Origin of the sequence: Azospirillum sp. A26, assembly GCF_042604635.1 — a bacterium.
GTDB classification, from domain to species: Bacteria; Pseudomonadota; Alphaproteobacteria; order Azospirillales; family Azospirillaceae; genus Azospirillum; species Azospirillum palustre.
Map to the genome: position 1 here is coordinate 1 of NZ_CP170476.1, position 220,756 is coordinate 220,756.

Sequence of the window (220,756 nt, forward strand, 5' to 3'; positions counted from 1 at the left end):
GCCCGCGCGAGGACGCCTGCCAGCCGGCTTTGGGGGTGGTGGCGAGGATGGCTTGCAGAACCGGGCTGCCGTTGGCTTCCAGCGGCGAACCGTCCTCGCGCGCCGCCGAGAAGGCGGTGGTGTTGACGACGATGGCGGCGTTCTGTGCGGTCAGGCTGGCCCGCATCCAGGCGGCGCAGTCCGGCTCCTTCAGGCTGGCGACGAACAGCGGCCGGGGGGCGAGGCCGCGGGCGGCCAGCGCGTCGCACAGGGCATGGACCGGGGCGAGGTCGCCGGCCAGCAGGTGGGAGCGGTAGAACACGATGGCCGCGACCGGCGCCCCGGCGGCTATGGGGGCGGCTACGCGGGCGGCTGCGGGGCCGGTCCAGCCGTCATAGGCGCCGAAGCGCGGGACGGGGGCCGGGTCCTCATGGGGCAGCGGCGTTCCGGCCAGCGTCGTGGCGCAGGCCAGCAGATGGCCCATGTTGGCCGGGCCGCCCTCGGTGAAATAGCGCCACAGCCGGTCGGCGGTGGCCGGCGGAACGGTGCCGTAGGCGGTCAGGTTCGGGTCGGGCTGCGCCTCTCCCGACAGGACGGCGAGCGGGATGCCGCGCTCGCGGCAGAGGGCGGACAGGCGGTCGAGGCCGTAGCGCCAGTAACCGCTGCCGCCGAGCAGGCGCAGGACCACCAGCTTGGCCTTGGCGACCACAGTGTCGGCGTAGAGATCGACCGACAGCGGATGGCCGAGCCGGTTGAGGTTGGCGAGGCGGAGACCAGGCAGCCGCTCGCGGCCCGCCCGCCATGCGGCGGCGAGCGCGGTCAGGTCGCTGTCGGAAAAGGACAGCATGACGAGGTCGGCCGGCGTCTGCCCCAGATCTTCCGCCTGGGGGCCGGCGTCCAGTTCGTCCTGGCGGGCGGCAAGCAGGTGCATGGTCTGATGTCCAGGGGCGACCGCCCCCTCCCCCTCGAAAAACGGTGAAGGTCAAGGAGGGGGCGGTCGCCGCACTACTCTAACTCTTACCCGAAACTTTTACCCAACGACCGCCCGCGTCACCGCATCGCGGTCCAGCCCGGTCTCGCCGATCACCACCAGACGGCTGCGGCGCTCCTCGCCCGCCTTCCACAGCCGGTCGTAGTGGGTCTGGATGCGGGTGCCGACACCCTGGACCAGCAGGCGCATCGGCTTGCCGGGCACGTCGATGAAGCCCTTCAGGCGCAGAACGCCATGCAGGCCGGCGACCTTCTCCAGCGTCATCGCCAGGGCGGCCGGATCGGGCTGCGCCGGCAACTCCATCACGAAGCTGGTGAAGTCGTCGTGGTCGTGGCCCTCTTCACCGTCATGATGGCTGGGACGGTTGGCAAGATCGTCCTCCACCGCCGCACCGACACCGAGCAGAACCAGCGGATCGACCGCACCCTGGGAGGCACGGACCAGCTTGGCGTCGCGGCCGACCGTGTGGGCGAGGGCGCCGCGGATCAGCTCCTCGACACGGGCGAGGTCGCCGTCGGCCAGCAGATCGGTCTTGTTGACGACGATCAGGTCGGCGCAGAGCAGCTGGTCCTCGAACACCTCCTCGATCGGCGTTTCGTGGTCGACGGTGCCGGCGGCGTCGCGCTGGGCCTCCAGCGCGGCCGGATCGGGGGCGAAGCGGCCCTCCGCGGCGGCCGAGGCGTCCACCACGGCGATGACGCCGTCGACCGTGACCCGCGTCTTGATCGCCGGCCAGTTGAAAGCCTGGACCAGCGGCTTGGGCAAGGCGAGGCCGCTGGTCTCGATCACGATGTGCTCGGGCGGGTCCGGGCGGGCCAGCAGCTTCTCGATGGCCGGGACGAAGTCGTCGGCGACGGTGCAGCACAGGCAGCCGTTCGCCAGTTCGATCACGTCGTCTTCGGTGCAGGTCGGGTTGCCGCAGGCGCGCAGGATGTCGCCGTCGATGCCGACATCGCCGAACTCGTTGATGATCAGCGCCAGCCGGCGGCCGTCGGCCTTTTCCAGCAGGCCGCGGATCAGCGTGGTCTTTCCGGCGCCGAGGAAGCCGGTGATGACGGTCGCCGGAACCTTGCCGGCGGCCGTTTTCGCAAGAGCGGACATGGGATGGAGCCTCCTTAACGCGCGCCGGGCTGAACCCGCAGGGCCGGCTGCCGTTCGGCCGGTTCGACCACGCCGCTCATCAGCCAGCCGCAGACGGAGCCGAGGATCGCCCAGAACAGGGCGGCGGATCCGAGCGAGGCGGTGACGAAGCGGGCGGCCAGTTCCGGCGGAACGGCACCCTCGGCGCTTTCCGGATGGGGGGCGCCGATCAGATGGGGCAGCGCTGCGGCCAGAACGGCGACGGCGATGACCAGACGGTTGCGGGCGAAGGCGAGGGCGGCGATGCCGACGCCGGCACCGGCCGCGGCGGTCAGCCACCAAAGCTGACGCAGCTCCAGCTCGGCCCCGGCCATGCCCGGCAGCTCCGGGGCCAGACCGAAGGACGGGGCCAGCGAGACGGCGACGAAGCCGCCCATGCCCCAGACCAGCCCGCGGCGGGCATCGACCGGCCGGCCGGCCAGCAGGATCGCGGCCGCCAGCAGCAGCGCATAGGCGACACCGGCGATCAGGTTGGCGGCGATGGTCAGGCCGATGCGCTGCATCGCCTCGTCCAGGGTGACCGGCACGCCTTCGCCGATCTCGCGCACGGGGCCATGCTGGTGGCCTTCGGCGTGGCTGGCGGCCGGAGCCCCAGCCGGAGCGGCAGTCGTAGGCGCGGCGGTTGCGGGAGGCGGGGTCACCACCTCGTATTTCTCGGCTTCGAGGATCAGCGGGACGGTCGTCGCCTGCTGAACGACGGAAGCGGCCGTGCCGGAGAGCACGCCCGCGACCAGAGCGGCTGTGAACAGCCGCCGGATCAGATCCATGACCCGCTGCTTAGTGGCAGGGGAACGCGAAGGAATGACGGGCGTCGTGCGCCGCATCGTGGATCTGCTGCGGCTGGGCGAAGCCGACGCCGTACAGCAGGAAGCTGCCGAGCAGGATCGCGGCAAAGGCGGCGACCGCAGTCTGGGCGGCGCTGCGGGTCGCGGAACTGGCGGCAGCGGCGTTCATCGAACGGGCATTCATAGAAAACATCCTTGTTCTCCCGCCACACCCGGCGGGGTTGGAAAAGGTCGGTCAAGTCCGCCGGCAGGTTTCCTGGCTCGCGGGTCGCTGCATCGCCGTCCGCCTTCCCGGCCGCGGAGGGCCAGTGGCATGATGGACGGGATGCTCGCCGCTTACAGTTGCGGGGGCAGCCGCGGCATTGGCGCTTCCGGGGATCCCGGAAAGCTCCGCACCGCATTCCCTATTATCCCCGCCGCCCGTCAGGACGGGCAGGGCACCGTTGGACAGCCACCATCGCAGTGCCGCGCCCGTTTGGCAAGCCCACAATAAGGCGTCTGCCACACGGACGATCTTGCATGCAGACACTTTGGATGCTGTCATGTTTTGTAGACAGAGTGTCCAGGGATCCGACACTTTCCGACGCAAGGGTGTCGGCCAGGGGGAGGACGCCGCAGCGAAACCCGCGGAGAAACAATGGGTCAGGCGGCCCGGCCGAAGCGACCCCGCATGTGGCATGCTTCGTGCGTACAACAATCGGTGAAACGTCCCGCCGCACGGCGGCCGCCGGGCATATGCCCGGGACATAAGGACGAACGGGAGGAGAATTCGCGACCGATGAACGCCGCACCGAACGACGACATCATCCTGGAAGCGCGTGGTCTGACGAAGGAGTTCAAGGGGTTCGTGGCGGTGAAGGAGGTGAACCTGCAAGTGAAGCGGGGCACCATCCACGCGCTGATCGGCCCGAACGGCGCCGGCAAGAGCACGGTGTTCAACCTGCTGACCAAATTCCTGACACCGACGCGCGGCCAGATCCTCTACAAGGGCCGTGACATCACCCGCACCAAGCCGGCCGACATCGCGCTGATGGGGCTGGTCCGCTCCTTCCAGATCTCGGCCGTCTTCCCGCATCTCAGCGTGCTGGAGAATGTCCGCGTCGCGCTGCAACGGCCGCTCGGCACCAGCTTCCATTTCTGGAAGTCCGAATCGTCGCTCCACGACCTGCACGGCCGGGCGCTGGAGCTGATCGAGGCGGTCAACCTCACCCCTTGGGCCGGCCATCTGGCGGCCGAGCTGCCCTATGGCCGCAAGCGCGCGCTGGAGATCGCCACCACCCTGGCGCTCGACCCGGAGGTGATGCTGCTCGACGAGCCGCTGGCCGGCATGGGCCATGAGGACATCGAGGGCACCGCAGCACTCATCAAGCGCGTCGCCGCCGACCGCACCGTGCTGATGGTGGAACACAATCTGTCGGTCGTCGCCCATCTGTCGGACACGATCACCGTGCTCCGCCGCGGCGAGATCCTGGCGGAAGGGCCCTACGAGGTCGTCTCGAAGAACCCTCAGGTGATGGAAGCATATATGGGGACCGGACATGCCTGACGGGATGCAGACGAAGACTGCCATGCTGGAGATCGCCGACCTGCACGGCTTCTACGGCGAGAGCCATGTGCTGCACGGCGTCAGCCTGGAGGTGCGCCACGGCGAGGTGGTGACGCTGCTGGGCCGCAACGGCGCCGGCAAGACCTCGACCATGCGCGCCATCATGGGCATCATGGGCAAGCGCACCGGCTCGATCCGCTTCCAGGGCACCGAGCTGATCGGCATGGCGCAGCACAAGATCCCCCGCCTCGGCATCGGCTATGTGCCGGAGGAGCGCGGCATCTTCTCCAGCCTCAGCGTGGACGAGAACCTGACGTTGCCGCCGGTGGTCAAGGAGGGCGGGATGACGGTCCCGCAGATCCACGAGCTGTTCCCCAACCTGAAGGGCCGCGGCTCGACCCAGGGCACGCGGCTGTCGGGCGGCGAGCAGCAGATGCTGGCCATCGCCCGCATCCTGCGCACCGGCGCCACGCTGATCCTGCTGGACGAGCCGACCGAGGGGTTGGCTCCCGTCATCATCGAGCAGATCGGCGTGGCGGTGCGGGCGCTCAAGGCACGCGGCTTCACCATCGTGCTGGTGGAGCAGAATTTCCGCTTCGCCGCCACCATCGCCGACCGCCATTACGTGATGGAGGAAGGCCATGTGGTCGACATGATCCCCAACGACCAGCTCCACGCCAACATGGACAAGCTGCACACCTATCTCGGCGTGTAGGCGCTCCAGCCCCCGATATCGCCGGCGCGAATGCCGTCCCGACCCCATCGAAGGGCAGGGCGGCGAACCGCCGGATCCGTGCCCGATTGCCTGCTTCAGGCACGGCAGAGGGACCCACGATGGGACCCGGCCGCCAATAAAACCAAGAGGGAGAGACCTTCCGATGCGCACGCTTCTTCTCGCCGGCACCGCCCTGCTGACGCTCGCCGGGACTGTAGTTCCGGCTTCCGCCCAGGTGTCGGACAACGTCATCCGCATCGGCGTGCTGAACGACCGTTCCGGCATCTACGCCGATCTGGCCGGCGAAGGCTCCGCCATCGCCGCGCGGATGGCGGCGGAGGAGTTCGGCAACAAGGTCGCCGGCGCGCCCGTCGAGATCGTCGTCGCCGACCACCAGAACAAGGCCGACATCGCCGCGTCGAAGGCGCGCGAGTGGGTCGACACCGGTGGCGTCGACGTCATCGCCGACGTGCCGAACTCCGCCGCCGCCCTGGCGGTGCAGGGCATCACCAAGGACAAGAAGCGCATCTTCCTGATGTCCGGTCCGGGCGCCACCGCGCTCAGCGGTGCGCAGTGCAGCCCCTACGGCTTCCAGTGGACCTACGACAACTACGCCATGGCCGCCGGCACCGGCCGCGCGCTCTATGAGCAGGGCAAGAAGAAGTGGTTCTTCGTGACCGCCGACTACGCCTTCGGCCAGTCGCTGGAGGAGGAGACCACCAAGATGGTGAAGTCGCTCGGCGGCACCATCTCCGGCTCGGTTCGCCATCCGCTCGGCACGTCGGACTTCTCGTCCTTCCTGTTGCAGGCGCAAGGCTCGGGCGCCGACGTCATCGGTCTGGCGAATGCCGGCGGCGACACCGTCAACGCGGTCAAGCAGGCCGCGGAGTTCGGCATCACCCAGTCGGGCCAGAGCCTGGCCGGCCTCTTGATGTTCATCACCGATGTGCATGCGCTGGGCCTGCAATCGGCGCAGGGGCTGATGCTGACCACCGGCTTCTATTGGGACAACGACGACCAGACCCGCGAGTGGTCGAAAAAGTTCGAGGCTAAGGCCGGCAAGAAGCCGACCATGGTGCAGGCCGGCGTCTATTCGGCGGTGAAGCATTACCTGAAGGCGGTCGAGGCGGCGAAGACCGATGACGCCGACAAGGTGTCCGCCAAGATGCGCGAACTGCCGGTCGAGGACATGTTCGCCAAGAAAGGCAAGATCGCCGCCAACGGCCGCATGTTCCACGACATGTATCTGGCCCAGGTGAAGACCCCGGCCGAATCGAAGGGGGCCTGGGACTATTACAAGATCGTCAAGACCATCCCGGCCGACACCGCCTTCATGGATCCCAAGCAAAGCGGCTGCCCGCTGGTGAAGTGAGGGGCGGTTAAGTGATGCGTTAGGCCATCCTCCGGCCCCGCTCATTGGGTGGGGCCGGAGGACGGCAATCGGCGACTACCAAAGCCAAAACAAAAAACAACCACCACGAGCCGGGAGAGACGCGGAGATGTTCAGCCTGCTGGGTGTTCCGCCCCAAGTGTTGTTCGGGCAGCTTCTGCTCGGACTGATCAATGGTTCCTTCTATGCGCTGCTCAGCCTGGGGCTGGCGGTGATCTTCGGCATGCTGAACGTCATCAACTTCGCCCATGGCGCGCTCTACATGGTCGGCGCCTTCGTGGCGTGGCTGCTGCTGACCTATGCCGGGATCGGCTATTGGGGGGCGCTTATCGTCGCGCCGCTGGTGGTCGGGCTGCTCGGCATCGCGCTGGAAAAGTCGATGCTGTCGCGGCTCTACAAGCTCGACCATCTCTATGGCCTGTTGCTGACCTTCGGTCTGGCGCTGATCCTGGAAGGGGCGTTCCGCCACCAGTACGGCGTGTCGGGCCAGCCCTATCCGATCCCCGACGCGCTGAAGGGCGGGCAGAATCTGGGCTTCATGTTCCTGCCCAACTACCGTGCCTGGGTCGTCGTCGCCTCCCTCACCGTCTGCTTCGGCACCTGGTTCGCCATCGAGCGCACCAAGCTGGGGGCCTATCTGCGGGCGGCGACGGAGAATCCGACGCTGGTGCAGGCCTTCGGCATCAACGTGCCGGTGATGGTGTCGTTGACCTACGGCTTCGGCGTGGCACTGGCCGGGCTGGCCGGCGTGCTGGCGGCCCCCATCTATCAGGTGTCGCCCCTGATGGGCACCAATCTGATCATCATCGTCTTCGCCGTGGTGGTGATCGGCGGCATGGGCTCGATCCTCGGCGCCATCGTCACCGGGCTGGGTCTGGGGCTGCTGGAAGGGCTGACCAAGGTCTTCTACCCGGAGGCCTCCAACATCGTCGTGTTCGTCGTGATGGCGATCGTTCTTCTCATCAAGCCCGCGGGCCTCTTCGGACGGGAGCGCTGAACCATGAGCGTCGCCAGCAATTCCACCCACGTCGCCCTGCGCGGCCCGGCCCGCGGTGCCGGAACGGCGGTGATCGCCGCCGTCCTGCTGCTGATCGCCGTCGCTGCACCCTTCGTGCTCTATCCCGTCTTCCTGATGAAGGTGCTGTGCTTCGCGCTGTTCGCCTGCGCCTTCAACCTGCTGATCGGCTTCGCCGGCCTGCTCAGCTTCGGCCATGCCGCCTTCTTCGGCGGGGCGGCCTACATCGCCGCCCACACGGTGAAGGTCTGGGGCTGGGCGCCGGAGTTCGGGCTGATCGCCGCCACCGCGGTCGCCGGTCTGATGGGGCTGGTCTTCGGCCTGATCGCCATACGCCGCCAGGGCATCTATTTCGCCATGATCACCCTGGCGCTGAGCCAGATGGTGTTCTTCCTGGCGCTCCAGCTGCCCTTCACCCATGGCGAGGACGGCATCCAGGGTGTGCCGCGCGGCACCCTGTTCGGGCTGTTCGACCTCAACCAGCCGCTGACCATGTACTACACCGTGCTGGCGATCTTCGTCGCCGGCTTCGCCCTGATCTGGCGCACGGTGCATTCGCCTTTCGGGCAGGTGCTGAAGGCGATCCGCGAGAACGAGCCGCGCGCCGTCTCGCTCGGCTACCGCACCGACCGCTACAAGCTGGTCGCCTTCGTGCTGTCGGCCTCGCTCGCCGGTCTGGCCGGCGGCACCAAGGCGCTGGTGTTCCAGCTCGCCAGCCTGACCGACGTGACGTGGCAGATGTCGGGCGAGGTGGTGCTGATGACGCTCTTGGGCGGCATGGGCACTTTGTTCGGGCCGGTGGTGGGTGCGGGGCTGGTGGTGACGCTGGAAAGCTATCTCGCCTCCACCAGCCTGCCGGTGCCGGTGGTGATCGGCTGCATCTTCGTCGTCTGCGTGCTGGTCTTCCGCCGTGGTATCGTCGGCGAGCTGCTGGCCCGCCTGCCGAAGCGGGGGCACTGACCCCGCCGGCCGTTTCCGCGGAACTTCGGATAGAACTCCCAACGGAACTCCCCCAGGGGGGGCCGAAAGGTCCCCCTCTTTTTCCTCATCCCCTCACCCGCCTCTCACCCGTGTGGGTTGAAAATCCGGAAATCGCGAAGGGGTATGGCGGAGGATGTAGAGAACAGGTCCAGGTTGCCTTTTTAAAAAGCGCATCCGCGAGCCGCTCCGTAAAGGTCTGGTCTGATGAACGGGTGCGGATATCCCCGCGCACCCGCCCGATCCTGTGCGCCTTCCCTTTAATCCGACGGATGGGCTACTATGTTGACCTCTGATATTGTTGGCAAATTGCGCTGCATCGCAGCAGACCCCAAAGCGGGCATCGCAAGGGGCCTCGACACCGGGACGACGAAGATCGGTCCCGTTTGGGAGGGTGACGTGGGCGACACCGTGGATTTCGAAGCGCTGCGCCAGCGGGCGGTCCACTCCCTGTTCGAACATCTGGAATCCATGTGCGTCGGTGCCGTCGCCGTCGATCACACAGGCCGCATCGCCTGGATGGACGAGAAGTACAAGGCCCTGCTGGGCGTTCCCGGCGACCCGCGCGGCCGGCAGGTGGAGGACGTCATCCCCAACAGCCAGCTGCGCCGGGTGATCGACAGCGGCCAGCCGCAGCCACTGGACATCATGGAGTTCGACGACCGGTCCTTCGTGGTGACGCGGATGCCGCTGTTCGGCACCGACGGTTCGATCATCGGCGCCATCGGCTTCGTGCTGTTCGACCGCGCCGAATATCTCCGCCCGCTGGTCCGCAAATACGAGAAGATGCAGGAGGAGCTGGCCCGCACCCAGCAGGAGCTGGCGCATGAGCGCCGCGCCAAATACTCCTTCTCGCAGTTCCTGGGCGCCAGCGAATCGATCCGTGAGATCAAGCGGCTGGGCCGCCGAGCCGCCCAGATGGATTCGACCGTCCTGCTGCTGGGCGAAACCGGGACCGGCAAGGAGCTGCTGGCCCAGGCCATCCATTCCGCCAGCCCGCGGGCGTCCAAGCCCTTCGTCGGCGTCAATGTCGCCGCCATTCCAGAAACCCTGCTGGAGGCGGAGTTCTTCGGCGTCGCCCCCGGCGCCTACACCGGCGCCGACCGCCGCCACCGCGACGGCAAGTTCCAGCTCGCCAACGGCGGCACCCTGTTCCTCGACGAGATCGGCGACATGCCGCTGCCGGTGCAGGCCAAGCTTCTGCGCGTGTTGCAGGAGCGGGAGATCGAGCCGCTCGGCTCCAACAAGGTGGTGCGGGTCGATGTCCGCATCATCGCCGCCACCAGCCGCGACCTGCACGCCCTGGTGCGCGAGAAGCAGTTCCGCGCCGACCTCTATTACCGGCTGAATGTGGTGCCGATCACCCTGCCGCCGCTGCGCGACCGGCCGGAGGACATCGAGAGCATCGCCGACCGCATCCTGGAACAGCTGGCGATCCAGCAGGGTACGCCGCCGCGCGAGCTGCTGGAATCGGCAGTGCAGGTGCTGCGCGACTATGACTGGCCCGGCAATGTGCGCGAGCTTTACAACACGCTGGAGCGGGTGGTGGCGCTGACCGATGCGCCGATCCTGACGGCACCGCACATCCGCAGCGTGCTGCCCGGCCAGCATCCGGCCGGCGCGTCGGCCCTGCCGCTGGCGGCCGGCGCGCGTCCGTTGCAGGAGGTGCTGCACGCCGCCGAGCGCCACGCCATCGCCGCGGCGCTGGAGGAGGCGAACGGCGTCAAGGCGCGGGCGGCGAAGCTGCTGGGCATTTCGCGCGCGTCGCTGTACGAACGCATGGTGACGCTGGGGCTGGGGGCGACGCAGTAGCACCGGGACAGGCTGGCCGCAGTGAGTCTCGTACGGTAAATTTCGTACTGCGGAACGCTGTTTCATTGACGGGCCGGCCCCCCGCTGTCAGGATCGTCCCGCACTGGTTTGCGGGAGGGTTCGGGCATGCGCAGGCGGGAAGAGGCTCTGGTCGCCGACGATCTGGCGGAGGACGAGAAGGATCCGCGCTTCGTTACCGCACTGGCCCGCGGGCTGGAACTGCTGCGCGCCTTCCGCCGCAACGAATCGATGCTGGGCAATCTGGAACTGGCGCAGCGCACCGGCCTGCCCAAGCCGACGGTGTCGCGGCTGACCTACACCCTGGCCAAGCTGGGATACCTCTCCTACGACCAGAACACCGGCAAGTACCGGCTCGGCACCTCGGTGCTGGCGCTCGGCTATGCCAGCCTGTCGGGCATGGGCATCCGGCAGGTCGCCCGCCCGCTGATGCAGGAGCTGGCCGACCAGACCGGGCTGGCGGTGGCGCTGGGCGGGCGCGACCGGCTGAGCATGATCTATCTGGAATGCTGCAAGGCCACCGGCCCGATCACCCTGTCGCTGGATGTCGGCTCCCACATCAAGCTGTCGACCACCGGCATGGGCCGCGCCTATCTGGCCGCCTTGCCGGAGGCGGAGCGCGTGCCGCTGATGGCGAAGCTGGAGGAGCATGAGGGGGAGCGCTGGCCGGAGATCCGCGACGGCATCCTCCAGGCCATCGAGGATTACCGGACGCGCGGCTATTGCCGCTCCATCGGCGCCTGGAAGTCGGAGGTCCATGCCGTCGGCGTTCCCTTCGTGCCGCGCGACGGCTCGCAGGTGCTGGCCTTCAACTGCGGTGGACCGGCCTTCATGGTCGATCTGAAGAGGCTGGAGGAGGAGTTCGCGCCGCGGCTGGTGGCGATGGTCCGGCGGATCGACGCGACCCTGTTCAACGGCTAAGGGGCAAAGGGGTAAGAGGCCAGGGGGCGACCGGGAAACCGCCGCCCCGTCCCGCGCCAATCGGTTTTTCCTATCGGGGTATCCTGAAAAATCGATTGGACGGATCAGGCGTTTATAGCCATTCTTTGAATCGTTCCAGACAGGCTTCCCGATCCGGGTTTGTCCTGTTCCGGCCGGTCCTCCATTCGGTGCCAGGGTGGCCGGCCCCCCGGAAGGGCGGGGATGTCGGGGATGTGCGGGCACGTTCAATCCAACGCCCCGCCGTCTCCGCCCTTCCGGGGTCTGGTCCTCTGTTCAAGCGTCCTGTCGGCCCGTCAGGCCGCCCTGACCCGCGACAGGAAGCCGTCCACCTCGCTGCGCAGGCGCCCTGCCTCCTGGGACAGCAGCGAGGCGGCGGACAGCACCTCGTTCGACGAGGTACCGGCCTCGTCGGCGGCCTTGCTGACGCCCGCGATGCTGGAAGAGACCTCCTGGGTTCCCTGGGCCGCCTGCTGGACGTTGCGGCCGATTTCGCCGGTGGCCGCAGTCTGCTCCTCGACCGCCGCCGCGATGCTGTTGGAGATCTCGTTCACCTGGGTGATGGTCCGGCCGATGTTGCGGATGGCGGTGACGGCGCCGCCGGTCTGGGTCTGGATTTCCGCGATCTGGGTGGAGATGTCCTCGGTCGCCTTGGCGGTCTGGTTGGCGAGCTGCTTCACCTCGCTCGCCACCACGGCGAAGCCTTTCCCCGCCTCGCCGGCCCGCGCCGCCTCGATGGTGGCGTTCAGTGCCAGCAGATTGGTCTGGCTGGCGATGTTCTGGATCAGGCTGACCACGTCGCCGATCCGCTGCGCCGCCACGGCCAGCCCTTCGACCGTGCCGTTGGTGCGTTCGGCCTCGCTCACCGCCTGCCCGGAGATGGTTGCGGACTCGGCCACCTGCCGGCTGATCTCGCCGATGGAGCTGCTGAGTTCCTCCGACGCCGCCGCCACCGTCTGCACGTTGGCCGAAGCCTGTTCGGTCGCGGCGGCGACCGCCGTCGACTGGCGAGCCGTCTCCTCGGCGACCGCCGACATGGTCCGCGCGGTGGACTGGAGCTGCGCCGCGGCGCTGGAGACCGCCTCGACGACGGTGCCGATGCTTGTCTCGAACTCGTCCGCCAAGCCGAGCATGGCCTGCCTGCGCTCCGCCGCCGCCCTGGCCTCGGCCTGCTTCGCCTCCTCCTCCAGCTCGCGGCTGCGGATCAGGTTGGCTTTGAAGATGCTGGCGGTTTCGGCGATTGCCCCCACCTCGTCGCGACGGCCCGTTCCGGCGATCTCGACCGTCAGGTTGCCGTCGGCCAGCCCGCGCAGCGACGAGACGATGGATTTGATCGGCCCGACGATGCCCTTCTGCGAGACCAGCAGGCCGAGCAGCAGCCCTGCCACGGTTCCGATGCCAGCGAGGACGAACATCCAGGTCAGCTTCAGGGCCGCCATCTTCTCGGCCGTCCGCGCCAGCTCGGTCGAGTCCTTCTCGGTGAAATTGAGGAAGGCCGTGATGTCGCCGCGCAGGCTCCTGACGTCGGTGCGGCTCGCCTCCACGGCGACCTTGATCGTCCGCTGCCCGTCGGTCAGCGCGGACGAGCCCTGGAGCTTGCGCGCCGCATCGAGGGACGCCGCGAGCTTCTCGTAATAGGTGGGAAGCTGCCGTTCGATCTTCTGCAGGATGACCACCTGCTCCCCTTCGACCGTGCCCTTGAGCTGCGTGAGGGCGTCGGCAATCGCCTTGCGGCGCTCGTCGATGGCGGCGGATACGGTGCCGACCTCGCCCGGGTCGATCGCGAGGCTGTATTCGTCGCGGTTGATTTCGGCAAGCAGACGATTGAGGCGGGAGCTGAGACGCACCTCAGTCGTCGCTTCGTCAAGGTCCGTAATCGCAGATCCGAGGGATTGCAATCCAACTGCACCGAAGCCGGCAATGGCGATGCTCACCACGGACAGCATGCCGACGATCAGCATGATCTTCATCGAGATCTTGAGATTGCCCAACGACATCCCTTGTTACCCCTCAAGCTGTGGGTTGTGCTTACAGGTTTAAATTTTTTCTATCGGAGATACATTTTCTATGATGCGTAATCTCAAAATTGCTTTATCCGGGATTATAAAATACAACCTGTGAAGAAAGTCTTATCCTTGGATTGATTCTAAAATATCTTCTGTTTGGGCGATGTTCTGCTATTGGGCGAACTTTCGCCTCCGCTGTCAGCGCTTTTGCTGTCGGGAACTCTTCATGACGGCGGGCCGTTTTCAGGATGCGGCTGGATTCCGGTAGGGGAGACGTGGCTTGGCAGGCGGCTTGACGGACTGGCTGGTGCAGGTGATGCACAACCTTCACTATGTCGGGATTTTCTTTCTGGTGGCGTTGGCGCGGGTCTTCCCGCCGATCCCGGCCGAGTCGGTAATTCCGCTGGCGGGGATCGGAGCGGCGACCGGCGAGTTCACGCTGGTTGGGGTCGCCGTTGCCGGCGGGCTCGGCTCGCTGGCCGGGCAGCTGGTGTGGTTCCTACCGAGCCGGCTGATGGGCCGCGACCGGCTGGAGGCCTTCTTGAAGAAATACGGCCCCTGGCTGACCATCAATCCGAAGAAGGTACGGCAGAGCACCGACTGGTTCGCCAAGCGCGGCGGGCTGGCCGTGTTGTTCTCGCAGCCGGTGCCGGGGGTGCGGACGCTGATCTCGATCCCGGCCGGCGCCTGCAAGATGTCGATCCTGAACTATTCGCTGGCGTCCGGCATCGGATCGGTGCTGTGGACGCTGCTGCTGGCCTGGACCGGCTACATGCTATCCACCTGGCCCTTCGCCCACCGGCTGGTCGGCTATTTCACCATCGGGCTGCTGGTGGTGCTGGTGGGCCTCTATCTGTGGCGGCTGTCCAAACACCTGCATCTGCTGCGCAAGGGCGGTACGGCCGCGGAGGCGCCGAGCGTCACGCCGTCGGCAGGCTGCTGAGAGGCGGCTTCCGACCGGGTGTCAGGCCGTCGCCATCCCGACGATGCCGGTGGCGGCCATGCCCAGCGCCCACAGGCCGAACAGGCCCAGCGCCACGCCGGTGCAGTGGTTCAGCATGGTCAGGCCGCGGTCGGAGATGCGGTGGCGCACGGCGGCCACCCCCATCGACAGTGTCATCCACCACAGCGACGAGCCGATGAAGACGCCCAGCACCAGGGTCGAGGCCTCCAGCCGGTCCAGCGTGCCGCCCAGTCCGAAGCCGGCGAAGATCGCGATGAACGCCATGATGGTCGCTGGGTTGGTCAGGGTCAGCGACAGGCCGGTCATGAAGCCGGTGAACCAGGATTTGCTGTCGGGGGCCGCCGCCGCCTCGCGCTCGTCGGCGTCGGGATGCTGGCGGAAGGTGCGGACCGCCACCACCAGCAGGAAGATGCCGCCGATCAGCTGGAAGGCGATCTCGTGCCCGCGCAGGAAGCTGAGCGCCGCCGACACGCCGAAGGCGGCGATGGCGCCATAGAAGGTGTCGGCCACCGCGGCGCCGAATCCGGTGAAGAACCCCATCAGGGGGCCGTGCTGAAGGGTGCGGCGGATGCACAGCAGACCGATCGGCCCGACGGGTGCGGCGATGGCGAATCCAAGAGCTATTCCCTGCAAGAGCACCCAGACTTCGTCCACCGAGCGTCGCCCCCCAATTTTCCCTGGCCAAGTTCAGATGGCCGTGCCTTCAGATGGCCGTGCCCGTCGCCAGTTCGTCGCAATGACTGTCGGCGGGGGTGATAAACGCCCCCGTCCCCCCCGTCAACCAGGGTATCAACCGGGGGCGCCCCGATTCGCTCCATTGTTTCGCCCGCTTTCCCTGTTGTGTGAAATCATGGCGCGGTTATCCTTTGGGTCAAGTTTCCGCAGTCGGGAGTGGGTGGGACATGAAGACGCGTATTCTTGCAGCCATGCTGGCGGTGACCGCGGCCGGAGCGGGAGCCGGCGGCGGCGCCCCGGCGCTGGCCGACGAGTTCTCGCCGGCCGTGGTGTTCGACCAGGGCGGCAAGTTCGACAAGTCCTTCAACGAGGCCGCCTATAACGGCGCCGAGCGGTTCAAGAAGGAAACCGGCACCGCCTACCGCGAGTTCGAGATCACCAACGAGGGCCAGCGCGAGCAGGCGATGCGCACGCTGGTGCGCCGCGGCGCCTCGGTCATCGTCGCCGTCGGCTTCTCGCAGACCGCGGCGGTGGACAAGGTGGCGAAGGAATCGCCCAAGACCAAGTTCTGCCTGATCGACGACAAGCTGGACGCCCCCAACGTCCAGTCCGTGACCTTCAAGGAGGAGGAGGGATCCTTCCTGGTCGGCATGGCGGCGGCGCTGGCGTCGAAGACCGGCAAGGTCGGCTTCATCGGCGGCATGGACATCCCGCTGATCCGCAACTTCCTGACCGGCTACGAACAGGGCGTGAAGCATGTCGCCGCCGCCGACGAGGTGTTCGTCAACATGACCGGCACCACGCCGGCCGCCTGGAACGATCCCGGCCGCGGCGCCGAGCTGGCCAAGAGCCAGTTCTCGCGCGGCGCCGACGTGGTCTTCGCCGCGGCGGGCGCCACCGGTCTCGGCGTGCTGCAGGCGGCGGCCGATGCCGGCAAGCTGTCCATCGGCGTCGACAGCAACCAGAACCATGTCCACCCCGGCAAGGTGCTGACCTCGATGGTCAAGCGGGTGGACGTGGTCGTCTATGACTGCATGAAGTCGGCGAAGGACGGCAGCTGGAAGGCCGGACACCGGGTCGTCGGGCTGAAGGAGGATGGCGTCGGCTATGCGCTGGACGACAACAACCGCAAGCTGATCGCGCCGGAGATGGAAGCGAAGCTGGAAGAGGCGAAGAAGCAGATCATCGCGGGCTCGCTGGCGGTCAAGCCGTATCAGCCCTGAGCCCGGATGCCTCGATGACTGAAGGTCGCGCCCAGGAAAACGGGCCAATCGCCCTGGAGACGGTGGCGATCAACAAGTGGTTCGGCACCAACCATGCCAACCGCGACGTGTCGCTGTCGGTCCCGGCCGGCACCATCCATGGGGTGATCGGCGAGAACGGCGCCGGCAAGTCGACGATCATGAGCATCGTCTACGGCTATCTGCGCGCCGACAGCGGGGAAATCCGGGTGAACGGCAATCCTGCCGCCATCCGGACCCCGCGCGACGCTCTGGCTGCCGGCATCGGCATGGTCCATCAGCACTTCATGCTGGTGGACCCCTTCAGCGTGCTGGAGAATGTGCTGCTGGGGGCGGAGGGCGGCGTCACGCTGGCCGGCGGCCTCGCCCGTGCCCGGACCGAACTGACCCGACTGGCCCGCGACTATGGGCTGGAGGTCGACCTCGACAGCCCGGTCGGCGATCTGCCGGTCGGCGCCCAGCAGCGGGTGGAGATCCTGAAGGCGCTCTACCGCGGCGCCGACATCCTGATCCTCGACGAGCCCACCGGTGTGCTGACCCCGCAGGAGGCCGACCATCTGTTCCGCATCCTGCGGGCGCTGCGCCAGCAGGGCAAGACGGTCGTCATCATCACCCACAAGCTCCGCGAGATCATGGAGCTGACCGACAACGTCACGGTGATGCGGCGCGGGCAGGTGGTCGCCAACGTCGCCACCCGCGACACCAGCCGGGAGCAGTTGGCCGTGCTGATGGTCGGCCGCAAGGTTCTGCTGCGGGTCGACAAGTCGCCGGCCAATCCGGGGGCGGAGGTGTTGCGGGTCGAGGGCTTGCGGGTGCGCGATCCCTCCGGCGTGGAGCGGGTGAAGGGCGTCGGCCTGTCGGTGCGGGCCGGCGAGATCGTCGGCATCGCCGGCGTGTCCGGCAACGGCCAGTCCGAACTGTTGGAGGCGCTGGCCGGCATGCGGCCCATCGCCGGCGGATCTGTCCGCCTGCGCGGGGAGGAACTGGTCGGGCATCCCGACCGCTTCAACGCCCGCGCGCTGCGCGGCCTGGGCGTCGGCCATGTGCCGGAGGACCGGCAGAAGGTCGGGCTCGTCACCAGCTTCTCGGCGGAGGAATGCTCGATCCTGGGCTTCCAGGACGATCCCGCCTGGAACGGCCGGGTGCTGCTGGACCGCGACGCGGTGGCGGAAAGCTGCGCCCGCCGGATGGAGGAATACGACACCCGCCCGCGCGACGGCAGTTTGGCGGCGGCCAACTTCTCCGGCGGCAACCAGCAGAAGATCGTGCTGGCCCGCGAGATCGAGCGGAACCCCGACCTGCTGCTGGTCGGCCAGCCCACCCGCGGCGTCGACATCGGCGCCATCGAGTTCATCCACCGCCGGCTGGTCGCCCTGCGCGACCAGGGCAAGGCGATCCTGCTGGTCTCGGTCGAACTGGACGAAATCCGCGCGCTCGCTGACCGCATCGTCGTGATGTTCGACGGCCACATCGTCGGCGAGGTGATGCCGGACCGGGCGGACGAGAAGACGTTGGGACTGATGATGGCGGGTGGGTGAGGGGTTCGCCCCTCACCAGGGAACGGTTTGGCCCCGATAGTCGAGATACTCCAGGCCGGGCCTGTCCTGCTTGGCGAGAAGGACATCGACCAGCTTCGGAATGCTGTCCTCGATGGACAGCGGCGCGTCGGCGCCGCCGAGCGCCGTCCGGATCCAGCCCGGCGCCATCACCGCCAGCGCGCGGCCGCTGCCGGCCTGACGCGCCGCGAAACTGCGCATGAACATGTTCAGCGCCGCCTTGCTGCCGCGATAAAGCTCGCGCTGGCCGGACAGGTTGTTGGCGATGCTTCCCTGTCCGGAGGACATCACGCCGATCAACCCGGCAGCGGTAACGTTGCGCTCCAGGCTTTCGATGACGCGCATCGGGCCGAGGGCGTTGGTGGTCATGACATGGATGAACTCGTCGGTCGAAACCTCGCCGATGGTCTGGGTCGGGTCGCGGTTGGCGGTTCCGGCATTGACGAACAGCATGTCGAACGTTCTGCCCGCCAGCCTGTCGCGCAGAGCGGCCAACTGGTCGGGCGCGCAGATGTCGAGGCTTTCGATCTCGGCCCGGCCGGGGTGGGCGTCGGCCAGATCGTGGAGTTCGGTGCGATTGGGACCGCGCACCGTGCCGAGGACGTTCCAACCTTTCTTCAGGAATTCCGCCGCCATGGCATGGCCGAGGCCGCGCGACGCGCCGACCAGAAGAATGCTGCGGCGGGTGTCATTGGGGAGATGCTGCATGGGGTCGTGGCTCCTGCTGTCGATGTCCATGCTCCATATGTCCGGAGCCCCGGCTTTGCACCAGACGCACAGGATGCAAAGATCGATTGCGTCCGGGGCTTTGCCTCGGAGATCCGCCCGGTTATCCTGCGCCGATGCAGGCCATCGACTTGAACCTTCTCCTGCCGCTGGACGCGCTGCTCACCGAACGCAGCGTGACCGGTGCCGCCCGCCGTCTGGGCCTGAGCCCGTCCGCCATGAGCCGGACGCTCGCGCGGCTGCGCCGGGTGACGGGCGACCCGCTGCTGGTCCAGGCCGGCCGCAGTCTTGTCCCGACGCCCTATGCCGAGGAGATTTCCGGGCATGTCCATGCGCTTTGCCGCGATGTGCAGGCAGTGCTTCAGCCCGCCGCCGGCCGGCTGGACCTTGCGTCGGTTCATCGCACCTTCACCATCCGGGCCGGCGAGGGGTTCGTGGAGCTGATGGCGGCGCCGGTGATGGCCGCAGTGGCGGACGCCGCGCCGCATGTCCGTCTGCGGTTCGTGCCGAAGCCCGACAAAGAGGCGGAGCCGCTGCGGGACGGGCGGATCGACCTGGAGATCGGCGTGCTCGGCACCTCGGCGCCGGAGTTGCTGACGCAGCTTCTGTTCCGCGACAGGCTGGTCGGTGTCGCCCGCAGCGGGCATCCGCTGCTCGCAAACGGCGCGGTGACGCCGGACCGCTATGCCGCCTGCGGCCATGTCGCCGCGTCGCGCCGGGGCGAGTTCCACGGGTCGGTCGACGACGCACTGGCGGAACTGGGCCTCAGCCGCAATGTGCCGCTAGTCGTTCCGCGCTACCCCGACGCGATGCGGGTTGCCGCCGGGTCGGATCTGATCGCGGCGGTCCCGCGCTCCTGCCTGGGCAACGGGCTGACGGCCGGTCATGCTGTCGGCCAGGGACTGAAGAGCTTCGAACTGCCGGTGCGGACGGCGGACTTCGCCATCTCCGCCATCTGGCATCCGCGCCTCCAGGCCGATCCGGCCCACCGCTGGCTGCGCGAGACCATCGCGGCGGTGTGCCGGCGGGCCTATCCCTGAGGACGGCCCGCGGCGTGTACTTCCAGATCGGTTACTTCGCGAACAGTTTCGACATGTCGGCGAAGGCCTTGAATTCCAGCGCGTTGCCGGCGGGGTCGAGGAAGAACATGGTGGACTGCTCGCCGACCTGACCCTTGAAGCGGGTGTAGGGCTCGATCACGAACTTGATGCCGGCGGCCTTCAGCTTCTCGGCGAAGGCGTCCCAGTCGGCGGGTTGCAGCACGACGCCGAAATGCGGGACCGGCACGTCATGGCCGTCCACCGGGTTGTGGTGGGCCGGGGCGGCGCTGGGGTCGCGCGGCTTCAGGTGGGCGACGATCTGATGGCCGAACAGGTCGAAGTCGATCCATTCGTCGCTGCTGCGTCCCTCCGGGCAGCCCAGGACGGTGCCGTAGAAATGGCGGGCGGCGGCCAGATCGTCGACCGGGAAGGCGATGTGGAAGGGCGTCAGCGTCGTCATCGGATGGTTGGCCTTTCGCGACCGGGTGGCAGGTGGCTGCCGGGGGGCTGCCAGGGGGCTGTTTGTGCCCCAAGCAGAGCGTATCCCGGCACACTTGACAAACGAGTTCTCGGGCAGAGATTTATGAGTTCAACTCATGATTCGGATTGTCCATGCCCGACCGCGTCCTGCCGTCGCTCAACGCCGTCCGCAGCTTCGTCGCGGTGGCCCGCCATCTCAGTTTCACCAGGGCGGCCGACGAACTGGCGGTGACCCAGGGTGCGGTCAGCCGCATGATGCAGACCCTCCAGGCCGATCTGGGGGTCGAGCTGATCCGCCGTGTCGGCCGTGGCATCGAGCTGACGCCGACCGGGGCGGCCTTCTATGGCGAGGCGTCGGTGGCGCTCGACCGCATCGCAGCGGCGGCGCGGGCCGCGAGAGCGCAGGAGGGCGGGGTGCTGCGGGTCAGCGCGCTGCCGACCCTGACGCAGCGCTGGCTGATCCCGCGTCTGAAGGGCTTCCAGGCCGAGAACCCCGACATCCAGGTCGAGGTCAGCATCGGCGAGCACCGCGTCGATTTCGCCAAGGAGCGCATCGACGTCGCCATCCGCTATGGCGTGGAGGAGTGGCCGGGGGCGGAGATCGCGACCCTGATGCCGGAAACGATGGGCGTCTTCTGCGCGCCCTCGCTGCTGGAGCAGGGGCCGCCGCTGCACCATCCCGCCGATCTGGCGCAGCACCGGCTGTTGCAGCACACCACCCGGCCCGATTCCTGGCGCGTCTACCTCGCCGCCTTCGGCCTGCCGCTGCCCGAGGCGGCGCTGTCACTGGCCTTCGAGCATTTTTTCATGATCATCGAAGCGGCGTCGGCGGGCATGGGGGTGGCTCTGCTGCCGGTCTTCCTGGTTGGGGACGATGTGGCGTCGGGGCGGCTGGTCCAGCCCTTCACCGAGACGCTGCGGCCGCGCGGCCGTTATTTGATCGCCCACGCGCCGGGCGCCGAACGCGCGCTCCGGGTGCGCCGCTTCAAGGAATGGCTGCTGACCGAGGTCGCGTAGGCTGGCAACTACTCCAGCGTGCCGGCTGCCTCATGCCGGTCCTCGCCGGTCGCCAGCAGCGTGTCCACGGCGATGCGCAGGCCGGCAACCACTTGGTCGATGGACATCGACGGCATGCCGGGGTGGCGCACCGCCTGCTCCGGCGCGAGCGGAATGTGCAGGAAGCCGACGCGCAGGCCCGGCCGCCGCACCGCCCGCAGATGGCAGGCGCCGTAGAACAGGTGGTTGCAGACGAAGCTGCCGGCGCTGTGCGACAGGCCGGCGGGGATGCCGGCGTCGCGCAGGGCGGCCGCCATCGCCTTGATCGGCAGGCTGGCGAAATAGGCGGCGGGGCCGTCCGCCACCACCGGCGCATCGACCGGCCGGTTGCCGGCATTGTCGGGGATGCGGGCGTCGTCGAGGTTGACGGCCACCCGCTCCAGCGACAGCTCCGCCCGGCTCTGCGCCTGTCCGACGGCGAGCAGGGCCATCGGATCGGTTTCCACCACCGCGCGCTCCAGCGCGTCGAGCGCTGCACCGAACACGCAGGGCATCAGCCGGGCGGCGACACGGTGGCCGCGGCACTCCCAGCCGTCCAACTGCCGCACCGCCTGCCAGGACGGGTTGACGGGCTCGCCGCCGAACGGCTCGAAGCCGGTCAGAAGGACGGTGGGCATCGCGGACTCCGTGGGGAATTTCATCGTGTTCGAGCCGGACCGCGATCATGGCGGGGGAGCCGCACCGCACGCAACAGCTCTTCGCGCACCCGCGCCACCACCAGCGCCCAATCGCCGGGGCGCTGCTGGCGGAACAGGCGGAGCGTCGGGTACCAGGGGCTGTCGTCGCGGTCGAGCAGCCAGCGCCAGCAGCCGCTGAAGCGCGACAGCACCCACACCGGCACGCCCAGCGCGCCGGCGAGATGGACGACGGCGGTGTCGACCCCGATCACGAGGTCGAGCTGCCGGACGATGGCCGCGGTGTCGGCGAAGTCGGTGACTCCGGGCATCGGGTCGAAGATCGCGGGCCTGTCCAGCTGAGCCGCCGCCGGTCCCTTTTGCAGGCTGACCCAGGACACGCCCGGCACCGTCAGCAGCGGCGCGAGCTGGACAAGGGCGAGGCTGCGGCGGGCGTCGGTCCGGCTGGCGGCGGCATGGCCCAACCGCGGGTCGCCGGCCCAGACCAGCCCGACCCGCAAATCCTCTGTCTCCGGCAGGGCTCCGGTCCAATGCCGGACGGCATCCGGCGGGGGCGTGAGATAGGGCACCGCCGCCGGAATGCGGTCGGGCGTCACCGCCAGCCGCTGCATCAGCGACAGCAGCGGCACCCGGAGATCGTAGGCACCGGGATCGGGCAGGGCGGCGGTCACCGCATCGACGCCCTCGATTCCGGTCAGCAACCGGACCAGCGGAGCCCGGCAATGCAGGACGATCCGCCCTGCGCCGCGCGCCTTCACCAGCGGGATCAGGCGGGCGAATTGCAGGGTGTCGCCGAATCCCTGTTCCTCCACCACCAGCAGAGTCCTGCCGGCGATGTCCTGTCCTGTCCATTCGGGTTTGGCACAGGCGGGCCGGGCCAGCGCCAGTTCCCGTGCCTGCCAGCGCGCCTCGTACGCCTGCCAGCCCTCTCCGAACAACCCATGCTGGAGCAGGGCCTCGGCCAGATTGTAGCGCACGCTGGGCGTTGCCGGGGCGAGGGCCGCCGCGCGGCGCAGCAGGGCCAGCGCGCCGCCGTGGTCGCCGCAGTCCTGCCCGGCATGGGCCATCGCCAGATAGGGGGCATGAAGATCGGGGGCCAGCGCGATGGCCCGGCGGCAGGCGTCGAGGGCGGCCAGCGGATGGTCGGCCTCCTGCAAAATCGCGCCGAGGTTGGCGTAGGCCTCGGCCATGTCGGGGCAGCGGACCAGCGCCTCGATGCAGGAGGACACCGCCTCGTCCGCCCGGCCGAGCCGGCGCAGGGCCGCGCCGCGGTTGGCATAGGCGTGCGCCGCCTGCGCGGCAGGCAGACGCGAGTCGCCCAGCAGCCGGTCATAGACCGCCAGCGCCTGAGCCCAGCATCCGGCCCGATGCAGGCGCAGCGCCGTGGCGAAACCGGTTTCGAAACCGGTTTCGGTCGTGCTTGCCGGCGCAGGACGCCGGGAGCGCTCAGGATATGGGCGGGGAATGGTTTTCGACATGGGCCGCCTCCACGAGGCCGGCGGAAACCGCCGGCGCTGATGGAGGGGTTACACGATGCCGTCCGCCGAAGCTGGCGCGGATTCCAAAAGCAGCCTTCGGTTCAGAGGCAGGTCAGGCCGCGACGGCCGCCGCCAGGACGCGGGTCTGGCGGGCGACCTTCTCGAAGGCCTTTTCCTCGATCTGGCGGATGCGCTCGCGGCTGACGCCGTAGCGGACCGACAGATCCTCCAGGGTCAGCGGGCTGTCGGACAGGCGGCGGCTGGTCAGGATGTCGCGCTCGCGGTCGTTCAGCACGGCCATCGCCTCGTGCAGCAGGGCGCTGCGCTGACGGGCCTCGCCGCGTTCGACCAGCGACTCCTCCACCGACGGACGCTCGTCGGCCAGCAGATCCTGCCATTCGCCCGAATCGCCGTCGGCGCTCATCGGCGCGTTCAGCGAGGCCACCGGCCCCGACATCCGGCGGTTCATGGCGACCACGTCATCCTCCGGCACCGACAGGTCGGTGGCGATGCTGGTGACGCTGTCGGGGTGCAGGTCGCCGCTGCCATACTCGCCCAGCTTCCGCTTCAGGCGGCCCAGGCTGAAGAACAGCTTCTTCTGCGCGGCGGTGGTGCCGATCTTCACGAGGCTCCAGGACCGCAGGATGTAATCCTGGATCGAGGCCTTGATCCACCACATCGCGTAGGTGGACAGGCGGAAGCCGCGTTCGGGTTCGAATTTCTTGACGGCGGTCATCAGGCCGAGATTGCCCTCGGCGATCAGGTCGGACAGCGGCAGGCCGTAGCCGCGGTAGCCGCCGGCGATCTTGACGACGAGACGGAGGTGGCTGGTGACCAGCCTGTGCGCCGCATCGACATCGCCATGCTCGGTCCAGGCCTTGGCCAGCATGTATTCGTCCTCGGCCGTCAGGACCGGGTAACGGTGCGTGTCGTTGATGTAGCGGGACAGGGATTCGCCGGAATCGGGCGAACGGAGGGCAATGGCGGTGCTCATGTCACATCCTCGTGCAAAGCGATATGACGGGTTCAGGACCCCCAAGGCGGCGGGCCCAGGCCTCTCCGGCGGAGCAGGCAGGCATATAGTACAAAACTGGTGCTGTAAGTCAAGCGCGGCGGTCGGGTATAGGAGGTTCAGGGGCGGATTGAAGATTGACGACAATGGACTCCAGGCGGCGCCGGGCGTGTGATGCTCGGCGTCTCCCGAGGCCGTCAGGCTCCGATGAAGCCCTTCTTCGCCATGCATGCGTCTTTCACCAATGACTCCCTGCTGCCATCCGGCAGATAGCAGGTGCCGACATTTTGCGGCGTAGCCGTCGCCATCGGAGCGGGGGGGGCCAGCATCGCATTGCTCGGTGCGAGGGGGGTGCCGATGGAATGACCACCCGCCGATGGTGGCACAACGGAGGCGATCGTCGAGGTGCTTGGCTGCTGGTGAGGGCCGACGCGGATCGCCTTGCCACCTGCCTCTTTGCACCACGTCTCGTCCCGGTATTCCTCTACCTTCCCAAGGCGGCAAATGACGAGCGTCTGGGAGGACGTGGGCGCTGCCGCCGAAACGATGGCTCCGCCGACGGATGCCGGTGAGCTTGCCGGCGACGATAGCGAGACGAGAATCTGGGGTGGATACTGGTACGCGGCCCCGGATCCCATGTCGACGGCGGCACCAACGATCCCGCCGACGATGATGTTACCGAATGCCGCGCCTGCCGTCGTCGAGTTGACTGACGACGATCCCGCATGCCCGGCTTCGGTCCGGCACTGTACCGACAACGGTCCGTACGCCTTTGAGACCGTTGCGACGCCGGGAGTGCGAATGACCGTCCACTGTCCTTTCTCATTCTGCATCGTGCAGGTGGCCTGCTGGACCGGTGTGGTATCGACAGCCACCGACTGTGTGGTTCCTGTCGTAATCGAAGCACAGGCTTGTACTCCTAGGCACAGCATGAGCAGGGTAACCGCTCGAAGGAATTTGGTCACGATCTCTCCCCAACTCAGCGGAATTGGCTCTTCAGCATCGGATAAAAGCTCTGGTACTGCTCTTTTACCTGTTCGAGGAACTGCTGGCGCTTCGGGTCCTTGGCGATGAGGTCCTTGTGCCAAGGGCTGCTAGCCCAATTGCTCTCTCCAGTAGAAGAGAATCCATAAAACTCCGGATTCAAAAGAACTTCGTAATTCAAGTATGTGTGCTCGTTCGCCAAACGAAACAGCGTGTTGATCATCACCTTGGGCATATCAATGCCCTTCTCGGCTAAAGTTTGTTGAACGTTCTTACCGTAGGTTGGAGAGTGATTGCTCGTTGGTGAAAATATGTGGTGATTGATTCCCCAGCAAGCTTGCTCCCGTTGGTAAGCCGAATCGAATTGGAGAAAATATATGTCTTTTCGGAAGCAAAAACTGTGCGTTTGCCATCCATTTCGCCCAAGATCGACGTTCGTGGACACCGAGATGTAACCTTGTAGACGCCCATTGACGATGTTCAACATCGAAACGGTGGCAGTGGTATTGAATTGATTGTTGCTGCTCTCGTTAAGGGCAGTTACGGTCCATTTACCGGGAGGAAGGGGGATCTGCGTTCGTGAGACCTTGACACTTCCTTCGTAGGTCGCGCCGATGGGAATCTCGGAGGCGATGCTGTCCGCAAAGGCTGGTACGCTGCTTCCTACCATCGCAACCAGGGCGGCAGCCCGTAACATGTTCCTGAGGATGTTCACTTTTCTCTGTCCAATTTGTGGCGGAAGACGCCCTTGATATTCAACTTATACGTTTATCACGAATTTGGTGAATATAAAAAATAATTTTTATTTCGAATCCGAAACAATGGGTTGCTTCCAGACCCATTCCTACACCGAAGGAGCGGGTGTTGCGGATTTGCTTTCGGAGGGCTGCCGAGCAACCAGGGATTCCCGCGCTCAAATGCTCCGCGTCTTTCAGAGGTCCGGGCCTCCCCCCTGTTCCCCTTGTCCGGCTCCAGAGCCGGGAGTCACCGCCCAACGCTAATTCTGTTGCCCGGCGGGGGAGGGGCGCTTACGGTCGCATGTCTCTCCATCTCTTGGTCCTTTCCCCACCGGTCCCCCTGCCCAGATGCCGCGTCCCGTGATCCGCCGCCTGATCGATGCCGTGCCGACCGCCGTCCTGCCGATGGTGGCGGGGGTGGGGCTGTCGGCGCTGGTGGCGCCGCAGCCGGATGCCGCCATGGCGCTGCTGCGCGGGCTGGCGGTGACGCTTCTGCTGACGCTGCCGTCGCTGGCGGTCGGAACCGCGCTGGGCACGCTCGCCGGCTCCTGGGCCGCGGTCGCGCCGCGGTCGGCCGGTGGGCTGGTCGGCCGGCTGCTGGCCGGAGCCGGGCCGCTGCTGCCCGGATTCCTGCTGGCCGCGGTCGCCGCGCTGGCGGTGCGGGCCGGGGCGTCGGCGGCGCCGCTGGGCTGGACCGCCCTGTCGATTCCCGCCGCCTGCCAAGCCGCCCGGCTGGCGCGCCCGGCGATGGGCCGCGCCTTGGGTCCGGGTCCGGAGGGTGGGGCGGTGCGGATGGCCCGCGGGCTGGGGCTGGACGAGCGCACCGTGCTGCGTCACCACGCCCTGCCGCAGGCGGTCGCCCCGGTGATGGGAGGCTTGCGCGCCGCGGTGCTGGCGGCGATGGTCGGCGCGGTGGCGCTGGAAAGCCTGCTCGACCTGCCGGGGGCGGGGGCGCTGATGGTCGATGCCGCCCGCGCCGGATCGGCCGCCGGTGCGGTGCCGGTCCTGGTGGCGCTGGGCGGGCTGACTGCCCTGTTGAACGCGCTGGGCCTCGGGGTGCGCGACTGGATAGACCCGGCCAACCACAGCTCCACGCCCTACGAAGGGGCGTGACCGAAAAAGGACCCCGATGGCCGAGTACGACCAACCGCCGCTTTCCCATCCGGTTCCGCCGGAGACCCCGCGTGCCGGCTTCGCCCGCGGGCTGTCGGGTGCCGCCATCCTCGCCGCTCTGGCGCTCGCCTGCGCCGCGGCGCCGCTGATGGCCGACGGCAGCGCGGTGCACCGGCTGGACGCCGACCCGGTCGCCGCGGCGCTGCTCGACGGGCGGGGCAGCCTGTCCTTCGCCCTGCTGGCCGCGGTGCTGGGCGGGCTGTTGGGCATCGGCTGGGCGCTGCTGGCCGGGATGCTCGGCACGCTGGCTGGCAATCGGGCGGAGCGGCGCACCATCGCCGCCGCCCAGCGGATGGCCGGCTGGCCGCTCGCCCTGCTGGTTCCGCTCGCCGGCGGGCTGATGGGGCCGGTCTGGCTGCTGGCGCTGGTCACCGCACTGACGGCGGCACCGGCGGTCGCGGCGCTCGCCCATGCCGAGCTGTCGAGCCTGATGCGGGCGGAGTTCCTGACCGCCGCCCGCGCCGCCGGCCTGCCGGAAGGCGAGGTGGTGCGCCGGCACCTGATCCCCAACCTGACGCGCCCGCTGCTGGCCGCCGGGGTGCTGGCCCTGCCGCGGGTCCTGGCGGCGGAGAGTTTCGCCAGCCTGCTCGGCCTCGGCCTGCCGCCGGCCCTGGGCAGTTGGGGCGCCTCGGTCGGGCTGGCGGCGCGGCTGGGCGACCCGGTGGCCTTCGTCCCGCCGGCCCTGCTGCTGGCGCTCGCCCTCTGGGCCGCCTGCGCCATCGCCGACGGCATGGCGGCCGGACAGCGCAAACCATGACCGATGCATCCGTCCTTGGGGCCGCGAAGCCTACGCCGGTCGAGACCGAGGCGCTGACCCTCATGCTGGGCGACCGCGTCCTGCTCGACCGCGCCACTCTGCGGGTGGAGCGCGGGCAGGTTCTGGCCATCACCGGCGGGGCCGGCAGCGGCAAGACCGCCCTGCTGGGGGCGCTCGCCGGGCAATTGCCGGCCGGCGTCGACATGGCGGGGAGCGCCCGCATCGATGGGAATCTGCTGATCGCCCAGGGCGGCCGGCTGGCGCCGCGCCGGCCGCTGGCCCTGCAGGTGGCGGAGGTGGTCGGCCACCATCTGGGGCTCGATCTGCGGTCGTCGCTGCGCCGCATGGCCGACGGGCTCGACCGCATGGGGGTTCCCGCCGCCGCCCGGCGCTTCGACCTGCCGCCCGAACAGCTGTCGGATTCGCTGCGCTGGGCCTGCCTGTTCGCCATGGCGGTGGCGGTGGGGCCGGCGGTGCTGCTGGCCGACGCGCCGGCCGCCGGGCTGGACCCGACGGTGCGGCTGCGGCTTCTCCACCGGCTGGCCGACTGGGCCCGGGCCGACGGGGTGGCGCTGATCCTGGCCGGACGGCCGGAGGATGGGCTGGCCGGTCCGGCCGACCGGGTGCTGGCGTTGCGCCGCGCCCGTCTGCTGCCGCCCGGCCCGGCGCGGACCGAACCGCTGACGCCGCTGGAGCCGCCCGGCACCGCCCGCCTGCATGCCCGCGGCGTCGGCATGTCCTATCCGCTCGCCCCCGGTCCGCGGGGAGAGGCGCGGTCGCTGGCGGTGCTGCATGGCATCGATCTGGATTTGCGCACGGGTGAGACGCTGGCTCTGCTGGGCGAGACCGGCAGCGTCAAGGCGACGCTCGCCCGTGCGCTGCTGTGCCTGCCGCCGCCGACGGCGGGGGCGGTGGTGTGGATGGGCCGCGACCTGATGGCGGCCACGGCGCCGCCGGCTGCGGCTGACGCCAACGACCCCGATCATGTTGGGTTGCGCCGCGCCCGGCGCGACCTGCAACCGCTGTTCCCCGACCCGGCCGCCTCCTTCGACCCGGCGATGACGCTCGGCGCCCAGTTCGGCCTCGTGCTGGAGAGCCTGCGTCCGGACATCGCCGCCGACCGCCGCGACCACCGCATCGACGAGGCGCTGGAGGAGGCCGGCCTGCGCCCGGAAGCGGCGCTCCGCTGGCCGTCGGCGCTGAGCGTCGCGGAGGCCGCCCATGCCGGCCTCGCCCGCGCCATCCTGTCGGAGCCGCGCGTGCTGATCGCCGACGAGCCGGCATCCAGCCTGTCGGCGGAGGAGCGCGAAACCTTCCTCGACACGCTGATGGCGGTGCGCGACCGCCGCCGGCTGTCGCTGATCCTGGCGACCGAGCGCTATGACGAGGGGCTGCGCGACGCCCATCGCGGCGTCGTGATGCTGGCCGGCCGGGTGGTGGAGAGCGCCGATGCCGGAACGCTGCGCACGGCGCCGCTGCACCCCTACAGCCGGGCGATGCTGGCGGCGGCGCAGGGCGAACGCCCGGCGCTGGAGGGCGACGCGCCGTCGGCCTTCGCCCAGCCGGCCGGCTGTCCGCTGCGCCGCCGCTGCCCGCTGGCACGGGAGTTCTGCGCCCAGGCCGTTCCGACGCTGGAGGAGGTGGCGCCCGGCCACCATGTGGCCTGCCATTACTGGGACACGCCGGCGGACGGGTGAGCAAGGTCAACTCAACGGCTGGCTGTTTTCATGCCATTGTGTTATCCTTTCAGGACGCAAGTTTCCTCATCCTGAACGCCTGCCGCCGGGGAGCCGATGCCGTCCCTGTCCATCACTATGCCCGATCTGAACCGTCTGCCGGCGCTGGAGCTGCTGGCCGGGCTCGCCACGCCACTGTGGCTGGCGCGGGCGGAGGATGGCGGCGTGGTCTGGCTGAACGGGACGGCCCGCGCGCTGCTCGACCCGGATGCGGTCGGCGGCAGCCTGCGAGTCGAACCGGCCGGACCGGTGGCGGTTACCGAAGGGGCGATGACCATCCGTGGAGCCGGCGGCCCGCCGCTCGCGCTGACCGCCCGCATCGGGCCTGTGCCGGACTGCGACCTGATCCTGGTGGAGGGGGCGGCCGACCGTGCCGACCTGAAGGCCCAGGCGCTGGAGCTGGCCGCGGCCAACCGCCGCAAGTCCGAGTATGTCCACCACCTGAGCCACGAGCTGCGCACGCCGCTGACCGCCGTCATCGGCTTCGCCGAGATCCTGCGCGACCGGCTGCTGGGACCGCCCGACAGCCCGCGCTATGGCGAGGCGGCGGAACAGATCGTTGCGGCCGGCAGCTATATGCTGGAGCTGATCAACAACCTGCTCGACCTTGCCCGCATCGAGGCCGGGCGGCTGGACCTGCATGAGGAGGAGTGCCCGCCGGCCCTGATCGTCGATGCCACCCTGTCGATGATGGCGGGCCGGGCGGAGCGGTCGGGCGTGACCCTGTCCGCCCACCTGCCGGCCGATCTGCCGGTTCTGTGGGCCGACCCGTCGCTGGTCCGGCAGATGCTGACCAACCTCGTCGGCAACGCGCTGAAATTCACCGCTGCCGGCGGCCATGTGACGGTGTCGGCGGAGTGTGAGGCGGATGGCGGTCTGGTCCTGGCGGTCGCCGACGACGGCCGCGGCATGCCGCCCGATCGCATCCCGCAGGCGCTGACCGCCTTCGCGCAGCTGCACGACCCCGCCCATGATCCGATGACGGTGGCCCAGCATGGGTCCGGCCTCGGCCTGCCGCTGACCGCCGCGCTGGTGGAGTTGCATGGCGGCAGCATCGCCCTCGACAGCGCACCGGGGCGCGGGACGACGGTGCGGCTGCGCTTTCCGCCGGAGCGGAGCAAGATCCCCTCTCCCCCCCTCTAACGCGCAAACGAAGTTTGCGCTGACGCTACAGGCGGACCTCCGGTCCGCTGAAAGCGGGGAGAGGGTTAGGGTGAGGGGGGAGCGTGGCGAGGAGTCCCGAGAATCCACCTTGTGCATCCCCCTCACCCCGACCCTCTCCCCAGGGGGGGGAAGGGGGATCCGTGCGGTTTAGTTCAGAACGCCCGGCATCCCCGCCAAGGCCGGCGCCAGATCGCCGGCACCGACCACGGTCACCCGCTCCAGACCGAGCCAGCCGGCCAGCCGGCGCAGCTCCGCCGCCAGGGCCGGGGCGACGGCATCGGCCTGGGCATGCGGTTCGGCATGGGCGGCCTGGACCAGCAGGGTGCCGGCCTTGCGGTCGGATTTCAGATCGACGCGGGCGGCGATGCGCTCGTCCATCAGGAAGGGCAGGACGTAATAGCCATGCTCGCGCTTGTGGGCGGGGGTGTAGATCTCCAGCCGGATGCGGGCGCCGAACAGGCGCTCGGTGCGCTGTCGCTCCCAGATCAGCGAGTCGAAGGGGGAGAGCAGGGCGCGGGACGCCGCCTTGCGCGGGATGCGCAGGTCGGGGGTGACGTAGGCGATGCGGTCCCAGCCCTCCACCGTCACCGGCAGCAGGTCGCCGGCCTCCACCAGCTCGGCGATGCGCAGGCGGGCGTCGGTGACATCCAGCCGGTGATAGTCGCGCAGGTCGCGCTCGGTCGCCACGCCATGGGCGCGGGCGGCGATGCGCAGCAGGGCGCGCTGAGCCTCCGCCTCCTCCGGGGTGGGGGTGTCGAGAACGGCGGCGGGCAGCACCCGTTCCGGCAGGTCGTAGAGCCGTTCGAACCCGCGCCGGCCGGCGGTGGTGACGAGGCCGGCCCAGAACAGATACTCCAGCGCCCGCTTGCCGTCGCTCCAGCCCCACCAGCCGCCGGCCCCGCGCCCGGCCTCGCTGAGTTCGGATGCCCCCATCGGTCCGCGCGACGCCACCTCCGCCAGGACCGACTCGATGTAGGGCCGGCGTTCGACGGCGAAGCGCGCCAGCGCGCCATAGGTGCCCTCACCGCGTTCGGCCCGCGCCATGCGCCAGCGGAACAGCGGCTGCTGCTCAACCGGGATCAGGGAGGCCTCGTGGCCCCAATATTCGAACAGCGCCCGCCGCTTGCCGCCATAGGCCAACCGGTCGAGCAGAGCCGCCTCGTAGGGACCGAGCCGCGAGAAGAGCGGCAGGTAATGGGAACGCACCAGCACATTGACGGAATCGATCTGCACCAGCCCCAGCCGCCCGATCAGCCGCCGGGCATGGCGGGCTTCGACCGTGTCGGTGTTGGCGGTGTTGGCGGGGCTGCTGGGAAAACCCTGGGCGGCGATGGCGACACGACGCGCCTCGCGCAGGGACAGGCTGTCTGGACGGGGCATGGGTTCGGAGGGAGGTTGGAAGGGACGCCAGCTTGAGAATGCGTTTGATTTTCGTCAAGGCGGCGTGGAGGGGCTGCGCGCAGGCTGACGGTCATCCTGCATTGCAGCACCCGTCCTGCGGAGTTTCTGTCCATGTCCTCCCCCAGTCTTGCCGGCCGTGACGACGGCCCCGCCATCCCGATCCTGTTCCAGTATGGCTTCCGCTTCTTCTTCCTGTTCAGCGGCGTGGCCGCGGTCGGGCTGCTGGCCGCCTGGCTGGGCGTGCTGGTGACCGGGGAATGGCCGGAGCATGCGGCGGGCGCCAGCGCCTGGCATGCGCATGAGATGCTGTTCGGCATGGTGGTGGCCGCCGTCGCCGGCTTCCTGCTGACCGCGGTGCCGAGCTGGACGGGGACCAAGGCAGTGTCCGGCGCGCCGCTGATGGCGCTCGCGGCGCTGTGGATCGCCGGCCGCGTCGCCGTCTTCCCCTGGACCGGCATGCCGGAAGCGGTGGCGGCGGTGATCGACATCGCCTTCCTGCCGGGGCTCGGCATCGCGCTCGGCCGGCCGCTGGTGAAGGCGGGCAAGTGGCGGAACAGCGCCTTCCTGATCCTGATCGGGCTGCTGACCGCCGCCAATGTGCTGATCCATCTGGACTGGCTGGAGATGCTCGACGGCGGGGCGGATGCCGGCTTCGCGCTCGGGCTCGGCATCATCCTGATGATGGTGACGGTGATCGGCGGGCGCATCCTGCCGGCCTTCACCCGCAACGGACTCGGCAAGGCGGGCCTCGGCGTGCGGTCCTGGCCGATGGTGGAGCGGCCGACGCTGGTTCTGACGCTGGCGCTGATCCCGGCGACGATGCTGGCCCCGGAGTCGGCGGTCACCGGACTGATCGCACTCGCCGCCGCGGTGGCCCATGCCGTGCGGCTGGCCGGCTGGCAGGGCTGGAAAGCCTGGCGCTCGCCGATCCTGTGGATCCTGCATGTCGGCTATCTGTGGGTGCCGGTGGCGCTGACCTTGCGCGGGCTGCATGCCCTGGCCGGTCTGCCGGCTGCGGCGGGAACCCATGCGATGACGGTCGGCGCCTTCGCCACGCTGATCCTGGCGGTGATGAGCCGTGCCTCGCTCGGCCACACCGGGCGGCCGCTGACGGTGTCGCGGGCGACGGTCGCCGCCTATGTGCTGCTGACGGTCGCCGCGGTCGGCCGCACCGCCTCGCCTGTGCTGCCGGTGGACTGGGTGTGGGCGGCGCTGCAATGGTCGGGCTACGCCTGGGTCGCGGCCTTCGCCCTGTACCTCGTCGCCTACGCCCCGGTCCTGCTGTCGCCGCGGGCCGATGGGCGGCCGGGCTGAGCAGGGCAGGGGGCGAGTGACTTGGGGAGAGTGACTGGGGTGCGGGGCGGGGCGTTACGCCCCGCCGCGGAAATAGCGGTCGATGGCGTCGGTCATCTCGACCTCGCGGAAGGGCTTGGTCAGGACCGGCCGGTTCTGATGGGTCCGCGGCAGGCCGGCGGCGCCATGACCGGTGGTGAAGACGAAGGGGATACCCTTGGTGCCCAGAGCGTCGGCGACGCTGTCGACGCGCTCACCGCGCAGGGTGACGTCGAGCAGGGCGGCGTCGATGCCGCCCTTGGCGATCAGGTCCAGCGCCTCCGCCACCGTGCCGGCGGGGCCGACGACGACGACATTCTGGACTTCCAGCGAATCCTCTATGGCCATGGCCACCAGCGGTTCGTCTTCGACGAGCAGGATGCGCAGGGGCTTGGATCGGTCGGCTTCCATGGACAGGCGGCTCGCTGCTGGTCAAAGCGGTGGTCGGCGGACAGATGGGGGTCGTAATCCCATCCGGCAACCGGCGTGAGCTTTTCCGTTCAGCCGTCCGCTTGTCCACCCCGACCTTGGTCATCGCCCATTGGGCCATCCGCAAGCTCGGGCTGGACTATCACCCCAGATCATCAAGTGCCTGTTGGAGGGAGGGGTAGAGCGCCTCCACCAGCGACCCGTCCGGCCGAACCGGCGAGGGCAGGACGTCGGCCCCTTGCAGCGCACGGGCCAGGGGCAGGCCGCCGACCTCGACGAAACCGCCGCGCTCGCCATACTGGCCGACGATCCAGTCCTTGACCGCCGGGTCGCCGTCCAGCGCGTTGTTGTGCGAAATCATCGCATGGGTGCCGTCGTCGGACCGGCGATACCAGGCATGGCTGCCGTCGCCCAAATCCATCGGCGTGAAACCGGCCGCGGTCATCGCCTGGCGAACCGCCGGCCGCACCCGGTCAATCCTCACCCCGGACCGCGCGCCGGTCCATTGGTCGAGATCGTCCGCAAGCTCGCTCATGGTGCCTCTCTGGTCATTGTCCTGATGGATCAACGCTTCAGGGAAGCTTTTGTGCCATGCCCACCTGTCCGGATGTGGAGGCCGCCACTGCCCGATGGGTGCTGCCCAACCGTCGGCTTATCCGTTCAGATGGCGATCCGTTCAGATGGCGGTCGGCGTGCGTGCGGCCAGGACGGCGAGCGAGCGGTCGAGCAGGTCGTAGAGCCGTCCTTCCTGTTCCAGAACCGCGGCGGCGGGGGCGTGTTCCAACTCCTTCGCCAGCCGGCCGAGGGCGGCGGCGCCGAGATTGAGCGAGGTGCCCTTCAGCGTGTGGGCGGTGCGGTTGTGCGGCTCCCCGGCGCGGGCCTGGGCGATCAGGCCGTCGATGGTCTTGCGGCCATTCTCGGTGAAGCCGGCGATGGAGGCGGTCCAGTCGTCGGCCGTCAGCACCTCCAGCAGCAGCGACACCTGCTCTTCGTCCAACAGGTCGGCGTCCGGGATATCGGTCATGTCAGCCTTCGGAGAGGGGGATTCGGGAGCGGCCGGCTTGGGTGTGGCCTGTTGGGAAACGGGGGGCAGGGCGTTGCCGCCTTGGCCGCCCTGGCCGCCCTGGCCGTTGCCCAGCACCGAAGCCATTTCGGCGAAGAGCAGGGCGGGACGCAAGGGCTTGGTGACGAAGCCGTTCATCCCCGCCGACAGGCATTCCGGCCGCGAGCTGCCCGACGCATGGGCGGTCAGCGCCAGGATCGGCACGCTGCCCTTGTCTCCGGGCAGTTCGCGCACGCGGCGGGTGGCGGTCAGCCCATCCATGCCCGGCATCTGGATGTCCATCAGCACGAGGTCGAAGGGCTGGTCGCGCACCATGCGCACCGCCTCGCCGCCGCTGGCGGCCAGGGCCACGCTGTGGCCGGCGCGTTCCAAGATGCCGCGGACGATGTCGCGGTTCACCTCGATGTCGTCGACCGCCAGCACGCGCAGCGGCGGCAATGCGGCGACGCGCGCGGCCTCGCCCAGGCTGGTGCCGTGGCCGGCGTCGATGCGGCGCAACGCCGACGGATCGCCGGGGCTGGCGACGATGGTGAAGCGGAAGACGCTGCCGCGGCCGGGAGCGGTGTCGACGGCGATGCTGCCGCCCATCAGCAGGCAGAGGTCGCGGCAGATCGCCAGCCCCAGCCCGGTGCCGCCATAGCGCCGGGTGATCGAGCTGTCGGCCTGGGTGAAGCGGTCGAACAGGGTCGGCACCGAGTCGGGCGCGATGCCGATGCCGGTATCCTCCACCTCGAACTCCAGCAGGAAGGAGTCCGGGCGGTCATCGGGAACGAACCCGGCAGGGGCGCGGTCCAGCCGGCGCACCCGCACGGCGATGTGGCCCTCTTCGGTGAATTTCACCGCGTTGCCGACCAGATTGAACAGGATCTGGCGTAGCCGGGCCGGGTCGGTGACGATCACCTCCGGCACCGACGGCATCAGCCGGGCCGACAGCTCCAGCCCCTTGTCGGTGGCGTTGGGGCGCAGCACCTCCAGCACGCCGTCGATCAGCTGGGGCAGGGCGCAGTCGGCCTCCTCCAGGTCGATGCGGCGGGCCTCCAGCTTCGACAGGTCAAGAATGTCGTCCAGCAGCCGCAGCAGCGTTTCGGCCGACCGGCGGGCGACGTCGGCCAGCCGCTTCTCCTCCGCCGGCAGGGCGGCGTCGGTCAACAGGGTCAGGTTGCCCAGCACGCCGTTCATCGGGGTGCGCAGCTCATGGCTGACGGTCGCCAGGAATTCGGTCTTCGACCGGCTGGCGGCTTCCGCCTTCTCCTTGGCCTGGAGCAGCTGTTCGGCGGCGCGCCGCGGCTCGGTCACGTCGATGCACAGCCACAGCTTGCCGATGGCGGTCCCGGCAGCGTTGCGCACCGGCACATTGTGCCAGCTGACGATGCGCCCGTCGGTCAGTGTCATCTCGCGCCGCTCGTCGCTGTCCACCGCCGACAGCAGCGTGTGGTCGGTGTCGCGCGGGGCATTCCCGGCATTGGCCAGCGTCTCGTCCAGCCGGTGGCCGACCGGCGCCCCGGCAACAACGAACAGGGCGGAGAAGGCCGGGTTGGCATAGGCGATGCGCCCGTCGCCGCCGACGAACAGCACGCCGAAATCCATCGCCGACAGCAGGGCCGACAGGCGGGCGCGCTCATGCTCCACATCGCGGGCGAGTGCCTCCTGCTCGTCCAGCGCCACGGTCAGCTGGTCGACGCGCTCCTTGATGGCGTGGGACATGGTGTTGAAGGCGGCCCCCAGCCGGCCGATGTCGTCGTCGCCCTCCGCCAGCGCCGGCGGGCTGTAATCGCCGGCCGCCACCCGTTCGCTGGCCCGTGCCAGCGCCGCCAGATGGCGGGTCAGCCACAGGCCGAGCAGGGTCAGCAGCCCGGCCGACAGCAGGATCTCCGACAGGGCGATGGCGATGCCCTGGGTCAGCAGGTCGCGCCGGGCCTGGACGATGTGGGCCAGATCCAGGCCGAACTGCACCGTGCCCAGCTTCTGCCCGGCCAGCGACACCGGCACCGTCACGTCATAGCGGGCGATGCCGTCCTTGGCGTCCAGCGTCAGCGCCGGGTCGGGGGCGGGCAGGCTGCGGTCCTGCGGCCAGCCGCTGGTCGCCGCCAGCTTGCCATTGCTGTCGGCGACGGCGAGATAGAGCACGCCGCCGGTGGAGCGGCTTTCGTCCAGCACCGCCTGCAGGGTCGCATAGTCGCGCTGGGCCAGCGGCGCCACCAGGGCGGCGTTCAGCACCGGCGCCACCTGTTCCGCATGCAGCTTGGCCTGTTCGGCGAGGCTGCCGTAGAGCAGGCGCACGCTGTTGGCGACCAGCAGGGTCAGCATGATCGCCTCGACCGCCATGGCGGCGGCCAGCATCCGCCCGCGCAGCGTCTTCCAGGGCGCCAGACGGGACAGGATCATTTCCCGGCCTTCAGGACGTTCCGGACCTCGTCGGCCAGCGGCTCCATCGCCTCCAGCTCCTCGTCGGTGACCGGACGGTAGCCGCCCAGCTGGTTGGCGTCGAAATAGGTCCGGCCCTCCGTGGTTTCGCCGAAGGCGAACAGCGCCTTGCGCAGCGGCTCCAGCACCGCCGCCTGCTTGCCGTTCAGCATGTAGACGCGGCCGGCCATCGACCGGCTTTCGGCGATGGTGGACAGCTGCGCCTGCACCTCCGGCGCCAGCTTGGCGCGGTTGGCCAGCGACATGAAGCCGGCCGGCGCGTCGCCGGCCAGGATCAGCTGGGCCACGCTGTCGGCGGCGCTGACATAGCGCAGCTGGATGTTCGGCAGCTTCTGCTCGGCCAGCCAGTGCTGGCCCCACAGGGTGACCAGCGACGACGGGCTGAGCCCCAGCACGGTGGTGCCGGCCAGCGACTGCACCGTTTGGTACCGCCCCTTGGCCGCCGTCACCAGCACGGCGCGGAAGTCCGATTTGTAGGTCAGCAGCGGCAGGTAGCCGGCATCCTTGCGCAGCATTTCTGCCTGATGGCCGGTGGTCACGGCGATGTCGTATTCCTGCTCGACCGCTCGGCGGGCGAAGGCGGTGAAGTCGGGCGCCGTCACGATCTCCACCGGCCGGCCCAGCGCCGCCTCCACCGCGCGGCGGACCGGCTGGTACTGCTCGATGATGACGCGGGCGCTGGTGTGCGGGGCGATGCCGATGCGGAACGCCTGCTCCTCCGCCTGCGCCGGGGACGGCGCGGTGGCCGCCAGGCCGCACAACATGGCGGAACAGAGCGCGGCGAGGCAGACGAACAGTCGCTTGGTCATGGCGTTTGAATCCCCACGGACTGCGGTTGTGAAATACCGGCGCTTGGATGGACAGCATTCGTGACGGCGATGGCCCGAATGGTGGTCTAGGACGAAAGATATAACATTCGATAAATACGGCAGGTAGGGACAAGAGCGCACAGGGTGGCCTTTGCCGGGCATGAACTGGCCAAACACCCGCGGTCGGCGGTGCTCGTGGAACTTTCAACGTCACTGTCCGCATCATTCTGACGACCGGGCGCAACTTTAAAACGGCAGCCGGACAGGATTCTGCGCGAGACCAAGAAAGATCACGCTTTGGTTGCGGATCGGTCCGCTATGTGTCGGGAAACCCGCATTGCCCCGCAGCATAGTCACCAAGGACCCCCGCCCGTGCCGGATCGAGCCCAGGACCCGCAGTCCGCCATCTGTCGCGCCATCCGCCTCCTGCGCAGCCACAGCCGCGGCTGCGACAGCGTCGAGACCCGGCGTCTGCTGATCCACACGGAACGCTGGATGATCTGGATGCTCCGCCGCGAGGAGGGGGAGGATCTCCCGGTGCCGGCGGAACTGGCCGGATGAGAGGGGATTCTTGGCATAATGGAATGGTTCATTTCACCATATGGTGATTGAAACCATAGAATGGGCATGACATGTTCATTGCATGACCAAGGCCGAACTTCTGCGTGATCGCAAGACGGTGCTACAGGATGGGGCCATCGTGCAGATCCGGGTGTGGTTCGTGACCGCGCCGGTGCCGCCGAGCGAGCATCGCTTCAAGTACAGCCTGTATTACGGCCGCAATGGCGAACGGCTGGTCGCTTACGACAATGAACGCGGCAAGGGCGACCATAAGCACATCGGCAGGGACGAGATGCCCTACCGCTTCACCGACATCGACACGCTGTTGAAAGACTTTCTGGCGGATATCGAAACCTTGAGGGGAGAACCGCTATGACCGATCTGAAGATTACGGTCGGGCAAAGCCTGCGGGATATCGCGGCGGAGGTTGTGGCGGCCGTGCATCGGGTCGAGCGCGGCGAAGCCGTCGAACCGGAGAGTTCCATCAACTTCGCGGATTGGGAAACCCTGGCCCGGACGCTGACCGGAAAGCGGTTGGAGTTGCTGCGGCATCTTCACCGGCAGCCGACCGCGAGCGTGCGGGCTCTGGCGATGGCGTTGAGGCGCGATTACAGCAACGTTCATGCCGACGTTCAGGCCTTGACCGAAGCCGGATTGATCGAGCGGAGCGAGGACGGCGGCCTGCGTGCCGAGTATGACGGCATCCAGACCCGGATCGCTCTCTGACAGCAATCGCAGCCGAGCTTGATGTCCGAACGAAAACAGGCCCCTCCGGTCAGGAGGGGCCTGTTTCGTCGCACGGGTGCCCGACGGCGCGTCAGGTCGTGCTGCGCAGCTGCTCCGCCCGGCTGGAGCGGGAGGCGGCGTAGTGGTCCTTGGCCAGCAGGGTGTAGACCGCCGGCAGGACGAACAGGGTGAACAGCGTGCCGATCAGCATGCCCGACACGATGACCAGACCGATGGAGAAGCGGCTGGCCGCACCGGCACCCGCCGCGGTCAGCAGCGGCAGCAGGCCGACCACCATCGCCGCGGTGGTCATCAGGATCGGGCGCAGGCGGACGCGGGCGGCATGCTCGATGGCGGTGCGGCGATCCACGCCCTCGTTGAGCTGCATCTCGCGGGCGAACTCCACCAGCAGGATGCCGTGCTTGGAGATCAGGCCGATCAGCGTCACCAGACCGACCTGGGTGTAGATGTTCATGGTGGCGACGCCGAAGAACAGCGGCAGCAGCGCGCCGCAGATCGACATCGGCACCGACACCAGGATCACCAGCGGGTCGCGCAGCGATTCGAACTGCGCCGCCAGCACCAGATAGATCACGATCAGCGCGAAGGCGAAGGTGACCATCAGCTGGCTGCCCTCCGTCACGAACTGGCGCGATTCAGACAAATAGGCGTGGTTGAAGCCGGCCGGCAGCTGGGTGCGCGCCTGCTCCTCCAGGAAGTCGACGACCTGACCCATGGAGACGCCCGGCATCGGCACGGCGGAGAAGGTGGCCGACGGCAGCTGGTTGTACTTGTTCAGCGCATTGGGCTCCACCGCCGTTTCCACCGACACCACGGTGGACAGCGGGATCTGGGCGCCCGATCCGGAGGTGACGTAATAGTTGGTCAGCGACTCAGGCGTCAGGCGCTCGGCCCGCGGTACCTGGGGAATGACCTCGTAGGAGCGGCCGTTCAGGTTGAAGCGGTTGACGTAGTTGCCGCCGACCAGCACCGACAGCGTGCTCGACACCGACTGCATGGTCAGCCCGAGATCGGCCGCCTTGGCGCGGTCGATCTTCAGCCGGACGACCGGGCTGTCATATTGTAGGTCGCTGTCGGTGACGATGAACATGCCGCTCTTGGTGGCGGCATCCTTGATCCGCTCGATGGCGTCGAAGATGGTGCGGTAGTCGCCGGGGCTGGAGATCACCATCTGCACCGGCAGGCCGCCGGTGGAGCCGGGCAGGGCCGGCGGCGACACCAGGAACACGTTGATGCCCGTCACCTTGCCCAGCTCGGCCTGGGCCAGCGGCTGCAGCTCCTTCGCCGACCGCTTGCGCTCGCCCCACGGCTTCAGGATCATGCCGGCGAAGCCCTGGTTGAGGGTGGGCAGGCCGGTCAGGATGAAGCGGGTGTCGGTCTCCGGGAAGGCGGCGAAGGTTTCGTCGATCTGCTTGCCGAAGCTGTCGATGTAGTCGAGGTTGGCGTATTGCGGCCCCTTGGAGATGCCGAACAGGATGCCCTGGTCCTCTTCCGGCGCCAGTTCCGACATGGTGTTGGCGAACAGGTAGCCGACCGACAGCAGGATGCCGACGGCGAACAGCAGGGTCGCGGCGCGATAGTCGAGCATGCCGTGCAGCCGCCGCTCGTACCAGCCCGCCAGCCGTTCGAACTGGCGGTCGAGGAAGGCGGCGAAGCGGCCCGGCTCTCCCTCCTTCAGGATGACGGAGCACATCATCGGCGACAGCGTCAGCGCCACGACGCCCGACACGATCACCGACGCGGCCAGCGTGAAGGCGAACTCGCGGAACAGCGCGCCGGTCAGGCCGCCCAGCAGGCCGATGGGGGCATAGACCGCCGCCAGCGTGATGGTCATGGAGATGACCGGCCCGATGATCTCGCGGGCGCCGATCAGCGACGCGGCGACCTTCGACTTGCCGTGCTCGATATGCCGGTGGATGTTCTCCACCACCACGATGGCGTCGTCGACCACGAGGCCGATGGCGAGCACCATCGCCAGCAGGGTCAGCAGGTTCAGCGAGAATCCCAGCGCCAGCATGAAGGTGGCCGCGCCGACGATGGACAGCGGGATGGTCACCACCGGGATCAGAACCGACCGCAGGCTGCCGAGGAACAGGAAGATGACGACGATGACGATGGCGACCGCCTCCAGCAGCGTCTTCACCACCTCGTCGATGGAGGCCTGGATGAAGCGGGTGCTGTCGTAGACGATCTCCATGTTCATGTTGGGCGGCAGGTTGCGCCGCAGCTCCGGCTCCATCTTGCGGATGTCGGCGACGATGTTCAGCGGGTTGCCGGTCGGGGTGGCATCGACGCCGATGAAAATCGCCTGCTGCCCGTTCATCGCCACGCTGGCGTCGAAGCTCTTGGAGCTGAGTTCGACCGTGGCGATGTCGCGCATGCGCACCAGCGCCCCGTCCTTGGCCTTCACCACCATGTCGCGGAACTGCTCGACGTCGGTCAGGCCGGTGTTGGCGGTGACGTTGGAGATGACGAAGACGCCCTTGGTCTGACCGGGGGCCGACTGGTAGTTGTTGGCGGCCACCGCCGCCGAGACGTCGGCCGGCGAGATGTTGCGCGCCGCCATCTTGACCGGGTCGAGCCACAGCCGCATGGCGAAGGTCTGGCCGCCCAGGATCTGGGCGCGGGCGACGCCCTCCACCGTGGACAGCACCGGCTGCACCACGCGCGTCAGGTAGTCGGAGATCGCCGCCCCCGACAATTCGGGGCTGGAGAAGCCCATATAGAGGATCGAGGTCGTCTCGCCGGTCGATTTCAGGATCACCGGGTCGTTCGCTTCGCGCGGCAACTGGTATTTGACCTGCTGCACCTTCGCCATCACGTCGGTCATCGCGACGTTGGGGTCGAAGTTCAGCCGGACATAGGCGGTGACCACGCTCTGCCCCTGGGTCGAGGAGGAGGTCAGATAGTCCAGCCCCTCCGCCGAGGAGACCGCCTGTTCGATCGGCGTGGCGATGAAGCCCTGCATCAGCTCCGGCGAGGCGCCGGGATAGCTGGTGGTCACGGTGATGACCGTGTTCTGCAACTGTGGATACTGCCGGATCGGCAGCTCCAGCAGCGCGCGCGCCCCGATCAGCAGGATCAGCAGGCTGACCACGAGCGACAGGACCGGCCGGCGGATGAAGATGTCGGTGAAACTGCCCATGGCGTCGGCCTCAGTTCTGCGGCAGGGTCTGCGGCGGGGTCAGCGGATTCTTCTCCGCCGGGACCACGGCCGCGCCGTTGGCGAGCTTCAGCTGGCCCGACACCACGACGCGGTCGCCGGGGTTGAGACCGCTGCGGATCTCCACGCGGTTGGCGAGGCGGTCGCCGACCTTGACCGGCTTGCGCTCCACCACCAGCTGCTCCTTGCCGTCCTGGGTCTTCTGCTGGGTCGCGACGAAGACGGAATCGCCGTAGACCGTGTAGTCGACCGCGGTTTCCGGAACGGTCAGCGTGTTGGGCTGCGGCGGCAGGACGACGCGGACGTTTGCGAACATGCCCGGCCGCAGCTGGCGCTCGCGGTTGTCCATGGTCGCCTGCACCTTGACGGCCCGGGTGTCGGCGCTGACCTGCGGCTCGATGGTGGTGATCTTCGCCTCGAAATCGCGGCCGGGCAGGGCGTCGACGTTGATCAGCACGGCCTGGCCGACCGACAGCTTGGTGAAGCTCTGCTCCGGCAGGGTGAAGTTGATGTAGAGCTGCGACAGGTCGGTCAGCGTCACGATGGTGGCGCCGGGATTGACGTAGTCGCCGACATTGACCTGACGGATGCCGAGTTCGCCGTCGAACGGCGCCTTGATCAGCTTCTGGCCGATCAGCGCGCTGGTCCGCTTCATGTTCGCGTTCGTCTCGTCGAGCTGCGCCTGATACTGGTCGACGTTGCTCTGCGGCGTCGCCTGGCTGCGGCGCAGGTCGCGGTAGCGCTCCAGGTTCAGCTCGGCCAGACGCGCCTGGGCGCGCTGGGCCAGCAGGTCGGCCTGCTCGGTGGCGTCGTTCAACTGCACCAGCGGGTCGCTGGCCTTGACGCGGGCGCCCGATTCGAAGGGGATGCGGTCGATGCGGCCGGCGACCTCGGGGGCAACCGTCACCTGCCGTGCCGCCTGCAGCGTGCCGATGGCCGACAGGTATTTCGGGATGGTCTGCACCGTCGCCTCGGCCAGCGCCACCGGGGTGGGCGGCGGCTTGTTGTTGGCGAAGAAGTCGGCGATGGCCTTGGCGCGGAAGGTGTTGAAGCCGTACAGCCCCGCACCCAGCAGCCCCAGCACGATCAGCGTGATGACGATGCGCAGGGTCAGCCGCCCGCGCGTCACCGGCTTGCGCGGCGGTGGCGAGGTGGGGGGAGGCGCCCCGCGACCCGGCTCGGACGCCGGGTGGCCGAATGACGTCTCGGTCTTTGGCGAATGGTCCAGGGTCACGTTCGGCTACTCCGGTCTCTCGGGTGTGGGGTCGTCATTCCTGGCTGAGCCATTCATGGGCTTGGCTGCGCCATGTGCGGGCTTGGCCGCATCATTTGCCGGCGGCTCCGGCGGCGGCTGGGAAGGCACGAAGGGAAAGCGTCCGCCGCCTTCGTGAGCGGCAATCGCGGTGTCGCGGAGGCCGAGCCCGCGCAGGATGAACCAGATGGTCTGGCGCGCAAGGTCGGGACGGCCGCAAGGATAGGGAACGATGGCCCCGCCGGACAGGCAGACGGTCGCCATCATCTCGCACAGATGCTCGGCAAGCCAGAAGCCGTTCTCCGCATCGACCGGTCCCGGCAGCCGGTCGCCGGCGGCGGTCGCGGCCTCGATGGAGGCGGCGAAGCAGGGCAGGAAGCGGCTGCGGATGCCTTCGAAGACCTGCCGCATGAACTCGCCGTCTTCCAGCAGGCTGATGATCGACAGGCGGTGGCGGGCACGCTCGTCCGGATCGGCCGGCAGCTCGATCACGAAGTAGTTCACCATCCCCTGGATCATCTGCACCAGCGTGCCGGTGCTGGGCGGCAACGCCACCAGCCGTTCATATTCCGGATCGCCATCGATGCAGCAGAGGAAGATCGATTCGTAGAGCGAGGCCTTGGACGGGAAATGCTTGAAGATCAGCGCCTCCGACACGCCGGCGGCCTGCGCGATCTCCTTGGTGGTGGTCGCGGCGAAACCCTTGCGCGCGAACAGCGGCAAGGCGGCGTCGAGGATCGCCCGCTTGCGGGCGTGGCTGTCGAGGCGCGGGGCCATCAGAAGGGGGCCATCGGAGGGTGCTTGGTCAGTCGCTTGTGATAAGTGAGTGCTTACTCACCTTGCTGGCGGAGATATAGCTTGGGTGCGGCATCCTGTCCATGGAGTTTGACAGGATGGCCGGCAGTCTCCTGTCCGACCCCTGACAGGAACGATCCGATAAAGGTCAGAGCGGCTGCAACGGCATCGTCAGCGTCACTCGGGTGCCGGCATGCTGGCGGTCATGGTGCAGCAGCGCTCCCAGGCTGGCCGCCATCGCCTGGACGATGCGGGTGCCGAGGCCGGTTCCCTTGGGCGCGTCGTCGCCGGAGAAGCCCACCCCGTCATCCTCGACGCTCACCGACAGCTGCCCTTCGGCGGCCATCGCCCGCACGCGGATGCTGCCGGCTTGGCCGTCGGGATAGGCGTATTTGCAGGCGTTCGTGACCAGTTCGGTCACGATGACCGCCAGGGACACCGCCTTGTCGGTCGGCACCGAAACCTCGTCGGCGACGACGACGAAGCTGTCCGGGCGCCGCGACGCCATGGCGGTGTGCATTTCGGCGAGCAGCGTTTCCAGATAGGAATCGAACCGGACGGAGCGCACGTCGTCGGAGGTGTAGAGGCTCCGGTGGATGCCGGCGATCGCGGTGATGCGCACCTGGGTCTCGTCCAGGGCGGCGCGGGCCAGGGAGTCGGTCAGACCCGACCGCTGCATCCGCACGAAGGCCGCCACCAGGGCCAGACTGTTGGCGACCCGGTGGTTGACCTCCCGCAGCAGCAGCTCCGCCCGGTCGCGGGCGGCGCGCACCTCCCGCTCCGCCTGCTCCCGTTCCCGGCGCAGATGGGCCTTTTCGAGCGCCTGCTCGATGGCCGCCGCCAGCAGATCGAAGAATCCCTCGCCGGTTTCCTTGGGGACGTAATCGTCGGCACCGGCCTTCAGCGCCGCGACGGCCACCCGGGTGTCGCCGGCCCCGGTGACGTAGATGACCGGCGGGGCGTTCTCGCGCGCCAGCAGGGCGGGCAGTATGTCCAGCCCGGTCTCCCCCGGCATCTCGTGGTCCAGCCCGACCACCGCGATGCCGCCCCGTTCCAGCCGTTCCAACCCGTCCCGGCCGTCCTTCGCCCACTCCACCGCGTAGCCGCGCCGTTCGAGCCTGCGCTGCACCAGCCGGGCCATGGCAGCGTCGTCGTCGATGTAGAGGATTCGTATGGCCGGGTCGGTCATGCCTCCGCCTCGGGGATCTGGATGACGGAGAAGAACAGCCCGAGCTGCCGGATCGCGGTGGCGAAGCTTTCGTAATTCACCGGCTTGGTGATGTAGACGTTGGCGCCGATGTCGTAGCAGCGCTGGATTTCCTGCCGGTCGTCGGTGGTGGTCAGCACCACGACGGGGAAGCGCTTGGTGTGGGGGTTGGCCTTCAGCCTGGACAGGATATCGACCCCGGTCATGTCCGGCAGGTTCAAATCCAGCAGGATGAGAAGCGCCCGGCCCGAGCTGGCCTGTCCGCTTCCGTCCGGACCGAACAGGTAGTCGAGGGCGCTGGTGCCGTCGGTGAAGGGCACGATCTCGTTGGTGACGCCGGCCCGCCGGATGTTCTTCTCGATCAGGCGGGCGTGTCCCTCGTCGTCCTCGATCATGACGATGCAGACCGTTTGTGGGTCACGATTCATGAGCGGGCTTCTCCGGGGACAGGGCGAGAATTTTCGGAAGGCTTATGCGAAAGATACTGCCCTGTCCAGGAACGGAATCGACGGTGACGTCGCCTTGCAGGCGCCGGACGAGCGTGCGGACATAGGCAAGGCCGATTCCCTCGCCCGGACGGTCCTGCACGCCGGAGCGGCGGAACAGCTCGAAGATGCGCTCGTGATCCTGGGCTGCGATGCCGCGGCCGTTGTCCGCGACCTCGAAGATCAGCCAATCCGCCTCGGTCCGTCCGCGGATGGCGATCCGGCCGGGTCGGGCGGGATCGAGATATTTGATCGCATTGTCCAGCAGGTTCCCGAACACCTGCTCCAGGGCGAGCCGGTCGGAGACGAGCGACGGCAGCGGGCCGGCGATGTCGATGGCGCAGCGCAGTTCGCCTGCCCGGTGGCGGTTGCTGGCGACCACGTTTTCCACGAGAGCCTGCATGGAAATCGGCTCCGGGTTCAGCGTCCGGCTGCCCTGGCGCGACAGGGCGAGGATGGCGTTGATCAGGCGGTCCATCTTCGTCGTCGACGTGCGGATAAAGCCGATGGCCTCCGGCATGTCCTCGGTGACCGCCCGCCGCGCCTCCGCCGCCGTGGCGTCGTCGCCGTCTGCCGGCCGGCGATTGAGGTCGGCGGCTACGCTGGCCAGTCCGGCCTCGAACTCGCTGGTGAAGCCCATCACGTTGACCAGCGGCGCGCGCAGATCATGGCTGACGATGTAGGCGAAGCGCTGGATCTCGTCGTTGGCCCGCTGCAACTCCATGGTGCGTTCGGAAACGCGCTGCTCCAGTGAATCGTTGAGGGCCTGGATCGCGTGCTGCGCCTGCATGAGGGCGCGCGTGTAGCCGACCGCGATCCACACGGCGCCGCCGACGACCAGCAGGATGAACAGGCCGCCCAGGATCGCCACCCATCCCGACGTCCTGGCCTGCCCGGTCAGGGCGCGGAGCTGGGTGTCGAGCTGGGCATCGGCGGGGGTGATCAGCTCGTCGAGCGAGCGCCGGGCATCGTCCATCAGCCGCATGCCGCGGCCGGTGCGCACGATGGCCAGGGAGTCGTCCCGGCGTCCGGCCCCCATCAGGGCGATGGTCTCCGCCAGCTCCTCCCGCTTTGCGGCGGCCAGACCGACGAGACGGTCGACGATGTGCAGCTCGCCGGCATCGCCATCGGCCAGTTCGTGCAGCCGGGCGATGGTGGCGTCCACCGCCGCGACCGCCGCCTCGTAGGGCTTGAGATATTGGCGGTCCTCGGTCAGCAGGTAGCCGCGCTGTCCGATCTCGGCATCCTGCAACTGGCTGAGCAGTGTCCCGGCGGCGACCCGCAGGGCCGTTATCCGGCTGACGGAGCGGGAATATTGCTGGGTGCTGTCCGCCAGCCATCCCGACATCATGATGATCGCCAGCAGCACGAAGGCGGCAGCGAGCAGCATCAGAAGGGCACGGCGGGTGACTGTGCTGCCGGACGTGGGCATCGCGGAGAGCCGTGCGGTGCGGGGAAGGATTAGTCCCTCTACCAATTCGCGGCAGGATTGGCAATCGGTTGACGGCTCGGGTCTTCCGGCGGCTGGGGATCTGCCGTCATGGCCCGATCCAGATCGGCAGGATCGATGCGACCAGGAGAAGCGCCAGCGCGATGTTGAGGGCTCTCCAGTGCCGGTCCCGGGTCAGCACGCGCCGGAGCAATTGGCCGCCCAGGCACCAGACCGACAGCGAGATCGAAGCGAAGCATCCGAATGCGACGCCGAGAATAACCGCGACCTCGACCGGACCGTCGCCAATCGACGAGAAAGATGCGGCGGCTCCGGTGGTCATCGCCCAGCCCTTCGGGTTGTAAAGGATAAGCCAGGCACCGCCTGCCAGGCTTGCCGGCTTGGCGACCGATCCGCTCGTCTTCGGGGCGCCCGTCCGTGACAGCTGAAGGGCCAGCCATAAAAGGTAAACCGTACCTGCGATCTTGACTACGGTCTGTATCGCCGGCACGGCAACGAATATGCCTTCGATCCCGGCCGCGGCGGCGGCGGCCATGCCGGCGAGACCCAGCGAAATGCCGGCGATCAGCGGAAGCGATCCCCGGTAGCCGAAATTCATGCCCGATGCGGTGGCCAGCGTCGTGGCCCCACCCGGAGAAATCGTTGCTGCCAACACGAACAGCGCGAGACCGCTCAACGTCTGCATCCCCTTCACCCCCGACCCGATGACCGGGGTTCTGGTTAGGGCGGCACGGCAAATTAGGAAATGGAATAATTTTAATATCGTTCATTACGATGTCTAATGGAATGGGTGGTTGGCGGCATCGCCATGATCGTCACGGCCGCGGTAGCACCCTTCCAGAAGGGGCTTGCGGCCACAGTTCCATCTTTCGTCATTTTTTGAAGCTGTTGGGACGGACGAATAGTTTTCCGCAGCTGCACACTGGCCTTACAGTCAAGCCATCGACCTGACCGGAAGGAGCGTGCGCGCGATGGAGCCCATCCTGTGGGAATGGATCAACGCCCTGGCGCGGTGGCTGCACGTCATCACCGCCATCGCCTGGATCGGATCGTCCTTCTATTTCATCCATCTCGACGCCTCGCTGCGCCGCTGGGCAGGCGCGCCGTCCGGGACGGCCGGCGACGCCTGGCAGATTCATGGCGGCGGCTTCTACCACATGACCAAATACATGGTCGCCCCGCCGCAGTTGCCGGAGGACCTGACCTGGTTCAAGTGGGAATCCTACGCGACGTGGCTCAGCGGCTTCTTCCTGATGTGCGTGCTGTATTACCGCGGCGCCGACCTGTTCCTGATCGACCAGGACGTGCTGGCGCTCAGCCATTGGCAGGCGGTGGCGATCAGCGTCGGTGCGCTGGTGGCGGGCTGGGTCGCCTATGACCTGATGTGCAAGTCGCCGCTCGGCCGCAACGACGGGGCGTTGGCTGTCGCCGGCTTCGTCATGCTGGTGGCGACCGCCTGGGGCATGACGAAGATCTTCAGCGGGCGCGGCGCCATGTTGCAGGTCGGCGCCCTGATGGCGACGATGATGGCCTGCAACGTCTTCATGCTGATCATCCCCAACCAGCGCAAGACGGTGGCCGCCATGCTGCGCGGCGAGACGCCGGACCCGTCGCTGGGCAAAAAGGCCAAGCAGCGCTCGCTGCATAACAACTACCTGACCCTGCCGGTCGTCTTCCTGATGCTGTCCAACCATTACCCGCTGGTCAGCTCCACCCGCTACAATTGGGTGATGGTGGCGCTGGTTCTGGTGGTCGGCACGGCGATCCGCCATTTCTTCAACAGCCGCCATGCCGGCAAGCCGACGCCCTGGTGGACCTGGGGGGTCGCCGCCGCCGGCATGCTGGGCTGCATCTGGCTCAGCACCCTGGGGCCGGCGACGGCCGACACGGCTGCGGCGGCGCCGGTGAAGGTCGGCTATGCCCAGGTGGAGGAGATCGTCGCCACCCGGTGCAGCATGTGCCATGCCGCCCAGCCGGTGTGGGAGGGCATCGCCACCCCGCCGCGCGGCGTCGTGCTGGAGGGCGACGGCATCCGCCGCCATGCCGAGCAGATCCGCCTGCAAGCCGGCTACAGCAGCGCCATGCCCCCCGCCAACATCACCGGAATCACCCCGCAGGAGCGGGCGGTGTTGGCGGCATGGTCCGGGGACATTAAGTAACCCTCCCTCACAGCACTCCATCGAACCGGACCCCCATGCCCGACCAGTCTATCGCCGTCCCCGTTTCCGCCGCCATCCGCGGGCGCCTGCTCAGCTTCCATCGCGCCCCCGCCGGGCCGGGCGATCTCGATTGCCTGACCTATCGTGAGGATGGGCTGCTGCTGGTCGGGGCGGACGGGCGGATTCTGGAGGTCGGCGACTGGGCCGACCTGCGCGGCCGGGTTCCGGACGGGGTGGCGGTCGACGACCACAGCGGCAAGCTCGTACTGCCGGGCTTCATCGACACCCACATCCATTTCCCGCAGACCCAGGTCATCGCCTCCTACGGCGCCCAGCTGCTCGACTGGCTGGAGAAATACACCTTCATCGAGGAGCAGCGCTTCGCCGATCCGGCCCATGCCGCCGCCAACGCCGCCTTCTTCATGGACGAGCTGCTGCGCAACGGCACGACCACGGCGGTGGTCTACGGCTCGGTCCACCCGCAGTCGGTCGATGCCCTGTTCGCGGAGGCCGAGGCGCGCGGCGCCGGGCTGATCGCCGGCAAGGTGATGATGGACCGTCATGCCCCGCCGGCCCTGACCGATACGGCCGACAGCAGCTACCGCGACGGCAAGGAGCTGATCGGCCGCTGGCATGGGACCGGGCGGCAGCGCTATGCCGTGACGCCGCGCTTCGCCATCACCTCGACGGAGGCGCAGCTGGAGGCGGCCGGCGCGCTGCTGCGCGAGCATCCCGGCGTCCACATGCAGACCCATTTGTCGGAGAACACCGACGAGATCGCCGAGGTCGGCCGCCTGTTCCCCGGTGCGCGCGACTACACCGACGTCTACGACCGTTTCGGGCTGCTGGGGCCGACCTCGCTGTTCGGCCACTGCATCCATCTGTTGGACGCGGAGATGGCCCGGCTGTCGGAGAGCGGCTCGGTCGCCGTTTTCTGCCCGACCAGCAACCTGTTCATCGGCAGCGGCCTGTTCGACCTCGACGCCTTGTCGAAGCCGGAGCGGCCGGTGCGCACCGCCATCGCCACCGATGTCGGCGGCGGCACCAGCTATTCCATGCTGCGCACGGCGGCGGAGGCCTACAAGGTGCTGCAGCTGCGGCGGCAGAACCTGCCGGCGCTCGCCGCCTTGCACTGGATGACCCGCGGCAATGCCGAGGCGCTGGGCATGGCCGGCGAGATCGGCAGCCTGGAGCCCGGCCGCTGGGCCGACCTCGTCGTGCTCGACCCCGCCGCGACGCCGGCTATGCGACATCGCATGAAGGCGGTGGACGGCGATCTGGAGGAGGAGCTGTTCATCCAGGTGACGCTGGGCGATGACCGTTCGGTCGCCGCCACCTACCTGCGCGGCCGCAATTCGCACCTGCGGCAAACCGGCGCTTGACCCAAGCCCCTAGTCCCTGTAGGAGTTCCGCCGTCATTGGGGAGTAGCCACCCGCCGGCAGCGATCCGGTGGGGTTCGCGTCAACAGACTTGGATGGTTCCGGCCTCCGGCCGTTACCGCCATGGCGCGCACGGCGACCAGTAGGGTCGACCCGGCGAGACCAGTGGATCGGACATCTCCGCGGCCAGCCGGAGTGCGTCCGGTTCCACTGTGTTGTCTGGCCCGGGAATAGCCATGATCGCCACGTCCCTCGCGCTCGCTTTCAGCCTTTCGATGGATAGCTTCGCCGCCGCTCTCGGCCGCGGGGCCTGTTCGCGCCGTGCCGGTTTGCCGGAAGCGGTGCGGGTCGGTGCCGCCTTCGGCGTCTGCCAGTTCGCCATGCCGCTGGTCGGCTGGGGCATCGGCATCGCCTTCGCCAGCCTGGTGGAGTCGGTCGATCACTGGATCGCCTTCGGCCTGCTGCTGGCGGTCGGCGGAGCGATGCTGCGCAACGCCATCCTGGACGGCGAGGATGAGGGCGAGGAGGATTGCGGCCCGGTGCGCAGCGTGCGCGCCGAATGGCTGGCCCTGCTGACCACCGCCGTCGCCACCAGCATCGACGCCGCCGCCGTGGGGGCGGGGCTGGCGCTGGTCGATGTCGACATGGTGACGACCTCGGCGCTGATCGGCGTGGTGACCTTCGCCGTGGCCTTCGGCGGCGTGCTGATCGGCAAGGCCGCCGGCAACCATCTGGGGCGCTGGGCCGAGATGGCCGGCGGCGTCGTGCTGATCGGGCTGGGCGCGAAGATCCTGCTGGAGCACACGATGGGGTGACCTTGGCGGGGTGAGGGGGCGGACGCCTCCTCCTTCCCATAGCTCTTACTCCGCCCCATAGCTCTTACTCTGCCAGCATCATCCCCATTTCCCAGAAATCCGCCTCCAGCCGGCTGGCCTGCCGGAAGATGGTCAGCAGCCGGGGGAAGCGCGCCTCGGTCATGCCGTCGGCGGCCAGCTGGTCCAAATTCTCCCGCGCCGCCCGCGCAACCTCCTGATAGGCCTCGCCGGCATATTCGGCGATCCAGACGCGATAGGGGTTGGCCTCGTCGAGCGCGCCCGGCAAGGCGGCCAGCCGGCGGCCGATCTCGCCATAGCCGATGATGCAAGGGCTGAGCGCGACATGCAGGTCCAGCAGGTCGCCGCGCAGGCCGGTTTCCAGCACATAGCGGGTGTAGGCCATCGTCGCTTTGGACTCTGCCGCCTGTTCCAGCTCGGCGGCCGGCAGGCCCCAGCCGGCGCACAGCCCGACATGCAGGTCCATCTCCATGTCGAGGATCGCCTTCAGCCCGTTCAGCGAGGCCCGCATCTCGCGCAGGTCGCGGCCCTTGTAGATGGCGAGCGCATAGGCGCGGGCGAAATGGATCAGGAACAGGTAATCCTGCACCAGATAATGGCGGAAGCACGCCTGCGGCAGCGTGCCGTCGCCCATCCCGCGCACGAAGGCATGGTCGACATAGGCCGACCAGTCCGGCCGCGCCCCGGCGACGAGCCGGTCGAACAGGTCGGGGGTGGAGGAGGTCGGGGTCATGGCGGCGGTCTCCGGTTTCGCTGACGAAGTGGGGCAGACATTCTACCCGCTATTCGCCGGTTTGCAGCAAGGCGCCGCGCACCCGCGCTTGGTGGAAGGCATAGAGGAACACGGCGATGCCGCCCGCCATGTAGACCATGTTCAGCCCGACCGCCCAGGCCAGATGGTCCCAGCGCAGCGTGCCGTCGAACACCAGCGCCCGCATGCCCTCGAACACATGGGCGGACGGCAGGGCGAGCGCCACCGGCTGGAGCCACACCGGCAGGACCGACACCGGGTAATAGACCGCACTGACCGGGGCCAGCATGAAGACGACGATCCAGGCCAGCCCCTCCGCCCCCATGCCGTAGCGCAGGATCAGCGCCACGATCAGCAGCCCCAGCGACCAGCCCAGCACGATCAAATTGGCGAAGAAGGCGGCGAGCGGAAGGCCGAGCGCGAAGACCGAATAGCCGAAGAAGGGAATCGCCAGCCCCGCCGCCGGCAGCACGCCGATCAGGGTGCGCAGCAGGCTCATGGTCATCAGCGCCGTCACCCATTCGCCGGGGCGGAGCGGGCTGACGAACAGATGACCCAGATTGCGCGACCACATCTCTTCCAGGAAGGAGATGGAGACGCCGAGCTGGCCGCGGAACAGCACGTCCCACAGCAGAACCGCGCTGACCAGCACGCCGGCGCCCTGCGCCACCCAGCCGCTGCCGCCGCCGCTGGATGAGGCCATGAACTGGTTGATGTAGCCCCACAGGATCATCTGCATGGTCGGCCAATAGGCCAGCTCCAGGATGCGCGGCCAGGACCCGCGCAGCAGGTACCAGTAGCGCAGCACCATGGCGCCGACCCGGCGCAGCGAGAAGTCCGCGCGCGGGATCGCCAGTTCATTCGGCTGCATCGGCGGTCTCCCCGGTGAGGATGCGGTCATCGGAGGCGCGGGCGATGTCGAGGAAGACCTCCTCCAGCGTCTGGCGGCCGTAACGGGCGAGCAGGGCCGACGGCGCGCCGCGGTCGACGATCCGCCCCTGCCGCATCATCAGCACGCTGTCGCACAGCCGCTCCACCTCCAGCATGTTGTGGGAGGCCAGCAGGATGGTGGCGCCGGTGCGCAGCCGGTAGCGTTCGAGATAGGTGCGGATCCAGTCGGCGGTGTCTGGATCGAGCGACGCCGTCGGCTCGTCCAGCAGCAGAAGCTCCGGGTCGTTCAGCAAAGCCTTGGCCAGCGCCACGCGGGTTTTCTGCCCCGCCGACAGTCCGCCCGACGGCCGATCCAGAAAACGCGACAGGTCAAGATGCTCAGCCAATTCTTGGACGCGCTTTTTGACGCATGTCAAACCGTAGAGGTGGGCATAAACGGTAAGGTTCTCCCGCACCGTCAGCCGATGGGGCAGTTCGACGTAGGGGGAGGAGAAGTTCATGCGCGGAAGCACGGCATGCCGATGGCGCGCCATGTCGACGCCCAGGATCTCCACTGTCCCGGCCGTCGGCAGCAACAGCCCCAGCAGCATCGAGATGGTCGTCGTCTTGCCCGCGCCGTTGCCGCCCAGAAGGCCGGTGACGCTGCCGCGCGGCACGGTGAAGCCGATGGCGTCGACCGCCGTGACGTCCCGCCCGTCCGGGGTGGGGAAGCGCTTGGTCAGCCCCTCCGCCCGGATGGCGGGGGCAACGGCGGGTGTGGCCGGCTGCTGCTGTGGGATGGTTCGTTCGGTCATGGGCACAGAATATGGCGGCACGCGCCGCAACCGCCAGGGGCATGCGGCCCAGGGGCGAGGATCGAAACGAGGATCGGGACAGGGATCATGGTGACGCTCGCCAGCGCGCTGACCGCACCGGTCCCGGCCTCTCCGGCGCCGCCGCACTGGGCGCAGCCCGACGGCCGCATCACGCTGCGCACGCTGATCGTGATCCGCTGGGTCGCGGTACTCGGGCAGCTGGCCGCGGTGACCTTCGTCAATCTCGGGCTGGGCTTCCCGCTGCCGCTGGGGCCGGTGCTGGCCGCCATCAGCGCGTCGGCCCTGCTGAACGTGGTGGCGATGACCCAGCGCGGCGGCCGGCTGCGGCTGGCCGACCGCGACGCGGCGCTGTATCTCAGCTACGACATGCTGCAGCTGACGCTGCTGCTCTATCTGACCGGCGGGTTGAGCAACCCCTTCGCCATCCTGCTGCTGGCGCCGATGACCGTGGGTGCGGCCATCCTGTCGCGCTACAGCACGGTGCTGCTGACCGGGCTGAACCTGATCTGCCTGACGGCACTCGCCCTCTGGCACTTCCCGCTGCCGTGGGAGGAGCCGGTGCGCTCGATGGCGCCGCTCTATGCCTTCGGCGTCTGGCTGTCGCTGACTGTGTCGTCGGTCTTCATCGCCGGCTACGTCTTCCGCGTCGCCGCGGAAGCGCGGCGCTTCGCCGATGCGCTCGCCGCCTCGCAAGTGGCGCTCGCCCGCGAACAGCGGCTGGGTGCGCTGGGCGCGCTCGCCGCCGCTGCCGCGCACGAGCTGGGCTCGCCGCTCGGCACCATCGCCGTGGTGGCGAAGGAGCTGGCGCGCGACCTGCCGCCGGACAGCCCCTATGGCGAGGATGTCGAGCTTCTGCAAAGCCAGGTGATGCGCTGCCGCGAGATCCTGGCCGATCTGGCGCGCAAGCCGGAGGCCGACGGCGGCGATCCGTTCGAACGGCTGCCGCTGACCGCGCTGATCGAGGCCGCCGCCGCCCCGCACCGTCTCGGCCACATCGACTTCGCCGTGGAACCGCATCCGGTCGGCGAGGCGGAGGAGCCCTTCCTGCGCCGCAGCCCGGAGATCATCCACGGCATCGGCAACTTCATCCAGAACGCCCACCAGTTCGCCCGCCACAAGGTGACGGTCGCCGCCGCCTGGGACGGGCGCGGCGTCACCATCACGGTGATGGACGACGGACCGGGCTTCCCCTCCCACCTGCTGGGCCGCATCGGCGAGCCGTACCTGTCGGTGCGCGGCGAGCGCTCCGGCCCTAAGGGGCAGACGGGCGGCGGGCATATGGGGCTCGGCATTTTCATCGCGCAGACGCTGCTGGAAAAGACCGGCGCGACCGTGCGCTACACCAACAATCCGCCGGACGGCGCGCCGCCCGCTGATCAGGCCGCCGGCGGGCACTCCAATCAGGGCGGAACCGGTGCGCGGATTTCCGTGCGCTGGAAGACCATCAACGCCAAGAAATGAGGTTTCACGGTGGACACCCTCAAAACAACCGATGACATGCTGTCGGGCGATGCCGTCAAACTGACCTTCACTGGCGACGTCACCCGCAGCCTCCTGATCGTCGACGACGACGCCCCCTTCCGCACGCGGCTGGCCCGCGCCATGGAAAAGCGCGGTTTCAACGTCGTCGCGGTCGACAGCATCCAGCTCGGCATCGAGGTGGCGCAGGAATCGGCCCCCGCCTTCGCGGTGGTCGATCTGCGGCTGGGCGATGGCAACGGGCTGGACGTGGTGTCGGCCCTGCGCGACGCCCGCCCCGACGCCCGGATCGTCATGCTGACCGGCTACGGCAACATCGCCACCGCCGTCGCCGCGGTGAAGGCCGGCGCCGTCGATTACCTGCCGAAGCCGGCCGATGCCGACGCGGTGGAATCCGCGCTGCTGGCCGATGGCCGCCCGCTGCCCCAGCCGCCGGAAAACCCGATGTCGGCCGACCGTGTCCGCTGGGAACACATCCAGCGCGTCTTCGAACAGTGCGACCGCAACGTGTCGGAAACCGCGCGCCGCCTGAAGATGCACCGCCGCACGCTCCAGCGCATCCTGAACAAGCACGCCCCGCGCGCCTGAGCTGGAGCGGTTCAGGCCCGACATGCGAACGGCCCGCCCCGGATCGGGAGCGGGCCGTTCGCATGTCGGGTATCGTGCTTGCCGCTCGTGATTGGGACACGGGAAAAGATCGCCTGCACTCACCCCGGCCGGGACCGGCATTCTGGCAACGCCGGCCATGGCGGTCAGGCATCGGGCCAGCCATATCGCCGTCCGGGACTGAATTCCGCCGGGGCCATCCTGTCGCTCAGCCGGGGGTCAATTGCGCATCGGCAGGGCGGGGCCGTCTTCAAGAAATTCGATCATGCGCCGTTCGACCCGCAACAGCACTTCACGGGCAGACAGGTTATGGCACGCACGGCTGTGGTCGCGGATCAGCCTGATCGCGCTGACGGTGGCGGATTCCTGACGGTACGGCATGACGCAATCTCCGTCCAAAAGACATAGGAACTCTATACCTTTTACAGTATCCGTTATAGCATAAAAATGCGTGTGCAGAACAATTTGTCGCACGTCGGAAACGGGAATTCGGTTTGTCCGGTGCTAACGGTCCGACGCCGTGCATCAGGGTCCGCCACCCGCTTTCCGGCATCGCTCACCGTTGGGCCGCACCCTCTAAAATCGTCGGGAAAGTGTGACAACGGCAGCCGGGACGGCTGAGAAACCGTACCGGCGCGGAACGTCGACGTACCGCCCGGCGTTGGCGGAATGGGTCTTCGCATCCGGTCCCGGACTCGCCCGCGCTGGGAAAATCGCGGAAATGACCGTGGCCCGGCCGGTGCGATCGAACGTCTTGCAACCTGTCCTTCCGGGTAACCCCCATTATGCCCGGTCCTGCATCGACGGTTCATACTGCACTGCAACAGGGTCAGGAAGGCTACCCACTGCGCGCCCATTGCTCGCCGCATGCACTGGATGGCCGATGCAACGGCTGGACTAACACTGCGTTTCAGCCAATCGGACGAACCGCCGAGCCTGCCCACCGGACAGCATCCGCTGCCCGGAATGGAGGATCGGGCAAACGGATGGTCCTATGGCCGCGCTTTCTGGTCGTTACGCGAGGAGGACCCTTTGGCCACCCAGGAACTTCAGGAACAACCCCGACGCAACAACCCTGAGTCTCGGCGGGGCCCCGGGTCCATGTCGCCCGGCATCTCATATGATCTGTCGGCCAGCGCCGCCAGTGCGGTGCGCCGGACCACGGGGTTGTTGCGGCGGCACAAGCTGCTGATCGGTACGGTGATCGTGGTCGGCACCGGGTTGGCGGCCCTGGTCGCCTTCCGGATGACGCCGCTCTACACCGCCGAAACACTCATCATGGTGGAGCACCGCAAGAACACTGTCCTCAACTTCGAGGGGGTGGTGTCCGACATGACCCCCGACATCAGCGCGCTGCAAAGCGAGGTCGCGATCCTGAAGTCGCCGGCCTTCGCCGAAAAGGTGGTGGCGAAACTCAAGCTGATGAACGATCCGGAGTTCAATGCCTCGCTGCGTCCGCCGCCCCCCGGATGGGTGTCGGCGCTGAACCCGCGCAACTGGATCCCCGACAGCTGGAAAGCGTCCAGCGGCGTGCCGCTGTCGCCGGAGGAGATCGAGCGCAACCACCTGACCTCCGTGGTCAACGCCGTGCTTGACAACACGTCGGTGCGTCCGCAGGGCCGTTCCTACGTCATCGCCGTCAGCTTCGACAGCGAGGATCCGCGCAAGTCGTCCCTGATCGCCAACACCATGGCCGACCTCTATCTGGTCGATCAGCTCGACGAGAAGTTCAAGGCGTCCAAGCGCGCCACCCAATGGCTGGAGGAGCGGCTGACCGACCTGCGCAAGGAAGCGCAGACCACCGGCGACGCGGTGGAGAAGTACCGGACCCAGCATGGCCTGACCACCTCGTCCAACAACGAGAGCACCGTGGTCGGCCAGCAGCTGAGCCAGCTGAACGCCGACTATATCCTCGCCCGCACCAAGCGGCAGGAGGCGGAGACCAAGCTGCGCGACGTCACCGCCATGGCGAATTCGCCGCGCGGCGCCTCGGCGGTGGGCGACGTCATGGGCTCGCCGCTGATTCAGGCCCTGCGCGAGCGCGAGGTCGATCTCCAGCGCCAGATCGCCGACGCCACCAACCGCTACGGTGCCAAGCACCCGATGCTGCAGGCCCTGCAAAGCCAGCTGCGCGACCTCCAAGGCCAGATCAAGTCCGACGTCGGCAAGATCGTCTCCAACCTCAGCAACGAGGTGGAACTGGCGAAGGGCCGCGAGCAGGGGCTGAAGGCCAGCCTGGATCAGGCCGAGGCCAAGCAGAACGAGCAGCAGCAGGCGACCGTCGGCCTGCGCACGCTGGAACGCGACGCCACCACTGCCCAGTCGATGTACGAGGCGCTGCTAACCCGCTCGCAGCAGATCGCGGCGCAGAACGATATGCGGCAGCCTGACGCCCGCATCGTGTCGGAGGCCTCGATCCCGCTCGACCCGTCGCAGCCGAACCGCAAGCTGATCCTGCTGCTGGCGCTGGTGGCGTCGGGCACGCTGGGCGTGCTGCTGGCCATGCTGCGCGAACGGGCCGAGAGCGGATTCCGCAGCCCGCACCAGTTCGAGACGGCGACCGGCGTCCGCAGCCTGGGCATCGTGCCGCGCATCCCGCGCTTCGGCGGGTCGCCGGCCGCCTATGTGGTGGACAAGCCGATCTCCGCTTTCGCGGAATCGATGCAGAACCTGCGCACCTCGCTGCTGCTCGCCAATCCGGACGGGCGGCACCGGGTGATCCTGTTCAGTTCCTCGGTCCCCGGCGAGGGCAAAAGCTCCGTCGCCGCCGCCTTCGCCCGCACCTGCGCCAACGCCGGCCAGCGGACGATCCTGGTCGATTGCGACCTGCGGCGGAAGTGCCTGCACGAGATGCTGGGCATGTCCAACAACCGCGGTCTGGCGGAGGTGCTGGCCGGCACCGCGACGCTGGAGGAGGTGATCCAGGTCGATCCGCGCACCGGCCTGCACGTCATTCCCGCCGGCCATGGCCGCACGCTGCCGCAGGACACGCTGGGCTCGTCGGGCATGCATCAGCTGCTGTCGCGCCTGTCGGTCAATTACGACCGCATCGTGCTGGATTCGCCGCCGGTGCTGGCGGTGTCGGAAGGCAAGCTGCTGGCGGCCCTCGCCGACCAGACCGTCTTCATCGTCCGCTGGGGCATGACCAAGCGCGGCACCGCGATGGCCGGGCTGAAGGAGGTGATCGAGGCCGGCGGCGAGGTGGTCGGGGTCCTGTTCAGTCAGGTCGATACCCGGCGCCATGCCCAGTATGAGTTCCCGGACAGCGGGCGCTACCACGGCTACCGCCGCTACTACGCGAACTGAGGACAAGGCCCCTCGGCCGGCCGAAAGCCGGCCGAGGATCTTTTGCGCAGTGCGTCACGATTCCATCAACCACCGAAGAGCCCATGAATGTCCGCTGGACACCGCATCTTCCGGAACATCCGCGCCCTTGCCGCCGCGAAAACGGCGACGATGGCGAGCGGGCTGGTCACCGCGGCCTGGACCGCGCGGGTTCTGGGACCGGACAGTTTCGGCGTGCTGGGCTTCGGCACTTCGCTGATGGCCTATGCGGCGCTGTTCGTGAACATGGGCCTGTCAACTTATGCAATCCGTGAGATTGCGAGAAATCGCGAGCAGGACGACCACCGCGAGCGGGCGGCCGAGCTGTCGGAACATGTGCTGACCCTGCGCACCGTGCTGGCCCTGGTGGTCGGCGTCCTCTATGCGGCCTTCGTCCTCTCGCTGGACAAACCAATGGAGGTGAAGGCGGTTCTTCTGGTGCAGGCGGTCCAGTTGCTCGGGAACGCCTTGGTCCTCGACTTTGTTTATCAGGCGACCGAGAAGATGGGGGTGATCGCCACGCGCGAGATCGGCACCTCCATCGGCTCGATGCTTCTCGTTTTCCTGCTGGTGCGTGGGCCTGAGGACGCCATCACCGCAGCCGCCATCACCGGCGGTTCCATCACCGTCAACGCGCTGGTGATGATCGGCCGCTTCCGCCGCGACTTCGGCCATCTGCGCCCCAGGGTCGACCTGACGGTGTGGCGCGAGATCCTGACGGCGGCGATGCCGATGGCGGTCGGCGTCTTCGCCTGGGCGATCTTCACCCATCTCGACGTGGTGATGCTGGGCTTCCTGGCCCCGCACACCGAGGTCGGCTGGTACAGCGCGGCGGTGAAGATCCAGACCCTGGCCAATCTGGTCGGCAACATCGTGATGAACGCCTTCCTGCCGCAGCTGGCCGCCGCCTATGGCGAACTCGGGCCGATGCGCGACCGGATGCGGGCCTATGCCGGCGTCATGCTGGCGGTCGGCGGGCTGGTCATCGCCGGCGGCTTCGCCCTGGCGCCGTCCATCCTCGGCACGCTGTTCGGCGATGCCTACGCCCCGGCGACGCTGGCTCTGCGCCTGCTGATGCTGGCTTCGGCGGTGGTCTACGCCAACATGATCCTGGGCAATCCGCTGCTCGTCTGGCACCGGCAGACCGGCTACATGGTCGCCATGCTGTCGGGCGGCGCGCTGAACGCGCTGCTGAACATCTGGTGGATCCCCCGCTACGGCATCGAGGGCGCCGCGATGGCGACCTTCACCGCGGAGCTGGCCGCCACCGTCGCCATCGCCTGGATCCACCGGCAGACGGTCGGGGAGCTGTATGGCGGGATCGCCGCGCGGGCTCTGCTGTGCGCCGGCGCGGCCATAGCCGCGGCGCTCGCGCTCGACAGCTTCGCCGCCCCGCTGTTCGACCGGTTGCCGGCGCTGGTGCATTTCGTCGCCGGCAGTGTGGCGATGGTCGCGGTCTATGCGGCGATGGCCGTGCTGACCGGACTGGTCCACCTGAAACGGTTGCGGCGGCTGACCAGCGCCACGGCCTGAGAGGGGCGGGCCGTGGCTGGATGGATGGTTCAACCCTCAATTCTGCAAGGCCGGGTCGAGGGATACCGGCAGCAGGAACGGAATGCGCCTATTGCACCACTTTCGAACGTCTCTGTTGGTGCCTCCAAGCATTCATTTGGCCCCGGCGAGGGTTAGTACCATTAATACGGCGGAGATCTGCAATCATGGTCTTTTCATCGGACGGTGATTTCTGAAACACTTCGCGCTGCACAACGCCGGCAACGAGGTACTTCATCGTCACGGCGAAGTCACAATAAGAAAACAATTTCGAATTTCGAGGTTTCTCCGTCTGCATGCTTGGCAACAGGGCATGGCACGCGGGGCGTCTCCAAACTCTCGGCAACCCGCCGCCGGTGGCGGGGCCTCAGCAAACCGCAGGAGCGACGATGCTTCCCAAGACTTTTTCCGATCGTAACGTCTGCGTCCTCGGGCTCGGCTATGTCGGCCTGACGCTGGCGGTCGCGATGGCGGACGCCGGCTTCCAGGTGCACGGGGTCGAGGTGCGGCAGGACGTGCTCGACAAGCTCGGCCAGGGCAACCCGCACTTCCACGAGCCGGGCCTGACGGAGAAGCTGCGCCACGTCATCGCACGCGGCCGGCTGACATTCAGCCGCAGCCAGGAGGATTGCAGCAAGGCCAGTGTCTTCATCATCACGGTCGGCACGCCGCTCAGCAAGGACGGCCGGGTCCGCACCGACATGATCGAGGCGGCGACCCGTCAGGTCGCCGGCAGCCTGCATGACGGCGATCTGGTCATCCTGCGCTCCACCGTGAAGCTGGGCACCACCCGCAACGTCGTGGCGCCGATCCTGCGCGCCACCGGCAAGAAGTTCGACATCGCCTTCTGCCCGGAGCGCACGCTGGAAGGCCAGGCGCTGCTGGAGCTGAACCAGCTGCCGCAGATCATCGGGGCGGAGAGCCTGGACGTCGCCACCCGTGCGGCGCAGATCTTCGGCTTCCTGACGCCGACCACCGTCAAGGTCTCCACCCTGGAGACGGCGGAGCTGATCAAGCTGGTCGACAACACCTACCGAGACGTCACCTTCGCCTTCTCCAACGAGATCGCCAAGCTGTGCAACGCCATGGAGATCTCGGCGGTCGAGGTGGCGCGCGCCGGCAAGCTGGGCTATCCGCGCACCAACCTGCCGCTGCCCGGCCCGGTCGGCGGCCCCTGCCTGGAGAAGGATCCCCACATCCTGATCGAGGCGGCGCGCGAGGTCGGCGTCGAGATGGCGATCACCGCCGCCGGCCGTCTGGTCAACGAAAGCCAGCCGGTCGAGGTCGCCGACTTCCTCGGCAAGCTCGCCAATTCGATGCAGGGCTTCCCGGAGGTGCCGACCATCAGCCTGATGGGCCTCGCCTTCAAGGGCCGTCCGGCGACCGACGACCTGCGCGGCACGATGGCCAAGCCGGTGCTGGAGGAGCTGCGCCAGCGCTTCCCGACCGCCCGCCTGCGCGGCTTCGACGCCGTGGTTCGCCCCGACGACATCCGCTCCTTCGGGCTGGAGCCGGCGGCCAACATGGCCGAGGCGGTGTCCGGCGCCAATCTGGCGGTGATCCTCAACAACCACCCGGTCTTCACCTCCATGCCGCTGCCGGATCTGGCCCAGCGGATGGACCGTCCGGGCGTGATCTACGACTTCTGGAACAACTTCAACAGCCGTGACGTCGACCTGCCGGACGGCACCGCCTACGTGGCGCTCGGCAGCCATGGCGCCGCCCGCTACGCGCATGTGGCCTGACGAAAACCGGGCCCGCAAAGGGCTTTGGCCAAGCGGTTTGGGAAGAGGAATTTGACCGACATGAAACACTATCTCGTCACCGGCGGCAGCGGCTTCATCGGCGCCGCCCTGGTCCACCGTCTGGTCCGTGACGGCCACCGCGTCCGCGTTCTGGACGACAATTCGCGCGGGCACACCGGGCGGCTGGCCGGCGTGCTCGACGACGTGGAGTTCGTCCAGGGCGACATCCGCGACGCTGACGCCGTGCGCGGGGCGGTGCGCGGCGTCGACGGCGTGCTCCATCTGGCCGCCGTCAACGGAACCAAGCATTTCTACGAGAAGCCGGAAGTGGTGCTGGACGTCGGCGTGCGCGGCATGCTGAACGTGCTGGACGCCTGCCGCGCCGACGGCGTGGGCGATCTGGTCGTCGCCTCCTCCTCGGAAGCCTACCAGACCCCGCCGATGGTGCCGACGCCGGAGGATGTGCCGCTGGTGGTGCCGGACGTGCTGAACGCCCGCTACAGCTACGGCGGCTCCAAGCTGATCTCGGAGCTGCTGGCCGTCAACTGGGGCCGCAGCGGCTTCGACCGCGTCGCCATCTTCCGTCCGCACAACGTCTACGGCGCCGACATGGGCTGGGAGCATGTGGTGCCGGAATTCTCCCGCCGCGCGGTGGAGGCCATCGCCGGCCATCCGAGCGGCACGGTGCCCTTCAAGATCCAGGGCGACGGCCGCCAGACCCGCGCCTTCGTCCACATCGACGACGCCATCGACGGCATCGTGACGGTGGTCGACAAGGGCGAGCATCTCGGCATCTACCATGTCGGCAACCCGGAGGAGGTCACCATCGCCGACCTCGCCCGCCAGACGGTCGCCTGCCTCGGCCGCGAGGCCCAGGTGATGCCCGGCCCGGCGGCTCCCGGCGGCACCGACCGCCGCAGCCCCGACATCGCCAAGCTGACCGCGCTGGGCTTCACCCCGCGCATCCCGCTCTCCGCCGGCCTGCCCGGCGTGGTCGAGTGGTATGCCGAGCGAGCGCGTGCCGATCTGGGGCGCATGGGGCAGGCGGCGGAGTAGGGCGTCATCAGGGGAGCGTGACCGGCGGTCGTGCTCCCATCCGTCATCCCCGCGAAGGCGGGAGTCCGCGTTCGCGGGGATGACGGCCGATGAGGCATTCGTTCGCACAAGATCTTAAGGAGACGGCCCGCATGGACCGCAACAGCCGCATCTTCGTCGCCGGGCACCGGGGACTCGTCGGATCCGCCATTCTGCGGCGGCTGACCGAGGCCGGGCACACCGACCTCGTGATCCGCGACCGGTCGCAGCTCGACCTGACCGATCAGGCGGCGGTGCGCGCCTTCTTCGACCGCGAGGGCATCGAACAGGTGATCCTGGCCGCGGCGAAGGTGGGCGGCATCCTTGCCAACGACCGCTTCGGCGGCGATTTCATCCGCGACAATTTGCTGATCCAGAACAACGTCATCGACGCCGCCTGGCGTGCCGGCGTTAGCAAGCTGCTGTTCCTCGGGTCCTCCTGCCTTTATCCCAAGCATGCCGAACAGCCGATCAAGGAAGAGGCGCTGCTGACCGGCGAGATGGAGCCGAGCAACAAGCCCTACGCCGTCGCCAAGATCGCCGGCATCACCATGTGCCAGGCCTACCGGCGCCAGTACGGCTTCAACGCCATCTGCGCCATGCCGTCCAACCTGTACGGCCCCGGCGACCATTTCGAGCCCGAGACCTCGCATGCGCTGCCGGGCATGATCCGGCGCTTCCACGATGCCAAGGTGGCGGGCGACCCGACGGTCACCCTGTGGGGCACCGGCACGCCGCGGCGCGAGTTCCTCTATGTCGACGACATGGCGGATGCCTGCCTGCATCTGATGGACCATTACGACAGCGGGGAAATCATCAATGTCGGCCCCGGCGAGGACATCGCCATCGCCGACCTCGCCGCGTCGATCCGCGACACCGTCGGCTACACCGGCACGCTGACCCACGACCTGAGCAAGCCCGACGGCCACCCGCGCAAGCTGATGGACGTGTCGCGCCTGCTCGCCACCGGCTGGCGCCCGAAGGTGTCGCTGGAGGAGGGGCTGCGCCGCACCTACGACTGGTTCCTGGAGAATGCCGCTCCGGAGCGTCGCCAAGTCCCCAAGCAGGCAGCGGAGTAAAGCCCGATGCCGGACGATTCCATCCATCTGCGGCCGCCGGCTTTCGACCGGCCGGCTTCCAAGGCTTCAGCGGGCGCGCCTTCCCTGGCGGAGGTGCCCGTGCCGGAAGAACTGCTGCTCGTGGCGCAGAGCTATTGGCCGGAACCGGCCGGCAGCGCGCCGATGATGACCGACCTCGCCACCGCCTTCGCGGCGGCCGGGGCCGAGACCACGGTGCTGACCGCGCGTCCCAACTATCCCGGCAACAAGGTCTATGACGGCTACGCCGACGGGGCGCAGGACAGCAAGACGGTGGAGGGCGTTCTGATCGAGCGCCTGCACACCATCCCGCCGGCCGGCGGCGGCATGAAGGCCCGGCTGATCCACGAGGGCGTGCTGCATGCCGGCTTCGCCGCCGCCCGCGCCCGCGGCCGGGTCGGGCGGCACACCGCCGTGCTGTCGCTCTGCCCGTCGATCCTGTCGGTGGCCATCGCCAACCGCTTCAAGGCGCCGGGCGGCCGCCACGTTGCCATCGTCCACGACATCCAGTCCGGCCTCGCCGGTGCCTTGGGCATGGGCGGCAAGGCGGCGGTCAAGGCGATCCGCGCCATGGAGCGCGCGGCCCTTAACCGCGCCGACGCCATCGTCGTCCTGTCGGAGCCGATGCGCGGCGTGCTGGAGGAGCTGGGCGTCACCCGGCCGATCCATGTGATCCCCCCCCATGTCGATGCCGACGCGGTCCACCCGCTGCCGCGCCCCGACCAGCCGCCGACCGCGCTCTACAGCGGCGCCTTCGCCCGCAAGCAGGGGCTGGAGCAGGTGCTGGACATGGCCGGGCACTTGGCGGAACTGATGCCGCAGGCCCGCATCAAGATGCGCGGGCAGGGCGGCCTGGAGGAGGAGCTGAAGGGCCGCGCCCGCGCCATGGGGCTCGGCAACGTGATCTTCCAGCCGCTGGCGCCGAAGGACCAGCTGAACGAGGCGATGGCGGAAGGCGACGTCCATCTGGTGCCGCAGCGGCCCGAAGGGGCGGCCTTCGCCATGCCGGGCAAGGCGGTGACCATTCTCGCCGCCGGCCGGCCCTTCGTCAGCACCTGCCTGCCGGGATCGGCGCTCGCCACGCTGGAGGCGCAGGTCGGCGCCTTCCTGTGCACCCCGCCGGAGGAGCCGCGCGCGATGGCCGAGGCGGTGGCCGCCCTGTTGTCGGACCCCGCCCGCGCCACCGCCATGGGCCGCCGTGGCCGCGCCTGGGTGGAGGCGAACGCCACGCGTGCCGTGGCGCTCGACCGCTACGCCCGCCTTCTGTTGGGAGAGGCAGCATGAAGAAACCCGCGCTGGTCTTCAGTTGGGAGATGTTCGGCCCCTACCACATGGACCGGCTGGAAGCGGTCGGCCGCCGGCTGGGCCATGCCTATGACGTGATCGGGCTGGAGGTCGGGTCGAAGTCGCACACCTACGCCTGGGATTCGACCGGGACGGGGCAGAATTTCCGCAAGATCACCCTGTTCCCCGGGCAGTCGAAGGCCGACCTGTCGAAGGCCGCGGTCTACCGCGCCCTGCTGCGCGAATGCCGCAACGCCGACGCGCGCTACGTCTTCCTCTGCCATTACGAGGACCCGGACGTCTTCGCGCTCGCCCTGACCATGCGGCTGATGGGCCGCAAGGTCATCAACATGAACGCCTCCAAATACGACGACAAGCCGCGCATCCTGTGGCGCGAAATGGTCAAGAGCGTCTTCTACTCCCCCTATCAGGCGGGGATCGGCGGCAGCCACCGCACGGTGGATTACTTCCGTCTGCTGGGACTTCCGAAGGACCGGCTCTACATCGGGTACGACACGCTGTCGTTGGACCGCATCCGCCGACTGTCCGGGATGGAACCGGCCCCTGGGGGAGTACCCTTCGCCGACCGCCACTTCACCATCATCGCGCGCTTCGTCCCGAAGAAGAACTTGTTCCGGGCGGTCGAAGCCTATGACATTTACCGGCGGCTGGCCGGTCCCGCCGCCCGACCGCTCCACCTCTGCGGATCCGGTCCGCTGGAGGCGGAGCTGCGGGCCGAGGTGACGCGGCGCGGGCTGGACGGGTCGATCGTCTTCCGCGGCTTCCTCCAGGAAAAGGGGATCGCCGAGACGCTGGGGTCCACGCTCTGCCTGCTTCTGCCGTCGCTGGAGGAGCAGTTCGGACTGGTGGTGAACGAGGCCCTCGCCATGGGCGTTCCGACCATCCTGTCCGACCAGTGCGGGGCACGCGACGTGCTGATCCGCAGCGGGTTGAACGGCCACATCGTGGAGCCGGACAACCCCGAGGGGCTGGCGCGCTACATGCTGTCGGTCGCGGGCGACGAGGACGAGTGGCGCCGCCTGAGCCTGAACGGGCGGCCCTTCCAGGCGTTGGCCGACGCCAGCTTCTTCGCCCTGTCGGTGGAGAAGGCCGTGGTGGCGCTGGGCGGCCCGAAGGCGGAGCGCAGCGCGGACACGGACTATGTGTCCGACTATTCCGCCGACCCGGAGGGTGGCCAGCATGGCCGGTCGACCGGAGCGGCACTGACCGGGAGTTGACGATGGAACGGAACGCGCGCACCCATGTGGTCGTCTCCGGGCGCCTGCCGCCGCCGGTGGATGGGATGAGCCGGGTGACGGCCCTGGTGCTGGAGCGTCTGCAGGACCGCATGCGGGGGCGCGGCCGCGTGGAGGTCGCCGACCTGTCGCCCGGTTGGAACGGCGGCGGCGCCGTCTACCATCTGCGCAAGATGACGCGGGTGTTCGGCACCATGGGCCGGCTCGCCGCCGGGCTGCGCAAGCCGGACCGCCGTTTCTACATGCCGGTGGATTCGGGCTGGGGCGCGCTCTACACCGCAGCCCTCGCCGGGACCGCGCGGCTGTTCGGCTATGAGCGGGTGCTGCACCATCACTCCTTCGCCACCATCAGCAAACCGACCTGGCGGATGCGGCTGCTGACCCGTGTCGCCGGCAGCGACTGCACCCATGTCCTGCTGTGCCCGGCGATGCAGTTGCGCTTCCAGTCGATCTATCCGGCGGCGCGCACCTGCATGACCATGTCGAACGCCATCTTCTCGGTTCCCGGCGCCCTTCCGCGTCCGCGGCGCGACGGTCCCCTGCGCATCGGCCATCTGTCGAACCTGTGCAGCGAGAAGGGGCTGGACACGCTGTTCGCCCTGCTGCGCGCCCTGCAACTCGACGGGGTGGACGCCAGGCTGGTGCTGGCCGGTCCGGGGCTGAAGCCGAAGGACAACGCGATGATCGCCGCCGGGCTGATGGCCTTCGACGGGGCGGTCGAGTATCACGGCCCGGTCCATGGCGAGGCCAAGGAGGCCTTCTACCGCGACATCGACGTCTTCGTCTTCCCGACGCGCTACCGCAACGAGGCGCAGCCGCTGGTGCTGTTCGAGGCGATGGCCGCCGGCGTGCCGGTGCTGGCCTATGAGCGCGGCTGCATCGGCTCCGACATTCCGGCTGACGGGCTGGTGCCGCAGAATGCCGACTTCGTGAAGGCGACCGTCCCGATCCTGTCGGCCTGGGCCGACGACCGCGAGGCGCTCGCCGCCGCCTCGGCGCAGACGCTGACCCGTGCGCGCGTGGCCTTCGAGACCAGCCGCAGCGGCCTGGACCTGCTGCTCGACCGCATCGCCGGGCCGCACCCGGCCGCCGCAGCCGCCACGGTGCCGGCCAAGCGCCGCGTGGCAGGGTAGGGGAGAAGCCAGGGGCGGCTTTACGCCCCACTCCCCAGCGGCAGCGCCGTCTCGAACTTGATTTCCTTCAGGGCGAAGTTGGAGCGGATGCGGACCTGGAAGGGCAGCTGGAACACGAACTCTTCCAGAAAGCGGTTGTAGTCGGCAATGGCCCGCACCGCGACCCGCAGCAGATAGTCGGCGTCGCCCGACACCGCGTAGCATTCCAGAACCTCCGGCCGTTTGCGCACCGCATCGATGAAGATGGCGGCGGTCTCGGCGGAATGGCGGTCCAGCGTGACATGGGCGAAGACGCACTCGCCGACCGACGCCGCCTTGGGATCGACCAACGCCGTGTAGCGGCGGATCACCCCGGTTTCCTCCAGCGACTTCAGCCGACGCCAGCAGGAGGAGGGCGAGGTGCCGACCCGGTCGGCCAGCTCCTGCACGGTCAGGCGCGAATCCTCCTGCAAGGCGACCAGGATTTTGATGTCGATTTCCGATAGGGCGGCAGGCAACGGCAAAAATCTCCGGTCACAGGCGGAACGCCGAAAAATCCTGCCAAAATCATAGGTGTGCCCGCCTCACTTTGAAAGCTCTTTCCACGGACAGTCCGGCATACTGATCGCAGGACAATTCAAGGGAGAGGCGATCATGGCCGACATGTGGGACAACCCGATGAAGACCGACGGATTCGAGTTCATCGAATTCACCGCGCCGGACACCGTGGCGCTGGGCCGCCTGTTCGAGCAGCTGGGCTTCACGGCAATCGCCCGCCACCGGTCGAAGGACGTCACGCTCTACCGCCAGGGCGACGTGAACTTCATCGTCAATGCCGAGCCGTCGGGCTTCCCGCGCAACTTCGCCGCCCAGCACGGTCCGTCGATCTGCGCCATCGCCTTCCGTGTCGGCGACGCCGCCTTCGCCTATCGCCGGGCGCTGGAGCTTGGCGCCTGGGGTGTCGAAACCCGCGTCGGCGCCATGGAACTGAACATCCCCGCCATCAAGGGCATCGGCGATTCGCTGATCTACCTCGTCGACCGCTATGCCGACCGCGGCAGCATCTATGAGGTCGATTTCGTGCCGCTTCCGGGAGTGGACCAGCATCCCCAGGGCGCCGGCCTGACCTACATCGACCACCTGACCCACAACGTCCATACCGGACGGATGGAGGAGTGGGCCGAGTTCTACACCCGCCTGTTCGGCTTCCGCGAGATCCGGTATTTCGACATCGAGGGCAAGCTGACCGGCCTGCGGTCGAAGGCGATGACCAGCCCCTGCGGCAAGATCCGCATTCCGATCAACGAATCCGCCGACAACAAGTCGCAGATCGTCGAATATCTGCGCGACTACAGGGGCGAAGGCATCCAGCATGTGGCGCTCGGCACCAACGACATCGTCCGCACGGTGGAGACGATGCGTGGCATGGGCACCCCGTTCCAGGACACGCCCGACACGTACTACGAGCGCGTCGATACCCGTGTGCCGGGCCACAACCAGGACCTGAAGCGTCTCCAGGCCAACCGAATCCTGCTCGATGGCGCCCCGACGGAAGGCCAGGGCCTGCTGTTGCAGATCTTCACCCAGACCGTCATCGGCCCGATCTTCTTCGAGATCATCCAGCGCATCGGCAACGAGGGCTTCGGCGAGGGCAACTTCAAGGCGCTGTTCGAATCCATCGAACTCGACCAGATCCGCCGCGGCGTGCTGAGCGAGGATGCGGCCTGACGGGTCGGTTCGCCGTCCATTGCTTGGAACGCCGTCCGGCCGCGGGGCCGGACGGCGTTCTTGCATCGTCGGCCCGGCATTTGAGCGGCCTTACACATCGTTTCCGATCTGGCGCCGCACCTCGTCGGCGATGGGATGCAGGAGCGCCTGCGCGTCGGCGGGGCCGACCAGACTGTAGCCCATGCCCTTGGCCGCCCATGAAAAGCCGCTGGCCGCCGGCTGGCTCAGGGGCTGCATCGGGACGTCGCGATCGACCGTCATGGGACGGCTCAGCATGACCAGACGCATGCCATGGTCATTGTCGTACATGAAGAGCGCCGCCGGCCCGTGCGGCGTCGCGACGACACGTCCGCCCATGAAACGGTAGCCCGACGCTTCGAGGTCCGGAACTCCGACCTGCCGCCCCAGGCGGGTGGAAATCCAATCGGCAAGTTCGGTGCCGGCGCCGGCGCGCAGTTCGACGGGACGGAGGCGGTCGGGGCTGTAGACGGCGTAATTGTCCGCGGCCTCCTGGCCGAGCGAGGCGACGCCCTGCAACGGCGGATCGGACAACCCCCGCAACGTCCAGCCGCCGGCTCCGCCGAAGCCTATCAATACGGCCGCCGCAGCCGCGGCCCACCACGGCAGGCGGGATCGGCGGCCGTGACGTTCCGCGATGTGTCTGACGTTGAGTGCCGCAGGCACCGGTTCGTCGGCGATTGGCAGGAGAAGGGCTCTGAGATCGTCGCGTTGAGAGGCGTAGCCGGTCACGCGCTCCGCCACCTCGGGATGGGCTTCCAGATAGGCCGCCACCTCGGCCTGCCGGACGGAATCGAGGCGCTGGTCGACGAAGGCGTTGAGATCGTCCTCGGTGATCGGGCGGCTGATCATTTCACCCTCCGCAAATGGGATCGTCCGGCCGGTTCGACCGGCATCTCCCTGATGCTCTTCAGCAGCTTTTCGCGCGCACGCGACAATCGTGACATCACAGTCCCTATCGGAACATCGAGAATCTTTGCCGCATCCGCATAGGACAGGTCTTCAATGCTGACGAGCAGAATGACCGCGCGCTGGTCCTCGGGGAGTGCTTCGAGCGCACGCAGCAGGGCGCGGTGATGCAGACCATCTTCCTGGGAGGCGGGGGTCGAAAGCCAATTCTCGGCGGACTCGACGTCGAGGTCGGAGGATCTTGCGGACCTGCGCTTCAATTCCGTCATGGCGAGGTTGTGCAGGATGGTGAAGACCCACCTGCGGGTGTCGCCGTCGACCCGACGCTGGTTCCAGTGGGCGATGGCGCGTTCCAGGCAGTCCTGGACCAGATCGTCGGCCGCCGTGCGATCGCGAAGCAGCGAGCGCGCGTATCGGCGAAGCGCCGGTATGAGGGGTTCAAGCAGTTCGATCATCATCGGGCATCATGCGACCATGAACACTGAGAATCGGAACACCGAGACTTGGGCCGGCCCGCCTCCGGTCGGAAAGGGGCCGGCCGGATGTCACCGTGCCTGGATTTGCACGACGGCGCCGGGCTGGGCCGCCGTGCCCTCGGTTATGACCAGATACCGCTTCTCGGCTTTCACGGTGTTCTGCACGATCTGCCGGATCGGTCCCGCTGCGTTGACGATCGCAGATCCGGCCGGATTCGTCATGAACGCGGCGAGCGGCTGCAGCGCGCCGTGGCCGGTTTCGGTCTCGGCCAGCGCCAGCACATAGGGCTTCCTGGGGTCGAGATTCGTCACGGAGGCCTGGAGAACCTGGATCAGCCCCTGGTCGAACAACGACACCGTCGTGACGGCTTTGCCGGGCTTTCCGTTCGCCGAGACCGCGAGGTCGAGGTGCGTCGCCTGCCCGGCGACCCCGAGCGGGGTCAGGTTGTCGGTTCCGGCGCCTTCGGGCACGGCATCGGGCACATAGGTGATCGCCTGCGGCGCCTGGCCGATCGGCACGGTCGCGATCACGGTGTTGGTCACGGTATCGATGGCGGTCATCCCGTCCGCATTCTCCAGCCCGACATAGATGCGGCTGCCGTCGCCCGACGGCCAGACGCCATGCGGCAGGTTGCCGACGGGAATCGTCGCGACCTGCTCGAAGCTGTCGGTGCGGAACACCTTCACCTCGTTCAGGCCGCCGATGGTGACGTAGGCGAAGGTGCCATTGGCGTTGTGCGCGAAATTGACGTGGTTGGTGATCGGTCCGGTATCGAGCGTCTTGATCAGGTCGAACGGCGGCTGGGCATTGAAGACCTGCGTCTTTCCGACATCCTTCAGGGTGAACCAGACCTGCCGGCCATCCGGGGTCGCCGCGATGTTGGGGCAGAAGGGGCTGGCCTGCTGGATGCGGGCGATGATCTGGTGATCGGCCACGCTGACGACATCCGTCTCCGGGTTGAACGAGGAGCAGACGTAGCCGTATTTTCCGTCTGGCGAGAAGATCTGCATGCCCGGCCCGTTCGGCGTCTTGATGCGGGTCTTCTCTTCGAAGGTCTTGCCATTGAGGACGGCGACGTAGTCCTCGCCACGCACCGTGACCCAGACCTCACTGCCATCCGGTGTGAAGAACGCCTCGTGGGGCGAGCGCCCGACATAGGTGACGTGCTTGACCACATTGGTGGCCGTGTCGATGAAGCTGACCGAATTCGAGCCGATCGACACGACCGCGATGGTCTTGCGGTCGGGGGAAAAGCCCATGCCATGGACCAGGACCTGCCCTTTGTAGAGCGGGCTGAAGTTCGCCGGCTGCGTGTCTCCGAGACGGATGACGCCGAGCAACCTGTTGTCGACGGGATCGATGACCGAAACCGTGTTCGAGAACTGCTCGGCCGCGTAGATGCGATCGCGGTGGCTGATCGGAAAATCAGGTGCCATGCTGGCGTAGGGCGCTTGCCCGGCATAGGCGGGCAGATGTCCGGCAAGCAGGGAGCCGGCGATCAGCGCCAGGGTGGAAAGCAGACGACTCTTCATCGGGACTGACCCTCTTTCATGTGCATGTGCATGTGCATGGGCATCGGAGACGGAGGGGTCTGCGAGGCCGGGGATTGAGGCGGAACCTGGGTCGGCGCCGGCGCGGAGGGCGGCAGCGGCTGGCCCAGGGCCATGCGCATGGCGGCGATCTCCTGCTGCTGCTCGACGATGATTTCCTGCGCGATGCGCCGGAGCTGTTCGTTTTTCCCGTAGCGCAGTTCGGCGAGCGCCATGTCGATCGCGCCTTGATGATGGGGAATCATCATCGCCGTGAAGTCGGCGTCGACGTCGCCCGTCGGCTTCACCGCCATGTCGGACATCATCCTGTCCATGGCGGTGTTGTTTTCCGCAAGGAAGGGCGCTTCGTCGTCGAGCGCCGATGCGGTGGCAGGCCCGGCTGTGAGTGGATCGGTGCTTTGGGCGCCGGCAGGCATCGGCACCGTCATTCCCGTTGCCAGGGTGAGGGCCAAGGCTGCCAATATCGGATATCGCATGAGAGGCTCTTCGGTCTGTCTCGTCGCGGTCTTGACGGGGTGGACTGGCCGACCGCCCGATTATTCCGCCCGCTTTCAATTTTTTCCGCAGGCGATGAAACCCGCCAATATTTTCCATAATTGAACTTATGTGTTTTTAATCCCCCGTGGCGGAGCCGGGGTCCTTCATTCCGGATGGGTGTGGGCGTCGAAGCGCTCGCAGTCGCTCTTGAAGATCGCGATGGGACGCAGCGCGTCGGCTGGTTCAGGGCGCCTGCAACACCCACAGCGCCGCCGCCCCGGCAATGATGCCCAGCAGCCGGAGCGCCAGCTTGACGCGGTCGATGCGCCGCAGGGGATGCCCAAGCTTGACGCGGAAACAGGGCCTCCGGTTCCATTCTTCAAGCGCGATATATGAACCGCGCATGCAACCGCCATTCGCAAGTTGGAGCGCTCAAAAACGGTAAATCACCCTTCATTCACAAGGCTTCCATCAAATGGAAACGGTCAGGCCAGAGGTAACCGGGCAAAATTTGCCGATCTATTTCTGCCAGATCGTCATGGATGCCGGAGTTTCATTTTTCTCTGATTCGCCTAAAAAACAATCGTCCGTTTTTTGTCTCATTCATGCCACGGAAAACGCCCTCATTCATAATTTCCTAACCATAAGTGTTAGTACCCGATTAAGGCTAACAGACGAGCCTTCGGAACGAGGCGATACCCCTAAAGCGGAGTTCCAAAATGGCTACCACCAACACCGACGGCACGATCCAGGTCACCTTTGCGGTCAATGCCTGGGGCGCGGCAGCCGGCGGAAAATGGCCGCATTTTCAACTGCTTCTGGACGGTGCCAGCATCGGCGAGGCCACCGTTTCCTCCGCCACCCAGTCCCGCTACGTCTTCACCGCGAACGTGCCGGCCGATAAAGCGCATGCGCTGCAGCTGATCTACGACAACGACGACACGGTTAACGGCGAAGACCGCAACCTGTTCGTCAAGTCGTTCGAGGTGAACGGCAAGACCATCCTGTCGATCGATCCCTCGGTCAAGTACGACACCGGCAAGATCGACGGGCTGAACGTCATTTCCGGCCAGACCGAGATGTATTGGCCGGGCGCGCTGAACGTGCCGCTGCCCGCCACGCTGTTCCCGTCCGCCGCCACCGTGCCGGACGCCGAGACGGCCGCCACCATGACCACGACGATCAAGGTCAGCGCCTATGGCGTCAGCGCCGCCGGACAGGCGCCGCACTTCAAGCTGCTGGTCGACGATCAGGTGGTCGGCGATGCCTGGGTCAGCGCCACCTCGGCCACCGACTACACCTTCACCGCCAAGGTGGACCCGAACGAGGCCCACAAGATCCAGATCTGGTACGACAACGACGCCACCGTGAACGGCGTCGACCGCAACCTGTTCGTCAAGTCGATCAACATCGACGGCAAGACCATCGCCTCGACCTCCGACATGGCCTCCTACGACAAGGGGGCGGTGGACGGCAAGTTCGTCGTCGCCGGCCAGGAAGGCCTCTATTGGGGCGGCGCCCTGACCTTCGGCGTGCCGGAGGAGTATTTCGGCGGCGCCTATGTCCCGCCGCCCCCGCCGCCGCCGAGCAAGGTGGTGGACATCGTCGTCAACGCCTATGGCACCTCGGCCGGCGGGCAGGCCGCGCATTTCAAGCTGCTGGTCGACGGGCAGGTGATCGGCGACGCCAAGGCGGCGGCGACCACCACCGGCTACAAGTTCACCGCCAACGTCGATCCGACCAAGGCCCACACGGTCCAGGTCTGGTACGACAACGACGCAACAGTGAACGGCGTCGACCGCAACCTGTTCGTCAAGTCGGTCGTCATCAACGGCAACACCGTCGCCTCCACCGACAGCATCGTCACCTATGACAAGGGTGCCGTCGACGGCAAGGACGTGGTCAAGGGCCAGGAGGGCCTCTACTGGGGCGGCGCCCTGAACGTCAAGGCCGGGGCCGACCTGTTCGGCAACACCCCCGCCACCCAGACGCCGGTGCCGACCGCCCCGACCAAGCCCGCCTTCTACGTCGCCGCCAACGGCAAGGACACGTGGTCCGGCAAGCTGTCCGCCCCCAACGCCGACGGCACCGACGGTCCCTTCGCCAGCCTGGAGAAGGCACAGGCCGCCATGCGGGCCAACCCGGCCATCGACACCACCTATGTCCGCGAGGGCACCTATCACCTGACCAAGACGCTGGAGCTGACCTCTCTCGACAACGGGCACAGCTTCCAGAACTATCCCGGCGAGAAGCCGGTGCTCAGCGGCGGCGAAGTGGTGAAGAGCTTCACCAGCGAGGGCAACGGCCTCTATTCGGCCAAGCTCGGCACCGCCAGCAACCTCGACCTGATCGTCGGCGACGTCCGCCAGCATCTGGCCGAGAAGTTCGCCTACGACGCCTCTGACGTCACCAGCGGCTGGCACTTCGCCGACGCCGCCTCGGGCGGGCCCAGCGGCTGGTCGATCCGCTCGCACGGCACCGACGTGACCGCCGCCGACATCCAGCCGGGCACGCTCATCCAGATCATGGATGCCGAGCGGCTGGGCGACACGCTGGGCACCATCGCCAGCTTCAACGCCTCCACCCGCACCATCATGCTGAAGAACGGCGCCTCGCTGCCGTTCGCGGAAGGCACCACCTACAAGCTGCTGAACAACGCCGCCTATGTCGATCAGGCCGGCGAGTTCGCCTGGCGGACCTCGGACGGCAAGCTGCTCTACAAGGCCGCCAGCTCCGGCTTCGTCTCCAGCGGCGTCGAGGTGCCGCGGCTGGACACCCTGATCAAGCTGAACGGCGCCAGCAACGTCACCATCGACGGGCTGACCTTCAAGAACACCACCACCGGCGGCGACGCCCTGCTGCTGACGAAGTCGAGCGGCAACCACATCAGCGACAACAGCTTCCTGAACGTCGGCACCGCGATCAAGCTGACCGCCGCCTCGTCCAACAACGACATCGCCCACAACACGCTGAACCATCTGGCGGAAAGCGGCATCGAGATGGACGGCCGCAGCAACGGCAACAGCATCTATGCCAACAGCATCAGCAACATCGGCGAAGTGCGAAAGGCGGTGTCCGGTATCATCGGCACCGGAGTGGACAACAACCTGATCTCCAACAACGACATCGACCACAGCGCCCGCTACGGCATCTCGTTCAAGGATTACGGCGGCACCACCAACACGGTGAACCACAACAACATCATCCAGTACAACAACATCTCCTACACCGGGCTGGAGACCGCCGACGGCGGCGCCATCGAGATTCTCGGGCGGTCCAGCGTCGACACCGGCATGATCATCCAGGGCAACCGGATCGAGCATGCCAATGGCCTCGCCACCAGCAACCAGGACACCTGGATGTTCGGCCAGAAGGGCTTCGGCATCTATCTCGACGACATGGCCGGCGGCATCACCGTCAAGGACAACTTCATCAAGGACGCCGACTGGGCCTCGGTGCAGATCCATGGCGGCGACAACAACGTGGTGACCAACAATTTCTCGGTCATCGCCAGCAACAAGGAAGACTTCATCCGCATCGAATGGCAGCCGGTGCACGGCACGGCCGGCGACCCGCACAACAACACCATCACCAAGAACGTGGTGATGGGCACCCTGCCGCTGGACGACTACATCGAGCTGCTCAGCGCCAACGACTTCGTCATCGACAACAACCTTGTCTACAACGTGCCGAAATACGGCGATCACGACGTGATCGGCAAGCCGATGTTCAACAACGCCTATTGGGGCGACTACTCGCTGCTGCCGACCTCGCCCGCCTTCGCGATGGGCATCCACGACCTCGCCTGGGCCAAGATGGGCGTCGACGGCGTCGCCGCGGTTGGCCTGGAGCATTTCTGGGACGGCGTCTGATCGCCCGATCCTGAAAGCCGGCATATAGGGGGCCGGCGCATCGGGGGTACGCCCTCGACGTGCCGGCCCCAGCGGTGGGCGGAGCCTGTTTTGCTCGAGGTCGAGCGACGGAGGCTCCGCCCACATGCGTTTCGGAAATCCCTTCAGAAAAGACCGCCGGCGGCCGGCACAAGCGCAATCGGCGCAGCCGTGCCCCCGGCTTGGCGTTCGCGCCGCAGCGCACCATATCCAGGCCGCGCTCCGCTGCGGACAGGCCCAAGCTGCACGGATCGGGGCGCATTCCCATTCCAGACCGGACGGACCGAGACAGTTTCCGATGAAGCAAGCGACGTGGACGGCAGAATGGACCGCAGGGGCCGTGGCGAAGACCCTGGGGGCCGGCCTCCTGCTGTGGGCCGCCTGTGCGGCGGGGCCGGCCTCGGCCCAACAGGACGACAAGAAGCCCAAGTTCGGCCCGGACGCCGTGCCGATCACCCGCTCGGTCGATTTCGTCCGCACCACGCCCGCACCGGATTACTGGGCGCTCAGCCCCTATTACGTGCCGCAGACGACCGGCGCCTCCTGTTCGGTTGCCAGCGTGACGATGATGCTGAACGCGCTGCGCGGGTTGCCCGGGCTGGCGTCGGAACGGCTGGTCACCGCCAAGCAGCTGCTCGACCGGCTGGACGACGATCATTGGCGCGACGCCACCGCCGACGATGGCGAGGGTATCTCCTTCGGCGAGCTGATCACCTATGTCCGCCGCAGCCTGAGCGCCTACGGCATCGACGCCGAGGTGGAGGTCTGGCGCCCGCGCGACACCTCTCCCGCCACGCTGGCGGAGCTGCGCCGCATCCTGTCGGACAATGAGCGCAGCGCCGACGACATCATCCTGCTGGCCTTCGACCAGGGCACCTTGACCGGCGACATCGGCCTCGGCCACATCGCGCCGCTCGGCGCCTACGACGCGGCGAACAGGCGCGCGCTGGTGATGGATCCCGACCGCGCCTGGTACGTCCCCTACTGGACCAGCGACGCCCGGCTGCTGGAGGCGATGCTGAAGCCCGACCGCGCCGACCCCGAGGGCAGCGGACTGATCCGCGTCCGCAGCCGCAGGGTTTCAGGCTGAGCGCCCTTTACTTCACTTCCTGGCTGGACAGGTCCGAGGGGTTCTGCGACCGGGTCGGCTCGTTCGGCTGATCCGGTTCGCTCGCCCATTGGTTCGGGCGCGGCACCGGGTTGCCGTTCAGGTCGGGCGGCGCCCGACGCACGTCGGCAAGCGCCTGCTGCAACTCCTGGCTTCCGGTGGCGGCGGAGCTGGACGGGTTCGGCGGCTTGGTGCCCTGCGCGCTGGGTTGCGGATCCTGGCTCTGCTGAACCTTGCCATCGCGGGCGAGCGCGTCGCCGGCGGACTCCTTCGATCCGGAGTCGACCGGAGCGGCTGCCGGCTGCTGGCTCTGCGGTTGATCCGCCTGCTGTGCGGCGGCACCGACCAGCGGCAGGCCGGACAGGAGCCCCGACAGCAGCAGGGCGGCGGCGATCTTGCGCATGGCGCATCCTTCCATTGGGGCCATTGGGGCGTTGAGCCTTTCGGGGAACGCCGTTGGAGTCCAATGCGCAACGGCACCAAATGGCCGGCGGCGCGTTGTACCGGGGACAGAGTCCGGCTTTCAGGCCGTCCGGTCCCAGCCCATCAGGAACACCGACAATGCCCAGCGAGTTCCCGTCCTCCGCCGCCCCCTCCTCCACTGCCGCCGCCACCGCTCCCGCCTCGCCCCAGGACCGCGCCGAACGGCGCAGCGTCGGCGTGGTGGTGGAGCGTCGGCGCGTCGACAATCCGTGGATCGAGGCGCGCTGGCAGCCGGTGATGCTGGTCCCGGCCGACCCCACCCTGCCCGACTGGAGCGTGCTGGCCGAAGGGCCGGACTGGACACGCCATTACGCCGGCACCGCCGAGATCGCCCTGTTCCCGACCGAGGCGGAGAACTACAAGCACAATCTCGACGGCGGCACGCCCAGCGCCTACGTCATCCTGCGGCCGGGCGGTCCCGCGCCGGGGATGCAGCTGCTGGCGGTCACCGCCGATCCCGGCGAGATCGACGCCCATGCCGAAGCCGGCGACGACGTGATCGAGGCGCTGCCGCTGCCGATCCCGCTGGTGCTGTGGATGGATGGCTTCGTCGCCCGCCATTTCGTCGAGCGCCCCTTCCACAAGCGCAAGCGCGACCGTGCCGACCCGGAAGCCCTGGCGCGGCACCGCAAGCCCGGACTGCCGCAGCATGGCTGAGGGCGAGGAGGAAGGCTTCCTCGGCCGCTGGTCGCGGCTGAAGCGCGACGCGCGGATGGAGGAGCCGGTGCTGGAGCCGGCGGACCGGCCGCCGGACGCCCTGCTGCCCGAGACGGTGCCGCCTGAACAATCGCCTGGAGAGACCGGCGAGGAGGTGGCGGACCTGCCCCCGCTGGACAGTTTGGGCTCCGACAGCGACTACACCGGTTTTCTGCGCAGCAACGTGCCGGCGGACCTGCGGCGTGAAGCCCTGCGCCGGGCCTGGGCGAGCGACCCGGTCATCGCCGGCTTCCGCGGCTTCGCCGAATATGACTGGGACTACAACGCGCCCGGCTACGGCGCCCTGCGCCCCACCGACGACATCGCCCGCCTGCTGAACGCCGTACTGCCCGACGAGAAGCGGGACGAGGAAGAGGCGGTTGAAGTGGTGGCGGTGGCCGATACCGAAATCTTGGCTCAGTCTCCGCAGCTTCCGACCGCAGATGGATTGGAAGGGCCTCCCGTCGACGCATCGGACCGGGAACCAACTCCCTCTCCCCAGGGGGAAGAGGGAGTTGCCAAACGGCCCGCCGAACCTCCTCAGATACACCGCCCGCCATCGACCTCCAGGCACACGCCGGTCAGGAAGTTCCCCTCGTCGGAGCAGAGATAGAGCGCCGCGTTGGCGATGTCGGCCGGGGTGGACAGGCGTCCCAGCGGGATGCTGCTGCGGAACTGCTCGCGGCGTTCCGGCGTGTCCTGGCCCATGAAGCGGTGGAGCATGCCGGTCTCGCCCGCCACCGGTGCGATGGCGCAGACGCGGACGTTGTCGGCCGCCAGCTCCGCCGCCATCGACTTGGTCAGGGTGATGACCGCCCCCTTGGAGCCGTTGTACCAGGTCAGATTCGGCCGTGGCCGCAGACCGGCGGTCGAGGCGATGTTCAGGATCACGCCGCCGCCATGGGCGCGGAACACCGGCACGGCGTGGATGGCGCTGTGATAGATCGACTTCACGTTGACGGCATAGATGCGGTCGAAGGTGGCCTCATCCACGTCCAGCATCGAGCCGTAGCGGTGGGTGTAGCCGGCATTGTTGACCAGGATGTCGAGCCGCCCGAACTCGCCCAGCGCCGCCGAGACGATGGCCTCGTAATCCTCCCCCACCGCCACGTCGGCGCGGACGGCGAGTGCGGTCTCTCCCAGGCTGTCGGCGACGCGGCCGGCAGCGGCCTCGTCCAGGTCGGCGACGATGACGCGGGCCCCTTCGGCGGCGAAGCGTCGGGCGATGCCCTCGCCGAAGCCCGATCCCCCACCGGTGACGACGGCGACCTTGTCAGACAAACGCATGAGCGGTTCCTCCCCGGCAATTCTCGATCCGAGATGCGCGCGGCCGTTGCGGCGCGCGGACTCCGTTCAACAGGGAACCGGCGCCTTCGGCCGCATCGTGAACACGACGAAGATCGTGAACACGGCGAAGAATGCATGATAGCGCGAAGCTGCCCTGTGGGGCAGTCGCCATCATCCGCTACATCGTTTTGGAGAGATAGAGGAGAGAATGGCGCGAGTGACGGGACTTGAACCCGCGGCCTCCGGCGTGACAGGCCGGCGCTCTAACCAACTGAGCTACACCCGCGCTATGGCTCCCGGTGCTGGACTCGAACCAGCGACAAGCGGATTAACAGTCCGCTGCTCTACCAACTGAGCTAACCGGGAACGGAGGCCCGCCTTATATGGCCGTTGGCGAAAGCTGGCAAGCAGAAAAATGCAAAGCTCCGCATTTTTCCGGAAAAAGGCCGGTTCCGCGTCCTTCGCCTGTGACATTGCGCCTGGGCCGCAGCCATGGGTTGCCGGCTTGCAGGCTCGCTCTTGACAGTTCCAGGCATCTCAGGCTTTTTCTCGCCTCCTCTCCCCACCATTGCCGCAGGCCCCGATGTCCGAGGTCGTTCCCTTCGCCGCCGCCCGCGAGGCGCTGCTTGCGCGCCTGACCGAACAGCTGCCGCCCTCGTCGGAATGGGCGGGCCGGCTGATGCTGATGCCGGAAGGGCGCCGGGTGGAGCCGATGCCGGCGGCCGACGCCGTGGAGTCGCTGCGCGCCTTCCGCGCCGGGCTGGGCGAGGCGGTCGGTGCCGCCGCCTGCTCGGTCGGCGGGGTGTGGGTCGGGCGGGAGGATTGCCTGGACTGGGACGGGCTGCTGGCGCCGCTGGCGGTCGCCGCCGCCTATGTGGTCGGGCGCACCCAGTCGGCCGGCGGTTTCGCCGCGGAACTGTTCCGCTGCAAAGATGCGCTCGCCGGCTGGGGTGTGCGCGGCCTGCGCGGCGAACCGGCGGTGGCGCGCGCCGCCGGCTATGCCGTGGTGTCGGTCAGCCGCCGTCCGGACGACAACGAGATCGTGCTGGACCGGGTGATGGACACCTTCGCCTTCGTCATGCGCAGCCTGGGCGAGCCGACGGTGGCCGCAGCCGACATGGACCGCCGGCTGGTCAAGCGGGCGGTACCGTTGCGGCGATAAAAAATTTAGTGGGAAGATAGAGTTCGGTGAGGGCCGAGCCAGCCCTCACGCTTGCGCGCCCTTATCCGCGGGCGCGCTCGATCTCGACGCCGACGCTGGCGGCGTCGGGGAACACGTCCAGCTTTTCCACCCGGACCTTGGCCATCGTCACCCGCGCGTCGGCGAGGCAGCGCTCGGCGATGCGTTCGGCCAGCGTTTCCACCAGCGTGACATGGCCCTGGGTGACCACGCCCTTGACGACGGTCGCCATGTCCTCGCCGGTGACGCCGGGGGCGATCACGTCGAGATCCAGGTTGAGGCGGATGCGCTGGGGCTTCAGCCGCTCGTGGGCATAGACGCCGATCAGCGCATCCATCACCAGATCGCGCACGAAACAACGGGTGGACAGCGTCGCCGGGGCCGAACGCGGCACCGGGGCGGTGACGGTGGCGAAGAGCTTGTTCATGGCCGACAGCCCTAACACGGCAACGCCACCGCTGCCAAGCAACCGTCCCCGCTGGCGCCTATGCCAGACGGACAGGTCTGGGATGGACTCAGTGCATTTCCGAGCGGATGCGCTCGCGCAGCACGTCGATCGGGCGCAGATCCTCGCCCTCCTCATAGTGCCAGAAGGTCCAGCCGTTGCAGGCCGGCAGCCCGGCCATCGCCGCCCCCACCTGATGGATCGAGCCGCGATGGTCGCCGCGCGGGCCGGAGCCGATCAGCGTGCCGTCGGCGCGCACGCGGGCGGCGACGCGGCGGCGGTGGTCGAACAGGGTCGAGCCGGGGCGCAGCAGCCCGCGCTCCACCACCCAGCCGAAGGGGATGCGCGGTGCGGCGCGCTTCGGCGGGGTGTCGAGGATCGCCGCCTCCGGCGCCTCCTCCACCGCGTCGATGCGGGCCTGGGCCGCCTTGACGTAGGTGTCGTCGCGCTCCAGCCCGATCCACTTGCGGCCCAGCCGCTTGGCGACAGCCCCGGTGGTGCCGGTGCCGAAGAAGGGATCCAGCACCACGTCGCCGGGGCGGGAGGAGGACAGGATCACCCGGTACAGCAGCGATTCCGGCTTCTGCGTCGGGTGGGTCTTCTTGCCGTCCTCGTCGCGCAGCCGTTCGCCGCCGTTGCAGATCGGCAGCAGCCAGTCGCTGCGCATCTGAAGATCCTCGTTGAGGCTCTTCATCGCGTCGTAATTGAAGCGGTAGCGCGCATCCTTGTCGCGGGCCGCCCAGATCATCGTCTCATGCGCATTGGCGAAACGGGTGCCGCGGAAGTTCGGCATCGGATTGGTCTTGCGCCAGACGATGTCGTTCAGAATCCAGAAGCCCAGATTCTGCAGGGTGGCGCCGACGCGGAAGATGTTGTGATAGCTGCCGATCACCCACAGCGAGCCTTCCGGCTTCAGGATGCGGCGGGCAGCCGCCATCCAGTCCTGGGTGAAGCGGTCATAGGCTTCGAAATCGTCGAACTTGTCCCACTCGTCATCCACCCCGGCGACGCGGGTGTGGTTCGGCCGCAGCAACTCACCCCCCAACTGCAAGTTGTAGGGCGGATCGGCGAAGATGAGATCGACCGAAGCGGGCGGCAGATCGTTCATGAGAGCGATGCAATCGCCGACCAGGATACGGTTTTCAGGGAGCATTTCACGACCGGCAAAGAACTGGGACTCGGCCGGACAATGAGTCTCGACCGAGTCGCCGTCAACAGCTTTCTTTGCCAAGTGACGACGGCTCAGCCGCTTAGCGCCCTTTGGCGTTTCACTGGTGCAAAACTGACTCGGTGATGCGGCGTAACACCGTGGCGGGTCAGCGCGTCCAGATGCTCCGGTGTTGGATAGCCGGCGTTTCGGTCCCATCCATAGTGTGGATACTGGACCGACAACCGCAACATCTCGCTGTCGCGCGCCACTTTGGCGAGAATAGAGGCGGCGGCGATGGACTGGCTGCGGCTGTCGCCCTTGACGACCGCCAGCCTCTCGCACGCGATGTCCGGGGTGAATTTTCCGTCGATCAGCGCCGCGTCGGGGGCGGGACCGGGCAGTGCCAGATAGGCCCGCTTCATCGCCAGCAGCGTCGCCTTGTGGATGTTCAATTCGTCGATCTCGGCAGCCGACGCCTCGGCGATGGCGAAGGCGAGCGCATGCGCCCGGATCGCCGGTTCGATCTCCTCGCGCAGGCGCCGGTTGACCGCCTTGCTGTCGTCGATCAGGGCGGCGATCTCCGGCGGCAGCCCTTCGGGCGGCAGCACCACGGCGGCGGTGACCACCGGGCCGCAGAGCGGGCCGCGCCCAACCTCGTCGATGCCGCAGACGCGGCGGCCGGGGCCGAAGCCGGCCTCCAGCGTCAGGTCGGGGCGTTGCCGGGGGATGGCGGCTTTGCGGGGTGCTTTGGCAGGCATGGGAGCGGACAGCCTTCCGGGCAGCAATGGACCATGATGGATCGGGATGGGGCCGCTTGATAGCGGCGGCGGAGTCGGCGCGCAAGGCCGCCGCGGATCAGGCCGGCACGGGATCGGGCCGCAGATAGCGGCCATGTGCGCCAACCAGCCTCTTGAGAAGCGGCGCACGGCTGCGCTATGGATGCGCCCCGCGAAGCCGGACCCCACCATCAGCGATTCTGCCGCAACCCGCCCCGCCATCACCCGAGAGCAGGCCATGACCGACACGACCCAGACCGCCGCCGAATGCCCCTGCCGTTCCGGCAAGCCGCTCGACGCCTGCTGCGGACCCTATCTGGCCGGCATGCCCGCCCCGACGGCCGAGGCGCTGATGCGCTCGCGCTATTCCGCCTTCGCCACCGGCAACATCGACTATCTGCACGACACGCTGCTGCCCAGCACCCGCGACGACTTCAACCGTGAAGAGATCGAGACCTGGGCCAAGAACAGCGTGTGGACCGGCGTGGAGATCCGCTCGACCGAGGACGGCCAGCCGGGCGACAGCGAGGGGATCGTCGAGTTCGTCGCCCGCTTCAGCATGAACGGCAAGCCGATGACCCACCACGAGACCAGCCGTTTCGCCCACCAGGACGGCCGCTGGTACTATGTCGAGGGCCAGCTGGGCGCCCGTCCGCGCAGCGGCCCCAAGGTCGGCCGCAACGACCCCTGCCCCTGCGGCAGCGGCAAGAAATACAAGAAGTGCCACGGCGCCTGACCGGTTCCGCTCTTGAGTCGCGGTTGAGTCTTCACGCTGCATGTGCACAAAAACGGCCAAATCGCCCCGCCCCGCCTGCCCGTCAGGCGGCGGCGGAGTTTTTGTTGTGCGCGGATGGTGAAAATTCGCAATCCTGATTGAATTATGGGTCGGAACCGATCATCCTTCGCCTGCCCTGTTCCGGGTGTCCCTTCTTTGGTTTTTGCCGGGATGGGGTTTAACACGACAGATGAGACGATAACTGATGTTCGACCGTCCGCAGCGCTCTTCCTTCCGCGCTCCTGAAATCACCCAGCGCGACATCCGCGCCACCGTCAAGTGGTTCAACGCCACCAAGGGCTTCGGCTTCGTCACCCCCGACGATGGGTCGCCCGACGCTTTCCTGCACTCCACGGTTCTGCAGTTCTGCGGACACGACAGCCTGCCCGAAGGCGCCACCATCACCTGCGATCTGTCGCGCGGCCCGAAGGGCCCGCAGGTCGCCACCATCCACGCGGTCGACACCTCGACCGCCGCTCCGAGCCGTCCGTCGCGCGCCCCGCGCGAGCGTGACAGCTGGGGCAACGACGGCGGCTACGGCGGCGGCAACAGCTACGGCGGCGGCAGCCGCGGCGGCTACGGCGCCGACAGCTACGGCGATTCGGACGGCGGCGAAGTCGTCGACGGCACGGTGAAGTGGTTCAACGTGTCGAAGGGCTTCGGCTTCATCGCCCCGTCGACCGGCGGCAAGGACATCTTCGTGCACATCCGTGCGCTGGAGCGGTCGGGCATCAACGGTCTGGACGACGGTGCGCAGGTCCGCGTCACGATCCGCCAGGGCGCCAAGGGCCCCGAGGCTCAGCGCGTCGAGATGGCCTGATCTCTCATCGGTCGTTGTGATGTGAAAAAGCCCCCGCTCCACCGGAGCGGGGGCTTTTTCATTGGTGCTGTTCAAGAGAGCTTTTTGCTCACTCCAGATGGTCCAGCGGCAGCCGGGTCTCGAACTTCACCTCCTTCAGGGTGACGCTCGATTTGACATGCGACACTGCGGGGATGGAGAAGATGCGTTCGCTGAGGAAGCGGCCGTAATCCTCGGTAGTCGGCACGACGATGCGCAGCAGATAGTCGGCGTCGCCGGTGACCGCGAAGCATTCCAGCACCTCCGGCATGCCGGCGATGGCGGTCTCGAACTGGTCGACCGCATTCTCCTTGTGACGCTCCAGCGTGACATGGGCGAAGACGCATTCGCCGAGCCCCAGCTTGCGCGGGTCGAGCTGCACCGTGTAGCGGCGGATGACGCCGATCTCCTCCATCGACCGCACCCGGCGCCAGCAGGGAGAAGCCGACAGCCCGACCGTGTCGCCCAGCTCCTGCATGGTCAGGCGGGCATTCTCCTGCAGGGCCGCCAGGATCCCCTTCTCATGCCGGTCGAGCTTGATCGCCGCCATTGGCATCCTCTCCGTCCGTCCAATCGTTGCATCTGCAAACATAAGCAGAGCCGGCGGCCGGTGCGAGCCCTTCCATGCAACCAATCGCCCCGTCCCGGTGTTGCTCCGGCGGTGGGTAGCGGGTCGGCAGGCGCGAGGAGAAGACTGTGTTCGATTGGATTGTCGGTATGGTGGAGCAGACGGGCTATCTCGGCGTCGCTCTGCTGATGTTCGCGGAGAATCTGTTTCCCCCCATTCCATCGGAGTTGATCCTGCCGCTGGCCGGCTTCACCGCCGCGCGGGGCGACCTCGGCCTGCCGATGATCATCGTCTCGGGCACCGTGGGCGCCGTGCTGGGGGCGCTGTTCTGGTACGGGATCGGCCGCTGGGTCGGCAGCCGCCGGCTGAAGCAGTGGGCCGCGCGCCATGGCCGCTGGCTGACCATCGCACCGGAGGAGGTGGACGAGGCCGCCGCCCATTTCCGCGAGCATGGCGGCCGGGCGGTGCTGATCGGCCGGATGATCCCGGCGGTGCGCACGCTGATCTCCATCCCCGCCGGTGTGTCGAACATGCCGCTGGTGCCCTTCCTGCTCTACACCACCCTCGGCACCGCGATCTGGACCAGTTTCCTGGCAAGCGCCGGCTATCTGCTGGAGGACCGTTACCAGCAGGTCTCCGGCTGGCTGAACCCGGTGTCCAACATCGTCGCCGCCGGGATCGCCCTCTGGTACGTCTACCGCGTCGCCACCTTCGGCCGGCGGTCGGCCCGCCAGCCGGCGGAATAACGGCCAAGCCCTTTTCCGCACAGAGGAAAACTGGACCTCCCCGGCTAGACGGTCCGGCTGCCGTCATGCTCTGACTGGCGGGTCCGACCGCCTATGGGAGCCTTTCCATGAGTTCCAATCCGACCATCATCCTCGTCCATGGCGCCTTCGCCGACGGCTCCTCCTGGGGCCGGGTGATTTCCCGCTTGCAGGCGGAAGGGTTCGCGGCGGTCGCGGTGCAGAACCCGCTGGTCTCGCTCGACGACGATGTCGCCCATGTCCAGCGCGCCATCGACCGGACCAAGGGGCCGGTGGTGCTGGTCGGCCATTCCTGGGGCGGGGCGGTCATCACCCAGATCGGCGGGCAGGAGCGGGTGAAGGCCCTGGTCTATGTCGCCGCCTTCGCTCCCGACGTGGGACAGTCGCCGAACGACACGCTGAAGCCCTTCCCGCCGTCGGCCGGCCTGTCGGGTGTGTCGGTGGACAAGGGCCGCTTCCTGACCCTGACGCCGGAGGGCATGGCCCGCAACTTCGCCCAGGATTTGCCGGTAGAGGAGGCCGCCCTGCTGGCCGCCACCCAGGGGCCGGTCGCGGCGGCCTGCTTCGCCAGCAAGGTCAGCGCCGCCGCCTGGAAGACCAAACCCGCCTGGTATGTCGTCGCCGGCCAGGACCGCATGCTGCCGCCGGATTTCCTGCGCGCGACAGCCTCGCGCATCGGCGCCCGGACGGTCGAGGTCGAAAGCGGCCACGCCCCCCACCTGTCGCGCCCCGATGCGGTGGCGGCGGTGATCGTCGAAGCGGCCCGCGCTATTTAGACCGTCGCACCGCCCCCGGCGTGGTGCCGCGCCGCCGCCGCAAGCTGCGGGTCAGGGCGCTCTGATCGGAAAAGCCCACCGCCAAAGCCACCTCCGCCAGCGGCAGACGGCCGTCCCGCAGCAGCGCCTCCGCCCGGTCCAGCCGCAGCTCGGCCATCAGGCGGGCCGGGGTGCTGCCGGTGCGGGCGCGGAAGCGTTCATGGAACCGGCTGGGCGCCAGACCGGCCGCCTCGGCCAGTTCCGCCACCGTCAGCGGCTCGCCGCAGCGCTCCGCCATCAGCGCCAAGGCGCGGTCGATGGGATCCCTTGATATGGGCGATATGGGCTGCGGTGGCTGACGCGCCTCCAGCGCGCGCAGCAGCAGCCCTGCCGAGTGATGGGCCAGCACCGGGTCGAGCGGCCGGTCGGCCGCCTCCGCCGCCAGATAACGCACCAGCCCATCCAGCGCCCCGTCGATGGCGAAGAAGGCATCGCAGGCGCGCACCGCCGCCTCCGGCACCAGCCCGGCGGCCGGCACATCCAGCACGACGAAGCGGTTGGCGCCGCCGCTGCGGAAGCTGTGCGGCACGCCGTCGGCCACCAGAACGCCGCGCCCGTCTCCCACCCGGCCGCAGGCACCGCCGACCTCCATGTCGAGGGTGCCGGCGATGGGCAGCACGATCTGGTGATGGTCATGCGCGTGCCGCCGTTCGTGCCCGTCGTAACTGCGGGTGCTGACGGTCGGCCGATGCGGGGACGCCACGCCGGCGGACTCCTGAAATCGGTTCGAGGGACCGATGGTACGCCTTCGGCCATTCCGCCGGCAACCGCCCCGTTGCCGGGCCATACCCGCCAAATACCGATTTGCGAAACTGAGTTCCGGTAAATGACGATGACAATCGAATGAAGTCTCCGGACGCATTTCGAACGGACATGGCGATATTCGCCCACCCATTCACTTCCCCGTGACCTGATATTCCGGACGAACGGTTGCGGCATCGGACAGCCCGTCCTTATGAGTATTTTCAAATAAGAAAAACGACCGCCAAGGCACGGATCGTTCGTCATCCGACAAAAAACACTCATAAAAGGAACGCCCGATGTACCGAGATCGCATCCGCCTGAAATCCTTGTGGGGCAAGGTGGTGCCGGCGGAAGAAGCCGCCTTTCTCATCAAGGACGGCATGACCGTGGGCATGAGCGGCTTCACCCGCGCCGGCGACGCCAAGGCGGTGCCGCTGGCGCTGGCCGAGCGCGCCGCGTCGGAAAAGCTGAAGATCACGCTGATGACCGGCGCCTCGCTGGGCAACGACGTCGACAGGATCCTGACGGAGGCGGGGGTGCTGTCGCGCCGCCTGCCCTTCCAGGCCGACCCGGTGCTGCGCAAGGCGATCAACCGCGGCGAGGTGATGTTCGTCGACCAGCATCTGTCGGAAACGGTGGAGCTGCTGCGCTCGCGCCAGATGGGTCCGGTCGATGTCGCGGTGATTGAGGCCTGCGCCATCACCGACACCGGCGGGATCGTGCCGACCACCTCCATCGGCAATTCGGCGACCTTCGCCATCCTGGCCGAGAAGATCATCATCGAGCTGAACCTGACCCAGCCGCTGGATCTGGAGGGGATGCACGACGTCTATATCCCGACCCGCCGCCCCTTCCGCGAACCGATCCCGGTGGTGACGGTGGAGAGCCGGGCCGGCCTGCCCTACATCCCCATCGATCCGTCGAAGATCGCCGCCATCGTGGTGACGCGCAAGCAGGACAGTTCCGCCAGCATCCTGCCGCCCGATGACGAGACCAACGCCATCGCCGGCCACCTGATCGAGTTCTTCGGCCGCGAGGTGAAACAGGGCCGGCTCGGCCGGTCGCTGGCGCCGCTCCAGGCCGGCATCGGCACCATCGCCAACGCGGTGCTGCACGGGCTGATCGACGGGCCGTTCCACGACCTGACCATGTATAGCGAAGTGTTGCAGGACAGCACCTTCGAGCTGTTCGACGCCGGCAAGCTGAATTTCGCCTCGGGATCCTCGATCACGCTCAGCGCCGGGAAGTACGCCGAGGTGCTGCCGAAGATCGGCTCCTACAAGGGCCGGCTGCTGCTGCGGCCGCAGGAGATCTCTAACCATCCGGAGGTGATCCGCCGCCTGGGCGTCATCGGCATCAACACGGCGCTGGAGTGCGACATCTACGGCAACGTCAATTCCACCCATGTCAACGGCACGCAGATGATGAACGGCATCGGCGGCTCCGGCGATTTCGCCCGCAACAGCCACCTCGCCATCTTCGTCACCAAGTCGCTGGCCAAGGGCGGCGCCATCTCCAGCATCGTGCCGATGGTCACCCATGTCGACCACAACGAGCATGACGTCGACGTGCTGGTGACGGAGGTCGGGCTGGCCGACCTGCGCGGGCTGGCGCCGCGCGAGCGGGCGGAGACCATCATCCGCAACTGCGTCCATCCCAGCTACCGCGAACTGGCGGCCGACTATCACCGCCGGGCGCTTCAGCGCGGCGGCCACACCCCGCACCTGCTGGAGGAAGCCTTCGCCTGGCACAGCCGCTTCCAGCAGACCGGCAGCATGATGCCGGCGGCGCTGGCGGCCGTATAGGACCCTTCAAAAACGGGCGGGCCGCGGAATGCCGCGGCCCGTTCCCGTTACCCATCTGTTGTCAGGCGTGCTGCCCGCCGTTGCGCTCCAAGTAGAGGAGCAGTGCAGGATAGTAGTGCTTGCGCTCGGACGAAATCTTCTCGCAGAAACGGCGTGCAGCCCCGCTCTTGAGCCAGTCCTCAAGTTGGCCGTTCTGCCGTTTTTCCGCAACGATGGTATCGATTGCGTCCAAAATCTTGTGAATCACCTCAGGCCTCGTCTTATGAAGATCGGAGCGGCGTCTTCGTCGCCCTCTCAATCCTATATGCGCTCGCCTGACGGTGAACGGCCCTGCATTCTGGGAATGGCTGCATGTTACAATGCACAAAACGACTGGCTTCAAGCCCTTTCCCGCTCATCCTCCGATGGCCGCAGAGCCTGACCCGTCGGGCAGAGCCGCAGCAGCACGCAGCGGTCGCAGGCCGGCGCCTGATAATAACAGCAGCGCTGGCCGTGCAGCATCATGACCTCATGGTTGTCATAGACCTGCTGGGCATCCCACCCCTCCGGCAGCTGCGCCGACAGCACGGCGTGCGACGGGCCGACGGCGAGAGTGGCGGGGATCAGGCCGGTGCGCACGGCGACGCGGTGGTGATGGCTGTCCACCGGCAGCGCCGCCTGCCGCAGGGTGGAAAAGCTGAGCACCGCCGCACTGGTCTTCGGTCCGACACCCGGCAACTCCTCCAGCCACGCGCGGGCGTCGGGCACCGGCATGCCGGACAGCAGGTCGAGCGACAGGCTGCCGACCCGCTCGGTGATGCGGCGCAGGATGGCCTGGAGGCGCGGCGCCTTCTGCTCCGGCCAGGTGACGCCGGTGATGGTCGCCTCCACCTCCGCAACCGGCGCGTCTCGCACCGATTCCCAGTCGGGCCAGCGTCGCCGCAGCGCCTTGAAGGCGGCACCGGAGGCCGCATTGCGGGTGCGGTGCGACAGCAGCGACGATACCAGCTCGCTCAGCGGGTCGAGGCTGTGGAAATAGGCGACCGGGCAGCCATAGACGGTGCACAGCAGCCGGTGGATTTCGAGCGCCTTGTCGCGCAACGCAGCGGGGTCGGTCATAAAAACCGACAACAGCCGAACCGGTAAGGCGTTACCGGTAAATCATCGGGCTCTCTTTTCCGCCTGCCCCTACCCCACCAACCCCGACATCACCGCACGCAGCTGCGCCGGCTTCACGGGCTTGTTCAGCACCAGACAGCCGGCCGCCTTGGCCTCGTCCGCCAACTCCGGCGTGCGGTTGGCGGTGACGATCACGGCGGGCAGGATGCGGCCGCAGGCGGCGCGCAGCCGCGCCACCTCGTTGACGCCCAGCGCCCCGTCATCGAGGTGATAGTCGGCGATCAGCAGATCCGGCGGCTGCGGCATGCCGGACAGCAGCGCCAGAGCCTCATCGCCATTGGTGGCCGACACCACGTCGCAGGCCCAGCCGCGCAACAGCGCCTCCATCCCCGCCACCACCGCCGGTTCGTTGTCGAGCACCAGCACCGAGGTGCCGGCCAGCCGGTTGGTCATCGGCCGGGCGGCGATACTGGCCGGACGGACGGCGCGGCGCTCGGTGCCGCGCGGCACGGTGACGGCGAAGACGGAGCCGCGGCCCGGCTCCGACCGCACGGTGATGGGATGGTCCAGCATGCGGGCGACGCGGTCGACGATGGCGAGCCCCAGCCCCATGCCGCGGTCGCGCCCCTTGGTGACCGGGGTGTCGAGGCGCCGGAATTCCTGGAAGATCTCGGCGATCTTGTCGCGCGGGATGCCGGGACCGTTGTCCCACACCTCGATGCGGATGCTGCCATCGCCGGTCCGGCGGCACCCCACCACCACCCGGCCGCCCTGGACATAGCGCAGCGCATTGGACAGGAAATTCTGCACGATCCGGCGCAACAGCCGCATGTCGCTGCGCACCACCGCCCCCGACCCCACCACCTTCAGGTCGATGCCGCGCTCCGCCGCCACCGCGGCATATTCGGTGGCGAGCGGCGCCAGGATGCCGCGCAGCGGGAAGTCGGTGACCTCCGGCGTCACCGCCCCGGCGTCGAGCTTGGAGATGTCGAGCAGAGCCGACAGCAGATCCTCCACTGACGCCAGCGCGAGGTCGATGTTGTCCACCAGCTCCGCATTGGCGGCCGGCTGTTCCAGATCGGCCAGTGCCGAGACGAACAGCCGGGCGGCGTTCAGCGGCTGCAACAGGTCGTGGCTGGCGGCGGCGATGAAGCGGGTCTTGGACAGGTTGGCCTGATCGGCCTGGGATTTCGCCTGCTGCAACTGGTCGTTCAGCATCATCAGCGCGGATTTCTCCGCCTGTTCGGATGCGCGCCGCCGCTCCTCCTCGCGCTTGATGACGGTGATGTCGGTGTAGACGCCGACGATGCCGCCGTCGCGGGTGCGCCGCTCGTTCACCTGGATCCAGCGTCCGTCGGACAGCCGGTTGAGGAAGACGCCTTTCAGGTCGTGGCGATGCTCCATCCGCTCGCGCAGCCAGACGTCGGGCGGCGGCTCGCTGACCGCCCCGGCGGCGGCGACCATCGCCACCAGATCGTTGAAGCGGATGCCGGCCTGGATGCGGCCTGCCACCGACGGCCAGTAGGACAGGTACTTGCGATTGCACAGCACCAGCCGGTCGGCGGAGTCGAACAGGGCGAACCCCTCGTTCACCGACTCGATCGCCTCGAACAGGCGGGTGCGCATGGTGTCCGCCAGCTCCTTGGCGCGGGCAAGGTCGCGGTTGCTGTCCTCCAGCTTGTGCAGGGCGCGTTCCAGCTCCAGCGTCCGTTCGCGGATCTTCTGCTCCAGCACGATGGCGGTCTGGAACAGCGAGAAGGCGCCGCCCTGGAAATCCATCGACCGCTCGACACGGTCCATCAGCACCTTGTTGATGCGCTGGAGCTTGGCGTTCTCGCGCTCCAGCTCGGCGATGCGGTCGGCGGGGTCGAGTGTCCAGTTGCGGGTCTGCATGCCGGCCATGGCTTAACGCCCTCCGATGGCGACGCCCGTGAAGGTCTGGTTGACGTGCATGCCGTTCACCTGCTCGCCATAGGCGCAGAAGCCGACGACGCGGTGGCGGGCCAGCCGGTCGGACATCACGGCGTTCAGCTGCCGCTGCTCCATCTCCAGCCGGCGCAGGATGCAGTCGCAGCCGAGGATCAGGTCGGGGGCGCCGACCTCGGCCTCGATGCCCTCGATCAGCCCGTCGAAGTTGGCAACCGGATCGACCCCCTCCGCCACCGTCAGGACGATGCCCTCGTCGATGGCGCAGAAGAAGGTCAGGCTCTCGTCGTCGTTCACCTTCTGGATCGAGCGGACATGGTACTGGCCGCCGACCCGCACCACCACCGGGTGCGAGGCAAAGATCATCGGGGTCAGCGGCTCGCCCTCCAGCCCGACCAGCCGGGCATATTCGCGGCCCGCCGGCTCGGCATTGATCTCATGGACGATGCGGTGCTGCGGATCGGCGCCGGTGACCACCATCTTGCGGTCGGAGCTGACGAAATGCTGGGTGCGGAAGACGGTGAAGGGCCGCGTCGTGGTGAACAGCGCCACCACCGCGCCATTGGGGTGGAAGGCGCCCTCGTGCAGGACGAAGGTGCGCTCGAAATGCAGGTCGTCGCCGGCCGATGCGCCGAACAGCGGGATGTCGATCAGCGCGTTGTGCAGCGCGCTGACCACCGTCTCCTCGCTCATCGACAGGCCGTCGATCAGCAGCATGGCGAAGCTGCGGGCCTCCTCGCCCAGCGGCACCGGGCGGGTCCCCATCGCGCGGTCGCGGCGCGACAGCAGCGACCGCGCGATGGCGGTGCTGTCGGCGATCTCGAAACGGTCGACATGGTCGACCAGCGCAGTGACGATGCAGAAATCCTCGGTCGGGAAGCCCACCGCCACCACGGCGTTGGTGGTGTAGCCGCCGGGGCCGATCTCCCCCGCCGTGGTGCAGCCGATCACCGGCACCATGCCGAACTGCGCCGCCAGCGCATCGGCCAGCGCCTCGCGGTCGTAGCTGGGGGCGCAGAAGACGACCACCAGCTCCAGCGCCACCTCGCCCAGCCCGGTGCGCAGTTCCCGCGCCGCCTCGTCGGCGCGTTCGGCATGGGTGACGGCGCGCGGCATGCCGTCGCCGGAGGCCGGTCTAACCGGGCCATTTACGGTGGGACCGTCTGCGGAGATCTCCTGTGCGGACATCGCTGCCCCTGCCGCCTCCCTCCCGGTCTGCGGTTGCGATCCGGCAAGGGTACTCCAGGGATGGCGGCGGGCAAGACCAATCCGCGGACCGGTGAAGGAGGACATGATGCGGGGCGGCTCCTAAACAGTCTCGGCCGGTTGCGGATCCGGCAGCCCGGCCAGCTCCTCGTCGGTGAACAGGCGGGCCCTGGCGGTGAAACGGACGCCGTCCGGCGCCTCGATCGAGAAGCCGCCGCCGCGCGCCTGGATAACATCCAGGATGACCTGGGTGTTGCGCCACCATTGGAAGGTGTCGTCGGACATGCAGAAGGGCGCACCGGCGACCGTCCCCAGGCACAGGTCGCGACCGCCCATCCGGAACTCCCCCTTCGGCAGGCAGAGCGGCGCCGAGCCGTCGCAGCAGCCGCCCGACAGGTGCAGCATCAGCGGCCCGTGCTTCGCGGCAAGCCGGTCCAGCAGGGCGATGGCCTCGGGGGTCGCGATGACACGGTCAGTCGGCGTTGGGGCGGTCATGGTGGTCCTTTATCACGAAACCACGCGGAGAAAGAAAAAAGGCCGGGGGACACGCCCCCGGCCCAGGTTTGCCCGATAGGGAGGAGCAGGGCTCAGAAGAAGCCGAGCGCTTTCGGGCTGTAGCTGACCAGCAGGTTCTTGGTCTGCTGGTAATGGTCGAGCATCATCTTGTGCGTCTCGCGGCCGATGCCGGACTTCTTGTAGCCACCGAAGGCGGCGTGCGCCGGGTACAGGTGGTAGCAGTTGGTCCAGACGCGGCCGGCCTGGATGCCGCGGCCCATGCGGAAGGCGCGGTTGCCGTCACGGCTCCACACGCCGGCGCCCAGGCCGAACTCGCTGTCGTTGGCGATGGCCAGCGCCTCTTCCTCGGTCTCGAAGGTCGTCACGGCGACGACCGGGCCGAAGATCTCCTCCTGGAAGATGCGCATCTTGTTGTGGCCTTCCAGGATGGTCGGCTGCACGTAGTAGCCGCCTTCCAGCTCGCCGCCCAGATGGGCGCGCTCGCCGCCGATCAGGACCTTGGCGCCCTCGGCCTTGCCGATCTCGATGTAGGAGAGGATCTTCTCCAGCTGCTCCTGCGAGGCCTGGGCGCCGATCATGGTGCCGCCGTCCAGCGGATGGCCCTGGGCGATCTTGGCGACGCGCTCGACCGCCAGCTTGATGAAGCGGTCGTAGATCGACTTCTGGATGAGGACGCGGCTGGGGCAGGTGCAGACCTCGCCCTGGTTCAGCGCGAACATCGCGAAGCCTTCCAGCGCCTTGTCGAGGAACTCGTCGTCGGCGGCCATCACGTCTTCGAAGAAGATGTTCGGCGACTTGCCGCCCAGCTCGACGGTCGACGGGATGATGTTCTCGGAGGCGTATTGCAGGATCAGACGGCCGGTCGAGGTCTCGCCGGTGAAGGCGATCTTCGAGATGCGCTTGTTGGTGGCGAGCGGCTTGCCGGCCTCGATGCCGAAGCCGTTGACGATGTTCAGCACGCCGGGCGGCAGCAGGTCGCCGATGATGTCGGCCAGCACCATGATCGCCATCGGGGTCTGCTCGGCCGGCTTCAGCACGACGCAGTTGCCGGCGGCCAGCGCCGGGGCCAGCTTCCAGGCGGCCATCAGCAGCGGGAAGTTCCAGGGAATGATCTGGCCGACGACGCCCAGCGGCTCATGGAAATGGTAGGCGTAGGTGGTGTGGTCGATCTCGGCGATCGAACCTTCCTGGGCGCGGATGCAGCCGGCATAGTAGCGGAAATGGTCGATGGCCAGCGGAACGTCGGCGGCGCGGGTCTCGCGGATCGGCTTGCCGTTGTCCAGCGTCTCGGCCAGCGCGATGACCTCCAGCCGCTCTTCCATGCGGTCGGCGATCTTCAGCAGGATGTTCGAGCGCTCGGTCGGCGAGGTGCGGCCCCAGGCATCCTTGGCGGCGTGGGCGGCGTCGAGCGCCAGCTCCACGTCGGCGGCCTGGGAACGGGCGATCTCGCACAGCGGCTTGCCGGTGATCGGGGTGAGATTGGTGAAGTATTGGCCGTCCACCGGCGCAACCCACTTGCCACCGATATAGTTGTCGTAGCGGGGGCGGAGCGCGATCTGCTTCTGGAGCGTGTCGAGAGCCTGGTGGAGCATTTGGGCCGTTCCTCTCAGTGTGGTGAACCGGTCAGGTCTCCGGTCCAGCGCGTTTGTCGAGGGGCATTCAGCCACTCTGAGAGGCAGGGGGTAAATTGTACTATGGAAGGAGACGGTCGGCGGGTGGGATTGTTCGTATCCCACCCTATGAACGCTCCCCTTGCGGCGCTTCACTCCGCCGGCTGGCGCCCCTCGACATAGCCCTTGCGCAGCTGCTCCTCGTACCAGCGGCGATGGTGCTCCATCGCCCAGTTCTCGTCGACCTCGCCGCAGCCCATGGCGTCGAAGGCGCCTTCCATGCCGATGGTGCCGATGTAGATGTGACCGATCACCGCGGCGATCAGACCGGCCGCCAGCAGCCCGTGGATGACGTGCATGATCTGCATGCCGCCGATCCCGGTGAGGGCGAAGGGCACCATCAGCAGATAGCCGGTGGCCGCCATGCCGATGCCGCCCAGAACGATGCTCCAGAACACCAGCTTCTGTCCGGCGTTGAAGCGCCCGGCCTCCGGATGCTGTCCGCCGGCCTTGGAGAAGAGCCCGCCCGCCGTCCTGATCCACAGCCAGTCGGCCTTTTCCGGGATGTTGTCGCGCAGCCACAGGCCCATGATCATCAGCAGCCCGACGACGAAGGGCACGCTGACGAAGTTGTGGATCGACTTGGCATACTCCGCCAAAGGCGTGAAGGCCTGATGGCCGATCAGCGGGATCAGCAGCGGCCGGCCGAAGGTCAGGATCACCCCGGTCAGCGCCATCAGCAGGAAACTGACCGCCGTCGTCCAGTGGGCGAAGCGGTCCAGCCCGTTGAAGCGCAGGACCAGCCGCCCCGATTTGCCGCCATGGATGCGGATGGTGCCGCGATAGAGGAAGAAGATCGCCAGCACCGCCGTCATGCCGATGGCGAGCCCAGCGATCGCCAGCCGCAGCGTGTGGGTGCGCCACTCCCGCCATTCCCGCCCTTCCGGCTGGACCAGAACCGCCAGCTTTTCATCCGGGATGCTGACGCGGCCGATCAGCTTGTCGTCCTGCGGGACGTAGAGCGGCACCTGCTCCTTGCTGGTCGGCGAGTTCTGGCCGGGCACCTGGGTGAGCTGCGCTTGTGCGAAAGTCGAAGCGGCCAGACTCTGAACGGCCAGCAGGGCGATCAGCAGCAGGGCGTGCAGGGGGAGTCTGGTGGGGCGCATGATGGTCTCCCGGAATGGACTGTCTTGCGGAGGCGCTCACGCCCCTCCCGTGCCCGGCCCGCCCGGCGCGAAGGGGGAGCCGCGGTCGTTGCGGCCATAGGCGGTCGACCAGCCCGGCGCGCCCGAGCCGTAGCCACGGCGCAGCGAGCGTTCCTGATAGATGTCGGCCAGCACCGCGCCGTCGCCGGCCATCAGCGCGCGGGTGGAACACATCTCCGCGCACAAGGGCAGCTTGCCCTCGGCCAGCCGGTTGGCGCCGTATTTCTGGTATTCCTCGACGCTGCCGTCCGGTTCGGGGCCGCCAGCGCAGAAGGTGCATTTGTCCATCTTGCCGCGGCTGCCGAAGTCGGTGGTGCGTGGGTATTGCGGCGCACCGAACGGGCAGGCGTAGAAGCAGTAACCGCAGCCGATGCACAGATCCTTGCTGTGCAGAACCACGCCATCGGCCGTTTGCAGGAAGCAGTCGACCGGGCAGACCGCGGCGCAGGGCGGGTCGTTGCAATGCATGCAGGCCATGGAGATCGACCGCTCGCCCGGCTTGCCGTCGTTCAGCGTGACCAGCCGGCGGCGGTTGATGCCCCACGGCACCTCATGCTCGTTCTTGCAGGCGGTGACGCAGGCGTTGCATTCGATGCAGCGTTCGGCGTCGCACAGGAACTTCATCCGGGCCATTGTTCTGTTCAGCTCCCGTACGTCACGCCGGCTCGACCCGGCAGAGGGTGACCTTGGTTTCCTGCATGAAGGTGACGGGGTCGTAGCCGTAGGTCGTCACCCCGTTCACCGGCTCGCCCAGCACGATGGGGTCGGTGTTGGGCGGGTAGTTGCCGCGCAGGCTGTCGCCCTGCCAGAAACCGGAGAAGTGGAAGGGCATGAACACCGTGCCGCCGCCGACGCGGTCGGTCACCAGCGCCTTGACCTTGGCCTTGCTGCCGTCCTCCGGCCCATAGACCCAGACCCAGGCGCCGTCCCTGATGCCCAGCCGCTCGGCGTCCCTGGTGTTGATCTCCGCGAACATCGACTGCTGCAACTCGGCCAGCCACGGGTTGGACCGGGTCTCCTCGCCGCCGCCCTCGTATTCGACCAGCCGGCCGGAGGTCAGCACCATGGGGAAGCGCTGGCGCAGGTCGCTGTCCGCCACCTTGAACTGCAACGAGCGGGCAAGCTGGACCAGACGGAAGTCGCGCCGGTCCTCGATGGCCGGGAATGCCTTCACCAGATCGGGGCGCGGGGAATAGATCGGCTCGCGGTGGACCGGCACCGGGTCGGGCAGGTTCCAGGCGACGGCGCGCGCCTTGGCGTTGCCGTGCGGCACGCAGCCATGCTTCAGCGCGACGCGGATGATGCCCATCGACAGGTCGGTCTGCCAGCTGACATTGTCCACCTCGGCCCCGCCGCCGCCGATGGCCTGGATGACGCGCATCTCGTCGGGCGTCAGGTCCTTGTCCCAGCCCAGCTTCTTCAGCACGGCCATGGTGAATTCGGGATAGCCGTCCTCGATCTCCGACCCCTTCGAATAGGAGCCGTCGGCCAGCAGCGAGACGCCGTTGCGCTCCACCCCGAAGCGGGCGCGGAAGACGCCGCCGCCGTCCATGACATGCTTGGAGGTGTCATAGAGCACCGCCGATCCCGGATGCCTGATCTCCGGATGGCCCCAGCTCGGCCAGGGCAGGCCGTAATAATCGCCGGCGCAGGGACCGGAGGCGGCCCGCATGGTGATCTTGTCGAAATCGGCCTGATGCTTCATGTGCATCTTCAGCCGTTCCGGCGACTGGCCGGTGGCGCCGATGGACAGGCAGCTGCGGTTCATCTCGCGCAGGATGTCCTCCGGCACCGGCCGATCCTTCTCCACCGTGATGTGCTTGAACATCTCGTCGGCGAAGCCCAGCTTGCGCGCCAGCAGATAGATGATGGCGTAGTCGTCCTTCGATTCGAAGATCGGCTCCACCACCTTCTCCCCCCACTGCATCGAGCGGTTGGAGCAGGTGCGCGACCCGTCGGTCTCGAACTGGGTGCAGGCCGGCAGGATGTAGGTGCCGTTGCGCCGCTCCTTGATCGCGGCGAAGGTGGTCGGGTGCGGGTCGGCGATGACCAGAAGGCTGAGCTTCTCCAGCCCCTTCACCATCTCCGGCATGCGGGTGACGGTGTTGCCGCCATGGCCGAAGCACATCATGGCGCGGAGCGGGCTCGGCTGGTCGATCTCGCCCGGCTTGGCAAGCACGGCATCGAACCAGCGCGTGGTCGGGATGCCCTTGGCCTCCATCAGATCCTTGGTGGCGAAGCGGCCCTTCAGATAATCGTATTCGACGTCCCAGGCGCGGGCGAAATGCTTCCACGCCCCTTCGGCCAGCCCGTAATAGGCAGGCAGCGTGCTGACATCGAGACCGAAGTCGGTGGCGCCCTGCACGTTGCAGTGGCCGCGGTAGATGTTGGCGCCGCCGCCGGCCACGCCGATGTTGCCCAGCGCCAGCTGCAAAATCGACAGGGCGCGGACGTTGGCGGTGCCGACCGTGTGCTGGGTGACGCCCATGCACCAGATCACCGTGCTGGGCTTGTTCTTGGCCAGCGCCTCCGCCACGCGGCGAAGCTGCGATCCGGGGGCGCCGGTCACCCGCTCCACCTCTTCCGGAGTCCATTTCTTCACCTCGGCGCGGATCTCGTCCATACCGTAGACGCGCTGGCGGATGTATTCCTTGTCCTCCCAGCCGTTTTCGAAGATGTGCCACAGCAGGCCCCAGGCGACCGGTATGTCGGTGCCGGGACGGATGCGGACATACTCGGTGGCATGGGCGGCGGTGCGGGTGAAGCGCGGGTCGATGACGATGAAGGGGGCGCGGTTGTGCTCCTTGCCGCGCAGCATGTGCTGCATCGACACCGGGTGCGCCTCGGCCGGGTTGCCGCCGACGATCACCAGCGCCTTGGAGTTCTGGATGTCGTTGTAGCTGTTGGTCATGGCGCCGTAGCCCCACGTGTTCGCCACGCCGGCGACCGTGGTGGAGTGGCAGATGCGCGCCTGATGGTCGACGTTGTTGGTCCCCCAGAAGGCCGCCAGCTTGCGGTAGAGATAGGCGCCCTCATTGGAGAATTTGGCCGAGCCCAGCCAGAACACCGCGTCCGGCCCCGACGCCTTGCGGATGTCCATCAGCTGGTTGCCGATCTCCTCGATCGCCTGGTCCCAGCCGATGCGCTGCCAGACGCCGTCGACCAGCTTGAGCGGGTATTTGACCCGGCGGGTGCCCTTGGTCAGCTCGCGCACCGAAGCGCCCTTGGCGCAGTGGGTGCCCTGGTTGATCGGGCTTTCCCAGCCAGGTTCCTGCCCGACCCAGACGCCGTTCTGCACCTCGGCGATCACCGTGCAGCCGACCGAGCAGTGGGTGCAGACGTTCTTGCGCGTCACCACCTCGACATTCGGCAGGATGGGACCGGCCTCCGCCTTGCGGATCATCGCGCCCGGCAGCGCGCCGACGGCGGCGATGCCGCCCGCGGCAAGGCCGGACCGGCGCAGGAAGCCGCGGCGGCTGACGCCCGATTCCAGACTGTCGGCCAGGGCAGCGACCAGACCGGACCGCTTTCCGCCTGCCGCTTTCGCCGAGCTGCGTTTGACCAGCATGGACATTCTCCGGATCGCCCTACAGGCGGTTCAGCGCGTAGAAGCGCTTGACGTGTTCGGTTTCGCGGTAGCGGGCCTTCACCTGCTCCTGCGGCGATTCCATCGCCTGCGCCTCCTCCCCCGCCGGCAGCACGGCGGCCGCGGCGGCACCGGCCGCGCCCAGGCCAAGCGTCTTCAGGATGTCGCGGCGTTGCAGCGGATTGCGTGCGGGGGGATTGCGGGACGGATCTTGCGGCGTCTTCATGCGTCGGCCCCTTCCAATTCGTCGATCTGTCTGTTCAGGGCCTCCTGCTCGATCTCCAGGAACAGGCGGCCGATGGTGCCGACCGGACGGTAGAGGCCAGCCGCCTCCGCCCGCTCCAGATCCTGGAAGAAGCGCCCGGCCCAGGGCGTCAGGTGGCTGTCCAGCATGTGGCGCTGCACCGCCAAGTCGGCCCCCTCGCGGATCAGCACCGCCATCACGTCGCAGAGCGCGGCGATGTGGTCCTCCGGCTCCGACACGTCGGGCGCGCGCTCCAGCCCCAGAGCCTGGAGGTCGGCGCGCAGGGCCGACAGCGGCCGGTCGGTCAGGAAGCCGGTGCGGTAGTAGGAGGCATAGGGGACCAGCTCGCCCTGGACGACGCCGATGAACAGCGCGTTGAACTCGCGCTCCGCCGCCTGCGGATCGGTGGCGCGGGCGCGGGCGGCCAGATCGTCGAAGGCGCGGCCGAGCGGCGTGGTGTCGCCGGTGAGACCGCCCAGCAGCGCCAGCAGGTCGGCGCCCGGCGGGGCGGCCAGCGTCAGCGCCAGCAGCCGGTAGACGTCGGCGCGCAAGCCGTCCGCGCCGCTTTCCGGATCGTGAACCGTCATCACACTCCCGCAAGCCCTGTTCAAGGCCATGGCAGGCCCGAACCGTAACAACGGCCGGCGCGGGCAAAGGTTGCCTTACCCGGTCGGGGCTACCCAGCCGGGGTCGTCCGTTTTCCCCGGCAGTGACCTCACTTCTGCGGATTGTCACCCTGCTGAGTGTCGGCCTGCGGACGGCCGGAGAAGTTGCGGTGCGCGACCGACGCCTCTTCCCCCACCCGCGCGCCGACCGACGCGAAGGTTTCGTCGGCGCTGCGGGCGAACAGGCTCGGCAGCACCGCCCAGGCGCCGCCCGCCAGGACGACGATGGCGCAGAGCGCGGCAAGGAAGGCTTTCATCGGCGGATTCTCCAGACAGCGCTTACCGGGAGAAAAGCCGCGCTGCCGGCCTTTCCCGCCATCGCACAACGCCGCCGGGACCCGATTGTTTCCATCCTCGCTTTTCCGCTTGATATGCTCCAATCGAGCACATATGGTTTTGCTCAGAACGAGCATAGAGCGGAGCATCCGATGCCCGAGGTCGCCGAACTCGCCTACACCCCCGCCGTCGCCGCGGCGACCGCGCCGATCTTTGAGCGCATGAAGCGCGTCGTGCCGGCCATCGAATGGCCCTTCCACGCGCCGCTGGTCCACGCCATCAACGAGTTGAAGCGCGAGCGCAACGCCGTCATCCTGGCGCACAACTACCAGACGCCGGAGATCTTCCACGGCGTGGCCGACATCGTTGGCGACAGCCTGGCGCTGGCGGCCAAGGCGACCGAGACCGACGCCGACGTGATCGTGCTGGCCGGCGTGCATTTCATGGCGGAGACGGCGAAGCTGCTCAATCCGGCCAAGACGGTGCTGATCCCCAGCCGCAACGCCGGCTGCTCGCTGGCCGACAGCATCACCGCCGCCGACGTCCGCCTGCTGCGCGAGGCGCATCCCGGCGTGCCGGTGGTGGCCTACGTCAACACGTCCGCCGAGGTGAAGGCGGAGGTCGACATCTGCTGCACCTCGGGCAACGCGGTGGAGGTGGTGGAATCGCTCGGCGTCGACCGGGTGATCTTCCTGCCCGACGAATATCTGGCGAAATACGTCGCCACCCAGACCAAGGTCGAGATCATCGCCTGGAAGGGCCATTGCGAGGTGCATGAGCGCTTCACCGGCGCCGAGATCGAGGAGTTCCGCCGCCGCTTCGACTGGCTGACGGTGATCGCCCACCCCGAATGTCCGCCCGACGTGCTGGAGGCCGCCGATTTCGTCGGCTCCACCGCCCGCATGATCGATTTCGTCGGCACCGAGAAGCCGCCGCGGGTGCTGATGGTCACCGAATGCTCGATGAGCGACAACGTCGCCGCAGCCTCGCCCGAGACGGAGTTCGTGCGGCCCTGCAACCTGTGCCCGCACATGAAGACGGTGACGCTGTCGAGCATCCTGGACTCGCTGCGGACCCTGGAACCGCGCGTCGAGATCCCGGATGCCCTGGCCGCCCGCGCCCGCCGCTCGGTTGAGCGCATGCTGGCGGTGAAGCCGAAGTAACCCCCCTCTCCCCCGCTCTCGCGCAAACGAAGTTTGCGCTGACGCGACAGGCGGACCTTTGGTCCGCCGAAAGCGGGGAGAGGGTCGGGGTGAGGGGGATCCGCTTCGAGGATCTCTTCGGCTGCGCCGAACCCCCTCATCCTAACCTTCTCCCCAGGGGGGAGAAGGGATCTGTCCGCGTCGCGTTGAGGAGTCCCCTATGACCTCCAGCACGCCTTACGATGTCCGCGATGCCGAGGTGATCGTCGTCGGATCCGGCCTTGCCGGAATGACCGCGGCGCTGCAACTGGCGCCGCGCGCGGTCACGCTGATCACTAAAACCGCCGGCCTGCCCGGCGGCTCCAGCCTCTACGCCCAGGGCGGCATCGCCGCCGCCGTCGGTCCCGGCGACCGGCCGGAGGACCATGCCGCCGACACCGTCGCCGCCGGGGCCGGTCTGGTCGATGCGGCGATGGCGGCCCTGCTGACCCGCGACGGCGCCGCCGAGGTCCGCCGGTTGCTCAACGACGGCCTGCCCTTCGACCGCGCCGCCGACGGCTCGCCGCTGCTCGGCCGGGAAGCCGCCCATGGCGCGGCGCGCATCGTCCATGCCGGCGGCGACGCCACCGGCCGGACCCTGGTCACCGCCCTGGCGGACCGCCTGCGCGCCACCCCGTCGGTGCGGGTGGAGACCGACGCCTTCGCCGTCGATCTCGTGCTGCGCAATGGCCGGGTCTGCGGTCTGCTGGCCTGCCATGGGCAGGGCTGGGTGCTGCACCGGGCGCCGCGCGTGATCCTGGCGACCGGCGGCATCGGCGCCACCTTCGCCCGCACCACCAACCCGGCGGAGGCAACCGGCGACGGGCTGGCCATCGCCGCGCGGGCCGGGGCCATGCTGGCCGACCTGGAGTTCGTCCAGTTCCACCCCACGGCGCTGGCCGTCGATGCCGACCCGGTGCCGCTGCTGACCGAGGCGTTGCGCGGGGCGGGCGCCCTGCTGCTCGACCGCCAGGGCCGCCGCTTCATGCCGGACGAGCATCCGCTGGCGGAGCTGGCGCCGCGCGACGTGGTCGCGCGCGCCATCGGCCGGCGCGTCGCGGCGGGCGAGCCGGTGTTCCTCGATCTGCGTCCGGCACTGGCCGCCAAGCCCGGCGGCTTCCCCACCGTGCTGGCGCTGTGCGCCGAGCATGGGCTCGACCCGTTCGCCGAGCCGATACCGGTGGCGCCGGCCGCCCACTACCATATGGGCGGCGTGGTCACCGATGCCGACGGGCGGACCAGCCTGGAGGGGCTGTGGGCCTGCGGCGAGGTCGCCTGCACCGGCGTCCACGGTGCCAACCGGCTGGCGAGCAATTCCCTGCTGGAGGCGCTGGTGTTCGGCGCCCGCGTCGCCCGCGACGTGGCGGACCGTCCGCTTGCACCGCTGCCGCCCTTCGCCCTGCCCCGCCCGCCGGCGGTCGCCGCCGATGTCGGCCATGCCCTGCTCGACGCCATCGGGGCGGAGGCGCGGACGGCGCTCTATGACGGGGCCGGTCTGGTCCGCAACGGGCTGGGGCTGCTGGCCGCCCGGCGCAAGCTCGACCGGCTGGCGGCGGCGTTGGACACGCTTCGCTGCGAGGACGGCGATGAAGCTTCACCGGACATCGTCCGCCACTGGGGCGAGGCGCGCAACCGGCTGCTGGTCGGCCGTCTGGTCGTCCATGCCGCGCTGGCGCGGGAGGAAAGCCGCGGCGCCCATTGCCGCAGCGACCATCCCCTGCCGAATCCCGCCTCGATCTCCCGCACCCTGACCCTCAGCGAACTGGCCGGCACCGCCGGCCCCCTGCCCGGAGACGCCGCATGCTGCATCCTCTGACCGTCGAGCCCATCGTCCGCGCCGCCCTGGCGGAGGATCTGGGCCGGGCCGGCGACATCACCACCGACAGCATCATCCCGGCCGACGCGGTGGCGACCGCCCGCATCGCCGCCCGCAAGGATGGCCGCGTCGCCGGGCTGGAGGCGGCGCTGATCGCCTTCCGCCTGCTCGACCCCGGCATTTCGGTGACCGTCGAGCGTACGGACGGCGACGACGTGCCCCCCGGCGGCACCATCGCCACCCTGACCGGCAAGGCCCGCGCCCTGCTGACGGCGGAGCGCACGGCGCTGAACCTGATGGGCCGGCTGTCCGGCATCGCGACCGCCACCCGCGCCCTGGTGCGCGATGTCGAAGGGACCAAGGCCCGCATCGTCTGCACCCGCAAGACCACCCCCGGCCTGCGCGTTCTGGAGAAGCATGCGGTCAAGCTCGGCGGCGGCTTCAACCACCGGTTCGGGCTGGATGACGCGGTGCTGATCAAGGACAACCACATCGCCGTCGCCGGCGGCGTGCGCCCGGCGGTGGAGCGCGTCCGCACCGCCATCGGCCACATGGTGAAGGTGGAGGTCGAGGTCGACACGCTCGACCAGCTGGACGAGCTGCTGGACCTACCGGTCGATGTCGTGCTGCTCGACAACATGGACCCGGACACGCTGCGCCGTGCGGTGCGCATGGTGGACGGCCGCCTGCTGACCGAGGCATCGGGCAACGTCACGCTCGCCACCGTCCGCGCCATCGCCGAGACCGGTGTCGACATGATCAGCTGCGGCTGGCTGACCCACAGCGCCCCGAACCTGGACCTGGGGCTGGACATGTGAGGATGCAATAAAAAAGCCCCTTCCCGGACCATGAGAAGGGGCTTTTGGGTTTCGCAGCGCTTACGCCGCCAGCTTCTCGACCTTGCCGTCCAGACCCATCAGCAGCAGTTCGACCTCAAGGTCCGGGTGGCGTTCACCGACCATCGTCTTCAGCTTGCTCAGATACTGGCCGTGCACTTCGGCTTCCTTCGACGGATCGGGCGACAGATCCATCCCGAGGAAGACCTTGTAGGCGCCGCAGTCGCGGTGATCCATGACAATCAGGCGATGGATGTGGTGCAGTTCCTTGGCGACGGCGACATGGTCCCAGAAGGCATCGCCCCAGGCCGGCTTCTTGTCGGTCAGCGCGCCCAGGCTGGCGCCGGCCAGGATGACGTGGTCGTAGTTCGCCTGCATGTTGCGGGCATTCATATAGCCGGCGACGTGGCCCATCAGGCGATAGTCCATGCAGGACAGCAGAAGGGTATCGACGCTGCCGGCCCGGGCCGGGCGGCTCATCATCATCGGCGCCATCAATGTCACGCCGGCGCCCAATGTCGCCAGCTTCAGGAACCCGCGGCGCGAGCTGTGTTCGCCCTGGCAGCAGCCATGGTGATGACCGGTCGAATGATCCATCTTGCCCCTCCAACACGCCTCGAACCCATATCGAGGTTTCACGCGCAATGGTGGCGGCAGATTGTTAAAAATTACAATATGGGGTATACCGCTATATGGAAAAGAAACAAAAATTCATCTATGTGGCATTTTTCGGATAGCCTCTTCGACAACCCGATTCCCTTCCCCGTGGCAAAAAGACCGTGGCACGATGGATAACGCACATAGAAAACGGGCCGCCCGGCGAGGGGCGGCCCGTTCCTGTGCATGGATTTTCCCGGTCGTCAGCGTTCGGCCGTCACCCGCCGCGCGTGCTGCTGGGCGCCGGTGTTCCTGCCGACCCGACGGTGCTGGAGGCCGGCGGCGGCGATGCGCTCGCGCTGTGATTGGGCGAACAGTCCGCGTTGGCGATCCCCGCCGTCAGGAGAGTGGCGAGACCGAACAATGCGGCGACGACCGGACTGGCTCCATGAGACATTGGATCACCTCCTTTCTGAAACGTTGCGACCTCCAATAGATTGACACAGTACAGCGCTCGGTCAATGGCCGATTCGAACATCGGCGATGCCGTCTCCCAATGGAACAGGTCCGGATTCTGAACCTGAGTGCCGTTATCGGGTTTCCAGCAGCCCGCTCATCGTTGCGAACAGTTCAGACTTGGCTTCGAAACCGACACCGGGCAGATCGGGCAGCCGCACGCGGCCATCCTCGACTGCGATACCGTCGGCGAAGCCGCAGAAGGGCTTGAAGACGTCCGGGTAAGACTCATTGCCGCCCAGATGCAGGCCGGCGGCGATGTTCAGCGACATCTGGTGCCCGCCATGCGGCACCACCCGCCGGCTGGACCAGCCATTGTCTTTCAGCATGTCCAGCGTGCGCAGATACTCCACCAGACCGTAGCTCAGCGCGCAGTCGAATTGCAGCCAGTCGCGGTCGGGCCGCATGCCGCCATGGCGGATCAGGTTGCGGGCGTCCTGGTGGGAGAACAGGTTCTCGCCCGTCGCCATCGGCCGGTCGTAGTGCTTGGCGAGTTCGGCCTGCAACGCGTAGTCCAGCGGATCGCCGGCCTCCTCGTACCAGAACAGGCCGTAGGGCTTCAGCGCCTCGGCGTACTTGATCGCGGTGGCGAGGTCGAAGCGGCCGTTGGCGTCGACGCACAGATTCTCGCCCGACCCGACCACCTCCAGCACCGCGTCGATCCGGCGGAGATCCTCCTCCAGCGAGGCGCCGCCGATCTTCATCTTCACGACCTTGTAGCCGCGGTCGCGGTAGCTGCGCATCTCGTCCTGAAGCGCCGTCACATCCTTGCCGGGGTAGTAATAGCCGCCGGCGGCATAGACCCAGACGCTGTCGTCGGCCACCCCGCCGCGGAAACGGTCGGCCAGCAGGCGGTAGAGCGGCACGCCGGCGATCTTCGCCACGGCATCCCACACCGCCATGTCGATGGTGCCGACGGCGACGGAGCGCTCGCCATGGCCGCCCGGCTTCTCGTTGGTCATCAGCCGCGCCCAGATACGGAACGGGTCGAGGTTCTCGCCGCTGTCGTCGAGCAGGCTGTCGGGCGACGCCGACATCAGCCGGGGGATGAAGCGCTCGCGCAGCAGCCCGCCCGCGGCATAGCGGCCGTTCGAATTGAAGCCGTAGCCGATCACCGGCTTGCCGTCGCGCACCACGTCGGTGACCACCGCGACGACGCTGCACGTCATCTGGCTGAAATCGATGAAGGCGTTGGCGATGTCGGACTTGATGCCGGCGGTCTGCTCGCGGATTTCGACGATGCGCATGGCGGTTTCCCTTGCAGCGTGGTGGCGCGTTTCGTGCCGGCACTGTAGGGATGTTGCGGGCCGCCGGGCCAATGCCAAGGTCGGAACGCATCATGCGGGTTCGGCATAGGGTGGCCGGAGGGTGGGCGCCCATAGGCACCGGGCCGGGCCGGCAGACGTGACGAAGATTGGGCGATGGAACTCTCCTGGCTCGACGATTTCCTGGCGCTGGTGGATTGCGGCAACTTCTCCCGCGCCGCCGACATGCGCCACCTGACCCAGCCGGCCTTCAGCCGCCGCATCCGCGCGCTGGAGGATTGGGCCGGCACCCCGCTGTTCGACCGCAGCGGACAGCCGGTGACCCTGACGGAAGCCGGGCGGCGCTTCCGCCCCTTCGCCGACGAGACGGTGCGCCGCCTGCTGCAAGGCCGGGAAGAGGCCCGGCTCGCCGCCCAGTCGGAAGCGGCGACCCTGCGCTTCGCCGCCACCCATGCGCTGTCGCTGACCTTCTTCCCCTCTTGGCTGCGGGCGCTGGAAGCCCGCGCAAGGCTGGGCGCCATCACCCTGTCGTCGGACAGCATGGAGGCCTGCGAACGGCTGATGCTGGCGGGCCAGGCGCAGTTCCTGCTCTGCCACGCCCATCCGGCGGCGGCCGGCCGGCTGGATGCGGAGTCCTTCCGCTCCGTCGTCGTCGGCGGCGACCGGCTGCTGGCGGTGACCGCTCCCGATGCCGGCGGCCGGCCGCGCCATCTGCTGGCGGACGGTCAGGACACAGCGCTGCCGCATTTGTCCTACAGCCGCGAATCCGGCATGGGCCGCATCCTGGAGGCGGTGCGGGCGGCACAGCCGCTGCCCACCGCGCTCGACACCGTCTTCACCTCCCACCTTGCCGCGGTCCTGCGCACGCTGGCGCGCGACGGACGCGGCGTGGCCTGGCTGCCGGAAAGCCTGATCGCCGAGGATCTGGCGCGCGGCTCCCTGGTGCGCGCCGGCGTGCCGGCCGGCGACGAGCGCTGGATCGTGCCGGTGCAGATCCGGCTGGTCCGTCCACGCGCCCGCCAGAGCAAGGCGGCCGAAAGCTTCTGGACGCTGGCTGTCGAAGCGGCGCTTTGGCGGAACGCCGAGTCGCCGCCGGAACCCGCAGCGCAGGTTGCCGGAGCCGAATTGACCGCCGAAAAAGAGTTGTGACCCTTTGCCCGCAAGTCACTTTGATCGTTGACATTCCCGGCAAAGCGTCTCCGTCGAAGCGATTTCGCTGGCGCTAACCCTTTCGATCAGGCAAAATTTGCCTAGTTGGGTTGAGAAGCGTCGCGTCAGCGACCGGAGGAACGATCATGGGCGTCAGCAGCATTGGCGGCATCGGCGGCTATCAGCAGCAGCCATACGTCACCCCGCTCAGCAGCGGCCCGGCCGCGGCGCAGCGGTCGACCTCGCCCGTCGAATCCGCACAGGAAGACCAGACCGAGCGCACCCGCCGCCAGCAGGAGGCGCAGACGGCCCAGAGCGGATCGAGCGGCGGCAACACCACCGCCACCCGCGGCCAGAACCTGAACATCACGGTCTGATCCGTAGGCGGATCACACGGCAGGTCCGGTTCGGCAGGGTCGGTCAAGGAGATCATCGAGGGGCGGCGCCCGCCAAGGGGCTGTCCCGGGAGCAACGCCTGGAAAGCGGGCAAGAAGCGCGGGAGGCAGCGATGGAGATCCGTGGCGTTTCCAGCTCGACGGCAGTCCGCCCGACGGCTTTCCAGCCGACGGAAGCCGGCACCGCCTCCCCGTCGACTCCAGTCCAGGACACCGGCAGCGCACCCTCTGGCGAAGCGGAGAAATCCTCCGGTGCTGGCTTCATCAGCCCGTTCATGCGCTACGACCAGGGCGCGCGGGTGGCCGTGCTGTATTTCCGCGACTTCGACACCGGCGAAACCCAGGACCAGATCCCGTCCCAGCGCGTGGTTGAGGAATACCGCCGCACCGCCAATCGCCTGTCCCAGGAGGATGAGCGGAAAGCCGCCGCGGCGAAGAGCAACTCGGGCGGATCGGCCGGCAACACGGGGAGTTCGTCCGCCAGCGGCTATGGCGCGGCGGCGGGCGGGTCCGGGCAAGCCGGCACGACGCCCGGCACGGCGGCCAGTCCGTCGATTGGCGTGTCCTTCGCCAGTGCTCCCGGCAACAGCGGGACAGCGGCGGGGTCCGCCACCGCGGGACCGGCGACAGGCGGCGTCACGCCGGCCGCGACAGGCGGATACAGCGGCGGGTCGCCGGGCGGACTGGTTTCGGTGACCGTTTGAAGGGTTCGACCGGGCGGCTTCGAATTGGCACTGCGTCCGATTGCCCCGCCCGTAAGCCTTACCCTCCGGCCGCCTCTTCCTCCGCCTGCCGGCGCCTGAACCCCACCAGCGCGGTTTCGTCCAGCATGGCGGCCTCCTTGCGCTTCTGCTTGTCGCGCTCGCGCTTCAACCGCTCTTCCTCGGCCAGCTCGTAGCGCTTCAACTCCTGGAAGGCTTCGGCCATCTCGTCGGTGGCGATGTTGATCTGCATCTCCACCTGCCCCAGCGATTCGCCCAGCTTGCGGCCGCGCTCCATCGCCGCCTGGGCGAAGTTGGAATAGGTGAAGGAGACGGAAAAGTCGTCGCGCACCGTTTCCTGCTCGTGCACGATCTCCTGCTTCACCTTCTCGATCTCGTTGCGCAGCCGGTCGGCCAGCGTGTGGAGGTCCGCCAGGACGCGACGCTTCTCGTCCAGTTGCAGCTTTTGCAGGCGGATGATCGTCTTCAGGCTCATTGCGGCCACTGCACCCCAAAGATTTCAGCGAGCATGGCGTAGCTGGTCTCCAGATCGGTGGCCTCGCGCTTGCTCTGCTTCAAAAAGGCTTCCAGCGCCGGCTGGAAGTGGATCGCCTCGTCGACCTGCGGGTCGGTGCCGCGGCGGTAGGCGCCCAGCCGGATCATCTCCGCCATGTTGTCGTAGGACGACAGCAGGCGCCGGGCATGGCCGACCAGCTCGTTCTCGTTCGCCGTGTTGCAGCCGGGCATGGTGCGCGACACGCTGCGCAGGATGTTGATGGCGGGATAGCGCCCGCGCTCGCCGATCTGGCGCTCCATCACGATGTGGCCGTCCAGGATGCCGCGCACGGCGTCGGCGATCGGTTCGTTGTGGTCGTCGCCGTCCACCAGCACGGTGAACAGGCCGGTGATGGTGCCCGACCCGACCACCCCCGGACCGGCGCGCTCCAGCAGGCGCGGCAGTTCGGCGAAGACGGTCGGCGGATAGCCCTTGGTCGTCGGCGGCTCGCCGGCCGACAGGCCGATCTCGCGCTGGGCCATGGCAAAGCGGGTGACGCTGTCCATCATGCACAGCACGTCGCGGCCCTGGTCGCGGAAATGCTCGGCGACCGCCAGCGTCATGTAGGCGGCCTGCTTGCGCATCAGCGGCGCCTCGTCCGAGGTGGCGCAGACGACGACGCTGCGGGCCAGCCCCTCCTCGCCCAGATCCTCGGTGATGAACTCCTGCAATTCGCGCCCGCGCTCACCGATCAGGCCGATCACCGCGACCTCTGCGGCGGAGAAGCGCGCCAGCATCGACATGACCGACGATTTGCCGACGCCCGATCCGGCGAAGATGCCCATGCGCTGGCCGCGGCAGCAGGTGAGGAAGGCGTTGATGGCGCGGATGCCCAGATCCAGCTTCTCGCCTACGCGGGCCCGCGAATGGGCGTTGGGCGGCGTGTTGCGGATCGGCGTGCCTTGCGGCCCCTTGGGCAGCGGTCCCTTGCCGTCCACCGGTTCGCCCAGCGCGTTGACGACGCGGCCGAGCCAGGCATCGGTCGGGAAGATCCGCGCCTGATCGCCCGCCACCAGCGCGCGGCAGCCCAGCCCCACCCCGTCCAGCGCCCCGAAGGGCATGGCGAGCGCCCTGCCCTGGCGGAAGCCCACCACCTCGCACGGGACCTGACGGCGGTCGCGCGTCTCGACGATGCAGCGGCCGCCGACCGACAGTTCCTTCTCGATCCCGCCGACCTCGACCATCAGGCCGGACACGGCGGTGACGCGGCCGTACCGGCTGGAGTCCGGGATCCGGTCGATGTCGCGGATCAACTGATCGATATCGAACGTCATGGATCGGATACCGGCGTTTCCAGGGAAGGCGGTCCCAAGACGGGACGCGCTCCTATTAAGTGGTAGCTCTGTGGACGGGGGCGACGTTAACCACCATGATCGCATCTTGCGATGGAAGGATTAACGTTGTGTAAGCGCTTGGCACTGGCGTTAAGCTGAATCGTCTGTTAACTTGTGTAAACGGGATGGTTGAAATCGGTCATCAAGGATCGGGGACCATGTCCGGGGTCGGGTAGCGAAAGCGCGCCATCAAACGTCGGGATATCGCCATGAGGGTTCTGCTGGTTGAAGACGATTCCTCCGTCGCCAAAAGCATCGAGCTGATGCTGAATACGGAAGGTTTCATCGTCGATTCTACCGACCTGGGTGAGGACGGACTCGAGATCGGCAAGCTCTACGATTACGACATCATCATTCTCGACCTGATGCTGCCGGACATCGACGGTTACGAGGTTCTTCGCCGCCTGCGCGCCGCGCGCGTGACCACCCCGATCCTGATCCTGTCCGGCCTGACCGAAATGGACAACAAGATCAAGGGGCTGGGGTTCGGCGCCGACGACTACCTGACCAAGCCGTTCGACAAGCGCGAGCTGATCGCCCGCATCCAGGCCATCGTACGCCGGTCGAAGGGCCATTCCGACAGCATCATCCGCACCGGCCGCCTGACCGTCAACCTCGACACCCGCACGGTGGAGGTCGACCAGTCGCCGCTGCACCTGACCGGCAAGGAATACGGCATCCTGGAGCTGTTGAGCCTGCGCAAGGGCACGACGCTGACCAAGGAGATGTTCCTGAACCATCTCTATGGCGGGATGGACGAGCCGGAACTGAAGATTATCGACGTCTTCGTCTGCAAGCTGCGCAAGAAGCTGGCCGCCGCCACCCAGGGCGACAACTACATCGAAACCGTGTGGGGCCGCGGTTACGTGCTGCGCGACCCGCACGAGGAAATCGTCGAAGGCAATCCCCCGCCGCCGCCGCGCGTGCCGCAGCAACAGGCCGCCGGCTGATTCTTCAGCGTTTCCGTTTTTCTTTTGCCGCCCCTCGACGCCCGGCCGTCTTTCACCTTGAAAGCCGGACCGGGCGTTGCCATATCTGGTGGGTCATTCTGCTTCGGACTGCGGGGCCTTCAAACGCCCCCACGCTCAGCCTCCCTTTTTTCGCCATCGCAAAATTCGATCGCGAGCACCTGGGGGCCGCCAATCCCACACCCAGTCTGATGCGCCGCACCGGTGGTGTGGCGCCCTTTGCGTTATGGGAGACAGACATGCCCGTCGGCACCGTCAAATGGTTCAACAGCACCAAGGGCTTCGGTTTCATTCAGCCGGAAAGCGGTGGCCCGGATGTGTTCGTTCACATCTCCGCTGTCGAACGCGCCGGGCTGCGCAGCCTGGTCGATGGCCAGAAGATTTCCTACGAGGAGCAGCGCGATCCGAAGCGTGGCAAGACCTCGGCGGAAAATCTGAAGGCGGTCTGACCGCCTGACCGCCGACCTGCGGAAAAAGGGGCATCGGGAAACCGGTGCCCTTTTTCCGTGTTGCACAAGTCCCTGTCGCCCAGATGCAGGGCTCTGCCCAGAGGAGATCCGCGATGGCTTTCAAACCGAACTACAACCAGCAGCGGGCCGAGCGCAACCGGGCCAAGGAACAGAGGAAGCAGGAAAAGCTTCAGCGTCGCGAAGAAGGCGTCGCCGCCCGCCGCTCCGGCGATCCGGACGGGACGGAGACGCAGGACGAGTCCCTGGCGACCGACACCGACACCGATGCCGAGACCAAAACCGACACCAACAATGCCTGAACGGACGGCCGCAGGCGCGGCCGACCGCGATCATACGGAGGACAGGCCATGGCCCGTCAGAAGAAACAGCCCGTCGACAACGCCTTCGCGCTTTTCGACGTGATTTACCAGGACGGTGCGCGCACCTCGAACCGCAAGGTGCCGACCACCGACATCGATCAGTTCGACCGCGAGAATTCCATCCGCACCTACATCGAAGCGCAGGACCGCAAGATCGCCGAAATGTCCGGCAATCCGCGTGGCCCGATCAAGTCGATCACGCCGTCGGCCTGAGAGTTGGTGCATTTTCTGGCTGTCATCCCCGCGAAGGCGGGGATCCAGCCGTTAGAACGATTGAATTGGAAGCCTGGATCCCCGCCTTCGCGGGGATGACGTCCGTCAGGACAAGGATCCCAGGATTTACGCCACCTTGGCGCCGGCGGCAGAGAAGCCGCCCAGGCTGTAGAGGCCGCGCTGGCCCTCCACCGGCTTGAACTTGTCGGTGATGCCCAGCACCGTTTCAGCACCGCCCAGATAGAGAACGCCGTCCTGCGGCATCTGGCGGGAAATGGACTCCAGAACCTTCGCCTTGGTCGGCTGGTCAAAATAGATCAGCACGTTGCGGCAGAAGACGATGTCGAACTGTCCCAGCGCCGACAAATCGCCCAGCAGGTTCCATTCGCGAAACGATGCCATCTGGCGCAGCTGCTGGCTGATCTGCCACTTGTCGCCGTTCTGCTTGAAATGCTTCACCAGCATGGTGATCGGCAGGCCGCGCTGAACCTCGAACTGGGTATAGACGCCGGCCTTCGCCCGCTCCACCATTTCCGCCGAGATGTCGGTGCCGACGATCTCGATGCGCCAGCCGGCCAGCTTCGCCGCCTCGTCGTTCAGGATCATCGACAGCGAATAGGCTTCCTGGCCCGACGAACAGGCGGCCGACCAGATGCGCAAGCTGCGCTTGGCCGCCCGTGCCTCCATCAGCTTCGGCAGCACCAGCTGGCGGAACTGGTCGAACGGCTTCTGGTCGCGGAAGAAGGACGACTCGTTGGTCGTCATCGCTTCCGTGATGTCGCGCAGCAGCGCCTCGTCCTTGCGGGTGCGGACGGTGGTCGCCAGCTCCTCAAGCCCCTTCATGTTCCACTTGCGCGCCACCGGCATCAGCCGGGATTCGAGCAGATACGCCTTGTCGCGGGTGAGGACCAGGCCGGAACGCTGCTTGAGCAGCGTGGAGAACATGTCGAAATCTTCGACTCTCATGCTGCCCTCGAAGCGAGCTTGCGGATGTGGGGACCGATTTCCTTGAGCGGCAGGATGACGTTGCAGATGCCGGCTTGCGCCACGGCACCGGGCATGCCCCAGACCACGCTCGATGCCTCGTCCTGGGCGATCAGTGTGCCGCCGCCATTGACCACGTCGGTGCAGCCCTTCAACCCGTCCTGTCCCATGCCGGTCAGGATGCAGGCCAGGATCTTGCGGCCGCCGAAGGCCTTCAGGATCGACCGCATCATCGGGTCGACCGCCGGGCGGCAGAAATTCTCGGGCGGATCCTTGCTCAGCGCGATCACGTTGGCGCCGGCGCGCTGGGTCACCAGCATGTGGAAGTCGCCGGGCGCGATGTAGCAACGGTTCTGCACGACCGGCTCGCCGTCCTTCGCCTCGCGCGCATCGATCCCGCATTGGCGGGTGATGTGCTCGGCCAGGATGGTGGTGAAGGTGGCCGGCATATGCTGGGTGATCAGGATCGGCTGGCTGACGCCGGCCTTCAGGTGCGACAGCACCTCGAACAGCGCCTGCGGCCCGCCGGTGGAACTGCCGATGGCGATCACGTCGGGCTTGGTGGCGATGCTGCCGGCCGGAGTCGGCCGGGTGACGATCGGCCCCATCTCGCGCTTCAGCCCCAGCGGAGCCGCCGGGGTCAGCGGGCGGATCTCGCCGCGCGAGCGCGATCCGGCACGCCGGGCGGCGGCACCCAGCGCCTTGACCTTGGCGACCAGCTCGCGCTTGAAGTCCTCCGCCCCGCCGATCTCGCGGGTGGAGGTCGGCTTCGGGATGTAATCGGCCGCACCGGCCGACAGGCAGCGGATCGACACGTCGGCCCCGCGCAGCGTCAGCGTGGAGGCCATGATGATTTTCACCTGCGGCGCAACCGCCAGCAGCTTCGGGATGGCGGTCAGCCCGTCCATCACCGGCATCTCGATGTCCAGCACGATGACATCGATGGAATTGCGCTGCAGCGAATTGACCGCCATCTGGCCGTCGCCGACGGAGGTGACGACGCGGATGTCCGGGTCCCCTTCCAGCGCGCGGGTCAGCAGGCCGCGGATGACGGCGGAGTCGTCCACCACCATGACCCGGACGGGATCCGGGTTGGCCGGTCGCGCGGTGGTGAGGGGGCCTCTGCCAAAACTGTCCGACATAACGGCGATTCGCCTTTCAACTCGACTGGTTCAACGCTGGCTCTCCTGACATCCCGCTCGGGGTCACAGAAGGCCGACCTGCGCGAACTTGGTCTGGATGATGTCGCTGTCGAAGGGCTTCATGATGTACTCGTTGGCCCCGGCGGACAGCGCCTCCTGGATGTGGGCAAGGTCGTTCTCGGTCGTGCAGAACACCACCTTGGGCTGTTCGCCCCCGCTCATCTTGCGCAGCCGGCGCAGGAATTCGATCCCGGTCATCACCGGCATGTTCCAGTCCAGCAGGATGGCGTCCGGCATCTGCGCCGCGCAGGCTTCCATCGCCTGCTTGCCATCCTCCGCCTCCGAGCAGGCGAAATTCAGCTCTTCCAGGATCTTGCGCGCGACCTTGCGGACAACGCGGCTGTCATCGACCACCAGGCAGGATTTCATTGCGGCAGGGCCTCAGGTCATCTGTTCGTCGGCGAAGGCCGGCCGGCAGGTGCGGCGCCCTCCCCCAGGGGGCAGGGCGCCGCAAACCGTCAGGCCGTCTCGATGGTTGTGAAGTTGAGCAGACGAGGCACGTCCAGCACAACCATCAACTGGCCGTTCAGCCTATAAATTCCGGTCGATACCTCGCGCCAGCGCGGATCCAGCGTCGCCGGGTTGCGTTCGAAGTCCTCCTTGGTCAGGCTGAGCACCTCGCCGACCGAATCGACCATCAGGCTGTAGAGTTCGCCGCGCAGGTCGACGACGATCGACATGCCGGGCTTGTCCTTCGGACGGCCGGTCAGGCCGAGGCGCAGGCGGACGTCGATGGCGGTGACGATGCGGCCGCGCAGGTTCAGCGATCCGGCGACCTCCGGCGGGGCCAGCGGGATGCGGGTGATCCGCTGATGGCCCAGCACGTCCTGCACCTGAAGGACCGGGATGCCGAACATCTGGTCGGCGATCGTCATGGTCACGAAGTCCTGGTTGCCGGAGACGACGAGATCGTCGCCCCGCGACTTGCGGACGGTGGACGGCAGCTTGGCGTTGCTCATGCGGCACCTTTCTGGTCGGTCAGCGTCTGCTGGAGCGCGAAGAGCAGCGCGTCACGGTCGAACTTGGCGACATAGTCGTTGAAACCGGCGATCCGGCCGCGGTCGAGATCGCGGGCGCTGGCGTGGCTGGACAGCGCCACCATCGGGACCCGCTGCCAGCGGCTGCCGTGGCGCACCGCCTCGGCGAAGTCGAAGCCGCTCATGCCCGGCATCTCGATGTCGGAGACGATGACGTCGAAGTCCTCGCCCGCCTCGCAGAGCGCCAGCGCATCGCCGGCATTCTCCACCGCCGTCACGTCGTAGCCGGCGACCGACAGCAGCGGCGTCAGCAGATTGCGGAAGAAGGGGCTGTCGTCCACCAGCAGCACGCGCTGGAGCTTCTCCTCCTCGAACCCCTCCTGGGCGGAGGAGCCGAACCAGTCCTTGTAGGCCTGGGTCAGGAAGAAGCCGGCGTCGATCACCTCGGTCGCCTTGCCGGCGATGATGGCCGAGCCCATCAGGCCGGGACGCTCCGCGGCCAGCTGGACGTTCAGCTTCTCCTCGACGATGTCGACGATCTCGTCGACGATCAGGCCCATCGAGCGGTCGCCGTCGGCGAACACCAGAACCGGCTGGCGGCCTTCGTTGGCGATGACGAAGTTCGGGTTGATCGGCACCAGCGGCATCAGCTTGCCGCGATACTGGACCACCGGCAGGCCGTTCGACATCTCGACCGTCGCGAGATCGACGTCCTCCAGGCGGGCGACCAGCGACAGCGGCACCGCCTTGGGCGCGCCTTCGCCGGCGCGGAACAGCAGGAGCGCCATCTTGTCCTCCTGGCGCTGGGTCTGGACCGCGGTGGTCTCCTTGCCTGCGGCCTCGCCCATCGCCATCTCGCCGGTGGCCGACGCGATGCCGTTGGGGTCCAGGATCATGATGACCGAGCCGTCGCCCAGGATCGTGTTGCCCGAGAACATCTCGATGTGGCGCAGGATCGGCGCCACCGGCTTCACCACGATTTCCTCGGTGTCGAACACGCGGTCGACCATGATGCCGAAGGTATAGGTGCCGACCTGGGTGACGACGATGAAGGTCTCGTCCGCCGGCTTCTTGGCGTCCTCGCTGTCGTCCAGCCGCAGCAGCTGCTGGAGCGAGACCAGCGGCAGCAGGCGGTTGCGCAGGCGCAGGACCGGGGTGCCCTTCAGCCGCTCGATGGTGTGCTCGCTGTCGGCGGCGGCGCGCACCAGCTCGACCACGCTGATCTGCGGGATGGCGAAGCGCTCGCCGGCGCATTCCACGATCAGGGCCGAGACGATGGCCAGCGTCAGCGGGATCTTGATGACGAAGGTCGATCCTTTGCCCTGGGCCGACTTGATCTCGATCGTGCCGCCGATCTTCTCGATGTTGGTCTTCACCACGTCCATGCCGACGCCGCGGCCCGACACGTTGGTGACCTTGGCGGCGGTGGAGAAGCCCGGCTTCATGATGAACTGGATGATCTGCTGGTCGGTCATCGAGGCAAGCTCGCCTTCCGACGCCATCCCGTTCTGGATCGCCTTCTGCTTGATCCGGTCGATGGCAAGGCCCTTACCGTCGTCCTGGATCTCGATGATGATGTGGCCGCCCTCGTGATAGGCGTTCAGCGTGATCCGGCCGGTCTCCGTCTTGCCGGCCTTCACGCGCTCCGCCGGGATCTCCAGCCCATGGTCGGCGCTGTTGCGCACCATGTGGGTCAGCGGGTCCTTGATCAGCTCCAGGACCTGGCGGTCCAGCTCGGTGTCGGCGCCGAGCATCTGGAGGTCGATCTTCTTGTTCAGTTCGTGCGCCAGATCGCGCACCAGACGCGGCAGCTTGGCCCAGGCGTTGCCGATGGGCTGCATGCGCGTCTTCATGACGCCCTCCTGCAGCTCCGACGTCACATGGTTCAGGCGCTGCAGCGGTGCCGCGAACTCGCTCTCCTTCTGCGACCGCAGGATCTGCAGCAGCTGGTTGCGGGTCAGCACCAGCTCCGACACCATGGTCATCAGGTTTTCGAGCAGGTCGACGTTGACGCGGATGGTCTGGGCGGCGACCGCCGACTCCTTGGTCGCGGCCTCGGCGCCGGCATCGGCGGCACCGGCGTTGCCACCGCCCGAGGCACCCGCCATCGGGGCGACCGGCGCCGGCACCTTGGCGGCGGCCGGCTCGGCATCCGGCACGACGAGGTCGTGCGACTGGGCGGGCTCCTCGGCCGGCTCGGGCGCGCGGGTGGCGACGGCGGTGCCGGCGGCCGGAGCCGCGGCGGGCGCGGGAATGTCGTTCGGGCCGGGAATGGAGTTCCAGAGCGCTTCCAGCTCGTCCAACGTCGCCGGCCGGTCCAGCGATGCTGCGACCGCAGGGGCGGTCGGCGGCGGCGGCGGAGCGGCGGCGGCTGCCGGGGCGGGACCGCCCAGCTTGCCTTCGGCGCACAGGTTCAGCCGCTCGATCAGCGGCAGGTCGTCGCCGGGCGGTTCCGCCTCGGTCGCTTCCAGCACCGCCAGCAGGCTCTTGATGGTGTCCAGCGCCTGCAGGATCAGCGAGACGGCTTCCGGGTTGATCGTCAGTTCGCCATCGCGGAACTTGCCCAGCACGTTCTCCGACGCGTGCGCCACCTTTTCCAGGCGGGGCAGGCCGAGGAAGCCGCAGGTTCCCTTGATGGTGTGGACGAGCCGGAAGATGTTCGACAGCAGTTCCGGATTGTTGGGATTCTGCTCCAACCGGACCAGCTCGACATCGAGCACCGAGAGGTTTTCGTTGGTTTCCGTCAGAAATTCGGACAGCAGATCATCCATGTCGCATTCCCCAGGCCCAATGTTTATGGTCCGCGCCGGCCTGCGGCTCGAACGGGCAGCATCGAAAGGCTGCCGGTTGCGCTCCAGTCCAGGTAGGGTGGGAGCCTGTCAAACACTGATTAAGAGAACCTTACCTCTTCCGATAGGGAGTCTTCGGGGGGCTGCTACCGGTAGGATCGGAGTTCCTTTGTCACAGCTTCCATTGTCACAGGGAGGATCGATGAGCGACGCCGAAATCGCCCAATCCGTGCGCGAAGCCGTGGAACGCCTCAACGCCGCGCTGGCGGAGGCCGCGCGCCACAATCTGGCGGTCACGCTGCGCAGCACGGCCCACCAGACCACCGGCGGGGTGGAGCAGGTCGTGGTGGAGCCGCGGATTTTCAAACTGCTGTAGACGCGGCCGGAAGAGCGGCCGGATGCCTCACCACTCGGCGGTGAAGACCAGCCGCTCGCTGCTTTCGGTGGCGACGGCGATGCGGAAGCCGTCGCTCTCGGCCAGCCGGCCGGCCAGATAGGCATGGATGGTGCGGGGGGTCAGCGCCTCGGCCGTCGCCGTGCCGGCCAGCGCCGCCGCGGCCTCCGGTTTCAGGGTTCCCGGACGGCCGGCGGCGGTCACGGTGATTCGGCCCGCCGTCTCGTCGCCATCGGCGGCGACGGAGACCAGCCCGCCATGGGTCAGCGCCTCGTCCGCCAGCATCACCAGATTCAGCACCAGCTTGACCACGCCGCGGCGCTGGGCGGTCATGTCGTGCGGCACCCGGTCCGGCCAGTCCAGCCGGGTGCGTCCGCCCTCGACATAGCCGGCGGCGGCGGCGCGGGCGTCGCCGAAGCCCTTCTGGTCGCGCCCCGCCACCCCATAGGCCAGCCGGAACACCCGCAGCCGGCGGTCGGCCTGACCGGAGGAATGGTCGATCAGCTTCACCGCCTCGCCCAGGAATCCGCCGACGGCCGGCCCGCCATCCTCGTCCTCCTGCATCTCCTCGATCAGCTCCAGCCCGTTGCGGATGGCGCCGACCGGGCTGACCAGATCGTGGCAGAGCTTCGACGCCAGCAGTTCCAGAACGCGGATGTCGACGCTGACGGGGAGGGAGGACGATTCGGTCACGAGGCAGACTCCGGAAAAAAGGAACGGCGACGGCGCGGTGCTGGAGATTCTATACTTTCCCGGCGGCGCCGCACAGGCGGTCGCATTTCCTATGTACAATAGCGCGATGGATGGGACCCGACATGGACGATTCGCTGGTGCCCGGCGCCTGGGTGCGCCACCCGGACCAGCCCGACTGGGGGCTGGGACAGGTGCAGTCGGCCATCCGCAACCGCATCACCGTCAATTTCGAGCATGCCGGCAAGGTGCTGATCGACAGCGACGTCATCTCGCTGACGCTGGTCGATCCCGACGAGGTCTGAGCGGATTCGGCCGGGTCTCCGGCGTCCGGGAAAGCGCGGATTGCGCCGCCGCCGCCGCTTTGCTTTTATGCGACCGAAGTCGCGCATGTGTCAGGGAGGGATGGAATGAAGGCAATGATCCTCGGTTTCGCCGCCGCGGCGGTGATCGCGCTGGGCACGGCCGCGGTGCTGATCACGATGGAACACTCGACCGCGGAGCGCTTTTCCAGCACATTCGTCCGCCTTTAAGGGAACAGAATCCTCCTTTATTCCACGAAAAGGCGACTTCCGGGCGCCCTCCGCACGGTGTAGGATCGAGCGATCCTTGACCGGACATGGCGGGCCGTCGCTTGATCTCGCGTCTCAAAGGGGGAATGGGCGCATTCGGTGTGGCGCTGATCCTGGGGCTCAACGCCCTGGTCGGTTACGACCTGCTGCACCAGCGCGACGAGACGCTGTCCCGGGCGCGGGAGGACAGCGCAGCGATGGCGCTGGTTCTGGAACACCATGCCACCGACAGCCTGTCCGGCGTGGCGAAAATCCTGGCCGGAGTCGTCGAGGTTCTGGCCGTGCGCACCGACGCCTGGGAGCGCGGCGATGCCGACGTCTACGCCCTGCTGCGCCGTCAGGCCACCCTGTCACCGCTGATCCGCGCCATCCTGGTGGTGTCGGCCGACGGCACGCTGATCCACGACACCCAGACCCTGGAGCCAGCCGGCATCGACCTGTCGGACCGCGATTACCTGATGGCGCACCGCGACAGGCTGGTCCCCGGCGGCGCCGATGCGGTCTTCGTCGGCAACCCGGTGCGCGGCCGCACCTCCAACACCTGGTTCATCAGCATGAGCCGGCGGCTCGAAGCGCCGGACGGCCGCTTCGCCGGCGTGGCGGTCGCGGTGATGGAACCGATGGCCTTCCGCAGCTTCTACCAGACGCTTCCCCTCTCCGGCGACGCGGTGGTCACGCTCTATCACGCCGACGGGCCGGTGATCGCCCGCTTCCCCGACCATGACAGCCACATCGGCCTTTCCGCCCACCATCTGCCGCTGTTCACCACGCTGCTGAAGCAGGCGCGGGCGGGCACCGAACTGCTGGACAGCGCCAGCGACGGACCGCGCCGGATCCTCAGCTACCGCGCGTCGGCCGAGATGCCGGTGGCGGTGACCGTCTCGTCGTCGCGCGACGCGGTGCTGGCGCCCTGGTGGTCGAAGGCGATGACCCTGGCGGTAGCCGATCTTGCCGGGACGCTGGTGCTGGCGGCGATGACGCTCGCCCTGCTGCGCGAGGCGGGGCGGCGGGAACGGGCGATGGCCGATCTCCAGGACAGCGAACGGGCGCTGCGCGACAGCCAGCAGCGGCTGATCCGGGACATCGCCGCCCGCCACCGGATCGAGGCGGAGCTGATCGCCGCCAAGCAGGTCTCCGACGCCGCCAATCGGGCCAAGACCCAGTTCCTGGCCAACATGAGCCACGAGCTGCGCACCCCGCTGAATGCCGTCATCGGCTTCGCCGAGGCGCTGGAAAGCGGCATCTTCGGCCAGATGTCGGCCAAGCAGACCGAATATGTCGGCGACATCCGCAAGTCCGGCCAGCATCTGCTGAGCCTGATCAACGACATCCTCGACACCACCAAGATCGAGTCGGGCAAATATGTGCTGCATCAGGAGGATCTGCCGGTCGACGACCTGATCGGCGAATGCCTGCGCCAGATGGGGCCGCTGGCGGTGGAAAAGGGCGTGACCCTCACGGCGGCGCTGCCCGCCTCCCTGCCCATCCTCTATGCCGATGCCCGTGCCGTGCGTCAGATCCTGCTGAACCTGCTGTCCAACGCGGTGAAGTTCACCCCGCCCGGCGGGCGGATCGTCGTCGAGGCCGACCGGGTGGCGCGCAGCCTGCGCCTGCGGGTCAGCGACACCGGCATCGGCATCCCCGCCATCGAACTGGAGCAGGTGATGGAGCCCTTCCATCAGGTCGACAACTCCCACACCCGCCGCTTCGCCGGGACCGGGTTGGGCCTGCCGCTGGTCAAGTCGCTGGTGGAAATCCAGGACGGCCGCTTCGTGCTGTCGAGCGTGCTGGGCCGGGGCACCACCGCCACCGTGCTGTTCCCGCCCTCCCGGCTGCGCAACCGGTCGGAGCCCCTGCGGGCGCTGACGCTGACGCAGCCCGCTCCGGTTTGAGGCCGGGCGCCCTCATACCCGCCGCGACTTGCCGAGGATGACCAGGGCGATGCCGCCCAGCACGGCGACCGACGACAGCGCCAGGACCGGCGTGATCCGTTCCCCCAGCGCCAGCACCGCAACAAGCGCGGTGATGACCGGAACGCTCAGTTGGACGGAGGCTGCGCGGGCGGCGGTCAGGGCCGGCAGTGCCGCATACCAGATGGAATAGCCGACACCCGACGCCAGCGCCCCCGACAGCACCGCATAGACCAGTCCGCCCTGGTCCCAGCGCAGGCCGCCGCCGGACAGCGGCCCGGCCAGCGCCGCCAGCAGCGCCAGAGCCGCCGCCATCGGTGCAGCGCGCAGGAAATTGCCGGCGGTGGTGGCGATGGGGTCGCGGCTGGCCCGTCCCAGCAGGGAATAGATTCCCCACGCCGCCCCGGCGACCAGCATCAGCAGCGCCCCCAGCGGGTCCGGCGCCGACAGTCCGGGCGCCAGCAGCAGGGCCAGCCCGCCAAGCGCCAGCGCCAGCCCGCCCCATTGCAGAAGCACCAGCCGTTCGCCGCGATACAGCCCGACCAGGATCATGGTGGCCTGCACCGCCCCGAACAGCAGCAGCGCTCCGGTCCCCGCGGTCATGGTCAGATAGGCGAAGGAGAAGGCAGCGGCATAGGCCAGCAGCGCCGTCGCCCCGCGCCAGCTGCCGGCACCCGCCTTCGCATGCCCGGTCGCCCGGGCGATCAGCCACAAGCTGGCCGCACCGGAGGCGATGCGCACAAGGGTGAAACCGGCCGGGTCGATGGCGGTCTGGGTCAGCGCCAGCCGGCACAGGATGGAGTTGGCGGCGAAGGCCAGCATCGCCAGCAGGGTCAGCAGTGCCGCCCGCCCGGCCGTGGGCGCCGCCGGCACCGCAACGGCACCTGTCTTATCGCTCGCCACCACGATTGTTTCCCTTGCAACCAGACTCGTCCAGCTAGCCGCAGGGCGGCCGCCCTGTCAAATCCCCAGCACGGTCGGCCGCGTCCTACTTTGGTCGGGCCGTGGTGGTCACGAGGAGGGGCCGTGCAGGGCGAACATCAGCAGGTAGGTGCGCTGGAGCGAGCTGAAATTGTTGTCGGAGATCAGATAGACCAGCGTTTCCCCTGCCGGCCCCGGCCGGGTGGCGATGCCTTCGAAATTGTCGTTCACCAGCGGCGCCTCCAGACGCCCGAGTTCCTCGCCGTCCACCACCGCGCCGGCAGTCAGCTGGCGCGCCGCCACCCGCACCAGCCGCGACGACCAGCCGCCCAACAGCGACACCCGGCGTTCCAGCACCAGCACGCCGCCGTCCGGCAGCGGGGCGACGGAGGTCGGGCGGTAGCGCGGGGCCGTCCGATAGGTGAAGGGCTGCCAGTCGGCGGCGCTCGCCGGCACGCCGTCCCTGGACGAGCCCATGCGGGTTATCCAGGCGCGGCGGTCCTGATGGCCGTTGTCCTTGCCCTCCTCGATGGTCAGCAGCCGGCCGTCGGGAAGCAGGGTCAGCGACTCCAGCCCGCCATTCTCCGGCGTGCTATCCATCCCCGGCGGCATCGGAATCGGCGTGGGCGTGCCCTCCGGTCCCTGATCGCCGCCATCACCGCCATCGCCGCCCTTGTAGCGCAGGATGCGATGGTCGCGCTCCAGCGACACCAGCCAGCCGCCGTCGGGCAACCGCGTCAAATCCTCGGCATCGGTGCGGCGCTTGCGATGGGAAATCCCCTCCTCGACCGTCAAGGGACGGGCATGGACCTCCGACAGGCCGGCAAGCCGGCCCTCGGCATCGGTTTGCAGCCGGCCGTCCACCACCAGCCCGGTGTCGCCGATGGCGACGAAGCGGTCGCCGGCCGGATCGATCCAAAGGCCGGACAGGCCGCCGACCCGCTCGCCCCCGGCGATGTCCAGGCCACCCAGAAAGCGCAACGGCCCGACCGCGACCTTCTCCGGCCGCCCGCGGTCGAGCGGCACCGCGGAGGCGGTGACGGAAAGGGGGCCGGGGGTGGGGTCGGAGTCGCCGCCGGCACCGACCACGGCGGCGCAACCGCCGGACAGGGCGACCAGCAGCAGGCCCCAGGCCATGCTTTTGCGTATCGTCATCGCGGCACTCTTGCCAGTGCAACCGAGGGATACAACCTTTCTTTCGGCATTCTTTCGGTCACGGCGTCAGACATACGGCAGGATGCAGCGTGAGCGTTACGCGACCTCTCTCATAACGGCCCGGTCATATCGGCTAGGCGCGGCGGGTTACTCCCTCAGAACCGGTGGGGCCTGCCGGACAAGCGCTTAGATTGACGAATGTTTTCGACGATCCTTATCCGTGACGATCGAGCCGAGTCCGTCCCCATGCCGATGCTTCCGCGGTCGCAGACCGCCTATTCTCCTCCGGACCAGACCGGCGACGGCATCGCGTCAGGCGTGTCCGGCCTGTCTCCGGCCGACCGGCTGACGGCGCGCATCCAGGAGTTGGAAGCCGAGCTGCGGGAGTTGCAGCATCGCGCCAAGAACAGCCTGCAACTGGTCATCAGCCTGCTGAAGCTGCAGGCCGGACGCATCCGCGATCCCGACGCCCGCGCCGCCTACGAACAGACCATGGTCCGCATCGAGGCGCTGGCGATCCTCTACCGCCAGCTGCACGAGAGCGGCGCCGGCACCCATGTCGATCTCGGCCGCTATGTCACGGCACTCTGCGAAGCGGTGCGGGAAGGCACGCCGGGCGCCCTGTCGCGCGTGCCTGTGACCGTCAATTCCGACCCGATCCAGATCGGCCTGTACGAGGCGATGCCGCTCGGCCTGATCATCGCGGAGCTGGTGACGAGCTGCCTGCACCATGCCTTCCCCGACGACGGCTGGATCCGCATCACCGTGCGCCAGCAGGGCGACAGCGGCCGCGCCCGCCTGACGGTGGAGGACAACGGCCGCGCCCTGCCCGCCGGTTTCGACACCACCGCCGAGGACGGGCTGATGCTGGCCGAGGCGCTGGCCGGCCAGCTCGGCGACACCCTGTCCACCGACAGCGACGCCGCCGGCACCACGGCCAGCGTCAGCTTCCCGGTTTAAGGAGGCCCGTGGCTCCCCCTCTCCCCCCCGGGGAGAGGGTCGGGGTGAGGGGGAGGCGTGGCGTGGATTCCGTGGGGAGCGGGGAGTGCGCGATGCTTGAAAATCCTCGTCGCGCGTCCCCCTCACCCTAACCCTCTCCCCGGGGGGGAGAGGGGATTACGTGCCCGTGCCCGTCACCGTCATGGTGCTCATGGGGATGCGGCGGTTCCGCCGCCGGCTCCAGCGTGCCGGCGAACCAGCCTTGGATCGCCCGCAGCGGGTCGGTCTCGGTCGTCGTCACCGGCTCGATGCCGCGGCGCTTCATGTGGGCGACGAAGCCGGCGCCCGACGATCCGGTGATGACCACCCGCACCGCATCGATCGGGTGGGGCCGGCCGTCGCCGCAGAGATGCAGCACCTCCTCCTCCCCCAGCTCGATCCGCCCGGTCTCCACCGGAGCGGTGCCGGCGTCGGCCTCATAGACCAGGAAGCGGCGGGTGCGGCCGCCATGGGTGGCGATGGTGGCGAAATCCTTGGTGCCGATGGCGATCTTCATGCTCTGCGGTCCCCTAGAAAGCGGTGCCCGACGACGGCGCAGTCCTGCCACGCCCGGCACCCGCCCGCACTGAGCGAAGTCAATCGGCGGTAGCGAAGCCTCGGAAAGCGCCCGCAAGCATGATTTTTCGACCGCAAGCGTGGCCTGGATGGCTGCAATTCCCACCGGCTTTCACCAAATGGCGAGGGGTGGGGAAGGATTGGTCTTCCCACATGTTATGACCCAGGACACCCACCCGATCGGACGCCATGTACGCCCACTCGCCCCAGCCGCTTCCGTCAGCCGGATCGACGCCCGACATCGCCGGATCGGCCGGTGTGCTGCGGCCGATCCTGCAACCGGGGCAGACCTGCTGGCGGGTGGAGGACACCGCAAGGCTCGGCGTGATCGTCGATGCGGAGGATTACTTCGCGCTGGCCAAGGCCGCCATGCGGCGCGCCCGGCGCAGCATCTACATGACCGCCTGGGATTTCGACGCCCGCATCCGCCTGATGCCGCAGACCCGCCGGCCGCGCCGGCCCGACCGGCTCGGCACGCTGCTGAACTGGCTGGCGACCACCCGGCCCGACCTGCACATCCATGTGCTGAAGTGGGACTATGCCGAGCTGTTCGACCTCGCCCGCTGGTCGCACCCCTTCATGCTGCGCAACTGGCTGACCCACCGGCGCCTGCAATACCGGCTGGACGGCGACCACCCGACCGGCGCCTGCCATCACCAGAAAATGCTGGTGATCGACGACCGGGTCGCCTTCTGCGGCGGGCTGGACATCACCGCCAACCGCTGGGACACCCGCGCCCACCATGCCCATGACCCGCGGCGGCGCCAGCCCGACGGCAAGCCCTACGAGCCGTTCCACGACGTCATGATGGCGGTGGACGGCGACGCCGCCCGCGCGCTGGGCGAGATGTTCCGCGACCGCTGGGCCCGCGCCACCGGCGAGACGCTGAAGCCCCCTGCGCCGGCCCCCGGCCGGCCGGCCCGCCGCCATCCGCTGGCCGCCGATCCCTGGCCGCCGGGCTTCGAGCCGATGCTGCGCGGCGTCCGCGTCGGCATCGCCCGCACCGATCCCGCCTGCAACGGGCGCGACGAGGTCCGCGAGGTCGAGGCGCTCTATCTGGCGGCCATCGCCGCGGCGCGCGACGTCATCTATCTGGAAAGCCAGTATTTCGCCTCCACCGCGGTGGCCGAGGCGCTGAAGGCCCGGCTGGCGGAGCCCGACGGCCCGGAGGTGATCGTCGTCAACCCGGTGCGCACCACCAGCTGGCTGGAGAACACCGTCATGCTCGGCGCCCGCGCCCGGCTGACCCAGGAGCTGCGCGAGGCCGACCGCCATGGCCGCTTCCGCCTGTTCGCCGCCCTGACCGACGGCGGCGCCTGCATCACCGTCCATGCCAAGGTGATGGTGGTCGACGACCGGCTGCTGCGCATCGGCTCGGCCAACCTGAACAACCGCTCCATGGGGCTCGACACCGAATGCGACCTGGCGCTGGAGGCCGGGCCGGGGCCGGAGCATGCCGACACCCGCCGCGCGATCCTGCACACCCGCAACGACCTGATCGCCGAGCATCTGGGCTCCACCGCGGCCGAGGTGGCGGAGGCGCACCGGCGGCTGGGCTCGCTCGCCGCGGCCATCGACCAGCTGCGCAAGCCGGTCGGCCGCACGCTGGAACCGCTGCACGACCCCGAGCCGGACGGGCTGGCCGCCGCGGTGGCCGACGCCCGCGTCTTCGATCCCGAACATCCGGTCGGCGCGGTGGAGATCGTCCGCCGCGTGCTGCCGTCGCGCATCCCGCGCACCCGCCACTGGCTGACGCTGGCCGGCATCCTGGCTCTGCTGGGGCTGTGGGGCATGTGGCGCTACACGGCACTGCGGGAATGGGCGACGCTGGACGCCGTGATGTCGGCCTTCCACAGCCTGGGCGACAGCCCGCTGGCGCCGCTGTGGCTGATGCTGGCCTATATCGCCGGCGGTTACGTCATGTTCCCGCTGACCGTGATGATCGCCGCCACCGCCATCGTCATGGGACCGTGGTGGGGCTTCCCCACCGCGATGGCCGGGGCGGTCGCCTCGGCGGCGGCGATGTTCTGGACCGGGCGGATCGCCGGGCGCGACCTGCTGGACCGCCATGGCGGTCCGCTGATCGCCCGCATCAACGGAAAACTGGCCGACAGCGGCATCGCCGCGGTGGCCGGCGTGCGCGCCGTGCCGATTGCGCCCTACACCGTTGTCAATCTCGCCGCCGGCGCCTCGAAGCTGAGCTTCGGCGATTTCGTGATCGGCACCATGGTCGGTCTTGCACCCGGCATCCTTGCCTTCAATCTGCTCGGGCACCAGCTTGAGCGCACCATAAAGAATCCCGGCGCCGCCGACTTCGCGCTGCTGGCGGGAATGGCGGCGGTGGCCATCGGGCTCGGCTGGCTGACCAGCCGGCTTCTCGGCCGCTCCGGCCGGGATCGGGCCGGCGACACGCCGGGCCGGCAAGACGACAGGGCTGACGAAAGGCCAAAGGAAAGGAATTTGGAACCGTGATCCGTTTCAGCCGCGACCGTGTCCAGCGCATCGCCGCCGTGTTGCGCGCAGCCCGCTCCCGCCGCCCCCGCCGTGCCGACCGCCGCAGCCTCCCCGTTCCCGACGGCATGGCGGCGCTCAGCGTCGCCACCTGGAACATCCACAGCTGCGTCGGCCTGGATGCCCGCTTCGCCCCCGACCGCATCGCCCAGGTGATCCGCGACCTCGACGTCGACCTGATCGGCCTGCAGGAGGTCGGCTGGCACCACCGCGGCGAATCGGGGATGGACCAGTTCGCCTTCCTGGAACGCAACACCGGGCTGAAAGTTTATGCCGGCCCGACCAAGCACAGCGAGCGCGCCCATTACGGCAACTGCCTGCTGACCCGCCTGCCGGTGCGGTCGATGGAGACGATGGACCTGTCGGTCGGCAAGCGCGAGCCGCGCGGCGGCATCGACGCGGTGGTGGAGGTGCAGGGCCGTCCCGTGCGGGTGATCGTCGCCCATCTCGGCCTCGACCCCTGGGAGCGGGCCAAGCAGGTCGGCGACATAGTGTCGCGGGTGGAGAGCCAGCCGGAGCTGCCGACCCTGTTCATGGGCGACCTCAACGAATGGACGCCCAGTTCCCCCCGGCTGCGCCAGCTGGCGTCCTCCTTCGCCGACGTCGCCAACCCGCGCAGCTTCCACGCCCGCATGCCGACCTTGCGGCTCGACCGCATCTATGTGACCGGCGGCTTGCAAATCCCCGCTTTCGAGGTGATCCGCACCGTCCTCACCCGTCGGGCATCGGACCATCTGCCGGTCCGCGCCGTGCTCGCCGTCCCCTGATCGTCGAGGGCCGCTCCAGAACGTCAGTATGACCAACGGAGTCACGCACTGAGGTCATAGCGGGATTGTTGCGGTTGATAATTTTTTGTGCACCGCAATGTTCTTTTAACAACAGAGCTTTGCAAATGCGAAAAGGCTCTTGACCTATACGCGACCCCCGACGAAGGATATGGTTGGTAATACGATCAATATCTGATCGAAGGAATGACCGACCCTGGCCCATCGGGGGCAGCCGTGACGCGAGGATCCGACTTGCTGTATCACCTGTACGACATGCAACACGCTGCCATGCGGCCGATGCGTTTCTGGGCCGAAGCCGCCCAGCAGACCTTTCAGAACCCACTGATGCCCCTGTCCTACACCAAGCTGGGCCGGGCGGTTGCCGCCGGGGCCGAGCTGGTGGAGCGGACGACCCGCCGCTTCGGCAAGCCCGCCTTCGGGCTGCCCGAGACGGTGGTCGACGGGCAGACCGTTCCGGTCACCGAGCGGGTCGTCTGGCAGTCGCCCTTCTGCCAGCTGCTGAACTTCGCCAAGCCGGCAGGCACGCCGCACCAGCCGAAGGTGCTGCTGGTCGCCCCGATGTCGGGCCATCACGCCACGCTGCTGCGCGGCACGGTGGAAGCGCTGATGCGCGACCATGACGTCTACATCACCGACTGGATCGACGCGCGGCTGGTGCCGATGTCGGCCGGGCGCTTCGACCTGGACGACTACATCGACACGGTGGCGGAGCTGATCCGCTTCCTCGGCCCCAACACCCACGTCATCGCGGTGTGCCAGCCGGCGGTTCCGGTGATGGCGGCGGTGTCGCTGATGGCGGCGGCGGACGAGCCGGTGCAGGCGCGCAGCATGACCCTGATGGGCGGCCCCATCGACCCGATGGCCAACCCGACGGTGCCGGTCAAGCTGGCGATGGAACGCCCGCTGAAATGGTTCGAGCGCAGCGTGATCACCACGGTCCCGGTCTATTATCCGGGTGCCTTCCGCCGCGTCTATCCGGGCTTCATCCAGCTGTCGGGCTTCATGTCGATGAATCTCGACCGCCACATCAACGAGCATGTCGGTCTGTTCCGCCATCTCGTCCGCGGCGACGGCGATTCGGCCGAGCAGCATCGCCGCTTCTACGACGAATATCTGTCGGTGATGGACCTGTCGGCGGACTTCTACCTGCAGACCATCGAGACGGTGTTCCAGAAGCACGCCCTGCCCGAAGGCACCATGGTGTCGCGCGGCCGCAAGGTGGAGCCCTCGGCCATCCGCAAGACCGCGGTGATGACGGTCGAAGGCGAGCTGGACGACATCTCCGCCCCCGGCCAGACCATCGCGGCGCAGCGCCTGTGCTCGTCGCTGCCGGACGACATGCGCAAGACGCATTTCCAGAAGGGCGTCGGCCATTACGGCATCTTCAACGGCCGCCGCTGGCGCGAAGCCATCCTGCCGGAAATCCGCAGCTTCATCCAAAGCCACGACGGCGAGTGAAAACAGAAAAGGGGCGCCGAACACCGGCGCCCCTTTTCTGACGTCAACCAGCCAAAAGCACTCAGTCAACCATGCTCCGCGCCTCGGTGAAGGCATCCATGTGGGTCAGGCCCGCGGCTCCCCCGGCCTTCACCCGCATGCCGGCGGTGGCGAGGTGGAACAGGTAGCCGAGAGCGAACAGCGCCACGAACAGCCCGAAGACCAGGGTGTTGTAGTAGACCATCGTCACCAGGGCCAGCACCGCCAGCACCAGCGAGATCGCCGGGAACACCGGATAGAAGGGCGCGCGGAAGGGACGCTCCAGCGCCGGTTCGGTGGTGCGCAGCCGGAACAGCGCGGCCATGCTCATGATGTACATGACGATGGCGCCGAAGACCGACATGGTGACGATGTTGGCGGTCAGCGGCTGGCCGCCGATCTGGATCAGCTCGTCGGAATAGATGGCGGCGATGCCGATCACGCCGCCGGCCAGGATCGCCCAGTGCGGGGTCTTGCGCGTCGGGTGCAGGCGGGCCAGAACCGGCGGCAGGAAGCCGGCGCGGGACAGTGCGAAGATCTGGCGCGAATAGCCCATGATGATGCCGTGGAACGACGCGATCAGGCCGAACAGGCCGATCCACACCAGCATGTGCAGCCAGCCGCTCGATTCACCGACCACCGCCTTCATCGCCTGCGGCAGCGGGTCGTTGATGTTGGACAGGGCGTTCCAGTCGCCGACGCCGCCGGCGAAGATCATCGTGCCGAAGGCCAGCACCACCAGCGTCAGGATGCCGCCGATATAGGCGCGCGGCACCGTGCGCTTCGGGTCCTTGGTCTCCTCCGCCGCCATCGCCGCCCCCTCGATGGCCAGGAAGAACCAGATGGCGAAGGGGATCGCGGCGAAGATGCCGCCGAGAGCATCCTTGCTGAAGCTGGCCTGCCCCGCCCAGCCGTTGGCGGTGAAGTTGGCCCAGGAGAAGCCGGGATAGACGACGCCCATGAACACCACCAGCTCGATGATCGCCAGGATGGTGACGAACAGCTCGAAGGTGGCGGCGATGGACACGCCGGCGATGTTCAGCCCCATGAACAGGATATAGGCACCGACCGCCGCGGTCTTCGGGTCCAGTCCGGGAAACTGCACGTTCAGATAGGCGCCGATGGCGAGCGCGATGGCCGGCGGGGCGAAGACGAACTCGATCAGCGTGGCGAAGCCGGCGACGAAGCCGCCCTTGGGCCCGAAGGCGCGGTAGCTGTAGGCGAAGGGACCGCCGGCATGGGGAATGGCGGTGGTCAGCTCGGTGAAGCTGAAGATGAAGGTGGTGTACATCGCCGCGATCAGGATCGTGGTGACGAGGAAGCCCAGCGTCCCCGCCGCCGCCCAGCCGTAGCTCCAGCCGAAATATTCGCCGGAGATCACCAGCCCGACGGCGATGCCCCACAGATGGAGCCCGCTCAGGCTTTTGCTCAATTCAGGTTTCGTGTTCCCAGACATGTTGCCTCCTGCCCCTGTTCAAGGCTTTGGATTCAGTGGCGTTGATGCCGTTGGCGGCGCTCTCTCACGACCGGTCGGTCAGTTGGTTTTTCTCGTTGTCCGGACCGGCGAGCGACGGGGCGTCCTCCTTCAGGGCGACCCCCGTCAGTTTCAGCCGCGCCGCCTCGGTGGCGAGCCAGCACAGCTTGTCGGCGGCCGTCTGGATCGACAGGCCGTCGGCATGGATGTTGGAAATGCAGTTCCGTTCGGAATCGGCGCGGCCGGGCCTGGGCTCCCAGGTCAGATAGACCCCCAGCGATTCCGCGGCCGACAGGCCGGGCCGCTCGCCCACCAGCAGCGCCACCAGCCGGGCGCCCATCGCCGCCGCCACCTCGTCGCCGAGAGCGACCCGCGCCTGCTCCGCCAGCACCACCGGCCCGATCCGCAGATGTCCCAGCCGCGCCGTGCAGGCCCGGACCAGCGGGGCGGCGTTGACCTGCACCGCGGCGGCCGACAGCCCGTCGGCGATCACGAAGACCAAGTCCCACTCCCCCGCCGGCAAGGCGACGGCGCTCGCCGGATCGAGCCGGCGCCCCAGATCGGGGCGGCGCAGATAGGTCGGGCGGTCGGGGGCGGCGCTGTGGACGCGGACCGTCTCCAGCGGCGACAGGTCGGCGGCCAGCCGGTCGAAATCGACCGCGCTATGGACGGCGTCGCGGGCGCGGGCATGGGCCAGCTGAAACTCCAGCAGAGCCTTGGTCGGCAGGGCGTCGCCGCTGCGGCCGAGCGCGATGCGGGCGCGGGTGGCGCTGCGGAAGCGTGCCCACGGATCTTTGTTGGCGTCGCTCATCAGGCCGCACTCCCCAGCAGGGCGGAGACGACGAGGCTCTGGTCGGGCCAGGGCGGCAGGCGGCGCTGCTCGTCGAGCCAGCCCGCCTTCTCCAGCCACGCCTCGAACTCCGGGGCCGGCGGGCGTTTCAGCAGATGCCGCAGGCCGAGCACGTCGTGGTAGGACAGGCTCTGGTAATTCAGCATGATGTCGTCGGCGCCGGGCACCGCGATGACGAAATTGACGCCCGCGGTCGCCAGCATCGTCATCAGGACGTCCATGTCGTCCTGGTCGGCCTCGGCGTGGTTGGTGTAGCAGACGTCGCAGCCCATCGGCACGCCGAGCAGCTTGGCGCAGAAATGGTCTTCCAGCCCGGCACGGGTGATCTGCTTGGCGTCGTAGAGATATTCGGGGCCGATGAAGCCGACCACCGTGTTGACCAGCAGCGGGTCGAAGGCGCGGGCGACGGCATAGGCGCGGGTCTCCACCGTCTGCTGGTCGACACCGAAATGGGCGTCGGCCGACAGCGCCGATCCCTGCCCCGTCTCGAAATACATGACGTTGTCGCCGATGGTGCCGCGCTTGAGCGATTTCGCCGCCTCCTGCGCCTCGGCCAGCAGGGACAGGGTGACGCCGAAGCCGCGGTTGGCCTTCTCGGTGCCGGCGATGGACTGGAAGACCAGATCGACCGGCGCCCCGCGCTCCATCGCCTGCATCGTCGTGGTGACGTGGGCGAGCACGCAGGACTGCACCGGGATGTCGAAGCGGGTGCGCACGGCGTCCAGCATCTCCAAGAGAGCGATGCAGGCCGGGACATTGTCGGTCGCCGGGTTGATGCCGATCACCGCGTCGCCGATGCCGTAGAGCAGCCCGTCGAGCGTCGAGGCGGCGATGCCGGTCGGATCGTCGGTCGGGTGGTTGGGCTGCAAGCGGCTCGACAGCCGGCCCGGCAACCCGACCGTGGTGCGGAAACGGGTGACGACCGAGCATTTGGCGGCGACGCAGACCAGATCGTGGTTGCGCATCAGCTTCGACACCGCCGCCACCATCTCCGGCGTCAGGCCGGGGGCCAGCGCGGCCAGGGCGGCGGTATCGGCCTGATAGGACAGCAGCCAGTCGCGGAACTGCCCGACCGTCATGTGCGACACCGGACGGAAGGCGTCGGCGTCGTGGCGGTCGATGATCAGGCGCGTCACCTCGTCGGTCTCGTACGGGACCAGCACCTCGTTCAGGAAGATCTTCAGCGGCAGGTCGGCCAGCACCATGCGCGCCGCCACCCGCCGTTCATCGCTGTCGGCGGCGATGCCCGCCAGCTCGTCGCCCGACCGCCGCGGCGAGGCGCAGGCCATCACCGCCTTCAGATCGTCGAACCGGTGGCGCTGCCGCCCCAGGTCGCACTGGTAACCAGCCATGCCGGCCTCCCGCCTGTCTCGTCACGGACGGAAGAGTGGCACGGGTGCGGCGGCGGGCAGTTGACCGTAGAACACAAAATGCCGGCCGGAGAGAGAAAGGCGCGATCAGGGGGAGTAGCTTGAACGGCGGCGTTCCGGCCCAGGCGTGGCCGTCGGCGGAGAAATCGGCTAGGCCGGCGAACCCGAAGCCCGGCCGTGGCGTTCCTTCCGCACTGCAGCGCGCCGCCGGTCACCGGACGCCGCGCGCCATGAGTGAAGGAGAATTCGATGCTGACGCTGTTGCGCACCGCCGTCCTGGTCCTGCCGCTGGTCGCCGTGGCCGCCTGCCACCAGGAAGGCCCGGCCGAGCGGGCCGGCAAGTCCCTCGACAACGCCGGCCAGAGCGTCAAGGACGCCATCGACCCGCCGGGCCCGGCGGAAAAGGCCGGCCGCGCCATCGACCGGACGGTCAACTGATCACCGCACGGTCAACTGACAGCCGGGCGGTCAGCGGGCGGCGAAGTCCTTTCCCCGCCCGGTCGGCGGCACGCCCGACACCTCCAGCAGCAGTTTGCTGAGGATGGCGTCGGCGAAGGCGTCGAAGTCGCGGGCGGGCACCAGGAAGGCGCCAGGGCCGCCGATGACATGCTCGCGGTAATAGGCTTCCAGATCGTTCGGCGCCGCCCCGCCCCAGGGGTTGGGGCGGTCGTTCAGGATCGGCAGCCCGTTGATGGTGATGCCGCGGGCGACCGCGGCGTCGCGCGCCTCCTCCACCGGACGGCCGCGGTTGTTCTCGCCGTCGCCCGAAATGTCGATGACCCGCCGCGTCCCCTCGAACCCGTTGTTGCCGAACAGCGGGATGGCGTAGTCGATGACCGCGCTGATCGAGGTCCACTGCTCCGTCATCATCGGCGCCTCCGCCACGCTGGCGGCGAAGCGTTCGATGCTGGCCGGATCGCTCAACTCGGTCCAGCCGACGACGGTGTGCTGGTGGCTTTCCCCCGCCCATTCCACATAGGTGGCGCTGATCCGGCCGAAGGGTCCGCCGCGGATCGCCGCCTGCACCTTCGGGTTCAGCAGGGCCTGGACATAGCCGTTGCGCTGAAGTTTCGCCTCGTCCGGATCGACGCTGCCGGACACGTCGACCGCGAAGACCAGTTCCACGTCCACCGGCGTCTGCGCCGCGGCCGGAACAATGAATGCGGGCAGGCATAAAAGGGCGAGGATCGGAAGACGGGTGACCGCAGGCGCGAAGGCGCGGGTCAGGAAGTGGGCCAAGAGACGGTATGCACGCATACGCACCCTCCATCCAGCCACCGGTCCGGCCTGGACGCCGGACGAAGGATTGAGGATTGGTGTGCGAACGGTCCCTGTCCATCCTTCACTGGGCTATTCCCATGCCCGCGGACAGCCAGTGCGGGGTACTCCACCGCTGGAACGGCAAGAATATGCAGGCGGAGTGCGGGTAACGGGTGACAAATCCGATATTGCCTGCATACGCTAGTCCTAACGGGGTAAGCCATCAGGCCGGCTCTATCCCGCTTGCCGCCCGCCCCGTTCAATCTCCGAAGCAGCCATCGACGTGCTCCCTGGTCGTTCGCTCCACGCTCCCACTGCGGCTTCCCCGTCGCGATGGACCAGCCGGCTGCTGCTGTCCGTCTGCACCGTCCTCGCCACCGGATTTCCGGCTTTGGGCATGGCGCAGCCGGTGACGGAGTTGCCGCCCAGGCCCATCCATGCGGCGGAACTGATGGCGCCCGAGCGGCCCAGACCGCAGGGCCGGACCCAGCCCGCCGCCGCCAAGCCGCCCGCCACACCGTCCAATGCGCTGAACGCCGATCCGCAGACCGCGGAGGCGAGGGCCGCCGCCGCGAAAGCGGCCAAGGCCGCCAGGATGGCCGAAGCCAGGGCCGCCGACGAGCGGATCATGAGCAGCCGGGCCGCCGACAGCCGGCCGGCGGACGGGCAGACCGCCTGCGCCGACCATGAGCCTGCGAGCCAGCCGGTGCTCGACGCCCTGTTCGGCGGGGATGCCGCCTTCGCAGAACTGGCCCGCCGGTCGCCGGCCGAGGCGTTCCGCTGCTCCAGCCTGTTCCCCGGCGACGCGGCGCTGGCCGCCCTGCGCGACGCCGTTCCACTGGCGCCCTTCGATGCGGTCGGGGCCGCCGACCAGTTGAGCAGCCGTCCCGGCGGGGAGGAGATCATCGCCCGCGCGCTCGACCTCGGGCTGCTGACCCGCTCGCTGGAGGGGGGCATGCCCTTCTACGAGACGCGGCACGAGCTGCGCAAACGCCTGCCGAAGACGGATCTCCGGGCGCTGGAAATCCAGGCGGCAAAGGCATTGGCGGCCTCGCTGGCGCGCGATCCGGCGGGGATGGCGCCGAAGATCGGCGCGCTGCTCGACGACATGGTCGACGACCCGCCGGCCGACCGCTTCCGCATCACGATGGCGATGTCGTCGGAGGATCTGCTCGGGCTGATCGCGCGGATCGGGCCGCAGCTCTACACCTCCTCGCTCGACGGGCTGGTCAACATCCTGCGGATCCAGGTGAAGCTGGAGAAGCGCAGTTTCCTCGCCCTCGCGCGCGAGGAGCGCACGCGGCCATTGTGGGCGGAGTTCTTCGTCGCGACGGTCGGCGGCGGACGGGCGGCGAGCCTGTTCGGCACCAACCCGGCCATCGCGCGCGAGCTGATGCGCGAGAGCCTGCGGGCTCTGCTGCCGGTCGACGGCAAGCCGCCGGCGATCGACACCGCGGTCGTGATCGGTGCCCTGGCCGACGCCATGGATCTCGACAGCCCTCCCATCCGCGCCGCGCTCGAGGACGAGTTGGCCGCCCGCTACCGCGCCGCCGGCGAACCGCCGGCAAAGGCCGGCCTTCAGGACGCTTCCATCCGGAGCGGGACCAGCGATACGCCGGCCCGGAGCATGATCGGTCTTGCGGGCAGCCTGCACGCGGCGCGGCTGTCCGGCCGCGCGGCCACCCCCGCCTTCGAGGCGGAACGCTTCCCCCAGAACCATCCGCTGGCCGCCCTGCCGGTGCTGAGCGGAGAGCGCCTGTTCCGCAACGGCATCAACGTGCAGCGGATGACCTTCTACGACGATCCCGACGGCCGGGCATCCTTCCGCGGCTTCCTGCGCCAGCACCGCGCGCAGGGCTGGGCACTGCACGCCCAGTCCGGCTTCGCCGTCGCCATCAGTCCGGAGCGCCACGGGCGCCGCATCATCATCGTCGCCGACATCCCCGGTGCCGGCGATGCCGGCCGCGCCGCCGCCTGGGACTGGATGGCGCGCGAGGGGCTGACCCCGTCCATCGTCATCCATCGCGGCCACAGCTATCACGAGGACGCCACCATGACGGAGATCGCGCCGGGCACGGCGCTGGTCTTCTGGGGCTCCTGCGGCGGACACACGCGCCTGCGCTCGACCCTGGAACGCGCCCCCGACGCGCTGGTTCTGGCGACCCAGAACATCGGCGTGTCGACGGTCAACGAGGCCCTGCTGGGCATCATGGAGGAACGGCTGCTGGCCGACGGCGCCATCGACTGGAATGCCGTGTGGAAGGAGGCGCGTGCCCGCATCCGCGACCGCCGCTTCGCCTCATACAAGCGGCCCGATCAGGATTCCGCGAACCTTGCCTTCCGTGCTTGGCAGGTCCGGCATCTGTCTGAGTAGATTAGACCGTTTATTGTTGAAAATGGGTCTTCACTCCCTGTTCTCTGTGCAAAAGTTGCCATGCTCGCGGCTAGGAATTCGCTCTCATGCTTTCCACAACCGGTCTAGCGTTAAGGAAAATTGTGGAAATCGCGCCGAGTTGGACCTCGAGTGCCGTGTCGATCAGGCCGAAGACGGGCTGGCCGACCTTCAACCCAAGCATCTGCTGGAATGGGACAGAAATTCTTACCGTTATCCGCACGGCGAATTACCATCTGGGTCCCCAATGGTATTCAACGGAAATGCTTTCGGCTCCCTTGGATCTGTTCTTGCCAGGGCCCGAGCCCCGAACGGTGAATTATATCGGCAGCCTTTCGGAAAAGCTGGAATGGCTGCGCGCACCGATACCGATCGTCCTGCCAGAGGGTTGCGGCAATCCTGCATGGCGTGAGGGAATCGAAGATTGTCGACTGCTGCTGATCGACGGAGCGCTTTTCGCCATCGCAACGATCTACGACAGCTCCAGCGGCGACAACCTGATGGGCCTGATCAGGTTGAGGGACGACGGCACGATATCGGGAGTCTTGACTCTGACTTCGCCGTTGAACAAGCCGCGCGAAAAGAACTGGATGCCGCTGGTCAAAGGCAAGATCCTGCATCTGATCTACTCCTGCAACCCGGTCATCGCAGTCACGATCGACTTCGGCAGCAACACGATGCATTCATGGAAAGTCGAGGATGGGCCGGCAGAATTGAGCAATTGGGCCGGCTCGTCACAAGGATGCGACGTCGATGGCTCCATGCTCTGCATCGTCCACCACAAGGTTCTGGTTGACGACCGGCTACACTACAGCCATCGCTTCGTGATGTTCGACGACGATCTCCACATATGCGCCCTGTCCGCACCCTTCATCTTCCAGCATCAAGGGGTAGAGTTCTGCGCGGGCATGACACGAGTCCATGACCGTCTGTTCGTGAGCTACGGAGTGGGTGACAATTCGGCGATGATCGGATCGCTGTCGGTGGCGGAGGCGCTGGACAGCTTGGAGTGGCGCGGGCGAGCCTGAAAGTCCGGTGCCATCGCGTGTCCCGCACCGTGCGAGCATGGCAGTGTTTCAGCAGGGCCGCTTGCGGCGGAATGGAACACATGATGCTGTGGTGCTTCCGAATGTCGCACATCTCCTTCATCAAGGCCCGACGACCATGACGTGGCAGACGCTCGCCTTCTTCTTCGCCACCGCCTTCGTGATCTCCATGACGCCGGGCCCGAACATGCTGCTGGCAATGAGCCTCGGCCTGCGCTTCGGCGCACGCCGTGCCGCCTGGGGCGGGGCCGGCATGTGCGCGGCGCTGGCGGTGATGGCGGCGCTGTCGGCCTTCGGGCTGGGCGCCCTGCTCTCCACCTCCGTCCTCGCCTTCGAGATCGTGCGCTGGGCCGGTGTCGCCTATCTGACCTGGCTGGGGATCGCCGCATGGCGGGCGCCGGTCGAACAGCCGGGCGAGCGCGATGCCGCAGCCGCCGCTTCGGGAGAGGGCACCCCCGTCCGCCTGTTCCTGCGCGGCACACTGGTCGCCTTCAGCAACCCGAAGGCGCTGGTCTTCATGGGCGCGCTGTTCCCGCAATTCATCGATGCCGCCGCCCCGCTGGCGCCGCAGTTGGTGGCGCTGGTCGCCACCATGGTGGTGATCGAGTTCGGCTGGATCATGGCCTATGCCACCGGCGGCGACCGTCTGGCGGCGAAGCTGACCACGGTGTCGGCAGCCAGATCGCTGAACCGCCTGACCGGCGGCCTGATGATCGGCGCCGGCGGCCTGCTGGCGCTCGCCCGCCGGGTCTGACCTGCACCAACCAGTCCGGAAAAAGAAAAGGGCCGCGCAATCGCGCGGCCCTATAGTTTAGGGAGGAAACGCCCCGAGAATGGGCAAGGGCAGAATATGCTGCGGCGCACACGAACTGGTATTACCAATGCTGAATGGTAGCCATGCGTCAAGGGAATAGCCCTATGCAGCAATATGCATTGTCAGCAATAGAGCACGGCCCCGGTTACAAAAATTTCACAGATCCGCCGCGTCCCGGTCATCGCCCGCACCACTAATGCTGCGGTTCGCCACTCACGCCGAAAGGTTTACCCCCAGGCAGGGACGGCGGTGCGAAACACCCGGCCTTAGGAACGGTGCGATGGCGATCCCAGTCCTGCGCAGCCTGACGCTGAAGCAGGCGATTCACGCGGTCCTCGCCGCCTTCGTCATCGGCCTGACCATCACCGCGGCCGAGTTCGCCTGGACCGCCACGCGCGAGCGGGCGACGGCGCTGGCCCAGGTCAGGGACGTGGTCGCGCTGGTCGAGGGGCCGGCCGCCAGCGCCGCCTGGCTGATCGACGCGGAGCTGGCCGGGCAGGTGTTGCAGGGCATGGTCCGCGCCAACGCCGCCTGGGCGGAAATCCGTCTCGGCGACGGCACCCTGCTGGCGCGCCGCGAACGTCCGACCAAACCGGCCAGCCTGCTGGAACGCGGGGCGACCGCCCTGCTGTTCGTCGACCGGCCGGTGGTGACGCACGAGTTGATGACCCCGACGAACGGATTGGCGAGCGGGCCACGGGCCGCCGACGGCTCGCGGATCGGACAGCTGATCGTCGGCATCGACACCGGACGGGCGGCCTCCGGCTTCCTCACCTATGTTTCCGCGGCGCTGGTGGCGGGAACCCTGCGCAACCTGCTGATCGGGCTGGCGATGGCGGCGGTGTTCCACCGGTTGCTGACCCGACCTCTGTTGCAGATCGGCCGGGCGGTGGCGCGGATCGACCCGGAGAAGCCCTATGGCCAGCCGCTGGCCGTGCCGCGCGGCCATGCCGACGACGAGCTTGGCTTCGTCATCGCCCGCTTCAACCACACCCTGACCCTGCTGGAGCATGAGCATGACGAGTTGCGGCGGCTGGCGACGCGCTGCCCGCTGACCGGGCTGGCAAACCGGGCTCTGCTGCTCGACCGGCTGGACCACGCCATCGAGCTGGCGAACCGCGCGCGCGAACCGGATGCCGGCCGGCTGGCGGTGCTGTATGTCGACCTCGACCGCTTCAAGCGGGTGAACGACAGCCTGGGGCATGGCATCGGCGACCTGCTGCTCTGCCGGGTGGCGGAGCGGCTCGGCGCCAGCGTGCGCCGCTGCGACACCGTCGGCCGGCTGGGCGGCGACGAGTTCCTGGTGGTGCTGGAGCGCGTCGCCGACCGGGACGAGGCGGCGATGGTCGCGCAACGGCTGCTCGACGGCCTGTCCTCCCTGCGCGAGGTGGGGGAACACCGCGTCCATCTCACCGCCAGCATCGGCATCGCCGCCCATCAGGACGCGGGGAATGGAGGCGCGCCGGACGCCACCGGCCTGATGCGGATGGCCGATTCGGCGATGCAGGCGGCGAAGGCGGCGGGCGGCGACCGCTTCGTCTTCTACACCCGCGAGATGACCGACCGGGCGGAGACCCGGCTGCGGCTGGAATCCGGCCTGCGCGAGGCGGTGGCGTCGCGCGCCTTCGAGCTGGTCTATCAGCCGAAGATCGAGGCGGCGGGCGGCCGGCTGACCGGCTTCGAGGCGCTGATCCGTTGGCGGCACGAAGGAGCGGCGGTCTCGCCCGCCGACTTTATCCCGGTCGCCGAGGACACCGGCCTGATCATCGAGATCGGCCGCTGGGTGCTGGAGGAGGCCTGCCGCACCGCGACCCGCTGGGCGCTCGACCACGGCCCGGTGCCGGTGGCGGTCAACGTTTCCGCCCGCCAGCTCGCCGATCCCGGCTTCGCCCGGCTGGTCGAGCAGGTGTTGCAGCGCCACGGCACGCCGCCCAACCTGCTGGAGCTGGAGATCACCGAGACCGTCATCATGAAGGACGTGCGCCACCATCTGCCGACGCTGAACCGGCTGCGGGATCTCGGGGTGCGCATCGCCATCGACGATTTCGGCACCGGCTATTCCTCGCTGGCCTATCTGCGCCAGTTGCCGGTCGATGTGCTGAAGATCGACCGCAGCTTCGTCAACGACCTGCCGCATGCTCCCGACATCGCTTCCACCGTCATCGCGCTCGCCCAGCGTCTTCTGCTGTCCACCGTGGCGGAGGGGGTGGAGACCGCCGAGCAGCGCCATTGGCTGGCGGAAGCCGGCTGCGACTGCCTGCAAGGCTATCTGATCTCGCGCCCGCTGGCGGCAGAGGCGGCCGAGGCGATGGTGATGACCGCCTTCGCCCGGACCGAGCCGCTGCCGTTGACGGCGTGAGGCCGGAGTTTCGGTCAATGCGCGGCGGAGGTCCGGTCAAGACAGCCCTCAGCATGCCGGCTATGGTCGCCTCCCGGGGCCAACCGACCGACAGGCATCATGACCGCCTCCTCCACCACCGCCACCCTGCCCGACCGCCGCACGTCCAACCGCGCCACTTTGGTCGGCTTCATCGCCATCCTGCTGTGGGCAACGCTGGCCCCGCTGGCGACGCTGGCCGCCATGGTGCCGCCGTTCCAGCTGGTGGCGACCTCCTTCCTGCTGGCCTTCCTGGTCGGCAGCGGCTGGACCGCATCCCGCGGCGACAACCCGCTGCGCTATTTCCGCCAGCCGGTCGCGGCCTGGGCACTGGGCGTCGGCGGGCTGTTCGGCTTCCACTTCCTCTATTTCATGGCGTTGCAGGCGGCCCCGCCGGTCGAGGCCAACCTGATCAACTATCTGTGGCCACTGCTGATCGTGCTGTTCTCCGCCCTGCTGCCGGGGGAGCGGCTGCGATCCTGGCATGTCGGCGGCGCCGTCGCCGGGCTGGCGGGCACCGCGCTGCTGATCGCGCGCGGCGGCACCAGCGGCTCGGTGGGCGGATTTTCCATCGATCCGGCGCATCTGCCGGGCTATGCCGCGGCACTCGGCAGCGCCGTCACCTGGGCCGGCTATTCGGTGCTGCGCCGCCGGCTGGGCCAGATCGGCGAGGCGCCGACCGACGCCGTCAGCGCCTTCTGTCTCGTCACGGCGATCCTGTCGCTGCTCTGCCATCTGGCGCTGGAGCGGACGGTGTGGCCGGACAGCACCGCCGGTTGGGGAGCGATGCTTCTGCTGGGGCTAGGACCGGTGGGCGCGGCCTTCTTCGTCTGGGATTACGGCGTGCGCCACGGCGACATCCGGGCGCTGGGGGCGCTGTCCTATCTGGCGCCGCTGCTGTCCACCCTGCTGCTGGTCCTGTTCGGCCTCGCCGCCAATTCAGGCATCATCTGGGTGTCCTGCGCCCTGATCGCCGGCGGGTCGCTGCTCGCCAGCAAGGATCTGCTGCGGAGGAAGGCTTAAGCCTCCACCCCCTGCGCGGCGGCGGCAACATCGTGGCGGGCGCGGTCGGCGCTCGCCAGCCCGTTGAAGTACCAGTTCAGCGCCACCGCCGTCAGGGTGCCGAGCAGGATGCCGCTGTGCAGAAGCGGCGACAGGAAGGCCGGCATCTGCGAAAAGAACTTGTCGGACACCAGCGGGATCAGCCCGACGCCGATGCTGACCGCCACGACGATCAGGTTCTCGCGCCGGTTGGCAAAATCGACCTGCGTCAGGATCTTCACGCCGGTCGCCGCTACCATGCCGAACATCACCAGCCCGGCCCCGCCCAGCACAAAGGCCGGCACCGACGCCACCACATGGGCCAGCTTCGGCAGCAGCCCGAGCAGCAGAAGGATCAGCCCGCCCGCCGCGCAGACCCAGCGGCTGCGCACCCCCGTCACCCCGACCAGACCGACATTCTGCGAGAAGGAGGTGTAGGGGAAGGTGTTGAAGACGCCGCCGATCAGCGTGCCCAGCCCGTCGGTGCGCAGGCCGCGGACCAGATCCTCGCGGCTCACCGGGCGGCCGACCATGTCGCCGACGGCCAGGAACATGCCGGTCGACTCGATCATCACCACGATCATCACCAGCGACATGGTCAGGATGGCGACCGGATCGAACACGGGCATGCCGAACTGGAAGGGCTGGACCAGCGCGACCCACGGCGCCTCCCCCAGCCCTTTGAAATCGACCATGCCCAGACCCATCGCCAGCATCATGCCGGCCACCAGCCCCAGCAGCACCGCGACGTTGCGGACGAAGCCGCGGCCATGCTTCATCAGCGCCAGGATCGTCAGCAGCACGAAGGCGGCGACGCCCAGGAAGGCCGGATCGCCGAACCGCGGGTTGCCGACCCCGCCGCCGGCCCAGCCCACACCCACCCGCATCAGCGAGACGCCGATGATGGCGATAACGCTGCCGGTCACCACCGGCGGAAACAGCGGCAGCAGCCGGCCGACCAGCGGCGCGGCCAGGATGGCGAAGAGGCCCGACCCGATCACCGCGCCGTAAATCCCCAGCAGCCCCAGCGACGGGTTTGTCGCCATCGCCACCATCGGGCCGACGGCGGCGAAGGTGACGCCCATCATCACCGGCAGCCGGATGCCGAATCGCCAGACCCCCACCGCCTGGATCAGCGTGACCACGCCGCAGGCGAACAGGTCGGCGTTGATCAGCATGGCGATCTGGTCCTTCGGCAGCTTCAAGGCGCCGCCGACGATCAGCGGCACCGCGATGGCCCCGGCATACATCACCAGCACATGCTGCAACCCCAGCGCCAGCAGCCGCCAGGGAGCCAGAACCTCGTCGACGGGATGGACATCGGGGGTGGCGGCGCTTTTCATGGCGGAAGCCTCGCTCTGCAATCGGTTGGTTTCGTTCTGCATGGGGCGTGCCGCCCTGGCAGATGGCGGCTTCCGGCCGCTTCCCCGCCCGCCGCTGCACAGTGCCTGGGCAGATCCACGGCGCCGCTGCCCGTGCAGGTGGCAAAAGCCGCGCGGTTTATTGCCGCGCCCGGCTGGAGACCCCGACGGGGGCTGCGTTATTCTTTAACGATCCGTGCGTACAGTCGCTGCCGCATACCCCTTTCGCGCAACCGAAGCCGAGCGTCGCGATGAGCAAGTCGATCGAGGGTGTATCCAACTGGATGCACATGTTCCGTTGGATCGTGAAGCTGATCCGCGACGAGTATGGGGTCGATGAGGCTCTGCTGACCCGCAATGCGACGCTGGAAACCGACATCCAGCTGTCCATCGATCAGGTCGAGCAGGTGCTGGAGTACATCTCCGAAAGCTTCTCCATCCGCTTTCCCGACGGGACGCTGGACGAACTGGTGAAGCTGGAGGAGCTCTGCCTGCTGGCGAGCTGGATTAAGGGCTATTACAAGCGCCCCGAATTCATCTCCGACGCCTTCGAGGCGCGCTGCCGCGGCATCAACCAGATCGCAGCCTGACGATGAGCGACCGGACCTCCGCAAATCCGTCCACCCCGTATCCGCCGGACTTCGTCTGGGGCGTTTCCACCTCCGCCTACCAGATCGAGGGGGCGGCTGCCGAGGACGGGCGCGGCGCCAGCATCTGGGACGTGCGCTGCCGCACCCAGGGCGGGGTGGTGAACGGCGACACCGGCGATGTCGCCTGCGACCACTACCACCGCATGCCGGAGGATGTGGCCCTGATGAAGGGGCTGGGCGTCGATGCCTACCGCTTTTCCATCTCCTGGCCCAGGGTGATGCCGCGCGGCAAGGGGGTGGTGAACGGGGCCGGGCTGGACTTCTACGACCGGCTGATCGACCGGCTTCTGGAGTCGGGCATCGAGCCCTGGCTGTGCCTTTATCACTGGGATTTGCCGCAGGCCTTGCAGGATCTGGGCGGCTGGTCGTCGCGCGACTGCGCCGGCTGGTACGCCGACTATGCCGCACTCTGCGCCCGGCGCTACGGCGACCGGGTGAAGCGCTGGATCACCTTCAACGAATTCTCGGTCTTCACCCTGTTCGGCTATGCGATCCCCTGGGCGGCACCGGGCATCGTCGACCGGGCGCAGCATCTGCGCGCCATCCACCACGTCAATCTCGCCCATGGCGCCGGGGTGGACGTGCTGCGCGACATGGTGCCGGGCGCCTCCATCGGCGCCATCCACAACCGGCAAATCGTGATCCCGGAGACCGACACGCCGGAGAACCGCGCGGCCGCCGCCCTGCTGGACGAGCATTGGAATCTGGTGTTCTGCGACCCGCAGATCCTGGGCCATTATCCGCCGCAGACCGCCGCCGCCATCGAACCCTATGTCCAGCCCGGCGACATGGCGCGCATCGCCCGGCCGGTGGACTGGTTCGGGCTGAACCATTACGGCCCGATCTTCGCCAAGGCCGATCCGGCCCGGAGCTGGGGCTATGGCTGGGGCGACGCTCCGGCCGATTCGCCGACCCATGGCGTCGGCTGGGCGATCTTCCCCGACGCCTTCCGGGACGAACTGCTGACCATCCAGCGCCGCTACCGCCTGCCCATCGTGGTGACGGAGAACGGTTGCGGCGGCAGCGACACCGTAAGCCCGGACGGGGCCGTCCATGACCCGCACCGCATCAACTACCTGACCATCTACAACGCGGCGATGCGCGACGCGATGGCCCAGGGTGCCGACGTGCGCGGCTATTTCGTCTGGTCGCTGCTGGACAATTTCGAATGGGGCAGCGGCTATGGCCAGCGCTTCGGCATCGTCCACGTCGATTTCCAGACCCTGGCCCGCACGCCGAAAGACTCGGCGCGCTGGTACGCCGAGCTGATCCGGACGGCGAAGCCCTAGAGTCTGTCTGATGCTTATTGAAGCACCAGACAGACTCTAACCTTTTGGTTTTCCCGTGTGATTCACGCTTCAAGCGATTCCGCTTGAACCGATCACACTCTAACAGCGCCACACCTCGGCACAGACACCCTCCGCCTCGTCCGGCGCCTCCACCAGCGCTGCCCCGTTGCGCAGGAGCAGGCTGTGCCCGGTGGGAACCGTCAGCGCCTCGCCGTCCTCGGGGGTCACCGTCAGTGTGCCGGCAAGGGCGTGGACCAGCAGCACATCGGCTTCGGCCCGGTGCACATTGGCCCTTTGCGCGGCGGAGCCGGCCAGCAGGGTCAGCGTGCCGGCTGCCGAGGCGCGGTCGAGCATCAAATTGACGTCGCGGATCGGCCCGGCGGTCGGCTCGCACCACACCGGAGCCTCGCCGGAAAAGGCGAAGGCGGGGTCCAGGCGGCGGCGCTCGACCGGCGGGGCGCCATCGACCGACAGCCGCATGCCATCGCCCTCCACCACGGCGATCAGGCGGTCATAACCGGGAAAGGCGGAAAAGGGACCGGGCTCGACCACGTCGGCGATGCTGACGCGCCAGACGAAACGGCCATCGGGGCGGCCATCGTCGGACGGCTCCACCGCCAGTTCAGTGGTGACGCCGCCGCCGTTCTTCCAGGGAACGCGGCGATGGTCGGCGGGGCTCAGGCGCGTGATGGACAGCAAAATCTTGCTCCGGAACGGATCAGCTCCATTCCGTCATAGCACAGCCGGCCCATGGCACAATCGGCGGCTTGGCTTCACACGAACAGGCTGAAGCTGCCCATCAGTTTCTGGGTGCCGGTCTGTCCGGTGGGGATGGAGTTCATGCTGCCGATGGCCTGGTTCAGACCGTCGAGCGTCGCCTGCTGGCCGGTGGTGAGCGCCATGCCGGTGTCGCCCTTGGCCGGCTGCTTGGCGACCGTGTCGAAATCCTGGCTGTAATTCCCCATGACCAGCTGCATGGCGTAGTTCTTCGGGTCCTTGTCCGACTGGCCCTTGTCGCGGCTGACGCGCAGCGTGTAGTCGCCCTTGTCGACCGTCAGGTTGCCGGCCTGCAACTGCTTGAAGGCCTTGTAGTCGTCGCCGGCCTTCGGGTCGCTGTCGGCCACCACGCGGCCGAGCTTGTTCATCAGCTGGACGCGCAGGCCGTCGTCGCCGACCTGCCCCATGGTCATCTCGCCCTTCTGGGTGACCTTGAACTTGTAGAAATCGACCTTGTCGTTCGGCGCCAGGGTGCTGGCGACGTTCAGGCGGGTGGTGTTCTTGGCAAGCACGCCGATGTCGGTGGCGCCCGCCGTGGTGGTTAGCGCCGACTTCTTGACCGTCTTGGAATATTCCTTGACGTCGCCGACAGCCTGATTGCTCTGCGACTTCTTGATGGCCTCCACCGCGTTGTTGATCGACGCGTTGAGGCTGGAGACCATAGAGTTGACGCCTGAGAGAGCATCATCCGCCATGATTCGTCATCCTTCTTCCGATCCGACCATCGCGCCCGTCCCAACCCGGACCTCGGCGAGGAACCGCCAACAAGAGTACGGCCGGCTGAGCCGCCACCCGGACACGTCTGCCCAAAGGGAGTATACGACAACAGCCGGCCGAACATAGGTAGGATTCGTGATTTTTTTGGTCGAAAGCTGGGATGCGGTCCCTGCACGCCACGGCGGGCGGCCCGGTCCGCATCAGGATCGCGACTTTTCTCCTTTTGCCGTATGCGGCTCGGCCAGGGCGGCGGCGGCACCGATCAGGTTGGCCGGCGGCAGGACCGACTCGGAAGCAGCCGGGCCGGCGGCTTCGTCGGCGAGGTGGCAATGGGGCGGCTGGGTGGGACCGGTGACGACATCGAAATCGAACATGACAACCTCTCTCGGCTGGTGATGAAGCCGCCCGGGTCGCCCGTGTTCGGATTTTTCAGGATGTGCAGCCCATCAAAGGGCCGGGGATCACAAACACGAAAGCCGCCGCGGGTCGGTCCGGGCGGCTTCGGGAGTGAGCGACAGATGCGCGTTCCTAGGCCGCCGAACGAAACCAGCGGCCAAAATATCGGGAGCGTCCGCAGGACGCGATGGCGAGCATCTGTTGCATGACGGCGACCTTAGCGCGCGGCCGCCGGCTTGCCAAGAGTCATTTGGGCAAAGAGGCTTTTGGGCTAAGAAACGCCTTCGCGGCTAGCTCGCCTTGCGCTCTCCCACCGTGTCGGCGACATAGGCGTCGCGCTGGCCCAGCGGCCGGGCCGGGCGGCCGTCGCGGTCGGTGGTGTCGCGCGCGGTCTGGTGCTCGATCTCCGCGTTCAGCTCCGCCCCCAGCAGCACGACATAGGAGGTCAGGTTGAACCACAGCAGCAGGACCACGACGGCGCCGACCGACCCGTAGGTTTCGTTGTAGCTGCCGAAGTTCGACACATAGACGGAGAAGCCGAGCGAGCCCAGCAGCCAGACGACGGTCGCCATCGCCGAGCCCCAGGTGACCCAGCGCCATTGCGGTTCCCGGCGGTCCGGGGCATAGCGGTAGAAGACGGCCAGCGCCAGCATGATGGTCACCGCCAGGATCGGCCAGCGCGCAAGGCTGGCGATCCAGCCGATGGGCGTGTCCTGAAGTCCGATGATGTTGATGGCGGCCGGGACGGCGATGATCAACGCCATGGCGAGGATGACGAACAGCAGCCCGGCCACCGTCAGCCCCATCGACAGCGCCGCCAGCATGAGGAAGCCGCGCGTCTCCTTCTCGCCATAGGCGATGTTCAGCGCGGACACCAGCGAATTGGTCCCGCGCGAGGCGCTCCACAGCGTCAGCAGCAGACCGAAGATCAGGCCGAAGCCCAGACCCTGCGACGGGGCGGTCGCCACCTTGCGCGCCTGGTCGCTGACGATGCTGAGGGCGTCCGGCGGCAGCAGGCTGCCCAGCTGGTTCAGCTGGCTCTCGATCGTCGTCGGGTCGGCGACGAGTCCATAGATCGACACCAGCGCCGCGATGGCCGGGAAGATGGCGAGCAGGGCGTAATAGGCGACGCCGGCGGCCAGCATCGACACATTGTCCTTGCTCTGCTCGTCCCACACCCGCAGCAGGATGTCCTTCCAGCCCTTCTTGGGGATTTCCGACGGGCTGTCCGCCGACCGGCCCCGGCTGTCGCCGTCATTGGCCCTGTCATTGGCGGCGTGTCCGCCGCCATGCTGCGCGCCATGCAGCCGGTTCAAACGGTTGCGGTGCTCGTAATAATGTCGACGGCTCAGCCCCAGCATCCCCCGCCCTCCTCAGGCCACGGCTTCGCGCAGCGCGCCGACGCGGTGCCGCGCCGTTTCCAGGGCGTGGAACTGAGCGCCGATGGCGACCTGGAGATGGTCGTCCGGGGCATCGCGCAGGGCGTCGCGGAACAGCGCCAGCGTGCCGTCCAGCCCGCCTTCCAGCCGAGCCAGCAGGTCGCCACGGGCAGCCGGCCCGCCGGCCCCGGCCATCACGCTGCGGGCGCTGGCCTGCGCCAGCCCGTGCATCGGCGACCAGACGCGCGCACCGTCGCCGGCGGTCTCGATCCAGCCGCCGCCCTGCCGCAGTTCGGCGTCGAGCGCCACGGCGCTACGGTCGAGCTGGTCGGCCAGCTCCTGCAGGCGGCCGGACAGCGACGGGTCGGCGATGGTCATGTCGGCGCGGCGGAAAGCCTCGGCCCCGTCGCGGCAGGCGCCGGTCAGGTCGGTCAACAGATGCCGGCTGCGCGGGTCGAGCTGCCGGCCATCGGGGGCGTAATCGTCGAATTCGGTGGTGGATTCCGGCGTGCGGGCGACCGCCACGGCGAGCCAGAGGGCGCCGACGCCCATCAGCGCCACCGGGATCGGGTTGGCGCGCACGGCGCGGGCGATGCGGCCGGACAGTCCGTCGCCGCCGCCCTGGATCACGTCGCGCACCACCTGCACCACCCCGCCGGACATCTGGCCAGGCGACAGGCGGAACTCGATCTCGTCGATCACCGAATCCATGCGGGCGCGGATCGACTGGATCTCGTGCTCGATCTCTTCCGGGCGGCGGCCCTGGGCGGCTGTCGTGTCGGGAGGAGCGGCGGACGGAATGGCGTCGTTCTGATGGGTCATGCCGGGCGTCTCCTGTGGGGGCTGCCGGCTTGCAACACCACCACAGGCCGATTGTTCCGGCCCCTCCCGCTTCGCCCCCTGAGGGTCAGCCCATAAGGTCAGCCGATAAACTCAGCCGATAATCTGGGCGAAGGCCATCACCTCGATGCTGCCCTGCCAGATCATGCGGACGGCGACATAGACGATGACCAGCAGTCCCAGATAGGCAATCCAGTGGAAGCGGTTCAGCAGCCGCGCGATCACGCTGGCCGCCGCCCCCATCAGCGCCACCGACAGCAGAAGCCCGATGGCAAGCACCCAAAGATGCTCGCGCGCCGCGCCCGCCACCGCCAGGACATTGTCGAGCGACATGGACACGTCGGCGACGATCACCTCCCAGACGGCGGTGCGCACCGACTTGCCGCCGCCGGCCGGGACCGCGGCCCCGCCATCCCCATCGCCATCCCCATCGCCGTCGGCAACCAGCGCCGCGGCTTGGGCCTCCTCGCGCTGGCTGCGCAGTTCGCGGAACAGCTTCCAGCACACCCAGAGCAGCAGCAGACCGCCGGCCAGCGTCAGGCCGATGATGTCCATCACCTTCGTCGCCGCCAGTGCGAAGCCGATGCGCAGCACCACCGCGGCGGCGATGCCCCAGAAGATCACGCGGGCCCGCTTTTCCCGCGCCACCCCGGCAGCGGCCATGCCGACGACAATGGCGTTGTCGCCGGCAAGCACGAGGTCGATGAAGACCACTTGGCCAAGCGCGATCAGTTCGGGAATCAGCGAGTCCACGGGCAGTCCGTCGATTGTCGGTGGAGGGAAGGCGGGCGGGGAAGATCCGCCCTATAGCGCGTGAACGCGCGGCTGCGCAACATCGCCACCCGGCCACGGTAGAAAATGTCGCGGAGCCCGGAACGCCGAAGGGCCGGACGGTTTCCCGCCCGGCCCTTCCTCATGGGCAAGCCATCCTGGGCGAACCGGTGGCGGCGCTCAGGCCAGCGCCACCAGGGCCACGCCGCTCAGGCCGATGGCCGCACCCAGCCCGCGCAGGGCCAGCGCGCCCATGCCGCCGCGGACGACACCGCGCAGCGACAGGGCGGCGCCGACGCCGGCGCCATGCAGGAGCGCGGTGGCGAGCGCGAAGCCCAGGCCGTAGAGCAGCGGCTGTGCCGCCTCCGGCATCTCGGCGCCATGGGCATGGCCGTGGAACAGGGCGAAGGCGGAGACCACGACCAGCGAGACCGGCAGCGACAGGCGCGACTGCGCGGCGATCAGGGCGCCCAGCGCGATCACCGACCCGGCGATCCCCAGCTCCACCGCCGGCAGCTCGATGCCGGTCATGCCCAGCAGGCCGCCGCCGATCATGGCGGTGACGAAGGCCGCCGGCAGCGCCCACAGGGCGGCCCCGCCGCGCTGCGCCGCCCACAGCCCGACCGCCACCATCGCCAGCAGATGGTCCCAGCCGCCGATCGGATGCAGGAAGCCGTGGGCGAAACCGGCGTCATGGGCGCCGAAGGTGTGGGCGTCGGCGACCGCGGGCAGCACCAGCCCGGCCAGCAGGACGGCCGAGGCGAGAGGGAAACGTTTCATGGACCAGCATCCTCTGATGTCGTGTCGCGCCCATCGGATCGTGCCGTCCCGGCTTTCCCGCCCGACGCAGGGGAAACCGGACGGTGTGGCGCGGTTGGGGCGAAGTGTAGCAGAAAGCGCCGGCCCGGCCATGGCCGAGACAGCGCTACACCCCCGCCGGATCTACGTATTTTGACGCAGGTCAATGAGTTGCATCCCCGATCCGTCAGGATGCAGTCCATTAACCCCCGGCAGATGCCGCCCCAGGAACCTTCAATGTCCACCCCCACGCTTCCCGGAGAAGGTTCGGTGTCCGTCCGGCTGTGGCTGGACAACGGCCCGGAGGGCATGACCATCCGCCGGGCCGAGGTCGCCGCCCGCCGCCCGCGCGCCGTCGCCGCCCTGGTCGGCCGCAGGGCGGAGGAGGCGGCGCGGCTGGCGCCCCTGCTGTTCAGCCTGTGCGGCAGCGCCCAGGGGCTGGCCGTCGCCCGCGCCTGCGAGGCGGCATTGGGACTCGACGCGGGCGCCCATGACGCGGCGCGCAGCCTGCTGACCGATGCGGAGGCGCTGGACAGCCATGGCTGGCAGGCTTTGGTAGAATGGCCGGCGCGCCTGGGGACACCGCCGCGGCCGGCGGCCCTGCGCGAGCTTCGGAGCGCGGTGTCCGCCGTCCTGCCGGCGCTCTATCCGGCCAAAGACGGGCTGCGCCCCGGCGGCGGCACGCTGCGGCCGGACAGTGCAGCTCTGCGCGACGCGCTGGACCGGATGGCCGGCTGGCTGGAGACGACGGTCTTCGCCGGCCCGCCGCCGCGCGATGCCGACGAACTGGCCGGTTGGGCGACGCGCGGCGGCACGGATTCTGCGCTGCTGGCCGCCCGGCTGCTGTCGCCCGGTCTGGCCGGCTGGGGGGCCTGCGGCGGGCCGCTGCTCGGCGAGCGGTCGCCCGGCTGGTTCGCGGCGGCACTGGCCGGCGATCCGGGCTTCGCCGCCGCCCCCCGGCGCAACGGTGCCCCGGCCCTGACCGGCCCGCTGGAGCGGCAGGCGGACCACCCGCTGGTCGTCTCGGTGACGGAGCGCTTCGGCGACGGGCTGGCCCGGCTGTTCGCGGCGCGGCTCGCCGATCTGGCGGAGCTGCCGCGGCGGATGGAGGCGGCCATCGCCGCGCTTCGGCCGGCCGATCCGGTTGCCGCCGGCTCTTCCAGCCCGGGTGAAGGCTGCGGCGTGGCGGAGACGGCGCGCGGGCGGCTGGCCCACTGGCTGCGGCTGGACGGGGACGGCCGGCTGGCCGATGCCCGGATGGTGGCGCCGACCGACTGGAATTTCGCCGCCGACGGCCCGCTGGCGCGCGGCCTTGCCAATGCGGCGGTGCGCGACCGCGACGATGCGGTGGAGCGGGTGCAGCTGCTGGTTGCGATGCTGGATCCCTGCGTCGCCTGCGGCATAGACGTACACGAATGACGAGCGCTTGCCGAAGCCCGCGGGCAAGTCGATGATGGCGGGCGTCTTGCGGATGGAAGAGTGGGAGAGCGCGTGATGTGCACGGTTTGCGGATGCGGCGAAGGCGAGACCCGGATCGACGGCAAGGCCACCGATGCCGGGCATGAGCACATCGGCCCCGACGGCAAAATCTACCGCCACCGCCATGGCGAAGCGCACCACCATGCCCACCATCACCATGACGACACCCACGAGCATGTCGCCCCGGATGGCACGGTGTTCCGCCACAGCCACAACGGGCATGATCATGAGCACGACCATGGCCATGGCCATGGCCACGATCACAGCCACAGCCATGACCACGGCCATGATCATCATGGTCACGACCACCACCGCCCCGACCGGCCGGACGCCATCGACGGCGGCGCGGCGCTGAACCAGCCGCGGCTGGTCACCATCGAGCGCGACATCCTGGCGAAGAACGACGGGCTGGCCGCCGTCAACCGCCGCCGCTTCGCCGACCGCGGCGTGTTCGTGCTGAACCTGATGTCCAGCCCCGGCTCGGGCAAGACGACCCTGCTGACCCGCAGCCTGACCGACCTGAAGGGCCGCTTCCCCGTCGCGGTGATCGAGGGCGACCAGCAGACCAGCTTCGACGCCGACCGCATCCGCGCCACCGGCACCCCGGCGGTGCAGGTCAACACCGGCAAGGGCTGCCACCTCGACGCCTCGATGGTGGCGCAGGCCGCCGACAAGCTGGCGGCCGACGGCCAGTTCGCCGGGGACGGCGTGCTGTTCGTCGAGAATGTCGGCAATCTGGTCTGCCCCGCCGGCTTCGACCTGGGCGAGACCCACCGCGTCGTCGTGCTGTCGGTGACGGAGGGCGAGGACAAGCCGCTGAAATACCCGGACATGTTCGTCCGCGCCGACCTGCTGGTCGTCAACAAGATCGACCTGCTGCCCCATCTGACCTTCGATGTCGAGCGGATGATCGGCTACGCCCAGCGCCTGAACCCGTCGCTGGCGGTGATCCAGCTGTCGGCCACCACCGGCCAGGGGCTGGAGGAATGGTACGACTGGATCGCCGACGGGCTGGCCGAGGCCCGCGCGTCTCATACTGCCACCACAGCCGTCTGACCGGAGGACCGCCGCCATGTGCCTTGCCGTCCCCGCCTTGGTCACCGCCCTGCTGCCCGACGACCGCGCCACCGTCAGCCTGGGCGGCGTCACCTCCACCTGCTCGCTGGAGCTGGTGGAGGGCGTCGCCGTCGGCGACTACGTGATCGTCCATGTCGGCTACGCCCTGTCCCGCCTGGATGCGGAGGAAGCCGAGCGAACGCTCGCTCTGCTGGCCGAAGTCGCCCAGGTCGAAACTGAAGCCGCCGAAGCCGCGGCCTGACGTCCCCTCCCCTTCCGCACACCCGCCGACCATCCGGACCCCCGCCATGACCGACCGCCGCCTCTTCACCCGCAAGCTCGACATCGCCCGCGGGGCGGTGGACATGACCCATGGGTCGGGCGGGAAGGCGATGGCGCAGCTGGTGCGCGAGCTGTTCGCCGCCGCCTTCGCCAACCCCTGGCTCGACCAGGGCAACGATCAGGCCGCCTTCGACGTGCCGGGCGGGCGCATGGTGATGACGACCGACGGCTTCGTCGTCTCGCCGCTGTTCTTCCCCGGCGGCGACATCGGGTCGCTGGCCGTCCACGGCACGGTGAACGACGTCGCCATGGCCGGTGCGGTGCCGCTGCACCTGACCGCCGGCTTCATCATCGAAGAGGGCTTCCCGCTCGCCGACCTGAAGCGGGTGGTCGACAGCATGGCCGCCGCGGCGCGCGAGGCCGGGGTCGCCATCGTGTCGGGCGACACCAAGGTGGTGGAGCGCGGCAAGGGCGACGGTATCTTCATCACCACCACCGGCATCGGCATGGTGCCGCCGGGCGTCGCCCCGTCGGGCGACCGGGCGCGGCCCGGCGACGTCATCCTGGTCAGCGGCACCATGGGCGACCATGGCGTCGCCATCATGTCGACCCGCGACAATCTGGGCTTCGAGACGGCGATCCTGTCCGACAGCGCCGCGCTGAACGGGCTGGTCGCGGCGATGGTGGCGGCGGTGCCCGACGTGCATGTGCTGCGCGACCCGACCCGCGGCGGGCTAGCGACGACGCTCAACGAGATCGCCCACCAGTCCGGCGTCGGCATGCGGCTGCGCGAATCCGACATCCCGGTGCGGGCGCAGGTGACGGCGGCCTGCGAATTGTTGGGACTCGACCCGCTTTACGCCGCCAACGAGGGTAAGCTGATCGCAATCTGCACCGGAGAGGAGTGCGACCGCCTGCTCTCCGTCATGCGCGATCACCCGCTGGGAAGGGATGCCGCCTGCATCGGACGTGTGGTGGAAGACCCCCACCGTTTCGTTCAGATGGAGACCCGCTTCGGCGGCCGCCGGATCGTGGATTGGCTGACCGGAGAACAGCTTCCCCGTATCTGCTGATACGTACCGGCGGGCTAACCCGCTGTTTCCAAAGAAGCGGTCCCATTGGCGGGACCCCTTTCGCGCGCTGGCCGTTGCCTCTCTCGGATGGTCCTATGCTCTGACCAGAGACGTTCAGCGACGAGAGATTACAATGGCGTTGTCCAACATCGCTCTTTTGGGCGCTCCCCGTCTGGACCCCGGCCGGATGGCCGGGACCCGGTCGGCGATGCAGGCGATGGACCGGCTTCCCGGTTGCCCTCCCTTGCACAGGCACCGCGTCAAGCGCGCCTTCGACATCGTCGGCGCGCTGGGGCTGCTTGCCGTTTTCGGACCGTTGATGCTGGTGCTGGCCTGGATGGTGGCGCGCGACGGCGGCCCGGCGGTGTTCGGCCACCGGCGCATCGGCGCCGACGGGCGTTCCTTCACCTGCCTGAAGTTCCGCTCCATGGTGGTCAATTCCGCCGAGGTGCTGGAACGGCTGCTCGCCACCGACGAGGAGGCGCGTGCCGAATGGCTGGCGACGCGCAAGCTGCGCAACGACCCGCGCATCACCCCTGTCGGCCGTTTCCTACGCAAATCGAGCCTGGACGAGCTGCCGCAGCTGGTCAACGTGCTGCGCGGCGACATGAGCTTGGTCGGCCCCCGTCCGATCATCGACGACGAGGTGTCCTACTATCACGCCTGCTTCCCCTTCTACACCCGCTGCCGCCCCGGCCTGACCGGGCTGTGGCAGGTCAGCGGCCGCAGCGACGTCGATTACGTGCGCCGCGTCCAGCTCGACACCGCCTATGTCGTCGGCTGGAACTTCTGGGCCGACATCGGCATCATGCTGCGCACCGTGCGCGTCGTGGTGAAGGGCAGCGGCGCCTACTGAGCGGCTCTCCTCAGGTCCTGTAGAGTCCACACCCTCCGAAAGCACTCATCCGTTCGCGTCGGTCGCGCGTCCCATCGGGGCGCGCGACATCGCTGTTTGTGCATCCTATGTCAGGACTCCGCTCCATCGCGCGGTTCGGCCGTTCCACCCCCGGCATGCCCTCTTGCCGAAATCGGGTGGACTTTGAGAATGGGCGGACGACGTGCTAGGGTCGGGGCAACCGGCGAAACCCTGGTATAGTGAACGATGCGTGCAAGACCGCCGGCCGGATCGGCCAGTCAAGAGGGTCCAAGGATGGCGAAGCTGCTGGCTGCCCTGCTGCTGATGATGGTGGCGATCGGGCCCGCCTGCGCCGTGGCGCCCACCAGCCGTGCCGACACCGTCGCGGCGCTCGACCGCTACCGCACGGACTTCGCGAAAATCCGCGGCTACGGGTCGCTGTCCACCGCCGACCGCAACTACGTCCTCTTCTCCGACGCCATGCGCCGCGTTTTGACGGAGCATGTGAAGCCCTTCGACCCGCAGGCGCTGATCGACAAGGCGGAAGACGGGCTGAAGAAGAAGAAGGCGGAGAACCCGAAGGCCAGCGACCGGCTGCTGACCGAAGCGGCGCTGGACAGCATGCTGGGCTCGCTCGATCCCTATTCCAGCTTCCTCGATGCCGAGCGCTACCGCTATCTGCGCGAACAGACGCAGGGCGAGTTCGGCGGGCTCGGCATCGAAGTGACGATGGACGAGGAAAGCGGCCTGATCAAGGTCGTCTCCCCCATCGACGGCTCGCCCGCCGCCCGCGCCGGCCTGCGCAGCGGCGACCTGATCGCCCGCATCGACGACGTGGCGGTGAAGGGGCTGAACCTGCACGACGCCGTCGCCCGCATGCGCGGCCCCGTCGGCAGCTCTGTCGCCCTGTCGATCCGCCGCCCGCCGGCGACCGACGCCAACACCCGCGTGTCGCTGACCCGCGCCATCGTGAAGATCCAGCCGGTGCGCTACCGGCTGGAGGGCAACGTCGCCTATGTCCGCATCGCCACCTTCAACCAGTCGACCTCCTCGTCGCTGGACGCGGCGATCGAGGACATGCGCCGGCAATCGAAGGGCCGGCTGACCGGCGCCGTCATCGACCTGCGCAACAACCCCGGCGGCCTGCTGGAGCAGGCGGTGCAGGTGGCCGACCGCTTCCTGGAGACGGTGGACATCGTGTCCGTCCGCGGTCGGGACCCCGAAGAATCCCGCACTTACCGCGGCACCGCCGGCGACCTGATGGCCGGGCTGCCGGTGGTGGTGCTGATCAACAGCGGCTCGGCGTCCGCGTCCGAGATCGTGGCCGGCGCCCTGCAGGACCATCACCGGGCGCTGCTGTTCGGCTCCCGCTCCTACGGCAAGGGATCGGTGCAGACGATTTCCTCGCTCAGCGTCGACACCGGCATCCGGCTGACCACCGCCCGCTACTACCGCCCCTCGGGGGCGCTGGTGGACTGCTTCGGCGTCTCGCCGAACCTGGAGGTCAAGCCGACCCACGGCAGCACCGAGGAAACCCACCCCGACCCGGCGACCTGCGACCCCAACGCCCCGGTCCCGCCGAAGCCGCAGGTGTGGATGGCGCAGGACATGTGCCCCGACGTGATGGACAAGGCGCCCAAGCCCGACGACGACCGCCCGCTGGAATGCGCCGTCTCCGCCATCCGCAACCGCCTTACCGGCACGCTGGCCGGCGGGGAGTGAAGTAGGGTCTCCCTACCCCGCGAACCCCGCCCCCATCACCCGCGTCTCCACCGTCCAGCCGGTGCCGTGCGCCGCGATGGCGGCGATGGTGCCGGGGAGCACCCGGCGGTCGAACAGGCTCCAGTCCGCCGGCACGCCGACATCGCCGCGCAGCCGTCCGTCGATCTCCAGCAGGGCCGGCGGTGCGTCCGGCCTTACCTCCACCGCGAATTGGTCGAGCGGCATCGACAGCCCGACGCCGGCCGCCTTGATGAAGGCCTCCTTCCGCGTCCAGGCCAGCAGGAAGCCCTCGTCCCGCCGCTCCGGCCCCAGCCCCTGCAAGGCGGCGCGCTCGGTGGCGTGGAAGAAGCGGTCGGCGATGCCGTCGGCGCTCTCGATGGGACGAAGCCGCTCGATGTCGACGCCGATCCGCCCCTCCGCCGCCACGGCGATGGCGAGGCTGTCCTCGCTGTCGCTGAGGTTGAAGGCGGGTCCGCCGGGCAGCGACGGCTTGCCGTGCGTCCCGTAATCGAACACCAGCCCCGCCGGATCGCGTCCGGTGCAGCGCCCCAGCAGCAGCCGCAGCAGCCCGCGGCGCAGGATGAAGCGGTCGGTCAGCCGCTCCATCAGGAAGCGGTCGGCGCGCTCCACCTCGTCGGCGGACAGCAGGGCGCGCATCGCCGCCTTTTGTCCCGACAGCGCGGTGAGATCGGCGAACCAGACGCGCACGACTCCGGGCGTCAGGACATAGTCGCCGGCAAGCTCAGGATCCGGCATTTCGATGGTCCCGTCATGCATCGGACAGCGATCCTCCCTCACAATTTAGCGTCCTGGCTCCGGCAGGGGTTTCGGGTATCATGCGCGCCTCTCGCATCCGCCCCTGCATCCGGACCAGGATCCCATGGTTGACACCGCCCTGCTCGCCCCGCATCTGACCAACGTTCTTCGCGACGCCTTCATCCCGGAGCTGCCCAATCATTACCGCGGCAAGGTGCGTGAAAACTACGACCTTCCCGATGGGCGGCGGATCCTGATCACCACCGACCGTCTGTCGGCCTTCGACCGCGCCCTGACCGCCATCCCCTTCAAGGGGCAGGTGCTGACCCAGACCGCGCGCTTCTGGTTCGAGGCGACGAAGGGCATCTGCGCCAACCACGTCCTTGAATACCCGGACCCCAACGTGGTGGTGGCGAAGCGGCTGACCATCATGCCGGTCGAGGTCGTGGTCCGCGACTATATGGCCGGCACCACCGGCACCTCGATCTGGTCGATGTACAAGCAGGGCCGGCGCGAGATGTACGGCCACATCTTCCCCGACGGGCTGCGCCAGAACCAGAAGCTGGGCACCCCGATCATCACGCCGACCACCAAGGCCTTCGACGCCGGCCATGACGAGGAACTGACCGCCACCGAGATCGTCGAGCGCAACCTGCTGACCCGCGCCCAGTGGGACGAGGTGTCGGACAAGGCGCTGGCCCTGTTCGCCCGCGGCCAGAAGATGGCGGCCGACCGCGGCCTGATCCTGGTCGACACCAAGTACGAGTTCGGCTTCGACGCCGACGGCAACATCCTGCTGGCCGACGAGATCCACACGCCCGACAGCTCGCGCTACTGGTTCGCCGGCAGCTATCAGGAGCGGTTCGAGGCCGGGGAGAAACCGGAGAGCTTCGACAAGGACTTCGTCCGCAACTGGGTCGTCGCCCGCTGCGATCCCTACACCCAGGACGTTCCGGAAATCCCCGCCGACGTGGTTCTGGAGGCCGCGCGCGTCTACATCGAGGCCGGCGAGACCATCACCGGCCGCCCGTTCGAGGTGCCGGCGACCGCCGTGCCGGTGCTGGACCGCATCCGCGCCAATCTGGCGCCCTACTTCACCAAGTAAAGGGGGACGGGCTCCATGCGCATCGCCATCCTCGACGACTACCAGGGGGTCGCCTGCGACCTTGCCGACTGGTCGCGGCTTCCTCCGGGAAGCAGCCTGACGGTGTTCGAAAAGCCGCTCGGCGACGAGACCGCGGCGGCGGCGGCGCTGGAGCCCTTCGACGTGTTGGTGATCATGCGGGAACGCACGCCGTTCCCGGCCTCCCTGATCGGGCGGCTGCCGAACCTCAAGCTGCTGATCACCACCGGCGCCCGCAACAATGCCATCGACCTGACGGCCTGCGCCGCCCGCGGCATCCCGGTCTGCGGCACCCGCATGGTAGGCGCGCCGACGGCGGAACTGACCTGGGGCCTGATCCTGGCGCTGGCCAAGCGCATCCCGACCGAAGAACGGGCGCTGCGCGAGGGCCGCTGGCAGACCGGCCTGACCGGCGATCTCGGGGCCAAGCGGCTGGGTCTGGTCGGCCTGGGCAAGCTCGGCAGCAAGGTCGCCAGGGTCGGCCAGGCCTTTGGCATGGAGGTGGTGGCCTGGAGCCCCAACCTGACCGACGAGCGCGCGGCGGACGCAGGTGTGACCCGCGTGGAGAAGCACGCGCTGTTCGCGACCTCCGACGTGGTCAGCGTCCATCTGGTGCTGAGCGAGCGCACCCGCGGCGTGGTCGGGGCGGACGAGATCGGCGCGATGAAGCCGACCGCCCTCTTCGTCAACACCTCGCGCGCCGGGCTGGTGGACGAGGCGGCGCTCGTTCATGCGCTCCGCCACGGCCACATCGGCGGCGCCGGCATCGACGTCTTCCCCATCGAGCCTCTGCCGAAAGACAGCCTTTGGCTTGACCTTCCCAACACCGTGCTGACGCCCCATCTCGGCTACGTGACGCGGGAGAATTATGCGGTGTTCTACCGCGACGCCCTGGAGGACATCCTGGCCTGGACGGCGGGCTCACCGGTGCGGCTTCTCTCTCCCGCCTGAACGGCAACAGGGATGGAGGGTGCGGGTGAGTCGGAACGAGGGTATCGCGGGCGGGAGTGGAAACGGGTTCTGGGCGAATCTGAGCCGGCACCGGCTGGGCATGCTGGTCAGCCTCTCGGTGATCGCCGGCCTGCTGTTCGGCTTCGTCGAACTGGCCGGCGAGGTGATGGAGGGCGAAACCACCGCCTTCGACAAGCGCATCCTCCTGGCGCTCCGCGATCCGCTGAACCCCGACCAGCCCGGCGGCCCCTGGTGGCTGGCACGGGTGGCGCGCGACATCACCTCGCTCGGCAGCACCACCATCCTCGCCATCCTGACCGTCGCCACGCTGGGCTTCCTGCTGCTGCTGCACAAGCGGGCGGCGGCCCTGCTGGTCCTGGTGTCGGTCGGCGGCGGCGGGATGCTCAGCACGGTTTTGAAGATGCTGTTCGACCGCGCCCGCCCCGATCTGGTGCCGCATGGCGACGAGGTGATCTCCGCCAGCTTTCCCAGCGGCCATGCCATGCAGTCCGCCGTCGTCTACCTGACGCTGGGCGCCCTGCTGACCCAGTTCGTCGAGGGGCGGCGCACCAAGGCCTATCTGCTGACCTGGGCGATGGTGCTGACCCTCATCATCGGGTCGAGCCGCGTCTATCTCGCCGTCCATTGGCCGACCGACGTGCTGGCGGGCTGGAGCGTCGGCGCCGCCTGGGCGGCCTTCTGCTGGATGATCGCCGAGTGGCTCCAGCGCCGGGGTGCGGTTGAGCAGGACCGGCCGGAAACCACCGCCGGGCGCTGATCCGGGTGCGCCGCACAAAAGGTTAACAAGCGGGTTGAATAAGCTCGCTTGCCGACCGATAGTGTCGGCCCTAACCCTTTTGGATCGGCCGCACCATGCCCCAGGGCACTCTCGACCGCGAAACCCTCGAAGCCGTCGGCGTCCTCGCCCGGGCGGTGGAGCGCGAGCGGGTGCCCGGCGTCCTGGAATGCCGCCTGCTGGCCAACGCCCTGAAGCGGACGCTGGACAGCGGCCGGGAGAACGAGTTGAACGAGGCGTCGCGCGTGTTCCGCACGCTCGACGCCGAGCTGCGCGACCGCATCGTCGCCCGCGCCCGGGTGGAGGCGCAGCAGGCCCGCGCCCAGGCGAAGACGGCGGAGACCGCAGGAACCGATACCAGCCGGGATGTGGTGACGCAGGAGATCCCGGCATTGCCGGCCCGGATCGTTGCCGAACCGAAGGGCCGCGCCGGCACCAATTTCCTGGCGGCCCTGAATGGCCTGCGTCCGGCCGCCACCGCCGGCAGCCGCGGTGCCGCCCGCGACCGTCTGCGCGCCGCCGTCGACTCCCAGCGGCGGGTAGGCAAGCGGATGGAACCGACTCTGGATTGAGAGGCGGGGGGCGCCGTCGGCCGACGACGCCCCCCGCCTCTCTCACTCCGCAGCGGCCAGCGCCGCCGCGCGCTCCGCGTTCTTGGCCCGGCGGGCCTTGCGCTTCAACCACCACATCAGCGTGCCGGTGACGGCGAACAGCGGCGGCAGGATGCCGGACAGGAAGACCGCCCATTTCCACAGCGGCCCCAGCCCCTCGCCGGCATGCAGCGGGCGCTGCCACGCGATGACCGTCTCGCCGGCGCTGTAGGCTGCCGGGTCGCGGACCTCGGCCACCTGCGCGGTCCAGGGATCGACGAACACCGTGGCGATGGGCGCGCCATGCGCCTGCCCGGCCGGGGCGAGGCCGATGCGGTACGCCTGATCCGGACGCGCCGGCGGCGAGACGGAGCGCAGGGCCGCTCCCGGCATCGCGTCCTGCGCCAGGGCGACCGCGCGGTCGACATCGATGGGGGTGGCGCCCTTCACCGGCTGGACCGTCACCGCGGCGCGCAGGTCGCGGGCCGGCAGAACCGATGACATGCCGGCCCCCAGCGTCTGCGGAAACGCGAGATAGACGCCGGAGAAGCTGACGATCACAAAGACCAGCAGCGACCAGATGCCGACCGCGCCATGCAGGTCGCGGTGCAGGCGGATGCCGCGGGCGCCGGCCTTGACGGTGAAGGCGGCCTTCCAACGGCTCGGCCGCGGCCACCACAGGACGAGGCCGCTGACGCCCAGCACCAGCATCGCCACCCCCAGCCAGCCGACCAGTTCACGGCCGCTGCGGTCGCGGATCAGCAGGTTGCCGTGCAGAATGTGGACCGTGCGCAGGAAGCCGCCGGACGCCTGCGCCGGGTTGGCGCCGCCGCTCACCGCCAGCGACACCGGATCGATGCTGAGCATGCCGACCGGTCCGCCCTGCGGAGGAGGAGAGCCCTGGGGAGCGCCTTGAGGCGTCCCCTGCGGCCGTTCGCCACCCCGTTCGCCACCCCTGTCACCGCCGCGCGCGGCGACGAGGCGCACCGTGGCCGGACGGCCCGGCTCTTCGGGCAGGACCAGGAAGCCCGGCTGCGTCCCGGCCGGCGCGGCGGCGCGGGCGGCGGCCAGGATGGCGGACACCGGCTGCATCGGACCGTCGGCCGGCGTCCCGGACAATTCCCGGACCGTCGCGTCGCCGGTCAGGCTGCGCAGTTCCTCGTCCACCACCAGGATGGACCCGGTGATGCCGAGGACGACCAACGGCAGGCAGAGGATCAGGCCGACCCACAGATGGATGTTCTGAAGCGTGCGGTACCACAGGCGCTGGCTGCGCGGCTTGCTGGCGTTGGCCATGGGAGGGGCTCTGACGGGATAAGCGGTTGGACGGGCTGCGGGTCAGCGGATGAAGAACTGGACCGGAACCACCAGCTCGATGCGGTCCTTCGCCATCTCCTCCGGCGGGGCCGGCAGGGGGGAGGCGCGGCGGACCATCTCCACCGTCTCCTCGTCCAGCGAACTGACGCCGGAACTGCGGTCGAGCTGGACCGACAGGACGTTGCCCTCGCGGTCGATGGTGAAGCGGACCTGGGCAACACCTTCCTGCCGGCGGGCCTGGGCGGCGCGCGGGTAGCGCTTGTGCCGTTCCAGATGGCTCAGCAGCCGGCCCTGCCAGCTCGGCACCGCCCGGCTGGGCGCGGCCGACGGCGCCGGTGCCGCCGGGGCGGGCGCCTGGGCTGGCGCAGGCGGTGCCGCCACCGGGGCGGGCTGCGCCGGCTGGGCGACCGGGCGGGGCGGCTTCGGCTTCTCCGGCTTGGGTTTCGGCGCTTCCTTCTTCACCTCGGGCTTGGGCTTCGGCGGTTCGGGCGGCGGCTTGGGCAGCACGACCTCCGGCTCGACCACGGGGGGCGGCTCGGGCGGCGGGGGCGGTTCCTCGACGACCGGTTCGGGCTCCGGTTCGGGCGGCGGCGGTTCGATCACCGGCTCCGGCATCGGTTCCGGCAAGGGGATGTCGATGGCCGGCGTCGGTTCCGGCGGAGCCACCGGCAGCGGGGCGAGTTCCAGCAGAACGGCCGGCGGCTCGGCCTCGGACGGCATGATCGGCACATGCCAGGCGACCATCGCGACACCGGCCGCGGCATGGACGCCCAGAGCCACCATCAGGCTGCCGCCCCAGCGGAAGGCTCCCCGCGCCGGCCGCTCCCCATCGGAGGCAGACCAGTCGACAGAACCATGGTCGAAGGCGGCACTCATGGGGCGGGCGCCGATTCCAGCCCGACGAGGCCGATCTTCAAATAACCGGCGCCGCGCAGGCTGTTCATCACCTCAGTCAGGGCGCCGTAATCGACGGTCTTGTCGGCGCGCAGGAAGACGCGCTGCGTCTTGTCGCCGTTGGTGGCGGCGTCCAGCGCCGCACCCAGCGCTTCCTTCGTCGTCGCGGTTTCGCCCAGCGACAGCGTCTTGTCGGCCTGGATGGTCAGGAACAGCGGCTTGTCCGGCCGCGGCGTCGGTGTCGCGGTGGAGGCCGGCAGATCGACCGGCACATCCACCGTCGCCAGCGGTGCCGCGACCATGAAGATGATCAGCAGGACGAGGACGACGTCGATGAAGGGCGTGACGTTGATCTCATGGGTTTCGGTCAGATCGTCTTCGTTGCCGGAGCCGAGGCGCGCACCCATCGCCCTTACTCCGCCGCACGGGAATTGCCGTGAGCCTGCGCGGCATGGCCCTGAACGGCATGGGGGCGCGGCAGGGCATGGCGGTCGATGTCACGGCTCAGCAGGCGCAGCACGGCGGCCGACGCGTCGGTCAGCTGCGCCTTGTGCCCGCCGATGGCGCGGCTGCAGGCGTTGTAGACCACCACCGCCGGGATGGCGGCGACGAGGCCGATGGCGGTCGCCAGCAGCGCCTCGGCGATGCCCGGCGCGACGACGGCGAGGTTGGTGGTCTGCGCCTTGGAGATGCCGATGAAGCTGGTCATGATGCCCCACACCGTGCCGAACAGGCCGATGAAGGGGCCGGTCGAGCCGATGGTGGCGAGGATGCCGGTGCCGCGCGCCATGCGCCGGCCGGCCGCCGCCTCGATCCGCTCCAGCCGCGAGGCGGCGCGGTCCATCAGGCCGTCGCGCGACGGCGCATCGGCCGACATGTGGGTCTCCGCCAGCACCGCGCGGACCAGCGCGCCGGCGGTGCCCTGGCTGAAGCCGACCCGCTCCGCCGCCTGCGACAGCGACCGCGCCTCCTCCAGCATCTCCAGCGCCGCCCGCGCCTTGCGCTTGGCCGAGGTCACCTCCGCCGTCTTGGCGATGGCGATGGTCCAGGTGACGACCGAGGCGAGCGCCAGACCGACCATCACCGCCTGCACCACCGGGCTGGCCGTCACGAACATGCCCCAGGGCGACAGGTCGTGCGGCAGCGACGCCAGTGCCGCCGAAGCGTCCGGCATGCCCTGTGCCGCTCCTTGCGCCACACCCTGAGCCACCCCCGGCCCGGCCGCCGGCACGGCGGCGGCGGGCGCGGCAGCCTCCTGCGCCTGGACGGCGCCGGCCATCAGCGCCCCGGCGCCGGCAAGGACGGCGGCCAGGACAGGACGATGGCGAAACGATGTCGGCATGGCGGTCCAACTCCCCCTCGGCGCGTGCCCCGCACGCGCACTGCAAAAAGCCCGATGGCGCTCCGGAGCAATGCCCCGAAGCAGATACCCCACCGCGGTTATAATGCGAATGAGTCGCACTCGCACTGAAAATCGACCGCGCCCGGCGGCGAGTCATTCGTTTTTTGTGGGAATTTGACGCCGTCCGCCCGCAGTTTTGTTGCCTTGACGAACCATCCCGGAGGCAATAAGCGCAGCTGCGGCCAAGTGCGAATAAGTCTCACTACCATCGTTCCGGCCGGTTGTCGCGAAGAATCTCGACGCACCGCAACCTTCCGGCTTTCCCGCCGGTTGAACCCGCCATGGAACAACGCCAGGGAGACGCCCGATGACCCGGGTTTCGGTGGTGGAGGAAAAAGGCAGCTTCCGTCTGTTGGCCAGCGACGGCCGCTTCGCGGTGGTAGAGGCGCGGGCGGGACAGGTGTTCGGCATGCCCGACGATTCCGGCGGTGGTCGCGACGGTGCCGCGGACACTCCCGACGGCATGGCGTCCATCGCCCATTGGACCGGAGAGGACGAGGCCCGCGCCCTGATGCGCGACCTGTCAGAGCGCGGCGACCAACTGGCCCGCCGCATCTGGTGATCCGGCGGAGCCTTGGCCACGTACCGCAACGGTTTGATTGTGCGGGGCGTGCGCCATGGACGGTACGGGCGGTAACATGGGCAAGGGCTCGGACGGCGGGTCGCAGGGCGTCGCCTGGATCACCGGGGCCGGCAGCGGCATCGGCCGCGCGCTGGCGATCCATCTCGCCAATGCCGGGGCGCGGGTGGCGCTTTCCGCCCGCACCGTCGATGATCTGACCGCCGCCGTTCAGATGGTGCCCGACCGGATGCGCATGTTCCCGCTCGACGTGACCGACCGCGAGGCAACCGCGGCCACCGTCGCCGCCATCGAAAGCCGGCTGGGCCCCATCGACCGGGCGGTGCTGAACGCCGGCACCCACAGCCCGATGTCGCTGGAGGATTTCTCCGCCGACACCGCCCGCCGGCTGATGGAGGTCAACTATATGGGTGTCATCCATGGGCTGGAGGCGCTGCTGCCGCGGATGCGGGCGCGGGGGCGCGGGCAGCTGGCGGTGGTGGCGTCGGTCGCCGGCTACCGCGGCCTGCCGACGGCGGCGGCCTACGGCCCGACCAAGGCGGCGCTGATCAACTTGTGCGAATCGCTGAAGCCCGACTGCGACCGCGCCGGGATCAGGCTTCAACTGGTCTGCCCCGGCTTCATCGACACGCCGCTGACCGCCCGCAACAGCTTCCGCATGCCGGATCTGATGCCGGTCGAGGATGCGGCACGGGAACTCGCCGACGGACTTGACGGGGACCGGTTCGAGATCGCCTTTCCCCGGCGCTTCACCCGCAAGCTGAAGCTGGCGCGCTGCCTGCCATATCGGCTTTACTTCCCCCTGGTGCGCAAGGCGACGGGAGCATGACGGACGACGCCAGAAGCCGGGGCTTGGACGCCTGGGCCGACTTCTTCGAGCATCTGAGCGTCGGCACGCTCGACCGGCTTGCCGCGCTGACGGTGCCGGAGGTGCGGTTCCGCGATCCCTTCAACGACGCCCGCGGGCGCGATGCGGTGCGCGCGGTTCTGGTCCACACGCTGAACGGCTGCCGCGACCTGCGCTTCACCGTCACCCACCGGCTGTTCGCCCCCGATCTGGCGATCCTGCGCTGGCGGTTCGAGGCGACGGTGACCGGCATCGGCCGCATGGACGTCATCGGCACCAGCGAGGTGCGGCAGGCCGCCGACGGGCGGGTGGCCGAACACATCGACCATTGGGATTCCGGCGAGCATGTCTATCTGCGCCTGCCGCTGCTGGGTGCCCCTTTGCGCCTCATTCGGCAGCGGCTGGGCGTGTCTCCGCCGCGTTGACGGCGTCGGGCCGCGCCAACCGGCCTTCCGGCAGGAAGAACAGGCTGACCGTGCCGATCCACAGGCCCCAGCGATAGACGTTGGCGCGGTTGATCAGCGCATCGCCCGGCTGCAGCCACATCCAGTCGTCGAAGCGCACGCGCCAGCGGTCGCCGCCCACCTTCAGCGCCATCTCGTAGGTCCAGTTCAGCGCGTTCCCGGCCGACCGCCCGACCGCCGTGCCGATCACGTCGTCGGCCAGCCCCTCGTAGCGGCCCTCCGCCGTCCTGGCGATGCGCCAGACCCGGCGCTCGGTCTCGCCGTCGGCATAGAGGAAGTGTTCGTCCAGCACCAGTTCCCGCCCGTCCCACCGCCCGTCGATGGTAACGGTGAAGCTGCGGCGCAGGGTGCCGAAGCGGTCCTCGAACACCCCCCAGGCATGGGTGCGCCCGGCGAAATACTGCTCGATCCGCAGTTCGGGCGTGTTGGCGGCGAAATCCTCGATCTTCATCGCAAGGGTCCCCCCGCTCACGGCTTGCGGAAACGCCAGAGCCCGACATCGATGGTCCCGGCGCGGAACCCGGCCTCGCAATAGGCGAGGTAATAGTCCCACAGCCGGCGGAACCGCTCGTCGAAGCCCAGCGCCGCCACCTGCGGCCCGGCCTCCAAGAAGCGCCGCCGCCACTCCGCGCAGGTCCAGGCATAGGACTCGCCGAAGGTCTCGACATGCTCCACCACCAGCCCGGCCCGCTCCGCTTCGGCGCGCAGGGCCGACGGGCAGGGCAGCAGGCCGCCGGGGAAGATGTGGCGCTGGATGAAATCGCAGTTGCGGCGGTAGGACGGGAACCGCGCGTCGTCGATGGTGATCGCCTGCACCACCGCCGCCCCGCCGGGGGCCAGCCGGTCGCGCAGGGTGGCGAAGTAGCGCGGCCAATGCTCCTCCCCCACCGCCTCGATCATCTCGATGGAGACGATGCGGTCGAAGCTGCCACCGAATTCCTTGCCGGCATCCCGGTAATCCATCAGCCGCAGATCGACCCGGTCCGCCAGCCCGGCGCGATCCATCCGGTCGCGGGCGAAGGCGAGCTGCTCCGCCGACAGGGTCAGGCCGGTGACCGAGGCGTCGAAGCGGCCGGCCAGATGCTCCGCCATGCCGCCCCAGCCGCAGCCGATCTCCAGCACCCGGTCGCCGGGCCGGAGCTGCAACAACTCGGCGACGCGGGCGATCTTGGCGTCCTGCGCGTCCTCCAGGCTCTGGCCCTCCCGCTCGTAGAGGGCGGAGGAATAGGTCATGCCGGGGTCGAGCCACAGGCGGTAGAAGTCGTTGCCGAGGTCGTAATGAAAGGCGATGTTGCGGCGGCTGCCGCGGCGGGAATTGGCATGGCTGCGGTGGAAGAGCCGGTTGGCCAGCGCCGCCGCCAGGGTGCCCTTCAGCGCATTCCTCTTCGAAGCGCCGCCGAGTTCCCCCTCGTTGCGGATCGCCAGTTCGATCAGCGCCGGCAGGTCGCTGCTGCGCCACAGCCCGTCGCCATAGGCCTCCGCCATGCCGATGCCGCCGCCCAGCAGCAGGCGCCGCGCCGCCGCCCCGTCCAGCAGGGTCAGGTCGGCCCGCGGCCCCCGGGCGGGATCGCCGACGCCCATCGTCCGCCCGTCGGGCAGGCGCAGGGTCAGCTCGCCCCGGCGGATGCGGCCGGCCATCCTCGCCAGGGCGGCGGTCCACAAATCCCCTCCGGTCAGCAGCCGCAGCCATCGGGGCTGCCGTCGGAGCGTGCTTGCGGCGATGTCGGTAACAGCGTCGGTCATGGGCGGAAAGCCTTCTCGGAAACGGGCGGGATGGCGCTGTCGACGATGGTGACGGGATGGGCCGGGGCCGGCGGGCGCGGGCGGATCGCCAGCCCCTTGCGCCACAGATGCAGCGCCTCCCAATGGATGCCGGCCACCACCTTGGCGGTCATCAGCGGGTGGCGGGCCCAGACGCGCAGGATGGCGCCGTCGGTCAGCTCCACCCGCCGGGCGGTCAGCGCGGCGTGCAGCACCGGCCCCTCGGCATCGGTCTGGCGGATCGACACCGCCAGCGGCTCCCCGGCCAGCCCGCCGGGTGGGCGGATGCGGAAGTGATAGGCGGTCTCCATGTCCATGAAGGGCGAAACGTAGAAGCCCTTGTCGCAGCGCTGGCGCACCAGCCCGTCCGGCCCGGCCGCCGCCGGGATCAGGTAGGCGTGGCGCTGCCCGAAGGTGTTGGACACCTCGTGGATGATGGCGGCGAGCGTCCCGTCGCGGCGATGGCAGAACCAGACGCAGAGCGGGTTGAAGACGAAGCCCAGCACCCGCGGGAAACAGAGCAGCCGGACCGGCCCGCCCCCCTCGATTCCGGCGGCGGCGAGCTGGCCCTCGGCCCAGCCCTTGAGGTCCGTCCCCATCCCGCCCAGCCCCATACCACCCAACGGCCCGAAATCCCGATCCCGGAAGCCGAGCAGTCCGAAACGATTGTGGGCGAACAGCCGCAGCTCGCGGTCCAGCCGGGGAAGCTCGTCCAGATCGGCCAGCAGGCTGAACACCCGGTAGGACAGCCGGTGCCGCACCGGCTTCACCCGATGATGCATGACGCTGCCGACATAGAGGCCGGAGGCGAAGGGCCGCACCTCCATCACGCCGCCTCCAGCGCGGCGGCATGGGCGCCCGGCGCCGGTCCGACGTGAATGCGGCCGGACGGGTTCGGCACCGTCCAGGGCCGGCGCAGGCCGCCCAGCGCCTCCGCCACCGCAAGCCCGGCCTGCGCGCCGTCCTCGTGGAAGCCGGCGCCGAAATAGGAACCGGCGAACCAGGTCCGCCGCTGCCCTTGCAGGCTCCACAGCTGCTTCTGCGCCGCCAGCGCCTCCATCTCGAAGATGGGATGGTCGTAAAGGACGCTGCGCAGGATGCTGCCCTCGCGCGGCGGGCGCAGCGGGTTCAGCGTGACGAACAGGTCGCGGTCCCGGGGCAGGAAGCCTTGCAGGCGGTTCATCCAGTAGCTGACGCACACAGCGTCCTGCCCCTGGCCGTCGTCCCGCCGCTCGGCCAGATAATTCCAGCTCGACCACACCGCCCGGCGCTTCGGCATCAGGGAGGCGTCGCTGTGCAGGATGGCAAGGTTGCGTTCATAGCCGAAGGCACCCAGCAGCCGGCGCTCGTCCTCGCCGGCATCCTCCAGCAGGGCCAGCGCCTGATCGGCATGGGTGGCGATCACCGCATGGTCGTGGGCGCGCACCGCACCGCGGCGGTCGCGCACCAGCACGCGGCCCTCCTCACGGACGATGCCCTCCACCGCACGGTTCAGGCGCAGGGCGCCGGGCATGTCGGCCAGGATGCGCTCGACATAGCTGCGGCTGCCGCCCTCCACCGTGCGCCAGACAGGGCGGCCCTTGATCTTCAACAGGCCGTGGTTGTCGCAGAAGCGGAGGAAGGCGGCGGCGGGATGGTCGCGCATCGCAGCGGCCGGGGTCGACCAGATCGCGGCGGCCATGGGAAGCAGGTGGTCGCGGACGAAGGCATCGGAATAGCCGCCACGGTCCAGCACATCGCCCAGCGTCAGCGTCTCCGCCGCCGACCCCTGCTGCAACCCGGCCAGCAGCCCCGGCGCCTCGCGGTAGAAGCGCAGCAGGTCGGACAGCATCCGCCAGAAGCGCGGCCGCAGCAGGTTGCGCTTCTGCGCGAACAGGGTGGCGAGCGAACTGCCGGCATATTCCAACCGCCCGCCGTCCAGCGAGGCGGAAAAGCTCATGTCCGTCGCCCGCGTCGCCACGCCCAGATGGTCGAACAGCGCCACCAGATTGGGGTAGCAGGGCTCGTTGTAGACGATGAAGCCGGTGTCGACCGGACCGGCGCCGTCCGCCTCCACCGTGTTGGCGTGGCCGCCCGGCCGGTCCTCCTTCTCGTACAGGGTGACGCGGTGCGACTTCGACAGCAGCCACGCCGCCGACAGTCCGGCGATGCCGGCGCCGATGACGGCGATGTCGAGCGGGGCCGGCGGGCTGGTCTCGGGCGGTGAATACGGCATGGGGCGGCCCTCTTTGGGGGACTTGGCGGTAATCGGCCAGGGTTTCGACGATGGTTTCGACGATGTCCGGGGCCGCACTCTATCCGAAGTGGGTAGGCTCGGCGTGTGATCGGGATACGGCGGCGGATCGCGGTTGGATCATCGCCACGCTCGCGCTTCCCCGCCATCCGGCCGAATGGACAAAAAGACAAGGGGCGGCAGTGATCCGAAGCGCAGGCGTCGGCGTAACTCCAGCATGATCGCCCCACTCGCCACTCTTCTGACGCACGCCGCCGGAGCGGACCGGGCCAAGCCGGATATGGCCAAGCCGGACCGGGCAAAAGCCGGGCTGGCGGCGCGCGGCTGCGACGATCCGGCGGCAGCCCGGCTGTCCGCCGATCTGGTCGCGGTGGCAGCGGGGGACCGTCAGGCCTTCGCCCGGCTGTTCGCCCATTTTGCCCCGCGGGTGAAGGCGTACATGCTGAAGCTGGGCATGCCGGCGCAGCGGGCGGAGGATCTGGCGCAGGACACCATGCTGTCGGTGTGGCGCAAGGCCCAGCTCTACGATCCGGCGAAGGCGGAAGCGGCCACCTGGGTCTTCACCATCGCGCGCAACCTGCGCATCGACGCGCTGCGCCGTGAACGGCATCCGGAGGTCTCCGACGACGAGCTGCTGGAGCATGAGGACGACCGCCCGCCCGCCGACGAGCTGCTGGACGGCGACCGCCGAGCCCGCCGCCTGCGCGGTGCGCTGGCGGCGCTGACGCCGGAACAGGCGGAGGTGGTTCGGCTGTCCTTCTTCGCCGACCTCGCCCATCCGGCCATCGCCGAACGGCTGGACGTGCCGCTGGGCACAGTGAAATCGCGCCTGCGCCTGGCCATGGCCAAGATCCGCAAGGCGCTGGGAGACGACGACCGATGACCGCCCACCCCCCCGATGCCGCCCTGGCCCTGCTGCCGAACCACCATCCCAGCGATGCGTTGCTGGTGGCCTATGGCGCCGGCAGCCTGGGAGAGGGGCTGTCGCTCGCCGTGGCGGTCCATCTCGCCCATTGCCCCGACTGCCGAGCCACCCTGGCGGAGGTCGAGGCGCTGGGCGGCGCCCTGCTGGAGGATCTGCCGCCGGCCCCGCTGGAGAGCCTGTCGCTGGCCGCCACCCTGGACCGGCTGGACCGGGAGGAGGCGCCGGCCAATCCCTGCAAGGCCCAGCGCCTCAAGCCGCAGTGGAACAAGCCGAAAGCCGCCTCCACGCCGCAACCGGCGACGGGTTTGCCCCGCCCGCTGCGCGCCTATGTCCCATCCCTGGACAGCCTGTCCTGGCAGCGTCTGGCCCCCGGCGTGCGGCGGGTGGAACTGCTGCCGCGCACGGCATCCGGCGGCGCGGCCCAGCTTCTGCGCATCGCGCCCGGTACCGCCCTGCCCCACCACGGCCATGGCGGGCTGGAACTGACCGTGGTGCTGAGCGGCCATTTCGCCGATGAACTCGGCCGCTACGGCCCCGGCGATCTGGCGGAAGTCGATGGCGACACCAACCACCAGCCCATCGCCGACAGCCACCGCGACTGCGTCTGCCTGATCGCGACCGACGCGCCGCTGCGCTTCACCGGCCTGATGGGCCGGCTGATGCAGCCCTTCATCGGGCTGTAGCGGCAGCTCACCGAGCGTCACGCAACGGCTGCCATCGGCGTCAGGCCGTGGGTCAGGCGCTCCAGCTCGCGCTCGAACGCCTCCCGGTCGGCATCGGACAGATCGAACTTGACGTGCAGCCGGCCGCGCTCGCTGGACTTTACCCGCGCCGTGAGCGGCCGGGACACCCCGTCGATCCGCAGGGTCACCATCCCGCCGGTGACATGCCCGCCAGTCACTTGGTCGGGAGCGCCGGTCAGCATGGCGCCGCCCGCCGACAGGTTGGCGACGACGGCACGCACCGGACCGGCGCCGGCGGCCTCCAGAGCGCAGCCCATCGACACGGCGAAACGCGGGCGCTGGCGGCGGTCGACATCGCTGGTGGCGGTTCGCACCACGCGGATCAGCACGTTGCGCAGGGCGTCGATGCCGCCGGCGACGTCGTCCGCCACCGCCCGCACCTCGCCGGCCCGGTTCTGGGTGGAGTCCGCCTCGGCGGAAACGCGGCCGATGCGCAGCGACACCTCCTTCGCCGCGTCGCTGGTCTGGCTGACCGAGCGGGCGATCTCCTGGGTCGCCGCCGCCTGCTCCTCCACCGCGGCGGCGATGGAGGAGGAAATCCCGGCCACCTCATCGATGGTTTCCGCCACCTCGCCGACGACGCCGACGGCCGATGCGGTCACCGACTCCACCTCCGCGATCAGCGAGCCGATCTCCTCGGTGGACCGCGCGGTCTGGCTGGCGAGGGTCTTCACCTCGTTCGCCACCACGGCGAAGCCCCGCCCGGCATCGCCGGCCCGCGCCGCCTCGATGGTGGCGTTCAGCGCCAGCAGGTTGGTCTGGCTGGCGATGTCGCCGATCAGCCGGGCGACGGCGCCGATGCGCTCGACCGATGCCGACAGCCGTTCGATGGTGGAGCGGGCCAACCCCGCCCGCTCCACCGCGCGGCCGGTGACCTGGGTGGCGGTCGACACCTGCATGCCGATGTCGCCGATGGAGGCCGACAGCTCCTCCGTCGCGGCGGCGACGGTCTCGGCGTTGCTCAGCGCCTGCTGGGCGGCGGCGGCGACGTTCTGGGCGGTTGTCGCTGACCTGCACCGCCGATTCCGCCATGGCGCCGGCATTGCCGCTCATGCGGCTGGTCCGTTCGGCGACATGATCGACGGCGACGCGGGTCTCGCGCTCCACCTTCTCCGCCATCGCCTCCAGCGCCTGGCGCCGCTCCTCCTCGCCCCGGCGGCGGGTCTCCTCCTGGGCCAGCCGCAACCGGGCATTCTCCCGCGCGCCCTGCTGGAAGACGCGGACGGTGTCGGCCATTTGGCCGATCTCGTCCCGGCGCTCGCTCAGGCCGACCTCGACATCCAGATCGCCGCCGGCCAGCGCCGCCATGGCGCGGCGCAGCCGTTCCAGCGGGCGGATCATCGCCGCCTCCAGGAAGACCACGCAGGCCGAGGCCATCAGCAGGATGACCAGCCCGGCGCCGATCAGGGTCCAGCGCAGCCCGTCGGCCGCCTCCCGCACCGCCCCGATGCCGCCGGTCAGCGCCTTCAGCCGGTCGGCGCTGAGGGCGACGACGCTGGCGCCCAGCGCCTCCATGCTGTCGCCCATGGCGTCGGCGACGCTGTCGAACTCGCCCATGATCCGGTTGCCGGCCTCCGGCCCGCCGTCGATATAGGCCTGCGCCATGCGCCGCCCCATCTCGTAATAGGGGCCGAAGGCCTTGCGGGCGCGCCCGATCTCGTCGACCACCTGGGGCAGGGTCAGCGCCCGCGCCAGTTCGGTGGCCCTGGCGGTGTGCTCCTCGAACCGGCGGGCATAGTCGGCGGCCTTTTCCGGCCCGTCGTTCATGCCGTCCAGCCCGCGGGTCGCGGAAACGTCGGTCAGCCACTGCTGCGTCTGCACCACGTCGAAGCGGATTTCCCCGACCAGCGAAACCAGGGGAATGACGCTGCCGACGAGGTCATGCGTGTCGTGCTGCACCTCCGACAGATGGTCGGTCTGCCGGCTCATGTCGCGCATGGTGAGGACCGACGACAGGCCGACCGCGGCGAAGACGAACACCGCGACCGCCACGACCTTCGCCCGGATCGAGATGACGTGGAGGATGCTTCCGGCAGCCATCATGATGAGGAACTTTACTGGTTAAGAGTACGAATGATCGGCGCGGGCCGAGACTGCGTACTCTAGACATTCCACACCATTCGGTCACCGAAAACACCTATCTTCGGCTTCATCTGCGACGTGAAGTCGCTGTTTATCTTGAAAAATTCTGCAAATACTCTTCTGAAACAAAGAAACCACCGGACGAATATTCGTTGCGTCAAGCCGTCTCCTGCTCCACCGCGGCATTGTCCGCCGGCTGGAACCGGGACGCCAGGGCGTCCAGCGTGGCCTCGGCGACGCCCTCCAGCGCTTCGCAGTGCGGGTCGTCGTCCGTCCAGCCGCCATTGTCGAGCGCCCGCTGTTCCAGCAGCGAAGCCAGACGGCTCAGGCGCACGGCGCCGATGTTGGCGGCCGTTCCCTTGAGCGTGTGGGCGATACGGACCGGCGGCACGGCGCTCCCCTCCCGCCCGGCCGCGCTGCGGATGGCGGCCACGCTGTCGCCCACCGTCCGCCGGAAGGCGACCACCGTCTGCACCCAGGCCTCCTCGCCGATCACCGCGCGCAACGACGAGGCCTGCCCGTCGTCCAGCAGCGGCGCCGCGCGCCAGACCTCCGCCCCGGACGGGGCGGGCGACGGGGCTCCGGGGAAAGTGGATGCCACGGGCGCCCGCGGCGGCAGGCCGGAGTCCCCCCATATACCGCCGGCCGCCCGCAACGCGGCCACCGAGGCCAGCACGTCGAACAGGTCGGCGGACACGATGGGCTTGGTCAGATAGGCGGTCATGCCGGCGGCGAGATACTCGGCGCGGTGGCCGGGCATGACGTTGCCGGTCAGCGCCACGATGGGGAGGCGGGCGGCCTCGCCCGGCATGGTGCGGATGTGCCGGGTCGCGGTGACCCCGTCCATCACCGGCATCTGCACGTCCATCAGGACGAGGTCGAAACCGCCCTCCTCCACCAGACGCACCGCCTGCAAGCCGTCCTCCACCGCCGTCGCGCGATGGCCGGCGCGGCGCAGCATGGTGACGACGATGTCGCGGTTGATCTCGTTGTCCTCGGCGACCAGGACATGCAGGCCGGCCGGCTGCGCGGTTCCGGCCGCCGGCACCGGTTCCGGAGCGCAGGGCACGGTCAGCACCCCCGCCGACGGATCGGCGGCGGGCTCGCAGCGGACGGTGAACCAGAAGGTGCTGCCCTTGCCCTCGGTGCTGACCACACCGATGCGCCCGCCCATCAGCGTCACCAGCTCCCGGCTGATCGCCAGTCCCAGCCCGGTGCCGCCGAAGCGCCGGGTGGTGGAGCTGTCGGCCTGGGTGAAGCGGCGGAACAGGGTCTGCTGCACATTCTCCGGAATGCCGATTCCAGTGTCGGCCACCTCGAACCGCAGGAAGAAGCCGCCATCGGCCAATCCTGCCGCCGCTCCCGTCCCAGCCCCCTCCAACCCGACCCGCACGGACACGCCGCCCCGGTTGGTGAATTTCAACGCGTTGCCGACCAGATTGACCAGCACCTGACGGATGCGGCGCAGGTCGGCCCGCACCCGGTCGGGCACGGCGGGCGCCACCTCCCGCGTCAGGATCAGGCCGCGGCCGCAAGCGGCCGGCTCCAGCAGGTCGATGCTGTCGCCCAGCACGGCGCGCAGCTCGAAGTCCACCGGCTCGACCTCCGCCTTGCCGGCCTCCAGCTTGGAGAGGTCGAGGATGTCGTCGATGATCTGCAACAGCGCGTTGCCCGACCGGTTGGCGACGTCCAGAAGCTGGCGCTGCTCCTCGTTCAGGTTCGGCCCCTCGACCAGGGCCAGCGCCCCCAGCACCCCGTTCATCGGCGTGCGGATCTCGTGGCTCATGGTCGCCAGGAACTCGCCCTTGGCGCGGTTGGCCTGATCGGCGGCCTCCTTGGCGCGGCGCAGGCTGGCCTCGATCTCGCGCTGGGCGGTGACGTCGCGGAGCGCGCCGGTGACGTAGCGGCGGTCGCCCTCGCGCCAGCCGGCCAGGGTCACCTCCAGCGGGAACTCGCTGCCGTCCTTGCGGCGGCCGGTCAGCTCCCGGATCTCCGAGCGCGGCGCGGAGGCGTCGCTCTCGCGGTAGGTGGCCAGCAGCCCGTCATGGACGGCGCCCATCGCGGTCGGCATCAGCCGGGTCATCGGCCCGCCGACCATGTCGGCCGCGCGGTAGCCGAACAGCCGCTCCGCCGCCCGGTTGAAGGCGTCGATGGTGCCATGCTCGTCGATGGTGACGATCGGCTGGCCCACCGCCTCGAACATGGCGCGGTAGCGCGCCTCGCTGGAGGCCAGCCGGTTGGCGGCCAGCTCCCGCTCGGTGATGTCGGTGGCCGAGCCGCGGTAGCCGCGGAATTCCCCGCTCTCGTCGAAGACCGGACGGCCGCTGACGCTGAAATAGCGCAGCCCCGCCGCCGTCATCACCCGGTAGCGGAAGTTCCGGAACGGCTCCCGCCGCTCCATCGCCTGACGGTGCCGCTCCCACTTCGGCGTATCCCCCGGTTCGCGCAGTGCGACATCCTCGCGCCTGAGGCCGATGGGCAGCGCGCCGTTGACGATATGCGGGACCAGCGGCCCGGCGAGATTGGAGAAGCGCAGGTCGGCATCCATCTCCCAGAACCAGTCAGAGGCCGTTTCCGCCTGATCGCGGAACCGCTCCTCGCTCTGGGCCAACTGGCGGGCCAAACCGGCGAGCCGTGCCGTCTGCCGCGTCGCCAGCAGGGCCAGCCCGATCAGCCCGGCGCTGCACGCCGCCGCCGCCAGCAGATAGACCCGCTGCCGCCGCCGCGTGTCGGCCAGGAAGGAGCCCTCGTCGAACGCCGCCGTGACGATCAGCGGATAGGCGGCCAGGGTGCGGAAGGATTGCAGGCGCGGAATCCCGTCGATCACGCTGGCGCTGCGCACGAAGCCGGTGGGGCGGAGACGCGCCATCTGCAGCGTCGGCGATTCGCCGACGTCCCGCCCGATGATGCGGTCGTTCATCAGCGAGCGGGCGCGCAGGATGCCGTCGGTGCCGACAATCGCCACCGCCCCGTTGGGGCCGACGTCCAGCTCCTCCAGCGAGCGGCTGAAATAGAAGGGGTCCATCGACGCGACCAGCACCCCGGCGAAGCTGCCGTCGCTGTTGCTGATGCGCCGCGTCAGCTGGATCGACCATTTGCCGGAGGCGCGGCCGAACACCGGCTTCCCGATGAACAGGCCGGCGGCCGGGTTGTTGGCATGGACGCGGAAATGCTCGCGGTCGGCCAGATGGATGCGGACCGGCGCATCCTCGACGCTGGTGTGGATGAGGTCGCCATGCTCGTCGATCACCGCCAGCTGGACCAGGATGCTCGAACGCTCCACCGCCTGCCGCAGCATCTGGGTGATGCCCTGGGTCCAGTCGCCATGCTCGTGATAGTCGTCGATCAGGAACAGCAGGATCTGGTCGGCTTCGGCGATGGTCCGTGTCGCCTGTTCGGCGACGACGCGGGCAAGGTTGCCGCTGTCGCGCTCGGCCCGCGCCATCGCTTCGGCATCGTCGTAATGGACCAGCGTCAGGGCCGCCGCCCACAGTCCGGCGGCGATCACCAGGGTCGCCGTCCAGATGGCGGCGATGAAGCCTTGCAGATGAGGGCGTCCACGCATCAGCGCCGCCCTCCGGTCATCCCGTCCCCGCTTCCCTCTCCGCATTCCCTCCGGCTGCCGCCGGCGGCGAGCGCCGCCACCCCGCGCGCCAGCCGCGGCAGGTCGACCGGCAGCGGCAGAAGGAGGTCGGCCGGTCCGCCGGCCTCGACATGAAGCGGGACGGCGCCAGCCGGAAACTCGGCGCCGGCCGCGCCGTAGAGCACGCAGAGCAGGTCCGGCCGCAGCGCTTTCAGGCGGCCGGCCAGCGCAAGGCCGGCGGGAAGCGCGCTCAGCCCCGGACCGATGACCACCGCATCGAAGAAGCCCGGCTCGTCGGCGACGACGTCCAGCGCATCGCGAAGGTCGTCGCAGACCGACACCTCGAAGCCCTGCCGTTCCAGCCCGGTCTGGAACCGGTCTCCGGACGCCGGGTCGGCATCGACGACCAGAACCTTGCAGGCCGGCGCGGAACTGCGCGTAGCCGACCCCGTTACCTGCTGGGGCCGCGGTGCCGACGCCTGCTGCGGTGGCTGTGGCGTCTCTTTCTCGGGTTGCGGTGTCGCCGCCCTGGCGGTGCGGAGCGGCGCCGGGACGGCGGGAATGTGCAGCCGCACCGCCGTCCCTTCCACCGGGTGGGTCAGCAGGCTCAGCCCGCCGTCATGGAGCCGTGCGGTCAGCAGGGCTGCCGGCCAGGGGGCGCCCTCCTCCCGCTCCGACTGGCCGCGGCGGTAGCAGGCGCGGGCGAACAGCAGCGGATCGACCAGCATGGACAGCAGGTCGTCGGCCAGCGGCGGGCCGTCGATCCGCAGTTCGAACAGAATGTGCGGTCCGCGGCGCGGCGTCAGGAGCGGCCGCACGGTCCAGCCGGCGGCGTCCCGATCCGGATCGTCCTGATCCGCAACCAGTTCCGATCCCAGCCCTGCCATCAGCTGGCCCGGAACCGAGGCGCGCAGGCAAAGCCGGGCGTCGCTGGCCCGGCCGGAGGCGGCGAGGATCTCCGCCGCCAGACCCGCCAGGGTCCGCGCCAGCAGGTCGGCGTTGCAGACCGGATCGGGCACGCCGGGGTCGTGGCGGACGGCCAGACTGCCCGGCTGCACCGGAACGGTCCGCAGCAGCGCGGCCGCCTCGTCCAGAATACCGACGGCCCGCTCGGGCTTCAGCGGGACCGGCTCCATCCTTGCGGCCGACACCAGCCTGCGCAGGCCGGGACCGACGCGGGTCACCGCCGTCAGGACACGGTTGGCATAGTCGGCCTGCGGCGAGTCCGCGGGCAGGTCGCTGACCAGGAAGTCGGCATAGCCCGAGACCGCGCCTAGCGCGTTGTTCATGTCGTGAACGATGGCGCAGGCAAGCCCGGCACGGACGTCCATCGCGGCCAGCTGCTGGCTGCGCAGCCGCTCCGCAGCCTGCCTGTCCCTTTGCCGCAACGCCTCTTCCAGCGCGGCGATGCGGACGGTGGCCCCGGCAGCCATGTCGGAGGCTGGCGGCGGCTGCGTCGCCGGGACGGGAGGCGGCGTGAAATCCGCGGTCTTGCCGCGCCCGGCTCTCCAGACCGACAGGAGCGTCAGCCCGGCCGCCGCACAGCAGCCGGCGGCCATCAGGGGAAGCGCCAGGGGTGCGACCTCACGCAGCGGGTCGAGTGCCGACAGCAGGAAAACCGCCACTCCGCATAGCGCGGCAACCGCGGGCGCGGCGATGGCGGACGCAATGGCGGGACGCGCGGGGCGGACGGCTTGCGGACCCGGCAAGGAATGGTCGGATGGGCTCATCGGCGACTCGGACTGCGGCCCCATTTGCGGCCCTGTTGCGGTTACGCCCATCTCTGCCGCACTGGACAAAGGCGTGTGACCAGTGGGGGCAACCATACCAGAACGGCCGGCCTGCCGCTGCTGGGACCAGCCCTATGCGGCAAGCGGCCTTCCCGGCACGCCTGCCGGAGTCAGGACGAGGCTTCGTCCAGGCTGCGGGACAAGAGGCCGGCCTGCTGGGCGCGGCGCACGGCGTCGGTGCGGTTGCGGGCACCCAGCTTGCGCAGGATGCGGCGGGTGTGCAGCTTGACCGTCACCTCCTGAAGGCTGAGGTGACGCCCGATCTCCTTGTTGGTCGCCCCGGTGGCGAGCATCGACAGCACCTGCTGCTCCCGGTCGGTCAGGGGCGAGGATGGCGCGCCCTCCCCCTCCAGCGGCGGTCCGTCGGCCTCCTCCGCCTCGTCGATGTCGAGCGACAGGTCGGTCATGTGCAGCAGGTCAAGCGCCACGCATTTCGGCACAAAGCTGCCGCCTTCGGCCACCAGACGCAGGGCCTGGGCCAGGATGCGGCGCGGCGTCGTCTTCGGCAGGAAGGCTTCGGCGCCGCAGCGCAGCACCTCCAGGGCGGTCAACGCATCCTCCGCCCCCGTCACCACGGCGACCGGCCCCTGGACCCCCGCCTGACGCAGCACGGCGATCGGATTGCTTCCCTCCGCACCGGGCATCCGCCAGTCGAGCACGATCAGGTCATAGCGGAAAAGCATGGCGGGGCTGCCATCGGCCGACGCCGGCACCGACGCCGACGCCGCGGGCAATTCCAGAAGCGAGCCGATGCAGCCGATTTCCGCATCCGGCCAAGCCTGACGGACCGACAGCTCCAGCGCGTCCCGGAACAAGGGATGGTCGTCCGCCACCAGGATCTTCATCAACCAGCCTCCGCCACCCTCGGCAACCACTCATCCCACAGTATCAAGAATTTCTGTTATACCGGTCGAAATCTTAAGTTTTCGTGGCTTCCGAACATTTCACGCCGGTCATAATTGCATGACGGTCATACTTCCCCGCCTCCACCCTGCGCCATATCTTCATGGATGCGGGATAATATCCCCACTATCCCATTTCCCGTCCCCGCTATCCCAGACAAAGCGGGTGCGCGCACCGGTAGCCGGTTATGGTGACGCTTAGCGATTTCTTTTCAGCGTGGCCGACGGCCGCGCGGCGGATCACGGAAGCGGCAACCATGGAAATGTCCCTCTTCGAGCTGCGGGGCCGGCCCACCCCCTCCCCCACCACCGAATCCGCCGCGTCCATCCTGCTGGTCGACGACGACCCCGACTTCCGCGGGATGGTGCGCATCGCCTTCCAGCGGGCCGGCTACACCGTGCACGAGGCCGAGAACGGAAACGCGGCGCTGGCCGTCATGGACCGGCATGCGGTGGATCTGGTGGTGACGGATATCATCATGCCGGAGGCCGATGGGTACGAGATCATCCTGCGGCTGAAGGCACAACAGTCACGCCCGCCCCTGATCGCGGTGACCGGCGGCAGCGTGCGCCTGCGGATGGAGCTGCCGGGGATGGCCCGCCTGCTGGGGGCCGAGGCGGCCTTCGAAAAGCCGGTCGACCTGAAGGCCCTGCTGGCCGAGGTCGGCCGGCTGCTCGCCGCTCGCAAGGACAGCGACCGGAAAGGCGATGCCGCAAGATGAACATCCTCATCGTCGACGACGACCGCACCAACCTCTTCATCATGGCCGCCATCGTCCGCCGCCTGGACGATGCGGAGCCGGTCACCATGGAAAGCCCGCTGGAGGCCGTCGAATGGCTGCGCGGGAACGAGCCGGACCTGATCCTTCTGGACCAGATGATGCCGGACATGGACGGCATCGAGCTGCTGCGCCACATCCGCGACGATGCGCGGCTGGACACCGTGCCGGTGGTGATGATCACCGCCAACACGGCGGTCGACATCCGCGTGCGGGCGCTCGACGAGGGCTGCAGCGACTTCCTGACCAAGCCGGTGGTCGTGCCGGAGGTGCAGGCGCGCCTGCGCAACCTGCTGGCCCTGCGCCACAGCCGCGCCCTGCTGCGCGACCGCGCCGCCCTGCTGGCTGCCGAGGTCGAGCGGGTGACCGCCGCCCTCCAGCGCCAGGGAGAGGAGCTGGTCAACCGCCTGTCGCGCGCCGCCGAATACCGTGATCCGGAGACCGGCGCCCACATCGAACGGATGGCACTCTATTCGAAACTGGTCGCCGAAGCGGCCGGCTGCGGCGGCGCCTTCGCCCATGAACTGATGAAGGCGGCGCCGATGCACGACATCGGCAAGATCGCCATCCCGGACATGATCCTGCTGAAGCCGGGACGCCTGTCGCCGGAAGAGATGACGGTGATGCGCCAGCACGCCGCCATCGGCCACCGCATCCTGGCGGACAGCCCCATCCCGCTGCTGCGGCTGGCGGCGGAGATCGCGCTCAGCCATCACGAGAAGTTCGACGGCAGCGGCTATCCCAACGGTCTGGCCGGGACGGACATCCCGCTGTCCGGCCGCATCGTCGCCATCGCCGACGTGTTCGACGCCCTGACCTCCGCCCGCCCCTACAAGCAGTCCTGGAAGCTGGAGGAGGCGCGCACCTACATGGTCGAGAACCGCGGCGGCCATTTCGACCCGGCGCTGCTGGACGCCTTCCTGTCGCGCTGGGACGACGTGTGCAGGATTCACCACGAGAACGCCGAAGAGTTTTCCGGACTCGTTCCCGAAGCGGTTCATCACTGAAGAGGGGCGACTGAACGGGCGTGCCTGAAAGGACGTTCCTGAACGGGCGCGAGGGCCGGGGAGGCCCTCGTTTCACGAAACGTCCTTAATTCAACCTGCCCTCAGTTCACGATCCGCCAGGTCCCGTCGGACTGGAGGCAGGCGGTGCCGTAGACCGGCTGTGGCCGGCCGCCGACCATGGCGCTGCTCTGGTATTCGCGGCATTGCTGGCCGCTTCGCGAATAATAGACCGGTCCGGCCGGATCGGCGCCGACCGTGCCCGGAGGCGGCGCATAATATTGCACCGGCGGCGGCGCGTAGACGACCGGCGGCGGTGCGTAATACTGCACCACCGGCGGGGGCGGCGCGTAGTAGCGGTACGGATGGTAATAGCCATAGGCCGGGAAAATCGGTCCGACGCCGATGCCGACCGATACCGACGCGCGCGCCTGTGCCGCACCCGGAACGGACATCACCGCAGCTGCGGCCGCAACCGCCAGCATCGCAGCACCCAGGGCGACCGCCCTCCGCACCGTCTTCATCTTTGTCTCCCGGCCTCTATCTCCCGGCAGCGGTCCGCGGAACCCGTCCCGCCGGCCGCCTGAGATATGGCGCCATCATACACCGGTCCCGCGGCGCATCACAGGGGCTGCGCGCGGGGGCCGTATGCAGGACTGTCAGATGTCGAGCGGCAGATTGTCCGGGTCGAAGCCCAGCTGCTCCACGATGGCGCGGGCGAGCGGAATGCTGGTCTCGAACCGCCATTCGGCCATGCCGGGACGGTATTCCGACACGTTGGGGCGGCCATTGGCGAAGCGGCGCGGATGCAGCTCGTACCAATAGATGTCGCTGAGGCCTACACCCTGTTCCTTCGCGTAGACCTCGGCGATGCGGGGCCAATCGTTCACGGCCGGCTGGGGCAACCCGGCCGCTTTGGCGATGTCGGTCTGTTCCAGGAAGGCGACGATGCGCTTCCCCTCGCGCTCGAAATCGGCGACCCGGATGGTGACGGGCTGCTTTCCTTCACGCTGATAGGTCCACTCGCGGTTCTTTTCGACCAAGGCCTTATCCACGGCAAATGCTCCGGTTCACTCCTGCAAAGGCTAACCGACAGGCCCGCCTTAATCCAACTGTTCCGTTGCCTTTCCCGAACGGGCACGAGCCTTTGGCCCCTGCGCCGCCGGTCATGGCGGATCAAAGGTTACCAAAGCACGCCGCTTTTTCTTTGTACACGGGAATTGTAACGCCCGGCCGTCGCCGGGCGCCCCTCCTCCCTTCCGGTCACTGCCCTCCGGCCAATCCCCTCCCCGGTTGCTTCCCTCAATATCCCAGCGTCATGCCGTCGGGATTGCGCGGGTCGGAAAAGCCATAGAGACCGTCCTCGCGCAGCTGGATGGTCTGGGTGCGGCCCATCGTCGGCTTCACCGCCACCTTGTGGCCCATCTGCTCCAGCAGGCGGACGGTGTCGGGGCTGAGCCCCTTCTCCACCCGCAGCTCGTCGGGGGTCCACTGGTGATGGACGCGCGGCAGGGCGGCGGCCTCGGCCGGGTTCATGTCGAAGTCGATGTGGTCGATCACCGTCTCCATCGTGGTGGTGATGATGCGGCTGCCGCCGGGGCTGCCGGTGACCAGCCAGGGCTTGCCGTCCTTCAGCACGATGGTCGGCGACATCGAGCTGAGCGGCCGCTTGTAGGGCTGGACGGCGTTGGCGTCGCCGCCGACCAGACCGAAGGCGTTGGGCACCCCCGGCTTGGCCGAGAAATCGTCCATCTCGTTGTTCAGCAGGATGCCGGTGCCCTCGGCGACGATGCCGCTGCCGAAATTGAGGTTCAGCGTGTAGGTGGTGCTGACGACGTTGCCCTGGTTGTCCGCCACCGAGAAATGGGTGGTCTGGTCGCTCTCGTAGGGCGCCGGCTTGCCGGGCTTGATGCTGCTGGCCGGGGTCGCCTTCTCCGGATCGATCTTCGCCGCCAGCTCGTCGGCGTATTTGCGCGAAGTCAGGCCCTTCACCGGCACCTTTGTGAAGTCGGGATCGCCCAGATATTCGGAGCGGTCGGCATAGGCCAGCTTCATCGCCTCCGCCATCAGGTGGATCGACCGGGCGCTGTCGGGGCCGTACTCCTTCAGCGGCCAGCGCTCAAGGATGTTCAGCATCTGGATGATGTGCGTCCCGCCGGAGCTTGGCGGCGGCATCGACTTGACGGTGTAGCCGCGGTAGCTGCCGCTGACCGGCTCGCGCTCCACCACCTTGTAGGCCTTCAGATCGTCCTTGGTGATGTAGCCGCCGTGGCGAGACATTTCCGCCGCGATCCTGTCGGCGATGGCGCCCTCGTAGAAGGCCTTCGGCCCCTGCTGCGCGATCGTCTCCAGCGAATTGGCGAGGTCGGCGTTGGCCAGCGTCTCGCCGGCGGTCAGCGGCCGGCCGTCCTTGAAGAAGATGGCCTTGGTCGCGTCCCAGGCGGCCAGATGGTCGCGCTCGACCTCCAGCAGCCCGGCGAGCTGCGGGGTGACGGTGTGCCCCTCGCGCGCCAGCTTGATCGCCGGGGCCAGCACGTCGGCCAGCGTCATCGTGCCGTATTTTTCCAGCGCATGGGCCAGCCCGGCGACGGTGCCGGGGATGCCGACCGCCAGATGGGTGTAGAGCGAGCGGTCGGGGACCACCTTGCCCTGCTGGTCGAGATACATGTCGCGGAAGGCCTTGGCCGGCGCCATCTCGCGGAAGTCGATGGCGACGTCCTTGCCGCTCTTGGCGTCATGGACGACCATGAAGCCGCCGCCGCCGATGTTGCCGGCATTGGGCAGCACCACCGCCAGGGCGAAGCCGACGGCCACCGCCGCATCGACCGCGTTGCCGCCGCGCTTGAGGATGTCGACGCCGATCTCGGTCGCCAGCCGGTGCTCGGAGGCCACCATCCCGTTCCGGCTGCGGACGGGATAGAAGATGTTGTAGCCGATGTCATAGCGGACCGAAGCCGCTGCCGCTGCTAGGGCCGGGGCTGATGTCGCGGCAGTCTGGGCGGGCGCCGGCACCGGCAGCACCAGGGCGGAGCCGACGCAGAGCGCCGCCACCGCCGCAATGGTGGACCGGGATCGGAAAGCGGGGAACCACATGCGGTGAAACTCCTGAGCGGGACGTCAGGTCGGGGGCTGCTGCCCGGGCCCCGCAGGATGTCACACCCGCGGTCCCCGGTCTTCACCCCGTCGCTGGCCTACCCAACAATTCACCATCAGGGTTAATGACATCACACATTCCCTTCACCGAACTGCTTCATCCGGTGAAGGGATGGCTCCGCCGCGGCGCGGATCAGTAGGTTTCCGCCATGCGCGAATGGTCGACGGCCTGCGACTCGCCATGGGAGCCGCCATGGCCCAGCCGGTCCTGATGGTCGCCGGACAGGCGGTCCTTGAGCGGGCAATGGCCGCTCATGCCGCGGGCGACCAGCGCGGCGCCGACCAGACCCATGATGGCGCCCGGAATGCTGGCGCCCTTGCGCAGGCCGCCCGCCGCGACGGCAAGGCCGAGGCCGGTCGAGACGATGCGCTCGCCCATGCCGAGGTTGGTGTGGCCTTCGAAGACGCTGTCATAGGCATTGCGGATGGTGGATTCGGCGTTCATGGCTTCTCCGGGGTCTGGAATGGGGTGGGATCGCCCTTCCAACGCCGCCACTCCCCCGATGTTCCCCAAGAGGTCTTTCCGAAGCGCCGCCCCGCCCTCACCCCGCGACCGACGCCATGTCGCGGATGGAGCGGGCCAGCCGCGACGGTTCTATCGGCTTGGACAGCACGGTCAGCGACACGTCGCGCGCCGCGGCGGTGGAGGTCAGATCCTCGGCATAGCCGGTGACCATCAGGATCGGCGTCTCGTCCTGGCGGGCGCGCAGGGTGCGGGCCATCTCCAGCCCGGTCATCCCCGGCATCATGTGGTCGGTGACGATCACGTCGGGCCGGAACCCATGGTCGAGCAGGGACAGCGCCGCCGCCGCATCGGCCGCCTCGCGCACCGCGAAACCGGCCTGGGCCAGATAGCCGGCGGTGGCGGAGCGCACCAGCTCTTCGTCGTCCACCAGCAGGATGGCGCAGCCGGCGCCCACCGGCGCCGTTTCCACCGCCTTCGCCCTCGCCGGCGGCGGAGGAGGCGGCGGTGCCACAGGCACGTCCGCCGCCTGCTCGGCGCGCGGCAGATAGAGCGTCACCGTGGTGCCCAGCCCCGGCCGGCTGTCCAGCTCCACCCCACCGCCGGACTGGGTCGCCAGCCCATGCACCATGCTGAGGCCAAGCCCGGTGCCGCGCCCGACCTCCTTGGTGGTGAAGAAGGGCTCGAAGGCGCGGGCAGCAACCTCGGCGGCCATGCCGGTGCCGGTGTCGCGCACCCGCAGCACCACATAGTCGCCGGCCGCCAGCCCCTCCACCTGCACCGGCAGCGGCCCGGCGCCCGGCAACCGGCCGCCAGCCGCCGGATCGCCAGCCGCCGGGCCGGCCACCGTCCGGTTGCCGGCCAGGATCCACAGCGTGCCGCCGCCGGGCATGGCGTCGCGGGCGTTCAGCGCCAGGTTCAGCACCGCCATTTCCAGTTGGGTCGGGTCGATCATCGCCGGCCACAGGCCGGGCGCCACCTCCGTCTCGACCCGCACCGACTGGCCCAGCGTGCGGCCGAGCAGGCGGCTGGTCCGCTCCACCAGCGTGGCGACATCGACCGGGACCGGGCGAAGCTGCTGCCGGCGCGAGAAGGCCAGGAGATGCTGGGTCAGGGTGGCGCCCCGCTCGACCGCCTGCAAGGCCAGCCGGGCCGGGCCGGCGATGCGCTCGTCCTCGGTGCGGCTGTCGATGACGTGCAGGTTGATGCCGATGGCCTGGAGCAGGTTGTTGAAATCGTGGGCGACGCCGCCGGTCAGTTGGCCGATCGCCTCCATCTTCTGGCTCTGGCGCAGCGCATGTTCGGCCTGTTCCCGCCCCTCCACAGCACGGCGGGCGGCATCCATCGCCCGCGTCGCCGCCTCGTAGGCGCTGAACTGGCGGGCCAGCGCCCAAAGCGACAGCAGCAGCGCTGCGATGCCGACCGCGCTTGCGGCACCGACGGTCCAGGCCTGGATGCGCCATTCGTTCAGCACGGCGTCCAGCTTGCGCGTCACGTTGACAACCAGCGGATAGTCCGCCAGCGCCCGCGTCGCCACCAGACGGGCGCCGTCGTTCAGCCCTCCGGCGGAGAAATAGACGCCGGACTTGGCGCGCTCCAGCACCTTCAGGAACTGGCGCTGGCCCAGCGGCTGGCCGATGTCCGGCAACACCGGATGGCGGGCCAGCAGGATGCCGTCGCGGCGCCACAGGCTGATGCTGCCGTCGCCATCGGGCTGCAGCGCCTTGTAGATCCTCTGGAAATAGCTCAGCTCGATGGCACCCAGCACCAGCCCGACGAAGCTGCCGTCCCGGCCGCTGATGCGGCGGGCCAGATAGACCGTCCAACTGCCATTGCCGCGGTTCTGCACCGGCTCGCCGATGAAGGGGGCGGTGGTGTCATGGTCGCGCAAATAGGCGAAGTAATCCCGGTCGGACACGTTGACCGGCGGGATCGGGTAATAGCGCGAGAAGTTGATCAGGTGCCCGTCGGCCGCGATCATCGTCACCGCATCCAGCTGCGGCAGGCCGGTGATGCGCGCCCGCAACATCTGGTAGGTGTCGCGCCCGCCCATCCGGCGGACATACTCCTCCGGCGTGTCGATCCCGTCCGACTTCAGCTGCTCGATGATGGTGGTCAGCACCAGATCGACGCTCTGCGTCGCGCTGGCCGTCTGCTCCGACAGCGACAGGTTCAGGGTGGACAGCTCGCGCTCCGCCCCTTCCAGCTCGCGGTCGCGCATGCTGTCGATGTACTGGACCGTCGCCGCCAGCAGCACGGCGACCGACAGCCCACCGATCAGCAGCAGGACGCGCAGGGGCCGGCTGGCGCGCAGATGGGCCTGCCAGTGCCTGATCGGCGGGATCGGCATCCCCCCATTCGGCATTCCACCCTTCGGTTGCGCGGTCCTATCGGAAGAGATCAAGGCTTGCCTATGGTTTAGGGACGCAACTATCGACTGGAATGATCCGGACGCCATAGCGCCGCGTCAAGCTCATCGAGTTCAATAGGACTCTAATGCGCCTGGCTCTTCCTGCCAGCCCCATCCAATCCCCAATCGGCATATGATCAGGCCCGCGCCCGCACCCGCGCCGGCAGTTTCAGCACCGACAGCGCCAGCCCGGCGAACACCAGAAGCCCGCCGGCCAGCTTCGCCGTGGTGAAGGTCTCGCCCAGCAGCAAGGCACTGGAACTCATGCCGAAAATGGGGACGAGCAGCGAGAAGGGCGCGACGAGGCTCGCCGGATAATGCCGCATCAGGAAGCCCCAGGCGGCGAAACCGAACAAGGTCGCCCCCGCCGCGATGTAGATCAGCGAGCCGACTCCGACCAATGTCAGGGAGGTGAAGGCATGGACGATGCGGTCCGGTCCCTCCAGCGCCAGCGACATCGCCAGCAGCGGCAGCGGTGGAACGAGGCTGACCCAGACCATCAGGCTGAACAGGTCGGGAGCCCTGGCCTGCTTCATCACGATGTTCGACACGCCCCAGGCCGCCGCCGCCGCCAGCGTCAGCCCGAGACCGAGCAGCGAGTCGCCGGCCGGCATCTCCAGCGCGATCAGCCCGACACCGGCGAAGGCGACGGCCATGCCGCCGACCTGACGCGGCCCCGGCCGGTCGCCGAGCGCGAAGGCGGCGAAGATGGCGGTGAAGAAGGCCTGCGCCTGCAACACCAGCGAGGCCAGCCCCGCCGGCATGCCGACGTCGATGCCCAGGAACAGCAGCGGGAACTTGACCACGCCCAGCATCACGCCGATGCCGATGACATAGCGCCAGGGCACCGGCGGCCCCTTGCCCCAGCCCACAACCACCACCGGCAGCGCCGCAAGCGCGAAGCGCAGGCAGGAGAAGAGCAGCGGCGGGAAATCGCGCAATCCGACCTTGATCGCGACGAAGTTCAGGCCCCAGACGGCGGCGACCGCCACGGCGAGCAGGATGTGGGAAGCGCGCATGACCCGAAGGCTAAACGGGCCCCGCCGAACCGGTCAATCGGCGGCGGAGCGCGCGGCCTGCGTGGCTGACCTGCGCGTCAACCCCGTGGGTGGAACCGGTCTCACGACTCCGCATGCAGGATCCGGCATTCGTCCGATGCGTTGATCGCCCAGGACGATCCAGACAGCAGCATCGTGCCGATGTCCCCCAGCCCGCTGCTGCGGAAGCTGACGCGGTGGGAACGGGCGAGCGGCTCCATCTCCTCCAGGAACCCCTTGGTCGGCACGGCGACATAGAGGCTGCCGTTGGGCAGGCCGCGGGCGCTCAGGGACAGGCGCGGCCCCAGGTCGGACGTCACCGCCAGGTCGTAGCGTTCGCCGGGCTTCACCGTCGCCCCGCTGTCGGACGGGGTGAAGCCCGACAGGATGAAGCCCGATTCGGCGGCGGCGGTGCGGAAGCTGAGGCGCGGGGCGGCGTTCTGGCCGACCGGGATGCCGCGCTCGGCAACGCAGAAGGGCTTGCCGCCGGGGGGCGTGTGGATGGTGACGGTCCAGCCCTTGCCGGAGCTGAAGGTTTTGGACGGCCCGTCCGCCAGCCCGGCCGCGGGCGGGGCCGCTGCCGGCGGCGGCGGGACGGTCTCGCAGGCGGACAGCGCCAGCGCCAACCCGGTCAGCAGCGCCCCGGTCAGCAGGGCCGAAGGCGTCGCCGCCCGGACGGCACGGCGGTCCCGCAGGGCCAGCCGCAGTCGGACGACGGGTGCAAGGTGCTGCCGATCCATCGCGGCGTCCTCCCCATCCCTGAACGTGTTGCGGCGACTTCCATACCACGTTCGCATGCCCCCGCGCGACCGTCGCGGGAACCGTCCGGGCTGTGCTAGAACCAGGGGCCCTGTCGCAGCAAGCCCCCGGTTGCCATGCCCCACGCCGACTTCATCCACCTGCGCGTCCATTCCGCCTATTCGCTGTCGGAAGGTGCGATCAAGGTGAAGGAGCTGGTCAAGCTCTGCCTGAAACAGCAGATGCCGGCCGTCGCGGTCACCGACACCGGCAACCTGTTCGGCGCCCTGGAATTCGCGCTGGCCGCCTCCGATGCTGGCGTGCAGCCGATCATCGGCACCGTGCTGGGCATCACCCGCGTCGGCCCGGCCCAGACCAAGCCCGGCCTGCCCGGCAAGGCGGCGGCCACCCCCGACCAGCTCGTCCTGCTCTGCCAGAACGAGGAGGGTTACCGCAATCTCGCGGCGCTGGTGTCCAAGGCCTTCCTGGAGTCGGACCCGCTGGCCGGCCCGCAGGTGACGCTGGACGCGCTGGACGGCCATTCGGCCGGGCTGATCGCGCTGACCGGTGGCCCCGGCGGTTCGGTCGGCCGGCTGCTGCACGAGGGGCAGAAGGATCTGGCGCTCGACGTTCTGGAGCGGCTGAAGCGGCTGTTCCCCGGCCGCCTCTATGTCGAGCTTCAGCGGCACGAGGGCGGGCGCGGCCATTTCGCCGCGGCGGAGAACGCCATCGAGCCGGCGCTGATCGACCTCGCCTATGCCCACGACCTGCCGCTGGTCGCCACCAACGACTGCTATTTCGCCACCGCCGACATGTACGAGGCGCACGACGCGCTGATGTGCATCGCCGAGGGCGCCTATCTCAGCCAGGAGGACCGCCGCCGGCTGACCCCCGACCACCGCTTCAAGTCGGCGGAGGAGATGCGGCTGCTGTTCGCCGACCTGCCGGAGGCGCTGGACAACACCGTCGCCATCGCCCGGCGCTGCTCCTTCCTGCTGAAGCCGATCAAGCCGATCCTGCCGCCGTTTGCCTGCGAAGGCGGCCGCACCGAGGATGACGAGCTGCGCGCCCAGTCGCGCGCCGGCCTGGAAGAGCGGCTGGAGAAGGTCGTCTACACCCCCGACATGACGCCGGAGCAGCGGGCGGAGACCCGCAAGACCTATTTCGAGCGGCTGGAGTTCGAGCTGGACGTCATCGTCAAGATGAAGTTCCCCGGCTACTTCCTGATCGTGTCGGACTTCATCAAATGGGCGAAGAACCAGGACATCCCCGTCGGGCCGGGCCGTGGGTCGGGCGCCGGTTCCGTCGTCGCCTGGGCGCTGACCATCACCGATCTGGACCCGCTGCGCTTCGGCCTGCTGTTCGAGCGCTTCCTGAACCCGGAACGCGTGTCGATGCCCGACTTCGACATCGACTTCTGCCAGGACCGCCGCGAAGAGGTCATCCGCTACGTCCAGAACAAGTACGGCTACGACCGCGTCGCCCAGATCATCACATTCGGTAAGCTCCAGGCCCGCGCCGTTCTGCGCGACGTCGGCCGCGTGTTGCAGATGCCCTACGGTCAGGTCGACAAGATCTGCAAGATGGTGCCGAACAACCCGGCCAACCCGGTGACGCTCCAGCAGGCGCTGGACAGCGAGGAGATGCTGCGGCAGGCGCGCGACGGCGACGACACCGTGCGCCACCTGATCGACATCGCCCTGAAGCTGGAGGGTCTCTACCGCCACGCCTCGACCCACGCCGCCGGCGTGGTGATCGCCGACCGGCCCTTGCAGGAGCTGGTGCCGCTCTACCGCGACCCGCGCTCCGACATGCCGGTCACCCAGTTCAACATGAAATATGTCGAACAGGCCGGTCTGGTGAAGTTCGACTTCCTCGGATTGAAGACGCTGACCGTGCTGAAGACGGCGGTGGATCTGATCCACGAGAAGCCCGACCTGACCACCGTCCCGCTGGACGACGAGAAGAGCTACCAGCTGCTCAGCCGCGCCGAGGCGACCGGCGTGTTCCAGTTGGAAAGCTCGGGCATGCGCGACGTGCTGCGCCGGCTGAAGCCGAACCGGCTGGAGGACATCATCGCGCTGGTGTCGCTCTACCGCCCCGGCCCGATGGACAACATCCCGAAATACATCCGGGTGAAGAACGGCGAGGAAAAAGCCGACTACATGCATGACAGCCTGGAAGGCATCCTGAAGGAAACCTTCGGGATCATGATCTACCAGGAACAGGTGATGCAGATCGCCCAGGTGCTGTCCGGCTATTCGCTGGGCGGCGCCGATCTTCTGCGCCGCGCCATGGGCAAGAAGATCAAGGAGGAGATGGACAACCAGCGCAAGATCTTCTGCGACGGCGCGGAGTCGCGCGGCGTGAAGGCCGATCTGGCCAGCATGATCTTCGATCAGGTCATGAAGTTCGCCGGCTACGGCTTCAACAAGTCCCACGCCGCCGCCTACGCCCTGGTCGCCTACCACACCGCCTACCTCAAGGCGAACCACCCGGTGGAGTTCATGGCGGCGTCGATGACGCTCGACCTCGGCAACACCGACAAGCTGAACGTCTTCCGCCAGGAACTCGCCCGCCTGCGCGTCAAGCTGCTGACGCCGGACATCAACAAATCTGATGCGATCTTCGGGGTCGAGCAGCTGGCCGACGGCACCAAGGCGGTGCGTTACGCGCTGGCCGCCGTCAAGGGTGTCGGCCAGCCTGCCATGCGCGCGGTGGTGGAGGAGCGGCGGAAGAACGGGCCCTTCAAGAGCCTGTTCGACTTCGCCCGCCGGCTGGATCTGAAGACCATCAACAAGCGCCAGCTCGAGAATCTCGCCTGCGCCGGCGCCTTCGACGGGCTGAACCCCAACCGCGCCCAGGTGCATGCCGCGCTGGAGACCATCATCCGCTACGCCCAGGCGGAAGCGGCGGAGCGCGACAGCGGCATCGGCAACCTCTTCGGCGGCGGCGGAGGCGGCCTGCCCGAACCGGAGATGCCCAAGGTCAAGGACTGGGAACCGCTGGAGAAGCTGAAGCACGAGTTCGGCGCCATCGGCTTCTACCTGTCGGCCCACCCGCTCGACGCCTATTCCGGCCCGCTCGGCCGTATGAAGGTGGTGCGCTCGGCCGATCTGGCGAACGTCGCCAAGGCCGGCGGCATGACCCGCCGCGCGATGGCCGGCATCATCGTGTCGAAGAAGGAGAAGACCTCCAAGTCCGGCAACCGCTTCGCCTTCGTCGAGCTGTCGGACGCCGCCGGCGGTTACGAAGTCACCCTGTTCTCGGAAATCCTGGCGGCCAACCGTGCCCTGCTGGAGCCGGGCAACGCGGTTCTGCTGACCGTCGACGTCCAGTTGAACGGCGAAGAGATCCGCCTGACCTGCCAGGAGATCAAGCCGCTGGAGGAGGCCGTCGCCTCGGTCAGCGCCGGCCTGCGCGTCGTCCTGCGCGATCCCGGCCCGATCGAGCATCTGCGCGCCACGCTGGACCGGCTGTCGCGCGGCAAGAGCCGCATCAATGTGCTGGTCGAGGTCGACCCGCTGAAGGAGATCGAGATCGAGCTGCCCGGCAGCTACACCATCACCGCGCAGAGCCGCTCGGCCCTGAAGGCGGTGCCGGGCGTGGTGGAGGTGGCGGAGCTTTGACCGGAGCCGGATTGTGACCGGGACGGCGGCGCCCGCCTTCGGGCGTTTCATCGCCATCGACTGGTCCGGTGCGCGCGGCAAGCGCTACGCCGGCATCGCGGTGGCGGAGTGCGCGACGGGCGACGCCGCTCCCCAGCTGGTCGAAGGGCCGGGCGGCTGGTGGTCGCGGACGGCGGTGTTCGACTGGCTGCGTGCGGAACTGCCGAAGGAGCCCGCTTTGGCCGGGATCGACTGCGCCTTCTCCCTGCCCTTCGCGGTGGCGGCGCACGGCTTTCCCGGGCGCGAGGCCACCGTCTTCGACCTGTGGGACGCGGTGGAGGAGGTCTGCGCGGCGGAGCCCGACTTCGGCGGCGGTCCCTTCGCCAGCCACCCGCTGCACGGCGCCGGTTTCTGGCATGGCGGGCCGCAGCCGGACTGGTACCAGGACCTGCACCGCGCCACCGAATGGGCCTGCCGCGCCGACGGGCTGGGCCACCCGCAGAGCCCCTACAAGCTGATCGGCTCGCGTCAGGTCGGCAAGGGCGCGCTGGCCGGCATGCGGGTGCTGCGTGCCCTGCGCATCGCCCTGCCCGGCCAACTGGCGGTCTGGCCCTTCGATGACCCGGCACCGGGGCTTAGCGTGATGGTGGAGATCTACCCGCGCCTGTTCCTGAAACACACCGGCTTCGGCCAGCGCAAGATCCGCGACGGTGCCGAGATGGACGAGGCGTTGCGCCGGCTGGGATCGCACCCATTGGAGCGGACGGGGACGGTCAGTGACCATGACAGCGACGCGCTGGTGTCTGCCGCCGGCCTGCGCTGGCTCGCCGGCACCCCGCGCGCCTGGGCGCCGCCGGGGCTGGACGACACCGCAAAGCGGCAGGAGGGATGGATTTTCGGGGTGGGGATGGCTGGATCATGAGCGCAATCGGCGTCACGCCGGCACAGGGCCTCGCAAAACGGCCCTCGCGCCGCCCGGCAATCGACGTGGCGCGCGGGCTGGCGCTGGTGGCGATGGCGGCCTATCACGGCAGCTGGGACGCCACCTATTTCGGCCTCGCCGGCTTCGACCTGCTGGGCGATCCGCTGTGGCTGGCGGCGCGCACCGCGATCTTGTCGAGCTTCCTGCTGCTGGCCGGCATCGGTCTGGTGCTGGCGAGCCGCGACGGGATCGATGCCGGGCGCTTCCTGCGCCGGCTGGGGCGGGTGGCGGCCGGGGCCGCGGCGGTGTCGGCGGCGTCCTATGCCCTCTTCCCAGACAGCCCGATTTTCTTCGGCGTCCTGCACCACATCGTGGTGGCAAGCGTCATCGGCCTCGCCTTCGTCCGCCTGCCCGCCATTGTGACGCTGGCGGTGGCGGCAGCGGCGGTGCTGGTCGGGACGACCCAGGGCTTCCCGCTGTTCGACAGCCCCTGGCTGCGCTGGATCGGGCTGACCAGCGTGGCGCCGGATTCCAACGATTACGTGCCGCTTCTGCCCTGGATCGGCGGCGTGCTGGCTGGGATCGGGCTTGGCCGGCTGTGGCCGGGACTGGGCGAGGGGGTGAGGGTAACCGGCCGCACCGGGCGGCTGCTCGCCTTCGGCGGCCGGCACAGCCTTGCCGTCTATCTGCTGCACCAGCCGCTGCTGTTCGGGATCGCCTGGGCCGCGGCGCAGCTGATGCCGGTGGAGACGCCCGCCGTGCGCGAGTTCCAGGCGTCCTGCGTGGCGAGCTGCGCAGGCGCCGGTGTGGCGAGAGCCACCTGCGCCGCCAATTGCGGCTGCGTGCAATCCGAACTGGCACGCAACGGATTGTGGGAGGGCTTCGTCGCCAACCGCCTCGACGAGCGCGACCGGCGCGGGTTGCAGGCGGCGGTCGCCGCTTGCAGCAAGCCCTGACGGCTGCCGGCAGTCAGGGCGAAGGAGTCAGGGCGAACGAGGTCAGACGGACTGGCGCTTTTCCAGCAGGCCGCGCAGCAGGCTGGTCAGCGTTTCGGCCAGCTTGTACTGCTCCTCGCCCGGCAGCGCGGCGATGATGCCGGCGAAGTCGTTCAGCGGATCGTGGCGCAGCAGCTCCAGCGCCTTCGGCGTCGGGTGCAGCTGGGTGACGCGGCGGTCCTCCGGAACCGGCACGCGGACCAGCAGTTCCTTGCCCACCAGCACCTCGACCATCTGCGAGGCGGCCCCGCGGGTCGTGGCGTGGAAATCGGCGAAGGCCGACACGGTGCGCTGGCTGTGGTTGGCACCGGCGAAATAGCGGAGCGCCGTCCACTGCGACGGCTTCAGGCCATGGGTGTAGCCAAGGCTGTCGGCGATGTGGGAGATCTGCAGCATCACGTCGGCGATGGCCTGCGGCGAGGCGGCCCCCGCAAGATCCGGTTCGGCGAAGTCCATGGTGGCTCCGATGGCTCCGGCTCCGATCGGAGTCCGGTCCAGCGTCCCGTTGTTCCGGACCGACATCCGGCCCGCAGCAACACCGCGCACTTTTGCGAAGTCCATTTTTTCCACTCTATAAAGTTTAGTGGCTATACGATGGGCGCATCACAAGGCTGGCGGCTATCGCTGTAAGGCGGCAGCCACATCGATCATAAGATCGTCATACATACTAGCGTGGTTGAACACAAAACGGAACATCGAACACTTCATCCTTTTGTCCCAAATTGTCGCATCAGCTTGAGCCCAGGGAAGGAGGGGCGAAGGGATGGGCAAGGCGCCGAAAGACCTCGAAGGCCCGGCAGTTCCAGGCGAAACGGGCATGGCGGCCATGCCCGCGCGCCTTTTTGCCATGTTTCACTGGCGTAATCTTTGAATCGGCTGTATACGCGCGCGATGACCACATCCCCCGTTCCGAAGTCCGCATCGCCGGCCGCCGCTCAGACCATGGGCGCCCCGAAGGTCGGCATCGTCAGCCTCGGCTGTCCGAAGGCGCTCGTCGATTCAGAGCGTATCCTCACCCGCCTGCGCGCGGAGGGGTACGAGATCTCCCCCAGCTACGACGGCGCGGACGTCGTGCTGGTCAACACCTGCGGCTTCCTCGACAGCGCCAAGAAGGAATCGCTGGACGCCATCGGCGAGGCGATCAAGGAAAACGGGCGGGTGATCGTCACCGGCTGCATGGGCGTGGAATCGGACATGATCCGGCAAGTCCACCCCGGCGTTCTGGCCGTCACCGGTCCGCACCAGTACGAGCAGGTGGTCAGCGCCGTGCACGAGGCGGTGCCGCCGACGCACAACCCCTTCACCGATCTGGTGCCGCCGGAAGGGCTGCGGCTGACCCCGCGCCACTATGCCTATCTGAAGATTTCCGAAGGCTGCAACAACCGCTGCAGCTTCTGCATCATCCCGTCCCTGCGTGGCGATCTGGTCAGCCGGCCGATCCATTCGGTCCTGCGCGAGGCGGAGAAGCTGGCGGTCGCCGGCGTCAAGGAACTGCTGGTCATCTCGCAGGACACCAGCGCCTACGGCGTCGACGTGAAGTACAAGACGGAGAAATGGTACGACCGCGAGGTCCGCACCCGCTTCTTCGACCTGTGCAACGAGTTGGCGAACTTCGACCTGTGGGTCCGCCTGCATTACGTCTACCCCTACCCGCATGTGGACGAGGTCATCCCGCTGATGGCGGAGGGCAGGATCCTCCCCTATCTCGACATCCCGTTCCAGCATGCCTCGCCCACCGTCCTGAAGGCGATGCGCCGCCCGGCCGCCCAGGAAAAGCAGCTGGACCGCATCCGCAAGTGGCGCGACGAGTGCCCGCATCTGGTCCTGCGCTCCACCTTCATCACCGGCTTCCCCGGCGAGACGGAGGAGGACTTCCAGTTCATGCTGGACTGGCTGAAGGAGGCCCAGCTCGACCGCGTCGGCTGCTTCAAGTATGAGCCGGTGGAGGGTGCGACCGCCAACGACCTGCCCGGCGCCGTCCCGGAAGAGGTCAAGCAGGAGCGCTGGGAGCGCTTTATGGAGACGCAGAAGGCGATCAGCGCCGAGCGGCTCCAGCAGAAGGTCGGCTATACGCTGGGCGTTCTGATCGACGAGGTCGACGAGGACGGCGCCATCGGCCGCTCCTACGCCGACGCGCCGGAGATCGACGGCAACGTCTTCCTGAACGGCGAGACCGGCCTGAAGCCGGGCGACATGGTCGACGTCACCATCGAGCATGCCGACGAGTACGACCTGTGGGGCAGCGTCGAGCGCGACCTCTGAACCCTGTTTGTCGATAGACTGGAGAGCGCCATGCCCGTCACGCCGGACGATGCCAGACTGATGGACGTCCAGCAGGGCGGGCGCTGCTTCTTCTGCGACGGGCCGGTGGGGGCAAAGTCCACCTTCGACCATCTGATCCCCCAGGCCTATGGCGGGATCGACGATCCGGCCAACGTCGTGCTGGCGCACCGCCGCTGCAACCAGCGCAAGGACGACCGGCTGCCGACCGACGAGGAACTCGACCGTTTCTTCGCGCTGCGCCGCTCCAGCCGGCTCGACGTCTGGCCGCCCCTGCGCGCTCTGCGCGACGAGGGGGAGGGAGCGGACGAGGAGAAGCGCTGGATCGCCGTGGCCCAGGCCATCGCCCAGCAGATCGCACGGCAACGGTGAGGCCGCCCGAAACGAAAGCGGCCCGATCCGGTTAACGGAAGACACCTTATATATAAAGGGAGCGTCGCCGATGACCGGCCAGCAGAACAAGCAGCCCCACACCGAGCAGACCGTCCGCCATACCGAGGGCGAGCAGAACACCGGCAACCACAAGAAGCCGGACGCCCCCGACGCCAAGGGCGCCGACCGCTTCGGCGGCACCCGTGCCGGCGCCGAGAATGTCGAGCCGAAGAAGTAGGCTGCCGGAATAAGGGGTTTTTCAGGCTGGCATCCCACCGCCGGCCTGTGCGAAATCCGGGGGACGGCATCCGCAGGCTTCATGCCGGGGGCCGCCCCTTTGCCCCCATGACCCGGCTTCCGTGACCAGAATGGCCCCCTCGATCTTCAAGCGATACAAGCTGCACTTCACCCGCCCGCTGCCGGGGCTGCGTCCGGGACGGCCGGAACGCGACGCCATGGTGGAGCGGGTGCGGCGGCTGGCCAGCGAGAACGGCATGGCCGGCGACCTCCACACCATTGCCCCCAATGCCGGCTTCGGCATTCTGGAGGTGCGCTGCACCGAACGTCTGGCCCGCCGCCTGTCGGATCTGTCGGAGATCGAGACCGTCCAGGAGGCGTGAGGCGCGGAGGTGGTATATGGCTGGCCGCGGCGCCCCCCTGCCCTAGGTCAGGCCCGACCGGTCCAGCAATGGCGGCCACCCCGGCGGCCGGACCGACCACGATCTTCAAAGGGAGACAGCAGCATGGCGATGCGGCAATCGGACGCCGAATGGCGTGGCGACCTCAAATCGGGCAGCGGCAAGATGCGGCTGGGCAGCGGCGCCTTCGAAGGCAGCTATTCCTTCCCGTCGCGCTTCGAGAACGGCCAGGGCACCAATCCGGAGGAGCTGATCGCGGCGGCGCATGCCGGCTGCTTCTCCATGGCGCTGTCGGCCGGGCTCTCCCAGGCCGGCCACACGCCGACCCGCGTCCACACCACCGCAAAGGTGCATCTTGAGAAGGCCGGCGCCGGCTTCGCCATCAGCCGGATCGAGCTGGAGTGCGAGGCGGAGATCCCCGGCATCGACGAGGCCAGCTTCCAGGAACAGGCGAACGGCGCCAAGGCCAACTGTCCGGTGTCGAAGGCGCTGGCCGGCACCCAGATCAGCCTGACCGCAAAGCTTCTCTGATAGGTCCCGCAGGGATGCGCCGCCCACTGCCGGGCGGCGCCTTCCCCCGGGCAGCGTCCCGCGGCGGCAAGCGTAGCTGTGCAGATAATGCAGCCAGCCGACGGCGGCAAAGCCGCTGCGGCGCTTCATATCCTCCAAACCTTCCGCTCTGCCGAAGGGCAGATTGACCCCGCCGCTTCCGCCCACCCATAGTGCGGCCTTGCGTGTGCGGGAGCCCGTCTTCCGTCCGCCGATCCCATCGAACGACGGTCAATGTTCATCGCAGTCCTTCGCCTTTGCCGGCCGATATTTCTTCTGCTCGCGCTGCCGATTGCGGCGCTGGCAACGGCTGCGGCCGCCCAGACGGCGGGAGAGGTAGGCCGGGAGTTGGGCCGCGAGCCGGTGATCCTGGCGCTGGACGGTGAGTTCGGGTTGACCAACAGCACATCGGCCGAGGCCATCGAGCGCGGCATCCTGACCGCCATCGACGACATCAACCGCCAGGGCGGCGTGCTGGGCGGCCGGCCGCTGGAGCTGATCGCGCGCGAACACCGGTCGATCTCCGCCCGCGGCATCAAGAACATCCGGGAACTGGCCACCATTCCCGATCTGATCGCCGTGTTCGGCGGCCGGTTCAGCCCGGTGGTGATCGAACAACTGCCCATCCTGGAACAGACCCGCACCCTGTTCCTGGCGCCCTGGTCGTCGGCCGACGCCATCGTCGACAACGGCATGGAGCCCAACTACATCTTCCGCCTGTCGCTGCGCGACAGCCTGGCGATGCCCTTCCTGCTGAAGCGCGCCGCCGACCGCGGCCTGACCCGCGTCGGGCTCCTGCTGACCAACACCGCCTGGGGCCGCTCCAACCTGGAGGCCGCCAACCGCTATCTCGCCGGCCACAAGGTCCCGGAACTGGCCGGCACCGCCTGGTACAACTGGCGCGACCGCTCGCTGCTCGAAAAGTATCGGGCGCTGGCCGATGACGGCGCCCAGGCGATCCTGCTGGTCGCCAACGACGACGAGGCCGCCGTGCTGGTGCGCGAGGTGGCCGCCCTGCCGGCGCAGCAGCGGCTGCCGATCCTCAGCCATTGGGGCGTCACTGGCGGCGACTTCGTCGGACAGGCCGGACCGGCGCTCAGCGAGGTCGATTTCACCGTGATCCAGACGGTCAGCCCCCTCCGCATCCCGCCGGACCGGCTGGCCCCGGTGCTGGAGACCGCCGGGCGGCTGTTCGGCATCCGCCGGCCGGAGGACATCGTGTCGCCGGTGGGCTTCCTGCATGCCTACGATCTGACCCGCATCCTGGCGCTGGCCATCGACCGTGCCGGCACCACCGACCGCAGCGCGGTGCGCGACGCGCTGGAGCAGGTCGGCCCCTATCGCGGCGTGATCCGCGACTTCGACCGCCCCTTCGCCCCCGGCCGGCACGAGGCGCTTGGGCCCGACGACCTGCTGATGGCACGGTTCCGCACCGACGGCGTGCTGGTCCCGGTGGATTGAGGACACGGATGACCGATCCCACCCCCCTCGATCCGCCGGCCTACGGCAGCGTCCCGCGCACCGCCCAGCGGATGCTGACCTCCGGCCGTCTGGCGCGCCGCTTCGCGCTGGTGTCGCTGATGCTGGGCGTGCTGATCGCCATCCTGATCGGCGCCAGCCTGTATGTGGTGTCCAGCCGCCATCTGGCCCGCCAGCACCATGCCAATGTGGAGGCGAACGCCAGCCTCGCCGCCCGCCAGACCGAAGGGCTGCTGAACACGCTGGTGACCACGGTGCGCGAGCTGGCGGACAACAGCATGCTCGCCACCGCGCTCGTCGATTCCGCCGGCAAGGAAAACTATCTGATCCCCTTCCTGGGCAGCTTCAACCACATCGCCAGCGTTCCGGTCGCCCTGGTCTTCACCGATTTCGAAGGGGAGCCGATCGCCGACAACGGCCGCCATGCCGACCCGCTGGCGATTGCGCCGGCCGACATGGCCTGGCTGCGCGCCGCCATCGCCGCCGGCAAGCCGGCCGCCCGGGTGGTCCAGCAGGGCGACACGCAGTTCCTGCTGGCGGCGGAGATGCTGATCTATTCCCGCACCATGTCGCCGGAAGGGGCGCTGCTCTACAAGGTGCCGCTCGACTTCCTGGTGCTGCATCCGGAGGCGGAGCTTCTCTACGCCGGCGACGCGCCGAAGCCGCCGCCACCCGACACGATGGCGGTGACGGTGCCGCTGACCGTGCCGGAACGGCTGGCCTCGCTGGGGCTGTCCCTGCGGCTGGAGGCTCCGGAAACACCGACCTTGGCGCTGCTGTCCTGGATGCTGCCCGCCTATGGGATGGTGGGGCTGGCCGCGCTGCTGGCGATCTATGTCGGCAGCCGCGCCGTCGGCAACCACATGACCCGCTCGCTGCGCGAGTTGGAGCGGCTGGCCGGCGCCATCGCCACCGACGGCTTCACCGGCCAGCGCGCCGAAGTGCGCGGCAACGACGAGGTGTCCGCCCTGGCGCGCGGCTTCAACGCCATGCTGGACCACATCGCCGCCATCCAGCGCGACCGCGAGATGCGCGCGGCGGAGGAGATCACCATCCAGCGCACGCTGGCCGAGCGCGCCGAACAGGCCCGCGCCGAGGCGGAAAGCGCACGGAACGAGACGGAACGCTCACGCCAGGAAGCGGTGATGGCGCTGATGGTGGCGGAGCGCGCCAACGCCGCCAAGACGCATTTCCTGGCCGCGGCCAGCCACGACCTGCGCCAGCCGGTGCAGTCGCTGGTCCTGCTGACCTCGGCGCTGGCGATCCGGCTGGGCGACCATCCCGCGGCCTCCCTGGTCGGCAGTCTCGAGGCGTCGATGGACGCGCTGTGCCGCCTGCTCGACGCCATCCTCGACATCTCCAAGCTGGATGCCGGCACGGTGTCGCCCAATGTGCAGGCGGTGTCGCTCGGCACCATCTTCGCCCGGCTGGAGGACGAGTACCGCCTGCGCGCCGCGGAAAAGGGGGTCGCCTTCCGCAGCGTTCCCACCGGCATGAGGCTGAACGCCGACCCCGCACTGCTGGAACGGATCATCCGCAATCTGGTGGAGAACGCCCTGCGCTATACCGACCATGGCCGCATCCTGCTGGGCTGCCGCCATGCCCGCGGGGTTCTGCGCATCCAGGTCTACGACACCGGCATCGGCATCCCGCCCGAACATCTGGAGCGGATCTTCCACGAGTTCTATCAGATCTCCAACCCCACCCGCGACCGCGGCAAGGGGCTGGGGCTGGGGCTGGCCATCGTCGACCGGCTGGCGCGGCTGCTCGGCTACCGCGTGCATGTCGCCTCCCGGCCGAACACGGGGTCCTGCTTCACGCTGGAGATCCCCACCTCTGCCCTGGCGGCCGTCGAGGCGCCGTCCACCGCCGCACCGGCCGAACAGGCGCCGGAACCGGGACGCGGCACCGCCCTGGTTATCGATGACGACCCGCTGGTCCGCGAAGGTTTGACCATGCTGATCGAGGATTTCGGCTGGAGGGTGACTGCGGCGGACAGCGCCGGCCATGCGCTGCGCCTGCTGAGCGGCCAGGACCGCCCGCCCGATCTGGTGATCGCCGATTACCGGCTAGAGGCGGGTGCCACCGGCCTGCAGGCCATCCAGGCGGTCGAGGTCGCCCTGCGCGGCCGGGGCTTCACGGTTCCGACCAGCGTGGTTCTGACCGGCGACACCGCACCACAGCGCATCGCCGACGCGGAAGCCAGCGGCTACCGCATCCTGCACAAGCCCATCGCCGCCAAGGAAGTCGCGCAGCTGCTGAGCGACGCCGTTCTGGACCGGACCGGAACCGAGGGTGGGCGGAAGACCGGCAGCCGGCGCAATCCGGTCATCCTGCCAGGCTGATCGCGCCGGCCCCACTCGAACCGGCCTCACTCGAACCGGTTGACCGGTTGAACCGGTTCGAGCAGGCCGACGTGCCGTTTCAGGTCATCTTCGGCCGGATTGCCCGGCCGCGTCCACCTGCAGAACCAGCCGTTCTATCGCCCGCACGGCGCTTTGCTGATACCCGTCCGCCAATCCGGCAGTCTCCTGCCGCAGATGAGCCGCCGCCGCATCCTCAAGCACGCCCCGGGCCTCCTCCACCGTAAGGAGGCCCTTTTCGACCATGGCGATCACCAAAGATTCACAAATCGAGAGAGCGGCCATCCCCGCCGCTCCATCCTCCGCCGTCATCATGCCCCCCATGTGATTGGATGCTGCCTACCGTCCGGCCATGCTGCCGATAGGTCCAATTGCATATGGAACAACACCACGGTCGGCCGCGCGTCACAGACCGTTCGAGAAAAATATTTCGCTGATTAACCTATGTTGTGGCCGCCTTTGCCGAAAACCCTAAACGTTCGATTTCACGCGGAACCGGGTCAACTGCGCGTCCGTTTATCAAAGCGCCAATATTAGGACAAAGAAGGCAAAGACGACCATGACTCGCGCACCGGCGAGCCGCGCCCTGGAACCCACTCCATTGTGGCTTAAATTGAGCAGCTACCTCATCCTCTCGGATGAGGAGAAGTTGTACCTTACCGATTTGGAAAGGACAATTGCTCGCGTATCGCCACGTACCGATCTACTCCAGCAGGGCGAAAGATATCGGGACGTGCGGATCATGCGGGACGGCTGGGCGATCCGCCACAAGGCCTTGCCCGACGGCCGGCGCCAGGTCGTAAACTTCGTCCTGCCGGGCGACATCATCGGCATGTATTGCACGCTGTTCGAATCCGCCGACCACAGCGTCACCACCCTGACCCAGGTCGAGGTGGCGAGCTTTCCGCCGGAGCGGATCGGCGAGATGTTCCGCTCCTTCCCGCGCCTCGCCGCGGCGCTCGCCTGGTCCGGCGCACGCGAGGAGGCGATCCTAGCCGAACGGCTGCTCAGCCTGGGCCGGCGGACCGCGCTGGAACGCACCGCCCATCTGCTGGTCGAGCTTCTGCGCCGCCTCAGCATCGTCAACATGGTGACCGACGGACATTTCGTCCTGCCGGTGACGCAGGAGATCCTGGCCGACGCGCTGGGCTTGAGCATCGTTCACATCAACCGGACCCTGCGCCGGCTGCGCGACAGCGGCCTGATCGAAGTGAACGGCCAGCGCATCACCGTCAACGACGTGCGCCAGCTTGCCTCCGTCGGGCAGTTCGACGAGCTGTACCTCCACTTGATCCGCGCGCCCCGTCGCCTGGAGCGCACCTTTTCCGGCGCCGGCGCCTAAGGCGCTGGCTTCGGCCGCTCAAATTTTCCCGAAGCCGCGGCTTCGCCTCTCGATCCGCTAGCGTCGCAGTTCCCCGTCAGCAGAGTCCTCCCCCACCCGGCGGAGCGGCTCCTGGCGGGACGCTTGCGCCCGACCGATGCGTGCCGCCGCGCCCAATCCGCAGCGCCGGGTTCAACCATCCGTCCGGCAGCCGTCCCTCCTGCCCACCCGGCCTTTTCCGCGCCGCACAAAATCCGCAAAACCGCAGCTTCCGTGTATCGGTAGCGGGATTCGTTCGCCCATTCTCCATGCGGACTATCCCGGCATCCGCTCGGGATTTTCAATCCAATACCTTGTTAAAAAACACTTTTCGGCGACCCGACCGCCCCACCCCTAAAGCGACACACAATTCCACTTTACAGTCGTTGATCTGTATCATATTTTTCCTTCAGAAATTGTTCGCTGGACGCGCAATCCATCTCGGGGATGCCGATGTACACGCAGGGTTTGGATGCCAAGACCGAGCAGGGCGCTCAACCGTCTCCCCGGCTGGTGACGGAGCAGGAGGCCGCTCTCCAGGGCCGCTTCCAGGAGCGCGTCGACGCCGAGGAGAAGATCGAGCCGCGCGACTGGATGCCGGAAGGCTACCGCCGCACGCTGGTCCGCCAGATCTCGCAGCACGCCCATTCGGAAATCGTCGGCATGCTGCCGGAAGGGAACTGGGTCACCCGCGCGCCGACCCTGCGCCGCAAGGTCGCCCTGCTGGCGAAGGTGCAGGACGAGGGTGGGCATGGCCTCTACCTCTACAGCGCCGCCGAGACGCTGGGCGTGTCACGCGACGAGCTGGTCGGCCAGCTGCTGTCGGGCAAGGCCAAATACTCCAGCATCTTCAACTACCCGACCCCGACCTGGGCCGACATCGGCGCCATCGGCTGGCTGGTCGACGGCGCGGCGATCATGAACCAGGTGCCGCTCTGCCGCTGCTCCTACGGCCCCTATGCCCGCGCCATGGTCCGCATCTGCCGCGAGGAGAGCTTCCACCAGCGCCAGGGCTACGAGCTGATGCTGGCGCTGGCCCAGGGCACGGCGGAGCAGAAGCGGATGGCGCAGGACGCGCTGAACCGCTGGTGGTGGCCGTCGCTGATGATGTTCGGCCCGTCGGACGACCAGTCCGCCCACTCCGCCCAGAACATGGCCTGGAAGATCAAGCGCTTCTCCAACGACGAGCTGCGCCAGCGCTTCGTCGACGCCACCGTGCCGCAGGCTGAGTTCCTGGGATTGACCATCCCCGACCCGGAGCTGCGCTTCGACGCCGAGACCGGCCATTACGAATTCGGCGCCATCGACTGGACCGAGTTCAACGAGATCCTGAAGGGCAACGGCCCCTGCAACCGCGAGCGCATCGAAGCCCGCCGCAAGGCGTGGGACGACGGCGCCTGGGTCCGCGAGGCCGCCATCGCCCATGCCGCCAAACGCCGGCAGCGCGCGCTGAAGAAGGCCGGCTGAGCCAAGAAATCCGAGGGAACGAGATTATGGACCGTAAGGACTGGCCGCTGTTCGAGATCTTCATCCGGCCGAAGAACGGGTTGTCGCACAAGCATGTCGGCAGCCTGCACGCCGCCGACGCCCACATGGCGCTGGACAATGCCCGCGACGTCTACACCCGCCGCGGCGAGGGCGTCAGCATCTGGGCGGTCCCGGCATCCAGCATCGCCGCGTCCGACCCGACGGACAAGGCCAGCCTGTTCGATCCGGCCGACGACAAGGTCTACCGCCACCCGACCTTCTACGACATCCCTTCAGACGTGAAGAACATCTGATGAGCACGGATCTCAAAGAGGCCCTGTTCGGCTACACGCTGCGGCTGGGCGACACGTCGCTGGTGCTGGGGCACCGGCTGTCGGAATGGTGCGGCCATGCGCCGGAGCTGGAAGAGGACATCGCGCTGACCAACGTCGCGCTCGACCTCGTCGGCCATGCCCGCATGCTGCTGACCTATGCCGGCGAGCTGGAGGGCAAGGGCCGCGACGAGGACCGCCTCGCCTACCGGCGCGACGTCTTCGACTACCGCAACCATCTGCTGGTCGAGCAGCCCAACCGCGACTTCGGCCACACCATCGTTCGCCAGTTCCTGCACGATGCCTGGGCGGTGGAGCTGTATGAGCGGCTCTGCGCCTCGACGGACGAAACGCTGGCCGGCATCGCCGCCAAGGCGGTGAAGGAGGTGCGCTACCATGTCCGCCACAGCGGCGACTGGCTGGTGCGGCTGGGCGACGGCACCGACATCAGCCATGTCAAGGTGGCCGACGCGCTGGGCCGGCTCTGGCCCTACACCGGCGAAATGGTCGAGCGCGACGAGGCCGAGCAGGCGCTGGTCGCCGCCGGCATCGTCCCCGACCCGGCCGGGCTGAAGGCCGCCTGGACCGCCCGCGTCGAAGCGGTGCTGGAGGAGGCCACCCTCGACCGCCCGGCCGACGGCTGGATGCAGAAGGGCGGCCGCCGCGGCGAGCACAGCGAGCACCTGGGCTATCTGCTGGCCGAGATGCAGTTCCTGCCGCGTGCCTATCCCGATGCGAACTGGTGAGGATGCCATGCCGGATGCAGCGGGCTGCTGGGGACCGGAACCGGGCGCCGATGCGGTGGTGAAGGCCGCCTGGGACGCGCTGGCCGGGGTGATGGATCCGGAGATCCCGGTGCTGAGCATCGTCGATCTCGGCATCGTCCGCGCCGTCTCGGCCGATGCGGAAGGCCGTCTGTCGGTGGCCCTGACGCCGACCTATTCCGGTTGCCCGGCGACCGGCGTGATCGTTCTGGAGGCGGAAACCGCGCTGGTTCGCGCGCGCCTCGACGCCTGCGTCTCGGTGGTGATCGCCCCGCCCTGGACGACCGACTGGATCAGCGACGCCGGCCGGGAAAAGCTGGCCGAGGTCGGCATCGTCCCGCCGCCGCATTCCGGCAAGCGGGCGCTGACCGCGCCGGACGAGGTGATCGCCTGCCCGCGCTGCGGCTCTACGGACACCCGCCAGATCAGCCGCTTCGGCTCCACCGCCTGCAAGGCGCTGCACGCCTGCAACGCCTGCCTCGAACCGTTCGACGTGTTCAAATGCCATTGAGTGGCTTCGGCGGAGACCCCCTCCGCGTCGCAAGGACGGACCCCATGACCAGCCCCAGCTTCCACCCGCTGACCATCCGCGAGTGCCGCCGGGAGACGGCGGACACCGTGTCGATCGCCTTCGACGTGCCGGCCGATCTCGCCGACCGTTTCCGCTTCGTCCAGGGCCAGTACCTGACCCTCAAGACCCGCATCGGCGACGAGGAGGTGCGGCGCTCCTACTCCATCTGCTCCGGCGCAGGCGACGGCGAGCTGCGGGTGGCGGTGAAGAAGGTGGACGGCGGTCTGTTCTCCACCCACGCCAACCAGTCGCTGGCGCCGGGCGCCGTGCTGGAGGTGATGACGCCGATGGGGCGCTTCCACACCCCCATCGACCCCAATACCGCCCGCACCTACGTCGCCTTCGCCGCCGGCAGCGGCATCACCCCGGTGATGTCGATCCTGAAGACCGTGCTGGCGCAGGAGCCGAAGAGCCGGTTCGTGCTGGTCTACGGCAACCGCACCGTCTCCTCCATCATCTTCCGGGAAGAGCTGGAGGATCTAAAGAACCGCTACATCGGCCGGCTGGTCATCCACCATGTGCTGAGCCGCGAACCGGAAGAGGCCGGGCTGCTGGGCGGCCGCATTGGCGCCGGACTGGTGCGCGAGCTGTGCGCCGGCCCGCTCAAGGCTGAGGACATCGACGCCGCCTTCCTCTGCGGCCCCCAGCCGATGGTGGAAGAGGTGCGCGACGCGCTGGCCGCCTGTGGCACGCCGGCCGCCAACATCCATGTCGAGCTGTTCGGCACCACGACCGCCGCCCGGCCCGTGGTGAAGAAGGCGGCAGCCGACAGCCCCACCGATGCCGCCACCATCGCCGTTCTTCAGGACGGCAAGCGCAAGGAATTCACCTTGCCCTACGATGGCGAGAGCATCCTGGAGGCCGCCCACCGGCATGGCGCCGACCTGCCCTATTCCTGCAAGTCCGGCGTCTGCTGCACCTGCCGCGCCAAGGTCCGCGAAGGCAAGGTCGAGATGGCCGAGAACTACTCGCTGGAGCCGTGGGAGGTCGAGGCCGGCTATGTCCTGACCTGCCAGTCGCGCCCGCTGACCGAGCGGGTCGTCATCGACTTCGACGCCGCCTGACCGACGCCGCCTAAATCAACGAGAAAAGAGGAAACGCCCCGCCATGACCACCACCCCGCAGAGCCTGTTCGAGACGCACGAGGCGACGTTGCAGAAGGCCGTCGAGGCCTGCCGCAGCCGCGCCTACTGGTCGGCCTTCCCCGAAATGCCGAGCCCGCGCGCCTATGGCGAGACGGCGGCGGCGGATGGCGAGGCGGCCTTCGCGGCCTACCGCGACAAGCTCTTCGAACTGGACCAGCCGGGCGTGACCGGAACGGTGGGGGGCGAACGCTCGCCCTTCGGCTTCGACCTCGGCATCACTTATCCGGTGTCGGACGTCGAGGCGCTGGTGCATGCGGCCAAGGCGGCGATGCCGGGCTGGCGCAAGGCGGGTCCGAACGGCCGGGCCGGCGTCTGCCTGGAAATCCTGAAGCGGCTCAACGCGCGCAGCTTCGAGATCGCCAATGCGGTGATGCACACCACCGGACAGGCCTTCATGATGGCCTTCCAGGCCGGCGCCCCGCACGCCCAGGACCGCGGTCTGGAGGCCGTCGCCTATGGTTGGAAGGCGATGACCGACCAGGCCCCGGCGGCGCGCTGGGAGAAGCCGCAGGGCAAGAACCCGCCGCTGGTGATGGACAAGCGCTTCGAGGTGATCGGCCGCGGTGTCGGGCTGGTCATCGGCTGCGCCACCTTCCCGACCTGGAACGGCTATCCCGGCCTGTTCGCCAGCCTCGTCACCGGCAACGCCGTGATCGTGAAGCCCGGCCCGACCGCCATCCTGCCGCTCGCCATCACCGTCAGGATCGCGCGCGAGGTGCTGGCGGAGTGCGGGCTCGACCCCAACCTCGTCACGCTCGCCATCGGCGACACCGTCGCCAAGGATCTGGCCCTGCGGCCGGAAGTGGCGGTGATCGACTACACCGGCTCCACCGGCTTCGGCGACTGGCTGGAGCAGAATGCCCGTCAAGCCCAGGTCTACACCGAGAAGGCCGGCGTCAACAGCGTGGTCATCGACGGCACCGACGATCCTAAGGGCATGGTGCGCAACCTCGCCTTCACGCTCAGCCTCTACGCGGGCCAGATGTGCACGACGACCCAGGTCATCTTCGTGCCCAAGGACGGCATCCAGGCCGGCGGCGAGCGCATGAGCTTCGATCAGGTGGTTTCGGCCCTGGCCGGCGGCGTCGACAAGTTCCTGTCCGACCCGGAGCGCGCGGTGGAGGTGCTGGGCGCCATCCAGTCCGACGCCACGCTCGCCCGCATCGACGAAGCCGCCAAGCTCGGCACCGTCGTGCTGCCGTCGCGCGCCATCACCCATCCGAAATTCCCGGACGCCCGCATCCGCACGCCCCTGATCCTGACCATGGATGCGGCGGAGGAGGACAAGTACGGCCATGAGCTGTTCGGCCCGATCTCGATCATCGTCAAGACCGACAGCACCGCCGACAGCCTGGAGCGCGCCGCCCGCCTGACCCGCACCAAGGGGGCGCTGACCACCGGCCTCTACAGCACCGATCCGCAGCTGATCGAGCAGGCGACCGACCTGTTCGTCGAGGCCGGCGTCGCCCTGTCGGTCAACCTGACCGGCGGCGTCTTCGTCAACCAGTCGGCGGCCTTCAGCGACTTCCACGGCACCGGTGCCAACCCGGCGGCCAACGCGGCGCTGTGCGACCTCGCCTTCGTCGCCAACCGCTTCCGCGTGGTGCAGAGCCGCGTTCCGGTGCTGGCCGTGGAGAAGGAAGCCGCGCAATGAGCGACAAAACGATTCTTCTCGACATCGCCGACGGCGTCGCCACCATCACGCTGAACCGGCCCGACCGGCTGAACAGCTTCACCGCGGCGATGCATGAGGAGCTGCGCGAGGCCATCGCCGAGGTGCGCGACGACAAGTCCGTCCGCTGCCTGCTGCTGACCGGCGCCGGGCGCGGCTTCTGCGCCGGACAGGATCTGTCGGACCGTGCCGTCGCGCCGGGTGCCCAGGGTCCGGACCTCGGCGTGTCGATCGAGAGCAACTACAACCCGCTGATCCGGTCCTTGCGCGCCCTGCCGATGCCGGTGGTCTGCGCGGTGAACGGCGTCGCCGCCGGGGCGGGGGCCAACATCGCGCTGGCCTGCGACATCGTGCTGGCGGCGCGCTCGGCCAGCTTCATCCAGGCCTTCTGCAAGATCGGGCTGATCCCCGACAGCGGCGGCACCTGGACCCTGCCGCGTCTGGTCGGCCATGCCCGCGCCATGGGCCTCGCCATGCTGGGCGACAAGGTCTCCGCTGAGCAGGCGGAGGCCTGGGGCATGATCTGGAAGGCGGTGGACGACGACCGGCTGATGGCGGAGGCCGGTGCGCTCGCCCGCCATCTCGCCACCCAGCCGACGCGCGGCCTTGCCCTGATCAAGCAGGCGCTCAACGCCTCCTCCGCCAACGACCTCGACACCCAGCTCGACCTGGAACGCGACCTCCAACGCGAGGCCGGCCGCACGCAGGACTACCGCGAGGGCGTCGCCGCCTTCGTGGGCAAGCGCGCGCCGAAATTCGAGGGGCGGTGATGGCGGCGCTCGCTCCCACCGTCACCGTCGTGGTGGTCGGGGCCGGCGCCATGGGCCAGGGCATCGCCCAGGTCGCGGCCCAGGCCGGCCACCCGGTCCTGCTCGTCGACACCCGCCCCGGTGCCGCCCAGGCCGCCGTCGGGTCCATCGCCAAGGCCCTGACCGCCCTGGTCGAGAAGGGCAAGCGCACGGCGGCGGAGCGCGACGCCACGGTCGACCGTCTGCGTGCCGTCGACGGACTGTCCGACCTCGCCCCCGCCGGTCTGGTGGTGGAGGCCATCGTCGAGGATCTCGACGTCAAACGCCGCCTGTTCGCGGAGCTTGAGGGCATCGTCGGCGAGGACGCCATCCTCGCCACCAACACCTCGTCGCTGTCGGTCACCGCAATCGGCGCCGGGGTGCGGCGGCCGGAACGGCTGGCCGGGCTGCATTTCTTCAACCCGGCGCCGCTGATGGCCCTGGTGGAGATCGTCAGCGGGCTCGCCACCGATGCCGCTGTGCTCGACACGCTGTTCGACACGGCGAAGGCGTGGGGCAAGAGCCCGGTGCGCTGCCGCTCGACCCCCGGCTTCATCGTCAACCGGGTCGCCCGCCCCTTCTACGCCGAGGGGCTGCGGCTGGTGCAGGAGCAGGCCGCCGATCCCGCCACCATCGACGCCGTGGCGCGAGAGGCCGGCGGCTTCCGCATGGGGCCGTTCGAGCTGATGGATTTGATCGGCCATGATGTGAACTTCGCCGTCACCCGCTCGGTCCACACCGCCTATTTCGGCGACCCACGCTTCCAACCCTCGCTGATCCAGCAGGAGCTGGTCGAGGCCGGCCGTCTCGGCCGCAAGACCGGCCGCGGCTTCTACGACCACAGCCCCGGCGCCGCCAAGCCCACGCCGCGCAACGCCGAACCGGCCGCGAAACCCGACCGCGTGCTGGTGCAGGGCGATCTCGGCCACGCCGCGTCGCTGGCCGGGCTGCTGCGCGAGGCCGGCATCGCGGTCGAGGAGACCGCAGGCCCCGGCGTCCTTCTGGTGGACGGCGTCACGCTGGCCCTGACCGACGGCCGCACCGCCACGGCGCGCGCTGCGGAGGACGGCGTCGCCCCGCTGGTTCTGTTCGATCTGGCCCTGGACTATGCCAAGGCCACCCGCATCGCGCTGGGCCCCGCCGACGGCACGCCCTCCGAGGCGCTCGCAGTCACCGCCGGCCTGTTCCAGGCGCTTGGCAAGGCGGTGTCGGTGATCGACGACGCCCCCGGTCTGGTGGTGATGCGCACCGTCGCCATGCTCGCCAACGAGGCGGCCGACGCGGCGATGCAGGGGGTCGCCAGCGCCGCCGACATCGACATCGCGATGACCAAGGGCGTGAACTACCCGCTGGGTCCGCTGGCCTGGGCCGACCGCATCGGCCTGCCCCATGTGCTGGCCGTTCTCGACGCGCTCGCCCGCACCTACGGCGAGGACCGCTACCGCGCGTCGGCCCTGCTGCGCCGCAAGATTTCCGCCGCCCAAATCGTCCAAATCCCCTCTCCCCCCCGGGGAGAGGGTCAGGGTGAGGGGGTCGCACCGCGTGACTTCGCAAGCAGCGGAAACCCCGGCGCCACCACCGACTCCATGCCGCGCATCCCCCTCACCCCAACCCTCTCCCCGGGGGGGAGAGGGGGTAAGGAGCCGACCCTATGACCACCGCCCCCGACACACCCCAATCCCTCGCCGAAGCGGTCGGCCGTGGCATGTACGAGCGCGACCATTGCGCCCAGGCCCACGGCATCGAGCTGCTGGAGATCGCCCCCGGCTATGCCCGCATGAGCATGACCGTGCGCAAGGACATGGTGAACGGCCACGACATCGGCCATGGCGGCATGACCTTCACGCTGGCCGACACCGCCTTCGCCTATGCCTGCAACGCGGCGAACGAGGTGACGGTGGCGGCGGGCTGCTCCATCACCTTCCCGGCCCCGGCCAGGCTGGGCGACCTGCTGACCGCCGAATGCCGCGAGGTGCACAAGCGCGGCCGCTCCGGCGTCTACGACGTCACCGTCACCAACCAGGACGGCACCGTCGTCGGCCTGTTCCGCGGCCAGTCGGCGCGCCTCGCCGGCAGCGTGATCCCCGTTCCCGGAGCCTCCCATGCGTGAAGCCTATATCTGCGACGCCGTCCGCACCCCCTTTGGCCGCTACGGCGGCGGGCTGGCCCCGGTACGCCCGGACGACCTCGCCGCAGTGCCGCTGAAGGCGCTGATGGGGCGCAACCCCGGCGTCGAATGGTCCGCCGTCGACGACGTGATCCTCGGCTGCGCCAACCAGGCCGGCGAGGACAACCGCAACGTCGCCCGCATGGCCGCGCTGCTTGCCGGGCTGCCCGAGACGGTGCCCGGCACCACGGTCAACCGGCTCTGCGGCTCCGGCATGGACAGCATCGGCATGGCCGCCCGCGCCATCAAGGCTGGCGAGGCCGAGCTGATCGTCGCCGGCGGCGGCGAGAGCATGACCCGCGCCCCCTTCGTCATGGGCAAGTCCGACAGCGCCTTCTCCCGGCAGGCGGAGATCTTCGACACCACCATCGGCTGGCGCTTCGTCAATCCGCTGATGAAGGCGAAGTTCGGCATCGACAGCATGCCGGAGACGGCGGAGAACGTCGCCGCCGATTATAATATCTCCCGCGCCGACCAGGACGCCTTCGCCGTCCGCAGCCAGCAGCGCGCCGGCCGCGCCCAGGAATCGGGCCGCCTCGCCCGCGAGATCGTCCCGGTCGCCATCCCCCGCCGCAAGGGCGAGCCGACGATCATCTCCGCCGACGAGCATCTGCGCCCCGACACCACGCTGGAGGCGCTGGCCAAGCTCTCCACCCCCTTCCGCAAGGAGGGCGGCAGCGTCACCGCCGGCAATGCGTCGGGCGTCAATGACGGCGCCGCCGCGGTGATCGTCGCCTCGGCCGAGGCCGTGAAGCGCTACGGCCTGACCCCGCGCGCCCGCGTCGTCGGCACCGCGGTGGCCGGCGTGGCGCCGCGGGTGATGGGCATCGGCCCGGCCCCGGCGACGCAGAAACTGCTGGCCCGCCTCGGCCTCGCCATCGGCGACGTCGACGTGATCGAGCTGAACGAGGCCTTCGCCGCGCAGGGCCTCGCCGTGCTGCGCCTGCTGGGCCTGCCCGACGACGCCGAACATGTGAACCCCAACGGCGGCGCCATCGCGCTCGGCCATCCGCTGGGCGCCAGCGGCACCCGTCTGGTCGCCAGCGCGGTGATGGAGCTGGAGGACCGCAAGGCGACCCGCGCGCTCTGCACCATGTGCATCGGCGTCGGCCAGGGCATCGCCATGATGGTGGAGCGGGTCTGAACGGAATTGGGCTTCACCGGCCGCCAAGCGCCGGGAACCGGAACGAAGGGGAGAAACGCACCATGTCCATCATGACCGATACCGTAGCGGGCCAGGGCAGCAGGGCCGGTATGGACCGCTACGAGTTCGCCAGCCGGGACGAGATCGTGGCGATGCAGACGGAGCGGCTGGCATGGTCGCTGCGTCACTCTTACGCCAATGTCGAATCCTTCCGCGCCAAATGCGAGGCGAAGGGCGTTCATCCCGACGACTTCAAGGACTTGAAGGATCTGGCGCTGTTTCCCTTCACCGTGAAGGACGACCTGCGCCGCGCCTACCCCTATGGCATGTTCGCCGTGCCGATGGAGGACATCGTGCGCGTCCATGCCTCCAGCGGCACCACCGGACGGCCGACGGTGGTCGGCTACACCAAGGGCGACATCGATGTGTGGTCGGAGGTCGTCGCCCGTT

212 protein-coding genes, 2 tRNA genes, 1 pseudogene and 2 riboswitches (1 of these 217 cut by a window edge) are annotated in these 220,756 nt (G+C 68.5%); of the genes and pseudogenes, 111 read left to right on the forward strand and 104 right to left on the reverse strand.

Annotated features, from left to right (window positions below; translation table 11 throughout):
* From ABNQ39_RS30860 to ABNQ39_RS30875, 4 genes are all read right to left on the reverse strand, one after another.
* A partial coding sequence (locus ABNQ39_RS30860; protein ID WP_376965753.1) for a cobaltochelatase subunit CobN occupies positions 1-910 on the reverse strand: 910 nt, incomplete at its 3' end.
* A 99-nt stretch (positions 911-1,009) separates the two neighbouring features.
* Entirely contained in the window at positions 1,010-2,071 is a 1,062-nt protein-coding gene (gene cobW, locus ABNQ39_RS30865; RefSeq protein ID WP_376965755.1) for a cobalamin biosynthesis protein CobW, read from the reverse strand.
* A 14-nt stretch (positions 2,072-2,085) separates the two neighbouring features.
* A complete protein-coding gene (locus tag ABNQ39_RS30870; RefSeq protein WP_376965757.1) occupies positions 2,086-2,877 on the reverse strand; it encodes a CbtA family protein in 792 nt (263 codons plus the stop codon).
* Between the two features lie 10 nt (positions 2,878-2,887).
* Entirely contained in the window at positions 2,888-3,079 is a 192-nt protein-coding gene (locus ABNQ39_RS30875) for a CbtB domain-containing protein (protein ID WP_376965759.1), read from the reverse strand.
* A gap of 45 nt (positions 3,080-3,124) precedes the next feature.
* A riboswitch (cobalamin riboswitch) is annotated at positions 3,125-3,355 on the reverse strand.
* A 318-nt stretch (positions 3,356-3,673) separates the two neighbouring features.
* On the opposite strand from ABNQ39_RS30875, the gene ABNQ39_RS30880 reads away from it, so the two are divergent.
* The 7 genes from ABNQ39_RS30880 to ABNQ39_RS30910 all read left to right on the forward strand — a co-directional run bounded on the left by ABNQ39_RS30880 (position 3,674) and on the right by ABNQ39_RS30910 (position 11,290).
* Positions 3,674-4,441 carry an ABC transporter ATP-binding protein gene (locus ABNQ39_RS30880; RefSeq protein WP_376965761.1) on the forward strand — a complete coding sequence of 256 codons (768 nt, stop codon included), beginning with the start codon at positions 3,674-3,676 and terminating at the stop codon, positions 4,439-4,441.
* Entirely contained in the window at positions 4,434-5,156 is a 723-nt protein-coding gene (locus ABNQ39_RS30885) for an ABC transporter ATP-binding protein (RefSeq protein WP_376965763.1), read from the forward strand. The genes ABNQ39_RS30880 and ABNQ39_RS30885 overlap by 8 nt, the downstream gene beginning before the upstream one ends.
* 163 nt (positions 5,157-5,319) lie before the next feature.
* Positions 5,320-6,528, forward strand: a complete 1,209-nt coding sequence (locus ABNQ39_RS30890; RefSeq protein WP_376965765.1) for an ABC transporter substrate-binding protein — start codon at positions 5,320-5,322, stop codon at positions 6,526-6,528.
* A 127-nt stretch (positions 6,529-6,655) separates the two neighbouring features.
* Positions 6,656-7,543, forward strand: coding sequence for a branched-chain amino acid ABC transporter permease (locus ABNQ39_RS30895; RefSeq protein WP_376965767.1), 888 nt, complete (start codon positions 6,656-6,658; stop codon positions 7,541-7,543).
* A 3-nt stretch (positions 7,544-7,546) separates the two neighbouring features.
* The gene (locus tag ABNQ39_RS30900; RefSeq protein WP_376965768.1) at positions 7,547-8,521 is read left to right on the forward strand and encodes a branched-chain amino acid ABC transporter permease; all 975 of its coding nucleotides are present in this window, start codon (positions 7,547-7,549) and stop codon (positions 8,519-8,521) included.
* Between the two features lie 417 nt (positions 8,522-8,938).
* Positions 8,939-10,351 carry a sigma-54 interaction domain-containing protein gene (locus ABNQ39_RS30905; protein ID WP_376965770.1) on the forward strand — a complete coding sequence of 471 codons (1,413 nt, stop codon included), beginning with the start codon at positions 8,939-8,941 and terminating at the stop codon, positions 10,349-10,351.
* Positions 10,352-10,477: 126 nt separating this feature from the next.
* Positions 10,478-11,290, forward strand: coding sequence for an IclR family transcriptional regulator (locus tag ABNQ39_RS30910; RefSeq protein WP_376965772.1), 813 nt, complete (start codon positions 10,478-10,480; stop codon positions 11,288-11,290).
* 314 nt (positions 11,291-11,604) lie between these two features.
* Here ABNQ39_RS30910 and ABNQ39_RS30915 read toward each other — a convergent pair whose 3' ends face one another.
* Positions 11,605-13,305 carry a methyl-accepting chemotaxis protein gene (locus ABNQ39_RS30915; protein ID WP_376965774.1) on the reverse strand — a complete coding sequence of 567 codons (1,701 nt, stop codon included), beginning with the start codon at positions 13,303-13,305 and terminating at the stop codon, positions 11,605-11,607.
* A gap of 289 nt (positions 13,306-13,594) precedes the next feature.
* Between ABNQ39_RS30915 and ABNQ39_RS30920 the strand changes: the two genes are divergently transcribed.
* Positions 13,595-14,257, forward strand: a complete 663-nt coding sequence (locus ABNQ39_RS30920) for a DedA family protein (RefSeq protein ID WP_376965776.1) — start codon at positions 13,595-13,597, stop codon at positions 14,255-14,257.
* 21 nt (positions 14,258-14,278) lie between these two features.
* Here ABNQ39_RS30920 and ABNQ39_RS30925 read toward each other — a convergent pair whose 3' ends face one another.
* Positions 14,279-14,932 carry a LysE family translocator gene (locus ABNQ39_RS30925; protein WP_376965778.1) on the reverse strand — a complete coding sequence of 218 codons (654 nt, stop codon included), beginning with the start codon at positions 14,930-14,932 and terminating at the stop codon, positions 14,279-14,281.
* 248 nt (positions 14,933-15,180) lie between these two features.
* Here ABNQ39_RS30925 and ABNQ39_RS30930 point away from each other — a divergent pair, with 248 nt between their 5' ends.
* Positions 15,181-16,176, forward strand: a complete 996-nt coding sequence (locus ABNQ39_RS30930; RefSeq protein WP_376965780.1) for a BMP family lipoprotein — start codon at positions 15,181-15,183, stop codon at positions 16,174-16,176.
* Between the two features lie 14 nt (positions 16,177-16,190).
* Positions 16,191-17,732: an ABC transporter ATP-binding protein gene (locus ABNQ39_RS30935; protein ID WP_376965782.1), complete on the forward strand. Its 1,542-nt coding sequence runs from the start codon at positions 16,191-16,193 to the stop codon at positions 17,730-17,732.
* Between the two features lie 12 nt (positions 17,733-17,744).
* Here the strand turns inward: ABNQ39_RS30935 and ABNQ39_RS30940 are convergent, their stop codons facing one another.
* On the reverse strand, positions 17,745-18,458 hold the full coding sequence (locus ABNQ39_RS30940; RefSeq protein WP_376965784.1) for an SDR family NAD(P)-dependent oxidoreductase: 714 nt from the start codon (positions 18,456-18,458) through the stop codon (positions 17,745-17,747).
* Between the two features lie 134 nt (positions 18,459-18,592).
* Between ABNQ39_RS30940 and ABNQ39_RS30945 the strand changes: the two genes are divergently transcribed.
* Positions 18,593-19,516, forward strand: coding sequence for a LysR family transcriptional regulator (locus ABNQ39_RS30945; protein ID WP_376965786.1), 924 nt, complete (start codon positions 18,593-18,595; stop codon positions 19,514-19,516).
* A gap of 31 nt (positions 19,517-19,547) precedes the next feature.
* On the opposite strand, the gene ABNQ39_RS30950 is transcribed toward ABNQ39_RS30945, so the two are convergent.
* Complete coding sequence (locus ABNQ39_RS30950) at positions 19,548-19,976, reverse strand: VOC family protein (protein ID WP_109050266.1); 429 nt, start codon at positions 19,974-19,976, stop codon at positions 19,548-19,550.
* Positions 19,977-20,128: 152 nt separating this feature from the next.
* Between ABNQ39_RS30950 and ABNQ39_RS30955 the strand changes: the two genes are divergently transcribed.
* Complete coding sequence (locus ABNQ39_RS30955) at positions 20,129-21,013, forward strand: LysR substrate-binding domain-containing protein (RefSeq protein ID WP_376965789.1); 885 nt, start codon at positions 20,129-20,131, stop codon at positions 21,011-21,013.
* 8 nt (positions 21,014-21,021) lie between these two features.
* On the opposite strand, the gene pcp is transcribed toward ABNQ39_RS30955, so the two are convergent.
* The 5 genes from pcp to ABNQ39_RS30980 form a co-directional block, all read right to left on the reverse strand.
* Positions 21,022-21,669: a pyroglutamyl-peptidase I gene (pcp, locus tag ABNQ39_RS30960; RefSeq protein ID WP_376965791.1), complete on the reverse strand. Its 648-nt coding sequence runs from the start codon at positions 21,667-21,669 to the stop codon at positions 21,022-21,024.
* Between the two features lie 20 nt (positions 21,670-21,689).
* Positions 21,690-23,165: a glycosyltransferase gene (locus tag ABNQ39_RS30965; RefSeq protein ID WP_376965792.1), complete on the reverse strand. Its 1,476-nt coding sequence runs from the start codon at positions 23,163-23,165 to the stop codon at positions 21,690-21,692.
* A 112-nt stretch (positions 23,166-23,277) separates the two neighbouring features.
* Positions 23,278-24,159, reverse strand: coding sequence for an RNA polymerase sigma factor RpoH (gene rpoH, locus ABNQ39_RS30970; RefSeq protein WP_098736116.1), 882 nt, complete (start codon positions 24,157-24,159; stop codon positions 23,278-23,280).
* A 215-nt stretch (positions 24,160-24,374) separates the two neighbouring features.
* Complete coding sequence (locus tag ABNQ39_RS30975; RefSeq protein WP_376965794.1) at positions 24,375-25,052, reverse strand: hypothetical protein; 678 nt, start codon at positions 25,050-25,052, stop codon at positions 24,375-24,377.
* 104 nt (positions 25,053-25,156) lie between these two features.
* Positions 25,157-25,876 (reverse strand): hypothetical protein, encoded by a 720-nt coding sequence (locus ABNQ39_RS30980; protein WP_376965796.1) that lies wholly within the window; start codon positions 25,874-25,876, stop codon positions 25,157-25,159.
* Between the two features lie 370 nt (positions 25,877-26,246).
* Between ABNQ39_RS30980 and ABNQ39_RS30985 the strand changes: the two genes are divergently transcribed.
* The 4 genes from ABNQ39_RS30985 (at position 26,247) to ABNQ39_RS31000 (ending at position 30,707) form a co-directional block, all read left to right on the forward strand.
* Positions 26,247-27,011, forward strand: coding sequence for an ABC transporter permease subunit (locus tag ABNQ39_RS30985; RefSeq protein ID WP_376965798.1), 765 nt, complete (start codon positions 26,247-26,249; stop codon positions 27,009-27,011).
* Between the two features lie 16 nt (positions 27,012-27,027).
* Positions 27,028-27,828, forward strand: a complete 801-nt coding sequence (locus ABNQ39_RS30990; protein WP_376965800.1) for an ABC transporter permease subunit — start codon at positions 27,028-27,030, stop codon at positions 27,826-27,828.
* Entirely contained in the window at positions 27,825-29,525 is a 1,701-nt protein-coding gene (locus ABNQ39_RS30995) for an ABC transporter ATP-binding protein (protein ID WP_376965802.1), read from the forward strand. The genes ABNQ39_RS30990 and ABNQ39_RS30995 overlap by 4 nt, the downstream gene beginning before the upstream one ends.
* A 96-nt stretch (positions 29,526-29,621) precedes the next feature.
* Positions 29,622-30,707: a sensor histidine kinase gene (locus ABNQ39_RS31000; protein ID WP_376965804.1), complete on the forward strand. Its 1,086-nt coding sequence runs from the start codon at positions 29,622-29,624 to the stop codon at positions 30,705-30,707.
* A 168-nt stretch (positions 30,708-30,875) separates the two neighbouring features.
* On the opposite strand, the gene ABNQ39_RS31005 is transcribed toward ABNQ39_RS31000, so the two are convergent.
* A complete protein-coding gene (locus tag ABNQ39_RS31005) occupies positions 30,876-32,108 on the reverse strand; it encodes a winged helix-turn-helix domain-containing protein (RefSeq protein WP_376965806.1) in 1,233 nt (410 codons plus the stop codon).
* 132 nt (positions 32,109-32,240) lie between these two features.
* Here ABNQ39_RS31005 and ABNQ39_RS31010 point away from each other — a divergent pair, with 132 nt between their 5' ends.
* Entirely contained in the window at positions 32,241-33,443 is a 1,203-nt protein-coding gene (locus ABNQ39_RS31010) for an NnrS family protein (RefSeq protein ID WP_376965808.1), read from the forward strand.
* 54 nt (positions 33,444-33,497) lie between these two features.
* Here the strand turns inward: ABNQ39_RS31010 and ABNQ39_RS31015 are convergent, their stop codons facing one another.
* From ABNQ39_RS31015 to ABNQ39_RS31030, 4 genes are all read right to left on the reverse strand, one after another.
* Positions 33,498-33,872, reverse strand: a complete 375-nt coding sequence (locus ABNQ39_RS31015; RefSeq protein ID WP_376965810.1) for a response regulator — start codon at positions 33,870-33,872, stop codon at positions 33,498-33,500.
* 160 nt (positions 33,873-34,032) lie between these two features.
* Positions 34,033-34,425, reverse strand: a complete 393-nt coding sequence (locus ABNQ39_RS31020; protein ID WP_376965812.1) for a hypothetical protein — start codon at positions 34,423-34,425, stop codon at positions 34,033-34,035.
* 141 nt (positions 34,426-34,566) lie between these two features.
* A complete protein-coding gene (locus ABNQ39_RS31025) occupies positions 34,567-37,338 on the reverse strand; it encodes a hybrid sensor histidine kinase/response regulator (protein WP_376965814.1) in 2,772 nt (923 codons plus the stop codon).
* Positions 37,335-38,186, reverse strand: coding sequence for a phosphate/phosphite/phosphonate ABC transporter substrate-binding protein (locus ABNQ39_RS31030; protein WP_376965816.1), 852 nt, complete (start codon positions 38,184-38,186; stop codon positions 37,335-37,337). Before ABNQ39_RS31030 ends, ABNQ39_RS31025 begins: the two co-directional genes overlap by 4 nt.
* A 372-nt stretch (positions 38,187-38,558) precedes the next feature.
* On the opposite strand from ABNQ39_RS31030, the gene ABNQ39_RS31035 reads away from it, so the two are divergent.
* The 3 genes from ABNQ39_RS31035 to ABNQ39_RS31045 all read left to right on the forward strand — a co-directional run bounded on the left by ABNQ39_RS31035 (position 38,559) and on the right by ABNQ39_RS31045 (position 39,473).
* The gene (locus tag ABNQ39_RS31035; RefSeq protein WP_098736128.1) at positions 38,559-38,747 is read left to right on the forward strand and encodes a hypothetical protein; all 189 of its coding nucleotides are present in this window, start codon (positions 38,559-38,561) and stop codon (positions 38,745-38,747) included.
* Between the two features lie 82 nt (positions 38,748-38,829).
* Positions 38,830-39,123: a toxin-antitoxin system TumE family protein gene (locus ABNQ39_RS31040; RefSeq protein WP_376965818.1), complete on the forward strand. Its 294-nt coding sequence runs from the start codon at positions 38,830-38,832 to the stop codon at positions 39,121-39,123.
* On the forward strand, positions 39,120-39,473 hold the full coding sequence (locus tag ABNQ39_RS31045) for an HVO_A0114 family putative DNA-binding protein (RefSeq protein WP_376965820.1): 354 nt from the start codon (positions 39,120-39,122) through the stop codon (positions 39,471-39,473). The genes ABNQ39_RS31040 and ABNQ39_RS31045 overlap by 4 nt, the downstream gene beginning before the upstream one ends.
* Positions 39,474-39,564: 91 nt before the next feature.
* Here the strand turns inward: ABNQ39_RS31045 and ABNQ39_RS31050 are convergent, their stop codons facing one another.
* From ABNQ39_RS31050 to ABNQ39_RS31080, 7 genes are all read right to left on the reverse strand, one after another.
* Positions 39,565-42,639, reverse strand: coding sequence for a multidrug efflux RND transporter permease subunit (locus tag ABNQ39_RS31050; protein WP_376965822.1), 3,075 nt, complete (start codon positions 42,637-42,639; stop codon positions 39,565-39,567).
* A 10-nt stretch (positions 42,640-42,649) separates the two neighbouring features.
* A complete protein-coding gene (locus ABNQ39_RS31055; protein ID WP_376965824.1) occupies positions 42,650-43,891 on the reverse strand; it encodes an efflux RND transporter periplasmic adaptor subunit in 1,242 nt (413 codons plus the stop codon).
* Between the two features lie 6 nt (positions 43,892-43,897).
* Entirely contained in the window at positions 43,898-44,686 is a 789-nt protein-coding gene (locus ABNQ39_RS31060; protein ID WP_376965826.1) for a TetR/AcrR family transcriptional regulator, read from the reverse strand.
* 166 nt (positions 44,687-44,852) lie between these two features.
* Complete coding sequence (locus ABNQ39_RS31065; RefSeq protein ID WP_376965828.1) at positions 44,853-45,893, reverse strand: sensor histidine kinase; 1,041 nt, start codon at positions 45,891-45,893, stop codon at positions 44,853-44,855.
* The gene (locus tag ABNQ39_RS31070) at positions 45,890-46,339 is read right to left on the reverse strand and encodes a response regulator (protein WP_098736132.1); all 450 of its coding nucleotides are present in this window, start codon (positions 46,337-46,339) and stop codon (positions 45,890-45,892) included. Before ABNQ39_RS31070 ends, ABNQ39_RS31065 begins: the two co-directional genes overlap by 4 nt.
* On the reverse strand, positions 46,329-47,828 hold the full coding sequence (locus tag ABNQ39_RS31075) for a sensor histidine kinase (RefSeq protein ID WP_376965831.1): 1,500 nt from the start codon (positions 47,826-47,828) through the stop codon (positions 46,329-46,331). The genes ABNQ39_RS31070 and ABNQ39_RS31075 overlap by 11 nt, the downstream gene beginning before the upstream one ends.
* A gap of 106 nt (positions 47,829-47,934) precedes the next feature.
* Positions 47,935-48,531 (reverse strand): LysE family translocator, encoded by a 597-nt coding sequence (locus ABNQ39_RS31080; RefSeq protein ID WP_376965833.1) that lies wholly within the window; start codon positions 48,529-48,531, stop codon positions 47,935-47,937.
* Positions 48,532-48,817: 286 nt separating this feature from the next.
* Between ABNQ39_RS31080 and ABNQ39_RS31085 the strand changes: the two genes are divergently transcribed.
* The 3 genes from ABNQ39_RS31085 to ABNQ39_RS31095 all read left to right on the forward strand — a co-directional run bounded on the left by ABNQ39_RS31085 (position 48,818) and on the right by ABNQ39_RS31095 (position 52,200).
* Positions 48,818-50,005 (forward strand): urate hydroxylase PuuD, encoded by a 1,188-nt coding sequence (locus ABNQ39_RS31085; protein WP_376965835.1) that lies wholly within the window; start codon positions 48,818-48,820, stop codon positions 50,003-50,005.
* 35 nt (positions 50,006-50,040) lie between these two features.
* Complete coding sequence (guaD, locus tag ABNQ39_RS31090; RefSeq protein WP_376965837.1) at positions 50,041-51,387, forward strand: guanine deaminase; 1,347 nt, start codon at positions 50,041-50,043, stop codon at positions 51,385-51,387.
* A 26-nt stretch (positions 51,388-51,413) separates the two neighbouring features.
* Positions 51,414-51,539: riboswitch (yybP-ykoY riboswitch) on the forward strand.
* An 82-nt stretch (positions 51,540-51,621) separates the two neighbouring features.
* Positions 51,622-52,200, forward strand: a complete 579-nt coding sequence (locus tag ABNQ39_RS31095; RefSeq protein WP_376965839.1) for a manganese efflux pump MntP — start codon at positions 51,622-51,624, stop codon at positions 52,198-52,200.
* A 64-nt stretch (positions 52,201-52,264) separates the two neighbouring features.
* Here the strand turns inward: ABNQ39_RS31095 and tenA are convergent, their stop codons facing one another.
* Genes tenA through ABNQ39_RS31110 form a run of 3 tightly spaced genes read right to left on the reverse strand, consistent with a single transcriptional unit; the run spans position 52,265 to position 54,654 of the window.
* Complete coding sequence (gene tenA / locus ABNQ39_RS31100; RefSeq protein WP_376965841.1) at positions 52,265-52,951, reverse strand: thiaminase II; 687 nt, start codon at positions 52,949-52,951, stop codon at positions 52,265-52,267.
* A 49-nt stretch (positions 52,952-53,000) separates the two neighbouring features.
* Positions 53,001-53,840 carry an ABC transporter permease gene (locus ABNQ39_RS31105; RefSeq protein WP_376965843.1) on the reverse strand — a complete coding sequence of 280 codons (840 nt, stop codon included), beginning with the start codon at positions 53,838-53,840 and terminating at the stop codon, positions 53,001-53,003.
* Positions 53,827-54,654 (reverse strand): ABC transporter ATP-binding protein, encoded by an 828-nt coding sequence (locus tag ABNQ39_RS31110; RefSeq protein WP_376965845.1) that lies wholly within the window; start codon positions 54,652-54,654, stop codon positions 53,827-53,829. The genes ABNQ39_RS31105 and ABNQ39_RS31110 overlap by 14 nt, the downstream gene beginning before the upstream one ends.
* A gap of 87 nt (positions 54,655-54,741) precedes the next feature.
* On the opposite strand from ABNQ39_RS31110, the gene ABNQ39_RS31115 reads away from it, so the two are divergent.
* Both ABNQ39_RS31115 and ABNQ39_RS31120 read left to right on the forward strand, forming a co-directional pair.
* Positions 54,742-56,136: an ActS/PrrB/RegB family redox-sensitive histidine kinase gene (locus ABNQ39_RS31115; protein ID WP_376965847.1), complete on the forward strand. Its 1,395-nt coding sequence runs from the start codon at positions 54,742-54,744 to the stop codon at positions 56,134-56,136.
* Positions 56,137-56,145: 9 nt separating this feature from the next.
* Positions 56,146-56,742: an ActR/PrrA/RegA family redox response regulator transcription factor gene (locus tag ABNQ39_RS31120; protein WP_425290400.1), complete on the forward strand. Its 597-nt coding sequence runs from the start codon at positions 56,146-56,148 to the stop codon at positions 56,740-56,742.
* Between the two features lie 237 nt (positions 56,743-56,979).
* Here ABNQ39_RS31120 and ABNQ39_RS31125 read toward each other — a convergent pair whose 3' ends face one another.
* A complete protein-coding gene (locus ABNQ39_RS31125; protein ID WP_376965849.1) occupies positions 56,980-57,141 on the reverse strand; it encodes a hypothetical protein in 162 nt (53 codons plus the stop codon).
* Positions 57,142-57,861: 720 nt separating this feature from the next.
* Between ABNQ39_RS31125 and ABNQ39_RS31130 the strand changes: the two genes are divergently transcribed.
* The 8 genes from ABNQ39_RS31130 to ABNQ39_RS31165 all read left to right on the forward strand — a co-directional run bounded on the left by ABNQ39_RS31130 (position 57,862) and on the right by ABNQ39_RS31165 (position 69,224).
* Positions 57,862-60,066, forward strand: coding sequence for a GumC family protein (locus ABNQ39_RS31130; protein ID WP_376965851.1), 2,205 nt, complete (start codon positions 57,862-57,864; stop codon positions 60,064-60,066).
* 87 nt (positions 60,067-60,153) lie between these two features.
* Entirely contained in the window at positions 60,154-61,617 is a 1,464-nt protein-coding gene (locus tag ABNQ39_RS31135; protein WP_376965853.1) for a flippase, read from the forward strand.
* A 407-nt stretch (positions 61,618-62,024) separates the two neighbouring features.
* Entirely contained in the window at positions 62,025-63,380 is a 1,356-nt protein-coding gene (locus ABNQ39_RS31140; RefSeq protein ID WP_109049715.1) for a nucleotide sugar dehydrogenase, read from the forward strand.
* 60 nt (positions 63,381-63,440) lie between these two features.
* The gene (locus tag ABNQ39_RS31145) at positions 63,441-64,436 is read left to right on the forward strand and encodes an NAD-dependent epimerase/dehydratase family protein (protein WP_376965856.1); all 996 of its coding nucleotides are present in this window, start codon (positions 63,441-63,443) and stop codon (positions 64,434-64,436) included.
* 131 nt (positions 64,437-64,567) lie between these two features.
* Positions 64,568-65,533 (forward strand): GDP-L-fucose synthase family protein, encoded by a 966-nt coding sequence (locus ABNQ39_RS31150; RefSeq protein WP_376965858.1) that lies wholly within the window; start codon positions 64,568-64,570, stop codon positions 65,531-65,533.
* A 6-nt stretch (positions 65,534-65,539) separates the two neighbouring features.
* Positions 65,540-66,835: a glycosyltransferase family 4 protein gene (locus ABNQ39_RS31155; RefSeq protein ID WP_376965860.1), complete on the forward strand. Its 1,296-nt coding sequence runs from the start codon at positions 65,540-65,542 to the stop codon at positions 66,833-66,835.
* A complete protein-coding gene (locus ABNQ39_RS31160; protein ID WP_376965862.1) occupies positions 66,832-68,073 on the forward strand; it encodes a glycosyltransferase family 4 protein in 1,242 nt (413 codons plus the stop codon). Before ABNQ39_RS31155 ends, ABNQ39_RS31160 begins: the two co-directional genes overlap by 4 nt.
* Positions 68,074-68,075: 2 nt before the next feature.
* The gene (locus tag ABNQ39_RS31165; RefSeq protein WP_376965864.1) at positions 68,076-69,224 is read left to right on the forward strand and encodes a glycosyltransferase family 4 protein; all 1,149 of its coding nucleotides are present in this window, start codon (positions 68,076-68,078) and stop codon (positions 69,222-69,224) included.
* A 20-nt stretch (positions 69,225-69,244) separates the two neighbouring features.
* Here ABNQ39_RS31165 and ABNQ39_RS31170 read toward each other — a convergent pair whose 3' ends face one another.
* Positions 69,245-69,721 carry an Lrp/AsnC family transcriptional regulator gene (locus tag ABNQ39_RS31170; RefSeq protein ID WP_376965866.1) on the reverse strand — a complete coding sequence of 159 codons (477 nt, stop codon included), beginning with the start codon at positions 69,719-69,721 and terminating at the stop codon, positions 69,245-69,247.
* 136 nt (positions 69,722-69,857) lie between these two features.
* Between ABNQ39_RS31170 and hppD the strand changes: the two genes are divergently transcribed.
* Entirely contained in the window at positions 69,858-70,931 is a 1,074-nt protein-coding gene (gene hppD, locus ABNQ39_RS31175; RefSeq protein WP_376965868.1) for a 4-hydroxyphenylpyruvate dioxygenase, read from the forward strand.
* A gap of 90 nt (positions 70,932-71,021) precedes the next feature.
* Here the strand turns inward: hppD and ABNQ39_RS31180 are convergent, their stop codons facing one another.
* The 5 genes from ABNQ39_RS31180 to ABNQ39_RS31200 form a co-directional block, all read right to left on the reverse strand.
* Positions 71,022-71,801, reverse strand: a complete 780-nt coding sequence (locus ABNQ39_RS31180; RefSeq protein ID WP_376965870.1) for an anti-sigma factor family protein — start codon at positions 71,799-71,801, stop codon at positions 71,022-71,024.
* Entirely contained in the window at positions 71,798-72,316 is a 519-nt protein-coding gene (locus tag ABNQ39_RS31185; protein ID WP_376965872.1) for a sigma-70 family RNA polymerase sigma factor, read from the reverse strand. Before ABNQ39_RS31185 ends, ABNQ39_RS31180 begins: the two co-directional genes overlap by 4 nt.
* Before the next feature lie 87 nt (positions 72,317-72,403).
* Complete coding sequence (locus ABNQ39_RS31190) at positions 72,404-73,867, reverse strand: YncE family protein (RefSeq protein WP_376965874.1); 1,464 nt, start codon at positions 73,865-73,867, stop codon at positions 72,404-72,406.
* Positions 73,864-74,337: a DUF305 domain-containing protein gene (locus ABNQ39_RS31195; RefSeq protein ID WP_376965876.1), complete on the reverse strand. Its 474-nt coding sequence runs from the start codon at positions 74,335-74,337 to the stop codon at positions 73,864-73,866. The genes ABNQ39_RS31190 and ABNQ39_RS31195 overlap by 4 nt, the downstream gene beginning before the upstream one ends.
* Positions 74,338-74,605: 268 nt before the next feature.
* Positions 74,606-74,767, reverse strand: coding sequence for a hypothetical protein (locus ABNQ39_RS31200; protein WP_376965878.1), 162 nt, complete (start codon positions 74,765-74,767; stop codon positions 74,606-74,608).
* Positions 74,768-75,081: 314 nt separating this feature from the next.
* Here ABNQ39_RS31200 and ABNQ39_RS31205 point away from each other — a divergent pair, with 314 nt between their 5' ends.
* Together ABNQ39_RS31205 and ABNQ39_RS31210 are read left to right on the forward strand one after the other, a co-directional pair.
* Positions 75,082-78,234, forward strand: coding sequence for a carbohydrate-binding domain-containing protein (locus tag ABNQ39_RS31205; protein ID WP_376965880.1), 3,153 nt, complete (start codon positions 75,082-75,084; stop codon positions 78,232-78,234).
* A 316-nt stretch (positions 78,235-78,550) separates the two neighbouring features.
* Positions 78,551-79,342, forward strand: a complete 792-nt coding sequence (locus tag ABNQ39_RS31210) for a phytochelatin synthase family protein (protein WP_376965882.1) — start codon at positions 78,551-78,553, stop codon at positions 79,340-79,342.
* Positions 79,343-79,349: 7 nt separating this feature from the next.
* Here ABNQ39_RS31210 and ABNQ39_RS31215 read toward each other — a convergent pair whose 3' ends face one another.
* Positions 79,350-79,763: a hypothetical protein gene (locus ABNQ39_RS31215; protein WP_376965884.1), complete on the reverse strand. Its 414-nt coding sequence runs from the start codon at positions 79,761-79,763 to the stop codon at positions 79,350-79,352.
* Positions 79,764-79,921: 158 nt separating this feature from the next.
* Here ABNQ39_RS31215 and ABNQ39_RS31220 point away from each other — a divergent pair, with 158 nt between their 5' ends.
* Both ABNQ39_RS31220 and ABNQ39_RS31225 read left to right on the forward strand, forming a co-directional pair.
* Positions 79,922-80,500, forward strand: coding sequence for a DUF3305 domain-containing protein (locus tag ABNQ39_RS31220; protein WP_376965886.1), 579 nt, complete (start codon positions 79,922-79,924; stop codon positions 80,498-80,500).
* The gene (locus tag ABNQ39_RS31225) at positions 80,493-81,152 is read left to right on the forward strand and encodes a DUF3306 domain-containing protein (RefSeq protein ID WP_376965888.1); all 660 of its coding nucleotides are present in this window, start codon (positions 80,493-80,495) and stop codon (positions 81,150-81,152) included. The genes ABNQ39_RS31220 and ABNQ39_RS31225 overlap by 8 nt, the downstream gene beginning before the upstream one ends.
* Here ABNQ39_RS31225 and ABNQ39_RS31230 read toward each other — a convergent pair.
* Complete coding sequence (locus ABNQ39_RS31230; protein WP_109447270.1) at positions 81,080-81,826, reverse strand: glucose 1-dehydrogenase; 747 nt, start codon at positions 81,824-81,826, stop codon at positions 81,080-81,082. The two genes, ABNQ39_RS31225 and ABNQ39_RS31230, sit on opposite strands and share 73 nt — an antisense overlap.
* Here ABNQ39_RS31230 and ABNQ39_RS31235 point away from each other — a divergent pair.
* Positions 81,825-81,965 carry a hypothetical protein gene (locus ABNQ39_RS31235; RefSeq protein ID WP_376965890.1) on the forward strand — a complete coding sequence of 47 codons (141 nt, stop codon included), beginning with the start codon at positions 81,825-81,827 and terminating at the stop codon, positions 81,963-81,965. The two genes, ABNQ39_RS31230 and ABNQ39_RS31235, sit on opposite strands and share 2 nt — an antisense overlap.
* A 70-nt stretch (positions 81,966-82,035) precedes the next feature.
* On the opposite strand, the gene ABNQ39_RS31240 is transcribed toward ABNQ39_RS31235, so the two are convergent.
* Positions 82,036-82,112: transfer RNA gene (locus tag ABNQ39_RS31240), tRNA-Asp, on the reverse strand.
* Between the two features lie 4 nt (positions 82,113-82,116).
* Positions 82,117-82,192: transfer RNA gene (locus ABNQ39_RS31245), tRNA-Asn, on the reverse strand.
* Positions 82,193-82,409: 217 nt separating this feature from the next.
* Here ABNQ39_RS31245 and ABNQ39_RS31250 point away from each other — a divergent pair.
* The gene (locus ABNQ39_RS31250; protein WP_098736158.1) at positions 82,410-82,988 is read left to right on the forward strand and encodes a hypothetical protein; all 579 of its coding nucleotides are present in this window, start codon (positions 82,410-82,412) and stop codon (positions 82,986-82,988) included.
* A 61-nt stretch (positions 82,989-83,049) separates the two neighbouring features.
* On the opposite strand, the gene ABNQ39_RS31255 is transcribed toward ABNQ39_RS31250, so the two are convergent.
* The 3 genes from ABNQ39_RS31255 to ABNQ39_RS31265 all read right to left on the reverse strand — a co-directional run bounded on the left by ABNQ39_RS31255 (position 83,050) and on the right by ABNQ39_RS31265 (position 85,359).
* Positions 83,050-83,433, reverse strand: coding sequence for a dihydroneopterin aldolase (locus ABNQ39_RS31255; protein WP_376965892.1), 384 nt, complete (start codon positions 83,431-83,433; stop codon positions 83,050-83,052).
* Positions 83,434-83,521: 88 nt separating this feature from the next.
* Positions 83,522-84,604 carry a site-specific DNA-methyltransferase gene (locus ABNQ39_RS31260; protein ID WP_098736160.1) on the reverse strand — a complete coding sequence of 361 codons (1,083 nt, stop codon included), beginning with the start codon at positions 84,602-84,604 and terminating at the stop codon, positions 83,522-83,524.
* A gap of 89 nt (positions 84,605-84,693) precedes the next feature.
* Entirely contained in the window at positions 84,694-85,359 is a 666-nt protein-coding gene (locus tag ABNQ39_RS31265; RefSeq protein ID WP_376965894.1) for a ribonuclease HII, read from the reverse strand.
* A gap of 256 nt (positions 85,360-85,615) precedes the next feature.
* On the opposite strand from ABNQ39_RS31265, the gene ABNQ39_RS31270 reads away from it, so the two are divergent.
* Together ABNQ39_RS31270 and ABNQ39_RS31275 are read left to right on the forward strand one after the other, a co-directional pair.
* A complete protein-coding gene (locus ABNQ39_RS31270; protein WP_376965896.1) occupies positions 85,616-86,113 on the forward strand; it encodes a YchJ family protein in 498 nt (165 codons plus the stop codon).
* 244 nt (positions 86,114-86,357) lie between these two features.
* On the forward strand, positions 86,358-86,972 hold the full coding sequence (locus tag ABNQ39_RS31275) for a cold-shock protein (RefSeq protein WP_098736162.1): 615 nt from the start codon (positions 86,358-86,360) through the stop codon (positions 86,970-86,972).
* An 88-nt stretch (positions 86,973-87,060) separates the two neighbouring features.
* Here the strand turns inward: ABNQ39_RS31275 and ABNQ39_RS31280 are convergent, their stop codons facing one another.
* Entirely contained in the window at positions 87,061-87,540 is a 480-nt protein-coding gene (locus ABNQ39_RS31280) for an Lrp/AsnC family transcriptional regulator (RefSeq protein WP_109048989.1), read from the reverse strand.
* A 146-nt stretch (positions 87,541-87,686) separates the two neighbouring features.
* Between ABNQ39_RS31280 and ABNQ39_RS31285 the strand changes: the two genes are divergently transcribed.
* Positions 87,687-88,304, forward strand: coding sequence for a DedA family protein (locus ABNQ39_RS31285; protein WP_376965898.1), 618 nt, complete (start codon positions 87,687-87,689; stop codon positions 88,302-88,304).
* A gap of 107 nt (positions 88,305-88,411) precedes the next feature.
* Positions 88,412-89,098, forward strand: coding sequence for an alpha/beta fold hydrolase (locus ABNQ39_RS31290; protein WP_376965900.1), 687 nt, complete (start codon positions 88,412-88,414; stop codon positions 89,096-89,098).
* Here ABNQ39_RS31290 and ABNQ39_RS31295 read toward each other — a convergent pair.
* Entirely contained in the window at positions 89,091-89,840 is a 750-nt protein-coding gene (locus ABNQ39_RS31295; RefSeq protein ID WP_376965902.1) for an AraC family transcriptional regulator, read from the reverse strand. The two genes, ABNQ39_RS31290 and ABNQ39_RS31295, sit on opposite strands and share 8 nt — an antisense overlap.
* 337 nt (positions 89,841-90,177) lie before the next feature.
* Between ABNQ39_RS31295 and ABNQ39_RS31300 the strand changes: the two genes are divergently transcribed.
* Positions 90,178-91,686, forward strand: coding sequence for an acetyl-CoA hydrolase/transferase family protein (locus ABNQ39_RS31300; protein WP_376965904.1), 1,509 nt, complete (start codon positions 90,178-90,180; stop codon positions 91,684-91,686).
* 61 nt (positions 91,687-91,747) lie between these two features.
* On the opposite strand, the gene ABNQ39_RS31305 is transcribed toward ABNQ39_RS31300, so the two are convergent.
* The 12 genes from ABNQ39_RS31305 to ABNQ39_RS31360 all read right to left on the reverse strand — a co-directional run bounded on the left by ABNQ39_RS31305 (position 91,748) and on the right by ABNQ39_RS31360 (position 103,999).
* Entirely contained in the window at positions 91,748-91,933 is a 186-nt protein-coding gene (locus ABNQ39_RS31305; RefSeq protein ID WP_376965906.1) for a hypothetical protein, read from the reverse strand.
* A 131-nt stretch (positions 91,934-92,064) separates the two neighbouring features.
* Positions 92,065-92,784, reverse strand: coding sequence for an endonuclease III domain-containing protein (locus tag ABNQ39_RS31310; RefSeq protein WP_376965908.1), 720 nt, complete (start codon positions 92,782-92,784; stop codon positions 92,065-92,067).
* Positions 92,785-92,853: 69 nt separating this feature from the next.
* Positions 92,854-94,686, reverse strand: coding sequence for an ATP-binding response regulator (locus tag ABNQ39_RS31315; protein ID WP_376965910.1), 1,833 nt, complete (start codon positions 94,684-94,686; stop codon positions 92,854-92,856).
* A 3-nt stretch (positions 94,687-94,689) separates the two neighbouring features.
* Positions 94,690-95,826 carry a nitric oxide-sensing protein NosP gene (gene nosP / locus ABNQ39_RS31320; RefSeq protein ID WP_376965912.1) on the reverse strand — a complete coding sequence of 379 codons (1,137 nt, stop codon included), beginning with the start codon at positions 95,824-95,826 and terminating at the stop codon, positions 94,690-94,692.
* Between the two features lie 192 nt (positions 95,827-96,018).
* The gene (locus ABNQ39_RS31325) at positions 96,019-96,411 is read right to left on the reverse strand and encodes a DUF779 domain-containing protein (RefSeq protein WP_376965914.1); all 393 of its coding nucleotides are present in this window, start codon (positions 96,409-96,411) and stop codon (positions 96,019-96,021) included.
* Positions 96,412-96,503: 92 nt separating this feature from the next.
* Positions 96,504-98,024, reverse strand: a complete 1,521-nt coding sequence (gene adh / locus ABNQ39_RS31330) for an aldehyde dehydrogenase (protein ID WP_376965916.1) — start codon at positions 98,022-98,024, stop codon at positions 96,504-96,506.
* Between the two features lie 170 nt (positions 98,025-98,194).
* Complete coding sequence (locus ABNQ39_RS31335; RefSeq protein WP_376965917.1) at positions 98,195-99,208, reverse strand: formate dehydrogenase subunit gamma; 1,014 nt, start codon at positions 99,206-99,208, stop codon at positions 98,195-98,197.
* 36 nt (positions 99,209-99,244) lie between these two features.
* The gene (fdh3B, locus tag ABNQ39_RS31340; protein WP_222529045.1) at positions 99,245-99,880 is read right to left on the reverse strand and encodes a formate dehydrogenase FDH3 subunit beta; all 636 of its coding nucleotides are present in this window, start codon (positions 99,878-99,880) and stop codon (positions 99,245-99,247) included.
* A 22-nt stretch (positions 99,881-99,902) separates the two neighbouring features.
* Positions 99,903-102,815: a formate dehydrogenase subunit alpha gene (locus ABNQ39_RS31345; RefSeq protein WP_376965918.1), complete on the reverse strand. Its 2,913-nt coding sequence runs from the start codon at positions 102,813-102,815 to the stop codon at positions 99,903-99,905.
* A 19-nt stretch (positions 102,816-102,834) separates the two neighbouring features.
* On the reverse strand, positions 102,835-103,059 hold the full coding sequence (locus ABNQ39_RS31350; protein ID WP_376965920.1) for a twin-arginine translocation signal domain-containing protein: 225 nt from the start codon (positions 103,057-103,059) through the stop codon (positions 102,835-102,837).
* Positions 103,056-103,664 (reverse strand): TorD/DmsD family molecular chaperone, encoded by a 609-nt coding sequence (locus tag ABNQ39_RS31355; RefSeq protein WP_376965922.1) that lies wholly within the window; start codon positions 103,662-103,664, stop codon positions 103,056-103,058. The genes ABNQ39_RS31350 and ABNQ39_RS31355 overlap by 4 nt, the downstream gene beginning before the upstream one ends.
* A gap of 128 nt (positions 103,665-103,792) precedes the next feature.
* The gene (locus tag ABNQ39_RS31360) at positions 103,793-103,999 is read right to left on the reverse strand and encodes a hypothetical protein (RefSeq protein WP_376965924.1); all 207 of its coding nucleotides are present in this window, start codon (positions 103,997-103,999) and stop codon (positions 103,793-103,795) included.
* Between the two features lie 171 nt (positions 104,000-104,170).
* Here ABNQ39_RS31360 and nadA point away from each other — a divergent pair, with 171 nt between their 5' ends.
* The 3 genes from nadA (at position 104,171) to nadC (ending at position 107,833) form a co-directional block, all read left to right on the forward strand.
* On the forward strand, positions 104,171-105,181 hold the full coding sequence (nadA, locus tag ABNQ39_RS31365; RefSeq protein WP_376965926.1) for a quinolinate synthase NadA: 1,011 nt from the start codon (positions 104,171-104,173) through the stop codon (positions 105,179-105,181).
* 199 nt (positions 105,182-105,380) lie between these two features.
* On the forward strand, positions 105,381-107,015 hold the full coding sequence (locus tag ABNQ39_RS31370) for an L-aspartate oxidase (RefSeq protein ID WP_376965928.1): 1,635 nt from the start codon (positions 105,381-105,383) through the stop codon (positions 107,013-107,015).
* Positions 107,000-107,833: a carboxylating nicotinate-nucleotide diphosphorylase gene (gene nadC, locus ABNQ39_RS31375; protein ID WP_376965930.1), complete on the forward strand. Its 834-nt coding sequence runs from the start codon at positions 107,000-107,002 to the stop codon at positions 107,831-107,833. The genes ABNQ39_RS31370 and nadC overlap by 16 nt, the downstream gene beginning before the upstream one ends.
* A gap of 60 nt (positions 107,834-107,893) precedes the next feature.
* Here the strand turns inward: nadC and ABNQ39_RS31380 are convergent, their stop codons facing one another.
* On the reverse strand, positions 107,894-108,448 hold the full coding sequence (locus ABNQ39_RS31380; protein WP_376965932.1) for a carbonic anhydrase: 555 nt from the start codon (positions 108,446-108,448) through the stop codon (positions 107,894-107,896).
* Positions 108,449-108,690: 242 nt separating this feature from the next.
* Between ABNQ39_RS31380 and ABNQ39_RS31385 the strand changes: the two genes are divergently transcribed.
* Positions 108,691-108,813, forward strand: coding sequence for a hypothetical protein (locus ABNQ39_RS31385; protein ID WP_376965934.1), 123 nt, complete (start codon positions 108,691-108,693; stop codon positions 108,811-108,813).
* A gap of 225 nt (positions 108,814-109,038) precedes the next feature.
* On the opposite strand, the gene ABNQ39_RS31390 is transcribed toward ABNQ39_RS31385, so the two are convergent.
* On the reverse strand, positions 109,039-110,211 hold the full coding sequence (locus ABNQ39_RS31390) for a mandelate racemase/muconate lactonizing enzyme family protein (RefSeq protein WP_376965936.1): 1,173 nt from the start codon (positions 110,209-110,211) through the stop codon (positions 109,039-109,041).
* Positions 110,212-110,385: 174 nt separating this feature from the next.
* Here ABNQ39_RS31390 and ABNQ39_RS31395 point away from each other — a divergent pair, with 174 nt between their 5' ends.
* The 3 genes from ABNQ39_RS31395 (at position 110,386) to ABNQ39_RS31405 (ending at position 112,477) form a co-directional block, all read left to right on the forward strand.
* Positions 110,386-111,378, forward strand: a complete 993-nt coding sequence (locus ABNQ39_RS31395) for a LysR family transcriptional regulator (RefSeq protein WP_376965938.1) — start codon at positions 110,386-110,388, stop codon at positions 111,376-111,378.
* A gap of 146 nt (positions 111,379-111,524) precedes the next feature.
* Positions 111,525-111,755: a hypothetical protein gene (locus ABNQ39_RS31400; protein ID WP_109096470.1), complete on the forward strand. Its 231-nt coding sequence runs from the start codon at positions 111,525-111,527 to the stop codon at positions 111,753-111,755.
* Positions 111,756-111,886: 131 nt separating this feature from the next.
* Entirely contained in the window at positions 111,887-112,477 is a 591-nt protein-coding gene (locus tag ABNQ39_RS31405; protein ID WP_376965940.1) for a hypothetical protein, read from the forward strand.
* A 58-nt stretch (positions 112,478-112,535) separates the two neighbouring features.
* On the opposite strand, the gene ABNQ39_RS31410 is transcribed toward ABNQ39_RS31405, so the two are convergent.
* Positions 112,536-112,970, reverse strand: a complete 435-nt coding sequence (locus tag ABNQ39_RS31410) for a flagellar export protein FliJ (protein WP_376965942.1) — start codon at positions 112,968-112,970, stop codon at positions 112,536-112,538.
* Positions 112,967-114,304 carry a flagellar protein export ATPase FliI gene (gene fliI, locus ABNQ39_RS31415; RefSeq protein ID WP_376965944.1) on the reverse strand — a complete coding sequence of 446 codons (1,338 nt, stop codon included), beginning with the start codon at positions 114,302-114,304 and terminating at the stop codon, positions 112,967-112,969. The genes ABNQ39_RS31410 and fliI overlap by 4 nt, the downstream gene beginning before the upstream one ends.
* A gap of 269 nt (positions 114,305-114,573) precedes the next feature.
* On the opposite strand from fliI, the gene ctrA reads away from it, so the two are divergent.
* From ctrA to ABNQ39_RS31435, 4 genes are all read left to right on the forward strand, one after another.
* Entirely contained in the window at positions 114,574-115,314 is a 741-nt protein-coding gene (ctrA, locus tag ABNQ39_RS31420) for a response regulator transcription factor CtrA (protein ID WP_098736190.1), read from the forward strand.
* A 257-nt stretch (positions 115,315-115,571) separates the two neighbouring features.
* Positions 115,572-115,781 (forward strand): cold-shock protein, encoded by a 210-nt coding sequence (locus tag ABNQ39_RS31425; protein WP_012977930.1) that lies wholly within the window; start codon positions 115,572-115,574, stop codon positions 115,779-115,781.
* A gap of 113 nt (positions 115,782-115,894) precedes the next feature.
* The gene (locus ABNQ39_RS31430; RefSeq protein WP_376965947.1) at positions 115,895-116,101 is read left to right on the forward strand and encodes a hypothetical protein; all 207 of its coding nucleotides are present in this window, start codon (positions 115,895-115,897) and stop codon (positions 116,099-116,101) included.
* 48 nt (positions 116,102-116,149) lie between these two features.
* On the forward strand, positions 116,150-116,374 hold the full coding sequence (locus ABNQ39_RS31435) for a hypothetical protein (RefSeq protein WP_098736191.1): 225 nt from the start codon (positions 116,150-116,152) through the stop codon (positions 116,372-116,374).
* 126 nt (positions 116,375-116,500) lie between these two features.
* Here ABNQ39_RS31435 and ABNQ39_RS31440 read toward each other — a convergent pair whose 3' ends face one another.
* The 5 genes from ABNQ39_RS31440 to ABNQ39_RS31460 all read right to left on the reverse strand — a co-directional run bounded on the left by ABNQ39_RS31440 (position 116,501) and on the right by ABNQ39_RS31460 (position 122,308).
* Positions 116,501-117,340: a CheR family methyltransferase gene (locus ABNQ39_RS31440; protein ID WP_109047910.1), complete on the reverse strand. Its 840-nt coding sequence runs from the start codon at positions 117,338-117,340 to the stop codon at positions 116,501-116,503.
* Positions 117,337-118,500 (reverse strand): protein-glutamate methylesterase/protein-glutamine glutaminase, encoded by a 1,164-nt coding sequence (locus ABNQ39_RS31445; RefSeq protein WP_376965950.1) that lies wholly within the window; start codon positions 118,498-118,500, stop codon positions 117,337-117,339. The genes ABNQ39_RS31440 and ABNQ39_RS31445 overlap by 4 nt, the downstream gene beginning before the upstream one ends.
* 63 nt (positions 118,501-118,563) lie before the next feature.
* Entirely contained in the window at positions 118,564-118,929 is a 366-nt protein-coding gene (locus tag ABNQ39_RS31450; protein WP_045583532.1) for a response regulator, read from the reverse strand.
* A gap of 89 nt (positions 118,930-119,018) precedes the next feature.
* Positions 119,019-119,519, reverse strand: coding sequence for a chemotaxis protein CheW (locus ABNQ39_RS31455; RefSeq protein ID WP_109047908.1), 501 nt, complete (start codon positions 119,517-119,519; stop codon positions 119,019-119,021).
* The gene (locus tag ABNQ39_RS31460; RefSeq protein ID WP_376965953.1) at positions 119,516-122,308 is read right to left on the reverse strand and encodes a hybrid sensor histidine kinase/response regulator; all 2,793 of its coding nucleotides are present in this window, start codon (positions 122,306-122,308) and stop codon (positions 119,516-119,518) included. The genes ABNQ39_RS31455 and ABNQ39_RS31460 overlap by 4 nt, the downstream gene beginning before the upstream one ends.
* Positions 122,309-122,528: 220 nt before the next feature.
* Between ABNQ39_RS31460 and ABNQ39_RS31465 the strand changes: the two genes are divergently transcribed.
* Positions 122,529-122,702: a hypothetical protein gene (locus tag ABNQ39_RS31465; RefSeq protein WP_376965955.1), complete on the forward strand. Its 174-nt coding sequence runs from the start codon at positions 122,529-122,531 to the stop codon at positions 122,700-122,702.
* Between the two features lie 27 nt (positions 122,703-122,729).
* On the opposite strand, the gene ABNQ39_RS31470 is transcribed toward ABNQ39_RS31465, so the two are convergent.
* Positions 122,730-123,413, reverse strand: coding sequence for a histidine phosphotransferase family protein (locus tag ABNQ39_RS31470; protein WP_376965957.1), 684 nt, complete (start codon positions 123,411-123,413; stop codon positions 122,730-122,732).
* 122 nt (positions 123,414-123,535) lie between these two features.
* On the opposite strand from ABNQ39_RS31470, the gene ABNQ39_RS31475 reads away from it, so the two are divergent.
* The 3 genes from ABNQ39_RS31475 (at position 123,536) to ABNQ39_RS31485 (ending at position 125,874) form a co-directional block, all read left to right on the forward strand.
* Entirely contained in the window at positions 123,536-123,715 is a 180-nt protein-coding gene (locus ABNQ39_RS31475; protein WP_376965959.1) for a DUF3553 domain-containing protein, read from the forward strand.
* Positions 123,716-123,820: 105 nt separating this feature from the next.
* Positions 123,821-123,943 (forward strand): hypothetical protein, encoded by a 123-nt coding sequence (locus ABNQ39_RS31480; protein ID WP_376965961.1) that lies wholly within the window; start codon positions 123,821-123,823, stop codon positions 123,941-123,943.
* A 125-nt stretch (positions 123,944-124,068) separates the two neighbouring features.
* Positions 124,069-125,874 (forward strand): sensor histidine kinase, encoded by a 1,806-nt coding sequence (locus tag ABNQ39_RS31485; protein ID WP_376965963.1) that lies wholly within the window; start codon positions 124,069-124,071, stop codon positions 125,872-125,874.
* Positions 125,875-125,886: 12 nt separating this feature from the next.
* On the opposite strand, the gene ABNQ39_RS31490 is transcribed toward ABNQ39_RS31485, so the two are convergent.
* Together ABNQ39_RS31490 and ABNQ39_RS31495 are read right to left on the reverse strand one after the other, a co-directional pair.
* Positions 125,887-126,798, reverse strand: a complete 912-nt coding sequence (locus ABNQ39_RS31490; RefSeq protein ID WP_376965965.1) for a DMT family transporter — start codon at positions 126,796-126,798, stop codon at positions 125,887-125,889.
* A gap of 105 nt (positions 126,799-126,903) precedes the next feature.
* A complete protein-coding gene (locus tag ABNQ39_RS31495) occupies positions 126,904-127,968 on the reverse strand; it encodes an esterase-like activity of phytase family protein (protein WP_376965967.1) in 1,065 nt (354 codons plus the stop codon).
* A 246-nt stretch (positions 127,969-128,214) separates the two neighbouring features.
* On the opposite strand from ABNQ39_RS31495, the gene ABNQ39_RS31500 reads away from it, so the two are divergent.
* On the forward strand, positions 128,215-128,928 hold the full coding sequence (locus ABNQ39_RS31500) for a sensor histidine kinase (RefSeq protein WP_098736200.1): 714 nt from the start codon (positions 128,215-128,217) through the stop codon (positions 128,926-128,928).
* A 127-nt stretch (positions 128,929-129,055) separates the two neighbouring features.
* Here ABNQ39_RS31500 and ABNQ39_RS31505 read toward each other — a convergent pair whose 3' ends face one another.
* The gene (locus tag ABNQ39_RS31505; RefSeq protein WP_376965969.1) at positions 129,056-129,463 is read right to left on the reverse strand and encodes a NifB/NifX family molybdenum-iron cluster-binding protein; all 408 of its coding nucleotides are present in this window, start codon (positions 129,461-129,463) and stop codon (positions 129,056-129,058) included.
* A 248-nt stretch (positions 129,464-129,711) separates the two neighbouring features.
* Between ABNQ39_RS31505 and ABNQ39_RS31510 the strand changes: the two genes are divergently transcribed.
* The 3 genes from ABNQ39_RS31510 to ABNQ39_RS31520 all read left to right on the forward strand — a co-directional run bounded on the left by ABNQ39_RS31510 (position 129,712) and on the right by ABNQ39_RS31520 (position 134,279).
* Entirely contained in the window at positions 129,712-131,994 is a 2,283-nt protein-coding gene (locus tag ABNQ39_RS31510; RefSeq protein WP_376965971.1) for a VTT domain-containing protein, read from the forward strand.
* Positions 131,991-132,800: an endonuclease/exonuclease/phosphatase family protein gene (locus ABNQ39_RS31515; protein ID WP_376965973.1), complete on the forward strand. Its 810-nt coding sequence runs from the start codon at positions 131,991-131,993 to the stop codon at positions 132,798-132,800. Before ABNQ39_RS31510 ends, ABNQ39_RS31515 begins: the two co-directional genes overlap by 4 nt.
* A 252-nt stretch (positions 132,801-133,052) precedes the next feature.
* Positions 133,053-134,279: a polyhydroxyalkanoate depolymerase gene (locus ABNQ39_RS31520; protein WP_376965975.1), complete on the forward strand. Its 1,227-nt coding sequence runs from the start codon at positions 133,053-133,055 to the stop codon at positions 134,277-134,279.
* 61 nt (positions 134,280-134,340) lie between these two features.
* Here the strand turns inward: ABNQ39_RS31520 and eat are convergent, their stop codons facing one another.
* From eat to ABNQ39_RS31535, 3 genes are all read right to left on the reverse strand, one after another.
* Complete coding sequence (eat, locus tag ABNQ39_RS31525) at positions 134,341-135,729, reverse strand: ethanolamine permease (RefSeq protein WP_428846420.1); 1,389 nt, start codon at positions 135,727-135,729, stop codon at positions 134,341-134,343.
* Positions 135,730-135,817: 88 nt separating this feature from the next.
* On the reverse strand, positions 135,818-136,582 hold the full coding sequence (gene eutC, locus ABNQ39_RS31530) for an ethanolamine ammonia-lyase subunit EutC (protein WP_376965979.1): 765 nt from the start codon (positions 136,580-136,582) through the stop codon (positions 135,818-135,820).
* A complete protein-coding gene (locus tag ABNQ39_RS31535; protein ID WP_376965981.1) occupies positions 136,582-137,973 on the reverse strand; it encodes an ethanolamine ammonia-lyase subunit EutB in 1,392 nt (463 codons plus the stop codon). Before ABNQ39_RS31535 ends, eutC begins: the two co-directional genes overlap by 1 nt.
* 267 nt (positions 137,974-138,240) lie before the next feature.
* Here ABNQ39_RS31535 and ABNQ39_RS31540 point away from each other — a divergent pair, with 267 nt between their 5' ends.
* Positions 138,241-138,429: a hypothetical protein gene (locus ABNQ39_RS31540; protein ID WP_376965983.1), complete on the forward strand. Its 189-nt coding sequence runs from the start codon at positions 138,241-138,243 to the stop codon at positions 138,427-138,429.
* 30 nt (positions 138,430-138,459) lie between these two features.
* Here the strand turns inward: ABNQ39_RS31540 and ABNQ39_RS31545 are convergent, their stop codons facing one another.
* The gene (locus ABNQ39_RS31545; RefSeq protein WP_376965985.1) at positions 138,460-139,248 is read right to left on the reverse strand and encodes a DUF1194 domain-containing protein; all 789 of its coding nucleotides are present in this window, start codon (positions 139,246-139,248) and stop codon (positions 138,460-138,462) included.
* A 286-nt stretch (positions 139,249-139,534) separates the two neighbouring features.
* Here ABNQ39_RS31545 and ABNQ39_RS31550 point away from each other — a divergent pair, with 286 nt between their 5' ends.
* The 5 genes from ABNQ39_RS31550 to yddG all read left to right on the forward strand — a co-directional run bounded on the left by ABNQ39_RS31550 (position 139,535) and on the right by yddG (position 146,903).
* Positions 139,535-141,625 (forward strand): hypothetical protein, encoded by a 2,091-nt coding sequence (locus ABNQ39_RS31550; RefSeq protein ID WP_376965987.1) that lies wholly within the window; start codon positions 139,535-139,537, stop codon positions 141,623-141,625.
* Between the two features lie 86 nt (positions 141,626-141,711).
* Positions 141,712-142,671: a hypothetical protein gene (locus tag ABNQ39_RS31555; protein ID WP_376965989.1), complete on the forward strand. Its 960-nt coding sequence runs from the start codon at positions 141,712-141,714 to the stop codon at positions 142,669-142,671.
* A gap of 136 nt (positions 142,672-142,807) precedes the next feature.
* Positions 142,808-143,443: a LysE family translocator gene (locus tag ABNQ39_RS31560; RefSeq protein ID WP_376965991.1), complete on the forward strand. Its 636-nt coding sequence runs from the start codon at positions 142,808-142,810 to the stop codon at positions 143,441-143,443.
* Between the two features lie 340 nt (positions 143,444-143,783).
* Complete coding sequence (locus ABNQ39_RS31565) at positions 143,784-145,862, forward strand: putative bifunctional diguanylate cyclase/phosphodiesterase (RefSeq protein ID WP_376965993.1); 2,079 nt, start codon at positions 143,784-143,786, stop codon at positions 145,860-145,862.
* Positions 145,863-145,961: 99 nt separating this feature from the next.
* Entirely contained in the window at positions 145,962-146,903 is a 942-nt protein-coding gene (gene yddG, locus ABNQ39_RS31570; RefSeq protein WP_376965995.1) for an aromatic amino acid exporter YddG, read from the forward strand.
* Here the strand turns inward: yddG and ABNQ39_RS31575 are convergent.
* Positions 146,900-148,306, reverse strand: a complete 1,407-nt coding sequence (locus ABNQ39_RS31575; protein WP_376965997.1) for a nucleobase:cation symporter-2 family protein — start codon at positions 148,304-148,306, stop codon at positions 146,900-146,902. The genes yddG and ABNQ39_RS31575 overlap by 4 nt on opposite strands.
* 227 nt (positions 148,307-148,533) lie before the next feature.
* Between ABNQ39_RS31575 and ABNQ39_RS31580 the strand changes: the two genes are divergently transcribed.
* Both ABNQ39_RS31580 and ABNQ39_RS31585 read left to right on the forward strand, forming a co-directional pair.
* Positions 148,534-148,872, forward strand: coding sequence for an acyl carrier protein (locus ABNQ39_RS31580; RefSeq protein WP_376965999.1), 339 nt, complete (start codon positions 148,534-148,536; stop codon positions 148,870-148,872).
* A gap of 2 nt (positions 148,873-148,874) precedes the next feature.
* Positions 148,875-150,221: a GH1 family beta-glucosidase gene (locus ABNQ39_RS31585; RefSeq protein ID WP_376966001.1), complete on the forward strand. Its 1,347-nt coding sequence runs from the start codon at positions 148,875-148,877 to the stop codon at positions 150,219-150,221.
* 99 nt (positions 150,222-150,320) lie between these two features.
* Here ABNQ39_RS31585 and ABNQ39_RS31590 read toward each other — a convergent pair whose 3' ends face one another.
* The 7 genes from ABNQ39_RS31590 to ABNQ39_RS31620 all read right to left on the reverse strand — a co-directional run bounded on the left by ABNQ39_RS31590 (position 150,321) and on the right by ABNQ39_RS31620 (position 155,881).
* On the reverse strand, positions 150,321-150,920 hold the full coding sequence (locus ABNQ39_RS31590; RefSeq protein ID WP_376966003.1) for a HutD/Ves family protein: 600 nt from the start codon (positions 150,918-150,920) through the stop codon (positions 150,321-150,323).
* Between the two features lie 74 nt (positions 150,921-150,994).
* A complete protein-coding gene (locus ABNQ39_RS31595; RefSeq protein ID WP_376966005.1) occupies positions 150,995-151,693 on the reverse strand; it encodes a hypothetical protein in 699 nt (232 codons plus the stop codon).
* Positions 151,694-151,915: 222 nt separating this feature from the next.
* Positions 151,916-152,089: a hypothetical protein gene (locus tag ABNQ39_RS31600; protein WP_376966007.1), complete on the reverse strand. Its 174-nt coding sequence runs from the start codon at positions 152,087-152,089 to the stop codon at positions 151,916-151,918.
* Positions 152,090-152,401: 312 nt separating this feature from the next.
* Positions 152,402-153,472, reverse strand: a complete 1,071-nt coding sequence (locus ABNQ39_RS31605) for a YihY/virulence factor BrkB family protein (protein ID WP_376966009.1) — start codon at positions 153,470-153,472, stop codon at positions 152,402-152,404.
* Between the two features lie 12 nt (positions 153,473-153,484).
* Positions 153,485-154,312 (reverse strand): DUF3618 domain-containing protein, encoded by an 828-nt coding sequence (locus tag ABNQ39_RS31610; RefSeq protein ID WP_376966011.1) that lies wholly within the window; start codon positions 154,310-154,312, stop codon positions 153,485-153,487.
* Positions 154,313-154,423: 111 nt separating this feature from the next.
* Positions 154,424-155,083, reverse strand: coding sequence for a YjbE family putative metal transport protein (locus ABNQ39_RS31615; protein WP_428846421.1), 660 nt, complete (start codon positions 155,081-155,083; stop codon positions 154,424-154,426).
* Between the two features lie 198 nt (positions 155,084-155,281).
* Positions 155,282-155,881 carry a HupE/UreJ family protein gene (locus tag ABNQ39_RS31620; protein WP_376966013.1) on the reverse strand — a complete coding sequence of 200 codons (600 nt, stop codon included), beginning with the start codon at positions 155,879-155,881 and terminating at the stop codon, positions 155,282-155,284.
* A gap of 255 nt (positions 155,882-156,136) precedes the next feature.
* Between ABNQ39_RS31620 and ABNQ39_RS31625 the strand changes: the two genes are divergently transcribed.
* From ABNQ39_RS31625 to ABNQ39_RS31650, 6 genes are all read left to right on the forward strand, one after another.
* Entirely contained in the window at positions 156,137-157,318 is a 1,182-nt protein-coding gene (locus ABNQ39_RS31625) for a nickel-dependent hydrogenase large subunit (RefSeq protein WP_376966015.1), read from the forward strand.
* Between the two features lie 75 nt (positions 157,319-157,393).
* Positions 157,394-158,434 (forward strand): hydrogenase nickel incorporation protein HypB, encoded by a 1,041-nt coding sequence (gene hypB, locus ABNQ39_RS31630; RefSeq protein WP_376966017.1) that lies wholly within the window; start codon positions 157,394-157,396, stop codon positions 158,432-158,434.
* Positions 158,435-158,450: 16 nt separating this feature from the next.
* Complete coding sequence (locus tag ABNQ39_RS31635; protein WP_376966019.1) at positions 158,451-158,696, forward strand: HypC/HybG/HupF family hydrogenase formation chaperone; 246 nt, start codon at positions 158,451-158,453, stop codon at positions 158,694-158,696.
* A gap of 46 nt (positions 158,697-158,742) precedes the next feature.
* Positions 158,743-159,789: a hydrogenase expression/formation protein HypE gene (gene hypE, locus ABNQ39_RS31640; RefSeq protein WP_376966021.1), complete on the forward strand. Its 1,047-nt coding sequence runs from the start codon at positions 158,743-158,745 to the stop codon at positions 159,787-159,789.
* Between the two features lie 133 nt (positions 159,790-159,922).
* Positions 159,923-160,645 carry a sugar transferase gene (locus tag ABNQ39_RS31645; protein WP_376966023.1) on the forward strand — a complete coding sequence of 241 codons (723 nt, stop codon included), beginning with the start codon at positions 159,923-159,925 and terminating at the stop codon, positions 160,643-160,645.
* 294 nt (positions 160,646-160,939) lie between these two features.
* Positions 160,940-162,367, forward strand: a complete 1,428-nt coding sequence (locus ABNQ39_RS31650; protein WP_376966025.1) for a S41 family peptidase — start codon at positions 160,940-160,942, stop codon at positions 162,365-162,367.
* A 12-nt stretch (positions 162,368-162,379) separates the two neighbouring features.
* On the opposite strand, the gene ABNQ39_RS31655 is transcribed toward ABNQ39_RS31650, so the two are convergent.
* Positions 162,380-163,144, reverse strand: a complete 765-nt coding sequence (locus ABNQ39_RS31655; RefSeq protein ID WP_376966027.1) for a 4'-phosphopantetheinyl transferase family protein — start codon at positions 163,142-163,144, stop codon at positions 162,380-162,382.
* 103 nt (positions 163,145-163,247) lie between these two features.
* Here ABNQ39_RS31655 and ABNQ39_RS31660 point away from each other — a divergent pair, with 103 nt between their 5' ends.
* The 4 genes from ABNQ39_RS31660 (at position 163,248) to ABNQ39_RS31675 (ending at position 166,565) form a co-directional block, all read left to right on the forward strand.
* Complete coding sequence (locus ABNQ39_RS31660) at positions 163,248-164,228, forward strand: phosphoribosylaminoimidazolesuccinocarboxamide synthase (protein ID WP_376966029.1); 981 nt, start codon at positions 163,248-163,250, stop codon at positions 164,226-164,228.
* A 15-nt stretch (positions 164,229-164,243) separates the two neighbouring features.
* Positions 164,244-165,197 carry a D-2-hydroxyacid dehydrogenase family protein gene (locus tag ABNQ39_RS31665; RefSeq protein WP_376966031.1) on the forward strand — a complete coding sequence of 318 codons (954 nt, stop codon included), beginning with the start codon at positions 164,244-164,246 and terminating at the stop codon, positions 165,195-165,197.
* A 100-nt stretch (positions 165,198-165,297) separates the two neighbouring features.
* The gene (locus ABNQ39_RS31670; protein WP_376966033.1) at positions 165,298-165,975 is read left to right on the forward strand and encodes a phosphatase PAP2 family protein; all 678 of its coding nucleotides are present in this window, start codon (positions 165,298-165,300) and stop codon (positions 165,973-165,975) included.
* A 95-nt stretch (positions 165,976-166,070) separates the two neighbouring features.
* Complete coding sequence (locus tag ABNQ39_RS31675) at positions 166,071-166,565, forward strand: hypothetical protein (RefSeq protein ID WP_376966035.1); 495 nt, start codon at positions 166,071-166,073, stop codon at positions 166,563-166,565.
* Positions 166,566-166,607: 42 nt separating this feature from the next.
* On the opposite strand, the gene ABNQ39_RS31680 is transcribed toward ABNQ39_RS31675, so the two are convergent.
* Genes ABNQ39_RS31680 through exbB form a run of 4 tightly spaced genes read right to left on the reverse strand, consistent with a single transcriptional unit; the run spans position 166,608 to position 170,136 of the window.
* Positions 166,608-167,879, reverse strand: coding sequence for a PepSY-associated TM helix domain-containing protein (locus ABNQ39_RS31680; RefSeq protein ID WP_376966037.1), 1,272 nt, complete (start codon positions 167,877-167,879; stop codon positions 166,608-166,610).
* Positions 167,880-167,921: 42 nt separating this feature from the next.
* Positions 167,922-168,776, reverse strand: coding sequence for an energy transducer TonB (locus tag ABNQ39_RS31685; protein WP_376966039.1), 855 nt, complete (start codon positions 168,774-168,776; stop codon positions 167,922-167,924).
* Entirely contained in the window at positions 168,773-169,201 is a 429-nt protein-coding gene (exbD, locus tag ABNQ39_RS31690) for a TonB system transport protein ExbD (protein WP_098735982.1), read from the reverse strand. The genes ABNQ39_RS31685 and exbD overlap by 4 nt, the downstream gene beginning before the upstream one ends.
* 5 nt (positions 169,202-169,206) lie before the next feature.
* Entirely contained in the window at positions 169,207-170,136 is a 930-nt protein-coding gene (gene exbB / locus ABNQ39_RS31695) for a tonB-system energizer ExbB (protein ID WP_376966041.1), read from the reverse strand.
* Positions 170,137-170,503: 367 nt separating this feature from the next.
* On the opposite strand from exbB, the gene ABNQ39_RS31700 reads away from it, so the two are divergent.
* The 3 genes from ABNQ39_RS31700 to ABNQ39_RS31710 are packed head-to-tail and all read left to right on the forward strand — an operon-like array spanning position 170,504 to position 172,048.
* Positions 170,504-170,758, forward strand: coding sequence for a hypothetical protein (locus ABNQ39_RS31700; RefSeq protein WP_376966043.1), 255 nt, complete (start codon positions 170,504-170,506; stop codon positions 170,756-170,758).
* Between the two features lie 55 nt (positions 170,759-170,813).
* The gene (locus ABNQ39_RS31705; RefSeq protein WP_376966045.1) at positions 170,814-171,605 is read left to right on the forward strand and encodes an SDR family NAD(P)-dependent oxidoreductase; all 792 of its coding nucleotides are present in this window, start codon (positions 170,814-170,816) and stop codon (positions 171,603-171,605) included.
* Positions 171,602-172,048, forward strand: a complete 447-nt coding sequence (locus tag ABNQ39_RS31710; RefSeq protein WP_376966047.1) for a nuclear transport factor 2 family protein — start codon at positions 171,602-171,604, stop codon at positions 172,046-172,048. Before ABNQ39_RS31705 ends, ABNQ39_RS31710 begins: the two co-directional genes overlap by 4 nt.
* On the opposite strand, the gene ABNQ39_RS31715 is transcribed toward ABNQ39_RS31710, so the two are convergent.
* From ABNQ39_RS31715 to ABNQ39_RS31730, 4 genes are read right to left on the reverse strand one after another with little or no spacing between them, the layout of a single operon-like run.
* Positions 172,011-172,538 (reverse strand): DUF3833 domain-containing protein, encoded by a 528-nt coding sequence (locus ABNQ39_RS31715; RefSeq protein WP_376966049.1) that lies wholly within the window; start codon positions 172,536-172,538, stop codon positions 172,011-172,013. The genes ABNQ39_RS31710 and ABNQ39_RS31715 overlap by 38 nt on opposite strands.
* Before the next feature lie 17 nt (positions 172,539-172,555).
* The gene (locus tag ABNQ39_RS31720; RefSeq protein WP_376966051.1) at positions 172,556-173,830 is read right to left on the reverse strand and encodes a class I SAM-dependent methyltransferase; all 1,275 of its coding nucleotides are present in this window, start codon (positions 173,828-173,830) and stop codon (positions 172,556-172,558) included.
* Positions 173,827-174,675 carry a DUF1365 domain-containing protein gene (locus ABNQ39_RS31725; RefSeq protein ID WP_376966053.1) on the reverse strand — a complete coding sequence of 283 codons (849 nt, stop codon included), beginning with the start codon at positions 174,673-174,675 and terminating at the stop codon, positions 173,827-173,829. The genes ABNQ39_RS31720 and ABNQ39_RS31725 overlap by 4 nt, the downstream gene beginning before the upstream one ends.
* The gene (locus ABNQ39_RS31730) at positions 174,675-176,063 is read right to left on the reverse strand and encodes an NAD(P)/FAD-dependent oxidoreductase (RefSeq protein ID WP_376966055.1); all 1,389 of its coding nucleotides are present in this window, start codon (positions 176,061-176,063) and stop codon (positions 174,675-174,677) included. The genes ABNQ39_RS31725 and ABNQ39_RS31730 overlap by 1 nt, the downstream gene beginning before the upstream one ends.
* 235 nt (positions 176,064-176,298) lie before the next feature.
* Between ABNQ39_RS31730 and ABNQ39_RS31735 the strand changes: the two genes are divergently transcribed.
* Positions 176,299-176,964, forward strand: coding sequence for a sigma-70 family RNA polymerase sigma factor (locus ABNQ39_RS31735; protein ID WP_376966057.1), 666 nt, complete (start codon positions 176,299-176,301; stop codon positions 176,962-176,964).
* Positions 176,961-177,689 carry a ChrR family anti-sigma-E factor gene (locus tag ABNQ39_RS31740; RefSeq protein ID WP_376966059.1) on the forward strand — a complete coding sequence of 243 codons (729 nt, stop codon included), beginning with the start codon at positions 176,961-176,963 and terminating at the stop codon, positions 177,687-177,689. The genes ABNQ39_RS31735 and ABNQ39_RS31740 overlap by 4 nt, the downstream gene beginning before the upstream one ends.
* A 17-nt stretch (positions 177,690-177,706) precedes the next feature.
* Here ABNQ39_RS31740 and ABNQ39_RS31745 read toward each other — a convergent pair whose 3' ends face one another.
* From ABNQ39_RS31745 to ABNQ39_RS31765, 5 genes and pseudogenes are all read right to left on the reverse strand, one after another.
* Positions 177,707-178,792, reverse strand: a complete 1,086-nt coding sequence (locus tag ABNQ39_RS31745) for a methyl-accepting chemotaxis protein (RefSeq protein WP_376966061.1) — start codon at positions 178,790-178,792, stop codon at positions 177,707-177,709.
* Between the two features lie 220 nt (positions 178,793-179,012).
* Positions 179,013-179,792, reverse strand: a pseudogene (locus ABNQ39_RS31750) (methyl-accepting chemotaxis protein); the annotation flags it as partial.
* A gap of 196 nt (positions 179,793-179,988) precedes the next feature.
* A complete protein-coding gene (locus tag ABNQ39_RS31755) occupies positions 179,989-183,396 on the reverse strand; it encodes a PAS domain S-box protein (RefSeq protein ID WP_376966063.1) in 3,408 nt (1,135 codons plus the stop codon).
* On the reverse strand, positions 183,396-185,144 hold the full coding sequence (locus tag ABNQ39_RS31760) for a hypothetical protein (protein WP_376966065.1): 1,749 nt from the start codon (positions 185,142-185,144) through the stop codon (positions 183,396-183,398). The genes ABNQ39_RS31755 and ABNQ39_RS31760 overlap by 1 nt, the downstream gene beginning before the upstream one ends.
* 170 nt (positions 185,145-185,314) lie before the next feature.
* Positions 185,315-186,049, reverse strand: a complete 735-nt coding sequence (locus tag ABNQ39_RS31765; protein ID WP_376966067.1) for a LuxR C-terminal-related transcriptional regulator — start codon at positions 186,047-186,049, stop codon at positions 185,315-185,317.
* A gap of 314 nt (positions 186,050-186,363) precedes the next feature.
* Here ABNQ39_RS31765 and ABNQ39_RS31770 point away from each other — a divergent pair, with 314 nt between their 5' ends.
* Both ABNQ39_RS31770 and ABNQ39_RS31775 read left to right on the forward strand, forming a co-directional pair.
* The gene (locus ABNQ39_RS31770; protein ID WP_376966069.1) at positions 186,364-186,828 is read left to right on the forward strand and encodes a response regulator; all 465 of its coding nucleotides are present in this window, start codon (positions 186,364-186,366) and stop codon (positions 186,826-186,828) included.
* Positions 186,825-187,892, forward strand: coding sequence for an HD domain-containing phosphohydrolase (locus ABNQ39_RS31775; RefSeq protein WP_376966071.1), 1,068 nt, complete (start codon positions 186,825-186,827; stop codon positions 187,890-187,892). The genes ABNQ39_RS31770 and ABNQ39_RS31775 overlap by 4 nt, the downstream gene beginning before the upstream one ends.
* A 101-nt stretch (positions 187,893-187,993) precedes the next feature.
* Here the strand turns inward: ABNQ39_RS31775 and ABNQ39_RS31780 are convergent, their stop codons facing one another.
* The 7 genes from ABNQ39_RS31780 to ABNQ39_RS31810 form a co-directional block, all read right to left on the reverse strand.
* Positions 187,994-188,413: a hypothetical protein gene (locus ABNQ39_RS31780; protein WP_376966073.1), complete on the reverse strand. Its 420-nt coding sequence runs from the start codon at positions 188,411-188,413 to the stop codon at positions 187,994-187,996.
* Between the two features lie 135 nt (positions 188,414-188,548).
* Complete coding sequence (locus ABNQ39_RS31785) at positions 188,549-188,944, reverse strand: hypothetical protein (protein ID WP_376966075.1); 396 nt, start codon at positions 188,942-188,944, stop codon at positions 188,549-188,551.
* A gap of 247 nt (positions 188,945-189,191) precedes the next feature.
* Positions 189,192-190,982: a gamma-glutamyltransferase gene (gene ggt / locus ABNQ39_RS31790; protein WP_376966077.1), complete on the reverse strand. Its 1,791-nt coding sequence runs from the start codon at positions 190,980-190,982 to the stop codon at positions 189,192-189,194.
* Between the two features lie 193 nt (positions 190,983-191,175).
* The gene (locus ABNQ39_RS31795) at positions 191,176-191,487 is read right to left on the reverse strand and encodes a YgaP family membrane protein (RefSeq protein ID WP_376966079.1); all 312 of its coding nucleotides are present in this window, start codon (positions 191,485-191,487) and stop codon (positions 191,176-191,178) included.
* Between the two features lie 97 nt (positions 191,488-191,584).
* Positions 191,585-193,855 carry a hybrid sensor histidine kinase/response regulator gene (locus ABNQ39_RS31800; protein ID WP_376966081.1) on the reverse strand — a complete coding sequence of 757 codons (2,271 nt, stop codon included), beginning with the start codon at positions 193,853-193,855 and terminating at the stop codon, positions 191,585-191,587.
* 197 nt (positions 193,856-194,052) lie between these two features.
* Positions 194,053-194,934, reverse strand: a complete 882-nt coding sequence (locus tag ABNQ39_RS31805; RefSeq protein WP_376966083.1) for an EamA family transporter — start codon at positions 194,932-194,934, stop codon at positions 194,053-194,055.
* 101 nt (positions 194,935-195,035) lie between these two features.
* Positions 195,036-195,692: a hypothetical protein gene (locus ABNQ39_RS31810; RefSeq protein WP_376966085.1), complete on the reverse strand. Its 657-nt coding sequence runs from the start codon at positions 195,690-195,692 to the stop codon at positions 195,036-195,038.
* Positions 195,693-195,827: 135 nt separating this feature from the next.
* On the opposite strand from ABNQ39_RS31810, the gene dnaE reads away from it, so the two are divergent.
* The 3 genes from dnaE to ABNQ39_RS31825 are packed head-to-tail and all read left to right on the forward strand — an operon-like array spanning position 195,828 to position 201,176.
* Positions 195,828-199,319 (forward strand): DNA polymerase III subunit alpha, encoded by a 3,492-nt coding sequence (gene dnaE, locus ABNQ39_RS31815; RefSeq protein ID WP_376966087.1) that lies wholly within the window; start codon positions 195,828-195,830, stop codon positions 199,317-199,319.
* Between the two features lie 13 nt (positions 199,320-199,332).
* Positions 199,333-200,220: a hypothetical protein gene (locus ABNQ39_RS31820; protein WP_376966089.1), complete on the forward strand. Its 888-nt coding sequence runs from the start codon at positions 199,333-199,335 to the stop codon at positions 200,218-200,220.
* Positions 200,217-201,176 (forward strand): DUF1624 domain-containing protein, encoded by a 960-nt coding sequence (locus ABNQ39_RS31825; protein WP_376966091.1) that lies wholly within the window; start codon positions 200,217-200,219, stop codon positions 201,174-201,176. Before ABNQ39_RS31820 ends, ABNQ39_RS31825 begins: the two co-directional genes overlap by 4 nt.
* 42 nt (positions 201,177-201,218) lie before the next feature.
* On the opposite strand, the gene ABNQ39_RS31830 is transcribed toward ABNQ39_RS31825, so the two are convergent.
* Positions 201,219-201,671, reverse strand: coding sequence for a MarR family winged helix-turn-helix transcriptional regulator (locus ABNQ39_RS31830; protein ID WP_376966093.1), 453 nt, complete (start codon positions 201,669-201,671; stop codon positions 201,219-201,221).
* 486 nt (positions 201,672-202,157) lie between these two features.
* Here ABNQ39_RS31830 and rimO point away from each other — a divergent pair, with 486 nt between their 5' ends.
* From rimO to ABNQ39_RS31865, 7 genes are all read left to right on the forward strand, one after another.
* Positions 202,158-203,477, forward strand: coding sequence for a 30S ribosomal protein S12 methylthiotransferase RimO (gene rimO / locus ABNQ39_RS31835; protein ID WP_109047847.1), 1,320 nt, complete (start codon positions 202,158-202,160; stop codon positions 203,475-203,477).
* A 30-nt stretch (positions 203,478-203,507) separates the two neighbouring features.
* On the forward strand, positions 203,508-203,867 hold the full coding sequence (locus ABNQ39_RS31840) for an HNH endonuclease (RefSeq protein ID WP_376966095.1): 360 nt from the start codon (positions 203,508-203,510) through the stop codon (positions 203,865-203,867).
* 70 nt (positions 203,868-203,937) lie between these two features.
* Positions 203,938-204,105 (forward strand): hypothetical protein, encoded by a 168-nt coding sequence (locus ABNQ39_RS31845; RefSeq protein ID WP_167393469.1) that lies wholly within the window; start codon positions 203,938-203,940, stop codon positions 204,103-204,105.
* Between the two features lie 130 nt (positions 204,106-204,235).
* Positions 204,236-204,487, forward strand: coding sequence for a hypothetical protein (locus ABNQ39_RS31850; protein ID WP_042690341.1), 252 nt, complete (start codon positions 204,236-204,238; stop codon positions 204,485-204,487).
* A 123-nt stretch (positions 204,488-204,610) separates the two neighbouring features.
* A complete protein-coding gene (locus ABNQ39_RS31855) occupies positions 204,611-205,036 on the forward strand; it encodes an OsmC family protein (protein WP_376966097.1) in 426 nt (141 codons plus the stop codon).
* 252 nt (positions 205,037-205,288) lie between these two features.
* Entirely contained in the window at positions 205,289-206,515 is a 1,227-nt protein-coding gene (locus tag ABNQ39_RS31860) for an ABC transporter substrate-binding protein (RefSeq protein WP_376966099.1), read from the forward strand.
* A gap of 8 nt (positions 206,516-206,523) precedes the next feature.
* Positions 206,524-208,878, forward strand: coding sequence for a hybrid sensor histidine kinase/response regulator (locus ABNQ39_RS31865; RefSeq protein ID WP_376966101.1), 2,355 nt, complete (start codon positions 206,524-206,526; stop codon positions 208,876-208,878).
* 84 nt (positions 208,879-208,962) lie between these two features.
* Here the strand turns inward: ABNQ39_RS31865 and ABNQ39_RS31870 are convergent, their stop codons facing one another.
* Positions 208,963-209,181, reverse strand: coding sequence for a hypothetical protein (locus ABNQ39_RS31870; protein WP_146208013.1), 219 nt, complete (start codon positions 209,179-209,181; stop codon positions 208,963-208,965).
* A 457-nt stretch (positions 209,182-209,638) separates the two neighbouring features.
* On the opposite strand from ABNQ39_RS31870, the gene ABNQ39_RS31875 reads away from it, so the two are divergent.
* The 12 genes from ABNQ39_RS31875 to paaK all read left to right on the forward strand — a co-directional run.
* Positions 209,639-210,238, forward strand: coding sequence for a Crp/Fnr family transcriptional regulator (locus ABNQ39_RS31875; protein ID WP_161957998.1), 600 nt, complete (start codon positions 209,639-209,641; stop codon positions 210,236-210,238).
* A 471-nt stretch (positions 210,239-210,709) separates the two neighbouring features.
* Complete coding sequence (gene paaA / locus ABNQ39_RS31880; RefSeq protein ID WP_376966103.1) at positions 210,710-211,723, forward strand: 1,2-phenylacetyl-CoA epoxidase subunit PaaA; 1,014 nt, start codon at positions 210,710-210,712, stop codon at positions 211,721-211,723.
* 26 nt (positions 211,724-211,749) lie between these two features.
* Positions 211,750-212,037, forward strand: coding sequence for a 1,2-phenylacetyl-CoA epoxidase subunit PaaB (paaB, locus tag ABNQ39_RS31885; RefSeq protein ID WP_376966105.1), 288 nt, complete (start codon positions 211,750-211,752; stop codon positions 212,035-212,037).
* Positions 212,037-212,801 (forward strand): 1,2-phenylacetyl-CoA epoxidase subunit PaaC, encoded by a 765-nt coding sequence (paaC, locus tag ABNQ39_RS31890; RefSeq protein WP_376966107.1) that lies wholly within the window; start codon positions 212,037-212,039, stop codon positions 212,799-212,801. The genes paaB and paaC overlap by 1 nt, the downstream gene beginning before the upstream one ends.
* 7 nt (positions 212,802-212,808) lie before the next feature.
* On the forward strand, positions 212,809-213,330 hold the full coding sequence (gene paaD, locus ABNQ39_RS31895) for a 1,2-phenylacetyl-CoA epoxidase subunit PaaD (RefSeq protein ID WP_376966109.1): 522 nt from the start codon (positions 212,809-212,811) through the stop codon (positions 213,328-213,330).
* Positions 213,331-213,374: 44 nt separating this feature from the next.
* Positions 213,375-214,454 carry a 1,2-phenylacetyl-CoA epoxidase subunit PaaE gene (paaE, locus tag ABNQ39_RS31900; protein WP_376966111.1) on the forward strand — a complete coding sequence of 360 codons (1,080 nt, stop codon included), beginning with the start codon at positions 213,375-213,377 and terminating at the stop codon, positions 214,452-214,454.
* Between the two features lie 43 nt (positions 214,455-214,497).
* The gene (gene paaN, locus ABNQ39_RS31905) at positions 214,498-216,189 is read left to right on the forward strand and encodes a phenylacetic acid degradation protein PaaN (protein WP_376966113.1); all 1,692 of its coding nucleotides are present in this window, start codon (positions 214,498-214,500) and stop codon (positions 216,187-216,189) included.
* Positions 216,186-216,977: a 2-(1,2-epoxy-1,2-dihydrophenyl)acetyl-CoA isomerase PaaG gene (gene paaG / locus ABNQ39_RS31910; protein ID WP_376966114.1), complete on the forward strand. Its 792-nt coding sequence runs from the start codon at positions 216,186-216,188 to the stop codon at positions 216,975-216,977. Before paaN ends, paaG begins: the two co-directional genes overlap by 4 nt.
* Positions 216,977-218,650, forward strand: coding sequence for a 3-hydroxyacyl-CoA dehydrogenase PaaH (gene paaH / locus ABNQ39_RS31915; RefSeq protein WP_376966116.1), 1,674 nt, complete (start codon positions 216,977-216,979; stop codon positions 218,648-218,650). The genes paaG and paaH overlap by 1 nt, the downstream gene beginning before the upstream one ends.
* Positions 218,647-219,105 (forward strand): hydroxyphenylacetyl-CoA thioesterase PaaI, encoded by a 459-nt coding sequence (paaI, locus tag ABNQ39_RS31920; protein WP_376966118.1) that lies wholly within the window; start codon positions 218,647-218,649, stop codon positions 219,103-219,105. The genes paaH and paaI overlap by 4 nt, the downstream gene beginning before the upstream one ends.
* The gene (gene pcaF, locus ABNQ39_RS31925) at positions 219,098-220,306 is read left to right on the forward strand and encodes a 3-oxoadipyl-CoA thiolase (protein ID WP_376966120.1); all 1,209 of its coding nucleotides are present in this window, start codon (positions 219,098-219,100) and stop codon (positions 220,304-220,306) included. Before paaI ends, pcaF begins: the two co-directional genes overlap by 8 nt.
* 62 nt (positions 220,307-220,368) lie before the next feature.
* Positions 220,369-220,756: the 5' portion of a phenylacetate--CoA ligase PaaK gene (gene paaK, locus ABNQ39_RS31930; protein ID WP_376966122.1), read on the forward strand. Its footprint extends 938 nt past the window's final position; the window shows 388 of its 1,326 coding nt (coding positions 1-388); it begins with the start codon at positions 220,369-220,371; its stop codon lies off the right edge, out of view.

What these genes read in the sequence shown, in the direction of transcription:
- ABNQ39_RS31680 (WP_376966037.1), bottom strand. Translation starts at nt 167,879, where the DNA reads ATGGCCAACGCCAGCAAGCCGCGCAGCCAGCGCCTGTGGTACCGCACG.
- hypB (WP_376966017.1), top strand. Translation starts at nt 157,394, where the DNA reads ATGTGCACGGTTTGCGGATGCGGCGAAGGCGAGACCCGGATCGACGGC.
- cobW (WP_376965755.1), bottom strand. Translation starts at nt 2,071, where the DNA reads ATGTCCGCTCTTGCGAAAACGGCCGCCGGCAAGGTTCCGGCGACCGTC.
- ABNQ39_RS31435 (WP_098736191.1), top strand. Translation starts at nt 116,150, where the DNA reads ATGGCCCGTCAGAAGAAACAGCCCGTCGACAACGCCTTCGCGCTTTTC.
- ABNQ39_RS31250 (WP_098736158.1), top strand. Translation starts at nt 82,410, where the DNA reads ATGTCCGAGGTCGTTCCCTTCGCCGCCGCCCGCGAGGCGCTGCTTGCG.
- ABNQ39_RS31760 (WP_376966065.1), bottom strand. Translation starts at nt 185,144, where the DNA reads ATGAGCCCATCCGACCATTCCTTGCCGGGTCCGCAAGCCGTCCGCCCC.
- ABNQ39_RS31345 (WP_376965918.1), bottom strand. Translation starts at nt 102,815, where the DNA reads ATGCTGGTCAAACGCAGCTCGGCGAAAGCGGCAGGCGGAAAGCGGTCC.
- ABNQ39_RS31485 (WP_376965963.1), top strand. Translation starts at nt 124,069, where the DNA reads ATGGGCGCATTCGGTGTGGCGCTGATCCTGGGGCTCAACGCCCTGGTC.
- nadC (WP_376965930.1), top strand. Translation starts at nt 107,000, where the DNA reads ATGCTGCATCCTCTGACCGTCGAGCCCATCGTCCGCGCCGCCCTGGCG.
- ABNQ39_RS31140 (WP_109049715.1), top strand. Translation starts at nt 62,025, where the DNA reads ATGCTTCCCAAGACTTTTTCCGATCGTAACGTCTGCGTCCTCGGGCTC.
- ABNQ39_RS31840 (WP_376966095.1), top strand. Translation starts at nt 203,508, where the DNA reads ATGCCCGTCACGCCGGACGATGCCAGACTGATGGACGTCCAGCAGGGC.
- ABNQ39_RS31400 (WP_109096470.1), top strand. Translation starts at nt 111,525, where the DNA reads ATGGGCGTCAGCAGCATTGGCGGCATCGGCGGCTATCAGCAGCAGCCA.
- ABNQ39_RS31315 (WP_376965910.1), bottom strand. Translation starts at nt 94,686, where the DNA reads ATGGCCGGCATGCAGACCCGCAACTGGACACTCGACCCCGCCGACCGC.
- ABNQ39_RS31650 (WP_376966025.1), top strand. Translation starts at nt 160,940, where the DNA reads ATGGCGAAGCTGCTGGCTGCCCTGCTGCTGATGATGGTGGCGATCGGG.
- ABNQ39_RS31770 (WP_376966069.1), top strand. Translation starts at nt 186,364, where the DNA reads ATGGAAATGTCCCTCTTCGAGCTGCGGGGCCGGCCCACCCCCTCCCCC.
- ABNQ39_RS31620 (WP_376966013.1), bottom strand. Translation starts at nt 155,881, where the DNA reads ATGAAACGTTTCCCTCTCGCCTCGGCCGTCCTGCTGGCCGGGCTGGTG.
- ABNQ39_RS30990 (WP_376965800.1), top strand. Translation starts at nt 27,028, where the DNA reads ATGGCCGAGTACGACCAACCGCCGCTTTCCCATCCGGTTCCGCCGGAG.
- hppD (WP_376965868.1), top strand. Translation starts at nt 69,858, where the DNA reads ATGGCCGACATGTGGGACAACCCGATGAAGACCGACGGATTCGAGTTC.
- hypE (WP_376966021.1), top strand. Translation starts at nt 158,743, where the DNA reads ATGACCGACCGCCGCCTCTTCACCCGCAAGCTCGACATCGCCCGCGGG.
- ABNQ39_RS31855 (WP_376966097.1), top strand. Translation starts at nt 204,611, where the DNA reads ATGGCGATGCGGCAATCGGACGCCGAATGGCGTGGCGACCTCAAATCG.
- ABNQ39_RS31720 (WP_376966051.1), bottom strand. Translation starts at nt 173,830, where the DNA reads ATGACCGACGCTGTTACCGACATCGCCGCAAGCACGCTCCGACGGCAG.
- ABNQ39_RS30870 (WP_376965757.1), bottom strand. Translation starts at nt 2,877, where the DNA reads ATGGATCTGATCCGGCGGCTGTTCACAGCCGCTCTGGTCGCGGGCGTG.
- ABNQ39_RS31710 (WP_376966047.1), top strand. Translation starts at nt 171,602, where the DNA reads ATGACGGACGACGCCAGAAGCCGGGGCTTGGACGCCTGGGCCGACTTC.
- ABNQ39_RS31610 (WP_376966011.1), bottom strand. Translation starts at nt 154,312, where the DNA reads ATGACCCATCAGAACGACGCCATTCCGTCCGCCGCTCCTCCCGACACG.
- ABNQ39_RS31080 (WP_376965833.1), bottom strand. Translation starts at nt 48,531, where the DNA reads ATGCAGACGTTGAGCGGTCTCGCGCTGTTCGTGTTGGCAGCAACGATT.
- ABNQ39_RS31670 (WP_376966033.1), top strand. Translation starts at nt 165,298, where the DNA reads ATGCTGGTCAGCCTCTCGGTGATCGCCGGCCTGCTGTTCGGCTTCGTC.
- ABNQ39_RS30940 (WP_376965784.1), bottom strand. Translation starts at nt 18,458, where the DNA reads ATGCAGCATCTCCCCAATGACACCCGCCGCAGCATTCTTCTGGTCGGC.
- ABNQ39_RS30880 (WP_376965761.1), top strand. Translation starts at nt 3,674, where the DNA reads ATGAACGCCGCACCGAACGACGACATCATCCTGGAAGCGCGTGGTCTG.
- ABNQ39_RS30910 (WP_376965772.1), top strand. Translation starts at nt 10,478, where the DNA reads ATGCGCAGGCGGGAAGAGGCTCTGGTCGCCGACGATCTGGCGGAGGAC.
- ABNQ39_RS31075 (WP_376965831.1), bottom strand. Translation starts at nt 47,828, where the DNA reads ATGCCCACGTCCGGCAGCACAGTCACCCGCCGTGCCCTTCTGATGCTG.
- ABNQ39_RS31465 (WP_376965955.1), top strand. Translation starts at nt 122,529, where the DNA reads ATGAGCGACGCCGAAATCGCCCAATCCGTGCGCGAAGCCGTGGAACGC.
- ABNQ39_RS31215 (WP_376965884.1), bottom strand. Translation starts at nt 79,763, where the DNA reads ATGCGCAAGATCGCCGCCGCCCTGCTGCTGTCGGGGCTCCTGTCCGGC.
- ABNQ39_RS31860 (WP_376966099.1), top strand. Translation starts at nt 205,289, where the DNA reads ATGTTCATCGCAGTCCTTCGCCTTTGCCGGCCGATATTTCTTCTGCTC.
- eutC (WP_376965979.1), bottom strand. Translation starts at nt 136,582, where the DNA reads ATGAGCGACGCCAACAAAGATCCGTGGGCACGCTTCCGCAGCGCCACC.
- ABNQ39_RS30965 (WP_376965792.1), bottom strand. Translation starts at nt 23,165, where the DNA reads ATGTCGAAAACCATTCCCCGCCCATATCCTGAGCGCTCCCGGCGTCCT.
- ABNQ39_RS31445 (WP_376965950.1), bottom strand. Translation starts at nt 118,500, where the DNA reads ATGTCGGACAGTTTTGGCAGAGGCCCCCTCACCACCGCGCGACCGGCC.
- ABNQ39_RS31350 (WP_376965920.1), bottom strand. Translation starts at nt 103,059, where the DNA reads ATGAAGACGCCGCAAGATCCGTCCCGCAATCCCCCCGCACGCAATCCG.
- ABNQ39_RS31875 (WP_161957998.1), top strand. Translation starts at nt 209,639, where the DNA reads ATGCGGGACGGCTGGGCGATCCGCCACAAGGCCTTGCCCGACGGCCGG.
- ABNQ39_RS31360 (WP_376965924.1), bottom strand. Translation starts at nt 103,999, where the DNA reads ATGAAAGCCTTCCTTGCCGCGCTCTGCGCCATCGTCGTCCTGGCGGGC.
- ABNQ39_RS31115 (WP_376965847.1), top strand. Translation starts at nt 54,742, where the DNA reads ATGGTGACGCTCGCCAGCGCGCTGACCGCACCGGTCCCGGCCTCTCCG.
- ABNQ39_RS31040 (WP_376965818.1), top strand. Translation starts at nt 38,830, where the DNA reads ATGACCAAGGCCGAACTTCTGCGTGATCGCAAGACGGTGCTACAGGAT.
- ABNQ39_RS31325 (WP_376965914.1), bottom strand. Translation starts at nt 96,411, where the DNA reads ATGACCGCCCCAACGCCGACTGACCGTGTCATCGCGACCCCCGAGGCC.
- ABNQ39_RS31230 (WP_109447270.1), bottom strand. Translation starts at nt 81,826, where the DNA reads ATGCGTTTGTCTGACAAGGTCGCCGTCGTCACCGGTGGGGGATCGGGC.
- ABNQ39_RS31535 (WP_376965981.1), bottom strand. Translation starts at nt 137,973, where the DNA reads ATGGCTGGTTACCAGTGCGACCTGGGGCGGCAGCGCCACCGGTTCGAC.
- ABNQ39_RS31165 (WP_376965864.1), top strand. Translation starts at nt 68,076, where the DNA reads ATGGAACGGAACGCGCGCACCCATGTGGTCGTCTCCGGGCGCCTGCCG.
- ABNQ39_RS31580 (WP_376965999.1), top strand. Translation starts at nt 148,534, where the DNA reads ATGAGCAAGTCGATCGAGGGTGTATCCAACTGGATGCACATGTTCCGT.
- ABNQ39_RS31745 (WP_376966061.1), bottom strand. Translation starts at nt 178,792, where the DNA reads ATGCCGGCGCCATGGCGGAATCGGCGGTGCAGGTCAGCGACAACCGCC.
- ABNQ39_RS31300 (WP_376965904.1), top strand. Translation starts at nt 90,178, where the DNA reads ATGTACCGAGATCGCATCCGCCTGAAATCCTTGTGGGGCAAGGTGGTG.
- ABNQ39_RS31180 (WP_376965870.1), bottom strand. Translation starts at nt 71,801, where the DNA reads ATGATCAGCCGCCCGATCACCGAGGACGATCTCAACGCCTTCGTCGAC.
- ABNQ39_RS31765 (WP_376966067.1), bottom strand. Translation starts at nt 186,049, where the DNA reads ATGAAGATCCTGGTGGCGGACGACCATCCCTTGTTCCGGGACGCGCTG.
- ABNQ39_RS31005 (WP_376965806.1), bottom strand. Translation starts at nt 32,108, where the DNA reads ATGCCCCGTCCAGACAGCCTGTCCCTGCGCGAGGCGCGTCGTGTCGCC.
- ABNQ39_RS31455 (WP_109047908.1), bottom strand. Translation starts at nt 119,519, where the DNA reads ATGAGCAACGCCAAGCTGCCGTCCACCGTCCGCAAGTCGCGGGGCGAC.
- ABNQ39_RS31560 (WP_376965991.1), top strand. Translation starts at nt 142,808, where the DNA reads ATGACGTGGCAGACGCTCGCCTTCTTCTTCGCCACCGCCTTCGTGATC.
- paaG (WP_376966114.1), top strand. Translation starts at nt 216,186, where the DNA reads ATGAGCGACAAAACGATTCTTCTCGACATCGCCGACGGCGTCGCCACC.
- ABNQ39_RS31020 (WP_376965812.1), bottom strand. Translation starts at nt 34,425, where the DNA reads ATGAGCGAGCTTGCGGACGATCTCGACCAATGGACCGGCGCGCGGTCC.
- ABNQ39_RS31105 (WP_376965843.1), bottom strand. Translation starts at nt 53,840, where the DNA reads ATGCAGCCGAATGAACTGGCGATCCCGCGCGCGGACTTCTCGCTGCGC.
- rimO (WP_109047847.1), top strand. Translation starts at nt 202,158, where the DNA reads ATGGGCGCCCCGAAGGTCGGCATCGTCAGCCTCGGCTGTCCGAAGGCG.
- ABNQ39_RS31070 (WP_098736132.1), bottom strand. Translation starts at nt 46,339, where the DNA reads ATGAATCGTGACCCACAAACGGTCTGCATCGTCATGATCGAGGACGAC.
- ABNQ39_RS31390 (WP_376965936.1), bottom strand. Translation starts at nt 110,211, where the DNA reads ATGCGCATCGTCGAAATCCGCGAGCAGACCGCCGGCATCAAGTCCGAC.
- ABNQ39_RS30945 (WP_376965786.1), top strand. Translation starts at nt 18,593, where the DNA reads ATGCAGGCCATCGACTTGAACCTTCTCCTGCCGCTGGACGCGCTGCTC.
- ABNQ39_RS30985 (WP_376965798.1), top strand. Translation starts at nt 26,247, where the DNA reads ATGCCGCGTCCCGTGATCCGCCGCCTGATCGATGCCGTGCCGACCGCC.
- ABNQ39_RS31645 (WP_376966023.1), top strand. Translation starts at nt 159,923, where the DNA reads ATGGCGTTGTCCAACATCGCTCTTTTGGGCGCTCCCCGTCTGGACCCC.
- ABNQ39_RS31125 (WP_376965849.1), bottom strand. Translation starts at nt 57,141, where the DNA reads ATGCCGTACCGTCAGGAATCCGCCACCGTCAGCGCGATCAGGCTGATC.
- nosP (WP_376965912.1), bottom strand. Translation starts at nt 95,826, where the DNA reads ATGCCGCGCGCCGTCACCCATGCCGAACGCGCCGACGAGGCGGCGCGG.
- ABNQ39_RS31410 (WP_376965942.1), bottom strand. Translation starts at nt 112,970, where the DNA reads ATGAGCCTGAAGACGATCATCCGCCTGCAAAAGCTGCAACTGGACGAG.
- ABNQ39_RS31220 (WP_376965886.1), top strand. Translation starts at nt 79,922, where the DNA reads ATGCCCAGCGAGTTCCCGTCCTCCGCCGCCCCCTCCTCCACTGCCGCC.
- ABNQ39_RS31775 (WP_376966071.1), top strand. Translation starts at nt 186,825, where the DNA reads ATGAACATCCTCATCGTCGACGACGACCGCACCAACCTCTTCATCATG.
- paaE (WP_376966111.1), top strand. Translation starts at nt 213,375, where the DNA reads ATGACCAGCCCCAGCTTCCACCCGCTGACCATCCGCGAGTGCCGCCGG.
- nadA (WP_376965926.1), top strand. Translation starts at nt 104,171, where the DNA reads ATGCCCGAGGTCGCCGAACTCGCCTACACCCCCGCCGTCGCCGCGGCG.
- ABNQ39_RS31045 (WP_376965820.1), top strand. Translation starts at nt 39,120, where the DNA reads ATGACCGATCTGAAGATTACGGTCGGGCAAAGCCTGCGGGATATCGCG.
- ABNQ39_RS31795 (WP_376966079.1), bottom strand. Translation starts at nt 191,487, where the DNA reads ATGAACGCCGAATCCACCATCCGCAATGCCTATGACAGCGTCTTCGAA.
- tenA (WP_376965841.1), bottom strand. Translation starts at nt 52,951, where the DNA reads ATGACCCCGACCTCCTCCACCCCCGACCTGTTCGACCGGCTCGTCGCC.
- ABNQ39_RS31845 (WP_167393469.1), top strand. Translation starts at nt 203,938, where the DNA reads ATGACCGGCCAGCAGAACAAGCAGCCCCACACCGAGCAGACCGTCCGC.
- ABNQ39_RS31065 (WP_376965828.1), bottom strand. Translation starts at nt 45,893, where the DNA reads ATGACCGACCCGGCCATACGAATCCTCTACATCGACGACGACGCTGCC.
- ABNQ39_RS30915 (WP_376965774.1), bottom strand. Translation starts at nt 13,305, where the DNA reads ATGTCGTTGGGCAATCTCAAGATCTCGATGAAGATCATGCTGATCGTC.
- ABNQ39_RS31310 (WP_376965908.1), bottom strand. Translation starts at nt 92,784, where the DNA reads ATGACCGACCCCGCTGCGTTGCGCGACAAGGCGCTCGAAATCCACCGG.
- ABNQ39_RS31290 (WP_376965900.1), top strand. Translation starts at nt 88,412, where the DNA reads ATGAGTTCCAATCCGACCATCATCCTCGTCCATGGCGCCTTCGCCGAC.
- ABNQ39_RS31605 (WP_376966009.1), bottom strand. Translation starts at nt 153,472, where the DNA reads ATGCTGGGGCTGAGCCGTCGACATTATTACGAGCACCGCAACCGTTTG.
- ABNQ39_RS31030 (WP_376965816.1), bottom strand. Translation starts at nt 38,186, where the DNA reads ATGACCAAGCGACTGTTCGTCTGCCTCGCCGCGCTCTGTTCCGCCATG.
- ABNQ39_RS31255 (WP_376965892.1), bottom strand. Translation starts at nt 83,433, where the DNA reads ATGAACAAGCTCTTCGCCACCGTCACCGCCCCGGTGCCGCGTTCGGCC.
- ABNQ39_RS31755 (WP_376966063.1), bottom strand. Translation starts at nt 183,396, where the DNA reads ATGCGTGGACGCCCTCATCTGCAAGGCTTCATCGCCGCCATCTGGACG.
- ABNQ39_RS31865 (WP_376966101.1), top strand. Translation starts at nt 206,524, where the DNA reads ATGACCGATCCCACCCCCCTCGATCCGCCGGCCTACGGCAGCGTCCCG.
- ABNQ39_RS31430 (WP_376965947.1), top strand. Translation starts at nt 115,895, where the DNA reads ATGGCTTTCAAACCGAACTACAACCAGCAGCGGGCCGAGCGCAACCGG.
- ABNQ39_RS31380 (WP_376965932.1), bottom strand. Translation starts at nt 108,448, where the DNA reads ATGGATCATTCGACCGGTCATCACCATGGCTGCTGCCAGGGCGAACAC.
- ABNQ39_RS30885 (WP_376965763.1), top strand. Translation starts at nt 4,434, where the DNA reads ATGCCTGACGGGATGCAGACGAAGACTGCCATGCTGGAGATCGCCGAC.
- ABNQ39_RS31555 (WP_376965989.1), top strand. Translation starts at nt 141,712, where the DNA reads ATGCTTTCCACAACCGGTCTAGCGTTAAGGAAAATTGTGGAAATCGCG.
- ABNQ39_RS31595 (WP_376966005.1), bottom strand. Translation starts at nt 151,693, where the DNA reads ATGGCGGATGATGCTCTCTCAGGCGTCAACTCTATGGTCTCCAGCCTC.
- ABNQ39_RS31395 (WP_376965938.1), top strand. Translation starts at nt 110,386, where the DNA reads ATGGAACTCTCCTGGCTCGACGATTTCCTGGCGCTGGTGGATTGCGGC.
- ABNQ39_RS31000 (WP_376965804.1), top strand. Translation starts at nt 29,622, where the DNA reads ATGCCGTCCCTGTCCATCACTATGCCCGATCTGAACCGTCTGCCGGCG.
- ABNQ39_RS31585 (WP_376966001.1), top strand. Translation starts at nt 148,875, where the DNA reads ATGAGCGACCGGACCTCCGCAAATCCGTCCACCCCGTATCCGCCGGAC.
- ABNQ39_RS31700 (WP_376966043.1), top strand. Translation starts at nt 170,504, where the DNA reads ATGACCCGGGTTTCGGTGGTGGAGGAAAAAGGCAGCTTCCGTCTGTTG.
- paaI (WP_376966118.1), top strand. Translation starts at nt 218,647, where the DNA reads ATGACCACCGCCCCCGACACACCCCAATCCCTCGCCGAAGCGGTCGGC.
- ABNQ39_RS31830 (WP_376966093.1), bottom strand. Translation starts at nt 201,671, where the DNA reads ATGGACTTCGCCGAACCGGATCTTGCGGGGGCCGCCTCGCCGCAGGCC.
- ABNQ39_RS31450 (WP_045583532.1), bottom strand. Translation starts at nt 118,929, where the DNA reads ATGAAATCCTGCCTGGTGGTCGATGACAGCCGCGTTGTCCGCAAGGTC.
- ABNQ39_RS31675 (WP_376966035.1), top strand. Translation starts at nt 166,071, where the DNA reads ATGCCCCAGGGCACTCTCGACCGCGAAACCCTCGAAGCCGTCGGCGTC.
- ABNQ39_RS31050 (WP_376965822.1), bottom strand. Translation starts at nt 42,639, where the DNA reads ATGGGCAGTTTCACCGACATCTTCATCCGCCGGCCGGTCCTGTCGCTC.
- ABNQ39_RS31160 (WP_376965862.1), top strand. Translation starts at nt 66,832, where the DNA reads ATGAAGAAACCCGCGCTGGTCTTCAGTTGGGAGATGTTCGGCCCCTAC.
- ABNQ39_RS31705 (WP_376966045.1), top strand. Translation starts at nt 170,814, where the DNA reads ATGGACGGTACGGGCGGTAACATGGGCAAGGGCTCGGACGGCGGGTCG.
- paaD (WP_376966109.1), top strand. Translation starts at nt 212,809, where the DNA reads ATGCCGGATGCAGCGGGCTGCTGGGGACCGGAACCGGGCGCCGATGCG.
- ABNQ39_RS31685 (WP_376966039.1), bottom strand. Translation starts at nt 168,776, where the DNA reads ATGAGTGCCGCCTTCGACCATGGTTCTGTCGACTGGTCTGCCTCCGAT.
- ABNQ39_RS31025 (WP_376965814.1), bottom strand. Translation starts at nt 37,338, where the DNA reads ATGATCCTGTCCCGTCTGGCGCCCTGGAAGACGCTGCGCGGGCGGATG.
- ABNQ39_RS31095 (WP_376965839.1), top strand. Translation starts at nt 51,622, where the DNA reads ATGATCGCCACGTCCCTCGCGCTCGCTTTCAGCCTTTCGATGGATAGC.
- paaN (WP_376966113.1), top strand. Translation starts at nt 214,498, where the DNA reads ATGACCACCACCCCGCAGAGCCTGTTCGAGACGCACGAGGCGACGTTG.
- ABNQ39_RS31110 (WP_376965845.1), bottom strand. Translation starts at nt 54,654, where the DNA reads ATGACCGAACGAACCATCCCACAGCAGCAGCCGGCCACACCCGCCGTT.
- dnaE (WP_376966087.1), top strand. Translation starts at nt 195,828, where the DNA reads ATGCCCCACGCCGACTTCATCCACCTGCGCGTCCATTCCGCCTATTCG.
- ABNQ39_RS31850 (WP_042690341.1), top strand. Translation starts at nt 204,236, where the DNA reads ATGGCCCCCTCGATCTTCAAGCGATACAAGCTGCACTTCACCCGCCCG.
- ABNQ39_RS31205 (WP_376965880.1), top strand. Translation starts at nt 75,082, where the DNA reads ATGGCTACCACCAACACCGACGGCACGATCCAGGTCACCTTTGCGGTC.
- ABNQ39_RS31280 (WP_109048989.1), bottom strand. Translation starts at nt 87,540, where the DNA reads ATGGCGGCGATCAAGCTCGACCGGCATGAGAAGGGGATCCTGGCGGCC.
- fdh3B (WP_222529045.1), bottom strand. Translation starts at nt 99,880, where the DNA reads ATGGCCCGGATGAAGTTCCTGTGCGACGCCGAACGCTGCATCGAATGC.
- ABNQ39_RS30955 (WP_376965789.1), top strand. Translation starts at nt 20,129, where the DNA reads ATGCCCGACCGCGTCCTGCCGTCGCTCAACGCCGTCCGCAGCTTCGTC.
- ABNQ39_RS31715 (WP_376966049.1), bottom strand. Translation starts at nt 172,538, where the DNA reads ATGAAGATCGAGGATTTCGCCGCCAACACGCCCGAACTGCGGATCGAG.
- ABNQ39_RS31545 (WP_376965985.1), bottom strand. Translation starts at nt 139,248, where the DNA reads ATGCGTGCATACCGTCTCTTGGCCCACTTCCTGACCCGCGCCTTCGCG.
- ABNQ39_RS31185 (WP_376965872.1), bottom strand. Translation starts at nt 72,316, where the DNA reads ATGATGATCGAACTGCTTGAACCCCTCATACCGGCGCTTCGCCGATAC.
- rpoH (WP_098736116.1), bottom strand. Translation starts at nt 24,159, where the DNA reads ATGAGCACCGCCATTGCCCTCCGTTCGCCCGATTCCGGCGAATCCCTG.
- adh (WP_376965916.1), bottom strand. Translation starts at nt 98,024, where the DNA reads ATGCTCCACCAGGCTCTCGACACGCTCCAGAAGCAGATCGCGCTCCGC.
- paaH (WP_376966116.1), top strand. Translation starts at nt 216,977, where the DNA reads ATGGCGGCGCTCGCTCCCACCGTCACCGTCGTGGTGGTCGGGGCCGGC.
- ABNQ39_RS31235 (WP_376965890.1), top strand. Translation starts at nt 81,825, where the DNA reads ATGAGCGGTTCCTCCCCGGCAATTCTCGATCCGAGATGCGCGCGGCCG.
- ABNQ39_RS31495 (WP_376965967.1), bottom strand. Translation starts at nt 127,968, where the DNA reads ATGACGATACGCAAAAGCATGGCCTGGGGCCTGCTGCTGGTCGCCCTG.
- ABNQ39_RS30950 (WP_109050266.1), bottom strand. Translation starts at nt 19,976, where the DNA reads ATGACGACGCTGACGCCCTTCCACATCGCCTTCCCGGTCGACGATCTG.
- ABNQ39_RS31145 (WP_376965856.1), top strand. Translation starts at nt 63,441, where the DNA reads ATGAAACACTATCTCGTCACCGGCGGCAGCGGCTTCATCGGCGCCGCC.
- ABNQ39_RS31730 (WP_376966055.1), bottom strand. Translation starts at nt 176,063, where the DNA reads ATGCCGTATTCACCGCCCGAGACCAGCCCGCCGGCCCCGCTCGACATC.
- ABNQ39_RS30995 (WP_376965802.1), top strand. Translation starts at nt 27,825, where the DNA reads ATGACCGATGCATCCGTCCTTGGGGCCGCGAAGCCTACGCCGGTCGAG.
- ABNQ39_RS31010 (WP_376965808.1), top strand. Translation starts at nt 32,241, where the DNA reads ATGTCCTCCCCCAGTCTTGCCGGCCGTGACGACGGCCCCGCCATCCCG.
- ABNQ39_RS31015 (WP_376965810.1), bottom strand. Translation starts at nt 33,872, where the DNA reads ATGGAAGCCGACCGATCCAAGCCCCTGCGCATCCTGCTCGTCGAAGAC.
- ABNQ39_RS31475 (WP_376965959.1), top strand. Translation starts at nt 123,536, where the DNA reads ATGGACGATTCGCTGGTGCCCGGCGCCTGGGTGCGCCACCCGGACCAG.
- ABNQ39_RS31370 (WP_376965928.1), top strand. Translation starts at nt 105,381, where the DNA reads ATGACCTCCAGCACGCCTTACGATGTCCGCGATGCCGAGGTGATCGTC.
- ABNQ39_RS31060 (WP_376965826.1), bottom strand. Translation starts at nt 44,686, where the DNA reads ATGGCCCCGCGCCTCGACAGCCACGCCCGCAAGCGGGCGATCCTCGAC.
- ABNQ39_RS31540 (WP_376965983.1), top strand. Translation starts at nt 138,241, where the DNA reads ATGCTGACGCTGTTGCGCACCGCCGTCCTGGTCCTGCCGCTGGTCGCC.
- ABNQ39_RS31270 (WP_376965896.1), top strand. Translation starts at nt 85,616, where the DNA reads ATGACCGACACGACCCAGACCGCCGCCGAATGCCCCTGCCGTTCCGGC.
- paaC (WP_376966107.1), top strand. Translation starts at nt 212,037, where the DNA reads ATGAGCACGGATCTCAAAGAGGCCCTGTTCGGCTACACGCTGCGGCTG.
- ABNQ39_RS31510 (WP_376965971.1), top strand. Translation starts at nt 129,712, where the DNA reads ATGTACGCCCACTCGCCCCAGCCGCTTCCGTCAGCCGGATCGACGCCC.
- ABNQ39_RS31565 (WP_376965993.1), top strand. Translation starts at nt 143,784, where the DNA reads ATGGCGATCCCAGTCCTGCGCAGCCTGACGCTGAAGCAGGCGATTCAC.
- ABNQ39_RS31735 (WP_376966057.1), top strand. Translation starts at nt 176,299, where the DNA reads ATGATCGCCCCACTCGCCACTCTTCTGACGCACGCCGCCGGAGCGGAC.
- ABNQ39_RS31130 (WP_376965851.1), top strand. Translation starts at nt 57,862, where the DNA reads ATGTCGCCCGGCATCTCATATGATCTGTCGGCCAGCGCCGCCAGTGCG.
- exbD (WP_098735982.1), bottom strand. Translation starts at nt 169,201, where the DNA reads ATGGGTGCGCGCCTCGGCTCCGGCAACGAAGACGATCTGACCGAAACC.
- ABNQ39_RS31355 (WP_376965922.1), bottom strand. Translation starts at nt 103,664, where the DNA reads ATGACGGTTCACGATCCGGAAAGCGGCGCGGACGGCTTGCGCGCCGAC.
- paaB (WP_376966105.1), top strand. Translation starts at nt 211,750, where the DNA reads ATGGACCGTAAGGACTGGCCGCTGTTCGAGATCTTCATCCGGCCGAAG.
- ABNQ39_RS31135 (WP_376965853.1), top strand. Translation starts at nt 60,154, where the DNA reads ATGTCCGCTGGACACCGCATCTTCCGGAACATCCGCGCCCTTGCCGCC.
- paaA (WP_376966103.1), top strand. Translation starts at nt 210,710, where the DNA reads ATGTACACGCAGGGTTTGGATGCCAAGACCGAGCAGGGCGCTCAACCG.
- ABNQ39_RS31200 (WP_376965878.1), bottom strand. Translation starts at nt 74,767, where the DNA reads ATGCGCGGTTCATATATCGCGCTTGAAGAATGGAACCGGAGGCCCTGT.
- ABNQ39_RS31805 (WP_376966083.1), bottom strand. Translation starts at nt 194,934, where the DNA reads ATGCGCGCTTCCCACATCCTGCTCGCCGTGGCGGTCGCCGCCGTCTGG.
- ABNQ39_RS31460 (WP_376965953.1), bottom strand. Translation starts at nt 122,308, where the DNA reads ATGGATGATCTGCTGTCCGAATTTCTGACGGAAACCAACGAAAACCTC.
- ABNQ39_RS31150 (WP_376965858.1), top strand. Translation starts at nt 64,568, where the DNA reads ATGGACCGCAACAGCCGCATCTTCGTCGCCGGGCACCGGGGACTCGTC.
- ABNQ39_RS31575 (WP_376965997.1), bottom strand. Translation starts at nt 148,306, where the DNA reads ATGCAGAACGAAACCAACCGATTGCAGAGCGAGGCTTCCGCCATGAAA.
- yddG (WP_376965995.1), top strand. Translation starts at nt 145,962, where the DNA reads ATGACCGCCTCCTCCACCACCGCCACCCTGCCCGACCGCCGCACGTCC.
- fliI (WP_376965944.1), bottom strand. Translation starts at nt 114,304, where the DNA reads ATGACGTTCGATATCGATCAGTTGATCCGCGACATCGACCGGATCCCG.
- ABNQ39_RS31260 (WP_098736160.1), bottom strand. Translation starts at nt 84,604, where the DNA reads ATGCTCCCTGAAAACCGTATCCTGGTCGGCGATTGCATCGCTCTCATG.
- ABNQ39_RS30930 (WP_376965780.1), top strand. Translation starts at nt 15,181, where the DNA reads ATGAAGACGCGTATTCTTGCAGCCATGCTGGCGGTGACCGCGGCCGGA.
- ABNQ39_RS31780 (WP_376966073.1), bottom strand. Translation starts at nt 188,413, where the DNA reads ATGAAGACGGTGCGGAGGGCGGTCGCCCTGGGTGCTGCGATGCTGGCG.
- ABNQ39_RS31505 (WP_376965969.1), bottom strand. Translation starts at nt 129,463, where the DNA reads ATGAAGATCGCCATCGGCACCAAGGATTTCGCCACCATCGCCACCCAT.
- ABNQ39_RS30935 (WP_376965782.1), top strand. Translation starts at nt 16,191, where the DNA reads ATGACTGAAGGTCGCGCCCAGGAAAACGGGCCAATCGCCCTGGAGACG.
- ABNQ39_RS31335 (WP_376965917.1), bottom strand. Translation starts at nt 99,208, where the DNA reads ATGCGCCCCACCAGACTCCCCCTGCACGCCCTGCTGCTGATCGCCCTG.
- ABNQ39_RS30895 (WP_376965767.1), top strand. Translation starts at nt 6,656, where the DNA reads ATGTTCAGCCTGCTGGGTGTTCCGCCCCAAGTGTTGTTCGGGCAGCTT.
- ABNQ39_RS31655 (WP_376966027.1), bottom strand. Translation starts at nt 163,144, where the DNA reads ATGCATGACGGGACCATCGAAATGCCGGATCCTGAGCTTGCCGGCGAC.
- ABNQ39_RS31155 (WP_376965860.1), top strand. Translation starts at nt 65,540, where the DNA reads ATGCCGGACGATTCCATCCATCTGCGGCCGCCGGCTTTCGACCGGCCG.
- ABNQ39_RS30890 (WP_376965765.1), top strand. Translation starts at nt 5,320, where the DNA reads ATGCGCACGCTTCTTCTCGCCGGCACCGCCCTGCTGACGCTCGCCGGG.
- pcaF (WP_376966120.1), top strand. Translation starts at nt 219,098, where the DNA reads ATGCGTGAAGCCTATATCTGCGACGCCGTCCGCACCCCCTTTGGCCGC.
- pcp (WP_376965791.1), bottom strand. Translation starts at nt 21,669, where the DNA reads ATGCCCACCGTCCTTCTGACCGGCTTCGAGCCGTTCGGCGGCGAGCCC.
- ABNQ39_RS31500 (WP_098736200.1), top strand. Translation starts at nt 128,215, where the DNA reads ATGCCGATGCTTCCGCGGTCGCAGACCGCCTATTCTCCTCCGGACCAG.
- ABNQ39_RS31405 (WP_376965940.1), top strand. Translation starts at nt 111,887, where the DNA reads ATGGAGATCCGTGGCGTTTCCAGCTCGACGGCAGTCCGCCCGACGGCT.
- guaD (WP_376965837.1), top strand. Translation starts at nt 50,041, where the DNA reads ATGCCCGACCAGTCTATCGCCGTCCCCGTTTCCGCCGCCATCCGCGGG.
- ctrA (WP_098736190.1), top strand. Translation starts at nt 114,574, where the DNA reads ATGAGGGTTCTGCTGGTTGAAGACGATTCCTCCGTCGCCAAAAGCATC.
- ABNQ39_RS31635 (WP_376966019.1), top strand. Translation starts at nt 158,451, where the DNA reads ATGTGCCTTGCCGTCCCCGCCTTGGTCACCGCCCTGCTGCCCGACGAC.
- ABNQ39_RS30900 (WP_376965768.1), top strand. Translation starts at nt 7,547, where the DNA reads ATGAGCGTCGCCAGCAATTCCACCCACGTCGCCCTGCGCGGCCCGGCC.
- ABNQ39_RS31225 (WP_376965888.1), top strand. Translation starts at nt 80,493, where the DNA reads ATGGCTGAGGGCGAGGAGGAAGGCTTCCTCGGCCGCTGGTCGCGGCTG.
- ABNQ39_RS31800 (WP_376966081.1), bottom strand. Translation starts at nt 193,855, where the DNA reads ATGCCGATCCCGCCGATCAGGCACTGGCAGGCCCATCTGCGCGCCAGC.
- ABNQ39_RS31275 (WP_098736162.1), top strand. Translation starts at nt 86,358, where the DNA reads ATGTTCGACCGTCCGCAGCGCTCTTCCTTCCGCGCTCCTGAAATCACC.
- ABNQ39_RS31440 (WP_109047910.1), bottom strand. Translation starts at nt 117,340, where the DNA reads ATGAGAGTCGAAGATTTCGACATGTTCTCCACGCTGCTCAAGCAGCGT.
- ABNQ39_RS31625 (WP_376966015.1), top strand. Translation starts at nt 156,137, where the DNA reads ATGTCCACCCCCACGCTTCCCGGAGAAGGTTCGGTGTCCGTCCGGCTG.
- ABNQ39_RS31740 (WP_376966059.1), top strand. Translation starts at nt 176,961, where the DNA reads ATGACCGCCCACCCCCCCGATGCCGCCCTGGCCCTGCTGCCGAACCAC.
- ABNQ39_RS31870 (WP_146208013.1), bottom strand. Translation starts at nt 209,181, where the DNA reads ATGGCCGCTCTCTCGATTTGTGAATCTTTGGTGATCGCCATGGTCGAA.
- ABNQ39_RS31425 (WP_012977930.1), top strand. Translation starts at nt 115,572, where the DNA reads ATGCCCGTCGGCACCGTCAAATGGTTCAACAGCACCAAGGGCTTCGGT.
- ABNQ39_RS31210 (WP_376965882.1), top strand. Translation starts at nt 78,551, where the DNA reads ATGAAGCAAGCGACGTGGACGGCAGAATGGACCGCAGGGGCCGTGGCG.
- ABNQ39_RS31825 (WP_376966091.1), top strand. Translation starts at nt 200,217, where the DNA reads ATGAGCGCAATCGGCGTCACGCCGGCACAGGGCCTCGCAAAACGGCCC.
- ABNQ39_RS31265 (WP_376965894.1), bottom strand. Translation starts at nt 85,359, where the DNA reads ATGCCTGCCAAAGCACCCCGCAAAGCCGCCATCCCCCGGCAACGCCCC.
- ABNQ39_RS31665 (WP_376966031.1), top strand. Translation starts at nt 164,244, where the DNA reads ATGCGCATCGCCATCCTCGACGACTACCAGGGGGTCGCCTGCGACCTT.
- ABNQ39_RS31480 (WP_376965961.1), top strand. Translation starts at nt 123,821, where the DNA reads ATGAAGGCAATGATCCTCGGTTTCGCCGCCGCGGCGGTGATCGCGCTG.
- ABNQ39_RS31600 (WP_376966007.1), bottom strand. Translation starts at nt 152,089, where the DNA reads ATGTTCGATTTCGATGTCGTCACCGGTCCCACCCAGCCGCCCCATTGC.
- ABNQ39_RS31810 (WP_376966085.1), bottom strand. Translation starts at nt 195,692, where the DNA reads ATGGATCGGCAGCACCTTGCACCCGTCGTCCGACTGCGGCTGGCCCTG.
- ABNQ39_RS31085 (WP_376965835.1), top strand. Translation starts at nt 48,818, where the DNA reads ATGGAGCCCATCCTGTGGGAATGGATCAACGCCCTGGCGCGGTGGCTG.
- ABNQ39_RS31725 (WP_376966053.1), bottom strand. Translation starts at nt 174,675, where the DNA reads ATGGAGGTGCGGCCCTTCGCCTCCGGCCTCTATGTCGGCAGCGTCATG.
- ggt (WP_376966077.1), bottom strand. Translation starts at nt 190,982, where the DNA reads ATGTGGTTCCCCGCTTTCCGATCCCGGTCCACCATTGCGGCGGTGGCG.
- ABNQ39_RS31190 (WP_376965874.1), bottom strand. Translation starts at nt 73,867, where the DNA reads ATGAAGAGTCGTCTGCTTTCCACCCTGGCGCTGATCGCCGGCTCCCTG.
- ABNQ39_RS31660 (WP_376966029.1), top strand. Translation starts at nt 163,248, where the DNA reads ATGGTTGACACCGCCCTGCTCGCCCCGCATCTGACCAACGTTCTTCGC.
- exbB (WP_376966041.1), bottom strand. Translation starts at nt 170,136, where the DNA reads ATGCCGACATCGTTTCGCCATCGTCCTGTCCTGGCCGCCGTCCTTGCC.
- ABNQ39_RS30875 (WP_376965759.1), bottom strand. Translation starts at nt 3,079, where the DNA reads ATGAATGCCCGTTCGATGAACGCCGCTGCCGCCAGTTCCGCGACCCGC.